Source organism: Rhodococcus sp. NPDC019647 (assembly GCF_044389235.1).
GTDB classification, from domain to species: domain Bacteria; phylum Actinomycetota; class Actinomycetes; order Mycobacteriales; family Mycobacteriaceae; genus Rhodococcus_F; species Rhodococcus_F oxybenzonivorans.
This window is the reverse complement of the sequence record NZ_JBIRXS010000004.1, coordinates 285,212-513,925: the sequence shown is the minus strand read 5'-3', so window position 1 is coordinate 513,925 and position 228,714 is coordinate 285,212. Positions and strand designations below refer to the sequence as shown.

At 65.2% G+C, this 228,714-nt stretch carries 222 protein-coding genes (1 of these 222 running past the window's edge); 124 read left to right on the top strand and 98 right to left on the bottom strand.

Annotation, left to right across the window (positions count from 1 at the left end; genetic code table 11):
* Positions 1-1,498, bottom strand: the 5' portion of a protein-coding gene (locus ACH49N_RS12490) for a helix-turn-helix domain-containing protein (RefSeq protein WP_358272639.1). 140 nt of this gene lie to the left of the window's left edge; the window shows 1,498 of its 1,638 coding nt (coding positions 1-1,498); it begins with the start codon at positions 1,496-1,498; its stop codon lies beyond the left edge, outside the window.
* A 164-nt stretch (positions 1,499-1,662) separates the two neighbouring features.
* On the bottom strand, positions 1,663-2,808 hold the full coding sequence (locus ACH49N_RS12485) for a lipase family protein (protein ID WP_358272640.1): 1,146 nt from the start codon (positions 2,806-2,808) through the stop codon (positions 1,663-1,665).
* 88 nt (positions 2,809-2,896) lie between these two features.
* Here ACH49N_RS12485 and ACH49N_RS12480 point away from each other — a divergent pair, with 88 nt between their 5' ends.
* On the top strand, positions 2,897-3,250 hold the full coding sequence (locus tag ACH49N_RS12480) for a TraR/DksA C4-type zinc finger protein (RefSeq protein WP_208960215.1): 354 nt from the start codon (positions 2,897-2,899) through the stop codon (positions 3,248-3,250).
* A 52-nt stretch (positions 3,251-3,302) separates the two neighbouring features.
* Here ACH49N_RS12480 and ACH49N_RS12475 read toward each other — a convergent pair whose 3' ends face one another.
* Positions 3,303-3,572, bottom strand: a complete 270-nt coding sequence (locus ACH49N_RS12475) for an ANTAR domain-containing protein (RefSeq protein WP_159923335.1) — start codon at positions 3,570-3,572, stop codon at positions 3,303-3,305.
* A gap of 363 nt (positions 3,573-3,935) precedes the next feature.
* Here ACH49N_RS12475 and ACH49N_RS12470 point away from each other — a divergent pair, with 363 nt between their 5' ends.
* The 3 genes from ACH49N_RS12470 to ACH49N_RS12460 are packed head-to-tail and all read left to right on the top strand — an operon-like array spanning position 3,936 to position 6,740.
* A complete protein-coding gene (locus ACH49N_RS12470; protein WP_358272081.1) occupies positions 3,936-4,154 on the top strand; it encodes a ferredoxin in 219 nt (72 codons plus the stop codon).
* Positions 4,144-5,508 (top strand): FAD-dependent oxidoreductase, encoded by a 1,365-nt coding sequence (locus ACH49N_RS12465; protein ID WP_358272083.1) that lies wholly within the window; start codon positions 4,144-4,146, stop codon positions 5,506-5,508. The genes ACH49N_RS12470 and ACH49N_RS12465 overlap by 11 nt, the downstream gene beginning before the upstream one ends.
* Before the next feature lie 23 nt (positions 5,509-5,531).
* Positions 5,532-6,740 (top strand): cytochrome P450, encoded by a 1,209-nt coding sequence (locus ACH49N_RS12460; protein ID WP_358272085.1) that lies wholly within the window; start codon positions 5,532-5,534, stop codon positions 6,738-6,740.
* Positions 6,741-6,751: 11 nt separating this feature from the next.
* Here the strand turns inward: ACH49N_RS12460 and ACH49N_RS12455 are convergent, their stop codons facing one another.
* Both ACH49N_RS12455 and ACH49N_RS12450 read right to left on the bottom strand, forming a co-directional pair.
* The gene (locus ACH49N_RS12455) at positions 6,752-8,176 is read right to left on the bottom strand and encodes a DUF222 domain-containing protein (protein WP_358272087.1); all 1,425 of its coding nucleotides are present in this window, start codon (positions 8,174-8,176) and stop codon (positions 6,752-6,754) included.
* 137 nt (positions 8,177-8,313) lie between these two features.
* On the bottom strand, positions 8,314-9,261 hold the full coding sequence (locus ACH49N_RS12450; protein ID WP_358272089.1) for an AraC family transcriptional regulator: 948 nt from the start codon (positions 9,259-9,261) through the stop codon (positions 8,314-8,316).
* A 240-nt stretch (positions 9,262-9,501) separates the two neighbouring features.
* Here ACH49N_RS12450 and ACH49N_RS12445 point away from each other — a divergent pair, with 240 nt between their 5' ends.
* The 4 genes from ACH49N_RS12445 to ACH49N_RS12430 all read left to right on the top strand — a co-directional run bounded on the left by ACH49N_RS12445 (position 9,502) and on the right by ACH49N_RS12430 (position 13,442).
* A complete protein-coding gene (locus ACH49N_RS12445) occupies positions 9,502-10,074 on the top strand; it encodes a flavin reductase family protein (RefSeq protein ID WP_109335408.1) in 573 nt (190 codons plus the stop codon).
* Between the two features lie 20 nt (positions 10,075-10,094).
* A complete protein-coding gene (locus ACH49N_RS12440; protein ID WP_159923324.1) occupies positions 10,095-11,711 on the top strand; it encodes a 4-hydroxyphenylacetate 3-hydroxylase family protein in 1,617 nt (538 codons plus the stop codon).
* A 21-nt stretch (positions 11,712-11,732) separates the two neighbouring features.
* The gene (catA, locus tag ACH49N_RS12435; protein ID WP_358272092.1) at positions 11,733-12,581 is read left to right on the top strand and encodes a catechol 1,2-dioxygenase; all 849 of its coding nucleotides are present in this window, start codon (positions 11,733-11,735) and stop codon (positions 12,579-12,581) included.
* A 75-nt stretch (positions 12,582-12,656) separates the two neighbouring features.
* Positions 12,657-13,442 (top strand): alpha/beta hydrolase, encoded by a 786-nt coding sequence (locus ACH49N_RS12430; protein ID WP_358272093.1) that lies wholly within the window; start codon positions 12,657-12,659, stop codon positions 13,440-13,442.
* 4 nt (positions 13,443-13,446) lie between these two features.
* Here ACH49N_RS12430 and ACH49N_RS12425 read toward each other — a convergent pair whose 3' ends face one another.
* The 6 genes from ACH49N_RS12425 to ACH49N_RS12400 all read right to left on the bottom strand — a co-directional run bounded on the left by ACH49N_RS12425 (position 13,447) and on the right by ACH49N_RS12400 (position 19,982).
* Positions 13,447-14,682 (bottom strand): acetyl-CoA C-acetyltransferase, encoded by a 1,236-nt coding sequence (locus ACH49N_RS12425; protein WP_358272095.1) that lies wholly within the window; start codon positions 14,680-14,682, stop codon positions 13,447-13,449.
* Positions 14,675-16,381: an AMP-binding protein gene (locus tag ACH49N_RS12420; RefSeq protein ID WP_358272097.1), complete on the bottom strand. Its 1,707-nt coding sequence runs from the start codon at positions 16,379-16,381 to the stop codon at positions 14,675-14,677. Before ACH49N_RS12420 ends, ACH49N_RS12425 begins: the two co-directional genes overlap by 8 nt.
* Positions 16,378-17,223 carry an alpha/beta hydrolase gene (locus ACH49N_RS12415; protein WP_358272099.1) on the bottom strand — a complete coding sequence of 282 codons (846 nt, stop codon included), beginning with the start codon at positions 17,221-17,223 and terminating at the stop codon, positions 16,378-16,380. Before ACH49N_RS12415 ends, ACH49N_RS12420 begins: the two co-directional genes overlap by 4 nt.
* Complete coding sequence (locus ACH49N_RS12410; protein WP_358272100.1) at positions 17,220-18,047, bottom strand: hypothetical protein; 828 nt, start codon at positions 18,045-18,047, stop codon at positions 17,220-17,222. The genes ACH49N_RS12415 and ACH49N_RS12410 overlap by 4 nt, the downstream gene beginning before the upstream one ends.
* Complete coding sequence (locus ACH49N_RS12405; protein WP_358272102.1) at positions 18,044-19,237, bottom strand: acyl-CoA dehydrogenase family protein; 1,194 nt, start codon at positions 19,235-19,237, stop codon at positions 18,044-18,046. The genes ACH49N_RS12410 and ACH49N_RS12405 overlap by 4 nt, the downstream gene beginning before the upstream one ends.
* A gap of 139 nt (positions 19,238-19,376) precedes the next feature.
* A complete protein-coding gene (locus ACH49N_RS12400; protein WP_358272103.1) occupies positions 19,377-19,982 on the bottom strand; it encodes a TetR/AcrR family transcriptional regulator in 606 nt (201 codons plus the stop codon).
* Positions 19,983-20,127: 145 nt separating this feature from the next.
* Here ACH49N_RS12400 and ACH49N_RS12395 point away from each other — a divergent pair, with 145 nt between their 5' ends.
* The 3 genes from ACH49N_RS12395 to ACH49N_RS12385 are packed head-to-tail and all read left to right on the top strand — an operon-like array spanning position 20,128 to position 22,552.
* A complete protein-coding gene (locus ACH49N_RS12395; RefSeq protein ID WP_250767653.1) occupies positions 20,128-20,607 on the top strand; it encodes a nuclear transport factor 2 family protein in 480 nt (159 codons plus the stop codon).
* Entirely contained in the window at positions 20,604-20,957 is a 354-nt protein-coding gene (locus ACH49N_RS12390; protein WP_358272105.1) for a DUF485 domain-containing protein, read from the top strand. The genes ACH49N_RS12395 and ACH49N_RS12390 overlap by 4 nt, the downstream gene beginning before the upstream one ends.
* Positions 20,954-22,552 carry a cation acetate symporter gene (locus tag ACH49N_RS12385; protein ID WP_109333993.1) on the top strand — a complete coding sequence of 533 codons (1,599 nt, stop codon included), beginning with the start codon at positions 20,954-20,956 and terminating at the stop codon, positions 22,550-22,552. The genes ACH49N_RS12390 and ACH49N_RS12385 overlap by 4 nt, the downstream gene beginning before the upstream one ends.
* A 53-nt stretch (positions 22,553-22,605) precedes the next feature.
* Here ACH49N_RS12385 and ACH49N_RS12380 read toward each other — a convergent pair whose 3' ends face one another.
* The 4 genes from ACH49N_RS12380 to ACH49N_RS12365 form a co-directional block, all read right to left on the bottom strand.
* A complete protein-coding gene (locus ACH49N_RS12380; RefSeq protein WP_358272107.1) occupies positions 22,606-23,700 on the bottom strand; it encodes a diacylglycerol kinase in 1,095 nt (364 codons plus the stop codon).
* Positions 23,697-24,503 (bottom strand): SDR family oxidoreductase, encoded by an 807-nt coding sequence (locus ACH49N_RS12375; protein ID WP_358272109.1) that lies wholly within the window; start codon positions 24,501-24,503, stop codon positions 23,697-23,699. Before ACH49N_RS12375 ends, ACH49N_RS12380 begins: the two co-directional genes overlap by 4 nt.
* A 128-nt stretch (positions 24,504-24,631) precedes the next feature.
* On the bottom strand, positions 24,632-25,813 hold the full coding sequence (locus ACH49N_RS12370; RefSeq protein ID WP_358272111.1) for a 4-hydroxybenzoate 3-monooxygenase: 1,182 nt from the start codon (positions 25,811-25,813) through the stop codon (positions 24,632-24,634).
* 90 nt (positions 25,814-25,903) lie between these two features.
* Positions 25,904-26,644: an IclR family transcriptional regulator gene (locus ACH49N_RS12365; RefSeq protein ID WP_317767378.1), complete on the bottom strand. Its 741-nt coding sequence runs from the start codon at positions 26,642-26,644 to the stop codon at positions 25,904-25,906.
* 128 nt (positions 26,645-26,772) lie between these two features.
* On the opposite strand from ACH49N_RS12365, the gene ACH49N_RS12360 reads away from it, so the two are divergent.
* The 5 genes from ACH49N_RS12360 (at position 26,773) to ACH49N_RS12340 (ending at position 31,430) form a co-directional block, all read left to right on the top strand.
* The gene (locus tag ACH49N_RS12360) at positions 26,773-28,050 is read left to right on the top strand and encodes an aromatic acid/H+ symport family MFS transporter (RefSeq protein ID WP_250767614.1); all 1,278 of its coding nucleotides are present in this window, start codon (positions 26,773-26,775) and stop codon (positions 28,048-28,050) included.
* Positions 28,051-28,138: 88 nt separating this feature from the next.
* Complete coding sequence (locus ACH49N_RS12355; RefSeq protein ID WP_109334005.1) at positions 28,139-28,615, top strand: VOC family protein; 477 nt, start codon at positions 28,139-28,141, stop codon at positions 28,613-28,615.
* A gap of 38 nt (positions 28,616-28,653) precedes the next feature.
* Positions 28,654-29,055, top strand: a complete 402-nt coding sequence (locus tag ACH49N_RS12350; RefSeq protein ID WP_358272114.1) for a VOC family protein — start codon at positions 28,654-28,656, stop codon at positions 29,053-29,055.
* 46 nt (positions 29,056-29,101) lie between these two features.
* A complete protein-coding gene (locus ACH49N_RS12345) occupies positions 29,102-29,845 on the top strand; it encodes a GAF and ANTAR domain-containing protein (RefSeq protein ID WP_358272116.1) in 744 nt (247 codons plus the stop codon).
* A gap of 190 nt (positions 29,846-30,035) precedes the next feature.
* The gene (locus ACH49N_RS12340) at positions 30,036-31,430 is read left to right on the top strand and encodes a wax ester/triacylglycerol synthase family O-acyltransferase (RefSeq protein ID WP_358272117.1); all 1,395 of its coding nucleotides are present in this window, start codon (positions 30,036-30,038) and stop codon (positions 31,428-31,430) included.
* Here the strand turns inward: ACH49N_RS12340 and aztA are convergent.
* On the bottom strand, positions 31,382-32,044 hold the full coding sequence (gene aztA, locus ACH49N_RS12335; RefSeq protein WP_358272119.1) for a zinc ABC transporter ATP-binding protein AztA: 663 nt from the start codon (positions 32,042-32,044) through the stop codon (positions 31,382-31,384). The genes ACH49N_RS12340 and aztA overlap by 49 nt on opposite strands.
* Before the next feature lie 19 nt (positions 32,045-32,063).
* On the opposite strand from aztA, the gene aztB reads away from it, so the two are divergent.
* The 4 genes from aztB to aztD all read left to right on the top strand — a co-directional run bounded on the left by aztB (position 32,064) and on the right by aztD (position 36,418).
* Positions 32,064-32,918, top strand: coding sequence for a zinc ABC transporter permease AztB (gene aztB / locus ACH49N_RS12330; protein ID WP_358272121.1), 855 nt, complete (start codon positions 32,064-32,066; stop codon positions 32,916-32,918).
* 42 nt (positions 32,919-32,960) lie between these two features.
* On the top strand, positions 32,961-34,223 hold the full coding sequence (locus ACH49N_RS12325) for an ABC transporter (RefSeq protein ID WP_358272122.1): 1,263 nt from the start codon (positions 32,961-32,963) through the stop codon (positions 34,221-34,223).
* Positions 34,220-35,146: a zinc ABC transporter substrate-binding protein AztC gene (aztC, locus tag ACH49N_RS12320; RefSeq protein WP_358272123.1), complete on the top strand. Its 927-nt coding sequence runs from the start codon at positions 34,220-34,222 to the stop codon at positions 35,144-35,146. The genes ACH49N_RS12325 and aztC overlap by 4 nt, the downstream gene beginning before the upstream one ends.
* A gap of 63 nt (positions 35,147-35,209) precedes the next feature.
* The gene (aztD, locus tag ACH49N_RS12315; RefSeq protein ID WP_397504528.1) at positions 35,210-36,418 is read left to right on the top strand and encodes a zinc metallochaperone AztD; all 1,209 of its coding nucleotides are present in this window, start codon (positions 35,210-35,212) and stop codon (positions 36,416-36,418) included.
* A gap of 56 nt (positions 36,419-36,474) precedes the next feature.
* Here aztD and ACH49N_RS12310 read toward each other — a convergent pair whose 3' ends face one another.
* The gene (locus ACH49N_RS12310) at positions 36,475-36,909 is read right to left on the bottom strand and encodes a carboxymuconolactone decarboxylase family protein (RefSeq protein WP_358272127.1); all 435 of its coding nucleotides are present in this window, start codon (positions 36,907-36,909) and stop codon (positions 36,475-36,477) included.
* A 141-nt stretch (positions 36,910-37,050) separates the two neighbouring features.
* On the opposite strand from ACH49N_RS12310, the gene ACH49N_RS12305 reads away from it, so the two are divergent.
* Positions 37,051-37,419, top strand: a complete 369-nt coding sequence (locus tag ACH49N_RS12305) for an MmcQ/YjbR family DNA-binding protein (protein WP_109334021.1) — start codon at positions 37,051-37,053, stop codon at positions 37,417-37,419.
* Here the strand turns inward: ACH49N_RS12305 and ACH49N_RS12300 are convergent.
* Positions 37,403-38,752, bottom strand: coding sequence for a TIGR01777 family oxidoreductase (locus tag ACH49N_RS12300; protein WP_358272129.1), 1,350 nt, complete (start codon positions 38,750-38,752; stop codon positions 37,403-37,405). The two genes, ACH49N_RS12305 and ACH49N_RS12300, sit on opposite strands and share 17 nt — an antisense overlap.
* Before the next feature lie 57 nt (positions 38,753-38,809).
* Here ACH49N_RS12300 and ACH49N_RS12295 point away from each other — a divergent pair, with 57 nt between their 5' ends.
* Positions 38,810-40,297 carry an SDR family oxidoreductase gene (locus ACH49N_RS12295; protein WP_358272131.1) on the top strand — a complete coding sequence of 496 codons (1,488 nt, stop codon included), beginning with the start codon at positions 38,810-38,812 and terminating at the stop codon, positions 40,295-40,297.
* Here ACH49N_RS12295 and ACH49N_RS12290 read toward each other — a convergent pair.
* Complete coding sequence (locus ACH49N_RS12290) at positions 40,276-40,899, bottom strand: lipocalin family protein (RefSeq protein WP_358272642.1); 624 nt, start codon at positions 40,897-40,899, stop codon at positions 40,276-40,278. The genes ACH49N_RS12295 and ACH49N_RS12290 overlap by 22 nt on opposite strands.
* 210 nt (positions 40,900-41,109) lie before the next feature.
* Here ACH49N_RS12290 and ACH49N_RS12285 point away from each other — a divergent pair, with 210 nt between their 5' ends.
* From ACH49N_RS12285 to ACH49N_RS12265, 5 genes are all read left to right on the top strand, one after another.
* On the top strand, positions 41,110-41,778 hold the full coding sequence (locus ACH49N_RS12285; protein ID WP_358272133.1) for a fasciclin domain-containing protein: 669 nt from the start codon (positions 41,110-41,112) through the stop codon (positions 41,776-41,778).
* Between the two features lie 371 nt (positions 41,779-42,149).
* Positions 42,150-42,728, top strand: a complete 579-nt coding sequence (locus ACH49N_RS12280) for a sigma-70 family RNA polymerase sigma factor (protein ID WP_109335412.1) — start codon at positions 42,150-42,152, stop codon at positions 42,726-42,728.
* Positions 42,721-43,446 carry an anti-sigma factor gene (locus tag ACH49N_RS12275; protein ID WP_208960188.1) on the top strand — a complete coding sequence of 242 codons (726 nt, stop codon included), beginning with the start codon at positions 42,721-42,723 and terminating at the stop codon, positions 43,444-43,446. The genes ACH49N_RS12280 and ACH49N_RS12275 overlap by 8 nt, the downstream gene beginning before the upstream one ends.
* Before the next feature lie 19 nt (positions 43,447-43,465).
* On the top strand, positions 43,466-43,957 hold the full coding sequence (locus tag ACH49N_RS12270; RefSeq protein WP_397504525.1) for a Clp protease N-terminal domain-containing protein: 492 nt from the start codon (positions 43,466-43,468) through the stop codon (positions 43,955-43,957).
* Positions 43,958-44,034: 77 nt separating this feature from the next.
* A complete protein-coding gene (locus tag ACH49N_RS12265) occupies positions 44,035-45,264 on the top strand; it encodes a LuxR C-terminal-related transcriptional regulator (RefSeq protein WP_358272644.1) in 1,230 nt (409 codons plus the stop codon).
* Here ACH49N_RS12265 and fdhD read toward each other — a convergent pair.
* The 7 genes from fdhD to ACH49N_RS12230 form a co-directional block, all read right to left on the bottom strand.
* Positions 45,257-46,078 (bottom strand): formate dehydrogenase accessory sulfurtransferase FdhD, encoded by an 822-nt coding sequence (fdhD, locus tag ACH49N_RS12260; protein ID WP_159923260.1) that lies wholly within the window; start codon positions 46,076-46,078, stop codon positions 45,257-45,259. The two genes, ACH49N_RS12265 and fdhD, sit on opposite strands and share 8 nt — an antisense overlap.
* The gene (locus tag ACH49N_RS12255) at positions 46,078-48,384 is read right to left on the bottom strand and encodes an FdhF/YdeP family oxidoreductase (protein WP_358272137.1); all 2,307 of its coding nucleotides are present in this window, start codon (positions 48,382-48,384) and stop codon (positions 46,078-46,080) included. Before ACH49N_RS12255 ends, fdhD begins: the two co-directional genes overlap by 1 nt.
* Before the next feature lie 4 nt (positions 48,385-48,388).
* Entirely contained in the window at positions 48,389-49,021 is a 633-nt protein-coding gene (locus tag ACH49N_RS12250; RefSeq protein WP_317767358.1) for an MBL fold metallo-hydrolase, read from the bottom strand.
* Complete coding sequence (locus ACH49N_RS12245) at positions 49,018-50,103, bottom strand: S-(hydroxymethyl)mycothiol dehydrogenase (RefSeq protein WP_159923254.1); 1,086 nt, start codon at positions 50,101-50,103, stop codon at positions 49,018-49,020. Before ACH49N_RS12245 ends, ACH49N_RS12250 begins: the two co-directional genes overlap by 4 nt.
* A 181-nt stretch (positions 50,104-50,284) precedes the next feature.
* Complete coding sequence (locus ACH49N_RS12240) at positions 50,285-51,424, bottom strand: serine hydrolase domain-containing protein (protein WP_358272139.1); 1,140 nt, start codon at positions 51,422-51,424, stop codon at positions 50,285-50,287.
* Positions 51,425-51,536: 112 nt separating this feature from the next.
* Positions 51,537-52,055 (bottom strand): peptide-methionine (S)-S-oxide reductase MsrA, encoded by a 519-nt coding sequence (gene msrA, locus ACH49N_RS12235; protein WP_213576081.1) that lies wholly within the window; start codon positions 52,053-52,055, stop codon positions 51,537-51,539.
* Positions 52,056-52,154: 99 nt separating this feature from the next.
* Entirely contained in the window at positions 52,155-52,628 is a 474-nt protein-coding gene (locus tag ACH49N_RS12230) for an NUDIX domain-containing protein (RefSeq protein WP_159923248.1), read from the bottom strand.
* A 146-nt stretch (positions 52,629-52,774) separates the two neighbouring features.
* Between ACH49N_RS12230 and ACH49N_RS12225 the strand changes: the two genes are divergently transcribed.
* From ACH49N_RS12225 to ACH49N_RS12205, 5 genes are all read left to right on the top strand, one after another.
* On the top strand, positions 52,775-53,017 hold the full coding sequence (locus ACH49N_RS12225; protein ID WP_358272141.1) for a hypothetical protein: 243 nt from the start codon (positions 52,775-52,777) through the stop codon (positions 53,015-53,017).
* A 211-nt stretch (positions 53,018-53,228) separates the two neighbouring features.
* Complete coding sequence (locus ACH49N_RS12220) at positions 53,229-54,554, top strand: lipase family protein (RefSeq protein WP_358272142.1); 1,326 nt, start codon at positions 53,229-53,231, stop codon at positions 54,552-54,554.
* A gap of 122 nt (positions 54,555-54,676) precedes the next feature.
* Entirely contained in the window at positions 54,677-55,363 is a 687-nt protein-coding gene (locus ACH49N_RS12215) for an ANTAR domain-containing protein (RefSeq protein ID WP_358272143.1), read from the top strand.
* A 297-nt stretch (positions 55,364-55,660) separates the two neighbouring features.
* The gene (locus ACH49N_RS12210) at positions 55,661-56,149 is read left to right on the top strand and encodes a hypothetical protein (RefSeq protein ID WP_250767543.1); all 489 of its coding nucleotides are present in this window, start codon (positions 55,661-55,663) and stop codon (positions 56,147-56,149) included.
* A 282-nt stretch (positions 56,150-56,431) separates the two neighbouring features.
* Complete coding sequence (locus ACH49N_RS12205) at positions 56,432-56,806, top strand: hypothetical protein (protein ID WP_236603189.1); 375 nt, start codon at positions 56,432-56,434, stop codon at positions 56,804-56,806.
* Between the two features lie 34 nt (positions 56,807-56,840).
* Here ACH49N_RS12205 and ACH49N_RS12200 read toward each other — a convergent pair whose 3' ends face one another.
* A complete protein-coding gene (locus ACH49N_RS12200) occupies positions 56,841-58,418 on the bottom strand; it encodes an alkaline phosphatase D family protein (protein ID WP_358272144.1) in 1,578 nt (525 codons plus the stop codon).
* 114 nt (positions 58,419-58,532) lie between these two features.
* Here ACH49N_RS12200 and ACH49N_RS12195 point away from each other — a divergent pair, with 114 nt between their 5' ends.
* Positions 58,533-58,793 (top strand): hypothetical protein, encoded by a 261-nt coding sequence (locus ACH49N_RS12195; protein WP_358272145.1) that lies wholly within the window; start codon positions 58,533-58,535, stop codon positions 58,791-58,793.
* A 57-nt stretch (positions 58,794-58,850) separates the two neighbouring features.
* On the opposite strand, the gene ACH49N_RS12190 is transcribed toward ACH49N_RS12195, so the two are convergent.
* Positions 58,851-59,321, bottom strand: a complete 471-nt coding sequence (locus tag ACH49N_RS12190) for a DUF6069 family protein (protein WP_358272146.1) — start codon at positions 59,319-59,321, stop codon at positions 58,851-58,853.
* Positions 59,322-59,496: 175 nt separating this feature from the next.
* Between ACH49N_RS12190 and ACH49N_RS12185 the strand changes: the two genes are divergently transcribed.
* From ACH49N_RS12185 to ACH49N_RS12170, 4 genes are all read left to right on the top strand, one after another.
* Positions 59,497-60,018 carry a nitroreductase family deazaflavin-dependent oxidoreductase gene (locus tag ACH49N_RS12185; protein ID WP_397504521.1) on the top strand — a complete coding sequence of 174 codons (522 nt, stop codon included), beginning with the start codon at positions 59,497-59,499 and terminating at the stop codon, positions 60,016-60,018.
* 72 nt (positions 60,019-60,090) lie between these two features.
* Positions 60,091-60,717, top strand: a complete 627-nt coding sequence (locus ACH49N_RS12180; RefSeq protein ID WP_358272148.1) for a TetR/AcrR family transcriptional regulator — start codon at positions 60,091-60,093, stop codon at positions 60,715-60,717.
* Between the two features lie 34 nt (positions 60,718-60,751).
* Positions 60,752-62,464, top strand: a complete 1,713-nt coding sequence (locus ACH49N_RS12175) for an AMP-binding protein (protein WP_358272149.1) — start codon at positions 60,752-60,754, stop codon at positions 62,462-62,464.
* The gene (locus tag ACH49N_RS12170) at positions 62,461-65,682 is read left to right on the top strand and encodes a carboxyl transferase domain-containing protein (protein ID WP_358272151.1); all 3,222 of its coding nucleotides are present in this window, start codon (positions 62,461-62,463) and stop codon (positions 65,680-65,682) included. The genes ACH49N_RS12175 and ACH49N_RS12170 overlap by 4 nt, the downstream gene beginning before the upstream one ends.
* Positions 65,683-65,703: 21 nt before the next feature.
* On the opposite strand, the gene ACH49N_RS12165 is transcribed toward ACH49N_RS12170, so the two are convergent.
* The 5 genes from ACH49N_RS12165 to ACH49N_RS12145 all read right to left on the bottom strand — a co-directional run bounded on the left by ACH49N_RS12165 (position 65,704) and on the right by ACH49N_RS12145 (position 71,232).
* Complete coding sequence (locus tag ACH49N_RS12165) at positions 65,704-66,705, bottom strand: MDR family oxidoreductase (RefSeq protein WP_358272152.1); 1,002 nt, start codon at positions 66,703-66,705, stop codon at positions 65,704-65,706.
* A 34-nt stretch (positions 66,706-66,739) separates the two neighbouring features.
* Positions 66,740-67,717, bottom strand: a complete 978-nt coding sequence (locus ACH49N_RS12160; protein ID WP_358272154.1) for an LLM class flavin-dependent oxidoreductase — start codon at positions 67,715-67,717, stop codon at positions 66,740-66,742.
* 41 nt (positions 67,718-67,758) lie between these two features.
* A complete protein-coding gene (locus ACH49N_RS12155; RefSeq protein WP_358272155.1) occupies positions 67,759-69,177 on the bottom strand; it encodes an MFS transporter in 1,419 nt (472 codons plus the stop codon).
* On the bottom strand, positions 69,174-69,683 hold the full coding sequence (locus ACH49N_RS12150) for a MarR family transcriptional regulator (RefSeq protein ID WP_358272156.1): 510 nt from the start codon (positions 69,681-69,683) through the stop codon (positions 69,174-69,176). The genes ACH49N_RS12155 and ACH49N_RS12150 overlap by 4 nt, the downstream gene beginning before the upstream one ends.
* Positions 69,684-69,804: 121 nt before the next feature.
* Positions 69,805-71,232, bottom strand: coding sequence for an FAD-dependent oxidoreductase (locus ACH49N_RS12145; RefSeq protein WP_358272157.1), 1,428 nt, complete (start codon positions 71,230-71,232; stop codon positions 69,805-69,807).
* Positions 71,233-71,328: 96 nt separating this feature from the next.
* Here ACH49N_RS12145 and ACH49N_RS12140 point away from each other — a divergent pair, with 96 nt between their 5' ends.
* A complete protein-coding gene (locus ACH49N_RS12140) occupies positions 71,329-71,895 on the top strand; it encodes a TetR family transcriptional regulator (protein WP_358272159.1) in 567 nt (188 codons plus the stop codon).
* A 63-nt stretch (positions 71,896-71,958) separates the two neighbouring features.
* Positions 71,959-73,368, top strand: a complete 1,410-nt coding sequence (locus ACH49N_RS12135; protein ID WP_358272161.1) for an FAD-binding oxidoreductase — start codon at positions 71,959-71,961, stop codon at positions 73,366-73,368.
* A gap of 41 nt (positions 73,369-73,409) precedes the next feature.
* On the opposite strand, the gene ACH49N_RS12130 is transcribed toward ACH49N_RS12135, so the two are convergent.
* On the bottom strand, positions 73,410-74,630 hold the full coding sequence (locus ACH49N_RS12130) for a lipase family protein (RefSeq protein WP_358272163.1): 1,221 nt from the start codon (positions 74,628-74,630) through the stop codon (positions 73,410-73,412).
* A 45-nt stretch (positions 74,631-74,675) separates the two neighbouring features.
* On the opposite strand from ACH49N_RS12130, the gene ACH49N_RS12125 reads away from it, so the two are divergent.
* The 7 genes from ACH49N_RS12125 (at position 74,676) to ACH49N_RS12095 (ending at position 80,720) form a co-directional block, all read left to right on the top strand.
* Positions 74,676-75,656 carry a zinc-binding dehydrogenase gene (locus ACH49N_RS12125; RefSeq protein WP_358272164.1) on the top strand — a complete coding sequence of 327 codons (981 nt, stop codon included), beginning with the start codon at positions 74,676-74,678 and terminating at the stop codon, positions 75,654-75,656.
* A gap of 53 nt (positions 75,657-75,709) precedes the next feature.
* Entirely contained in the window at positions 75,710-76,240 is a 531-nt protein-coding gene (locus ACH49N_RS12120) for a MarR family transcriptional regulator (protein ID WP_358272166.1), read from the top strand.
* Between the two features lie 211 nt (positions 76,241-76,451).
* On the top strand, positions 76,452-77,606 hold the full coding sequence (locus ACH49N_RS12115) for an acyl-CoA dehydrogenase (protein WP_358272168.1): 1,155 nt from the start codon (positions 76,452-76,454) through the stop codon (positions 77,604-77,606).
* 23 nt (positions 77,607-77,629) lie between these two features.
* On the top strand, positions 77,630-78,427 hold the full coding sequence (locus ACH49N_RS12110; RefSeq protein ID WP_358272169.1) for an SDR family oxidoreductase: 798 nt from the start codon (positions 77,630-77,632) through the stop codon (positions 78,425-78,427).
* A 153-nt stretch (positions 78,428-78,580) separates the two neighbouring features.
* Positions 78,581-79,903 carry a cytochrome P450 gene (locus ACH49N_RS12105; RefSeq protein ID WP_358272171.1) on the top strand — a complete coding sequence of 441 codons (1,323 nt, stop codon included), beginning with the start codon at positions 78,581-78,583 and terminating at the stop codon, positions 79,901-79,903.
* 69 nt (positions 79,904-79,972) lie between these two features.
* Positions 79,973-80,290 (top strand): 2Fe-2S iron-sulfur cluster-binding protein, encoded by a 318-nt coding sequence (locus ACH49N_RS12100; RefSeq protein ID WP_358272173.1) that lies wholly within the window; start codon positions 79,973-79,975, stop codon positions 80,288-80,290.
* Positions 80,291-80,294: 4 nt separating this feature from the next.
* Positions 80,295-80,720, top strand: a complete 426-nt coding sequence (locus tag ACH49N_RS12095; protein WP_358272174.1) for a DUF2834 domain-containing protein — start codon at positions 80,295-80,297, stop codon at positions 80,718-80,720.
* 70 nt (positions 80,721-80,790) lie between these two features.
* On the opposite strand, the gene ACH49N_RS12090 is transcribed toward ACH49N_RS12095, so the two are convergent.
* Entirely contained in the window at positions 80,791-82,125 is a 1,335-nt protein-coding gene (locus tag ACH49N_RS12090; protein WP_358272176.1) for a bifunctional lytic transglycosylase/C40 family peptidase, read from the bottom strand.
* 358 nt (positions 82,126-82,483) lie between these two features.
* Between ACH49N_RS12090 and ACH49N_RS12085 the strand changes: the two genes are divergently transcribed.
* The 14 genes from ACH49N_RS12085 (at position 82,484) to ACH49N_RS12020 (ending at position 97,930) form a co-directional block, all read left to right on the top strand.
* Positions 82,484-83,587 carry an NAD(P)-dependent alcohol dehydrogenase gene (locus ACH49N_RS12085; RefSeq protein WP_358272178.1) on the top strand — a complete coding sequence of 368 codons (1,104 nt, stop codon included), beginning with the start codon at positions 82,484-82,486 and terminating at the stop codon, positions 83,585-83,587.
* 55 nt (positions 83,588-83,642) lie between these two features.
* Positions 83,643-84,434, top strand: a complete 792-nt coding sequence (locus ACH49N_RS12080) for an ABC transporter permease (protein ID WP_358272180.1) — start codon at positions 83,643-83,645, stop codon at positions 84,432-84,434.
* Between the two features lie 132 nt (positions 84,435-84,566).
* Positions 84,567-85,352 carry an ABC transporter permease gene (locus ACH49N_RS12075; RefSeq protein WP_358272182.1) on the top strand — a complete coding sequence of 262 codons (786 nt, stop codon included), beginning with the start codon at positions 84,567-84,569 and terminating at the stop codon, positions 85,350-85,352.
* Position 85,353: 1 nt separating this feature from the next.
* Positions 85,354-86,517 carry an MCE family protein gene (locus ACH49N_RS12070; protein ID WP_358272184.1) on the top strand — a complete coding sequence of 388 codons (1,164 nt, stop codon included), beginning with the start codon at positions 85,354-85,356 and terminating at the stop codon, positions 86,515-86,517.
* Positions 86,517-87,518 (top strand): MCE family protein, encoded by a 1,002-nt coding sequence (locus ACH49N_RS12065; protein WP_358272186.1) that lies wholly within the window; start codon positions 86,517-86,519, stop codon positions 87,516-87,518. The genes ACH49N_RS12070 and ACH49N_RS12065 overlap by 1 nt, the downstream gene beginning before the upstream one ends.
* Positions 87,518-88,519 (top strand): MCE family protein, encoded by a 1,002-nt coding sequence (locus ACH49N_RS12060; RefSeq protein WP_358272187.1) that lies wholly within the window; start codon positions 87,518-87,520, stop codon positions 88,517-88,519. Before ACH49N_RS12065 ends, ACH49N_RS12060 begins: the two co-directional genes overlap by 1 nt.
* Positions 88,519-89,733, top strand: a complete 1,215-nt coding sequence (locus ACH49N_RS12055; protein ID WP_358272188.1) for an MCE family protein — start codon at positions 88,519-88,521, stop codon at positions 89,731-89,733. The genes ACH49N_RS12060 and ACH49N_RS12055 overlap by 1 nt, the downstream gene beginning before the upstream one ends.
* On the top strand, positions 89,730-90,869 hold the full coding sequence (locus tag ACH49N_RS12050; protein WP_358272190.1) for an MCE family protein: 1,140 nt from the start codon (positions 89,730-89,732) through the stop codon (positions 90,867-90,869). The genes ACH49N_RS12055 and ACH49N_RS12050 overlap by 4 nt, the downstream gene beginning before the upstream one ends.
* Positions 90,869-92,356, top strand: coding sequence for an MCE family protein (locus ACH49N_RS12045; protein ID WP_358272191.1), 1,488 nt, complete (start codon positions 90,869-90,871; stop codon positions 92,354-92,356). Before ACH49N_RS12050 ends, ACH49N_RS12045 begins: the two co-directional genes overlap by 1 nt.
* The gene (locus ACH49N_RS12040; protein WP_358272193.1) at positions 92,332-92,928 is read left to right on the top strand and encodes a hypothetical protein; all 597 of its coding nucleotides are present in this window, start codon (positions 92,332-92,334) and stop codon (positions 92,926-92,928) included. The genes ACH49N_RS12045 and ACH49N_RS12040 overlap by 25 nt, the downstream gene beginning before the upstream one ends.
* The gene (locus ACH49N_RS12035) at positions 92,925-93,455 is read left to right on the top strand and encodes a hypothetical protein (RefSeq protein WP_358272194.1); all 531 of its coding nucleotides are present in this window, start codon (positions 92,925-92,927) and stop codon (positions 93,453-93,455) included. Before ACH49N_RS12040 ends, ACH49N_RS12035 begins: the two co-directional genes overlap by 4 nt.
* 56 nt (positions 93,456-93,511) lie before the next feature.
* A complete protein-coding gene (locus tag ACH49N_RS12030) occupies positions 93,512-94,552 on the top strand; it encodes an ABC transporter ATP-binding protein (protein ID WP_358272195.1) in 1,041 nt (346 codons plus the stop codon).
* A gap of 66 nt (positions 94,553-94,618) precedes the next feature.
* The gene (locus ACH49N_RS12025) at positions 94,619-96,064 is read left to right on the top strand and encodes an aldehyde dehydrogenase (protein WP_358272196.1); all 1,446 of its coding nucleotides are present in this window, start codon (positions 94,619-94,621) and stop codon (positions 96,062-96,064) included.
* 198 nt (positions 96,065-96,262) lie between these two features.
* Positions 96,263-97,930: an AMP-binding protein gene (locus tag ACH49N_RS12020; RefSeq protein ID WP_358272198.1), complete on the top strand. Its 1,668-nt coding sequence runs from the start codon at positions 96,263-96,265 to the stop codon at positions 97,928-97,930.
* 55 nt (positions 97,931-97,985) lie between these two features.
* On the opposite strand, the gene ACH49N_RS12015 is transcribed toward ACH49N_RS12020, so the two are convergent.
* From ACH49N_RS12015 to ACH49N_RS12000, 4 genes are all read right to left on the bottom strand, one after another.
* Complete coding sequence (locus ACH49N_RS12015; RefSeq protein ID WP_358272199.1) at positions 97,986-99,101, bottom strand: LuxR C-terminal-related transcriptional regulator; 1,116 nt, start codon at positions 99,099-99,101, stop codon at positions 97,986-97,988.
* Between the two features lie 26 nt (positions 99,102-99,127).
* A complete protein-coding gene (locus ACH49N_RS12010; RefSeq protein WP_358272201.1) occupies positions 99,128-100,279 on the bottom strand; it encodes a helix-turn-helix transcriptional regulator in 1,152 nt (383 codons plus the stop codon).
* Between the two features lie 188 nt (positions 100,280-100,467).
* Positions 100,468-101,529: an extradiol ring-cleavage dioxygenase gene (locus ACH49N_RS12005; RefSeq protein ID WP_358272203.1), complete on the bottom strand. Its 1,062-nt coding sequence runs from the start codon at positions 101,527-101,529 to the stop codon at positions 100,468-100,470.
* A 120-nt stretch (positions 101,530-101,649) separates the two neighbouring features.
* A complete protein-coding gene (locus ACH49N_RS12000) occupies positions 101,650-102,465 on the bottom strand; it encodes an IclR family transcriptional regulator (RefSeq protein WP_358272204.1) in 816 nt (271 codons plus the stop codon).
* A 225-nt stretch (positions 102,466-102,690) separates the two neighbouring features.
* Here ACH49N_RS12000 and ACH49N_RS11995 point away from each other — a divergent pair, with 225 nt between their 5' ends.
* The 9 genes from ACH49N_RS11995 (at position 102,691) to ACH49N_RS11955 (ending at position 110,764) form a co-directional block, all read left to right on the top strand.
* The gene (locus ACH49N_RS11995) at positions 102,691-103,755 is read left to right on the top strand and encodes an amidohydrolase family protein (protein ID WP_358272205.1); all 1,065 of its coding nucleotides are present in this window, start codon (positions 102,691-102,693) and stop codon (positions 103,753-103,755) included.
* Positions 103,742-104,725, top strand: a complete 984-nt coding sequence (locus ACH49N_RS11990; protein WP_358272206.1) for an alpha/beta hydrolase — start codon at positions 103,742-103,744, stop codon at positions 104,723-104,725. The genes ACH49N_RS11995 and ACH49N_RS11990 overlap by 14 nt, the downstream gene beginning before the upstream one ends.
* A 91-nt stretch (positions 104,726-104,816) precedes the next feature.
* A complete protein-coding gene (locus ACH49N_RS11985; protein WP_358272208.1) occupies positions 104,817-106,103 on the top strand; it encodes an MFS transporter in 1,287 nt (428 codons plus the stop codon).
* Between the two features lie 18 nt (positions 106,104-106,121).
* Positions 106,122-107,318 carry an FAD-dependent oxidoreductase gene (locus ACH49N_RS11980; protein WP_358272209.1) on the top strand — a complete coding sequence of 399 codons (1,197 nt, stop codon included), beginning with the start codon at positions 106,122-106,124 and terminating at the stop codon, positions 107,316-107,318.
* 12 nt (positions 107,319-107,330) lie between these two features.
* On the top strand, positions 107,331-107,609 hold the full coding sequence (locus ACH49N_RS11975) for a hypothetical protein (RefSeq protein WP_061700692.1): 279 nt from the start codon (positions 107,331-107,333) through the stop codon (positions 107,607-107,609).
* Between the two features lie 46 nt (positions 107,610-107,655).
* On the top strand, positions 107,656-108,969 hold the full coding sequence (locus ACH49N_RS11970) for an aromatic ring-hydroxylating dioxygenase subunit alpha (protein WP_358272211.1): 1,314 nt from the start codon (positions 107,656-107,658) through the stop codon (positions 108,967-108,969).
* Positions 108,970-109,020: 51 nt separating this feature from the next.
* Entirely contained in the window at positions 109,021-109,524 is a 504-nt protein-coding gene (locus ACH49N_RS11965) for an aromatic-ring-hydroxylating dioxygenase subunit beta (protein WP_317767282.1), read from the top strand.
* A gap of 76 nt (positions 109,525-109,600) precedes the next feature.
* Positions 109,601-109,936: a non-heme iron oxygenase ferredoxin subunit gene (locus tag ACH49N_RS11960; protein ID WP_358272212.1), complete on the top strand. Its 336-nt coding sequence runs from the start codon at positions 109,601-109,603 to the stop codon at positions 109,934-109,936.
* 45 nt (positions 109,937-109,981) lie between these two features.
* Positions 109,982-110,764, top strand: coding sequence for an SDR family oxidoreductase (locus ACH49N_RS11955; RefSeq protein WP_358272214.1), 783 nt, complete (start codon positions 109,982-109,984; stop codon positions 110,762-110,764).
* 67 nt (positions 110,765-110,831) lie between these two features.
* Here ACH49N_RS11955 and ACH49N_RS11950 read toward each other — a convergent pair whose 3' ends face one another.
* Positions 110,832-111,617 carry an IclR family transcriptional regulator gene (locus ACH49N_RS11950; protein WP_358272215.1) on the bottom strand — a complete coding sequence of 262 codons (786 nt, stop codon included), beginning with the start codon at positions 111,615-111,617 and terminating at the stop codon, positions 110,832-110,834.
* A 131-nt stretch (positions 111,618-111,748) separates the two neighbouring features.
* On the opposite strand from ACH49N_RS11950, the gene ACH49N_RS11945 reads away from it, so the two are divergent.
* Genes ACH49N_RS11945 through dmpG form a run of 3 tightly spaced genes read left to right on the top strand, consistent with a single transcriptional unit; the run spans position 111,749 to position 114,536 of the window.
* A complete protein-coding gene (locus ACH49N_RS11945; protein WP_358272217.1) occupies positions 111,749-112,561 on the top strand; it encodes a fumarylacetoacetate hydrolase family protein in 813 nt (270 codons plus the stop codon).
* Entirely contained in the window at positions 112,558-113,529 is a 972-nt protein-coding gene (locus tag ACH49N_RS11940) for an acetaldehyde dehydrogenase (acetylating) (protein WP_358272218.1), read from the top strand. Before ACH49N_RS11945 ends, ACH49N_RS11940 begins: the two co-directional genes overlap by 4 nt.
* A complete protein-coding gene (gene dmpG, locus ACH49N_RS11935; protein WP_358272219.1) occupies positions 113,526-114,536 on the top strand; it encodes a 4-hydroxy-2-oxovalerate aldolase in 1,011 nt (336 codons plus the stop codon). Before ACH49N_RS11940 ends, dmpG begins: the two co-directional genes overlap by 4 nt.
* Here the strand turns inward: dmpG and ACH49N_RS11930 are convergent.
* From ACH49N_RS11930 to ACH49N_RS11910, 5 genes are all read right to left on the bottom strand, one after another.
* The gene (locus tag ACH49N_RS11930) at positions 114,533-115,336 is read right to left on the bottom strand and encodes an IclR family transcriptional regulator (protein ID WP_358272221.1); all 804 of its coding nucleotides are present in this window, start codon (positions 115,334-115,336) and stop codon (positions 114,533-114,535) included. The two genes, dmpG and ACH49N_RS11930, sit on opposite strands and share 4 nt — an antisense overlap.
* 74 nt (positions 115,337-115,410) lie before the next feature.
* Positions 115,411-116,424 carry a hypothetical protein gene (locus tag ACH49N_RS11925; RefSeq protein ID WP_358272223.1) on the bottom strand — a complete coding sequence of 338 codons (1,014 nt, stop codon included), beginning with the start codon at positions 116,422-116,424 and terminating at the stop codon, positions 115,411-115,413.
* Positions 116,425-116,461: 37 nt separating this feature from the next.
* The gene (locus tag ACH49N_RS11920; protein ID WP_358272225.1) at positions 116,462-117,766 is read right to left on the bottom strand and encodes an MFS transporter; all 1,305 of its coding nucleotides are present in this window, start codon (positions 117,764-117,766) and stop codon (positions 116,462-116,464) included.
* 35 nt (positions 117,767-117,801) lie between these two features.
* On the bottom strand, positions 117,802-118,347 hold the full coding sequence (locus tag ACH49N_RS11915) for a hypothetical protein (RefSeq protein ID WP_358272226.1): 546 nt from the start codon (positions 118,345-118,347) through the stop codon (positions 117,802-117,804).
* The gene (locus tag ACH49N_RS11910) at positions 118,347-119,588 is read right to left on the bottom strand and encodes a phosphotransferase family protein (RefSeq protein ID WP_358272227.1); all 1,242 of its coding nucleotides are present in this window, start codon (positions 119,586-119,588) and stop codon (positions 118,347-118,349) included. The genes ACH49N_RS11915 and ACH49N_RS11910 overlap by 1 nt, the downstream gene beginning before the upstream one ends.
* Before the next feature lie 477 nt (positions 119,589-120,065).
* Here ACH49N_RS11910 and ACH49N_RS11905 point away from each other — a divergent pair, with 477 nt between their 5' ends.
* From ACH49N_RS11905 to ACH49N_RS11890, 4 genes are all read left to right on the top strand, one after another.
* On the top strand, positions 120,066-120,986 hold the full coding sequence (locus ACH49N_RS11905; protein WP_358272229.1) for an LLM class flavin-dependent oxidoreductase: 921 nt from the start codon (positions 120,066-120,068) through the stop codon (positions 120,984-120,986).
* A gap of 120 nt (positions 120,987-121,106) precedes the next feature.
* Positions 121,107-121,817, top strand: a complete 711-nt coding sequence (locus tag ACH49N_RS11900; RefSeq protein WP_358272230.1) for an SDR family NAD(P)-dependent oxidoreductase — start codon at positions 121,107-121,109, stop codon at positions 121,815-121,817.
* 278 nt (positions 121,818-122,095) lie between these two features.
* Entirely contained in the window at positions 122,096-123,388 is a 1,293-nt protein-coding gene (locus tag ACH49N_RS11895) for an MFS transporter (protein WP_358272232.1), read from the top strand.
* Positions 123,385-124,401 carry a hypothetical protein gene (locus ACH49N_RS11890; protein ID WP_358272233.1) on the top strand — a complete coding sequence of 339 codons (1,017 nt, stop codon included), beginning with the start codon at positions 123,385-123,387 and terminating at the stop codon, positions 124,399-124,401. The genes ACH49N_RS11895 and ACH49N_RS11890 overlap by 4 nt, the downstream gene beginning before the upstream one ends.
* A gap of 70 nt (positions 124,402-124,471) precedes the next feature.
* On the opposite strand, the gene ACH49N_RS11885 is transcribed toward ACH49N_RS11890, so the two are convergent.
* On the bottom strand, positions 124,472-125,023 hold the full coding sequence (locus ACH49N_RS11885; RefSeq protein ID WP_358272235.1) for a TetR/AcrR family transcriptional regulator: 552 nt from the start codon (positions 125,021-125,023) through the stop codon (positions 124,472-124,474).
* Positions 125,024-125,069: 46 nt separating this feature from the next.
* Here ACH49N_RS11885 and ACH49N_RS11880 point away from each other — a divergent pair, with 46 nt between their 5' ends.
* The 5 genes from ACH49N_RS11880 to ACH49N_RS11860 all read left to right on the top strand — a co-directional run bounded on the left by ACH49N_RS11880 (position 125,070) and on the right by ACH49N_RS11860 (position 129,711).
* Entirely contained in the window at positions 125,070-125,585 is a 516-nt protein-coding gene (locus ACH49N_RS11880) for a thioesterase family protein (RefSeq protein ID WP_358272236.1), read from the top strand.
* Between the two features lie 270 nt (positions 125,586-125,855).
* Positions 125,856-126,650 carry an enoyl-CoA hydratase-related protein gene (locus ACH49N_RS11875; RefSeq protein WP_358272238.1) on the top strand — a complete coding sequence of 265 codons (795 nt, stop codon included), beginning with the start codon at positions 125,856-125,858 and terminating at the stop codon, positions 126,648-126,650.
* An 87-nt stretch (positions 126,651-126,737) separates the two neighbouring features.
* On the top strand, positions 126,738-127,874 hold the full coding sequence (locus tag ACH49N_RS11870) for an acyl-CoA dehydrogenase family protein (protein WP_358272239.1): 1,137 nt from the start codon (positions 126,738-126,740) through the stop codon (positions 127,872-127,874).
* Between the two features lie 28 nt (positions 127,875-127,902).
* Entirely contained in the window at positions 127,903-128,799 is an 897-nt protein-coding gene (locus ACH49N_RS11865; RefSeq protein WP_061700710.1) for an SDR family oxidoreductase, read from the top strand.
* A gap of 102 nt (positions 128,800-128,901) precedes the next feature.
* The gene (locus ACH49N_RS11860) at positions 128,902-129,711 is read left to right on the top strand and encodes a PaaI family thioesterase (protein ID WP_358272241.1); all 810 of its coding nucleotides are present in this window, start codon (positions 128,902-128,904) and stop codon (positions 129,709-129,711) included.
* Positions 129,712-129,765: 54 nt separating this feature from the next.
* Here ACH49N_RS11860 and ACH49N_RS11855 read toward each other — a convergent pair whose 3' ends face one another.
* The 13 genes from ACH49N_RS11855 to ACH49N_RS11795 form a co-directional block, all read right to left on the bottom strand.
* Entirely contained in the window at positions 129,766-130,800 is a 1,035-nt protein-coding gene (locus tag ACH49N_RS11855) for a phosphotransferase family protein (protein ID WP_358272243.1), read from the bottom strand.
* Positions 130,801-130,836: 36 nt separating this feature from the next.
* Positions 130,837-131,688, bottom strand: coding sequence for an enoyl-CoA hydratase/isomerase family protein (locus ACH49N_RS11850; protein WP_317767248.1), 852 nt, complete (start codon positions 131,686-131,688; stop codon positions 130,837-130,839).
* A 5-nt stretch (positions 131,689-131,693) separates the two neighbouring features.
* A complete protein-coding gene (locus tag ACH49N_RS11845) occupies positions 131,694-132,503 on the bottom strand; it encodes an enoyl-CoA hydratase-related protein (protein ID WP_358272245.1) in 810 nt (269 codons plus the stop codon).
* A 115-nt stretch (positions 132,504-132,618) separates the two neighbouring features.
* The gene (locus ACH49N_RS11840; protein WP_358272247.1) at positions 132,619-133,593 is read right to left on the bottom strand and encodes an EamA family transporter; all 975 of its coding nucleotides are present in this window, start codon (positions 133,591-133,593) and stop codon (positions 132,619-132,621) included.
* Between the two features lie 5 nt (positions 133,594-133,598).
* Positions 133,599-134,384, bottom strand: a complete 786-nt coding sequence (locus ACH49N_RS11835; RefSeq protein ID WP_358272249.1) for an enoyl-CoA hydratase-related protein — start codon at positions 134,382-134,384, stop codon at positions 133,599-133,601.
* Between the two features lie 64 nt (positions 134,385-134,448).
* Positions 134,449-135,306 (bottom strand): 1,4-dihydroxy-2-naphthoyl-CoA synthase, encoded by an 858-nt coding sequence (gene menB / locus ACH49N_RS11830; RefSeq protein ID WP_358272250.1) that lies wholly within the window; start codon positions 135,304-135,306, stop codon positions 134,449-134,451.
* A gap of 104 nt (positions 135,307-135,410) precedes the next feature.
* Positions 135,411-136,169 (bottom strand): SDR family NAD(P)-dependent oxidoreductase, encoded by a 759-nt coding sequence (locus ACH49N_RS11825; protein ID WP_213575993.1) that lies wholly within the window; start codon positions 136,167-136,169, stop codon positions 135,411-135,413.
* Positions 136,170-136,214: 45 nt separating this feature from the next.
* Positions 136,215-137,138 (bottom strand): hydroxymethylglutaryl-CoA lyase, encoded by a 924-nt coding sequence (locus ACH49N_RS11820; protein WP_358272252.1) that lies wholly within the window; start codon positions 137,136-137,138, stop codon positions 136,215-136,217.
* Positions 137,139-137,157: 19 nt separating this feature from the next.
* Positions 137,158-138,396, bottom strand: a complete 1,239-nt coding sequence (locus ACH49N_RS11815) for an acetyl-CoA hydrolase/transferase C-terminal domain-containing protein (RefSeq protein WP_358272253.1) — start codon at positions 138,394-138,396, stop codon at positions 137,158-137,160.
* Positions 138,396-139,589 carry a thiolase family protein gene (locus tag ACH49N_RS11810; protein ID WP_358272255.1) on the bottom strand — a complete coding sequence of 398 codons (1,194 nt, stop codon included), beginning with the start codon at positions 139,587-139,589 and terminating at the stop codon, positions 138,396-138,398. The genes ACH49N_RS11815 and ACH49N_RS11810 overlap by 1 nt, the downstream gene beginning before the upstream one ends.
* The gene (locus ACH49N_RS11805; protein WP_213575989.1) at positions 139,589-140,338 is read right to left on the bottom strand and encodes an SDR family NAD(P)-dependent oxidoreductase; all 750 of its coding nucleotides are present in this window, start codon (positions 140,336-140,338) and stop codon (positions 139,589-139,591) included. Before ACH49N_RS11805 ends, ACH49N_RS11810 begins: the two co-directional genes overlap by 1 nt.
* Positions 140,338-141,504 (bottom strand): acyl-CoA dehydrogenase family protein, encoded by a 1,167-nt coding sequence (locus ACH49N_RS11800; protein ID WP_109334153.1) that lies wholly within the window; start codon positions 141,502-141,504, stop codon positions 140,338-140,340. Before ACH49N_RS11800 ends, ACH49N_RS11805 begins: the two co-directional genes overlap by 1 nt.
* 72 nt (positions 141,505-141,576) lie before the next feature.
* Positions 141,577-142,653, bottom strand: coding sequence for an acyl-CoA dehydrogenase (locus ACH49N_RS11795; RefSeq protein WP_358272256.1), 1,077 nt, complete (start codon positions 142,651-142,653; stop codon positions 141,577-141,579).
* Positions 142,654-142,770: 117 nt separating this feature from the next.
* Between ACH49N_RS11795 and ACH49N_RS11790 the strand changes: the two genes are divergently transcribed.
* Positions 142,771-143,532 (top strand): FadR/GntR family transcriptional regulator, encoded by a 762-nt coding sequence (locus ACH49N_RS11790; protein ID WP_358272258.1) that lies wholly within the window; start codon positions 142,771-142,773, stop codon positions 143,530-143,532.
* Between the two features lie 73 nt (positions 143,533-143,605).
* On the opposite strand, the gene ACH49N_RS11785 is transcribed toward ACH49N_RS11790, so the two are convergent.
* Together ACH49N_RS11785 and ACH49N_RS11780 are read right to left on the bottom strand one after the other, a co-directional pair.
* A complete protein-coding gene (locus ACH49N_RS11785) occupies positions 143,606-145,561 on the bottom strand; it encodes an AMP-binding protein (protein WP_358272259.1) in 1,956 nt (651 codons plus the stop codon).
* A 2-nt stretch (positions 145,562-145,563) separates the two neighbouring features.
* A complete protein-coding gene (locus ACH49N_RS11780; RefSeq protein WP_358272260.1) occupies positions 145,564-146,739 on the bottom strand; it encodes an acyl-CoA dehydrogenase family protein in 1,176 nt (391 codons plus the stop codon).
* Between the two features lie 63 nt (positions 146,740-146,802).
* Here ACH49N_RS11780 and ACH49N_RS11775 point away from each other — a divergent pair, with 63 nt between their 5' ends.
* Entirely contained in the window at positions 146,803-147,255 is a 453-nt protein-coding gene (locus ACH49N_RS11775; RefSeq protein WP_358272261.1) for a MaoC family dehydratase N-terminal domain-containing protein, read from the top strand.
* A complete protein-coding gene (locus ACH49N_RS11770; protein WP_358272262.1) occupies positions 147,252-147,668 on the top strand; it encodes a MaoC/PaaZ C-terminal domain-containing protein in 417 nt (138 codons plus the stop codon). Before ACH49N_RS11775 ends, ACH49N_RS11770 begins: the two co-directional genes overlap by 4 nt.
* A gap of 63 nt (positions 147,669-147,731) precedes the next feature.
* Here the strand turns inward: ACH49N_RS11770 and ACH49N_RS11765 are convergent, their stop codons facing one another.
* Positions 147,732-149,411 carry an AMP-binding protein gene (locus ACH49N_RS11765; protein WP_358272263.1) on the bottom strand — a complete coding sequence of 560 codons (1,680 nt, stop codon included), beginning with the start codon at positions 149,409-149,411 and terminating at the stop codon, positions 147,732-147,734.
* A 106-nt stretch (positions 149,412-149,517) separates the two neighbouring features.
* Positions 149,518-150,297, bottom strand: coding sequence for an enoyl-CoA hydratase/isomerase family protein (locus ACH49N_RS11760; RefSeq protein WP_358272265.1), 780 nt, complete (start codon positions 150,295-150,297; stop codon positions 149,518-149,520).
* Positions 150,298-150,541: 244 nt separating this feature from the next.
* Here ACH49N_RS11760 and ACH49N_RS11755 point away from each other — a divergent pair, with 244 nt between their 5' ends.
* Positions 150,542-151,666 (top strand): LuxR C-terminal-related transcriptional regulator, encoded by a 1,125-nt coding sequence (locus ACH49N_RS11755; RefSeq protein ID WP_358272267.1) that lies wholly within the window; start codon positions 150,542-150,544, stop codon positions 151,664-151,666.
* A complete protein-coding gene (locus ACH49N_RS11750) occupies positions 151,659-152,639 on the top strand; it encodes a helix-turn-helix transcriptional regulator (protein ID WP_358272268.1) in 981 nt (326 codons plus the stop codon). The genes ACH49N_RS11755 and ACH49N_RS11750 overlap by 8 nt, the downstream gene beginning before the upstream one ends.
* A gap of 8 nt (positions 152,640-152,647) precedes the next feature.
* On the opposite strand, the gene ACH49N_RS11745 is transcribed toward ACH49N_RS11750, so the two are convergent.
* Positions 152,648-152,968 (bottom strand): 2Fe-2S iron-sulfur cluster-binding protein, encoded by a 321-nt coding sequence (locus ACH49N_RS11745; protein WP_061700734.1) that lies wholly within the window; start codon positions 152,966-152,968, stop codon positions 152,648-152,650.
* A gap of 342 nt (positions 152,969-153,310) precedes the next feature.
* Between ACH49N_RS11745 and ACH49N_RS11740 the strand changes: the two genes are divergently transcribed.
* From ACH49N_RS11740 to ACH49N_RS11725, 4 genes are read left to right on the top strand one after another with little or no spacing between them, the layout of a single operon-like run.
* The gene (locus ACH49N_RS11740; protein ID WP_358272269.1) at positions 153,311-154,633 is read left to right on the top strand and encodes a cytochrome P450; all 1,323 of its coding nucleotides are present in this window, start codon (positions 153,311-153,313) and stop codon (positions 154,631-154,633) included.
* A gap of 3 nt (positions 154,634-154,636) precedes the next feature.
* Positions 154,637-155,860, top strand: a complete 1,224-nt coding sequence (locus tag ACH49N_RS11735; RefSeq protein WP_358272271.1) for an FAD-dependent oxidoreductase — start codon at positions 154,637-154,639, stop codon at positions 155,858-155,860.
* Positions 155,861-155,916: 56 nt separating this feature from the next.
* Complete coding sequence (locus tag ACH49N_RS11730) at positions 155,917-157,023, top strand: NAD(P)-dependent alcohol dehydrogenase (protein ID WP_358272646.1); 1,107 nt, start codon at positions 155,917-155,919, stop codon at positions 157,021-157,023.
* A 36-nt stretch (positions 157,024-157,059) separates the two neighbouring features.
* Positions 157,060-158,496: an aldehyde dehydrogenase gene (locus ACH49N_RS11725; RefSeq protein WP_358272273.1), complete on the top strand. Its 1,437-nt coding sequence runs from the start codon at positions 157,060-157,062 to the stop codon at positions 158,494-158,496.
* A 510-nt stretch (positions 158,497-159,006) separates the two neighbouring features.
* Here the strand turns inward: ACH49N_RS11725 and ACH49N_RS11720 are convergent.
* Both ACH49N_RS11720 and ACH49N_RS11715 read right to left on the bottom strand, forming a co-directional pair.
* The gene (locus ACH49N_RS11720) at positions 159,007-159,198 is read right to left on the bottom strand and encodes a ferredoxin (RefSeq protein WP_358272275.1); all 192 of its coding nucleotides are present in this window, start codon (positions 159,196-159,198) and stop codon (positions 159,007-159,009) included.
* Positions 159,195-160,400: a cytochrome P450 gene (locus tag ACH49N_RS11715; RefSeq protein WP_358272277.1), complete on the bottom strand. Its 1,206-nt coding sequence runs from the start codon at positions 160,398-160,400 to the stop codon at positions 159,195-159,197. The genes ACH49N_RS11720 and ACH49N_RS11715 overlap by 4 nt, the downstream gene beginning before the upstream one ends.
* Positions 160,401-160,625: 225 nt before the next feature.
* On the opposite strand from ACH49N_RS11715, the gene ACH49N_RS11710 reads away from it, so the two are divergent.
* Complete coding sequence (locus ACH49N_RS11710) at positions 160,626-161,657, top strand: LuxR C-terminal-related transcriptional regulator (protein ID WP_358272279.1); 1,032 nt, start codon at positions 160,626-160,628, stop codon at positions 161,655-161,657.
* A gap of 25 nt (positions 161,658-161,682) precedes the next feature.
* Here the strand turns inward: ACH49N_RS11710 and ACH49N_RS11705 are convergent, their stop codons facing one another.
* Entirely contained in the window at positions 161,683-163,431 is a 1,749-nt protein-coding gene (locus ACH49N_RS11705) for a PEP-utilizing enzyme (RefSeq protein ID WP_358272281.1), read from the bottom strand.
* A gap of 295 nt (positions 163,432-163,726) precedes the next feature.
* Here ACH49N_RS11705 and ACH49N_RS11700 point away from each other — a divergent pair, with 295 nt between their 5' ends.
* Genes ACH49N_RS11700 through ACH49N_RS11665 form a run of 8 tightly spaced genes read left to right on the top strand, consistent with a single transcriptional unit; the run spans position 163,727 to position 171,748 of the window.
* Complete coding sequence (locus tag ACH49N_RS11700) at positions 163,727-165,325, top strand: pyruvate, phosphate dikinase (RefSeq protein ID WP_358272282.1); 1,599 nt, start codon at positions 163,727-163,729, stop codon at positions 165,323-165,325.
* Complete coding sequence (locus ACH49N_RS11695) at positions 165,322-166,551, top strand: FAD-dependent oxidoreductase (RefSeq protein ID WP_358272284.1); 1,230 nt, start codon at positions 165,322-165,324, stop codon at positions 166,549-166,551. Before ACH49N_RS11700 ends, ACH49N_RS11695 begins: the two co-directional genes overlap by 4 nt.
* Positions 166,552-166,576: 25 nt before the next feature.
* Positions 166,577-168,010, top strand: a complete 1,434-nt coding sequence (locus tag ACH49N_RS11690) for an aldehyde dehydrogenase (RefSeq protein WP_358272286.1) — start codon at positions 166,577-166,579, stop codon at positions 168,008-168,010.
* A gap of 20 nt (positions 168,011-168,030) precedes the next feature.
* Complete coding sequence (locus ACH49N_RS11685; protein ID WP_358272288.1) at positions 168,031-169,110, top strand: alcohol dehydrogenase catalytic domain-containing protein; 1,080 nt, start codon at positions 168,031-168,033, stop codon at positions 169,108-169,110.
* 35 nt (positions 169,111-169,145) lie between these two features.
* Positions 169,146-170,123 carry a hypothetical protein gene (locus ACH49N_RS11680; protein WP_358272290.1) on the top strand — a complete coding sequence of 326 codons (978 nt, stop codon included), beginning with the start codon at positions 169,146-169,148 and terminating at the stop codon, positions 170,121-170,123.
* A gap of 34 nt (positions 170,124-170,157) precedes the next feature.
* Complete coding sequence (locus tag ACH49N_RS11675; protein ID WP_358272292.1) at positions 170,158-170,754, top strand: MarR family transcriptional regulator; 597 nt, start codon at positions 170,158-170,160, stop codon at positions 170,752-170,754.
* On the top strand, positions 170,751-171,599 hold the full coding sequence (locus ACH49N_RS11670; protein WP_358272293.1) for a tyrosine-protein phosphatase: 849 nt from the start codon (positions 170,751-170,753) through the stop codon (positions 171,597-171,599). The genes ACH49N_RS11675 and ACH49N_RS11670 overlap by 4 nt, the downstream gene beginning before the upstream one ends.
* A complete protein-coding gene (locus ACH49N_RS11665; RefSeq protein ID WP_358272295.1) occupies positions 171,596-171,748 on the top strand; it encodes a hypothetical protein in 153 nt (50 codons plus the stop codon). Before ACH49N_RS11670 ends, ACH49N_RS11665 begins: the two co-directional genes overlap by 4 nt.
* A 200-nt stretch (positions 171,749-171,948) precedes the next feature.
* Here ACH49N_RS11665 and ACH49N_RS11660 read toward each other — a convergent pair whose 3' ends face one another.
* From ACH49N_RS11660 to ACH49N_RS11640, 5 genes are read right to left on the bottom strand one after another with little or no spacing between them, the layout of a single operon-like run.
* Entirely contained in the window at positions 171,949-173,034 is a 1,086-nt protein-coding gene (locus ACH49N_RS11660; RefSeq protein WP_358272296.1) for a sn-glycerol-3-phosphate ABC transporter ATP-binding protein UgpC, read from the bottom strand.
* Between the two features lie 51 nt (positions 173,035-173,085).
* A complete protein-coding gene (locus ACH49N_RS11655) occupies positions 173,086-173,964 on the bottom strand; it encodes a carbohydrate ABC transporter permease (protein WP_358272298.1) in 879 nt (292 codons plus the stop codon).
* A complete protein-coding gene (locus ACH49N_RS11650; RefSeq protein WP_159923203.1) occupies positions 173,964-174,929 on the bottom strand; it encodes a carbohydrate ABC transporter permease in 966 nt (321 codons plus the stop codon). The genes ACH49N_RS11655 and ACH49N_RS11650 overlap by 1 nt, the downstream gene beginning before the upstream one ends.
* Positions 174,926-176,251, bottom strand: coding sequence for a sugar ABC transporter substrate-binding protein (locus tag ACH49N_RS11645; RefSeq protein WP_358272648.1), 1,326 nt, complete (start codon positions 176,249-176,251; stop codon positions 174,926-174,928). Before ACH49N_RS11645 ends, ACH49N_RS11650 begins: the two co-directional genes overlap by 4 nt.
* A gap of 52 nt (positions 176,252-176,303) precedes the next feature.
* Entirely contained in the window at positions 176,304-177,326 is a 1,023-nt protein-coding gene (locus ACH49N_RS11640) for a sugar-binding domain-containing protein (protein WP_358272299.1), read from the bottom strand.
* 150 nt (positions 177,327-177,476) lie between these two features.
* Here ACH49N_RS11640 and ACH49N_RS11635 point away from each other — a divergent pair, with 150 nt between their 5' ends.
* From ACH49N_RS11635 to xylB, 4 genes are read left to right on the top strand one after another with little or no spacing between them, the layout of a single operon-like run.
* Positions 177,477-178,481, top strand: a complete 1,005-nt coding sequence (locus ACH49N_RS11635) for an NAD(P)-dependent alcohol dehydrogenase (RefSeq protein WP_358272649.1) — start codon at positions 177,477-177,479, stop codon at positions 178,479-178,481.
* Between the two features lie 10 nt (positions 178,482-178,491).
* The gene (locus ACH49N_RS11630) at positions 178,492-179,973 is read left to right on the top strand and encodes a mannitol dehydrogenase family protein (RefSeq protein ID WP_358272301.1); all 1,482 of its coding nucleotides are present in this window, start codon (positions 178,492-178,494) and stop codon (positions 179,971-179,973) included.
* The gene (locus ACH49N_RS11625) at positions 179,970-180,893 is read left to right on the top strand and encodes a carbohydrate kinase (protein ID WP_358272303.1); all 924 of its coding nucleotides are present in this window, start codon (positions 179,970-179,972) and stop codon (positions 180,891-180,893) included. The genes ACH49N_RS11630 and ACH49N_RS11625 overlap by 4 nt, the downstream gene beginning before the upstream one ends.
* Complete coding sequence (xylB, locus tag ACH49N_RS11620; protein ID WP_358272304.1) at positions 180,890-182,335, top strand: xylulokinase; 1,446 nt, start codon at positions 180,890-180,892, stop codon at positions 182,333-182,335. Before ACH49N_RS11625 ends, xylB begins: the two co-directional genes overlap by 4 nt.
* On the opposite strand, the gene ACH49N_RS11615 is transcribed toward xylB, so the two are convergent.
* Together ACH49N_RS11615 and ACH49N_RS11610 are read right to left on the bottom strand one after the other, a co-directional pair.
* Positions 182,325-183,329 (bottom strand): NADP-dependent oxidoreductase, encoded by a 1,005-nt coding sequence (locus ACH49N_RS11615; RefSeq protein ID WP_358272306.1) that lies wholly within the window; start codon positions 183,327-183,329, stop codon positions 182,325-182,327. The two genes, xylB and ACH49N_RS11615, sit on opposite strands and share 11 nt — an antisense overlap.
* Before the next feature lie 34 nt (positions 183,330-183,363).
* The gene (locus ACH49N_RS11610) at positions 183,364-183,750 is read right to left on the bottom strand and encodes a DUF1304 domain-containing protein (RefSeq protein WP_358272307.1); all 387 of its coding nucleotides are present in this window, start codon (positions 183,748-183,750) and stop codon (positions 183,364-183,366) included.
* A gap of 79 nt (positions 183,751-183,829) precedes the next feature.
* Between ACH49N_RS11610 and ACH49N_RS11605 the strand changes: the two genes are divergently transcribed.
* Complete coding sequence (locus tag ACH49N_RS11605) at positions 183,830-184,423, top strand: helix-turn-helix domain-containing protein (protein ID WP_358272309.1); 594 nt, start codon at positions 183,830-183,832, stop codon at positions 184,421-184,423.
* A 12-nt stretch (positions 184,424-184,435) separates the two neighbouring features.
* On the opposite strand, the gene ACH49N_RS11600 is transcribed toward ACH49N_RS11605, so the two are convergent.
* Entirely contained in the window at positions 184,436-188,911 is a 4,476-nt protein-coding gene (locus tag ACH49N_RS11600) for an AAA domain-containing protein (RefSeq protein WP_358272310.1), read from the bottom strand.
* A 223-nt stretch (positions 188,912-189,134) separates the two neighbouring features.
* Between ACH49N_RS11600 and ACH49N_RS11595 the strand changes: the two genes are divergently transcribed.
* Complete coding sequence (locus ACH49N_RS11595) at positions 189,135-190,277, top strand: beta-mannosidase (RefSeq protein WP_358272312.1); 1,143 nt, start codon at positions 189,135-189,137, stop codon at positions 190,275-190,277.
* A gap of 4 nt (positions 190,278-190,281) precedes the next feature.
* Here the strand turns inward: ACH49N_RS11595 and ACH49N_RS11590 are convergent, their stop codons facing one another.
* From ACH49N_RS11590 to ACH49N_RS11580, 3 genes are read right to left on the bottom strand one after another with little or no spacing between them, the layout of a single operon-like run.
* Complete coding sequence (locus ACH49N_RS11590) at positions 190,282-190,734, bottom strand: MaoC family dehydratase (protein ID WP_358272313.1); 453 nt, start codon at positions 190,732-190,734, stop codon at positions 190,282-190,284.
* Positions 190,735-190,779: 45 nt separating this feature from the next.
* Positions 190,780-191,526 carry a GntR family transcriptional regulator gene (locus ACH49N_RS11585; RefSeq protein WP_358272315.1) on the bottom strand — a complete coding sequence of 249 codons (747 nt, stop codon included), beginning with the start codon at positions 191,524-191,526 and terminating at the stop codon, positions 190,780-190,782.
* Between the two features lie 31 nt (positions 191,527-191,557).
* Complete coding sequence (locus ACH49N_RS11580; protein WP_358272316.1) at positions 191,558-192,709, bottom strand: acyl-CoA dehydrogenase family protein; 1,152 nt, start codon at positions 192,707-192,709, stop codon at positions 191,558-191,560.
* 193 nt (positions 192,710-192,902) lie between these two features.
* Here ACH49N_RS11580 and ACH49N_RS11575 point away from each other — a divergent pair, with 193 nt between their 5' ends.
* The 5 genes from ACH49N_RS11575 (at position 192,903) to ACH49N_RS11555 (ending at position 197,296) form a co-directional block, all read left to right on the top strand.
* A complete protein-coding gene (locus ACH49N_RS11575) occupies positions 192,903-193,742 on the top strand; it encodes a CoA ester lyase (protein ID WP_358272318.1) in 840 nt (279 codons plus the stop codon).
* Positions 193,739-194,746 carry a MaoC family dehydratase gene (locus ACH49N_RS11570; protein ID WP_358272320.1) on the top strand — a complete coding sequence of 336 codons (1,008 nt, stop codon included), beginning with the start codon at positions 193,739-193,741 and terminating at the stop codon, positions 194,744-194,746. Before ACH49N_RS11575 ends, ACH49N_RS11570 begins: the two co-directional genes overlap by 4 nt.
* A 25-nt stretch (positions 194,747-194,771) precedes the next feature.
* Positions 194,772-195,980, top strand: a complete 1,209-nt coding sequence (locus ACH49N_RS11565; protein WP_358272322.1) for a CoA transferase — start codon at positions 194,772-194,774, stop codon at positions 195,978-195,980.
* A gap of 67 nt (positions 195,981-196,047) precedes the next feature.
* Positions 196,048-196,644, top strand: a complete 597-nt coding sequence (locus ACH49N_RS11560) for a hypothetical protein (RefSeq protein WP_358272323.1) — start codon at positions 196,048-196,050, stop codon at positions 196,642-196,644.
* Between the two features lie 4 nt (positions 196,645-196,648).
* Positions 196,649-197,296, top strand: a complete 648-nt coding sequence (locus tag ACH49N_RS11555) for an RES family NAD+ phosphorylase (RefSeq protein WP_358272325.1) — start codon at positions 196,649-196,651, stop codon at positions 197,294-197,296.
* 41 nt (positions 197,297-197,337) lie between these two features.
* On the opposite strand, the gene ACH49N_RS11550 is transcribed toward ACH49N_RS11555, so the two are convergent.
* Positions 197,338-197,976 carry a TetR/AcrR family transcriptional regulator gene (locus ACH49N_RS11550; RefSeq protein WP_358272327.1) on the bottom strand — a complete coding sequence of 213 codons (639 nt, stop codon included), beginning with the start codon at positions 197,974-197,976 and terminating at the stop codon, positions 197,338-197,340.
* A 78-nt stretch (positions 197,977-198,054) separates the two neighbouring features.
* On the opposite strand from ACH49N_RS11550, the gene ACH49N_RS11545 reads away from it, so the two are divergent.
* A complete protein-coding gene (locus tag ACH49N_RS11545) occupies positions 198,055-198,948 on the top strand; it encodes an SDR family oxidoreductase (protein ID WP_358272329.1) in 894 nt (297 codons plus the stop codon).
* Entirely contained in the window at positions 198,945-200,471 is a 1,527-nt protein-coding gene (locus ACH49N_RS11540; protein WP_358272331.1) for an NAD(P)/FAD-dependent oxidoreductase, read from the top strand. Before ACH49N_RS11545 ends, ACH49N_RS11540 begins: the two co-directional genes overlap by 4 nt.
* 14 nt (positions 200,472-200,485) lie before the next feature.
* Here the strand turns inward: ACH49N_RS11540 and ACH49N_RS11535 are convergent, their stop codons facing one another.
* Positions 200,486-201,358 (bottom strand): hypothetical protein, encoded by an 873-nt coding sequence (locus ACH49N_RS11535; RefSeq protein ID WP_358272333.1) that lies wholly within the window; start codon positions 201,356-201,358, stop codon positions 200,486-200,488.
* Between the two features lie 66 nt (positions 201,359-201,424).
* On the opposite strand from ACH49N_RS11535, the gene ACH49N_RS11530 reads away from it, so the two are divergent.
* Positions 201,425-202,327 (top strand): polysaccharide pyruvyl transferase family protein, encoded by a 903-nt coding sequence (locus tag ACH49N_RS11530; RefSeq protein WP_397504507.1) that lies wholly within the window; start codon positions 201,425-201,427, stop codon positions 202,325-202,327.
* A gap of 10 nt (positions 202,328-202,337) precedes the next feature.
* Here ACH49N_RS11530 and ACH49N_RS11525 read toward each other — a convergent pair whose 3' ends face one another.
* The gene (locus ACH49N_RS11525; RefSeq protein WP_358272336.1) at positions 202,338-203,129 is read right to left on the bottom strand and encodes an SDR family NAD(P)-dependent oxidoreductase; all 792 of its coding nucleotides are present in this window, start codon (positions 203,127-203,129) and stop codon (positions 202,338-202,340) included.
* A 179-nt stretch (positions 203,130-203,308) separates the two neighbouring features.
* On the opposite strand from ACH49N_RS11525, the gene ACH49N_RS11520 reads away from it, so the two are divergent.
* Entirely contained in the window at positions 203,309-204,013 is a 705-nt protein-coding gene (locus tag ACH49N_RS11520; protein ID WP_358272338.1) for a hypothetical protein, read from the top strand.
* A gap of 3 nt (positions 204,014-204,016) precedes the next feature.
* Here ACH49N_RS11520 and ACH49N_RS11515 read toward each other — a convergent pair whose 3' ends face one another.
* Positions 204,017-204,928, bottom strand: coding sequence for a manganese catalase family protein (locus ACH49N_RS11515; RefSeq protein WP_358272340.1), 912 nt, complete (start codon positions 204,926-204,928; stop codon positions 204,017-204,019).
* A 523-nt stretch (positions 204,929-205,451) separates the two neighbouring features.
* On the opposite strand from ACH49N_RS11515, the gene ACH49N_RS11510 reads away from it, so the two are divergent.
* The gene (locus ACH49N_RS11510) at positions 205,452-206,159 is read left to right on the top strand and encodes a hemerythrin domain-containing protein (RefSeq protein ID WP_358272341.1); all 708 of its coding nucleotides are present in this window, start codon (positions 205,452-205,454) and stop codon (positions 206,157-206,159) included.
* 42 nt (positions 206,160-206,201) lie between these two features.
* A complete protein-coding gene (locus tag ACH49N_RS11505; RefSeq protein WP_159923157.1) occupies positions 206,202-206,540 on the top strand; it encodes a hypothetical protein in 339 nt (112 codons plus the stop codon).
* Between the two features lie 64 nt (positions 206,541-206,604).
* On the opposite strand, the gene ACH49N_RS11500 is transcribed toward ACH49N_RS11505, so the two are convergent.
* From ACH49N_RS11500 to ACH49N_RS11485, 4 genes are all read right to left on the bottom strand, one after another.
* The gene (locus ACH49N_RS11500; RefSeq protein ID WP_358272343.1) at positions 206,605-207,990 is read right to left on the bottom strand and encodes an acyl-CoA desaturase; all 1,386 of its coding nucleotides are present in this window, start codon (positions 207,988-207,990) and stop codon (positions 206,605-206,607) included.
* A 20-nt stretch (positions 207,991-208,010) separates the two neighbouring features.
* Positions 208,011-209,111 (bottom strand): ferredoxin reductase, encoded by a 1,101-nt coding sequence (locus tag ACH49N_RS11495; RefSeq protein WP_358272345.1) that lies wholly within the window; start codon positions 209,109-209,111, stop codon positions 208,011-208,013.
* A 92-nt stretch (positions 209,112-209,203) separates the two neighbouring features.
* Complete coding sequence (locus tag ACH49N_RS11490; RefSeq protein ID WP_358272347.1) at positions 209,204-210,277, bottom strand: YihY/virulence factor BrkB family protein; 1,074 nt, start codon at positions 210,275-210,277, stop codon at positions 209,204-209,206.
* Positions 210,278-210,335: 58 nt separating this feature from the next.
* Positions 210,336-210,773 (bottom strand): hypothetical protein, encoded by a 438-nt coding sequence (locus ACH49N_RS11485; RefSeq protein ID WP_358272349.1) that lies wholly within the window; start codon positions 210,771-210,773, stop codon positions 210,336-210,338.
* A gap of 94 nt (positions 210,774-210,867) precedes the next feature.
* Between ACH49N_RS11485 and ACH49N_RS11480 the strand changes: the two genes are divergently transcribed.
* The 5 genes from ACH49N_RS11480 to ACH49N_RS11460 all read left to right on the top strand — a co-directional run bounded on the left by ACH49N_RS11480 (position 210,868) and on the right by ACH49N_RS11460 (position 214,206).
* A complete protein-coding gene (locus tag ACH49N_RS11480) occupies positions 210,868-211,410 on the top strand; it encodes a DUF2243 domain-containing protein (protein ID WP_358272350.1) in 543 nt (180 codons plus the stop codon).
* 68 nt (positions 211,411-211,478) lie between these two features.
* Entirely contained in the window at positions 211,479-212,012 is a 534-nt protein-coding gene (locus tag ACH49N_RS11475; protein ID WP_358272351.1) for a hypothetical protein, read from the top strand.
* A 13-nt stretch (positions 212,013-212,025) separates the two neighbouring features.
* Entirely contained in the window at positions 212,026-213,195 is a 1,170-nt protein-coding gene (locus tag ACH49N_RS11470; protein ID WP_358272352.1) for a zinc-dependent alcohol dehydrogenase, read from the top strand.
* Between the two features lie 43 nt (positions 213,196-213,238).
* A complete protein-coding gene (locus ACH49N_RS11465) occupies positions 213,239-213,664 on the top strand; it encodes a hypothetical protein (protein ID WP_159923143.1) in 426 nt (141 codons plus the stop codon).
* Positions 213,665-213,699: 35 nt separating this feature from the next.
* Complete coding sequence (locus ACH49N_RS11460) at positions 213,700-214,206, top strand: DUF1360 domain-containing protein (RefSeq protein WP_159923141.1); 507 nt, start codon at positions 213,700-213,702, stop codon at positions 214,204-214,206.
* Here the strand turns inward: ACH49N_RS11460 and ACH49N_RS11455 are convergent.
* The 5 genes from ACH49N_RS11455 to ACH49N_RS11435 all read right to left on the bottom strand — a co-directional run bounded on the left by ACH49N_RS11455 (position 214,203) and on the right by ACH49N_RS11435 (position 220,260).
* Positions 214,203-216,602, bottom strand: a complete 2,400-nt coding sequence (locus ACH49N_RS11455; protein WP_358272354.1) for an ATP-binding protein — start codon at positions 216,600-216,602, stop codon at positions 214,203-214,205. The genes ACH49N_RS11460 and ACH49N_RS11455 overlap by 4 nt on opposite strands.
* A 167-nt stretch (positions 216,603-216,769) precedes the next feature.
* Positions 216,770-217,831 (bottom strand): helix-turn-helix domain-containing protein, encoded by a 1,062-nt coding sequence (locus ACH49N_RS11450; RefSeq protein ID WP_358272356.1) that lies wholly within the window; start codon positions 217,829-217,831, stop codon positions 216,770-216,772.
* A 9-nt stretch (positions 217,832-217,840) separates the two neighbouring features.
* Entirely contained in the window at positions 217,841-218,812 is a 972-nt protein-coding gene (locus ACH49N_RS11445; RefSeq protein WP_358272357.1) for an alpha/beta hydrolase, read from the bottom strand.
* A 101-nt stretch (positions 218,813-218,913) separates the two neighbouring features.
* On the bottom strand, positions 218,914-219,702 hold the full coding sequence (locus ACH49N_RS11440; RefSeq protein WP_358272359.1) for a pirin family protein: 789 nt from the start codon (positions 219,700-219,702) through the stop codon (positions 218,914-218,916).
* A gap of 48 nt (positions 219,703-219,750) precedes the next feature.
* Positions 219,751-220,260: a VOC family protein gene (locus ACH49N_RS11435; RefSeq protein ID WP_358272360.1), complete on the bottom strand. Its 510-nt coding sequence runs from the start codon at positions 220,258-220,260 to the stop codon at positions 219,751-219,753.
* A gap of 135 nt (positions 220,261-220,395) precedes the next feature.
* On the opposite strand from ACH49N_RS11435, the gene ACH49N_RS11430 reads away from it, so the two are divergent.
* From ACH49N_RS11430 to ACH49N_RS11420, 3 genes are all read left to right on the top strand, one after another.
* Positions 220,396-220,857 (top strand): MarR family winged helix-turn-helix transcriptional regulator, encoded by a 462-nt coding sequence (locus ACH49N_RS11430; protein WP_159923131.1) that lies wholly within the window; start codon positions 220,396-220,398, stop codon positions 220,855-220,857.
* Between the two features lie 65 nt (positions 220,858-220,922).
* On the top strand, positions 220,923-221,276 hold the full coding sequence (locus ACH49N_RS11425) for a GNAT family N-acetyltransferase (protein WP_358272362.1): 354 nt from the start codon (positions 220,923-220,925) through the stop codon (positions 221,274-221,276).
* A gap of 109 nt (positions 221,277-221,385) precedes the next feature.
* Positions 221,386-221,940: a YceI family protein gene (locus ACH49N_RS11420; protein ID WP_109334366.1), complete on the top strand. Its 555-nt coding sequence runs from the start codon at positions 221,386-221,388 to the stop codon at positions 221,938-221,940.
* Between the two features lie 126 nt (positions 221,941-222,066).
* Here ACH49N_RS11420 and ACH49N_RS11415 read toward each other — a convergent pair whose 3' ends face one another.
* The 7 genes from ACH49N_RS11415 to ACH49N_RS11385 all read right to left on the bottom strand — a co-directional run bounded on the left by ACH49N_RS11415 (position 222,067) and on the right by ACH49N_RS11385 (position 228,687).
* On the bottom strand, positions 222,067-222,528 hold the full coding sequence (locus ACH49N_RS11415) for an RES family NAD+ phosphorylase (RefSeq protein WP_358272651.1): 462 nt from the start codon (positions 222,526-222,528) through the stop codon (positions 222,067-222,069).
* A gap of 148 nt (positions 222,529-222,676) precedes the next feature.
* Positions 222,677-223,168, bottom strand: a complete 492-nt coding sequence (locus tag ACH49N_RS11410) for a hypothetical protein (protein ID WP_358272653.1) — start codon at positions 223,166-223,168, stop codon at positions 222,677-222,679.
* 90 nt (positions 223,169-223,258) lie between these two features.
* Positions 223,259-224,206, bottom strand: coding sequence for a prolyl aminopeptidase (pip, locus tag ACH49N_RS11405; protein WP_358272365.1), 948 nt, complete (start codon positions 224,204-224,206; stop codon positions 223,259-223,261).
* A 64-nt stretch (positions 224,207-224,270) separates the two neighbouring features.
* Positions 224,271-224,468, bottom strand: a complete 198-nt coding sequence (locus ACH49N_RS11400) for a hypothetical protein (protein ID WP_358272367.1) — start codon at positions 224,466-224,468, stop codon at positions 224,271-224,273.
* Positions 224,469-224,588: 120 nt separating this feature from the next.
* Positions 224,589-226,934, bottom strand: coding sequence for an FHA domain-containing protein (locus ACH49N_RS11395; RefSeq protein ID WP_358272654.1), 2,346 nt, complete (start codon positions 226,932-226,934; stop codon positions 224,589-224,591).
* 114 nt (positions 226,935-227,048) lie between these two features.
* A complete protein-coding gene (locus ACH49N_RS11390; RefSeq protein ID WP_250767320.1) occupies positions 227,049-227,696 on the bottom strand; it encodes a class I SAM-dependent methyltransferase in 648 nt (215 codons plus the stop codon).
* Positions 227,697-227,715: 19 nt separating this feature from the next.
* Positions 227,716-228,687, bottom strand: coding sequence for a YihY/virulence factor BrkB family protein (locus tag ACH49N_RS11385; RefSeq protein WP_159923119.1), 972 nt, complete (start codon positions 228,685-228,687; stop codon positions 227,716-227,718).
* Positions 228,688-228,714 lie beyond the last annotated feature (27 nt).

Below are 228,714 nucleotides of genomic sequence, written 5' to 3'. Positions count from 1 at the left end.
CGGCGAGACGGGTCACTCGCTGCGGCGTCCGATACGACTCCGGCAGATCGGAGACAGCGATGTTCGCGCTGGTGCGTCGCCGCGCCGCAGTCCGCAGGACGACGGACAGCTCGGCGAGATTCCCGGGCCACTCGCGGGCCACGAGCGCTTCGATCGTGCTTGCCGTGAGGCGCAATCCGGGTTCCAGCGAGTCGAGAATCGCCTGCGCGATGTCCGCGAACTCGCGGCTGCGTTGCCGCAACGGCGGGAGCACTACCTGTCCGGAACACCGACCGATCAACCCGGCAACGCTCGGTGGGACACTGTCCAGAGGTGTACTCGTCAGGACGATGCGCGGCCCTGCTTCCGAATCGAGCATCTTCGCGAGAAGCGGTTGCATCGACTCGGGAAGCAGCTGCACCTCTTCGATCCCGAGAACGTCCACCGAACCGGATGCCAGCGTCACGAGCCTGTCGAGCCATCGCTGCGTGCCGTCGAGCGCGATGCCCGCAGCGTGCATACATACGAGCGACTTGTCACCGGCGAGGTCGCGAATCGCGGTGGTTCTGCCGGTGCCCGGCTCACCGCTGATGACCACCGGTTCCCTGGTGTCCCGCAGCCGTGCGAGTTCCGACCTACTGCGCTGCAGCACCGAACTGGACGCCAACCTCCCGCGGCGAATCGGCGTGCTGGTCCGATGTTCCGGGCGGACGACGAACACCGCCCCGCCCTCCGTGCCCTCGACGTAGTCGGCCTGCACCAGTGCTGCTTCGCCGGACGACAGTCGAATACGAGCCGTCTTCGACTGATCGGGACGCAGATCTGCGACCATGCTGCGGAGCGTCGCATGGTCGGCCACCTGGAGAAGGTCCAGCGCGACCCGATTACTGAGATGGATGTCCTCGCCGATCGCGGTGACAGCGAGCTGATTCTGGGGCGAGATGCGCTGGAACGCGTCGACCAGGCGCTGTTGTGACACCCGAGACCCCTCGAGCAGGCGTCGTTCGATGTCACTCGCCGCGCGCGCGAGGAACGGGGCGAAGAGCGGGTTCGCCCGGGCGGCGGTCCCCGTCATGTCGAGGATGCCTTCCACCCGGCGAGTCGCTGGATGGACGATGGGGTGGCCGTAACAACTGAAGTCCTTGAACCGTTCGAGGTAGTGCTCGTCGCGGTGAATGACGACGCCACGGCGGATCTCGAGCGGCGTGCCCAGCGCTGTCGTGCCGACACAGTCCTCACCGAATCGTGTGCCCAGCACAGCGCCGGCGGCGTCGATCATCCGTTCGACCTTGGCCCCGTCGAAGAGCCTGGCCACTATGCGGCAGTCGCGGTCAGCGAGGAGAACGCAAAAGCCGGTGCCCTGGATCTGGGAATCCATTTCGGCGAGGATGGGCCGCGCGGCCTGCAGTAACCGGCTGGATCCGTCGAGGTCGCTGCAGGGGTCGGCGTCCGGTGTCGAACTCGGTTCGAGGCCGCTGAGCGCCGACCGCTTCCACGACAATGCGATTTCGGGCCGCATTGCCGCAGACCCGGTCGAGCCGCCGAATTCCACCCTCGCCTCCTTGGCCTGTTCGGGCCGTGCACACGACGCGCGACCCCTCCTGAACGTACTGACAGTCTGTGACCCACGCCATAGTGCCGCACGTCCGGGGGCGCAAGTGTCCGAGATCTGCACACATGCCGCTACCCGGCGAAGAGGTCTCTCACGAACGGGATGGTGTCCGCCTGCGACTCGATCAACGTGCCGCTGTGATCGGTGGGATAGGTCTTGAACGTCACCGGCTCACCGTTCGCAGTGAGTGCCGCCACCAGGGAGAACGCCGAAGGAGCAGGAACGTCGATGTCCGTGAGTCCTTGCCCGATGAACAGCGGGCGGTCGTAACCACTCGTGGGCACACCCATGTAGTCCACCAACAACGGGTAGAAGTTCGGGATCTCGTTCAGCGGCTTGCTGAAGAGGTTACCGACGATCACCCCCTCCGCGGCCTCGTGCATCTCGTGGACGCACAACTGCTCGGCGGCGTCGACATACTGCGCACCGAGTGGGGTGAGGTAAGCGTCGAGGCCGATCTCGGGATGAGCAGAGCGCAGGCCGGCCAGGATGTAGAACAGATACGACGTGAGCCCTGCCGGAATGGCGGTCGGGGGAACTCCGGGACCGAGCGGCAGCAATGCCAACTCGATGTTCGCGGGAACGCCGGTACCGACGGCGCCGCGGTAGTCGAGCGACTTCCCGCCGTACTCCGTCGCATAGCGCCCGGTGATGACAGCGGCGCCGCCGCCCTGAGACTGGCCGACCACCACCCACTTGTTCGACAGCGATTCGTCGACGGCGCGCGCAGCCTTCACGGAGTCGACGACGCTGTGCGCCTCTACCTTGCCGTCGAGATAGGGCATCACTCCCGGCGTGCCCAGCCCGACATAGTCGGTGGAGACGATGGCATATCCCTGCTCGAGCCAGCGCCCGAGATACGGATAATCCCGCTCGGGCAGGCCCGGCCCGACGAGAGAGGGAGCGCAGTGATCGGCCAGACCCGAAGTGCCGTGCGCCCACGCGACCACCGGCCAGCCACCGTCGGGCGCCTCGCCGGGGGGCACGTACATCGCCCCGGTGCTGAGTGCAGGATCGCCGTCCGGGCCGATCGACCAGTAGGTGATGCGCTGCGCGTCGGCGACACCGGGAATCCATAGAGCGGATGGGAGCGGAGCCACTTCCACGACATCACCGGGTACCCCGGCGGCATCGTCTGCGAACGCGGAAGGGGCGGCGAGGCACGCGCCGACCATCGTCAGGGAGGCTACGGTCACACTCGCGGCCGCCCGTGACATACGTATGAGGGGTCTCTTCACCGACTCACCGTAGAAGGGGTTATACCGTCGACACCAGCACTTCCATCGACCATCGGAGGACGACGCCGTGACGCTCGACTCGTCTGCTCCCGACTACCGCGCCCGGATTTTGGCCGAACAGGCCGATGCGGAGCGCCGGCTCGCGTCGCTGAGCAGGCGCTTCACCGCCATCGTCGAAGGATCGGAATTCACCACGGACGACGACGAGCACGATCCGGAAGGGTCGACCATCGCGTTCGAACGGGCCCAGGTCTCGGCCCTGCTCACCGACGCACGCCGGGACGTGGAGGAGCTGACGGCCGCGCTGGCGCGACTCGATGCCGGAACCTACGGCACGTGCATCCGGTGTGGGAGGCCCATCGCCGACGTCCGGCTCGACGCACTTCCCGCCGTCCGCACCTGCATCGAGTGCTCGGGCTGACGCGTGCCGTAGCCCCGTTCAGCGCAGGATCGGGGTAAGTGCAGGATCGGGGTCAGTGGAGGATCGAGGCCCACGCCCGGCCTGCCACCTCGCGTGCTCGGCGATGACCGTCGGGCGGATCTACGCCCTCCGCAAGATCGGCAAGTGCTTCCGCCAGGTCTCCGATATCCACCTGATGTCGCATCGAGGTGTCGAGCAGTTCGTCGAATGCTTGGTCCGGGCTGTACGAGTCCCCTCGCGCGTCGGTCAGGATGTCTATCGCTGCATCCAACGCGGAAAGGTGGCGCGTTTCGCGGGTGTCGCGGTGAGCTTCAATTGTCAATCTTTCGCCCCTGAGTTGTCGCTGCTCGGCGTTTTCCGATCATGTGTGGGCACATCACATCACGATCGGTGCCGATTCGTCGCCCATTTCCCCGCAACAGCCAAAGTTGTTTCCGGACAGTGACATCCGTCCGCTCTGAAACTACTTGTAACCGCCGTTCTTACCGCGGGGTTCTACTCGGCGGTATTCCCCGCACGCGTGCTGGAGGAAGTTCTGAACAACTCCAGAACAGCGGATCTGAACCGTACAGACCGTCCACTCCGGAATACTGACAGCCGGCGGCTTTTTCGCCGGTTTCGAACGGGCGGCCGTGCGCCGCGCTGTCCTTGTGGACGCCTCGGCAACAGAACTGTTCAGGATCGGGTGATGGACGTGAAACTCGTCGTCGACCTCAATCGGTGTCAGGGATACGCACAGGGCGTTTTTCTCGCACCGCGTGTCTTCACGCTGCACGGCGAGGAGTCCCTTCTCTACGACGCCGGACCGGACGACGGCGAACGCGAGCGGGTCGCGCAGGCCGCGGCCGCCTGCCCGGTGCAGGCCATCACCACCGACATTCGGCCGCAGTCGCATGGGCAGTGACATGCGGGTCGTTATCGTCGGTGCATCGCTCGCCGGCTTGCGCGCAGCGGACGAGTTACGACGACTGGGGTTCGACGGCCCACTGACCATGATCGGTGACGAACCCTACGAACCGTACGATCGGCCGCCACTGTCGAAAGCGGTGTTGCTCGGGATCATGCCGCCCGAACATGCGACGCTGCCCGCTCGAACCGACCTCGACGCGAAGTGGCGACTCGGTGTCCCGGCAATCGCGCTGGACCTCGAGGACAACCGGGTCGTGCTCGGCGACGGCGACAGCGTCCCCTTCGACAAGGTTCTGCTCACGACCGGAGTGCGGGCACGCCCCTGGCCGAAACCGGAGGAAAGCGACCTCGACGGTGTCTTCACGGTTCGCACCCTGGACGACTCGCGGCGCCTCGACGAACGGCTGTCTGCAGGTCCCGGTCATGTGCTGATCATCGGTGCCGGATTCACCGGTTCGGAGATTGCATCGGTGTGCCGCGAGCGCGGGTTGTCGGTCACGGTCACCGAACGTGGACCGGCACCCCTGGTGGGCGCCCTCGGCGGGGTCGTCGCGGCGGTCGCGGCTGACATGCAGCGCGACCACGGTGTCGACCTACGCTGCGGCATCACCGTTGCGCGATTGGAAGGTGACGGGCAGGGCCGACTGCGCCGGGCACACCTGTCGGACGGAACAGCCCTCGACGTCGATGTGGCCGTCGTCGCTCAGGGCAGCATCCGGAACACCGAATGGTTGGCCAGGTCCGGTCTCGCCGCGGGACCACGGGGAGTGGCCTGCGACGCTGGTTGCCGCGCGTTCGACCTCAACGGGCTCGTCACCGACAACGTTTTCGTGGCCGGTGACATTGCCCGGCAACCACATCCGCTCTACGACTACCAACTGATCGCGCTCGAGCATTGGGGCAATGCCATCGGGCAAGCGGAAGTGGCTGCTCACAACATGATCCACGAGGGGTTGCACCGCCGCCCTCATCTCGACATTCCGGCGTTCTGGTCCAGCCAGTTCGGGGTCAACATCAAATCGGTCGGTATCCCCACCTATTCCGATCAGGTGGTCGTCACCCAGGGTTCGGTCGAGGAACGTCGATTCGTCGCAGCCTACGGTTTCCGTGGACGCCTCACCGCGGCAGTCGCGTTCAACCACGGCAGGTGGCTGGACTTCTACCGCGATCTCATCGAATCGGCGGCCGCCTTTCCGCCCGACTTCGCCGTGATGGACCGGACGGATCCCTGGGAGGTGCGGTCGTCGGAGTTGCCCGACCCCGCCATTCTGAGCCATGGCCCGACCGTGTCTGTGACCGGACACCTGCCCACCGAGCGCCACGTCGAGTTCGTCTCGGCGCCGAAGTAACCGAAGCAACAGGGAGACTCGTCATGTCGCGTGCGCAGCTGCTCGAACGCATCACCGACCAGTCGAATCGAGCGAACCCGTATCCCTTGTACGAGGAACTTCGTGAGACACCGGCGGCGCTGCAGGACAACGGTTCCTACCTCGTCGGACGGTATTACGACGTCGCCGCGTTGCTGCACGATCCGCGTATCAGTTCCGACTTGCACAACCGCCGTGCAGGAATGCCGGGCGCCGATCGGGCCGACAACGGTGGGCCCGCATTCATCCGTTTGGATCCGCCCGAGCACGACCGGCTTCGGCGGTTGACGACGCGGCAGTTCGGACCGCCACACATGCCCGGCAGGGTCGACTCCATGCGCGGAGAACTCGCGGACCTCGTGTCCACCCTTGTCGACAATCTCGAGGGAAAGGACCGCATCGATCTCGTCGACGACTTCGCGTACCCCTTCCCGGTGTCCGTGATCTGCCGACTGCTGGGTGTTCCCCGCGAGGAGGAACCGCGCTTTCACGTGTGGGCGGATGCACTGGTGGCCTCCATCGAACCGACCCGCGATTCGGACAGCGACGCGAAGATGAAGGCAGCTCAACAAGCGCAGATGGAAATGGGCATGTTCATGGCCGGGCTGATCGAGGAACGCCGAAAGAATCCGGGTGACGACATGTTGTCCGGGTTGGCGGCCGATCACCATGAGGGCGGTCTCGACACCCTCGAGCTGGTCACCAATTCGATCATGTTGTTCATCGCCGGCCATGAGACGACCGTCAATCTCATCACCAATGGCATGCTCACCCTGCTCCGTAATCCAGGCGAGCTGGACCGCCTGAAGCGCCATCCGGAGCTGATGCCTCTGGCGGTCGAGGAGTTGCTGCGGTTCGAACCGCCCGTCCATTTGGTTCCCCAGCGAACCCCTATCGTCGACATCGAGGTCGGTGGCGTGACCGTGCCGAAGGGTTCACCGATCGTCCTGGCTTTGGCCTCCGCCAACCGGGATCCGGTGCGGTTCACTGACCCCGATCGGTTCGTTCCCGATCGCGCCGACAACCAGCACCTCGGCTTGGGCAGCGGCATACACAGCTGTTTCGGCGCACCACTCGCCCGGCTCGAAGGTCAGATGGCGCTCAATGAACTGATCCGCCGACTCCCGAACCCGCGCCTCGTGGAGGACCCGCCGCCGTACCGACCCAACCCGGTGCTGCGCGGCCCTCGGCATCTCATGGTGGACTGCGGGTAATTCCTGCTGCATCATCCTGCACCTCGCTCCGTTCGGTGAAGACTCCGGCCTCGCGCATGCTCGATCAACTCACCGGGGTGGTGCCGGTGATTGATTCGCGGAGCTCGTGTGGGATCGATCTGCGGTGGTGGGATCCATTCGGTCCTGCCCGGAAATTCTGAATCAGGCCGGGTTGTCGTGGTGTTCCAGCCGGCTGAGCCATCGTTGACCTGTGCGTGGCACGCATCGCATGCGAGGGTGAGGTTGTCGATGTCGGTCCCGCCGCCTTTCTGCCAGTCGGTGACGTGGTGGACCGCGCAGAGACTGGCCGGCGCGGCGCATCCCGGGCGGGTGCATCCACCGTCGGCAGCGATCAGTGCAAGCCGCTGATCGGCATTGGCGAGCCGGCGACGTCTGCCGAGGCGCAGAGGACGACCGGAATGGTCGAACAGTACGAGAACTGGATGAGCATGCTCGGCGAGCTTCAATGCGTCCTCGAGGGGTAGGAGGCCACCGCTCGCTGTCGTCGCGAGACCGCCTGCGGCCTTTTCGAGTTGATCCAGCGTCATCGTGATGATCGCGGTGACGGGCAGGCCACGATGTCTGCCGAGTACCCCCGTTTCGAGCAGTGCCCGGAATACGGCACTGAACGCGTCGTGGTTGCGCTGGGCAGCCGAGCGGGTGTCGCGCGCCGCCGCCGCTGTGAGCAATGCGCGATCGAGTGTGGGGTCTTCGCTGTCACCCGTCGGTGATCCCGGATCGTCGGGGTTGTTCATTCCGGGGCGGGCCCATTTGGCGAGGATCGGGTCGAGCAACGCCCGCGCCGTGGGGTCGAGTTCACCGGAGATTCTCGACATCAGTTCGGAATCCTGCCGCGCGAGCGAGATGCCGCGTCTGCGCTTGCGGTCACGGTCGTCACCGAGGTTTCCGTCTGGGTTGAGGTACGCGAGGATCCGGTGCCCGGCCTGCTCGACGTCCTCGGGTGTCCCGGTTCGCGCAAGCTGGGCCAGGATCGATTCAGCGTGGGAGACGCCGTCGTTGTCGACAGCGTGCGGGATCTTCCGCATCACCTTGGCCACTGCGCGCGCATGTCCGGGACCGATGTCCCCGTCACGTTGCGCTGCAGCAGTTTCCGGTAGTGATGGGGCTATCGAATCACCGGACAATGTATGCCACACGCCGAGGTTCCGCGCTGCCGTGACGCGGGCGGATGCGTCCACCGCAGACACACGGAGAACGTCTACGAGCAACTTGTTCGGCGAGTTGTATCCGAGCGCGGCCGGTATCGAGCGTTCGACACTCTCGACGACCAACCGATGCGATACCGCGTCGGCGCGGCGCAGCGACCGCTCCAATCGCCGCATGGCCTCGAGCACGTCGGCGTCGCGCAGTGTCGTCAAGTCGCTTTCGAGGAGCACGTCAATAGACGCGGACAACGACGACAGCTGCTCTGCCACCGGACTATCCAACACTGAGCTATCTAACACCGCGCTAATCACCGACCCCCCAGTCGAACTGATGAGTGCAACACTACCCCAGGGGTCCGACACATTCCGCCAATCAATCACGATGAGCAGGCTGAACCACGTAACCCTCAGGACTCCCCGCCCCGCAGGGTGTCGGACGGCGCCACCCCGTACTTGCGCCGGTAGGCGGCCGCGAATCTGCCGGTGTGCATGACGCCCCAGCGCGAAGCGACGTCGGAAACCGTTGTCGGGGAGACACTTGCGGTCAGGTCTGCGTGGACGCGCTCGAGCCGGACGTCGCTGAGATATTCCATCGGCGTCATGCCCACGTATTCGCGGAATCCCTGCTGCATGCGGCGGACGCTGACGTCGACGAGTTCGGCCATCTCGCCCGCGGTCCAGGGGCGGGCGGGGTCTTGTTGGATCGCGTCGACTACCCGTTTGACGATGCGCGGTCGGATACCCGATGCGCCGGCGTCGTCATCCGGCATCGCGGCGAGTACCAGCGCGGTCGTCAGAGCACCACAGAGCTGCCGCGACACCTGCTCGCTCTGCAGGAGGATGCTGTTGTGCAACGCCTGGTCGGCGACGGATCGGACGAATCCCAGCCATTCGGCGCCCGCACCGGACCGCAGATCGAGTTGCCGCGGCAACTGCCGGCCCGGCCTTGCGAGTACGCGATCCATCTCCCGCTGCAAATAGTCGCGCTCCACCTTGAAACCGATGATCTCGCAGGAGCTACTCCAGTCGGTGATCACGGTGCGGGTGTCCGGTGGGCAGATGGTCGCGAATCCTGGCGTCGAGGTCACTTCCCTGGCACCGGTGACGGACACGATGTGGCCGGCCAGCGGGATGTTGATGCCGTATGCGCCCGGGTGGTCGGATTCGATCGACACGGCCGCGCCGAACCCGATTCGCGCGAGCCGGGAGGGGCCGAGTTCGGTGGACTCGAGCGACGACCTTGCCGCGTCGTCCCGGGACAGCGGCCGCAGGTCGTGAGGGAAGTACGCGTCGGCCACCACTTCGTGGACTTCGTCCCAGTCCGTGAAACCCGAACCTACCAGCTGTTCTCGCATGCCTGCTTCCAGACCTCTCACCTCGCGCTACGGCCGCGCACGGGCAATTCCCGACCTTAGCATCGCCTGTGACGTCCGTCACTACAAGGGCGTGGGCGCCGACCCCCGCAACTCTCTTTCGCGATCCGGATCGAGCCTTCGCAATGCGGATCGACGGGCTGTGACGGCCGTCATATGTTGTGTGCATGCCCTGGAAATGCAGGGGCGTTCGCACGAATCGTGCAGAAAGGCGGTCTCGAAATGGATCAACGCACTCTGCGTAACATCTTCGGCCAGTTCGCCAGCGGCGTCACCGTGATCACGTGCACCAACGCAGACGGCACGCCGCACGGAGCCACTGTCACGGCCTTCACCGCCATCTCGATCGAGCCTCGGCTGTGCCAGGTGACGCTGACCCGGAAGTCGAAGGCGTGCGGCTACTTGACCGACGCACCGTTCGCGGTGAACATCCTCGCCGCCGATCAACTCGACACGGCCATGCACTTCGCTGGGAAGCCGCAACGGACGGAACCGGTGTGGGACTCTTCGGGTATCGCTCCCGCACTGTCGGGCAACGCAGCAACGCTGATCTGCTCGCCCTGGGCCTCCTATGACGGCGGTGACCACATCATCTTCATCGGTGAGATCGTCGACGCGTCCGTCGACTCGACTAAAGATCCGCTGCTGTTCTACCGCAGCACTTTTCATGATCTGGGAGCCACTTCGGGTACCACGGCGTGGAACGGCTGCCTCGACGACCCCCACAGCGGATGGTTCGACGCCGCCGCCTCGTTCACTCCGCTCCATCTGCAACTCGCCCAGGCTGCCTCGTAATTCTGATCGAAGGGAACACCATGACCACCACCGAATCCGCCCCCGAGACCGCCGTCGACCGCACCAAGGTCAACGTGGCCGCCGACAGCGAGGCCAACCGCACGAAGAACTTCGCGTCGCGGCCGATGACCGGCGACGAGTACATCGAATCGTTGCGTGATGACCGAGAGATCTGGTTGCACGGGGATCGCGTCAAGGACGTGACCACTCACCCCGCGTTCCGCAACCCGATCCGCATGACTGCGCGACTTTACGACGCGATGCATACCGGCGAGCACGTCGACACGTTGACGACACCCACCGACACCGGAAACGGCGGCGTCACCATGCCGTTCTTCCGGGCGTCGAAGACTTCGGACGACCTGCTGAAGGACCGCGACGCGATCGCCACCTGGGCACGGATGACGTACGGCTGGATGGGCCGGTCTCCCGACTACAAAGCCTCCTTCCTCGGAACCCTGCACGCCAACAAGGAGCTGTACTCGCCGTTCCAGGACAACGCCGAACGCTGGTACAAGGAGTCACAGGAAAAGGTCCTTTATTGGAACCACGCCATTATCAACCCGCCGGTCGACCGACAGCTGCCTCCGGACGAGGTCGGCGACGTGTTCATGAAGGTGGAAAAGGAAACCGACGCGGGCATCGTCGTCTCCGGCGCCAAGGTGGTCGCGACCGGTTCGGCTATCACCAATTACAACTTCATCGCCCATTACGGTCTGCCGATCAAGAAGAAGGAATTCGCGCTCATCTGCACGGTGCCGATGGACGCCCCTGGCGTGAAGCTGATCTGCCGCACGTCCTACACGCAACAGGCGGCGGTGATGGGAAGTCCGTTCGACTACCCCCTGTCGAGCCGGATGGACGAGAACGACACCATCTTCGTCTTCGACAAGGTCCTCGTGCCGTGGGAGAACGTTTTCATGTACGGCGACGTGGAGAAGATCAACGCTTTCTTCCCGCAGTCCGGTTTTCTGCCGCGCTTCACCCTGCAGGGGTGCACGCGACTCGCCGTGAAGCTCGACTTCATCGCCGGACTTCTGATGAAGGCGCTCGACGCCACCGGAGCGGGCGGTTTCCGAGGGGTACAAACCCGCGTCGGTGAAGTGATCGGCTGGCGCAACCTGTTCTGGTCCCTCACCGAATCGATGGTCCGCGACCCGGAGCCGTGGGTGGGCGACACGGTCATCCCCAAGCTCGAGTACGGCCTCACCTACCGCATGTTCATGCAGCAGGGTTACCCCCGCATCAAGGAAATCATCGAGCAGGATGTGGCCTCCGGGCTGATCTATCTGCCGTCGTCGGCCGCCGACTTCAAGAGTCCCGACGTGCGGCCGTACCTCGACAAGTACGTCCGCGGGTCGGAGGGCATGACCGCGGTCGATCGCGTCAAGATCATGAAGGCGCTGTGGGATTCGATCGGCAGCGAGTTCGGTGGCCGCCACGAACTGTACGAACGCAACTATGCCGGCAACCACGAGGGCGTCAAGGCGGAACTGCTCATGTTCGCGGAGAACCGGGGAACCGTCAGCTCCATGAAGGGTCTGGCCGAGCAGTGCCTGGCCGAGTACGACCTCGACGGCTGGACAGTGCCGGACCTGATCGGCAACGACGACGTGTCCTACTTCGGCCGCAGCTAGCCCCTCAGACCAGGAGTGAATATGACCACCACCGAAAGCCCCACCGCGGTCGGCTCCGGCAACGCCGCGACGGACAAATTCAAGGGCGCCAGATTCACGGCCGATACCTCGCCGGAGCGTCTGTCCGCCATCGCTACCGAGGCGCTCGCCGGATTGAGCGCGCTGATCAAGAAACATGCCGTCACCTATCCGGAGTACCGCGTCCTCAAGCAGTGGCTCATCGATGTGGGCGAGGGCGGTGAGTGGCCGCTACTTCTCGACGTGTTCGTCGAGCACGACATCGAAGCGGTGAACTCGCGGAACTTCAAGGGCACCAAAGGAAGCATCGAGGGTCCGTACTACGTTCCCGAAGCCCCACAGCTCCCGGCCCGGTGCACGCTTCCGATGCGTGACGAAGATCGGGCGCACCCGGCGCTGGTCCTCCGGGGTGAGGTGACCGACCTGGACGGCGCAGGACTCAGCGGGGCAACCATCGAGTTGTGGCATGCCGACGACGAAGGCTATTACTCCCAGTTCGCCCCGCACCTCCCCGAGTGGAATCTGCGCGGAACCATCGTGACCGACTCGGAGGGAAGATACGAGATCACGACGATCCAGCCTGCGCCGTACCAAATCCCGACCGACGGACCCACCGGCCAGTTCATCGAGGCTGCCGGGTGGCACCCGTGGCGTCCGGCGCACCTCCACCTACGGGTGACCTCTCCCGGCAAGCAGCCGATCATCACGCAGCTGTACTTTGCCGGTGGGGACTGGGTCGACGACGATGTCGCCACCGCGACCAAACCCGAACTGCTGCTCGATCCAGTGATCGACGATGCGGGACGTAAGGTGGTCGACTACGACTTCGCGCTCGATCCCGCCACGGACTGATACCCACCCACCATTTCCCCGGGTGAGACGATTCGCATCGCCTCACCCGGGGCATTGCTGTATAGGACAGGAAGCATGATGACAGGCAGAACGACCGAGTTCGTGCACACGAGCGACGCGGTGATCGAGGTCGTCGTCGAGGGTGACGGTCCGTCGGTAATTCTGTTGCCCTCACTGGGCCGCGAATCGTACGACTATGGCGACGTCGCAGAGGGTTTGGCGCGGAACGGGTACCGTGTCTCCCGCCCGCAGCCCCGCGGAATCGGCCGGAGCGAAGGGCCGCTCGACAACATCACCTTGCATGACCTCGCCGCCGACGTGGCGGCAGTGATCGAGGCGCAGGACAACGGCGCGGCAGTGGTGGTCGGCCATGCCTTCGGGCATTACGTCGCCCGGATGCTGGCCGCCGACCGGCCCGAGCTGGTGCGCGGCGTCGTGGTCGCGGCCGGTGGGGCGCGGCACTATCCTGCCGAGTTGACCACGCTGGCGGTGCAGTGCGCCGACGCGTACCTGCCCCAATCCGAGCGGATCCGCCATCTGCAGACCGGGTTCTTCGCACCCGGCAACGACCCCGCCGAGTGGCTCACCGGCTGGTACCCGGACGTGTCGAAGCGGCAGCTCGCAGCCTCGGCCGCTACACCCAAAGACGAGTGGTGGGCCGTGGCGCATCAGCCGATCCTCGACCTTCAGGCAGCTCTGGACCCGTTTCGACCCCGCGAGACGGCGAACGAACTGCGGGACCAGTTGGGCGAAGTGGTCACCGTGTCCGTCATCCCGAACGCCAGTCACGCACTACTGCCGGAAGCGCCCGCACAGGTTGTGCGGGCGCTCACCGACTGGATCCGGACTCTCGACAGCTGAGTGGCTACACCCGCTCGAAGATGGCCGTCAAACCCTGGCCGCCGCCGATGCACATCGTTTCGAGTCCGTAGCGGGCGCCGCGACGGTCCATCTCGCGCAACAGGGTGGCGAGGATCCGCACTCCCGTCGCACCGACGGGATGACCGAGCGAGATCCCCGACCCGTTGACGTTGGTGCGGTCGAAATCCTGGGTACCGAACTCCCATTCCCGCGTGACGGCCAGCGCCTGTGCCGCAAATGCCTCGTTCAGTTCGATCAGGTCGATGTCTGCGAGCGTCAGCCCCGCGCGCTTCAGTGCCCGCTCGGTGGACGGCACCGGTCCGATACCCATTTCGGACGGCTCGACCCCGGCCACCGCCCAGGTGACCAGTCGTGCGAGTGGCCGAAGGCCGAGACGCTCCGCATGGGCACGCGTGGTGACGAGACAGGCTGCGGCGCCGTCGTTTTGCCCACTTGCGTTGCCTGCGGTGACGGTCGCATCGGGGTCGCTGTGACCCATGATCGGGCGCAACCGGGCGAGTGACTCGACCGTCGTGTCCGCCCGGGGGTGCTCGTCCCGATCGACACGCTGCGGGTCACCCTTGCGGCGGGGAACCTCCACCGGAACGATCTCCTCGCCGAACTTCCCCGACTCGATCGCTGCGACTGCCCTCTGATGGGATTTCACCGCAAGTTCGTCCTGCTCGCTGCGGCTGATGGCGTACTTGCGACGCAGGTTCTCTGCCGTCTCGAGCATGCCGCCGGGAACCGGGTAGTTTCGGCCGCCCGCGGTCACCCGCCCGCGAGCCAGACGGTCGTGGAGTGCTGCCGGCGCACCGCCCGCTCCCCAGCGCATCGACTCGGTGTAATACTCGGCACGACTCATCGACTCCACGCCGCCGGCGATGACCAACTCGGCCACCCCCGTCTGCACCCGCATCGCTGCGTCGAGCACTGCTTGCAGGCCCGACCCGCAGCGGCGATCGAGTTGCTGTCCGGGAACGGTCACCGGCAGGCCGGCGTCCAGTGCCACCACCCTGCCGATGGCAGGTGCTTCCCCGTTGGGGTAGCACTGCCCGAAGATGACGTCGTCGACGCCGTCCGGTTCGATCTTCGTGCGGGCCAGTAGCTCGGACACCACGCGGGCACCGAGGTCCGCGGCCGGAACGTCCTTGAACTGCCCGCCATAACGTCCGACCGGGGTACGCAGGGGCTCACAGACGACGACATCGTTCGCCTGGGCATTCGAGTTTTCAGGCACTGCGGAAATCCCTTTCGTGATCGGTCCACTGCTGCGCCCATTCGCGCAGCTCGACCGCTCGGATCTTGGTTCCGTTTCCACCCACCGTGGTGGGCATTCGTTCGATGATGTGCACTGCGCTCGGAACCTTGAACGCTGCCAACGACTCTGCGCACCAGGCCTTCAGTTCGGCAGCGCCGATTTCTGCCCCCTCGGTGGGGACGACGAAGGCGATTGCCTGGGTGTATCCGCCGTCGCCGGTGATCCCGACGACCTTCGCCAGGTGCACGGACTCGTGTTCGGCCAACCGGTGCTCGATCTCCGCCGGATCCACCAGGAATCCGCGCAACCGCAGTACGTCACCCATCCGGCAGACGTACGTATAACCCCCGTCGCCCGTTGCGACGGCAAGATCGCCGCTGCGAAACCACCCGTCCGCTGTGAATGCTCGCGCCACTGCATCCGGATTACCGAGATACGCGTCGACGACGTTCGGTCCGCGGACCTGAAGTTCACCCTGCTGACCGTCCGGTAGTACGGTGTCGTCCAGAGGGTCGGCTATCCGAACCTCGATCTCCGGCGACACCGGGCGTCCACCACCGTTCCACCGCAACGACTCCGGGTCGTCATCCGTCCAGAGCAGCATCAGGGCGAACACCTCGGACGACCCGAAGACACCAGTGGTGACGGCACCGAATTTTTCGCGCACCCACGCTGCCACCTCATGAGATCGGCCGAGGAAATCGGCGATGCCGATCCTCTTCAGCGAGGACAGGTCGGCGCGTTCCCCGCCGTGCCAGGTGTCGTACAGGCGGGTGAAGAGGTCGTCGCCGCCCACGACGTGCGTGACCTTCTCCGACTGCATACGACGCAAGGTCGCGGAGGCGTCGAACACCGGTTCCATCAGCAGCGCACCACCGCCCGCGAGCGTGGCCATCGCGGTGCTGAATCCGAAGACGCCGGACACCGGTAGCACACACAGGGTCACATCACCGGGCTCGATGCCGAGAAGGCGGGCGTCCGCGCGTGCGTGGCGAACGACTGCACATTCCCGATGTGCGGCCAGTTTAGGTACCCCGGTGGATCCCGAAGTCGTAAATGCCACTGCAAGAGGGTCGGCGGCGTCCGCGTGGGCACCGGTCACGGTCGTGGTCGCCATGTCGGGCGTCTGCGGAACCCGCACAGAACCGTCGATCCCGCGACCCACGTTCCAGGCGCCACTGCCGAGGTCGAACGCGGCGCGCTCGAGCTCGGACGCGCCCTCTTCCGGCCCTCGCACGACGGCGATCACCGGAGCCGGGGTGTCGAGGGACTGCTGCGCATCCCGTAGGCGTCCGTACAGATCGAGTCCGTGGAACCGGGCGGCCACCGCGACTACCGCCGGCCTGGCCGAGGTGAGAATGTGGGCGATCTCCTGGGTGTTGTAGCGGGTGTTCACGCCGATGACGTGCGCCCCGACCGCCGACGCCGCCCATTGCCAGAGCACCGCATCCGACCAGTTCGGCAGCAGCACAGCCACACACTGGCCACGCCGAATACCGGCCTGTCGCAGTTCCGACGCCACACCGGAGGCGCGTGCAGCGAACTCCGCGCGGCTTATGGGTACCCGCCTGTCACCCACGACGTCGATCGTCATGACGGCATCCGGGTCGGCCGTCACCAGTTCGTCGAGCAGCGAAGCGAGCGTGTCATGGCGGGTGGCCGTGTCGTGTGCCGTCACGAGAGCACCTCCGCCGAACGTAGCTCGGTCAGCCACTGGTCCGCCAACGACGCGAAGTCGTCGACCTCCTCCATGGGGTAGTGGCCGATTCCGTCGAGCTTGGTGTAGCGCGCGTAGCCCGGTCGCGCCGAATTGATCAGCGCTGCCACCTTCTCGACCGCACCGGTCTGGATCCAGGGGTCCTGCTCTCCGGCGACGACGTGGAGCGGGCACGTGGTGTGGGCCAGACGGTTTCGGACGTCATGCATTCCCCAGGCGATGAGATCCGACGACGAAATCTCCGGGTCTTCACGCTTGTGCATCGTGGCGATCAGCTGGGCTGCCTCCGCGGGCACGGAGTGACCTACCGAGGCCAGGGTGCCGAGGTAGGTGCGGTCACCGCGACTCGGACCGGCGACATCCTCGAGTTCGCGCCGCAGTCCGCCGACGTTGACCCGGCCGGGGCCTGCCTCGGCTGCCATCGCGATTGCACCGGCCAATGGGCGCTCGGGGCGCGTCGCCAACTCGAGAGTCAGCTTCCCGCCGATCGAGCAGCCTATGACATAAGGCCGCTCGACTCCGAGCAGGTCGAGCACTTTCCACAGCCAGTTCCCATAGACGACGAGATCGGTGACGGGTCCGCCGACCGCAGGCTCGGAACGGCCGTGACCGGGAAGGTCGGGCACGATCACCCGATAACCCCTCCTCGCCAGTGCCGATGCCACGTGCCGCCATTGCACCCCGCTCTGTCCCGCGGTGTGCAGGCACAGCACCGTGGGTGTGCCGTCCGTGGACGTGTCGGGTGTGACGATCTCGACGAACCCGAGAGCGCCATCGATGTTCAGATAGCGGGCCTCGATCATGAGCGGGCCTCCCTTCCCCCGGTGAGTGGCGAAATGTCGTTCTGCGCGCGTCGTCGGTCATTCGCGGCGGCCCGGGCGTGGGTGACGAGGATGTCGAGTGGTTTGGTGAGACGCAGGTATTCGTAACCGTCTCCCGCTGAGGAGAATTCACCTCGGATTGCACGCCGCATGAAGTCGTGATGTTCACCGAACACCAAGTCCACCCATGTGGACGCCGGCGCGCGAAGCGTGAACGTCGCACCCCCGGGAACACGCCGACTGATGTCGATGATGCGTCCACGGTAGATTCTCAGATGCACCTCACGGCTGTGCCCCGAACCGTCGAGGCAGCACAGGCCAATCGTCCCGTCCCAGGTGGCCAACGACGAGGTGAAGTTCCGGTCGTCGGCAAGTGGTTCGCGGAGCAGCTCCGCCCACGCGACGGTGCAAAAGTCCGTGGCCGGATCGGTTCCGACGGCAGACCCCTCAGGCAGCCGCCAGGTTTCGATTCCTTGCTCCCGGACGTTTCCGTTCTCGTCGATCAACCGCAGATGCCGGTCGACCTCCACCGTGTCCTCGGACCGCTGAACACGGGTGATCACCGACTCGGCCAGAACGACGTCGTCGGCCTCTACCGCCGACACGGTGTTCCATTGCAGACCCGTTCGGGCTGCGCCGTCCAGGTTCGATTCGTCGAGCGCTCCGGCGACCACGACCCCTGTGAGTGACGCACCCGATCCGGGGAACGTAGCGCCCGACGCGGCAATGACGTCGGACACCCGACGCTCGGCGCTGACGGCCCGATCGCCGACAGCCAGGCGCTGCTGTTGCGTGAGGACACTCATACCGACACTCTTCCCAGCAACTCGTCCGAGATGATCCGCATCTGAATTTCACTCGTACCTTCGAAAATCTTCGTCAATCGTGCGTCGCGCCAATGTCTTTCCACTTGGAAGTCGGTGGTGTAGCCCGCGCCCCCATGGATTTGCACGGCCTCACTGGTGACGCGTTCGGCCATCTCGGTCGCGACGAGTTTGCACATCGACGCTTCGAGAGAGCACCGGCGTCCGGTGTCGATATCGGTGGCCACCGAGTACATGAGCTGGCGGGCAGCTTCGATGTCGGCCGCCATCGTCGCGACCTTGAAGCGCAGATGCTGAAAATCTGCCAGTTCGTGACCGAACTGCCGACGGGTGTGGAGGTAGGCGATCGAGTCCTCGAGCGCGGCCCGGGCGAGGCCGATGGCCCGCGCAGCAGTGTGCGCACGACCCACCTCCAGACCACTCACTGCCAGGTAGAAGCCCTTGCCTTCCTCACCCAGCATCGCGCTGGCCGGCACCCGGTAGTTGTCGAACGACAACTCCCACGTGTTCCAGCCGAAATAGCCGATCTTGCGAATCTTGGTACCACTGATGCCCTGCGGGAACTCGCCGCGCTCCTTCTCGATGAGGAAGGCGCTGATGCCGCGATGCGGCTTGGCCGGATCCTTCTGCGGGTCCGTCCGGGCGAAGAGAACGAGGTAGTCGGCCTCGTCGGCATAGGTGCACCACATCTTGGTGCCGCTCACCACCCAGTCGCCGCCGTCCCGGACCGCGCGGCACGAGATGTTGGCGACGTCGGAACCGGCCTCCGCCTCGGACAACGCGTAGGCACCCAGGTACTCACCCCGCGCCACCTTGGGCAGCAGATCGGCTTCCTGCTCCGGCGTGAAGCCGCCCCCCATCCCGTTGCCACGCGCCAGGAGTCCCGACACGCTCATCCACGCACGGGAGAGTTCCTCGGCCACAAGGCAGTACTCGAATACACCGAGACCGAGACCACCGTGCTCCTCGGGGATCATGATGCCGAAGAACCCGACGTCCGCCATGGCCTTCTTGAGGGTGTCAGGGATGGTCCCCTGGACCGGATCGAGTTCGTTGGCGACGGGCAGCACCTGGCTCATCGCGAAGTCGCGTGCCAGGTCACGGATCGCCAGTCGGTCCTCGGTGAGATATCGCGGCGAATCGGTTCGCGGCTGTGACGGCCGGTGAGTCATGGACACTCCTCATCCATTCGAGATTCGGGGCGCGAGACGGGGGAACTCAGGTTCCACACCCGAATCACATTAACGCTTGTTCACCCAGTACAGCACGGGTGCGCCGCCGGCGTCAACGGTGACCTCGGACAGCGCCGACTCAGGGTGCGCGGTATCCCACGAGGTTGAGCGCATAGACGCCGTACGAATCGGCAACCGCTTGCGCCGAGAGAGGGCCCTCGGTCCGGTACCAGAGAGCGATGCCGGCGCACATGGTCAAGACCGCGGTGACAGCCTGGTGAACGTGGGGAACAGCGAAGTCTCCGCTGGTCACACCCTCTTCCGCAATGGTGACGAAGAGATGTTCCTGCGCGTCCCGGGACCCCACCACCCGCTTGCGATCGACTTCTTCGAGGTACCGCAGCTCCGTGTTGGCGACCAGGCAGGCGCGCTGGTGTCGCGCGGTGTACAGCGAGTGCGCCACCACGGCAGCACGCCACCGGTCCGCCGGCGCAGGGCCCGCTTTCCGCAGGGCGTTCCGGGTAGCGGTGAACTGCTCGTCACTGGCGGAACGCAGAATGTCGACGAGCAGCTCGGCCTTGTTCTCGAAGTGGTTGTACACGTTCGCCGCACTACAACCGGCATTTTTCGCGATGTTCCGCATCGTCGCCGCGTGAAATCCCGAGAAGTAGAACTCGTCGAGCGCAGTGTCCAGAATGCGCTGCCGAACGGTCGGCTGAGCGGCGACGATTGACCGAGTGTTCATCCCTCGGAGGGTAGAGCGACCAGGACGGATGGGCAACAACCGTCGTCTTGACTACCCTCCCACCCTCGATTATGGTCCCCATCACATGAACGGCCGTTAATGACCGTGTCTTCTCACCCGCTCTGCACCGTGGAGGTACGCCGCCTTGAGCACCCTCGAAGAACGAATCCGCCGACTGGAAGACCTCGAGTCCATCCGGACACTCGACGCGCAGTACTGCCGTCTACTCGACGACGGCGACTGGGACGCTCTGATGGACTTGTTCACCGACGACGGAGAGTTCGACGGCTTGTCGAACCCCCGCGGTAAGGCCGAGATGAAGGAGTTTTTCTCCGGGCTCGCCGCCGGTGGCCTCACGGCGTTCTGGCACTTCATCACCAACCTCGAGATCGACCTCGACGGTGACCGCGCGACCGTGCGCTCGTTTCTGTGGCAACCGTGCGTGTCGGGTGGCACGTCGTCGATCGCGGCGGGCCGATACACCGACGAGGTGGTCCGTGTCGGCGACCGCTGGCTGTACCGTCGCAAGCAGGTCCGCTTCCACTACTTCGGGCCGCTGACCGACGGCTGGGACGAGAACCGGTTCGCGCTCGACTCCGCGCGCCGTGCGGCGGTGCACGCATGACCACCCACGCCTCCCTGGCCGAATCCGACAGCGCGATCTGGTCACCGATCCTCGCGTTGCCGGAGTTCGTCGAACTGCGACGACGCCGCCGCGCCGTGACGGCAAGCCTCGGCGTCGTCGCGGTCGGATTGTTCACCAGCTTCCTCGTCGGGTTCGCCTTCTTCCCCGAAGTGCTCGGCGGGACTGCACTATTGGGCATACCGCTCTCACTGTGGGTGGTGTTCTCCCAGTTCGCCGGCACCTGGCTTCTGGTGTACGCCTACTTCCGGCTATCCCGGACCTACATTCAGCCGGCCGCCGATGCGGCCGTACTGGCCATCGAACTACGCCAACAGGAGCGTGCCGCATGACGGGCGAAGCCGATTACCTTGCCATTGCCATTTGCTCTGCGGTCATCTCCCTGACCCTCTGGGTCACCTTTGCCGCGTCCCGGCGCAGTCGCAGCGCCACCGGCTTCTTTGCGGCCGGTCGCTCGATCACCGGCTGGCAGAACGGTTTCGCGATTGCCGGCGAGTTCATCTCCGCGGGTAGCTTCCTGGGTACCACCGGACTGATCTTCTACAAGGGCGTCGACGGGGCGGTGATTTTGTGTACCTCCGTCGTCTCCTTCCTGCCGGTGCTGTTCCTCCTCGCCGAGAAGATGCGCAACGTCGGAAAGTACACTCTTGCTGACGTTCTCGTGTTCCGGACAGGTGCCCGGCAGGTCCGGGTGGTGGTCGCGCTCAGCACGATCGTCACCGGCACATTCGTGCTGCTGGCCCAGCTCGTCGCGGCGGGCGTCCTGCTCGAGTCGGTGTCGGGCATTCCCTTCGGGCTGTCCGTCGTCGTCGCCGGAAGTTTGATGGGCATTTATGTGTTTGTCGGCGGCATGCTTGCCACCACCTGGGTTCAGGTGATCAAGTCGTCCATCTTGTCCGTCCTGGCCATCATCGTCTGCTTGGGAATTCTGGCGAAGTTCGGGTTCAGTCTCCCGTCCGTCTTGTCCGACGCCACCGACAACGCCGCCGCAGGAGACGCGATCCTGACGCCCGGACTCATCTTCGGACAGACCGGCGCAATCAATCTCATCTCCTACTCACTGGCCTTCGCCCTCGGCACCGCGGGCATGGCGCACATCCTCATTCGCTTCTTCACGGTCCCGGAGGCCGCGACGGCACGGAAGTCTCTCGGCTGGACTGTCGCGCTGTGCAGCGCCTTCTACCTGATCGTCATCGTGATGGGATTCGGCACCGCTGCACTCCTCGGACCCGACGGAGCAGATCGCGTCGGTGCCGGCGGCAACCTTGCGGCACCCACCCTGGTCACCGAACTCGGCGGTGGCGTCGGCACCGTAGGCGGATCGATCGCCTTGGCCATGGTGGCGGCCGTGGCATTCGCCAGCATCGTCGCCGTGGTCGCCGGTGTGGTGATCTCGGCGGCGGGCACTTTCGCGCACGATGTCTGGCCCACCGTCACCCGCACGAAAGCCGCCGACACGGAATCCACGGACATCCGCGAAGCAAAGATCGCGCGGTACGCCGCGGTTGCGTTCAGCATCATCGCCATCGGGCTGACCATGGCAATTGGCGACAGCACGAATATCACCTACTTCATGGGAATGGCGTTCATGGTGGCGGGAAGCGCTCACCTGCCCAGCCTGCTCCTCAGTCTCAACTGGCGACGGTTCAACAGCACAGGAGCCGTGTGGGGAATCTCGGTGGGGCTGGCGTCGACCGTGATCAGCCTGATGTTCACAGAGGCGCTCTGGTTGGGTAGCGGACCGGCACCACTCACCATCCAATTGCCCGTCATCATCACAATGCCTCTGGGTTTGGCTGCAGCAGTGATCGGCTCGCTCGTCGCGGAACGGCGGAACGGCATCAAGTCCGACCGAGACGAGAAGTTCGCCGAAATGCTGGTGCGCGCCGAGACCGGCATCGGAGCGGAGCTCGCCGAGGCGCACTGACGGCTCCGCCCGTGAGGGCTTCGCCCCTGTGAGGACTTCTTAACCACCCGATGTTAATAAGTACTCACGGGGCGCGGAGCGCACAACCCGCGACCGGTGATGAGCGGCAGATCCAGTGCGGTGACGAGTCCGGGTTCGGCCTCGACGACGGCATGCACCGAGTTCACCAATCGCATCGCGGTGACGATCATGCCCGACACGTTGTGGTCACCGTTTTCGCCGTTGTGGTTGAACTCGACGGACATCATCGGCTCACCCGTGATGTCGATGCGATAGCAGCCGTCACCGCGGTTCGGCTTCGGCCACTCGGGCATTTGGTCCGGATGCGTCCGGGTGATGTGCTCGAGTGCCACGCGCGGTACGCCGTCGACGGTGCCGATGACCTCGAACCGCACGGCAGCCGTCGTGCCTGCGGGGATGAGACAGGACACGACGTCGAGGTCGCGGTCTGCCGGAATCCGTGCGACCTTCTCCACCAGCGGCTCGTCGAGTGTGATGTCGAGGCCTGCCGCGATCTGGCGGACGACGCTTCCCCACGCCAGCGACAGCACTCCGGGCTGAAACAGCATAGGCGTCTCGTCGAGAGGTTTCCCGAATCCGAAGATGTCCCGCATCACCACGGGCTGGTAGTACGTGGAGTAGTCGGCGATCTCGTAACAGCGGACCTCGTCGATGCGCTGCGACAAACTTGTCATGGCCAGCGGCAGAACGTCATTGGCGAACCCTGGGTCGATGCCGTTGACGTGCAGACTGGCGCCACCCTGCTCGCCGGCACGGCGGATGCGGTCGACGAGTTCGGCCGGGACGACGCCGATCGGATATTGCAGCAGCACCGGACCCGAGGACACGACGTTGACGCCCGCTTCGAGAAAGGAGATCAGCTCCTCGACGGCCTCGAAGATGCGGTCGTCCGTCATCGCGGTATGCACGATGCAATCCGGTTTCAACGCGAGCAGGGCCGCCTTGTCGTCGGTGGCCCTCACCCCGAGTTCACGGTCGAGGCCGGCCAGTTCACCGGCGTCCTTCCCGACCTTGTCCGGATTCGACACCCAGACGCCGACCAGTTCGAGGTCGTCGCGGGCATCGATCCCTGCGATGGCATGTCGCCCGACTGTGCCGGTGGACCATTCGACGACGCGGTAGCTCATGGCTTCTCTCCGAGTTTCAGATCAGGAAGGCCGAGGTCGAGGTTCGGCTGGTCGAGGCCTCCGTCGACCTCGAGTACCTTGCCGGTGATGTACGAACCCGCCTTCGAGGACAGGTAGAGCACGGCCGCCGCGATGTCTTCGGGGTCGCCGATCCGGCCGAGCGGGGTGACACTTTCCATCGACGCTTTCACTGCCTCGTCGGAGGCGACGAATTCGAGTGCGGACGTCAACACCGACCCCACGGCGATCGCATTGACGCGGATGTTCGGGCTCAGATCGCGCGCTGCCAGCCGGGTGTAGTGCGCCAGTGCGGCTTTCGCGGTTCCGTAGGCCAGATAGCCGCGGCCGGACAGCCTGCCCATCACCGACGAAATGTTCACCACCGACCCGCCGTCGTGCGCGAGCATGTGCGGTACCGCTGCCCGCACCAGTGCATGTGCGGTGCTCACATTGAAATGGAATGCCTCCTCGAGATAGTCCGAGTCGGTGTCGAGAAGGCCGTTGGGGATGGTGCCGCCGACGTTGTTGACGACGATGTCGAGCCTTCCGAACTCTTCCTGCGCGGCGTCCGCGAGCGCGGCGACGGCGTGCAGATCCATGAGATCGGCGGGCACGACCAACGCGCGTCGCCCGGCCTCCTCGACCTGCGCCGCCACCTTCTGCAGCTGATCGGCATGGCGGGCGGAGATGACGACGTGAGCGCCCGCCTCCGCAAGCCCCACCGCGGTGGCCGCGCCGATGCCGCGGCCCGCGCCCGTGACGACGGCGACCCGGCCGTCCACTCTGAACCGATCGAGGATCATGGCGGCTCCTGTTGTCGTTCTCCCTCCGGCGAATGTAACAGGTTCTAGTTTGTGAGTGCAGTCGTTTCCCGCCAGAAGCGGCTCCGCCGCCTGTGAGTACTTATCAACCGCCCGCGGTTAATAAGTACTCACAGCTCGAGCGGGGTACCCACATAGTTCTCGGCGATGAGGGTGCGTCCGGCGACGGATCGGGTGACCATGTCGAGTTCGGCGATCTGCCGCTTGTGGCCGAATCCGGTGTCGTCGGGGAGCCGGTGCAGCATCGAGGACATCCACCAGGAGAAGTGCTGGGTGCGCCAGACGCGCGGCATTACCGTGTCGGTGTAGCTGTCGAGCCCGGCCCGACTGCGGGTGGTGAAGTATTCGGACATCGCCTTGGACAGGAAGTAGACGTCGGCGATCGCGAGGTTCATGCCCTTCGCGCCGGTGGGCGGCACGGTGTGGGCGGCGTCGCCGGCCAGGAAGAGGTTGCCGTGCTGCATGGGTTCGCACACGAAGCTGCGGAACTGCAGGATCGATTTCTGAAAGATCTTGCCGTCTTTGATTTCTGCGCCCTCGCCGTCGACGCGGGCGTGCAGTTCGGACCAGATACGGTCGTCGGACCAGTTGTCCACCGAATCGTCGGGGTCGACCTGCAGGTAGTGCCGCTGCACCTGCGGGGTGCGGGTGCTGATCAGCGCGAAGCCGCGCGGGTGGTTGGCGTAGATGAGCTCTTCCGACGACGGCGGGGCCTCGGCGAGGATGCCGAACCAGGCGAACGGGTACTGACGGAAGTGGTCCGTCCGCACGGTGGTCGCCGGGATCAGGGCGCGGGTGCTGGTCCGCGACCCGTCGCATCCGCCGACGAGGGCGCACGTGAGGGTCTGTTCGTTGCCGTCGGCATCGCGATAGGTGATTTTGGGGGATTCGGACGTGTGGTCGTGCACGTGCACGTCCGATACGCCGAAGCGGAGGTCACCGCCGTCCGCGAGCCTGCGGGCGATGAGGTCCTTCAGCACCTCGTGCTGCGGGTACACCGTGACCGCGCGGCCGCCGGTGAGTTCGTCGAACGCGATGCGGTGCCCCTTGCCGCCGAACCGCAGTTCGATGCCCTGATGGGTGTGCCCCTCACGCTTGATGCGGTCGCCGAGCCCGGTGTCGACCATCAGATCCACCGTGTTCTGCTCGAGCACACCGGCGCGGATCGTGCCCTCGACCTCCTCGCGGGTGCGGGTTTCGAGTACCACCGACTCGATGCCCTGCAGGTGCAGAAGGTGGGACAGCATCAGTCCTGCGGGGCCTCCGCCGACGATCCCGACCTGTGTGTTCATGCGCAGACTCCTCGCGTAGTTCGTGACACCAGTCACTGTTGCGCCCGAACCGCACTACCGACACCCCCACTTTCACTGAGTGAAAGACGATTAGGCGACGCCGCGGGAGATGCCCCGTGCCGCCGCCCGCACGGCGGGAATCAGCGGTGCCGGATCCTTCTCCGCAGGCACCACGACCGACACGGCGGCCACGACCTCGCCCGTCGACCGCGACACCGGCGCTGCCACGGCCAGTGTCCCGACATTGAGATGTTCACGGCAGGTGACCCATCCGGTTCGGCGAATGTCGTCGAGGGTGCTCCGAAGCCGGTGTTCGGTGATGATGGTCGCCGGGGTGAAGCGCTCGAGACCGGCTGCGAGCACGGCGTCGAGCAACTCGCCGCCGCCGAACGCCAGCAGAACCAGACCACCACTCGACGCGTGCAGCGGCAGCCGTCCCCCGGCACGCCCGACCACGGTCACGGCACCCCGCGCGGACAGTCGCTCGATGTACAGCGCTTCGAGTCCCTCCCGGACCACCAGCTGGACGTTTTCGCGGGTGGCCTCGTAGAGGTCCTCGAGATACGGCAGCGCCACCTGCCGCAGTCCGTGGGCGCGCGGCGCGAGAGCCCCCAATTCCCACAGCTGGACCCCGATTTCGTAGGTTCCGTCGTCGGCCCGCTCGAGCGCGCCGTGTTCCACCAACTGCCGGCACAGCCGATGCACGGTGGGCAGGGGTAGACCGGTACGCCTGCTCAACTCCGACTGGGACAGACGCGGCCGTTCCGACGTGAACGCACCGAGAACGAGAAATGCCCGGCCCAACATGCTGCGTTCGTCGGCTCCGGCCATGCCGCCAGTATTCCGCGTGTGGTGCGGCGCACCGACGCCGTTTGACACGGATATATGACTCACCCCACAATCGGTGCGCAATATGAACTTGTGTTCAACTAACGAACACTGCTGAAGCCGAGGATCTGATGACCACTTCCGAAAGGAGCGCGATGCGCTCCTCCACTGCCCTCTGGGTCGCACCTCTCTGCTGGGTGGCGGTGTTACTCGACGGGTTCGATCTCGTGGTGCTCGGCGCCGTGATCCCCTCGCTGCGGGACGACGCCGACTGGAGTCTGTCTACAGGCACGATCACGTTCATCTCGACGTTCGGCCTGGTAGGCATGACGATCGGGGCGCTCGTCATCGGCACACTCACCGACGTGATCGGCCGCAGGCGCGCGCTGCTGTACGCGGTCGCGGCCTTCTCGCTCTTGACGCTGCTGTGCGCGGTAGCGCCCAACCCGTTCTTCTTCGGACTGTTCCGGTTCCTCGCCGGCGTGGGCCTCGGTGGCGCACTCCCGACGGCGCTTGCTCTGGTCAACGAATTCTCGAAGAAGCAAGGCGGCGGTTCGGCATCGACCCTGCTGATGACCGGGTATCACGTGGGTGCGGTCGCGACGGCCGCGCTGGCCATCGTGCTGATCGAGCCGTTCGGCTGGCGGTCGATGTTCGTTGCAGGTGCGCTGCCCGCGATCGTGCTGATTCCCCTGATGTTGCGTTACCTCCCCGAATCGCCGTCGTACCTCCTCGCGCAGGGCAAGCGTTCCGAGGCCGAGGCCATCGCGAAGCAGTACGGACTGGAACTGGAACCCGCGCCGGCCGCTGACGCACCCGTCGCGTCCGCCACCAATCCGGTGCGCGCCCTGTTCTCACCTCCCTTCCTGCGCAACAGCATCGCTATCTGGGTCACGTCCTTCATGGGACTTCTGCTTGTCTACGGACTCAACACCTGGTTGCCGACCATCATGCGGGAAGCCGGATACAACCTCGGGGCCTCGCTCACCTTCCTGCTCATCCTCAATGCCGGCGCGGTGGTCGGACTTCTGATCGCGGGCGGCGTGGCCAACAGAATCGGCCCGCGTCCTGCGGCGATCATCTGGTTCGCCGGCGCCGCGGTGTTCCTGGCGTTGCTCAGCGTCAAGGTGTCCTTCGGGATTTACGTGCTGGTGTTTCTCGCCGGGTGCTTCGTGTTCAGTGCGCAGGTGCTGGTCTACGCATTCACGTCGGCCAACCATCCGCCGCAGATCCGTGCGACCGCGCTGGGCTGGTCTGCAGGCGTGGGCCGCGTCGGCGCGATCTGCGGCCCCATTCTCGGTGGGGTGATGCTCGGAGCCGGTTACGCCGTCCCGTGGGGCTTCTATGCGTTTGCCCTGGTGGGGCTGCTCGGTGCGATTGCTGTGGCTACCACTCGGACGGTCCGCTGAGATTCGTGGCCGCCGGGCGATGAGTTTCGGGCATGTGCGTGGTCCATATCGGTGAGGATTGATCGAGAACACCCGAGAGGACTACGCCATGAAACCCATCACCCCTTGCCTCTGGTTCGACGACCGCGGTGAAGAGGCAGCAAAGTTCTACACCTCCCTCTTCCCGGACTCACGAATCACCGACGTGACCTATTACGCGCCCGGCACACCCGGCCCCGAGGGCAAGGTGATGACGGTGTCCTTCGACATCAACGGGCAGCCGTTCACCGCACTCAACGGCGGCCCGCAATTCACGTTCAGCGAAGCCATCTCGTTCGAAGTGCGGTGTAAGGATCAGGACGAGGTAGACCGATACTGGGCGGCTTTCACGTCAGACGGTGGCGAGGAAAGCCAGTGCGGGTGGGTGAAGGACCGCTTCGGAGTCTCCTGGCAGGTGGTCCCCGAACGCCTGTACGAGCTGATGAGCGACCCCGACACCGCCGCGGCCCAGCGCGCAGTTCAGGCGATGCTCCAGATGCGCAAGTTGGACATCGCCGCACTCGAGAAGGCGTTCGCGCAGCCGTGAACTCGGGCGAGGAGGGGTGATGAGAAGGGGATGACACCGTGACCGCACAGCGCAAGACACACATCACCGGGGTGCATACGGTGGCCGTGCCTGTCACCGATCAGGACAGGGCCCTCGAATTCTACGTCAGCACACTCGGTTTCGAACGCCGCATGGATGCCGAGTTCGGCGAGGGGCAGCGCTGGGTCGAGGTGGCACCCCCGGGATCAGTCACGTCCATTGCCCTGGTTCCGGAACGTGAGGGCGCACCGGCCGGCGTCGAGACGGGCATTCGGCTGTCCACTGCGGACGCCGACGCCGATCATGCGACTCTCGCGGCGCACGGTGTCGATGTGGACGCGGAGGTCATGCGCCTCGGCGACTACGTACCGCCCATGTTCTATTTCCGAGATCCCGACGGCAACCGGCTCGTACTCGTCGAACTGCCACGCGAGCACTAACCGAACACTCGCCTCCCAGACGTTCGTCGGCGCCTACGATGAGGTAGTGACCGACGACGTCCGGGAAGAGTTACTGATCAAGGCCTTCGTGGACCTGGGCGGACATCTGGTCGCCAGCGACTTCGATCTGTTCGAATCGCTGAATTCTCTGATAGAGCACAGCGTTGCGCTGTGCAGCATGGCAGCTGCCGGTCTCGTTCTCGTCGACGGCGCCGGTGATCTGAAAGTCATGGCGTCCAGCGATGAGAACGTTCGATTCCTGGAATTACTCCAGCTACGGACGGGCCACGGGCCGTGCCTCGATACAGTGCGTTCCGGTGAGCCGTGCTCGAGCGTTGACCTGTCTGCCGAAACGGGCCGCTGGCCGGAGTTCGTCGAACATGCCGAGTCGCTGGGCTATCACGCCGTGTACGCGGTTCCCTTACGGTGGCGCGCCGAGACGATCGGTGCGTTCAACCTACTCCACATCGAGCGCCGAGAGCTCCCCGCCCGCGATGCGAGAGTGGCGCGTGCGCTGGCCGATCTCGCAGCCATCGCGATCGTCCAAGATCGGGAGATTCGGGCCACTACGGAACTGAACCACCACCTTCAGAATGCACTCGACACACGCGTGGTCATCGAACAGGCGAAAGGTGCATTGGCGGAGCGCGGTGACCTGGAATTGAGCGAGGCGTTTCACCTTTTGCGTGCCTACTCCAGAAGACGCAGGCTTCGGTTGACCGATGTCGCTGCGGGCGTGACCGACCGCAGCATCCCGTGCGAGCACATTCTGCAGACACACCGCCGGTAGCCGCCTCCACTCATCCGCTTGCCACGCCGCCCGGCTCGCCGATACACTCGGGCCCATCACCGCCCTGGACCCCGCCGGTGCCATGAAGAATGCATTCCGGCGGCGTGAGGGGTTGAAGTGATGAAAAGCCATCCGGCAAGTGCGCGAAGCAGTCGTCCTTCTGAACGTCGGTAACAGAAGGATTCATCGCATGCTGCTGCCGATGTCACCGGTGGACTCACTGTTTCTACTCGGCGAATCTCGCGGGAATCCCATGCACGTGGGCTGTCTTCAGCTCTTCGAGCCCCCCGACGGCGCCGACGCGATGGACGTGCGATCCCTGTTCGATCGCACCCTCGCCGACACCGAGGTGTCGCCGAAACTTCGCGAGCGAGCGCGTCGTTCGTGGAGCACACTCGGCCAATGGGGTTGGGAGGAGGACGAGAACTTCGATCTAGGGCATCACATCCGCCACGATGCACTTGCACGGCCCGGCGGAATGGCCGAACTCTTCGCCCTCTGTTCCCGCCTGCACGGAACACTTCTCGACCGCCATCGTCCGCTCTGGGAAGTACACCTGATCGAGGGTTTGGCCGACGGTCGCTACGGCGTCTATACGAAGCTGCATCATGCCGTCGCCGACGGCGTCTCGGGCATGAAAATGCTGCACGGTGCGCTGAGCAAAGACCCGGGTGATCGGAATATGCCCCCTCCGTGGGTGAAGGCCGGTCGGCCTACCCATCTGCGCGTGGTGAGGCGCGACGAAACCCCGTCGCCCAGTTCCGCCGCACGAGTTCTGGCCGCAGCAGGGTCGGTGGTGCGTGACACTGCGAGCATCGTTCCCGCCCTTGCGTCCGCCACCGAGAAGGCGCTGCGTGCTCAGAGTGGGCACCTCGCATTCACGGCCCCGAAGACGATGTTCAACGTTCCTATCGCCGCCGCACGCGAATTCGCTGCGCGGTCATGGGCGATCGAGCGTCTCGAGCGAATCGCGGACGTGGTCGACTACACAGTCAATGACGTGGTCCTCGCGATGTGCGCGGGCGCTTTGCGCACGTATATGCAATCGTTGGCTGCACTGCCCGATCGGGCTCTGATCGCCATGGTCCCGGTGTCGTTGCGCAACGAGGCACGGGAGAGCCGCACCGGCAACGACGTTGGACTGCTGATGTGCAATCTCGCCACCGACCTCGCGGATCCGGCGCGGCGCCTCGCGGCGATACGGTCGTCCATGCTCGAAGGCAAATCGGCTCTGCGCGCAATGAACACCGCGCAGGTTCTTGCATTGAGCGCTATCAGCGCCGCGCCTCAGGCGTTGACGATGCTGCTCGGGCGATCGATGGGTATGCCGCCGCCATTCAACGTAGTGATCTCCAACGTGGCGGGGCCCCGCACGCCGCGGTACTGGAATGGCGCACGGTTGGATGCGTTGTACCCGTTGTCGATTCCGGTCGACGGTCAGGCCCTCAACATTACCTGCACCTCCCGAGCGGGAGACATCTCCTTCGGCTTGACGGGCTGCAGACGGACCGTCCCGCGTCTACTGCCGATGCTCGACTACCTCGACGACGAACTGCGTGCGTTGGAGGAGGCCGTCGGCACCTGAAGAGACCCGGCCGTCAACGTCAGCGTGCGACCGGCGCGCTCGGCATCGAGCAGTTCGTGGGTGGCCACGACGACGATGGCACCTCGTGCGGCTTCTTCGTCGATCACGTCGTTGATCACGGCGCGGGCCTGCGCATCGAGTCCGGTGGTCGGCTCGTCGAGGAGCAGTAGGTCACCGCGTTGCACGAGCGCCTGAGCGAGCAACGCGCGTTGCCGTTGACCGCCCGACAGCGTACCTACTTGCCGCGCAGCGATATCCGTGATGCCGAGCCTCGTCAACGCGGCCTCCACAGCTTGGCGGTCGTCGGGGGTGAGGCGGCGAAACAGTCCGCGGCGCTGCCACGCGCCCATGCCGACGAGCTCGCGCACCGTGAGGGGCAGGTTGTCCCCGACCGCCGTGCGTTGTGGCACGTAGGCGACGCGCCGCCCGCGGAGGCCGTCGATGCTTCCGGCCGTAGGGCGCAGGATGCCGGCCAGTGCGTGGAGCAGCGTCGACTTGCCGGACCCGTTGTGCCCCATGAGCGCGGTAACCGTCCGCTCGGTGAACGATGCGCTGACACCGCTCAGCGCCACGGCGGTCCCGTACCGCACGGTGAGTTCGCTTACGACAATCATTATCGCTTAGGTTAGCACCATGCAGTGGCTACTCGATCCGTTCATGGTGTCTTTCGTTCGCCGGGCGTTGTTCGCCGGAATGCTGGTCTCCGTTCTGTGCGGGTTGGTGGGCACCTGGGTGGTGGTACGCGGAATGGCGTTCATGAGTGAGGCCATCTCCCACGGGATGTTGCCCGGCGTGGCGGTCGCGTACCTCGCGAGCGCCAACCTCGTCCTCGGCGCAGCCGCGAGCGCGGTGGTGATGATTCTCGGCGTGTCGTGGGTGTCGAAAAATTCCCGGCTGTCCGAGGACACGGGCATCGGTCTGCTGTTCGTCGGAATGCTCGCACTCGGTGTGGTCATCGTCTCGCGGGCACGATCGTTCGCGGTCGATCTCACGGCATTCCTGTTCGGGGATGTGCTGTCGGCAACGTGGAACGATCTGATCTGGCTCACCGCAGCCGTTGTCGTCGCAGCCCTGATCTCCGTGGCGGCCTATCGGCCGTTCGTTGCTCTGGTCTTCGACGAACGCAAAGCACACACACTGGGACTGCGCCCGCGGTTGGCGCACCTGGCGCTGCTCGCCCTGGTAGTCCTCGCCGTCGTAGCGTCGTTCCGCATCGTCGGAACATTGCTCGTCTTCGGACTCCTGGTTGCACCGTCCGCCACCGCGGCACTCTTCGGCCGCTCGCTTGTCGCAACCATGAGCCTGGCCGTGTTGCTCGGATGGTCGGCCACAGCCCTCGGACTGATCGTGTCATGGAACGCCGACACCGCCGCGGGCTCCACCATTGCCGGACTGGCCGTGCTGCAATTCTTCGTCGCCATACTCATCCGAACTGCAGTGATGCGCCTTCGTGCACCGAGTTCGCCCGCGCCTGTGCCGATTGGCTAGCCTATCGGCAATGATTATCATTAATAATAGATGGAGTGCATAGTGCAGAACACGACACTGGTGCGCGCGGCGATCGCCACGTCGATCGCCGCGCTGATATCGACCGGGTGCGGCTCGGACGCGACGGGCGAGACCGCGCCCACCGGCCAGACCAGGCCGGGCAGCGATCTCGCGGCCGAAGCAGGAGCCACCGAGGTAGAGGGACCCGAGCCTCGACTGGTCGTCGCAGACGCGCTGTCCGGCCGTGTCGACGTCCTCGATCTCACGACCGCCGATAAGGTCCATTCCTTCCAATTCGACCATCCGACGGTCCTCACCACAGTCAAGGACCGCTACGCGTTCGCAGTCGATGCATCGGGCGGCACCGTGCATGTGGTCGACGCCGGATCATGGACCATCGACCACGGCGACCACAACCACTCCTACACCAAGGCGCCCATGGAGATCGGCAAGCTGACCGGCGAACAGCCGGGAGCCGTCGTGATCGGTGACGACAAGGTCGCCACATTTTTCGATGCCGACGGCCGCGCCGACGTGATCGACTTCGCGCAGCTGCGCAAGGACAGCGCCGAGGTCGGCGAGGTCGTGCCGTCCGCATCTGCGCACACCGGAATGGTGATACCTGTCGCCGATCGCTACCTCGTATCCCGATCGGGCACCGGCGCAGGGGCTTTCGTACCGGCTTCGTTCGAGCTCCGCAACGCGGACGGCCGGGTGGAGACGGCATTCGACGTCGCGTGCCCTGCAGCGAACGGACACGCCGTCTTCGACTCCTACGCGCTCGCGGCGTGTGACGACGGAGTCTTCCTCGCACGCGTCACCGGCGGACAGTGGACGGCGGAGAAGATTCCGTACCCGGAAGGCATCGGACCGAGCAACCGCCCCACCGCGTTCCGGGGGACCGACGGAACGCCCCTCCTGGCCGCGACAGCGGGATCACCTACCGCCAATGACGGTGTGCTGCTGCTCGATCCGTTGACCCGCCACTGGACCCACGTTCGGACGCCCGCCGCGGCGCTCGACGTAAACCTGTCCGGCGACGGACGCTCGCTCTTCGCCGTCCTCGCCGACGGCACCTTTCGGGTGTTCGACGCAGCGTCCGGGGCGGAGACGGCATCCGCCCCGGCCTTGACCGGCGACGAGCTGCACGAGTCCGCAGCGATCACCGTCGGCGGCAATCGCGCCTACGTCACCGACCCGGAAGCGAAAGCCGTGATAGAGATCGACTATCGAGACAACGCACGAATAGCGCGCAGGCTCGATGTCGGAATTTCCGCCTCCTCGGTCAGCGTCGTGGGTTCATGACCGCGACGTTGCGGCGCCTGGTGCCGCTCGGTCTTCTGCTCGCGCTCACCGCCTCGGCCGTCACCGCGTGTACCTCCTCCGCCTCCGATGGCCCGTTGGTGGTGGTGACGACGAACATTCTGGGCGACGTGGTGGAGAACGTCGTCGGGGATCAGGCCGACGTCATGGTGCTGATGCCGAGGAATGCCGACCCGCACTCGTTCGAGATCTCGGCGCCGGAAGCCGCACGGGTGGAGAGCGCCGATCTCGTCGTATCAAACGGACTCGGACTCGAAGAGGGACTGGGAAGCACCGTCGAAGCTGCACGGGCCGAGTCGATCCCGATTCTCGAGGTCGGTGAGCGTGTGCGGCCCATCGAATACGGCACCGGGCAGTCCTCGGGCTTACTGGACCCACATATCTGGACCGATCCGGACCGCATGCGCGAAGCTGTCGCCCTTGTTCGCGACGCGGTCATCGAGCACGTGACCGGTGTGGACGCACAGGTGATTCGAGATCGATCCGATGACTACTCGGGTCAACTCGAGGAGCTGACCGAGCGGATGACGTCTCGGTTCGCAGGCATTCCGGAAGAGCGCCGCACACTGGTCACCAACCATCATGTATTCGGCTATCTCGCAGAGCGATTCGATTTCGAGGTGGTCGGCGCGGTCATTCCGAGTGGGACCACGCTGGCGTCACCCAGCGCTTCCGACCTGTCGCAACTCGCCGCCACCATCACTTCCGCGAAGGCGCCGGCAATCTTCGTGGATTCGTCACAACCGAATCGGCTCGCCGAAGTGCTGGCTTGGGAGGCGAGGTTGCCCGTCGCCGTCGTTTCCCTGTTCACCGAGTCACTCGGGGACGTGGGGTCGGACGCCGGGACCTACATACAGATGATGGACTCCAATTCCCTCACGATCAGCCGGAGCCTGGCGTCGTGACACATCGCCACATGCACATTCATGGCTTTGACAATCATTTGCGATAAGGAGTACTTCTCATGGGTGACCCTTTTGCGTAGATCTCCCCTGCCCGCGGCCGTTGTTGCTCTAGGACTCTCGGCTGCGCTTTTGACTTCCTGCTCTTCCGACTCGGCAGACGCTGCCACCGACAACGCAACGCGCACCGATTCGGCGACGCCCCGACTCGCGTTGAGCTACGACGGAGGTGTTCTCGTGCTCGACGCGAAGACACTCGATGTCGTCGGAACCGCCGAGATGGACGGGTTCAACCGCCTCAACCCGGCGGGTGACGGCCGGCATGTACTCATCAGCACGGGCAGCAGTTTCACCGCGCTCGACACCGGAACCTGGACAGACGGCGACAGCCATTTCGTCAGTGATCCGGCTGTCACGGACATCTCGTTCGACGCGACGACGCCTGGGCACGTGGTCCGGCACGACGGCAAAACGGTGCTGTTCGACGACGGCACCGGCCTGGTGCGCGTCTTCGACCCGGCAAAGCTCGCCGATGGTCTGCCCGAGACCACCGACTACACGACACCGGAAGCGCACCATGGTGTGGCGGTGGAACTGTCGGACGGCAGCATGCTCACCACGGTGGGCAACGAAGACGAGCGGACCGGCATCGTCGTACTCGACCGCGACCGCAAGGAGATCGCGCGCAACGAGGAGTGCCCCGGTGTACACGGCGAAGCCGTGGCGGCGGACGAAACCGTGGTTGTCGGTTGCCAGAACGGCCTGCTGATCTACCGTGACGGCGTCATCACCAAGGTGACCAGTCCCGATCCGTACGGACGCATCGGCAACCAGGCCGGGGACGAGAATTCCCCGATCATCCTCGGCGACTACAAGACCGACCCGGACGCCGAGCTCGAGCGTCCTCAGCGGATCAGCCTGACCGACACCACCATCGGACAGCTGACGCTCGTCGACCTCGGCACCAGCTACACGTTCCGTTCCCTCGGCCGCGGTGTGCACGGTGAAGCGCTCGTCCTGGGTACCGACGGCGCACTGCACGTGATCGATCCCGCGTCCAAGACGGTGACCCGTACGGTGCCGCTGATCGACCCCTGGACCGAGCCGGAGCAGTGGCAGTCGCCCCGGCCCGCCCTGTTCGTGCAGGACGGCACGGCCTACGTGACCGATCCGGCGAAGAACAGGATCCACGCGGTCGACCTCGAGTCCTGGACCGTGTCCGATTCGGCCGATCTTCCGCAGACGCCGAACGAGATCACCGGCGTCACCGGCTGATGCAGTGAAGGCGTATCGGATTCGGACCCGCAGGGGTGGGTCCGAATCCGATACCGTCACGACGCGTCGGTTGTGCCCGCGAGCGGACCGAGTTCCTCGTCGAGGGCTTCCTGCACCACAGCCATCGCCGACAATCCGGCGGGGGCACCGCAGTAGGCGCTGGCGTGAATGACCGCCTCCACGATCTCCGTGCGGCTCAGACCGTTTCGAAGCGCTCCGCGCACATGCCCTTTCAGCTCACCGTGCGCCCGCAGTGCAATCAGCATCCCGAGGTTGAGCAGGCTACGGCTGCGCCGATCCAACCCGGGCCGGTTCCATACAGCACCCCAGACGTGTTCGCTGACGAATTCCTGCAGAGCTTCACTGTCGGTACCGGCAGTGCGGGTGAGTGCCCGCTCGACGAAATCGGCGCCCATCACCTCGCGGCGCACTGCCAGCCCCGCCTCGACTGCGGGACTTCGACCACCACCGGCCGGTTCTGCTTCGGTCATCGGTTCACTCCTGTTCCGGTGCCTCGATCGTCACCACCGTCACTCTACGAACTCCCAGCTGCCGTGCTCCCAACACCCGAGCCATGTCGGTGCGGCCGGATATAACGGAACCCGACAACACGAGGAAGTGTGGGAGCTGTGATGCCGACCGAGCACGAGGTGCGCACGATGATGCTGGCTCTGCCAGAGGCACACGAGGTGGTGGTTGCCAACTGGGGTGACCAGCCGACCTTCCGGGTGCGCAACAAGATGTTCGGTCTGGTCGGGTACGGCGCGCCCACGGTGTGTCTGAAAGCCACCCTCGAAACCCAGACCGCCCTTGTCCAGGAAGATCCCGAAGTGTTTCTGGTGGCGCCGTTCTTCGGGCGCTGGGGGTGGATCGACGTGGTTCTGGAGGCGGTGACGTCGACCGAACTGGCGGAGCTGGTCGAGGAGGCGTGGCGCCTCACCGCCCCCAAACGCGTCGTCGCCGCGTACGACAAGGAACGGGGTGCTACTCCCCTGTCGTGAATCGCCCGAGCTGATGCCGCAGGGCACTTTCGAGATCGGGGCGCCGGAACCGGTGCTCGCGCGAGAGAAGCCGTCCCGGGACAACTCGCTGATTCGCGAGGGCCAGTTCTCGGGCCCCTTGCTCACCCAGGAGTAGTTTGGGTCCGAAGTCGGGCACCGGTAGGAACGCCGGCCGGTGCAGCACCGACGCAAGTACCGCCGTGTACTCCTCGTTGCGCACGGGGTTCGGCGCGACGGCATTCACGGGACCAGTCAAGCGCGTGTCGACGACGGCCCGATGGTAGATGTCCACCAGGTCGTCGAGGTCGATCCACGACAACCATTGCGTACCTGCACCGAGCCGGCCACCGAGTCCCACCTCGAAGAGTGGCCTCTGCAGCCGCAGGACACCACCTTTCGGCGATTGAACGATACCGGTCCGCACGGTCACCACCCGCACGCCCGCATCGGAGGCGGAAGCGGTCGCACCTTCCCACTCTGCCACCGTGTCGGCGAGGAAGCCGTCACCACGCTCGTCGTCTTCGTGCAGGAGCTCGTCGCCGCGGTCCGGACCGTAGTAGCCGATCGCCGACGCAGTGACGAAGACCTTGGGTCCGTCGGGAGTGGAAGCGATCAGCTCGGCCAGCCGCCGAGTCGGTTCGATGCGGCTGTCCCGAACGGCACGGCGGTGGCTGTCGGTGAAGCGGCCCGCAATGGACGCGCCGGCGAGGTGGATCACCGCGTCGACACCCGCGAGGAGATCGGCGGCCGGAGCGGCCGGGTTCCAACGCCGCTCGTCCGGGATCTGCGGCGTGCGGCGCACCAACCGGACGACCCGGTGCCCTCCCGTGGCGAGAAACGCGGTGAGAGCCGAACCCACCAAGCCCGAACTACCGGTCACCGCGATCGTGCGGGAACCCGGCGCCAGGGTCGATGCCCACTGGTGGCGGGCCATGTCGTCGGCGACCTGGCGATGCCGGTAGAGGAACGTCGAGGTCAGGAAGCGGCCCGGGACGGCGGTGTCGACGCGGTCGGTCATCCGGGTCTCGTCTTCGGATACGACCTCGAACGTATGCGTGTGCCGCCACGGCACCAGCAGCCGCATCGGGAGCGCCGCCGAATAGTCGACGAACTGCCGCGGCGGGTCGTACCCCGCTGGGTCGTGTCGGGCTGTCCACCGCAGGCCGCCCGGCAAGCGCAACACCGCCCGCCCCGCCTTCAGGGAATCCGCTTCCTCGTCGAGCGACAGCGGCTGCCACGGCGGCGACAGCCGAGTGAAGGCCCCGGGTCTCGTATGCCACGCGAACAGCTCGTCCCGCGCGGATCGGATCACGCTCGAATGCACGATGCCCATCACTCGACCCTAGCGTTGATCGAGCGAGGCGGCACCCATGACGGGTAGCGTATGGGAATGACACAGTTACGCGTACTGGTCACGGGTGCTACGGGATACATCGGTGGACGCCTCGCACCCCGACTGCTGGAAGCCGGGTATCACGTGCGGGTGTTGGCACGTTCCCCCGAGAAGCTGACCGATGTCCCTTGGGCGTCGGACGTCGACATTGCTCGCGGCGACCTGAGCGATCCCGAATCCCTTTCTGCCGCTTTCGCGGACGTGGACGTCGTCTACTACCTCGTCCATTCCATGGGCGGCCCGGACGAGTTCGAGGAGGCCGAACGTGTCAGCGCGGAGAACGTCGCTCGAGCCGCCCACACCGCCGGGGTAGGACGCATCGTCTATCTGGGCGGGCTCCACCCCGAATCCGCGGACCTGTCTCCGCACCTCCGTTCTCGGACGGAAGTCGGGAAGATCCTCACCGAGTCCGGCGTGCCCACAATGGTTCTGCAGGCCGGGGTCGTCATCGGATCCGGTTCGGCCTCTTTCGAAATGATCCGTCACCTCACCAACAGACTCCCCGTGATGACGACGCCGCGGTGGGTGAACAACAAGATCCAGCCCATCGCCGTCCGCGACGTCCTGCACTACCTCGTCGCGGCAGCGGAGGCCCCGTTACCGCGAAGCCGCGCCTACGACATCGGCGGCCCCGACGTGATCCGGTACGGCGAGATGATGCAAATCTATGCGGAGATCGCCGGACTGCGGCAACGCAGAATTCTCGTCCTGCCCGTGCTCACACCGAAACTCGCCGGTTTGTGGATAGGACTGGTCACCCCCATACCGCGTTCGCTGGGCCGGGCACTGATCGAATCCCTGCACAACGATGCCGTCGTCGGCGAGCACGACATCAACGACGTGATTCCACCACCGGCAGCAGGGCTGACGTCGTACCGTGACGCCGTTCGATTGGCGTTGCGGCGCATCGACAACGGTGAGGTCGAGACCACCTGGGCAAGTGCGTCCCCCGTGGGTGCCCCGTCCGATCCGCTCCCCTCCGACCCCGACTGGGCCGGTGAGGTGGTCTACACCGACGAGCGCAGCAAGGAGTGCGCTGCCGATGCGCACACCCTGTGGAGCGTCGTCGAAAGTATCGGCGGGGAAAACGGATGGTACTCGTTTCCGCTGGCATGGTCCGTGCGTGGCTGGCTCGATCGGATCGCCGGTGGTGTCGGGCTCACTCGCGGTCGTAGAAATCCGAAGCAGCTCAATACCGGTGATCCACTGGATTTCTGGCGTGTCGAGCATATCGAGCGCGGTTCACTGCTGCGGCTGCGCGCGGAGATGCGGGCTCCCGGCGGAGCTTGGCTCGAATGGCGTGTCCGCCCCGTCGATCAGAACTCGTCGCGGTTGGAACAACGCGCCATCTTTTTCCCGAAAGGAGTGGCGGGCCGGCTGTATTGGTACTCCATCCTTCCGTTCCACGGAATCATCTTCAGGGGGATGATGGAGAACATCACCGGCGCCGCCGCCCGCCTGGGTCACACGGTGCAGAGGGGTTGAATGTTGTCTCGACCTCCGGTGGTCGGTGAGGTCAGCAGCAGGCAAGAGTTGTAACCCCGCGATTCCACCACCTGGCGGATCTGCGTCCAGCCGGAATCGTCGACCGCAGAAGTCCGCGACAGGACGAAACCCGACGTGCGCGCCGGATCGCCGACCAGTGCCCACGAATAGTCGTCGGCGATGTAGGTCACCACATAGTTGGTGGGACCCTCGGGTCCGCTCTGAAACGGTACCGAGGGAAAACTCACGTGCAACTGTGCGTTGGTGACGGGATCGTTGACGCGCGCGTTCCCTTCGATGCCGCTCATTCCTCCCGCCCACGTCGTGCAGGAGTTGGACACACTCACATTCGCGGAATCGCGCACTCCGTAGGTGGCTCTCGTGTCGCGCGCGCAATCGAGGTTGAACGGTTGCGGTACCGCGGCCAGTTGGTACCAGGTACCGGCATACCGCTCCACGTCGAGGCCGGCGACAGGGGCCAGCGCCCCAGGGAACTCCGCCTGCCCCATCGGTTCTGCCTGCGCCGGACCCGCTGCAAGCAACACAGCGGCGGCAGCGGTCGCAAGTCCGACGGCACATCCACGCATTGTCGAAACGCCCATGTCGAGCCCTCTTCCGGTGATCGAGTTCGCGGTGACACGCACACCCCGAAGAGAGGGCTGCGCGGCACCCTTGCGGAAGGAATTCGACGCCGCCTCGCCACCGGATGGGTTGGATACCGAAATAAAAAGCGGACCCATCCGCTTGGCGAACCGCTCCGAATGGCTGTCGATGGTGCGCAACCGCACCCACATCGGAGAGAGGCAATTTCCATGAACATCACCACACGGGTACTGGCAGTCGCAGCGAGCACGTCCTTGGTGTTGCTGGGTGCAGCATGCTCCTCGGACGACAGTGACTCGTCGAGCACTGCCGGCGCCGCAGACACCATGACTTCCGAGTCGAACTCCGGCTCCGGAGCCACTACTTCTTCCGCGATGGCCGACCCGGCCGCCAACCTGGTGGGTCCCGGTTGCGCCGAGTACGCCAAGACCGTGCCCGAGGGCGCAGGGTCGGTCAACGGAATGGCGCAGGATCCGGTGGCCACCGCCGCTTCGAACAATCCCATGCTCACCACGCTCACCGCGGCGGTCTCGGGACAGCTCAATCCGCAGGTCAACCTGGTGGACACCCTCAACAGTGGACAGTTCACCGTCTTCGCGCCTGTGGATGCCGCATTCGCCAAAGTTGATCCCGCCACCATCGAAACGCTGAAGACCGATTCTGCTCTGCTCACCAAGGTGCTCACCTACCACGTGGTGCCCGGGCAGATCGCACCGGACGACATCGATGGTGAGCACGCCACCGTCGAGGGCGGCTCCGTCACCGTCACCGGTTCGGGTGACGACCTGAAGGTCAATGACGCCGGCGTGATCTGCGGTGGGGTGCAGACCGCCAACGCGACGGTGTACCTGATCGACTCCGTCCTGATGCCGCAGTAATTTCCGGCTCACCCATCACACACAGATACCGGTGGTACCGAATCTCGGTACCGCCGGGTTTGTGCGTTGAAGGAAGGGGCAGAGGACCGGCCCCAACGATGTATTCCTGTGGGCCCGAGTCGATCCGGCAATCCACCGCCACTTCAGCTTCGAATCACTGATATGGAATTCGGTTTCGCCACAACGACGAGGCACGTGCGCAAGCGCTCATCCGCGTGCCCACCGTCAGCGGCAATCCGATGAACGATTCGGCCACCGACGTCCGGGCGTTCGACGCGGCAACCCGATTGCTGGAGACGTCGATGTCCCCGACCTGGTCGCACCGGCCGCAGGCTGGGATTAGGCTGAAGTTCGATGAACGGACAAGGCCGATGACCGGCGTCGACAGGGCCACGGAGAACGTGACGCTGACTGCTTTGCTCGCGCAGATTGCCGCGGGCGAAACCGAAGCGTTCACCGTCTTCTACGAACGCACGAGCGCGCGCGTGTACGGCATGGTGTTGCGCGTTCTCCGCGACCCCGGCTACAGCGAGGAAACCACCCAAGAGGTGTACCTGCAGGTCTGGAAGTCCGCAGCAAGCTTCGACCCCCGCCAGGGCTCACCGCTGTCGTGGCTGATCACCTTGGCGCACCGGCGTGCGGTCGATCGGGTGCGCTCCGAGCAGTCGGGCACCGACCGGGAATCGACCTACGGCGCGGCGAGCTACTACGGCCCGTTCGACGCCGTGTCCGAGGAGGTCGCCCGCCGTGGCGACAAGAATGACGTCATCGACTGCCTGGGCACCCTCACCGAAATCCAGCAGGAGACCGTCGTCCTGGCCTATTACGGCGGACTCACCTACCGCGAAGTGGCAGAGCGGTTGTCCGTGGCCCTGCCCACCGTGAAATCGCGGATCCGAGACGGATTGAGAAGGCTCGGGCAGTGTTTGGGGGTGCAGGTCGATGGATGAGTCCACCAACCCTCTGCTCGATCTCGCCCCGGTATACGCCCTCGACGCAGTCGACGACGTGCAACGGCGCCAGATCGACGCCGCGGTGCGGGACGCTACGCCCCAGGTTCGCGTCGAGTTCGCCGACGCGGTACGAGGTGTCCGGGAAACGATGGCCGCACAGTCCGCGTCTACCGCAGTGGAACCACCCGCCCATCTGATCGGCCGCATCCTCGGGTCGCTGCCGGCCGCGACCACCCCGGTGTCGCTCGACGGCGCGCGCAGTCGACGCCGCAACCGGCTGATCGCCGCGCTGACAGCGGCGGCCGCGGTGGTCGTTCTCGCGGTCGGCGGCGTGACCGTGGTGCAGCAGTTCCGCGATGATTCCACCGAGCCCGTTCCCGCCCAGATTCTGGCGGCCGACGACGTCCGCACGGCGGTAGCGCCCATTGCCGGTGGTGGTTCGGCCACGGTCGTCTTCTCCAAGGACGTCGACGCGGGTGTCCTGGTGATGAATGATGTCGCTCCACCGGCTCCGGGCTCGGTGTACCAGATGTGGCTCCTCGGTCCCTCCCACGAACCGGTGTCGGCGGGGATCATGGACGCCGGCGCCGTGTCGCCGTCCACGACGGCCGTCGTCACGGGCATCGACGAGTCGACGGCCCTCGGGTTCAGTGTGGAGCCGCCCGGCGGTTCGCCTCGGCCGACCACAATCTTCGCGACGATCAACCTCGCCTGAGGTGACAGAAAGGCGCCCGATGATGCTGACCCGTGGATGGCGCGACATGCGGTCGATGAAACGGCTGTTCGCCGAGACCGAAGCCGAAACCGACCGGCTCGGTGACCGGGAGCCCGGTGCGGAACATCTCTTGCTGGCGTCGTTTTCGTTGCCGGACGGCACTGCTCGTCGAGTGTTCGAGCGTCTGGGATCCAGCCGGGACGCTCTGCGCGAGGCCATTACCCGGGTGCACCGTGACGCACTCGCTGCAGCAGGCATCGGTGACACCACCTCCGTCGACACGGCACTGCGCCGGCCCCGTTCCGGCCCCCTGCATCTGTCGGCACCGGCGCGCGAGGCCTTCCGCGAGGCGACAGCGGTGGCGAAGGCGGGGCGTCGACCGTTCACCGGGGCGGACATCGTCCGCGCGGTAGCGGGAGTCGAACACGGCACGGCGGCCCGCGCCCTGGAGATTCTGGGTCTCGAGCGGTCCGACGTCATCGATGCCGCCCGGGCCGAGGCTCGGGGCTGACCAGCACCGCGCGATACCCTCGTAAGGTGGTTCTCTCCAGCTCGACCTCGGTGTCACCTGCGGATCTCCTCGGCTCGATGCGCGACGTCATCGACGGCTCGCTCCCCGACATCGCCGTCCGGTTCTCGAAATTTCTCGCCGACATCTGGCCACACACCGCACTCGTGATCTTCACCCGTGAATGCACGGGACGCCCCCGGAAGGTCAGCGGAGATCCGTCGATCGTCGAGCGGGTCACCATCACCGAACTCGATGCACTGCGCACCCAGCTGGCCGTGGACGAGGTCTTCGACGATCACGCCGTGATCGCCGGCTCGAAGCGGAAGGTCTGGGCACTGCTGGACGCCACCGGCACCTTGCTGCTCGTCGTACCGAAAACCCGTCAGCGCATCCGCGACGTCGACCTCGTCGGGGCCGCATTCGGTGTCGTGGCCGTGTCCATTCGACTGCAGGTAGCGCAGGCCAGTCCGGCCTATCTGGCGGAGTCGCGGGCGGCGTCGAGCGAGAGGGCCAGGACCATCGTCGAATTGACGGATCTGCATGCCGCCACCCTCGAGTCGATCCTCGCCACCCTCCGGTCCAAGGATCTCGACGATCATCGGTCGCGCATCACGGCGAGTGAGACCGCGTCCACGGCCCTCGTGGCGCTGCGCTCGGCCGGTGAGTCCGACCGTCTCCTCACGGAGGAAGCCGTCACCACCGCATTCGCCCGACTACAGGGTGAACTCCGGCCCCTTCTGCAGCACCGGCCACTCGTCGTCGATTACGTCGATCCGCCCGCGGACGGACGGGCCCTTCCCGGTGAAGTCGCGCATGCCGCACGCGCAGTGGTGCGCAGCGCTGTTCTCGCCTTCGCCGCACAGGCGACGCTCGAACGGATTCGCATCGCCTGGGACTGCGACGGATCCAATCTTCTGGTCGAAGTCCGCGACGACGGCGCCGGCGGCCTGGACACCGACGCACTCGTTCGGCAACTGTCGGGCCGCGTCCACACCATGGGTGGGCGGATCGCCGTCGAGTCCGTCGACGGGTGGGGCTCCCGCGTGGCCGTCGCCATTCCGCTCGATCCTCCGGCGGTGAGGCCCGACGAACAACAGCTCGGCGACCTAAACCCCCGCGAACTCGAGGTGCTGGGCCATCTCGCCACGGGCAAGCGGAACAAGGCGATCGCCGACAGCCTCGGCATCAGCGAGAGCACCGTCAAGTTCCATGTTGCCGGGGTGTTGAAGAAGCTCGGGGTGGGGTCGCGCGGAGAAGCAGGGGCGATCGCGCTCGAGGCAGGGATCCGCGCCGACAGCCTCAGGTGATGCGGTCGGGGTGGGTGTAGATGTTCATCGTGGTGCCGCGGAGGAATCCGATGAGGGTCAGTCCGGTGTCGTGGGCGAGGTCGATCGCCAGCGAGGAGGGGGCGGACACGGCGGCAAGGACCGGGATCCCGGCCATCACCGCTTTCTGGGCGAGTTCGAACGACGCCCGCCCCGACACCAGCAGGATGCTGCCCCGCAGCGGGATGCGGCCCTGTTCGGTGGCCCAACCGATCAGCTTGTCGACCGCGTTGTGCCGGCCGACGTCCTCCTTGACCGTCAGCAGGTCCCCGGTGGCGGTGAACAACCCGGCCGCGTGCAACCCACCGGTGCTGTCGAACACCTTCTGCGCCGCCCGCAGCCGGTCCGGCAGCTCCGCGATCGTCGCGGACGGCACCCGCACCGGGTCGGTGGCCGGGGAATGCTTCGTGCGTTGCCGGATCGCGTCGAGGGACGCCTTCCCACACACCCCGCAGGAGGAGGTGGTGTAGAAGTTCCGTTCGATGCCGGTGTCGGGCAGAAAGATCCCCGGGGCGAGGTCGACATCGAGCACGTTGTAGGTATTCACCCCGTGCTCGTCGACACTGTTGCAGTACCGGATCGACGCAATATCCGCCCGGTCGGCGATGATCCCCTCGGTCAGCAGGAACCCCTGCGCCAGTTCCACATCCGAACCCGGGGTCCGCATCGTCACCGCCAGCGGGGTCCCGTTCACCCGGATCTCGAGCGGCTCCTCGACCACCACGGTGTCCGGGCGGGTCGACTGCCGGGTGTCGGTGATCCGGGTGACCGGGGTCCGGAGCGTCACCCTCCCCATCAGGGCCGCCTCTCGAGCCGGATCAGCACGGCCTTCGACACCGGAGTATTCGACACCGCCGCCACGTGATCGAGCGGAATCAGCGGATTCGTCTCCGGATAGTAGGCGGCCACATTCCCGACGGGCGTCGGATACGGCACCAGCCGGAAATCGCCGGCCCGCCGTTCCTGCACGGTGCCGTCCGGGGTGGTCCACTCCGACACCAGGTCCACCCGATCCCCATCGGTGAAGCCCAGTGCGGCAAGGTCGTCGGTGTTGATGAACAACACCCGCCGGCCGCCCTTGACGCCGCGGTAACGGTCGTCGAGCCCGTAGATGGTGGTGTTGTACTGATCATGCGACCGCATGGTCTGCAGGATCAGCTTCCCCGCCGGCACCGGCAGCCAGGACAGTGCGTTGACGGTGAAGTTCGCCTTCCCCGTGCTGGTGTCGAATCGGCGCTCATCCCGGGGTGGGTGCGGCAGGGCGAACCCGTCCGGCGCACGCACCTTGCGGTTGAAGTCCGCGAACCCGGGAACCACCCGGGCAATGGAATCGCGGATCCGGTCGTAGTCGGCGGCGAACTCCTGCCAGGGCACCGGGTGATCGGGCCCGAACAACGCCTGGGCGATCCCGCACACGATCGCGACCTCACTGCGTAGATGCTCACTGGCCGGGGGCAGACTGCCGCGGGACAGATGCACCACCGACATCGAGTCCTCCACCGACACCTGCTGCTTGCGCCCGGACTGCACATCCTTGTCGGTGCGGCCCAACGAAGGCAGGATCAGCCCGGTTCGCCCGGTCACCAGATGGGAACGGTTCAGTTTCGTCGACACCTGTACCGTCAACGCACAGTTACGCAGGGCGGCCTCGGTGGTGTCGGTGTCCGGGGTGGCGGAGACGAAGTTGCCACCCATCCCGACGAACACCGACGCCTTCCCGTCCCGCATCGCCCGAATCGAGTCGACCGCATCCCACCCATGTGTGCGCGGTGACCGGATCCCGAACTCGGTGTCCAACGCGGTCAGGAAGGACTCGGGCATCTTCTCCCAGATCCCCATCGTCCGATCGCCCTGGACGTTGGAGTGCCCGCGGACCGGGCACACCCCGGCCCCGGGTTTGCCGATCATCCCCTGCAACAGCAGCAGGTTCACCGCGTCCTGAATGGTCGCGACCCCGTGGGTGTGCTGGGTCAACCCCATCGCCCAGCAGATGATCGTCTTCTTCGAGGCGATCAGTGCCTGCGCCGTCTGCTGGATCTGTTCGAGGGTCAGGCCAGTAGCTTGGACCACGGTGTCCAGATCGACCCGCCCGATGGCGGCGGCATAGTCGTCGAATCCGGCGGTGTGCCGGTCGATAAAGTCGCGGTCGATCACCGTCCCCGGGTTGCGGTCCTCTTCCTCGAGCAGGAGCCGGCCCAATCCTTGGAACAGGGCCTGGTCGCCGCCGATCCGGATCTGTAGGAACTCATCCGCGATCTGCACCCCGTTCCCGACCACCCCGTGCACTTTCTGGGGGTCCTTGAACCGCAGCAGTCCCGCCTCCGGCAACGGGTTGATCGCGATTACTTTCGCGCCGTTGCCTTTGGCTTTTTCCAAAGTGGAGAGCATACGGGGGTGGTTGGTGCCCGGGTTCTGGCCGGCGATCAGGATCAGGTCGGCGTTCTCGATATCCGGGACGGTCACCGAGCCCTTCCCGATCCCGATCGTCTCCACCAGAGCCGACCCGGACGATTCGTGGCACATGTTCGAACAGTCCGGCAGGTTGTTCGTGCCGAACGCCCGAATCATCAACTGGTACACGAACGCCGCCTCATTACTGGTGCGCCCGGACGTGTAGAACACCGCCTCGTCCGGCGATCCCAGCGCGCGGAGTTCCCCGGCGATCATCGCGAACGCGGCGTCCCAGCCGATCGGCTCGTAATGCGTTCCCCCGGGCAGCAGCACCATCGGATGCGTCAGCCGGCCCTGCTGCCCCAACCAGAACTCGGTCTTGCCGAGCAGCTCCGCCACCGAATGCTCGGCGAAGAAGGGCGGCCCTATCTTCCGGGTGGTGGCCTCCTCCGCGACCGCCTTCGCCCCGTTCTCGCAGAACTCGGCGTGTTTGCGGTGCCCCGGTGTTTCCGGCCACGCACACCCCGGGCAGTCGAACCCGTCCCGCTGATTCAGCTTGAACAACGTGCGGGCCGTGCGCACCGGACCCATCTGCTCCAACCCGCGGCGCAACGACACCAACACCGCAGGAACACCCGCCGCATAGGACTTCTCGTGCGTGACGACGACATCATCCTCGTCGAAGGTGTACCTGTCGGTGGTGTCGGTCATGAACTCAGTTCCCTCGTGCAATCCACTCGGCGAGGTGCGGGGCCTCGGTGCCGATCGTCGTTCCGTCTCCGTGCCCGGTGTGCACCGTCGTCTCCTCGGGGAGGGCGAACAGCCGATCGCGGATCGATCCGATGATCGTCGGGAAATCGGAGTACGACCGGCCCGTCGCCCCGGGGCCACCGGAGAACAGGGTGTCACCGGAGAACAGAGCACCCACCTCGGGCAGGTACAGGCACGACGAACCCGGCGAGTGCCCCGGAGTATGGATCACCTGAATGTCGGTGCCGGCGATAGCGATACGTTGTTCGTCCTCGAGCCGCCAGTACTTCGCGTCGGGGTGCGTCATCTTCCAGAGGATGTCGTCACCCGGATGCAACAGCACCGGAGCGTGCAAGCGCTCCGCGAGCTCCGGTGCGACGGTGACGTGGTCGTTGTGACCGTGCGTGCAGATCACGGCGTTCACGTGCCTGCCGTCGACCGCGTCGATGATGGGCTGCGCCTGATGGGCAGCGTCGACGATCACCACGTCGGTGTCGTCACCGATCAGCCAGATGTTGTTGTCGACGTTCCACTCTCCGCCGTCGAGAGCGAACGTGCCCTCGGTGACGACCCGCTCGATCCGCAGCGTCCCACTCACAGGACCACCACCGAACGGAGCACCTCACCGGCATGCATGGTGTGGAAGGCCTGTTCGACCTCGTCGATCTTGATGCGCTCGCTGACGAACTTCTCGAGGGGAAGCCGGCCCTGCTGGTACAGATCGACGAGCATCGGGAAGTCACGCTCGGGCAGGCAGTCGCCGTACCACGACGACTTCAACGAACCACCGCGGGAGAAGAAGTCGATCAGCGGCATCTCGAGCTTCATATCCGGGGTCGGCACACCGACCAGGACGACGGTGCCTGCGAGGTCGCGGGCGTAGAAGGCCTGCTTCCAGGTCTCGGGTCGGCCGACCGCGTCGATCACCACGTCGGCACCGAAACCGCCGGTGAGCTCCTGCACGGCCTCCACCGCATCCACGTTCGAACCGTTGATCGTGTGGGTGGCACCGAGCTCCTTCGCCCACTCGAGCTTCTTGTCGTCCCGATCGATCGCGATGATCTTCGATGCGCCGGCAAGCCGGGCCCCCATGATCGCCGCATCACCGACGCCGCCGCAGCCGATGACGGCAACCGAATCGCCACGGCTGACGTTGCCGGTGTTCACCGCGGCACCCAGACCGGCCATCACACCGCAGCCGAGCAGGCCGACGACAGCAGGGTCAGCCGACGGGTCCACCTTGGTGCACTGACCGGCGTGCACCAGAGTCTTGTCGGCGAACGCCCCGATACCCAGCGCAGGCGTGAGTTCGGTGCCGTCCTCGAGAGTCATCTTCTGCGTCGCGTTGAACGTGTCGAAGCAGTACTGCGGACGGCCACGCTTACATGCGCGACACTGACCGCACACAGCACGCCAGTTCAGGACCACGAAGTCGCCGACCTCGACCGAATCGACACCCTCGCCGACGCTTTCCACGATGCCTGCGGCCTCGTGACCCAACAGGAACGGGAACTCGTCGTTGATCCCACCCTCACGGTAGGTGAGGTCGGTGTGGCAGACCCCGCACGCCGCGATGTCGACGACTACTTCTCCGGGTCCGGGGTCGGGAATGGTGATGGTCGCGATCTCAACGGGGGCACCCTTCGAGCGGGCGATGACACCTCGTACCTGCTGCGGCATGGGACTCGTTCCTTCGGTCGATCAGTGTGGCGGATCGATGCATCGCAATATATGCACCTCTTCCCGGAACACTACGGACTGCAGCACCGAGGGGGGACTGATCAAAGGGACAGGCCGACCTGGTCGGATTGCCAGCTCGGCCAGGTCGTAGCCTGTCGGCCGCTCGTGTTGGAATCCGCGCTCAGCCCACCGCCGCGAAAGCGGCAGATACGTATTGGGCACTCCGGTCCGAGCCGAGGAGCCCCGGACCCATCTTGTTCATCACGTAGGTCACCGTCATTCGCCGCTCGGTGTCGATGACGACCTGGGATCCACCCCAGCCACCCCAGAAGCAGATCCGCCCCTCGGGCACGAAGGGAACTGACACCGGCGTCGGCAGTCCGTAGCCGATTCCGAACCGGATGGGCTGTCCGAGAGCAAGATCCACGCCGTTCGACTGCTCTTCGAAGATAAGCGCGATGGTGTCGGGCGAGAGCAGACGGACACCCTCGATCTCGCCACCGCACGCCACCACCGATTGGATGCGGGCAAGGGATCGCGCATTACCGTGCCCGCCCGCCGCACCGTTCTCGGCCTGTCGCCACTCCGGGGTCCATGCCGCAGAGGCGTCGGGGCCCGGCCCGGTGAACGTCTTGACGATGACACTCTCGGGGTCGAGTGAAGCCAAATCGATCGGCAGCGGCGGCGGTGGAACGACATTCGACACGCGTCCGAACTCCGAAGGATTCAACCCGATGTGGAAGTCGGCACCGAGCGGTCCGGCGATCTCCTCGGCGACGAACCGCCCGAGGGTGCGTCCGTCGACCCGGCGGATCACCTCACCGATCAGATGACCGTAGTTGAGGGCGTGATACCCGGACATGGTGCCCGGCTTCCACCACGGAGCCTGGGCTGCAAGCTGTTTGGTCGACTCCGCGAGGTCGAACATATCCTCGACCGTGAACGGCTTGTCCCAGCCGGAGACGCCGGAGGTGTGCGAGAGCAGGTGCCGGACCTCGACGTCGCCCTTGCCGTTCGCAGCGAACTCCGGCCAGTACCGGGCGACAGGCGCGTACACGTCGAGCAGCCCGCGATCGACGAGCACGAGCGCGGCCAGCGCGGTCACGGTCTTGGTGCACGACCACACGTTGGTGATCGTGTCCCGACCCCAATCTGTGGTGTGCGTGGCGTCGGACCATCCGCCCCAGATGTCGACCACCGGGGCACCGTCGAGGGTGACGACGATGGATGCGCCGAGATCCTCCCCGGAGTCGAGGTTGTCTTTCAACGCTTCCTGCAACGCGGAGAAGCGGCTGTCGCACACACCACCGATTTTGGTCACGCGGGTTCCTTTCACGGACGGCTACATTCTGATCTTGACTTCGGATTCAAGTCGATGGTCAGTCTGGTACCGGTCCGCTGTGATGTCAATCACCCGACCGCCGTGGAATCCCTCAGCCGACCTCGGCGTCGCGACGCGGAAGCTTCCACCCCGGCCGCACGAAGTGGCAGGTGTATCCGTCCGGCAACCGCTGCAGGTAGTCCTGGTGTTCGGGCTCCGCCTCCCAGAAGTCGCCTGCCGCGGTCACCTCGGTGACCACCTTGCCGGGCCAGAGTCCGGAGGCATCCACGTCGGCGATCGTGTCCTCGGCGACGCGTCTCTGCTCGTCGCTCGTATAGAAGATGGCCGAGCGGTAGCTGGCTCCGATGTCGTTACCCTGCCGGTTCTTCGTCGACGGGTCGTGGATCTGGAAGAAGAACTCGAGAAGGTCGCGGTACGACGTCTTCGACGGATCGAACACGATCTCGATCGCTTCCGCGTGCGAGCCGTGGTTTCGGTACGTCGCGTTCGGTACGTCCCCACCGGTGTATCCCACGCGTGTGGAGATCACGCCCGGCTGCTTACGCACGAGTTCCTGCACACCCCAGAAGCAGCCTCCGGCCAGGACGGCGGTCTCGGTAACGTTCGACATTGTCCGTTCCCTTCATCGGGGCGCGAGTACACCCCGGGTCGTTTCTCCCCCTCCACAACACCGGCCGTCCGCATCTATTCCGCAACGAGGTGCAGCCTGCTACCGTCCGGCGCCCTCCACAGCGCTTTCCAGCTCGTCCAGGAAAGCCACCTGCGCGGCGATCAGTCTGGTCCGCGCCACTGCGACGGAACACCACTCGACCCGGTCGATCTCGGGGAACGATTTCTGCCGGCCCGACCTCGGAGGCCACTCCATCTCGAATTCGTTGCTCACGGCGTCGGTGACATCGAGGTCGCCTCGCACAGCGAACGCGCTGACCACCTTTCCCGCCCGTTGCCGGACCGGAGCAAGAGGAACTACCGCACCCTGCGGCGGATCGAGACCGACCTCCTCCCGAAATTCCCGCTGCGCCGCAGCCCACGGGTCTTCGTCGACGGCATACTCCCCCTTCACGATCGACCACGCTCCTGCGTCCCGACGCGCCCACAACGGACCACCCGGATGGCAGATCAACACCTCGAGCACACCGTCCCGGATGCGGTACGGAAGCAACCCCGCACTCTGCTTCGCCACCACACCAGCATGTCACGGACGTGTGACGGCGCTGCGAACGTTCGGCCACACCCACGAGCTTCTTCTACCGTTCCGCCGTAGCCGGCAGCCGGGGTGGGGTACGTATTGGGAGAACAGTGGGCCTGGCGATCGAGGAGGAGTTACAGATGAGCGATCAGGAAACCGGTGCGGTGACGGGAACGAAAGACAAGGACTACAACTTGATCTGGTTCGTCGAAGCGTCGCTGAGTAACGCTCTGCGCCTGGACGGCTACATCCGGGACGCCGAACGCGCCGGAGATACCGAGCTCATCGACTTCTTTCAGCGAGCGAAGGCCGTGAGCCTCAAAGGTGGCGAACTCGGAAAAGGACTCCTCGCTGCCCGGCTCGCTCCTCCCAAGGACAGCTGACTCCGGCCTCGGAGACGGACAGCGTCGCCGGTTCGGGATGAGAAGTCGGTTCGAGGAAGGTGCGACCCAAGACGTACAGGACTCCCGCACCCAGTGACCGGGGTCACCGCGTGCGAGCGCCCGTCGGCGTTGTGAGAGTCTGTCACTCGTCGTACCGGATAACCGACCGAGCTTCCGTCTCCGCGGGGTTCTGTCCTGGAAAGGTCGCACAATGAGTGTGAACGCCGAAATTACCGAGGGGCCGCTGTCGGGACCGATTCTTCCGGAACCGGTCGGGCGAAGCCGGCCGATCTTGCCGGGGGACGACCCCTTCTACGTCGCACCCGCCGGTTTCGCCGCCGCGGCGCCGGGTGCCGTGCTCCGCAGTCGCGAAGTCGAACTGGCCCTCCTCGGCGTCATCCCGCAGAAAGTGTCGGCCTGGCAGTTGCTGTACCGCAGCTGCGACCTGCACCAGGCTCCCGAGGTGGCGGTCACGACCGTGCTGCTGCCGTTCGGCGCCGACCCGGACGAGGAGCGGCCGCTACTGGCGTACCAGTGTGCGATCGACGCCATCGCCGACAAGTGCTTCCCGTCGTATGCACTGCAGCGGGGTGCGTTCTCGCCCGGCAGCCTCCCGCCCCTCGAGATGCTGATCATCGCCAATGCGCTCGAGCGGGGCTGGGCCGTGACGCTGGCCGACCACGAGGGCATGGGCGGCTACTTCGGCGCACCCCGCGAACCCGGCTACCGGGTCCTCGACGGGATCCGTGCGGCGCTCAATTTTCCGCCCCTCGGACTCGACGCCACGACCCGAGTCGGCGTGTGGGGATATTCCGGTGGCGGCATGGCCTCGTCCTGGGTAGCCGAAATGGCCCCCGAATACGCACCCGAAATCGACATCGTCGGCGCAGCGCTCGGCGCCCCGGTCGGTGACCCGGGCGAAACCTACATCCGGCTCAACGGCACCCTCCACGCCGGCCTCCCCGCGCTCGTCGTCGCCGGACTGCGCCACCTCTATCCCGGCCTCGGACGAGTGATCCGCGACCATGCCGACGACGAAGGAATTCGGCGACTCGACAAGATTGAGACGATGTCGACGGTGGAAGCTGTTGCACGTTTCGCCCGTGACGACTTCGACGACTACACCGACATCCCCCTCGCCGACATCCTGGCCACACCCGAGGTGCTGGAGGTGTTCGACGACATCCGGCTCGGCGGACGCATTCCCGAGTGCCCGTTACTGGTGGTGCACCCGGTCCACGACCAAATCATCCACATCGAGGACGTCGACGGGCAGGTCGAGCGGTATGTCGAGGGCGGCGCCCACGTCACCTACGTGCGGGACCGATTGAGTGAGCACCTGTCACTGATGGTGATCTCCGCGCCCGCCATGCTCGAGTGGCTGACGGACCGATTCGCCGGCACTCCGCTCCCACCGTCCGGGACCACAACCGTGTGGTCGATCGCGTCCTCTGTGTTGTCCCCACTCCAGGGGTTACTCACCGTCGGACGCACCGCGCTGCGGGTGCTGTTCGCACGACCGCTGGGCCCGAACTGACCACAGACACCGGCAGCAATCCCCGGTGCCCCGACGTCGGAGCGCACGGCCGCCTAGGGTGGACGAAGGGAGACGGTCACACGGCCGTCTCGTGACGGCGTCGACGGACAGAGGAGGCTGTGATGAACGGTTCGGGGAGCGGTGACATCGTCCGCACCATGGCTGACCTCGCACGCAGTTTCTCCACCCCGCGGTCGATCGAAGACAGTCTGTCCACCGTGACTGCCGCTGCTGTGGACTTGATGCCGACGGAAGCGTGTGCGGGCATCTTGATGGTCTCCGGGGGCGGGAAAAAGTTCGAGTCGGTTGCCCCGACTTCGGACCTCCTGCCCAAGCTGGACCACGTGCAAGAACAGCTCGGTGAGGGCCCCTGCGTCGCGGCGGCTGTGGCGAATCTGGTGGTCCGCTGTGACGACTTCCGCTCCGACGATCGGTGGCCGAGATTCGCCGACGCCGCCGTCGACGTGGGCATCTACAGTTCCATCTCCTTCCAGCTCTACACCTCCGAGGGCAAGATGGGCGCACTTAATCTGTTCGCCTTCGAACCCCACGCCTTCGGTCTCCAGGAAGAGTCGATGGCCGAGGTTCTCGCGGCCCACGCCGCGTTGGCCCTGATGGCCGCGCGTACCAAGGAACAACTGCAGTCCGCGCTGGTCTCCCGGGATGTCATCGGCCAGGCCAAGGGCATGATCATGGAACGATTCGACGTCGACGCCATCCGCGCCTTCGAGATGCTCACGCACCTCTCACAGGAGACGAACACCCGCCTCCACGCCGTCGCGGAGCAAATCGTCGAACGCGGAAAATAGGGCACTCCCCCGGGAATATCCGGGTTACCGCCCTCGTTGAGACTGTCGACGGTGTCCGACCCAATGCCCCGGGTACCACATTAGATATGTCGCTGCGAGCGACCACTTGCCGAGAGGCGCACTGGCGGGCACCGTCACCTTCCGCCGGGTCAGACCTGCAGTGCGTAGCGTGCCCGACGGGAATGCGAAGCCGCTGACACCCACAGGTGCCGGCGGCTTCTCACGTTCCGAAGCCCTTCACTCTGATCGAAAAAGAGACAGTGGCCTGGGTGCGGCGGCGATGGCACTATCGGTTCTATGCGCAGACACCGGTGGCCGGCGCAGCCGCCACCCGCCACCGGCGGGACCCAGGTGCATGGTCCGACAGTCCTCGCCGCCCATCAAGGCCTGACGCTGCAATTGAACGACATCACCGCCTATCCGAGTGGGATGCAATTGCGCCTCGTCCTGACGGCCACGGGGCGATGCGCCGAACTCGCCCATCACGAGACGCGCTCGCTGACCGACCCCGAGGACTACTCCGGACACTGGTCCTATCTGTCCGTGTTCGTCACTGTCGGCGACATCGAAGGGGAAGCAGATCCGTACCACCCGGTGACCAGATCGATCCGCGCGCGTCCTCCGACCGAGTATCGGACGCTGCCGCACTACTGGGTGGGGACCTGCCAGGATTCGGGTGCCCTCACCCTGACCGCCGGGTGGGAAGAGATCGGCCTTCCGCCCACCACCACGACCATCGAGCTGGGGCCCAACCCATACCTACCCTCGACCAGCCGCTCCGAGTGAGGGCCGTCATTCGACGCATCGAGAACCAAAAGAAACTGGATCAGTTCGGGAAAGGGCACACGGTCGAACGAACTGCAGGTCACGTCCCTCGACCGAGGCGACACTTGCTTCCGGGATCGTGGATATCTCCGTAAAAGCAAGCCCGACGGGTGCACGCCGGCCGCATCGATACCGTATTGTTAGGGACTTCAAGCCGAGACACCAGCTGTGTAGCAGAGCGCAGACTTGTGTGGCCGGTCGTGGGGCAGTCGCTTCACGATCTTTCACAGAGACGAGACGCCCGTGCCCCTCGCCCATGCTTTCACCAATCGCTACGCAGATGAGCTCATGATGCTCGCTGCGGCCACCCATCGTCCCGCCAGCATCGTCAATATCGGTTGCGGCTACGCCATTCGCATCGATTTCGAATACCAGCACTATCTCCTCGCCGTCAACGCCGAGGGCGTCCTCGCTGATCACCCCGATGCGGCCGCCCTCTGGCGGGTTGCTCTCTTCAAGGAGAGCGACTCGGCCGAGGCCCCCGACCAACTCATCGTCACCGCCGAGTCCAGTTGGCTCGTGGACGCCTTCGACCTGGCCTTCGCCGAGGTGACAGCCACCGGTCAATGGCCATCGGCCGACCTCGCGTTCGGCTCCTTCAACCCTGCGGTGACCTGAAGCCTGCGCACCAGTCGAGCGCCGAGATACGGCGTCACAACTCGGCGACATTGGGTATCTGGTCCTGGACCACGAAGCTCGCGCGGGTATGGACAGGCGCGCCCGGACGACGGATGTAGGGCACGACGCGGAAGTCGTTGCGCCACAACTGATGGTCCAGCTCGACGCGCACGTATCCCCGCTGAGCGTTGAAGAATTTCATGTCGGGATTGGCCGCCAGCAGGCGGCGCCCCGTGTCATTCATGTCGGCGCCGTCGCCACCCGAGGTGATCGACGTGCCCGAGAATTCCGACGCGACGACAGGTGATTCCGGGTCGGCATAGTCCCGGCGCAGGTCCGCGACGAGGTTCTGGTGACGATCGCCGGTGATCACTACGAGATTGCGTACTCCGCGATCCGCTGCGCCGCCGAGAACGGCGTTGCGATCGGCGACGTAGCCGTCCCACGAGTCGGTGGAGAGCACCGCGTCCGAGCCGGGGTCGTTGTCGGTTTCACCCATCGCCACCTGATTGCCGATGATCTGCCAACGCGCCGGTGACCCGGTGAATCCGTCGAGCAGCCAGTCCCGTTGCTGCGCACCCAGTATTGTGCGGTCGGTGTCGAGCCGGTCGGTGCAATTCGCGGTCACGTTGCCCCCGCACGCCTGCCGGTCCCGGTATTGCCGGGTATCGAGCATGGTGATTTGCGCGAGATCGCCGAAGCGGTAGCGGCGGTGTAGGCGCATCCCCGGCCCGGAGGGTCGCTGAGCGAGCCGCAGCGGCTGGTGCTCGTAGAACGCCTGGAAGGCGGCGGCCCGACGCCGACGGAACAGTGCGGAGATTCGATAGATGTCTATACCCAGTCCCGGCGACTCCGCGGCCCAGTTGTTGTCGACCTCGTGATCGTCCATGGTCACGATCCACGGGAACGCAGCATGTGCGTCGCGCAATGGCTGCTCGGCTTTGTACTGTGCGTAGCGCAGCCGGTAGCCGGGCAGATCGACGGCTTCATCGCGGTCGACTCCCATCGACATGCCCTCGCGGCCGCGCCTCCACCCCCGTTCGTAGATGTAGTCGCCCAGGTGGACCACCACATCGAGGTCTTCGTCGCTCATGTGCTCGTATGCGGTGTAGAAGCCGGAACTCCACGACTGACACGAGGCGAACGCGAACCGCATCCGCGCGGTGGGCTGTCCCGAAGCCGGGGCCGTGCGGGTCCGGCCGACCGGGGAGATCGCCGAGCCGGCACGGAATCGGTAGAAGTACCAGCGGGAGGGCTCCAAGCCGTGGATCTCCGCATGCACGCTATGGGCGAGTTCACGCGTCGCAACAGCCGTCCCGCGCGTCACCGGGTGCCGAAAGTTCCCGTCGTGCGCGACCTCGTATTCGACGGTCACCGGATCCCAACCCATGCCGCCGCGACCACCCGGGGCAAGGGGATCCGGTGCCAAGCGTGTCCACAGGACGACACCGTCCTCTGTCGGATCTCCGGAGGCCACACCGAGTCCGAAGGGGTCATCACCTCGCCACCGCGGCGCAGGCAACCGCTCGCTGCTCACCGCTGACGTTCCCACCAGCACCGCAGCCGAGCCGGCCATACCTACTCGCAGCAACTGCCGACGGGAGAGGCGCATACACCACGGTATATCCGGTGGGGGTGCGGTCGGGCCCCCGATCCGTCATCCGACCTGCGCCCGCCGATATCGCTACGCTGACACGGTCGGTGCAGTAGACCTTGGGAGGAAGCGGTGGTAGCCGTACAGATACAGGTGGGTGATCTGGTGCAGGCATCCGGTCACGCAGGACCGTGGCTGGTGGTAGAAATTAGTAAGGGTCTCGCGTCACTGCAGCATCCCGACGGACACCGACTGTCGGTCAGGACGACGGCGCTGTCGGTGGTGCACAAGGCAACCAGCCCGGCAGGCGAGGTGAAGGCCGGTGACGGTGAACGGACCGGGGCGGCCGCCGACGGCGATTCGGCGGGAGACGCACCCACACTCTTCGACTAGGCGCCGCCGGAACCCGGCGGCGCCTGATCGACCGAGGTCGGGCCAAGTATCACCGGCCTAGACGTTGGCGGTGCGCACGATCCGCCGACGCATCGCTTCCAACCCCACGACGATCGCGGCCGCGACCACGACGTGCATCAGTGAGAGTGAGATGGTGCTGGCGGCGTCGAAATCGGCCTGGATGGTCAGGATGATCGTCGCGAGCGCGAGGACGACCCCGATCACCTCTACGGGACGGATGATGGCCGGCAATTTCACGGAGATGAGCGCGGCGAGTGTCATCCCGATGAGAAGGGGAACGACCGTCATGACGACGACGCCGCCGGGTGCTGCACTGGTGGTCTTCCCCGCATCCGTCATCTCGAACGACGCACCTGCGGGAAGTGCGAGCAACCACAGCACCAGGTTGGGGACGAGTGCGATCACGACGGTCCAGAGCACGGCGGCTGGACGGCTCAGTTCGAGGGTGAGCGGATTGAACTTCGTGGCGGCGCTCGTTGCGGTGGCCGTGGTTTCGGTGCTCGACATGTTCGTTCTCCTTCGGTGAGATGCTGACTGACCTTGCTGACATGATCTTGCAACCTCAACCTTTGTCGAGGTCAAGGCCTGGGCGCCATGGTTCTTCCGTCGAATCTGAAAGGTAGACCCGAGCGCAGCAGAAAACTCATCGGCGGCGGCGCGCGCACCCTGACGCTGGGGGATGATGGCGGACATGAATGCCGGTTCCTCGTCCTCCGTGCAGCCCCGTCGGCGCCGCAATCCTCTGGTCGCGCTCGCCCGTTGGCTCGGGACACAGGAGTGGGTCATGCGGCTGGCGCCGGTCATCATCTGGCTCGAATCGCATCTGCGCTCGTGGACGGGTAACCGGGTGAGCCTCATGGGCATCGCCGGATTGCAGTCGGTGCAGGTCACGGTTCCGGGACGCAAGAGCGGCACCCCTCGGACCACCGCGCTTCTGTGCATCCCGCACGGCGACGGGTACATCGTCACCGGTTCGAACTGGGGACGGCCCGACCATCCGATGTGGTCGGCGAATCTACGGGACGCCCAGGAAGCCCGAGTGAAGGCGGGGTCGTACGAGCGCCGGATGAGCGTCCGGATGGTGACGGGCGAGGAACGCGAGCAGCTGTGGACGTTCGTCACCGAGTACTGGCCCGGCTACCTCATGGAACACGCGCGGTCGGGCGGACGCGAGTTCAGGATTTTCCTCCTCCAACCACTCTGACCCCAAGCCTCCCGGTAGTTTCGCTGACTACGGCGCGCGATATTGACATTGACGTCAACATCAATCGATACTGTGATCGTGACCACAAGCCAGGCGCAGGAGCGGGCTCGCACTGCGCGGAAGAACAACGACGGACCGCGGCGGCGGGAGCTCATCCGCGCGGCGGGCGCGTGCTTCGCTGAACTCGGCTACGACCGCACCACCGTCGAGGTGATCACCAGTCGCGCCGATGTCTCCCGGGCGACGTTCTACGCGTACTTCTCGTCGAGGGACGAAATGTTCCATGCGGTGGCCGACGAGGTGTGTGAGGAGTTCCTCGAGTCTCAGCACGTGGAAGGCCCCGCCAGCGAGGATCTGCGTGAAGTCCTGCGCACCACAACCAAGGCCTTCGTCGAGGCGGTGTACGCCAACGGGCGTGTCCTCGAGTTGATCGAGCACCGCGCGCGTCTCGATCCGGAGGTCGGCCGAACATGGTCTGCCGTGCAGACGCGGCTGATTCGTCGGTACACCCGCTTCATCGAGCGGATCAACGAGAGCTTCGACGTAGTCCCGTGCGCGTCGCCGGCCCGGATCGCGCAGACACTGGCCGACGCCCAACTTGCCGGTGCCGCCCGGCTCGTCGACGCCACGCCCCGGGAGCGGCGTCGCTACACCTCCGACGTGACCGCCATCTCCGAAAGACTCATCGGCTTCATCTGAGCCGGAAACATCCGCACAGAATCGGGAGTTCGGTATGCCACCTCCACCTTCGAGTGACCATGCGGTGCTGGAAGCCGCCCTCGCCGACCTTCGCGCAACCCAGGATGCCGCCTGGCCACCGCAGGTACCGAAAACCGTCGATTATCCGATCGAGGATCGAACGGTCGTCGGCTACCTACGCCATTGGGCGACACGGCGTCCGGACACCGTCGCAATCGATTTCTACGGACGCCGAATCACGTACGCGGAGTTCGACGACCTGTCCGATCGGTTCGCGGGATGGCTGATCGAACAAGGTGCCACGGCCGGCGACCGCGTCGGTGTGCATCTCGCGAACTGCCCGCAGTTTCACATCGCAATGCTCGGCATACTCAAAATCGGTGGAGTTCATGTGCCGATCAACCCACTCTTCCGCGAACACGAACTGATCTACGAACTCAACGACGCCGGGGTCGAGATCCTGCTGACCCAAGACACTTTCGCGCCCATGGTCGAGTCGGTCCGGCGCGACACTCCCTTGCGCCACGTTGCGGTGACATCGCTGTCCGACCTGCTGCCGCCCGTCCCGAGCGTTCCTCCCCCCTTTCCTGTCGCCGACCCCGCGACCACCGATTGGGCCGAGATCATGGAGTCGCCCCGCGCGGAACCGGTTGCGACCGACCCCGACGCCCTCGCGGTGTTGAACTACACCGGGGGCACCACCGGAATGCCCAAGGGCTGTGAGCACACTCAGTGGCACATGGTCTACACCGCGGCTACCGCGACCGTGGCAGGCGGACGACGAGTCGGTGAGACACCACCGGTCGTTCTAGGTTTCCTTCCCATCTTCTGGATTGCGGGAGAAGATTTCGGAATTCTGTACCCGCTGCTCAACGGCGGCACCGTCGTCCTCCTCACCCGTTGGGATCCCGAGGCCGCGGTGACGCTGATCGAACGATGCCGAGTGACCTCGATGGTCGGGACGGTCGACAATTATGTGGAACTGATGGGCCTTCCCGGATTCGCCGACCGCGATCTATCGACACTCGACAACGCCATGGCGGTGTCGTTCGTGTTGAAACTCGATCCGGCGATTCGTGCCCGGTGGCGCGACGCCACCGGACAGGTGTTGCGAGAAGCCAGTTACGGGATGACCGAAACCCACACCGCCGACACCATCACTCTCGGCTTCCACACCGGCGACTTCGACCTTCTCAGTGAACCGGTGTTCTGCGGGCTCCCCGTACCCGGCACGGACATACTCGTCGTCGATGAGGCAGGCGTACCAGTTCCGATGGGCGAATCTGGTGAGATCATCGTGCGCAGCCCATCGCTGCTGACCGGTTACTACGGGAAGCCCGAGGCCACGGCTGAGGCACTGCGCGGCGGATGGTTGTGGACCGGTGACATCGGCAAACTCGACGACAGGGGTGCTCTGCACTATCTGGCCCGCGACAAGGAAATGATCAAGACCAACGGTATGAGCGTGTTTCCCGCGGAGGTAGAGGCACTGCTCCTGCTGCACCCCGCCATTCAGTGTGCTGCCGTGGTGCCCAAACCCGACTCGGCGAGAGGCCAGGTTCCTTTCGCTTTCGTCCAACTACTGCCTGATCACAACGTGTCGAGTGACGAACTGCGAGAGTGGGCAGCCCAGAACATGGCCGGCTACAAGGTGCCCACCGTCGAAGTCCTCGACACTCTGCCCATGACGGCGACAGGAAAGGTCCGTAAGGCCGACCTGTTCACCCTTGCCGAGGAGTACAAGTGACACTGCTGGTCGCCAACCGTGGCGAGATCGCGCTGCGCATCATCCGCTCCGCCGCCGAGATGTCGATGGAGACGGTGGCCGTCTACGCAGAGGACGATGCGGAGAGTCCTCACGTGCGGGCCGCGACCGAGGCGGCGGCGCTGAGCGGATCGGGCCCGGCCGCCTACCTCGACCACGCGGCACTTCTCGCAGTTGCGGAGAAATTCGGTGCCACCGTGATTCATCCGGGGTACGGGTTTCTGAGCGAGAACGCAGAATTCGCCCGCAAGTGCGCACAGGTCGGCGTTAACTTCGTGGGCCCGAGCCCAGACCTGCTCGACGTCTTCGGGAACAAGTCGGCAGCCCGGGATGCAGCCGTCGCAGCGAAGGTGCCGGTGTTGCCGGCAACCAACGGCGCCACCGATCTCGACGGCGTCCGCGCCTTCTTCGCGAGCCGGCCACAGGGCATCATGATCAAGGCACTTGCCGGTGGCGGTGGCCGCGGAATACGCGCCGTGCACAGCGCCGACCACGTCGACGACGCCTACCGGCTCTGCGCGTCCGAAGCCCAGCTCGGCTTCGGCAACCCCGCCGTATTCGCGGAAGCACTGCTGACGGGCGCGCGGCACATCGAGGTTCAGGTGGTGGCGGCGCCGTCGTCCGAGGGCGTGCGCGCGCTGGCACTCGGCGATCGTGACTGCAGCGTCCAGCGTCGACATCAGAAGTTGATAGAGATCGCGCCGGCACAGGGCCTCGACCCGACGTTGCGCACCGAGCTACACGAGGCGGCCGCCCGCTTGTGCGCCAGTGTGGGGTACCGCGGACTTGCCACCGTCGAGTTCCTCGTCTCTGCCGACGGGTTCTACTTCCTGGAAGTGAACCCGCGAATCCAGGTGGAACACACCGTTACCGAAGAAGTGACCGGTGTCGACCTGGTGGCGACACAACTCGCGATCGGCGCCGGCACCGGCTTCGAGTCGTTGCTCCTCCCCCACGGAATTACCGCCATCGGGCTCGACACCTCCGGTGAGCCTGCCGCGTCCCGGGGTATCGCCGTGCAGGCGAGGGTCAACATGGAGACGATGCGTTCCGACGGGCAGGCCGTTCCCGCCGCCGGCACCCTCACCGTGTTCTCCCCGCCGACCGGACCCGGTATTCGGGTCGACACCTATGGGCGGCCGGGACTCTCCCCGAGTCCGCGTTACGACTCCCTCCTCGCCAAGGTGATCGTCCTCTCCCGCGGACCCGCGTTCTCTGCTGCCGTTCGGAAAGCGGAGGCGGCGCTCGCCGAGTTCGAGATCGAAGGCGTCCCCACCAACATCGCGTTCCTGCGTGCCGTCCTCACCGATCCGGATTTCGGCAGCGGGGTCGTAGGCACCGATTATCTCGGCGAGCGAATGAGCAGACTGGTCGAGGACGCGCAGGCCCAGCAGGGGCCACATGTTCCGTCCACCGCCGTCGAATTGCGGGCAGGCGAAGAAGTGTTGCGGGCGGAGATGGCCGGAACCATCGTCGAAGTGGTCGACGAAGGCCGCAACGTCGACTCGGGCGCCGCGTTGGTGGTACTCGAAGCGATGAAGATGCAACACGCGACCGCCAGTCCCGCGGCCGCGGTGGTGGAACGACTGCTGGTCTGTTCGGGACAAACGGTGGCTACCGGGGATCCACTGGTCGTCATCCGCCGCACCGGTGCCGATTCAGCCGAGATGGCAGACATTGTCGTCGACCTGGACCGTGCACGGGAGGATTTGGCCGAGATCGGGCACCGGCACGCGTTAACCCTCGACGCCGCCCGTCCCGCCGCCATGGCCAAGCGGACGAAGCTCGGTCGCCGCAGCGCCCGGGCGAACATCGAGGACCTCGTCGACCCCGGCAGTTTCGTCGAATACGGTCCCCTCGTCCTCGCGGCGCAGCGCAGCCGTCGCTCCGAACAGGACCTGATCGACAACACTCCGGCAGACGGCATGGTCGCGGGACTCGCGACCATCAACGGTGACGTGTTCAGCGCGGCAGCGTCGGAGGCGGTGGTGCTGTCGTACGACTACACCGTCCTCGCCGGAACGCAGGGGATGCGCAACCATGCGAAGACCGACCGGGTGATCGGATTAGCTGCCCGCAAACAGATTCCGTTGATTCTGTTCGCCGAGGGCGGCGGTGGCCGGCCAGGCGATACCGACGCCGGTACCGCGGCCGGGCTCGACCTCGACACGTTCCGGTCGCTCGCGGCCCTGAACGGGAAGGTGCCGCTGATCTCGATAGTGTCGGGCCGGTGCTTCGCGGGTAATGCCGCGCTGGCCGGGGTCTGCGACGTCCTCATCGCCACCCCCGACGCAAATATCGGCATGGGTGGGCCAGCCATGGTGGAGGGCGGCGGGCTTGGGGTGTACCGGCCGGAGGACATCGGACCCGTCGAGGTGCAACGACGCAACGGGGTGATCGATCTCCTTGCCCGGGACGAGGCTCACGCGGTGGAGCTGGCCAAACGGTATCTGTCGTATTTCCAGGGACCCCTTGCACAGTGGTCCGCCCCCGACGAGCGGATTGCCCGGCACGTCGTTCCCGAGAACCGGTTGCGCGCCTATGACGTTCGCACTGCCGTCGACGCGATCGCGGACGTCGACTCGGTACTCGAACTGCGACCCGACTACGGGGTTGGCATCGTGACGGCACTGATGCGGGTCGAAGGGCACCCGTACGGAGTGGTCGCCAACAGTAGTCATCACCTGGGCGGCGCCATCGACGCCGTCGCGGCAGACAAGATGGCCGACTTCCTGCGACTGTGCGAGTCGTTCGGTCTTCCGGTGGTTTCTCTCTGCGACACACCCGGATTCATGGTCGGACCGGATTCGGAGAAGGACGCAACCGTACGCCGGTTCGGCGCTCTGTTCATCGCGGGCGCGCGGATGACCGTGCCTTACGGCACGATCATCCTGCGCAAGGGTTACGGCCTCGGAGCGATGGCCATGGCGGGCGGATCGTTCCACGCCTCACAGTTCACGGTCGCCTGGCCGACCGGCGAAATCGGGGCTATGGGATTGGAAGGTGCCGTCCGACTCGGATTCCGGAAGGAACTCGACGCGATCGACGATCCGGCCCAGCGCGACGCGGCGTTCGCTCAGCTGGTCGAGGCGGCGTACCAGCAGGGCAAGGCACTGAACGCGGCCACGATCTTCGAACTCGACGACGTGATCGACCCCGCCCAGTCCCGCGCCTGGATCGTGCGCCTCCGCCGCCCGTGAGTACTTGTTAACCGCCCAATGTTAATAAGTACTCACGGGGGCGACGCCCACGACGGCACGGCCCGAGTAGGACCCGGCGCGCACCTGGTCGATCACCGACACCACCTCGGCGATCGGGACGTCGTGGGTGATCGAGTCGAGGTGCGTCGGCGCCAGATCGGTGGCGAGACGTTTCCACAGGCGACGGCGCTGCGCGATCGGATACTGCACCGAATCGATACCGAGCAGGCTGACCCCGCGAAGGATGAACGGCAGCACCGTGGTGTCGAGGCCGGACCCACCGGTGAGTCCGCTGGCCGCCACCGAGCCGCCGTACTCGAGGGTGCTGAGCACGTGCGCGAGGGTGGCACCGCCGACGCAATCGACCGCAGCCGCCCACTGCGACTTGCCCAGCGGACGAGGCTTGGTGTCGGGTTCGGGTAGCCGTCCGACCACCTTGCTCGCACCCAGGCCGGTCAGTAGTTCGGCCTTCTCGGGTTTCCCGCTCGACGCCACCACCTCGAAGCCGGCAGCGGCCAGAAGATCGACGGCAACCGTGCCAACACCGCCGCTCGCGCCGGTAACCAGCACCGGACCGTCGCCCGGTTCGAGTCCGCGGGACAGCAACGCCTCGACGCTCATCGCGGCCGTGAAACCGGCTGTCCCGATCGCTGCCGCGATCCGGGTCGACATGCCGTCCAGACGCACCACCCAGTCGGCCGGGACCCGAGCGAACTGCGCGTACCCACCGTGGCGGGCGGTACCGATGTCGTACCCGTGCGCGACTACCTTGTCGCCGACCGCGAACTCCGACGACTCCGTCTCGACGACGGTGCCGGCGAGGTCGATGCCGGGCACGATCGGGTATGCGCGTACCACTCCGCCTTTCGGGGTGAGCGCAAGAGCATCCTTGAAATTCACGCTGGAGTACTCGACCTGAATGGTGACCTCACCCGGCGGGAGAAATGACTCGTCGACCGTGTCGGGGGCGAGTTCGATCGTGCCCTCGTTCTCGCGAGCGATCCAGGCGGTGAAGTCCTTCATCAGTTGATCTCCTGACCTCGAGAATGGTGACGGTTCACTCACGGTACAGAAGCGACAGCGATCGGTCGGCGTCGAACAGCGCCTCGCGGTCGAACGTCGATGTGGACGCGAGAAGCTCGTCCGCGCCGGTGCGGGCGAACAGGGAGTCGAGCTGCTCCCGCACCTCGTCCGCCGTTCCGTGGATCGACGACTCGATCGACGCATCGATCTGCTCACGCATCCGCTGTGTCCACGACCGATCGCGCAGGACCGAGACCGATTCGAGGGCCGGAAACTCTCCTGTCCGGCTGGACGACGCCAGCGCCCACGCCTCCGACAGCAGGAGTTCGCGCGCCGCATCGGTGCTGTCCGCGATCATCACCTCGAGCGAGATCACCACGTAGGGCTCTCGGTTCCCCGGTGAGGGCACGAAGTCGTCGCGGTAGCGATCGAGCTCCGGAATCCTGCCCTCGGTAGCGCCCAGTATCGGTCCGCCTACCGCTACGGGCAGTCCGGCGCGCGCGGCGAAGTCGAGCCCCCGCCGGGTGGCGAGCACGAACATCGGGGGTGCCGCCTCCACCCGGGGTCGTGCGGTGACCGGCGCCGCCCCCTCCAGGTACCGCCGCAGCTCGTCGAGGTCGTCCGCGAACGTATCGGGTGCAGTGCGGTCGCGGCGCAGAGCGTCACGGACCGGTCTGGTGAATCCCAGTGACCGCCCCACTCCCAGATCGATCCGCCGCGGGTACAGGGCTTCGAGCATCAGGAATTGTTCCGCCACCACGAGCGGCTGATGATTGGGCAGCATCACGCCACCCGATCCCAGCCGAATGCGGTCGGTGCGGGCTCCGATTGCGGCGAGGAGTACCGGCGGGGACCCACTCGCGATCCCCGGGACCCCGTGATGCTCCGCCACCCAGAACCGGTGGAATCCGAGCTGCTCGGCGTGGACCGCCCTGTCGATCGTCCCCGTCAGCGCAGCGGGATCGGGCACGCCGGCACGCGTGCGGGATCGGTCCAGGATCGACAGCTTCACCCTCGACGCAACCGTCGCTCCGACCCAACTATTTCCCGCAGCTACACCTCGGACACTTGCGAAGACCGGCTGTCGCGCATGTTTCGGGACGTGAGGACGCCGACGAGCAGCACGACTCCCGCAGCCGCGATGAACCAGCCGGTGCGGTGCAGTCCGTCATCACCGATGATGTGTCCGGCGGTGGCCTGGAGCACCACCGCCGACAGATTCGCACCGATGTATTGGACGGTGCGGTACATCCCGATTGCCGTGCCCACCTCCTCGACCGACGTCACCGAGCTGATCAGATTCTGGTTGCCGATGTTGTTGAAGCCATTCGGTATTCCGAGTACGGCGGCGACGAGCAGCAGCACCACGATCGGTGCGGTACTTCTCTCGACCGAGGCGAGGAGCAGGCCACCCAGCAGCAGCGCACAGGTACCGACGGCGAGTGTCCGCCGGGCGCCGTGCCGCCGGTAGATTCTCGACGCGAGCATCGTCGAGCCGATGCCGACCACGGCGACGGGCAGCATTGTCAGGCCCGCCTCGGTGGCACTCATGCCGCGTGAATACTGCAGCCACTGCGGCACTCCGAAGAAAACACAGTAGAACGCCGTATAGGTCAGCAGAGTCCGCGCAAGGGTCGCGCCGAGTGCACGGTTACGGGTGAGCGCCCGGACGTCGATGAACGGTTCAGCCGCCCGCCTTTCCCACTGGACGAATGCGGCGACAGCGAGCGCCCACACCGGCAGCAGCCACCAGAGCGGTTCCGACGTCGACGACAGCAGGAACAGCATCGTCGAGGACACCAGTACCAGGAACAACAGCACCCCGGCGAGGTCGAGTGAGTGCAGCAACTGCCGGTGACCGACCGACGAACCGCCGACGAATCCGACGTCGGCAAACCGCACAACGGCCAGGGCACTGAAGGCGATGATCGGGAGATTGATCCACATGATCGCCTGCCACCCGAAGGCCCCGACGAGCAGACCACCCAGCGTCGGTCCCAGGGCGACGACCGCCTGACTACAGATGGCGAGTGTCGTGATCGCGGTACGCGGTTGCGCGTCGTACTTCTCCGCGTAACTCCGGATCATCGCCATGGCATTGGGATACTCTGTGGCAGTTCCAATTCCGACCAGGATTCGCGAGAAGATCAGCCAGCCGACCGACGGTGCCAGCAACCCCGCGATCGACCCCAACGCCACCAGCGCGAGACCACCCAGATACACCCGCCGAGCGCCGAGCAGCGAACCGAGCTTGCCCGCCATCGGGGCGGTCACGGCGGTCGCGATGTACAGGGCCGAGATCACCCAGGCAATTCCGGATGAGGGGCCGAACTGTGCGGCGATACCGACGATCGCGATGGCGATCATCGACGAGTTCAGGGGCTGAAGAATACTGCCGGTTGCGACCGAACCGCTGACCCGGAACGGTACCCGGCGGGCGTCCTGTGTCGGAGTGGTGTCGGTGACCGTCACGGAATCATCAGTGACTCCTCACGCGAACCCGACCCGGCAGAGCCGGCGAGCCGCCCTCGATCCGGAACGTCGGCGAGCCGCCCCCGATCCGGAACGTCGGCGAGCCGCCTCAGCAGGCGGCCGGCGATGAAGAGTAAGTCACGCTCGGCGTCCGTGCAGGTGTCAACCAACGCCGCCGACAACCATTCACTGCGTTGGGCCCGGTCGGCGGCCAGCATCCGATGCCCGGACTCGGTGATGGCGATGAGACTGGCGCGCGCGTCCTGTGGGTCCACCGTCCGCGAAACCATGCCCGAATCTTCGAGCATGGTGACCGTGCGGGCGATGGACTGGGGAGTCACCTGCTCGAGGTCGGCGAGCGTCTTGGCGCTCATCGGTCCTTCTCGATCGAGGTGGGCGAGTGCCTGGAGTTGCGTGGGCGTAAGCAGGTGGCCTGCCCTTTTGGTGCGAATGCGCCTCGTGAACAGCACTATGTCTTCGCGGAGCTGATCTACTCGCTCGTCCATTGCAGCCTCCCTACCCTCGTTGTCATTAGCCAGTCTAGCTGTCTAATGAACTTCCGACCAGGTCTGCTTTGTCTCGATCAATCGATGGGATGCGGACAGTTAGACAGCAAACCTGGATAATTCAGGCTGAGACCGGCATGCGGCCGGTCCACCGCTTCAAGGCCACTCGCCACCCGTCGGACGCACTGTCGCCCGCCCACGCGATGTACCCGTCGGGCCGCACGAGCAACGCGGGTCCGTCGCCGAGCCGGGTCACGGCGTGAACCCCGGAAGGCATGGGCACGTCCCGCTCGGCTATCAGGACGAAACCGCCGGAGCGCAGTACCTCGTACAACCTGCCGGCGGCAGTCGGAATGTCCTCGGCCCGCCTGCCCACCAGTTCGCTGTCGCCGGTTCGGTGCCCGTACCGGATCCCGATACCCGAAAACGTCTGAGCGACAGCACCACCGGTCAGCGGAAACCGCAGGAGAGTCGCGACCACCACATTCCGGAGCTTCCGCAGCACCCACGGCCGTACCGTCATCATTCGCATCGTGGTGCCGCTGGTCCGGAGAACCATCCTTCCCACCGGATGCCGTTCGGCGTGATAGGTGTCGAGCACGGAGTCGTCCGCCCCACCGAGCACCGCGGCGAGCTTCCATCCGAGGTTGGCGGCGTCCTGGATGCCGGTGTTCATCCCCTGCCCACCGGCAGGCGAGTGCACGTGCGCGGCGTCGCCGGCAAGGAACACCCGCCCCGTCCGGTACTGCGGGACCTGCCGTTCGTCGCTGTGGAACCGTGACTGCCATCGCACCGCACCGAGGCCGTAGTCCGTACCCATGGCGCTTTCGATGACGTCGCGCAATTCTGCCCGATCCACCGGAGCGCTGTCGTCCACCTGATGCCGCCGGTTCCAGGCGATCACGCGAAAGAGGTTGTCGCCGTACGGTGCGAGGAAGGCGAATCCGTCGCGTACCGCGTTGACTGTGACGATGCTGTCGGGCGGATTCCGGAGTTCGACGTCGGCGAGCATGATCGAACGGAGCACCGCTTTTCCGGGAAACGGCTGACCGATCATCTGCCGCACCGCACTGTGTGCGCCGTCGGCCCCCACCGCGTACGCCGCGCGAAACGCGTGTTCCTCTCCCGACGTGTCCCGCCCGCGCACTGTGACACCGTCGCCGTCCTGCTGCACCCCGGTCACGGTGATGCCGCGGATGATCTCGGCGCCCTGTTCACGAGCGTGCCGCTCGAGGAGGGAATCGACATTTCGCTGCGGGGTGATCAGCACGAACGGGAATCGTGACGAAAGGCCGGCGAGATTCAAGTCCGCTCCTCGCCACAGCTTCAAACCCGGAGACGGCGCGCCCGAGGCGACCAGCTCATCGGCGAGTCCACGTGCGTCCAGCAACTCCAGGGTGCGGGCATGAACACCGAACGCCCGACTGAGCGGTGAGGGTGCGTCCCGCTTGTCCAGAACGATGACCGATCTACCTGCGGCTGCCAATTCCCCGGCAAGCATGCAGCCGGTGGGCCCTGCGCCGATCACCACGACGTCGGTGTTCTTCATGACGGTCCTCCGCTCGAGCTCCAAGTCAACGCCTGTTGACTTCTACGGTAGGCGCCTTCGATCGCCAAGTCAACAACTGTTGACTACACTTGTGGAATGCCCGAACGACGTACCCGCTCCGCTGTCGCCACCCGCGCCGCGATCCTCGATGCCGCCCGCGCCCGGTTCGGCGCCGAAGGCTACGACCGCACGACGATGCGGGCTGTCGCATCGGATGTCGGCGTCGATCCCGCCCTCGTGATTCGCTATTTCACCAACAAGGAATCGCTGTTCGCGGAGGCGGCCGAGTTCGAACTCCACCTTCCCGACCTCCACGACGTTCCGGTCGACTCGCTCGCCACCGTGCTGATGCCGCGATTCTTCGCCGTGTGGGAGAACGACGGCGCATTCCTCCCACTGCTACGAGCGGCGTCCACCAGCGCTCGGGCCGCCGAGGCGATGCTCCAAGTGTTCGCCCGGCAGGTGGCCCCGGCACTCGCGGCGGTCGCGGTGGATCGGGCGGCGGAGCGCGCTGCCCTGGTGGGATCGCAGATCCTCGGACTTGCGTTCGCGCGCTACATTCTTCGCGTTCCACCGCTGGCGGAGATGACACATGAGCAGCTGGTGCGGTGGGTCGGGCCAGTCCTCGAGCACTACCTGACCGCCCCACATCTGCGAGACTGAGGACGAATGAGGGTCCCGCGGACGCACCGACAGGCGGGCAACGCAACCGACGAGGAGGCGCTCGTGAGGTCACCGTCCGCGGAATGTGTCCAGCAGCTGAAAGCGACTGTGCCCGATCGGTTGCATCTCCCGGATTCGCCCTCCTACCGAAATGCGCTCGGGAGAGTCTTCCTTCCCGACGCCGCGAGACGGCGTCCAGCCTGTGTGGTGCAGCCGGTTTCCGCTGCGGAGGTCGCGACGGTCATGGCCATCGCGCACCGAACGGGTGGTGCGATCACCGTGCGGGGCGGCGGTCTCAGTTCCAACTGCGTGGCCGACGGTGCCGTCATGCTCGACCTCTCCGCACACCTTCATACCGTCCGCCCCGAGGGTGATCGCGTCGTGGTCGCGGGAGGCGCGACCATGGGAACGATGCTCGATGCCCTCGCGCCCGCCGACCGTGTGGTACCGGTCGGCATCGTCCGGCACGCCGGCTTCGGGCTCGCCACTCGCGGTGGCTTCGGCTACCTCACCCGCAGCCTGGGCCTGACGCTCGATCATCTCGTCGAGATCGAACTCGTCCTCCCCTCCGGTGAAATTCTGCAACTGTCCGAGGCCAGTACCGGCGACGAGGCCGACCTGTGGTGGGCGGTGCGAGGATGTGCGCCCTGCTTCGGCGTCGTCACCTCAGCGGTGTTGCGCACCCACCGGGCCGGCCCGGTATGGGTCGACCGAATGATGCTCGGACTCGACGCCCTCGCCACCTACTTCCGTGTGGCACCGGAGCTTCCGCGCGACACGACGATGGGCGCCGTCCTCGGCTACAGCGACGAATCACCCGACGAGCCGGTCTTGTTCGTCTACACCGCCTGCGCGAGCCAGGACGAGACCACCATCGCCCGCGCCCGCACCTCGGCGTCCGCCGTGGCCGCGGCGTCGAAGAACGTGCTCTACCGCTCCGAGATGTCCGGTCGATACCTCGACGGTTTACCCGAGTTCACCCCGCCCGGCCGCGGCGGAGAAGAACCCGAACCGATCCGTCTGCCGGTACCGGGCGAGCCGCGCGGATCCTTCTTCGGCAAAGCGGTTTTCACCGGTCCGACCCTCGATTCCGACGTCGCCGAGGCGCTGGCCGCTCAGATCCGCGGTGCACCGACCCGTCAGTGCCGTATCGACTTCCAACACAGCGGCGGTGCCCTCGCCGACGTGGACGACGCCGACACCGCGTTCTGGGGCCGCACCGGCGAATGGAACGTCCCCCTCAACGCGATCTGGTCCGACCCCTACGACGGCGCCGCCTGCCTGGCGTGGGCGGGCGGTGCCCTCGACGCCCTCGCACCGCACACGATCGGCGTCTACAGCGTGGAAGTGCGGCCGGGGTTCCCCGAGACCGGCGTCGAGATCAGCGCGGCCTACGGAGGAAACCTCCGGCGACTCCGGACGTTACGACAAACCCACGACCCGCGTGGAGTGCTGGCGCACTATCCGCTCTGAACACTGGAAGTGCTACGAGCGGGTGGCACCTGCCGGATGCATCAACCGCAGTCATCGACGGCAGCTACCCCGGCGAAACGTGCTGCGAGGAAGTCGACCGCACCTCCGGCGCCGGTGATCAACATAGTGTTGTGGCTTCCACCTGGCGGACGCATCACCTGCACAGTAGCGCCCGCGGCACAGGATTGACGGACGAACTCGTCGTGGACGGCGACGGGCACCAGCTCGTCCGCTTCCGCGTGATAGCTGTAGATCGGTGCGCTCGTCCAGACCGCGGTCGGACTGTTCACGGCCAGGGCGTCGTGCAGCGCGGGAAGGTCGAAGGGCCGAGGGTCGATCGTGTAGTCGCGAAGTGACCGGAAAGCATGCGTCGCAATCAGTTCGACAGTGCACGCTGTGCTACTTGTCCGCATCGCCGCCCGGCCCTCGGGGCTGAACAATTCGCTTAGTCGCTTCTCGGGGTACGCGCGATCGATACCGGTCACTCCGCCGAAGGTGAGTCCGAAACCGTACCCACCGTCGACGTTCCGCATTGTCGCCTCGAGATCAGCCGGCAATCCACCCAAAGCTAGTCCGTCGAGGCCCAACTCGGGAGCATGGGCCTGCTGTAGCTGCGAAGCCCAGGCCGTGGCGAAGGCACCCCCGGAGTACCCCCACAGTCCCGTCGGCGCGTTCACGTCCAGTCCTGCCGGCGCGAAATCTCGAGCAGCGCGGACCCCGTCGAGAACTGCGTAGCCGGCTTGCGGACCCGCGAGGAACTCGGACTCCGGGCCCTCATAGTCGGCGGTGACGACGGCCCACCCGCGCAACAACAGGTAGGCGATCATGACCGTCTCGGAAGCTGCGTTCGATGTCGCCGCCCCGAGCCCCGCAGTTAGCGCATAGGACGGTGCACATCGAGATCCCAGACTGTCCTCGGCAGTCTGATACGAGACGAGGGGGCGGGGCCCGTCGCCTGTCCATGGCGTTCTCGGTACCAGCACCGTGGCGACGTCGGCCACGGGTTCTCGGTGCGAGTCGAGCGACTTGTAGAGCAGCTGCCAGGAATCGACTGGAAGTGGCACACTCAGGGCCGTCGGGGTCACCGGCCGCGATCGCAGGATGGTCCCGTCCGGCTGTGCCTCGTAGCCGGCCGGCGCTTGGTAGAACGGGTCCTCGGACGGCGCCGGCATGTCGGCGGCCGCAGGAGCGGCGACTCCGACCACGCCGCTACTCAACGCCGTCACCACGGCAAGACAGACGAGCCACCCCGCTTTACGCATAGAAAACATGCTACCGTGCGAATGGTACGACCGAAAGGACTTTCAGTGGATGCCGTGGTACTACGCGAATTCGGGGAGCCCGACGTCCTGCGGCTGGAGTCGGTACCCGATCCGGCCCCGAGCCCGGGCTGGGTCACCGTCCGCCTGAAGGCGGCCGCACTCAACTGGCACGACGTGCTCGTCCGCCAGGGTAAGTATTCGTCACCCCTGCCGCACGTACTCGGCGCCGACGGCGCAGGCGTGCGCACCGACACGGGCGAAGAGGTTCTCGTCCTCCCGTCGCTGTGGTGGGGCGATCGCGAGGCCGCACCGAGCGCACAGTGGGAGATTCTCGGCGATCACCAGCGAGGCACATATGCCGAGTCGGTACGAGTTCCCGAAGATTGCGTCGCTCCCAAACCCCGTGGCCTCAGCTGGGAGCAGGCCGCTGCGCTACCTCTGGTCGGACTCACCACCTATCGCGCCCTGTTCACGCGCGGGCGTCTGCGGGCCGGTGAGAACCTCTTGGTTCTGGGTGCCGGCGGCGGCGTCGCGACCATGGCCGTCATGCTGGCGTCGGCCGTCGGCGCGAACGTGACCGTGACATCGTCGTCAGCCGACAAGATCGCGCAGGCGCAGGCACTCGGTGCGGCCAACGGGGTGCTCTACACCGACTCGGAATGGCCGGCGGAGGCTCGCAGCCTCACTCCGGACGGGCAGGGTTTCGACCTCGTCCTGGACTCGGTGGGGTCTTGGGAACCGTCCATCGCAGCACTGCGACCAGGTGGCCGGTTGGTCGTGCTGGGCGCGTCGCGGAGCGAGCACGCCACCCTCGACGTCCGCCCCTTCTACTTCGGCCAGTACGAACTGATCGGGACCACGATGGGCAGCCCCCGGGACTTCGCAGGGCTGTTGACCCTGCTGGACACCGAAACCGTCCCGCCCGTACCCATCAGCGCGGCGTTTCCGCTCGCCGAAGCAGCCGCGGCACACAAGTACCTCGAACAGGGAGGCGGGTTCGGAAAGGTCGTCCTTACGCACTGCTGACCGCCGTTTACTATCTACCTCGACGCGGTTCGGTGACGACGAGAGGACGCCCAGTGGCGAGTGAACTCCCGATGTCGGCCGACGATCATCGCCACGACGTCGTCGACTGGATGCGAGCCGAATGGTCCGAGCGGCGGGATTCGGCCGACCTGGAGTTCGGAACCACAATGGCGCTGCTCCGTGCCCATCAGTGGGTCGTGCGTGCCATGGACCAGGAACTGCGCTCACTTCGCCTGTCCCGCAACGCCTATCTCATTCTGATGTCGTTGCAGCTGTCGGAGCAGCGAACCCGTACGCTCGGCAAGTTGAGCAAGTACCTCATGGTCCACCCCACCACCGTGTCGATGGCGGTCGACCAACTCGTGAAAGCGGGCTTCGTCGAACGTCAGGCCCACGCGACAGATCGCCGCACCGTTCTCGCAACCCTCACCCCCGCCGGCCTCGAGGTCGTCGAGGACGCGAACGATCGCCTTGCTGCGGTGCGCTTCGGCCTTGCGTCGGTCGACACTGAGACACTGGAAGCGCTGATCGAACAATTGCAACAGGTACGTCGCGCCGTCGGCGACGTCGAGACCGGGCTCTGAGCTACCGGACACCCTCTCGCGCAGTACATCTACCCGGCACACCCCTTGCATCATCCTCTCTGCACCCCCCTTGCGCCGTTAGCATTGACGCCCTACTATTCAAACCTAGAATAGTTTCCCGGGGCGAGGAGCGGCCGTCCGGCCTCCTACTGCACGACAGCGCTCCCTCGCCGTGATCATCAACTCGAGCCACGCACAGGAGCACACTCCGATGGTGTCATTTGCATTCACCGACGAACACGAAGAATTCCGAAAGACATTGACCTCGTTCAGCGACCGAGTCCTACTTCCCGGCTATCGGGACCGCGCCGCGTCGACGGACTTCCCCTTCGACATTCTGAAGAGACTCGGCGACCTGGGTTTGCTGGGCATCGGTCTGCCCGAACAGTACGGCGGCACAGGCACCGAAGACCCTGTACTTCTCGGTATCGCCACCGAGACCCTCGCCTACGGTGACGTGAACATGGCATCCGCACCCGTCCAGATCGGTTTGGTGGCCTCTCAACTGGCGCTGTGCCGGGACGAAATCCAGGAGCGATACCTCCCTCCCCTCATCAACGGTGAACAGACCATTGCCATCGCCTTGACCGAACCCGGGTCTGGCTCCGATGCAAGTGCGCTGACCACCACCGCGACGGCAGTCGAGGGCGGATGGCGCCTGAACGGCGAGAAGACGGCCATCTCCTGGGCGATGAACGCCACTGCCGCGCTTGTCTATGCACGCGAGCCGGGGTCCAGTCGTGCAAGGGGCGTCAGTTGCTTCGTCGTACCGCTCGATGCGGACGGCGTCAGCGTCAGCCACATGCCCGGCATGGGATGCCTTCCCCTGGGGTGGGGAAGCATTCATCTGTCGGACGTGTTCATTCCGGAGTCCCACCTCGTCGGCGAGCTCGGCAAGGGCTTTCACTCGGTCATGGATCACTTCGACTTCAGTCGAGCCGCCCTCGGACTGATGTGCCTCGGCGCAGCGAAACAGAGCCTGGAGGAAGCCGCCGCATACGCACAGCAGCGGGAGACGTTCGGGCAACCACTCTCCGAACACCAAGGACTTGCGTTTCAATTCGCCGAACACGCCACGTACCTCGAAGGTGCACGATGGATCTGCTACCGGGCACTGTGGCTCCGCGAGACCGCTCAACCGCACACGGCGCTGGCGTCGATGAGTAAGTGGTGGCCGCCCGTTGTAGCAAAGAACGCAATCGAGTTCGCCATGCGCGTACACGGAAACCTCGGGTACTCCACCGAATCGCCTCTGCAGCAGCGGTACCGCGATGTCACCGCCTACCTCGTGGCGGACGGCACGGCCGAGATCCAGAAGCGCATCATCGCGAAGGACATCTTCGCCCGCGGCACAGTTTCCCTCTGACATCCCCTGAACGGAGTACACGAATGGGTACGCATGAAATCGCGCCACCGAAAGAACTGAAAGACAGTAGTGGTCTGATCGTGGGCGGCACCGCCGGGATCGGTCTCGCAACCGCCGTGGGCCTCGCCCAGGCCGGCGCACCCCGCATCATGATCGTCGGACGCAATCCGGAACGCGGACAGATCGCCGCCGAAGGTATCTCGTCCGCCAACTCGTCGTGTGAAGTCACCTTCCTGTCAGCCGACGCAACCACCGTCGACGGCGCCGCCCATATCGCCTCCGAAGCGGAGCGGATCCTCGGCGGCGTCGATGTCCTCGTGTCCACGACGGCCGCCGACACCCGGCCGGAACTGTTCGCGAACATCCCTACCGACGACATCGCGCGTATCTTCAATCAACTCGCGCTGCCGTGCATGTATCTCGCGAGTGAAATCGTTCCCCACATGACGGTCCGGAAGGGTGGCGTCATCATCAACGTCGCATCGGACGCAGCCAAGACCGCCACACCGGGCGAGTCCGTCATCGGAGCGGCGAAGGCGGCGATCGTCATGTTCACTCGCACCCTCGCCATCGAGGCAAAGCGCAATGGGATCCGGGTGAACGTCCTGACGCCGTCGCTGGTCGCGGGCACCGGGTCGACCGAACGCATCACCTCCGACGGATTCAGCGCGAAGCTGTTCGCCAAGGCAGCACAGCAGGCGCATCTGGGCGTCCCCGAATCCGAAGATCTGGCTGCGCTGGCCGTCTTCCTCGCTTCCCCCGCCGCACGCCGGCTGACCGGCCAGGCGATCAGCGTCAACGGGGGAATCTCCGCGGCCTGAGATCTGCCTCCGAATCGGGGGCGAAACCCCTCGTCTGGGTGACGCATGGGTGCCATTCATGCATGAGACTCGAGTCACAGCATGAACGGACACCGGGGAACAGCGCCGGTACGTCCCGGCGCTGTTCAGCCCACACCAGAGAGAAGGTTGATCATGACGACGGTCGAATCCGCGGACACTACAACAATTCCCGACGAGATAGCACGACAGATCGTTCTCCCGGAGGGACACTCCGACGACGCGAAACTGTACGAGGCCTACCGGTGGCTGCGCGAGAACCAGCCGCTCGGGCAGGCGAGCGTGGAGGGGTACGACACGCTCTGGCTGGTCAGCAAGCACGCCGATCTGATGGAAATAGAGCGACAGCCACACATTTTCAGCGCGGGCGGCGGCGAGAACAAGGGCTCGCACAACCCCATCCTCGCCAACCAGGCCGGAGACGAGTTCACAAAGAAGCTCACCGGCGGAAGTCTTCGCATCCTGGACGCATTGCCGTACCTCGATCCCCCGGAACACACCACTATCAAGGACGTTGCTTTCGACTGGTTCCGGCCGGCCAACCTCAAGAAGTGGGAAGACCGCATTCGAGAGACCGCGAAGGAGTCTGTCGACCGACTCGTGTCCGGGAAGCCGGACCTCGACGCCGTACACGAATTCGCGGTGTTCTTCCCGCTGCACGTCATCATGTCGCTGTTCGGCGTCCCCGTCGAAGACGAACCGCGAATGATGGCGCTGACGCAGGACCTCTTCGGGGTCGCTGACCCGGATGCGACACGTGAGGACATCGAGACCTTGTCTCCCGACGCCGCCGCACAGCAGTGGGCAGCGGCGATCTCAGACTTCTACGCCTACTTCGATGTTCTCGTCGAAAGCAGGCGCGCCGAACCGCGCGACGATCTGGCGACTCTCATCGCAGTCGCAAAGGACGCCAACGGCGAGTACTTCCCCAAGACGTTCGCCTATGGCTGGTTCGTCGCCATCGCCACCGCCGGCCATGACACGACGGCGAGCACGATCGCAGGATGCCTGCAGCAGTTGGCCGCACGACCCGACATCCTCGAGCGAGTGCAGGGCGATCTCAGCCTGGTTCCCCACCTGGTGAACGAGGCTCTGCGGATTGTGTCTCCGGTGAAACAGTTCACCCGCGTCGCCCTCACCGACTACGAACTACGGGGAAGCACCATCAAGGCCGGCGACCGTCTGATGCTGCTGTTCCAGTCCGGCAACCGCGACGCCGACGTGTTCGACGATCCGGACACCTTCGACATCGACCGACGCCCGAACAAGCAGATCGCCTTCGGCTACGGCCCCCACATGTGCATCGGGCAGCATCTCGCCAAGCTCGAAATGAAGGTCATGCTCGAGGAACTGCTACCCAAACTTCGTCGCGTCGAGGTGACCGGCGAACCCAAGATGATCCAGACGAACTTCGTCGGCGGACTCCGACGTCTTCCTGTCCACCTGACGTTCGCCTGACCTGGTGGGTGCGCCGAGGCGGAACGCGACTCGGCGCACCACCTTCGAGTGAGAAAGTGTCCTCAGCGCATGACAAAAGTTACCTATCACCTGCCGGACGGGTCGACCGCGCAGGTCGACGTCGAACCCGGTGAAACGCTCATGAATGCAGCCCTCCGCACTAATCTTCCCGGTATCGTCGCCGAATGCGGCGGCAGTTGTGCTTGCGCGACGTGCCACGTCCATCTGCCGAAGGAGTACGCCCGGTACTTCGCCGAACCGACCGACGAAGAGACCGATTTGATCGACTATCTTGATGCCGCGGACAATGATTCCCGACTGTCCTGCCAACTCGTCGTCGATGACAGCGATGCCGAGATTCATGTCCGCGTCGCAGACAGCAGGTGACGTGATGGTGACGCAGATTCGCGGGAGCACCGCGATGAATATCCGGCACACCTTCTACCTCGTCGCCGGGATCGCGGCGCTACTCCTGACCTGGCCATTCGCGTTCGACTGGATGGGCGACGGCGGAAACATCCTCAACCCGGTCGAATTTTTCGGTGACGGTATCGAACCGGGCGGCACCGCTGCATTCCTGAGCATCGACATGCTTATTGCGTGGACGGTCTTCATCGTGTGGGTGCTCACGGATACCGCACGGATCGGCATGGGCCGCAAGTGGGGCGTGGTCTTCATGCTCTTGTCCTACATCGGCGTCTCGATGGCCTTTCCGTTCTATCTCGTTGCCCGCGAACGCTTCCTGGCGCGCTTCACCGACACCCGACAGGATGCGCACACACAGAACGACCCAGCGTCCCGCGTCGGTCGCGGCTAGCAACAAACGAACCGAGGCCCCTACGGCGAGCAGTGCTTGCCGTAGGGGCCCCACCCCGTGTCGACCCCTCTTACGACACGACCCGCCGGGCCTTCATGTTGTCGAAGATCGGTGCGATACGAACGACATCACCCGTCGTCGGCGCGTGCACCATCTGACCGTCTCCCAGATAGATCGCCACGTGGCCGGGACCTCCCAAATTCCAGTTGCCGAAGAGTAGATCGCCCGGACGCGCGCCGGACAGCGGGACCTCGACACCGACATTCCATTGAGTCTCCGAGGTGCGCGGGAGGATGAATCCTGCGGTCGCGTCGTAGACGGCGTACGACGTCAGACCGGAACAGTCGAAACCTCCCGAAGACGGACCCTTCACACTGCCGCCACCCCACACGTACGGCAGGCCGAGATACCGCACCGCTGCCTGGACGATGCGGGCACCCACATCTCCCGAATCGTTCTGTGAGAGTCGCAGAATCGATGCGAACCGCTCCTCCGACGCGCGGATCTTCGCGACGTATGGTTTGGTCTGGTTCTCGTAGTCGTCCGACCCCCTCGGCATTCCGCCGAACTCACGTACCGCTCCGAGTCCTGCGTTGTAGGCGGCGAGAGTCAGATCGAGGGTGTCGCCGGAGACGACACCGTCAGCCTTCCACTGATCGATCTGGCTGTACATGTCACACAACATGTTCCCGGACGCCATCACCGAATCCGCGACGCCGAGAACGTCCACCTTTCCGTCGCCGTCGGCGTCCTTGCCATATCGTGCCCAGGTGGCCGGCATGAATTGTCCGGGTCCACGTGCACCTGCCGGCGACACGGGCGAGGTGGCACCATGCCGAAACCCGTTCTCGACGGAATACAGTGCTGCGAGAACGGGAGCGGTGATTCCCTCGCAGATTCCGCCTGCCTTCGTGAACCAGGGGACGAACACGGCGATCGAGCCGATCGGCACCGACCCGGCCACGACTTCGTTGGTCACACCAACTTTCGCGCACAGGACCGACTCGAGCACAGCACTTGCGGACGATTCTCCTGCAGACCACACTGCATCGGACTCGGAGGGGGTAGCCGGGAGCGGCTCGTAGGCCCCTGGCAGCGGCTCGGCGGCTTCGCTTTCAGGAGGAACGTCCGCAACCACGGGCGGCGTCGGCAGGATCGGCGCCAGAGCGTCCTGGCCCGCCTCGGTAGCTGAGTCGACTGCCTGCCGCACGGGCTCGCGGGAATTCTCTGGCAGCAATTCGATGTAGTCGTCGACTGACGCGTCGACGGTCGCCGCCTGATCCGACATCACCTGCACCTGCTGCATGGCGAACTCTTCTGCGGCATCGGGCATGTCGGCGTTCTGGACAAATCCGCCAAGTGCGGCGGCGACTCCCATGATGAGCGCCGAGGGATCAACAGACACTAGTTCCTCCTGGAATGGGACATCGATCGAGATGATCACAGAATGTGACCTAAGTCTCTCCTCGGATGAGCACTCGACGCGTCACACCGAGGAGTGTTTTCGGTACTTCGTAGGAGGTATCGAGTCCTCGCGCCACGCGCTGCCTGCCATGCCCAGTCCTCCGCTCCGCGTGCCTTCGTCGCTCATGGGGTGCTTCGCGCGAGGCCCCCGCACGCCCGTAGTCCCATCGGGGGTGAAAGGGGGGAGATTGGAGCGAACTTGCCGCTCACACCTATCTCAGAGCCTTGTGACCTACCTAACATCGCCACTACGTAAGTGATGCCCGACCTCGGGCGAACACCTGGAATGAGGAGCAATCATGCAGATCAGCGCCGCCGTGGTCCATGAAATCGCAGGCGACTTCGCCATCGAGACCGTGTCCCTGAGTGAGCCCGCAGAGCACGAGGTTCTTGTCGAGATCGCCGGGGTCGGCCTGTGCCACACCGATCTGGCGGTCAAGGAAGGACACCTTCCTTTCCCCCTCCCGGGCGTTTTCGGGCACGAGGGTAGTGGCACGGTCGTCAGAACCGGTCCGGGTGTCACCAAAATTGCTGCGGGTGACAAGGTAGCGATCAGCTTCAACAGTTGCGGCCAGTGCAAGCATTGCGAGAAGGGTGAGCCTGCGTACTGCCACAACTTCATGGCGTACAACTTCGGTGGTGTGCGCCCCGACGGCAGTTCGGCACTCACCGCGGGTGACACCTCGCTCGGTAGCAACTTCTTCGGGCAATCCTCCCTCGCAACACACGCGATTGCTCATGAGCGCAACGTCGTCAAGGTCGCAGATGACGCTCCCCTCGAACTCGTCGGTCCGCTCGGCTGCGGAATCCAGACCGGCGCAGGTGCGGTGCTGAACTCGCTCGACGTCGCGCCTGGCTCATCGCTGGTGGTGGTCGGCGCCGGCTCGGTCGGCCTGGCATCCGTACTCGCTGCGGTGGTGCGCGAGGCCGGTGTGATCATCGTTGTCGAACCCCATCAGTCGCGGCGTGAACTCGCGCTGTCCCTGGGTGCTACCCATGTCGTGGATCCCGCCGACGGCCCACTCTCCGAGCAGATCCGGGCCAACGTTCCGGATGGTGTGGACTATGCCATCGATACGACCGCAATCGCTCCTGTGCTCGACCAAATCCTGCTGTCCCTGGGCGTGCGGGGTTCTCTCGGCCTCATCGGCGTGCCGGCGGATCAGGCGGCCACACTCGCTATCGGGCTCATCTCCACCCAGCTGTTCGGTCTGACGATCCGCGGGATCGTCGAGGGCGATTCCGACCCCGACACGTTCATTCCGTACCTTCTCGATCTGCATCGTCAGGGCAAGTTCCCCTTCGACAAGCTGATCACGACGATGCCGTTCTCGCAGATCAATGAAGCTGTGGCCGTGCAGCATCGAGGTGAAGCGGTGAAGGTCGTCCTCGTCCACGAATGATGGTCGACCCCGCTTGCGACTCGGATGCTCCGGAAAAAGTGAGAAAGGCCGCTCGATGTCAGCAGATCTGAAAGACCGCCCGAGGGCGAGCGCCGTCAGGAAGGCCGCCTCGGTGGCGCCGACGGCCGTCGGCGCGTTCTACGCGACGTCGATGGAGACGTTCCGGTGCATAGGCAAGCGGCCTTTCCACACGCGCGAGTTCGTTCAGCAGGCGTGGTTCATCGCCGGAGTCTCGATCATGCCGGCATTGCTGATGGCGATCCCGTTCTGCATGATGTTCGTCTACCAGATCAACATCCTGCTCGCGGAGATCGGCGCGGTCGACCTCAGCGGCACTGGCGCCGGAGTTGCCATCATCCGTGAAATCGGTCCGGTGGTGACAGTTCTGGTGGTCGCGGGCGCCGGGTCGACCGCGATTTGTGCCGATCTGGGTTCGCGGACGATTCGAGAAGAGATCGACGCGATGAAGGTGCTGGGTATCGATCCGATCCAACGCCTATGTGTGCCGAGGGTGCTGGCGTCGACTCTCATCGCCATGTTCCTCAACGGCCTCGTCTCGGCAGTCGGCTTGGTGGGTGGCTACTTTGCGACGGTCTACATGCAGGGTGCGTCACCAGGGCAGTACGTCACGTCCATCTCGATCCTCGTAGGACTGCCCGACTTCCTGCTGAGTGAAGTGAAGGCAGCGGTCTTCGGCATGCTTGCCGGACTCGTCGCGTGCCATCTCGGCCTGAACGCGAAAGGTGGCCCGAAGGGCGTGGGAGACGCGGTCAATCAGACCGTCGTGTTCAGCTTCTTGCTTCTGTTCCTCGCCAACTCGGTCATCACGACTCTTGCACTGCACTGACAGTGCTCAACACGTAGCCGTGAAGACGGCTATCAACGGGAGATTTCTGTGTCGAATGCTACTCGGGCCACTGGTGCGAGACCGAAAGTTGCCGGGCTCGCGCTCCGCACGGTTGGTGCGCCGATTGGCCACATGGAGGAGTTGGGGCGACAGCTCCACTTCTACACTCACGCCGTTACCGCTATCCCGCGCACGTTCCGGCGTTACCGGAAGGAAACGATCAGGCTGCTCGCTGAGGTCAGCATGGGCACCGGCGCCCTCGCGGTCATCGGGGGAACGCTCGTCGTCATCTCCCTTCTGACCACGGCGGTCGGCTATGAGGTGGGCCAGCAGGGCGTTACCTCGATGGGCCGCATCGGGATCGGTGCGCTGTCCGGGTTCATCTCGGCATTCTTCAATACCCGCGAGGCGATTCCCGTCATCGCCGGCATCGCGCTGACGGCGACGGTCGGCGCAGGTTTCACCGCGCAACTCGGTGCGATGCGCGTGAGCGAAGAGATCGACGCCATGGAGACCATGTCGATTCCTTCGCTCCCCTACCTGGTGACCACCCGGGTCACCGCCGGGGTCATCGCGGTGATTCCGCTGTACACCGTGTCGTTGTTCGTCGGATACGTCGCCACCCAGCTGGTCACCGAATACCTCGGTGAGGCGAGCGGGACGTACCAGCATTATTTCAACGTCTTCCTCGTCCCCAGCGACGTCGCCTGGTCGATGGTGAAGGTACTCGCGATGTCCGTGGTGGTGATGTGCGTGCACTGCTACCACGGCTACAACGCGAAGGGCGGGCCGGCCGGAGTCGGTGTCGCAGTGGGACGTGCCGTGCGCACCTCCTTGATCTCGATCATGGTCATCGACCTCCTCATCGGAATTGCCGTCTACGGTGGATCCGCCGGCGCCGTGAAAGTGTCGGGCTGACATGGGTGGCCACATCGAAGAGCGGAGCCGCCTCGTCTACGTGCTCCTGGGTGTATGCCTGGTGGCACTGATCGCGGCTGCGACGGCAGTGTCCGTCGGCATCTACCGCGGATCGTTCGCGTCGACCGTTCCGGTGACGCTGTACTCGGAACGGTCGGGCCTGATGCTGGAACCCGGATCCGATATCAAGATGAGAGACGTCGTCGTCGGCCGAGTGTCGAAGGTGCAGTGGGTGGACGACCAGGCAGAAATCACCATGGACATCGATGGGAGCCGGACGTCGGCGATACCGGAGAACATCACGGCTGTGATTGATCCAACTACGTTGTTCGGGCGTAAGTTCGTCACCCTCGTGCAGCCGGAACATCCCTCCAGAAACGTCATTTCGGCGGGCTCTGTGGTTCGAAGTACCGGTGTGGCCACCGAGGTGAACGACCTCCTCGACTCGCTGGTGACGGTACTGCGCACCGTGGAACCGCAGAAGATCAATGGGACGTTGAATGCGCTGTCCACCTCGTTGCAGGGCCGCGGCGACCAACTCGGCGATCTGATGGTCGAGCTCGACACCTACCTGTCCGAGTTCAACGGCAGCATCCCCACGTTGCAGCGCGACCTGGTCAAGGGCGCAGAAGTCGCCGACATCCTCGCCGACGCTGCTCCGGAACTCCTGCGGACCGTCGACCACGCGAGCACCACAGGTGACACGGTGACCGAACGGGAACAGCAGTTGAGCGCCTTCCTGCTCAGTTTCAGCGGTTTCGGCAACAGTGGACGAAGCTTCTTCGATGCGTCGGGTGAACCGCTCGAGAAATCGCTCGATGCGCTGGAGCCGACGACGGCACTGCTCGCCCAGCACGCGCCGATGTACCCGTGCTTCCTGGCCAGCATGGATCAGACCAACAGGTATCTCGAACGCACCGTCGGTGGTAGTGATCAGGCCGGACTGAATATTCTCGGCACGCTGCTGATGGGTGATCCCCCGTACACCTATCCCGAGGACGCACCGAAAAACGGGGCGGACGGCGCACCGCGGTGTTACGACCCTGCGCAGGCACCCGGGCATACCGACTTCGATGACGGAAGCCATGCCTACGCGCCTGCACGCGGTATCGAGGATCTGATCGGTAACCCATTTGCACAGTTCATGTTCGGAGGTGCACGCTGATGACGAAGGCACCAGGAATCAAGTTGCTGATCTTCGTCCTCGTCACCTCGTTGACGGGATTCGCTGTGGCAACGGTGGTGGGAAACATGCGCTTCGGCAGCACCCACACCTATCAGGCCGTCTTCTCGAATGCGTCCGGACTGGGCAACGGCGAAGACGTCAAAGTCGGCGGTGTGCCGATGGGCAAGGTCGAGGGGGTGGAGTTGGCCGCAGACGGCACCGCGGTGGTGTCCTTCTCACTCTCCACCGAACGCCCGCTGACGGCGGGGACCACTGCGCGAATCAAGTACAAGAACCTGATCGGTGACCGCTACGTAGAGCTCTCGAACGGGCCCGGCGCAATAGGAACACTCGACGGCCCGATCCCACTCGAGCAGACCACGCCGGCGCTCGACCTCGATCAGGTGGTCAACGGCTTCCGTCCTCTCCTGCAGGGCCTCGACCCGGACCAGACCAATCAACTGTCAGCCTCACTGATCGAGGTACTCAACGGCCAGGAGGCAAGCATCGGGCGTCTGGTAAGTCAGATCGGAAGCCTGAGCAACACATTGGCGGACCGGGATCAGGCAATCGGTCAAGTGGTGAGCAACTTCAACACGGTCGTCGGGACCGTGAACAACCGCGGTGACCAGTTCTCCGCACTGATCGACCAACTTCAACGGCTGGTCGCAGGCCTCGACGGCGATCGTGACATGATCACCAACTCCCTGGTGAACATCGACCGTGTCACAGACAGTCTCGCCGGAGTTCTCGACGAGAATCGGCCGGCGATCGCGCAGGACGTCGTTGCACTGGGCGATCTCGCGAGCAACCTCAATGCGAATACCGACACTCTCGACATGGTGCTGTCGACTCTGCCCGAGAACTACCGTCTGATCGGCCGCGTCGCAAGTTACGGAAGCTTCGTGAACTTCTTCTTGTGTGGCCTCGCTATCAAGTACGCGCCCGGGCCCGGTGGATTCACACCGATGTTCAAGGCCCCCGCAGAAAGGTGTAAGTGATGGCTCAGAAGTCATTTCTCGAGCGCGATTCATTCCGCATGGGCATCATGGGAACGGCGATCCTGATCGGAGTCCTGTTTCTTGCGCTCAACTTCAACTCCATTCCCGGGATCAACAGCGCCACGACCTACCATGCCGAGTTCGCCGATGCCAGCGGCCTCGCAGTCGGTGACACCACCCAGATTGCCGGTGTGAAAGTCGGGGAAGTCAAGGAACTTTCGATTACCGATGGAAAAGTTGCCGTGGAGTTCGACGTCGACAGCGGTGCAGTCAGGCTCGGTGAGGACACGCGGGCGGCGATCAAGGTCGAAACTGCTCTCGGCCGGCGCTACGTGGAAATCACGCCGGGACGTCACGGTGAGCTCGCCGACGACGCGACCATTCCGCTGACGCACACCAGCTCCGGATACGACGTCACCCGGGCACTCGAGGAAGTCACCGACAAGGTCTCGGAGACCGACACCGTCAACCTGTCCGGTGCACTCGAACAGGTCGCCTCGGTCGAGGACGAGCTACCGCCGGACCTGCGTTCCTCCCTCGACGGCCTGTCCCGTCTGTCCGCCACGGTGGCGAGCCGCGACGAGGAACTGCGTCAGTTGCTCTCGGGTGCGGCCGACGTGTCCCGAATCCTCGCCGACCGAGACGTCCAGGTCGCCGCACTCATGGGGCAGGGGCAGTCGCTCTTCGCGGCGCTGAACAGCCGGGCGGACACCATCCATCGCGTGCTCGTGCAGTCACGGCAGGTAGCCGATGCACTCACCGGACTTTCCCGTGACAACGCAGCAACACTCGGACCCACTCTCGATCAGTTGAAGACTTTGGTGGCGACATTGAACAACAATTACGACAACATCAACGCATCGTTGACCGGCCTCGAACGGTTCGCGAAGCAGGTGGGAGAAGCGGTGGGCAGTGGTCCGTTCTTCGGGGTGCTGCTCCACAACATCGTTCCCGCCAACCTTTCCGGGCAGCTTCCGGGAAGTTTCGGAGGGCCGCGTTGATGACATCGATACGGGAAATGGCACGGGCGCTGCCTGCGAGGCTGCTCGCCGTACTGGTAGCAGTCGCCCTGGTCGGATTCCTCACCGCCGCCTGGATCGAAGATCATTCCGTCAACCACGTCACGGCCTACTTTCGGAACACCACCGGCATGTATGTCGGAGACCGCGTGATGATTCTCGGTGTCGAGGTCGGCCGCATCACGAAAATCGAGCCGGACGGCGATCGGGTGCGGGTGGAATTCGACTACGCCAACGAGTACGACGTCCCCGCCGACGCCAAGGCCGCGATCATCGCCCCGACTCTGGTGACCGGCCGCTACATCCAGCTCGCGCCGGCGTACTCGGGTGGACCGACCCTGTCCGACGGTGACGAGATTCCCCTCGACCGGACCGCCGTCCCTGTCGAGTTCGACGAGATCAAGAAGCAGGTGGTCAAGCTCGCCGAAGACGCCGGCCGCACGCCGGAGAACCCGGACGGTTCACTCAATCGTTTTGTGAGCAGCACCGCCCGCACATTGGACGGGACAGGTACTGCCCTTCACGAGTCGCTGACTCAGCTTTCGGACGCCGCCACCACCTTGAACGCGAGCGGCGAGGACCTGTTCGGCACGGTCGACAACCTGCAGAAGTTCACCACCGCGCTGGCCGCGAGCGACCAGCAGATCCGAGCGTTCAGTGGCGAACTCGCGAACGTGTCTGGCCTGCTCAACGCCAACCGAACCGAGCTCGACGCGGTGCTGAGCAGCATGCTGACCACATTCCAGGAGGTCACGAAGTTCATCGAGGAAAACCGCGGCGCGCTGGTCGACAACGTCGGGCAGCTGAACGAGATCACGCGGCTGCTCGTGGACCGTCAGGACACCCTCATGTCGATCCTCCACTCCGGCCCGACGGCACTGTCAGACTTCTACAACATCTACGATCCCGATGCCAATTCGTTGACGGGCGCACTCGCTGTGCCCGAGATGCCGGACCCACGCTCGCTCATCTGCGCACTGTTGACCACGGTCGATGCCCCGGGTGACGAATGCAACTCGGCTGCAGGTGCTTTCGCAGCACCGTTGGCTAACGCCGCAGCGCGACAGGCAGTGCCGGCACCGGCCATCCTCCCGCCGCCGGCGGGAGCCGCCTCGGGTGCTACGGCGCCGAATGACCCTGTCGCCTCTATCACCCGAAGTCTGCAGAATCTCATCCTTCCGGAGGGACCACGATGACCAACTCGCTACGGAGATCGGCGCTCACGGCGACCATGCTCGTTGGTGTCGTGGCCGCTGCAGCCGGGTGCCGATTCGACGGGATCAATTCGATCGGTCTGCCCGGCAATGCGGTCGGTGGTAGCGGGCACGAAGTGACGGTCGAGCTGGCCGACATCCAGAACCTCGTCGGCAACTCGCCGGTAAAGGCCGGAAATGTCATCGTGGGGAATATCAGTCACATCACGGGTGACAACTGGGGCGCCAAGCTGACCCTCGAGCTCGACCCGGACGCCGAGATCCCCGCGAACGTCAGCGCCAAGCTCGCACAAACCAGTGTGCTCGGATCCCAGTACCTCGAGCTCGTCGTCCCGCCCGGTACCGACGCGGTCGGCAGACTCGCCGACGGTGCCGTGATTCCCCTCGCGCGGACAAGCCAGTATCCGTCGACAGAGGAGGTGCTCTCGGCACTCGCGCTGGTGCTCAACGGAAGCGGATTGCAACAGATTCGCACCGTGACCTCAGAGCTCAACCGTGTCTTGGGTGGTCGCGAGGAATCGCTGCGCAGCCTGTTCGGCAACCTCGAAGAGTTCGTCGGCGGTGTCGACCAACAGCGCGACGACATCGTCCGGGCGATCGACGGCCTGGATCGCCTCGGTGCGGAACTCGCCAGTCAAAATCAGACGATCGATCGGGGAATCACCTCGATTCAGCCGGCATTGCAGGTACTCGACGAACAGCAGAAGCAACTCACGACGATGCTGAACGATGTGGGACGGTTCGGTGAGGTTGCCACCGACGTGCTCGAGAGTAGCCGCGAGGACCTCGACGCGAATCTGCGGTCGCTCCAGCCGGTGTTGTCGCAGCTTGCTGCGGCCGGCGACCACCTCCCGGAAGCGCTCAAGATCGCCGGAACCATCCCCTTCCCGGTGACCACCACTCAGCGCGCTGTCAGGGGCGACTACATGAATCTCTTCCTCACCCTCGACGTGAGCGCCGAGACGGTCGGCGGCAAGGTTCTCGGCAGCATTCCCCTCGACGAGTTGGCGGGACTGAGCCCGGCCCGTCAAGCGGTGAATCCTCTGTTGGCACCCGCCGGTGCAACAACATCCGACGGACTCGCAGCGTCCGCACCGCAGAACGGAGCACCGCGCTGATGAGAACAAACCTCGTTCGCTTCCAACTCATCGTATTCACGGTCGTGGCGGTTCTCGCCGTCGGCAACGCCGCAATCAATTACCTCGGATTCAAGAGGGTCACCGGAATCGGCATGTACACGGTAACGGCCGAATTCGACCGCGCTGGAGGGCTGTACGTCAACTCGCTGGTGACGTATCGCGGCGTCGACGTCGGCGTCGTGAAGTCGATCGACGTGACACCCGATCGGGCGTCAGCAGAATTGCAACTGGATTCGGTCTTCGCGATTCCCCGAAACAGCCAGGCTTTCGTCCGCAGTGTCTCCGCCATCGGCGAGCAGTACCTGGACATGATCCCAGCGTCGTCCGAAGGCCCCTTCCTCGCCGAGGGTGATGTGATTTCGAAAGAGAACACCGAAATCCCGGTGCCCGCCTCCGAGGTCGTCGACAAAGTGAACGTGCTCCTCTCCGAGCTGCCCAAGGACGATCTCCGAGTCACCGTCGACGAGGCCTACACCGCCTTGAACGGGACGGGGCCAGCTCTGTCGCGGCTCATCGACTCCTCGCGTCCCCTGATCGAACTCGCGCAGGCGAAGATCGGTACTACGACCACCCTCCTCGATGACGCCGAACCCGTCCTCGACGCAGGTGTCGACTCACGCGCCGACATCGCGAGCTTCTCCCGCGATCTGTCCTCGTTCTCCGAGCAGTTGGTGATGAGCGACGCCCAGGTCCGCGGCGTCCTCGACCACGGATCACAGTTCTTCGACACCGTCAGCGGCACACTCGACGACGTACGCCCGACCGTTCCGCTGCTGCTGGCGAACCTGCAGACGGTCGGCGAGGTCGCCCGAGTGAACATCCCCGGGATTGAGCAGATCCTGGTGATCTACCCGGCGGTGTCCGCCTCGATCAACTACATGCACCGCGGAGTTCAGGGCGAAGATCGGGTATACGGTCAGGGCGCCCTCGACGTCAAACTCGGCAACTCCGCGAACCCGCTCCCCTGCACCGAGGGCTACCAGGAAACGCAACGCCGCGACCCCAGCGATGTCAGCACCGCCCCGGCACCGGAAAATTCCTACTGCAAACTGCCGCCGGCCGACCCCCGCGTCGCCCGAGGGGCGCGCAACATCCCCTGCGCGACCAATCCCGCGGTACGAACCGCGGAAATCGCGAATTGCCCCGGGGGTCTGCCGTCTACCTGGCCGCAAATGTTGGCCCGACCTGGTCAACCGTATTCGCCGCCGCCCACGGGTTCGCTCCCACCGAGCCCCGCACCGATCTCCACCCCACCTATGCCCGACGCCACCGAACCCGGAACCGTCACACCGGCCTCCTGGCCGAACGGACACGACTTCAGCAGCGGAGTCGGCACCCTCAGCGTCCCCTACGACCCGGTGACCGGGAACTTCCGGGCACCGAACGGCGAGCTCTACTCGCTCGCCAACGCTTCTGCACCACACTCGAAGGAGGAATCGACATGGCAGGCACTTCTGCTCCGGTAGAGGTCGAGCCGCAACTCGACCTACCCGGTGTCGAACAAGCCGAGGACGACGTCCTGGCGACGACACACGACCTCGGGGAGCCGGTACCGACGCGCGGATTCCTCATCGGCGTGGCCGCAACCCTGGTAATCGCGATCGCCGCCCTGGTCGTCGGCGGCGTCTCGTGGACGAACCTGCGCTCCGAACAGGCCGCACAGTCACGAGACCGGCAGGTACTCGACACGGCTCGGCAGGTGGTCGTCAATCTCGTGACACTGCGGCACCAGAGCGTCGACGAAGACATTCAACGGGTCGCGGACGGCACTACGGGGCCGTTCCGAGACCAGTTCACCAGCGCATCGGGAAGTTTCGGTGACGTGTTGAACCAAGGCCAGGTGGAATCGACGGGCGAAGTGAAGGAAGCCGGACTCGTCGAGGCCGACGACAACCACGCGGTGGTCCTCGCCGCCGTCACCTCCACGGTGAAGAACACCGAGGCACCCGACGGTGAGATGCGCGTCTACCGCATGAAGGTCTCTCTCGATTCCGTGGACGGACGCTGGCTCGTCTCAGATGTGGAGTTCGTAGCATGAGAAACACACTCGCCCGGATACCCAAGGCAGTCGCAACGTGGTCCTTCGGGCGTCGCCGGGCCACCGGCTACGTCGCCATGCTCCTCGCCGGCGCACTCGTCGCAGTCGCGGTCGCCCTCACTCTCCAAGTACGCGATCACCGCCAGGTGAACACCGCAGAAACCCAGGCGCACGAGCGCGCCACCCACCTGGTCACCGACGTGTTGTCTTACGACTTCAACACCATCGAGGCGCACTTCGCCGACATACTTCCCCAACTCGGTGGAGATCTACGCGGCCAGTTCGACAGCGTTGGAAAAGAAGTCATCATTCCCTCGGCGAAAGAGCGCCACGTCGTCACGTCCGCAACTGTCGTCGAATCCTCCGTTGTCTCCGCCTCCGAAGACGCGGTCACGCTGCTGTTCTTCGTCAACCAGTCGACCACCAGCACCGACAGCGCCGCACCGAAGCTGGACGGAAGTCGAGTCCGGGTAGGCATGACCGGGCAGGAGGGTCACTGGGTCATGACGGAAATGACCCCGGTCTGACAGCTTTCCCGAAACAGCATGACAAGTCGAAGTTTACGTAAACCTAGGAGGCAGTCGTGGGTGTCGAGGTATCCGTCGAGGGGCTGACCAAGTCGTTCGGCTCGCAGAGGATCTGGCAGGACGTCACGTTGACCCTTCCCGCCGGTGAGGTCAGTGCGCTGCTGGGCCCGTCGGGTACGGGTAAGTCGGTGTTCTTGAAGTCGTTGATCGGTCTGCTCCGCCCGGAGCAGGGCTCGATCGTGATCGACGGCACCAACATTCTCGAGTGCTCGTCCAAGGAGCTCTACGAGATCCGGAAGCTGTTCGGTGTGCTCTTTCAGGACGGCGCCCTGTTCGGCTCGATGAACCTGTTCGACAACGTGGCGTTCCCGCTGCGGGAGCACACCAAGAAGTCCGAATCCGACGTCCGCAAGATCGTGATGGAGAAGATGGAACTCGTCGGCCTGCTCGGGGCCGAGGAGAAGCTGCCCGGTGAGATTTCCGGTGGTATGCGCAAGCGTGCGGGCCTGGCCCGCGCCCTGGTGCTCGACCCGCAGATCATTCTGGTGGACGAGCCGGACTCGGGTCTGGATCCGGTGCGTACCACCTATATTTCGCAGACGTTGATCGACATCAACGCCGAGATCGACGCGACGATTCTGATCGTCTCGCACAACATCAACCTCGCGCGGACGGTGCCGGACAACATCGGCATGCTGTTCCGCCGGCATTTGGTGATGTTCGGGCCGCGGGAGGTGCTGCTCACCAGTGAGGAGCCGGTGGTCAAGCAGTTCCTGAACGGCACGATGATCGGTCCGATCGGGATGTCGGAGGAGAAGGACGAGGCGCAGATGGCGCAGGAGCAGGCGATGGTCGACGCCGGACACCATGCCGGTGGCGTCGACGACGTCGAGGGCATCGTCCCGCAGATGAAGGCCACCCCCGGGATGCCCTTCCGGCAGGCCGTGGCCCGCCGGCAGGAACGCGTCCGCGCCATCATGCACACCCTCCCGGAAAGCGCACAGATCGCCATTCAGGAAAGCCTCGACGAAGGCTTCGGTTCCTACGACGACACCGAGGAGTTCCCGTTCTACGACGAACCGCTCGAATCCGTTTGAGCCATTAGCCGAACTTTGAATGCAGAAGACAAGCACCACAACAGAAATCGAAGAGAGGAACCCGACATGACTACAAATAACAACGCCTTCTTCATTGGAGGCGAATGGCATGCGCCCACCTCGAGTGGCGTGATCACGCTGATATCACCCAACGACGAACAAGTGGTGGGTCACGCCCCTGACGGGGCCGAAGCCGACATGGATGCGGCCGTCGACGCGGCCCGCCGGGCATTCGACGATCCGACCGGGTGGTCACAGTGGGAGCCTTCACGGCGAGCGCAGGCACTGGGACGCCTTGCAGATGCGCTCGACAAGCGCGCACCCGAGATGGTCCAGGCGGTGAGCTCCCAGAATGGCATGCCCGTCGCCGTCGCGGAAAAGCTCGAGGCAGTCTTTCCACAGATCCTTCTCCGCTACTATGCCGGCCTGATCCAGAACGACGGCTTCGAGGAGACTCGGCCGGGTCTACTCGGCGGATCGACTCTCGTGACCAAGACCCCGATCGGCGTCGTCGGCGCGATCGTCCCGTGGAACTTCCCCCAGGCACTCGCCGCGTTCAAGTACGCGCCGGCTCTGGCTGCCGGGTGCACGATCGTCCTCAAACCGTCTCCCGAGACGGTCCTCGACAGCTACGTTCTCGCGGAGGCGATCGAGGAGGCGGACCTGCCCGCGGGTGTCATCAATATCGTGCCTGGTGGCCGCGAGCTTGGCGCGTATCTGGTATCGCATCCCGGCATCGACAAGGTGGCGTTCACCGGGTCGTCGGCTGCCGGCCGCAACATCGCCGAGACCTGCGGCCGACTGCTGCGACCCGTCACGCTGGAACTTGGCGGAAAGTCGGCGGCTATCATCCTCGACGACGCGAATCTCGACCTTGGCACCGTCGGTGAACAACTCTTCGGCGCAACCATGTTGAACAACGGACAGGTCTGCTACCTCGGCACCCGGATCCTGGCGCCGCAGTCGCGTTACCAGGAAGTGGTCGACACCTTCAGCGCTCTGGCAGGGTCGCTGACCGTCGGAAGTTCTCTCGACCCGTCCACGATGATCGGACCGATGGCGAGCGCCCGGCAGCGCGAGCGGGTGGAGTCCTACATCGCGAAGGGCAAGGGCGACGGCGCCCGCATCACGGTCGGTGGTGGACGCCCCGCGGACCTCGACAAGGGATGGTTCGTCGAACCGACCATCTTCGCGGATGTCGACAACAACTACACCATCGCCCAGGAGGAGATTTTCGGCCCTGTGCTGTCGATCATTTCGTACCGCGACGACGAGGACGCGGTCCGCATTGCGAACGACAGCGACTTCGGACTCGGGGGCACCGTTTTCACCGCTGATCACGACCACGGTGTCGCAGTCGCCCGTCGCATTCAGACGGGAACCGTCGGTATCAACGGTTACCTTCCCGACCCGACGGCACCTTTCGGTGGTGTCAAGGCCAGTGGTCTCGGACGCGAACTCGGTCCGGAAGCGCTCTCCGCCTACCTCGTGCCGAAGTCGATCTACCTGTAACAGCGAGGGCGTGGGTGCGCCCCGCCGCATCCACGCCTCCGAACATCACTCATCCCCCCGGGGCAATTTCCTCACTCGGAAGGATGAGAAGGCGTTCGAATTCCTCACCTTACCGCCTTCCCTGACGGTAATATGGTTTGACCAAACCCTCTGTCCTCCTCCTGTCGAGGAAAGGCACCTGAAAGCAAGGATCCGCACATGGATGTCATGGAACACGCGGGAGCCATCCTCCCCGAGGACCGCTACAGTGCGAGCACCCTCGAGGCGTTCCGTTCGAACGGATACTGGCGCGACGAGAGCCTGGCCCAGCATGTGGATCGCTGGGCGACGATCGACCCGGACTTCGTTGCCGTCACCGACGGCTACGGATCACTCACCCGGGGCGAGTTGCGGGCCCAGGCGTACCGCCTCGCTTCCTCACTGAAGAAGCTGGGCGTCACGCGCGGGGACCGAGTGCAAGTCCAACTGCCGAACTGGAACGAATTCGTCGTCATCTATGTGGCGCTCGCCAGGATCGGCGCCGTACTCGTACCCACGATGCCGGTCTACCGGCACGACGAGGTCCGCTACGTACTGGAACACTCCGGTGCGAAAATCTCTTTCGTCACAGAGGAATTCCGAAACTTCCGGTACACAGACATGCTGGCCGAGGTCCGTCCCGAGGTGCCTGGACTCGAGCACGTGGTCGTCGTGCGCGGGACGGCGGGGGCCAACGAAATCGCGTTCGATTCCTTGACCGCCGGCGACCACGTCCCCGGTGACGACGAACTCGGGCCGCCGCCGTCTGCCGATGCGGCCCAGGCCATCATCTACACCTCAGGAACCGAGTCGCGACCGAAGGGGTGCCAGCACACTTTCAACACGCTCTCCTTCACCGTCTACGGGTTGGGTGGGCAGGTGATGGGACTGAGCCCTGACGACATCATCTTCATGCCCTCCCCCGTGACACATGCGACCGGGCTCGCCGTGGGTGTGACCACACCATTGATTCTCGGAAGTGGGATCCACCTTCTCGACGTGTGGGAGCCGGGCGAGGGCCTCCGGCGTATCGCAAAATTCAAGACGACCGTGAGTATGGCTGCGACACCGTTCCTCCAAATGGCTCTCGGGGCCATCGAGGCCGGTGCCGACCACGATGTCAGCTCGATGCGACTCTGGGTCAGTGCCGGCGCACCGATACCGGAAACTCTTCTGCGGGAATGGAAGAAGGCGCTTCCCGACTGCACGCTCCTCCCGGTGTACGGCAGCAGCGAAGGCCTCCTGGTGACGGCTGTACGTGTCGACGATCCCGTCGAAAAGGTGCTTTCCTCCGACGGGCGGGCCTTCGATGGTGTCGCTCTCGAAATCCGCGACGAAGAGGGTGCTGTGGTTCCCGCGGGCGATGAAGGCCAGATCTTCTACGGGGGACCGGGCATCTTCCTCGGATACTGGCGTGACCCCGAACGCACGGCCGCATCGGTCGACGACCGCGGGTTCCTCGCATCGGGTGACCTCGGCCGCGTCGACGAGGCCGGCTACCTCCGGGTCACGGGACGGATCAAGGACTTGATCATCCGCGGGGGCATGAACATTTCGGCACGGGAGGTGGAGGAACACCTCTTGGCGCATCCACAGATCATCGCGGCAGCAGCTGTGTCGATGCCCGACGCCCGTCTCGGCGAGAAGGTGTGCGCCTTCATCGTCGTCAACGGACCCGCGCCGACTCTGCAGGAAGTGGCCGATTTCCTCCGAATCGAGCGGAAAGCCATGATGCAGAAGATTCCCGAGAAGCTGGTGGTCGTCGATCAACTCCCCACCACCGCGACCGGGAAAATCCAGAAGTTCATTCTCCGGAAGCAAGCGGCAGAACAGGTCGCCGACGCATAGGTCCAGCCGAAGCCACAGCACCGCCCCCATTGCCGAGGCAAAGGGGGCGGTGTGTTTACCGTTGACCCGTCATCGCGAGATAGCGGTAGATCGCCTCGGACCGGTTCATGGCACCCAGCTTGCGCAGAATCTTCTTGACGTGCGTCTTCACCGTGAAGATGCTGATGACCAGCTCGTTCGCTATCTCGGCGTTCGATGCGCCCCGGGCAAGCAACGCGAACACTTCACGCTCACGCGTTGTCAGCGACTCCAGCGCAGCGGGATTCAGATCGTTGTGGGACGTACCCGGCAACGCCGAAGCCTGATGAACCGAGGTTTCGTCGAGGAAACTGACATCCGCGTGTTCGAGAAGCTCAGCTTCGCGAGCTTCCTGTTGCAGGCGTTGGACAATCACATTCTTCTGTTCACCGAGGCGGTCGGCGAGCATCGCCCGTTCGAACAGCGTTCCGAAACCGCGGGCATATGCCCCGAGCAAGTCCCGGACCACAACGTTCACCGGGTCCCCGGACGATCGACTGCCGTGCACGAGACCAATGACCCCGGTCGACACCGTGATCGGGGCAACTACATAGGAGTCGGCAGCGAGCATCCGCACGATCTCGTCACTCGGCCGAACATCGCCGTTCGGCCCGGCGAGTACCGCCGATCGGGTCTCGCACGCCCTGCTCTCGGCCGATTCGAAGCCGAGGGGTAACGCCGAGGAACTCAGGACCTCGTCCGACCTCATCGAGCTGTTGAGCTCGAGGGCCGTCCACGTACCGTTGTGTACCTCGGACAAAAGTATTCGGTCGAGTTGCGCTGCAGTCGCGGCCTCCGAGCAAATGCGCTTGCGAAGGCCGGCGACGGACTCCGAGCCGCGTAACCGCCGGATCGCGCTGGCAAACTCTGCGGGTTGCACAACGTGACCCGGACCTCCGCGCACCGTGCGAATCCGCATGCGCGTGTTCTGCAGGTCGACGATGAGTCGACCGAGCGCTCGTTGCTGCTGGGAGCCTAGTTCGGGGAACTTCGCAAGTGCAGATTCTGTGGCCTCGTCGAGGAGCGCCATCTGGGTGCCGAGCGAGACAACACGAATCTCGTGGGATCCGGGACCGACGCCGTAGTCCTCGCGCAGCCGGTCGAGGAGAACGACGACTGCATGGGACAACTCACGGTCGGTCGTCGACCGCACGGTAGCTTGCTCCTCCGCCTTCCCTGTCATCGCGCTCGTCGGGTCTGACTCGAGTAGAGGGCGGTCGCCGCGGCGCGCGTCGGCGCGTGCAGCTTCTTCAGCACGGTTTTCACATGCGATTTCACGGTGCCCTCGGAGATGACCAGTGCCTGCGCGATCTGACTGTTGGTGGCCCCGGTGGCAAGGTGGGACAGAATCTCACGCTCCCGGACGGTCAGCACGCTGTTGATTTCGAGCACCCGGTTCTCTCCCGGGTCATCGGTGGAACTGTCGGCCGTTGCCGCGGCCTGGTGCGAGAGAATCGCATCCGCCTTCGAGATCCGGTCCAGCATTGTCTGGGTTGCGTCGAACGACTCTTCCACTCGGGCGCGCTGCAGTTGGATCCGGTGCTTGAGCACCGCTTGCTCGTACACGATGGCCAAAATCGTTGTGAAGGCGTCCAACCGATCTCGGTCGTCCGGATCGAGACCACCTTCCGACCCCGGCCGATCGGCGTGGAGCAGTCCGATGACCTTCCCCGCGGACATGACGGGCGCCGCGACGTACGAGGACGTCCGAGATCGGCTGATGATCTCCTTGTGCGTGCGGCCGTCAGCAGCCGCGGCGGCGACCAGCGCGGGAACTCGGCGTCGGACCAGCTCGGTTTCCAGAGGCGCATCAGCCAGGGACCACACTGAGGCGTCAACGTAGTCGGAGAAGTCGAGAGGTGAGCCGTCGAGGTCGGGCTGGAGATAGAGGCGGCGGGGCTGCCACAGAGAACCGGACACCGCTGAAATCATCGAGCGGGCGAAAGGCAGTTGTGTGCACACCACCTCCGGTGCCGCCTCGATGACCTGTTGCGGGGGGAGTCCCCGAAGCGTCACTGCAGCGTCGTGCACCTCGCCCAACTCCGCGATCCGGCGAATCGCTGTGGTCCTGGCGAGCTGCTCCTGAACACATTCGATGTCGACGAGGACCCGGCATGCGTCTCCGATATCGGTCTCGGCGAGCTGCCCCTCGGTGAGCGCTTCGGCAAGGCGACCTCGTGCCGCTGCAAGCGACTCCGAGAGTGTGGAAGCGCCGAAGTCGGAGTGGCCGTCATGGTCGGCCAGCAGCTTGCCGGCAATGCCGATACAGTCAACCGCTTGCCGCGTGAGATCTGCCTGATCGGGGTCCATTGACGTCGTCGTCCAGCTCACCTTCTGCTACACCTCCGGCCGTTTGTGCACACTGTGATCGCCATCACTGTTCCAGTGTAACCCGAAGCGTTATAGCAGTCCAATGGTATGACCGATAGACTCCAGCTGAGGTCCTCACCTTCGGGAGCGAAGAATACCTGCGCGTCCCAAGGGTATTCCGTCGCCTCCTCACCGACTGCGCCGAGATGCTACGAGTACACGGCGAATGCCTTGTTGGAGTTGAACACGTCGGTCACGACGAGGTCGGACCACTCCCGGCGCAACCCGAGTTCCTCGACCGCACCGAGCATGCAGAACCAGTTGAGGATCTCGTGCTGTCCGGCATCGACGACTTCTGTGCTCGTGTACTCGCGCATCAGCGCGAAGTCGTCTTCTAGTAGCGCTTTGTATATGCGTAGGTCGGCTTCGGTATCGGGGCGCAGATGCCACAACTTGTCGGCCAGGAACGCATGCGACCAGCTAGAGGAGGCGACGAACGCCACCCTGAGGTCGTGGTCGCGGAAATGTTGCGCTACCGCCCGACCGACCTGGAAACACCGAGCAGGCGTCGGTCCAGAGGGGTCGAGGACCTCCGATTCGATCTCGGCGAATCTAGCCAACCCACCTTTACGCGCGATGGCGTGCTGCCCATAGCAATTGACGGTCATCGGAATGAACGGATAGGACATCTCGGCGCCTGCATTGGCATAGTCGAGGAACAATTGTGTGTTGAGGATTGCGTGCGGAAAGTGTGCGCCGGCGCGCTTTTTGTACGAGTAGGCCATGTCGAACCCACGCTCGATCAGACCGTCGGTGAGTTGCCTGGCTCCCGAGGCGTCACCGTGCATGACGATCTGGAAATCGTCCGGCTTCCCCCAGAAGTTCGGACTCCCTCTTTCGTTCATGACCTCGAAGGCGGGTACCTCGAGGTCACCGTAGGCGAGCACGCAGAACGGTGGCACTACCTCCTCGCGGAAATTCTCGTACTGGTCGTCGCCCCACACCACGACGACATCGGGGGCGAACTCGTCGACGGCTTCACGCACCCGGGCCAGATTTGCCACCAACTCCGCGCGATGTGCCGCTGCGGCAGCGGTTCCACCGTCGTCGGACCATTCGCGACGCATGCGGTCCGGCCAGTGGGCGGGATCTTTCTCCTCGCCCGGGATGTCCGGGTCGGTGAGGGTCCATCGCAGCAGACCTGCCATGTGCTCGTCAGTTCCCGCCAACAGCGGGTAGTGGGTCATGCCGAGAGCGAGGAAGTCTCCCATTGGCCGTCCTTTCTGAGGTGGCGCCTCGGGCGCCGTCACACGCGCCGGGCGGATCGCCCCTCCATCGTGGGGCGTGCCGGTGACGCGCGCACAGCAAGTTCCAGTGCCCGGAACGCGGCCTCAGTCGTCGTACGGAAACAGGTCTGCTCTGCCCTGGGACAGCATCTGGGTGGTATCGCGGCTGACGCGGTGGGCGGTCAGTTTGACCGCGTTGATCACCGACTCGGAGACCTGCTCCGACGAGTCGAACTGAACGGCAACCGCCCCCATCGGCCGGCCCTTTATCAGGACGGGCGCGGCAATGTTGCCCAGGCCGAGGATCACACCATCTTTCTGAACAGCTGCTCCCGACACCCGTATGCGCTTCAATTCGTCGTGAATCTGCTTCGGATCCGTCACGGACTTGGGCGTCAGACGGACGAGAGGGCCCGCGAGCAGCTCGGTGAGCTCGTCCTCGGGGAGATAGGCCATCATCGCCCGGCCCATCGAGGACAGGTGCGCCGGGATCCGCGTACCCACCTCACCTATTGGCCGGGCGTGATCCACGGCGAAGAGCGCCTGCAAAATGACGACTTCATTCCCCCTGAGGACGCCGAAATGCACCGATTCCTTCGACCACGCCTGCAACCGGGCCAGATGCGGCAGCGCGACCTCGCGCATCCCGTCCACCGGCATGGAGGAAACCAGCTGCAACAGACGGATACCGAGTCGGTAGCCCGCACCGTGTTCCTCGATGACATCCAGCTCACCCAACCGCTGCAGCAATCTGTGGACCGTCGACTTGGGTAAGCCGGTCTTACAGCTGATCTGCGTCAGGGTCAGCACCCGATCTTGCTCGTTGAACGCCCCGATCACCAAGAACGCCTTCGCGAGGATGGAAGGAGGCGCACTCTCCGCACCCCCGACGTCATGTTTGCCATCTGCCATGTGCTTCATCCGGGCCTCCGCACTCTCCGCTCCGCCGACCCAGCGGGAAACCAACTGTAACGGCGGTCACAATGCGCACGTATTCAGGGTACGGGTTTCACCGACCGGTTCCAGCCTCTGGAACAGCCGCGGCCGCCCCCGTGCGAGGCCACCTAACGTTCCCCTGATCCGGCTCACCCACGACGTGGGCGAACCGACGAAATAAGAAACGGATGCGTGCGAAAGGAGACCCTCGTGGTTCCACCCGGCACCATCGATGTGCATGCGCACTACTTTCCCCGTGACGCCCCTCCCGTCGACGTCATCGCAGGTTTTCCGCGAGCACCCCGGTTGGTGGTCGACACTCCTGCGGAGGGACGGTTGGTCCGCGGATCCGAAGACTTCCGCACCGTCCGTCGTGCCCTCTGGGATGTGGAGGCGCGCCTGGCGGACATGGATCGGGCGGGCGTCGGGGTTCAGGCGATTTCTCCCGTTCCGGTCGCATTGGAATACGGTGCTCCGGTAGCACCGTTTGCCGCCTACTGCCGATGGATGAACGAGTCCATCGCCCGTGCGGTCGACGCCGCTGACGGCAGGCTCGTCGGAATTGGAACCGCCCCCGTTGCATCACCCCGTGACTGCCTGCCCGAACTACGTCATCTGTCCGAAGTTCTGGGGCTTCGCGGCGTCGAGATCGGCACGCGGATCAACGGAATGGAATTGGACGACCCGGCGCTGGGGTATTTCTTCGACGCCGTCGACAGCCTCGGTCTCGCGGTACTTGTGCACCCGGTCGACGGTGGTGGCGGCGCCGTGCGGCGCTCCGGGTTCACCTATGACTTCGGGCTCGGAATGCCCTCCGACACTGCGTTGGCGGCCACTGCCCTCGTCTTCGGCGGGGTTCTGGACAACCATCCAAGACTACGGGTGGCAACGGTCCACGGCTGCGGAACCTTCCCGTGGGCGTATCCAAGACTTCGCCTCGGAGCCCAGCTTGCCGCCACACACGACCCGGATGATCTGAATCGGACCGTATCGCGCCTCTACGCAGACACCCTCGTGTTCGATCCGGCGCACCTGCCGACTCTGGTGCATCGCTTCGGCCCGAACAGGGTTCTTCTCGGCAGCGACCACCCGTTCATCCCGGGCCAACCCGAAGAGGGAATTGCGGACTTGTCCTCTGTGGCAGCACATTTACCGCCCGGTACCGTGCCGCGAATCCTCCGCGGCAATGCACTCGAATTCCTCGGACTGTCATCCGGTGCGCTCGTCACCGCTCACTTCTCACCGACAAAGGAAGACCACCATGGCACTCACTGATGAAAATCTCGTCGACGTTCCCGGACTTGCCAGCCGCTGGGTACGCCTGGCGAACGGCGCCCGCGCGCACTACATGACTGCCGGCACCTCCGGTCCCGCGGTGATCCTGCTCCACGGCGGTTTGCCCGGCTCGTCAGGTCTCGCGGGGTGGCGTTTCATGGCCCCCTATCTCGGCGACAACGGTTTTCGCGTCTACTGTCCCGACATGCCCGGCTTCGGACTGTCCGACACCCGGGAAGAATACTGGCCGGACGGCATGGAGTCGTTCGTCGACTTCATCGACCAGTTCGCCACCGCACTGTGCCTCGACGAGTTCCACCTCGCAGGAAACTCCATGGGCTGCATGAACACGGTCAACTACACGGTTGCACACCCGGACAAGGTCAAGAGCTTCATCTTGATCGCGGGAGATATCGGTGACGTGGTCCCGGAACACTTGACACCACCGGCGGGCGAGTTCCGTCTCACGGCGTACGACGGCACACGTGAGGGCATGCGCACCATGATGGAGGCGATCATTCACCGCGGCGAGGCCATCAGTGAAGATTTGATCGACATGCGTTACCTCTCTGCGAGGGACCGGATGGATGCGCACGCGAAGTTCTGGCCCACGCTCCTGCAGTACCGTCGAATCACGGACTGGACGAGCGAAAACCGCGCCGCCCGCCTGGTCACCAAGGGGCGCCTAGACCGGTTGAGCACCCCAGGGCTCTACCTCTACGGCCGCCAGGACATCCTGACACCGGTCGAGTGGGGGTACGTCCAGGAGGACTACCTCCCCAATGTGCAGTTCTTCTATCCCGACGAGTGCGGCCACCAGGGACAGACCGACCGGCCCGACCTGTTCAACCCCGTTTTTCTGGAGTTCTTCCGGGACGGCACGGTGTCCGGTGAGCTCGCCGACGCCGCTGGTGTCTCCGATCGCCGCCCCGAACTCCCCTTGATCAACCGTTCGCTGGTTTCTGCCTGAATCTCCGGCGACAACCGATGGCCGACTCCGGGTCCACGATCCGGCGTCGGCCATCGGTCGTCGTCACCTGCGCGCACCGAGGAAGTGTCCGATGGCTCGACCGCAGACTGTGCCGACCGCACTATCACCCACTGTTCCGGCAAGGTCGGTGCGAACCGGTCGTCCTGACCGGACCTGGTTCTCGATCTGCGCGGCAATGTTCGGGGTCGCATGGGGTGGCAATCAATTCACACCATTGCTGACCATGTACCGGACGGAACGCGGGTTCAGCGAACTCGCAGTGAACACCCTGCTGTTCGCGTATGTTGTCGGCCTGATCCCCTCGCTTCCGCTCGCGCATCGGCTGGCGGCCCGCTGGGGCACCCGGGATCCTCTGGTTCTCGCCGTACCCCTCAGTGCACTGGGCTCGATCCTGGTCGCGGCCGGGTCACACAACCCTGCCCTGATGTTCGCGGGGCGTATGTCGACCGGTGTGGCGCTGGGGATCGGGATGGTTGTCGGTGGGTTGGCGCTCAACTCGCTGTCGACCACGTCTGGCCGCGCTCCACGCGCATCGGCAATGAGCCTGACCAGCGGATTCGCGGTGGGCGCAGGTGCTGCGGGAACACTCGCCCAGTGGGCTCCTGCACCGACCACCACGCCTTTCGTGCTGCACGGAGTGCTCTGCGCGGTTGGCGCCCTACTGATCGCGCGATCCACGACCGGTCCTGCGCGCACACGCTCAAACCCGTCGGAGCGAAACCGAACACCACTTCCGCGAGAATTCCATCTCCTGGTGATACCCGCCGCGCCGTGGATCTTCGGAGCTTTGGGCATCGCCTACGCGGTCCTTCCGCCCATCGTGGTGGCCGAGTTGGCCGGCTTCGATTCGGCATTCTCCGGACTGCTGTGTCTGCTGAGTTTAGGTCTGGGCTTCTTCGCGCAACGACTCGTAGGGCGCACGCCGAAACGAGCGGGTCGGGCACGGGCGATCGGACTTTCGCTGTTCGTCGTCGGGACGCTCGCCGCCGCCGTCGCTGCCGCAACCGCGTCGGTGTGGCTGGTCGTGGTCGCGGCATCCGTGCTGGGGATCGGATACGGATTGACGTTGGTCGGGTGCTTGCGTGACTGCGAGCGATCAGCTCCGCCCGGCCGGCTCGGGACCATGACCGGCCGGGTCTACTGTCTGGGCTACCTCGGGTTCGGACTCCCGACCGCGATCGCATGGCTGCACAGTTCATTCGCGGTCGGCACCACGACCTCGTTGCTGTGGATCGCCGCCGCGGCCGGCGTGACCAACATTGCGGGTGCTGTCATTTTCGGCATCACACGAAGGAAGCAGGCGGCCGACGTGTGCGCAGTTCCAGCCGCCGGAACTACGCACCACCCGGGCGTGTGACGTGGCTAAGTTTCGAGTATGTCCTTCCTGATCGTGGGCGCCTCGGTTGCAGGCACTCGAACAGCAATCGCTCTGCGGCAGCGCGGCTTTGCCGGGCACATAGTGCTCCTGGAGAGTGAAGAGCACTGGCCGTACGACAAACCGCCCCTGTCCAAGGACCTCTTGGCCGAGGGACCTGTTCCGGACGTTCCGCGACTTCTCACACCGGAACTCGCAGCAGAGTTCGACCTCGACGTCCGGTTGGGTATGTGCGCGACCGGTCTCGACCCGGCCCGGCGGGTGCTGGTCACCCACACCGGTGAGGAGTTCTCGTACGAACGGCTGGTGATCGCTACCGGAGCGCGTGCACGCGCCCTGCCGGTTCCCTCCGGTCTGGCGGGGGTTCACACGCTGCGTACGCTCGACGACGCGACGGCTCTGCGAGAGGCTCTCGTCGGCAGGCCGCGGGTGGCCGTGGTGGGCGCCGGATTCATCGGTGCCGAATTCGCTTCCGCGGCGCGGGGGCGCGGCCTCGACGTCACTATGATCGAGGCACTCGAGATCCCGATGAGTCACGTTTTCGGCGACGAGGTCGGGCGCGAGATCTCCTCGATCCACACACTTCACGGCGCCGGGCTCGTCACCGGAGCACGCGTCGAGGGCTTCCTCGGCCGCGAGCAGGTCGAGGGGGTCGTCCTCGCCGACGGAACCGAGGTACCTGCCGACCTCGTCGTCGTCGGCGTGGGCGCAGTACCGAACACGCACTGGCTCGCGGACAGTGGGCTTCCCATCGACGGCGGGGTGCACTGCAGCGACCGCTTCGAGGTCGACGGTTTCCCCTCCATCTTCGCGATCGGCGACCTCGCCCTGCGTCGACACCCACTGCTCGGGGTCAGCGCGCGGATCGAGCACTGGACCAGCGCCGCTGAACAAGCCGATGCCGTCGCCGCGATCGTGACCGGCGCGGAACCCGCTGCGGCCCAACTGCCGTACGTGTGGTCGGACCAGTACGGCGCCCGGATCCAGATGGTCGGGATGCCCTCGCTCGGCGAACTCGCCCATCGCGAGGGGTCGATCGCGGAGGGCCGCTTCCGCGCCGTCTACACCGACGTCGACGACAAACCGATCGCCCAGGTCAGCGTCAACGATGCCCGAGCAGTCGCCGCGTTCCGCAAGAACCACCGTCGCGACGGGAGTCTCGAAGACCTCGTCGGCCAGCAGAGACCCGCCCGATAGAGGAAGGCACCCATGCGTCATATCCAGCATTTCAAGGACGGTCCGGACAAGATCCTTCATATCGAGACCGAGGGCTGCAAGGTCAACGTGATCATCGGGACCCACGACCTGAGCAACGAGGTCTTCACGACCGTCGAGATCCTGCCCGCCGAACCCGATGACGACGGACGAAATTGGATGGCAATCGGTCCCACGGCCGTGCTGGTCGTTCCTGCCACCGGTTCCGATCCCGACAGTTGGCTCTTCCGGGACCTCGCTACAACCAATCCCAGCGTCGCCGACCACCACTAACGCACGCCGCCGGCGCGGCCCGCACTCATCAGAACGGACCATCTCCATGACCGCAGAGCAATTCATCATCGACGACCGCGACAACAACCTCTTCCGGGTCAACCGTGAAGCCTTCACTTCCGAGGAGGTGCTGCAGCGCGAGCGCAAAGAGATCTTCGGAAAGACATGGCTCTACGTCGGACACGAATCCGAAATTCCCGGCAAGAACGACTTCCAGACCCGGGACGTCGGCGGCCGGCCGGTGATCTTCAACCGCGACCGCCATGGTGATGTTCGGGTGCTGCTCAACACCTGCCTGCACAGGGGATCATCCGTCTGTCGGCACAGTTCGGGTAACGCCAAGATTTTCACCTGCTTCTACCACGGCTGGGCGTACCGAAACTCGGGCGAGTTGGTCAATGTGCCCGGTAACGAGGATTACAAGAGCGAGCCGGCAGCGGTGTACAAGGGTCTGCAGTCCCCCGCTCAGGTGGACAGCTACCGCGGGCTCTACTTCGTGAACTTCGATCCCGACGCGCCGGATCTGCTTACGTTCCTCGGAGAAGCCCGATACTTCATCGATCTGGCAGCCGATCAGTCCCCCGAGGGCGTCGCAATCCTCGAAGGAACCCACAAGTACTCGCTGAAAGCCAACTGGAAGCTCCTCGTCGAGAACAGCATCGACGGATATCACGCCAAATCCGTCCACCACACCTACTTCGAAATGATGATGGAACTGGGTGCCACCCCCCCGATGCTGGGTAAGGAAACCGTCAACGGTGTGGCGCCGGCCGGCATGGGTACCGAATTCCCGAACGGGCATGCCACGTTGATGTATCCGGCCAACGGACTCCCGCTCGCGACCGACAGTGTCAAGCAGACACTCGCGAACCTTCGGGCACAGGCCGAACAGGCCTTCGGTGAGAACTACGCCACCGCAATGTTCGGGCTCGCACGAAACTCGGTGTTTTTCCCCAGCCTCATCCTGATCGATCTCAGCTTCGGATTGACGCTGCGCACGTTCTACCCGATGAGCCCATCGGAAACCCTTGTCACCGGCCGGCAGATCATCCCCAAGGGTGTCGACGAGGAGTTCGTCAAATACCGCATCAACAATGCACTCACCTTCTGGGGACCGGCGGGGCTCGCGACCCCGGACGATGTCGAAGCTCTCGAACAGGCCCAAAAGGGGTTCGGTGCACGCGGCGAAGTCGGCTGGTCCGACGTGTCGAAAGGTATGGGCAAGCCCGTCCCAGCGGCAAACGACGAGTTGCAGATGCGCTCGTGGTGGCGAGAATGGAACAGGCGAATCACCGGACAGCAACTCCCTACCGAGGGCACCTCGTTCGTTCCCTTCGACAAGCAGGACGTCGATGCCTGACCTCGTTCGACAATGCCGCCTATCCGCCAGTCACCTCAGAAGGACATCCCTATGACTTCCGTGTCGGAGACACCATCCATCACCACTCGAAGCGCGATCGAGGAATTCCTGTTCCACGAAGCCGGCCTGATCGATCAATGGCGCCTCGAGGAGTGGCTCGACCTGTTCACCCTCGACTGCACATACGAAGTTCCCGCCACGGATCGGCCGGACGCAGATCCCGGTCTCACGTGGTCGCTCATCCACGATGGTCGCACCATGCTCGAGCAAAGGGTGATTCGGCTCAAGAAGCCGGAGGCGCACGCCGAGTTTCCCCATTCTCAGACCAGTCGGATCGTCGGCAATGTGCGAATTCTTGCAGAGACGGACGAAATGCTCTCCGTCACCGCTAATTTCATCATCAACCGTGCAAAAGCCGGCAAGTTCGACACCTACGTCGGCCGGTACGACTACGAACTCATACCCCGGAATTCGTCGTTCCTGATCCGTCGAAAGCGAGCCGTCCTGGCTCACGACATGCTCGATCCCCAGGGCAAGATCAGCTTCATCATCTGAACGCTTCCACGATCCACAATTCGCACCGCCGACAACGAGGCGATTCCCGCATCCGCGCTTTACGAGAGGGCCGACCATGGCACCAGAAACGTCAACCGAAGCACTGATCTTCGCGTGCAATGAGCAGGATCTGGCTGACGGCGAAACTCTACGCTTGGACGCCGAAGGTGGGATCGCCGTGTATCGCGTCGACGGCGAATTCTACGCCACATCCGACTCCTGTAGTCACGAAAAGTGGTCGCTCGGCGAGGAAGGCGAACTCGAGGGGCACGAGGTGCTGTGCACGCTCCACATGGCCCGGTTCGACGTCCGCACCGGTGCACCCCTGTGCTTTCCCGCGGTTCTCGCACTGAAGAAGTACCGAACCGTTGTAACCGACGGTCGAGTGTACATATCGTCGAACGACGACTGAACGCTCTCGCGCCCAGCACATTCCAGCGGAAGGTAGTACCACCACATGAACAGGTTCAAAGGCCGGACCGCGGTTGTCACCGGCGCAGGCAGCGGCATCGGCCGCGCCATCGCCGTGCGATTGGCGGACGAGGGTGCCGATCTCGTCCTCGGAGACCTCAGTGCAGACGCAGTAGAGGCGGTCGCCGAACACCTTCGGCCCGGCAATGCGGCGTCGGTGACCACCGTCGTCGGAGACCTCTCGCAACGAGAGGATGCCGCCGACCTCATCCGGCGGACAGTCACCGAACGCCGCGCGATAGATGTGCTGGTGAACTGCGCGGGCGGCGGTGTCATCCTGCCCACGTTCGACCACACCGAGGAAACCTTACGGGCCACCATCGACCGCAACCTCTGGACGACCCTGTACACCACGCTCGAGGCACTACCCCACATGGTGGACGCCGGTTACGGCCGAATCGTTCACATAGGAGCCGAATCCGTGCGCAATGGTCTGTACCGGCACGCGATCTACAACGCCGCCAAGGGTGGAGTTCATGCATTCGGAACGGGACTCGCGCGTGAGTTCGCGGATTACGGAATCACCGTCAACACGGTCGCTCCGGCGTGGATCGAGACGCCGGAGGCCGCAGCCAAGTTGGCCTCCGCACCGCCCGAGGTAAAAGACGACATGGCGATATTCGGCGCCCAGATGCGCAACCTCATCCCGATGGATCGTCCAGGAACGGTCGAAGAAGTAGCGGCCACAGTCGCCTTCGTCGCGTCCGAGGAAGCGTCCTACGTGACAGGTCAGGTGATCAGCGTGAACGGTGGCAGTTCCATGCTGTGACGCGTCCCAGCAGTGGACGTGCTCTCGGACCGCAGCGGGGAGGAACACGATCAGTGCATCAGCCGCCCTATTCCCGATCCCGGGCGTCGGTGAGCGCACGGGTAATGCTCAGGGCGGTGGTATGGACGGCGGGACCGACACGCCGGATATCGACCTTGCCGATCCATCCGGACGCGGAGACGGCGGCCACCGGCGGACCGTCGTCGATGCGGATGACGCTCGCGACGCAGGCCACGCCCGGTGCCGACTCCTCGTGCTCATAGGCGATGCCGCTCGAGGCTATGCGGCGCAACTGCCGCACCAGCGGTCCGGGCGCGGTGATGGTGCGTGGACCCACCCGGACCAGGCCGGCTGCGAGTACCTCGGCGATCACCTGCGGCGGTGATCCCGAAAGCAATGCCTTGCCCACCCCCGTGGCGTGCGCGGGTAGACGGCTACCCACGCCGGACGGCAGCCACGGTGCGTCCCGTCCCGGCAGTATCTCGACGTAGACCACCTCGGTGCCGTCGAGGATCGCCAGATGCACGGTCTGCCGCGTCGCCTCGCGCAGGTCGGCGAGGAACGGCAGCGCCACCTCACGGACCGACCGTCGACGTGAGGCCCGTTCGCCCAGTTCGAACAGTCGCAGACCCAGCCCCACCTTGGCACCCCGACGTTCGAGAAACCCAACGCCTTCCATCTCCTTCACCAGCCGCGACACCGTCGCCTTCGGTATCCCGGTCCGCCGGGTCAGTTCGTTCACACCCAGCGCGGTGTCGGTGGGGCCGAATGCGGCGAACAGATCCGACATCCGCCGGACCACCGACGTCGGCTCGCCACCGGGCGGCGAAGTGTTCCGTTCTACGGGACTCATTCGTTGAGTATCACCATCCGGCCCGGCACAGTACAAGCCACACGCACCGTCCGTTTCCACACGAGCGAAAGCAATCGAACGACTCGACCGGCACGACCCTGACGGCGAATTCCCACAATCGGAGGACACTGATGTCAGCTATCACGCCCACCACTCAACGAAGTTCGTCGATCCTGGACGCAGCCGCCCGCCTTGCGGCCGCAACCGCCCGACCGTGCGCACCCGTGCGGGACCTACTCGGGGTCACCGATATCGACGCCGCCTACGCGGTCCAGCAGCGGTTGACCGACGACCGGGTAGCCGCCGGCGGCACCGTCACCGGCCGGAAGATCGGCCTCACCTCCCCGGCCGTGCAACAACAACTCGGGGTGAATCAACCCGATTTCGGTGTGCTGTTCGCCGACATGGACGTCACCGGCCTACCCGAGGTACCGAGTAGCCGGTTGCTGCAACCGAAAGCCGAGGCCGAGATCGCGTTCGAACTCGGCAGCGACCTCGTCGACGGTGACCTCGACATCACACAGGTTCGGGCCGCCGTCGCCCGCGCCGCAGCAGCGTTGGAGATTGTCGACTCCCGCATCGCCGACTGGGACATCACCATCACCGACACCGTCGCCGACAACGGCTCCTCCGGACTCTACGTCCTCGGCGAGAGATGGCTCACGTTGGACGAATTCGAGCCCCTCGAGGTGTCCATGCGCCTGTTTGTCGGTGAGGAATCGGTGTCCGAGGGCACCGGCGCCGCCTGCCTCGGTGACCCCCTCGAAGCCCTCGCATGGCTCGCCCGCACCGCCCGGGACTACGGCCAGCCCCTGCGCGCCGGACAGGTCATCCTCTCCGGGGCCCTCGGCCCCATGGTCCCCACCCCGCCGGGTACCACCATCCGCGCCGAACTGACCAGCCTCGGCACCGTGACCGCCACATTCTCGAAGGACCACTCATGACCGACACCCAAAAGATCAAGGTCGCGATCATCGGATCCGGCAATATCGGCACCGACCTGATGATCAAGGTGATCCGCAACTCCGACACCCTCGAGATGGGCGCCATGGTCGGCATCGACCCGGCTTCCGACGGACTCGCCCGCGCCGCCCGACTAAAGGTGCCCACCACCGCCGACGGCGTCGACGGCCTGATCGCCCTCGACAACTTCGCCGATATTTCCATCGTTTTCGACGCCACCTCCGCCAAGGCCCATCAGGCCAACGCCGCCGCCCTCGCCCCTTACGGGAAGAAACTCGTCGACCTCACCCCCGCCGCGATCGGCCCGTTCGTCGTTCCCCCGGTCAACCTGGAAGAGCATCTCGACTCCGGCGTCGACAACGTCAACATGGTCACCTGCGGCGGCCAGGCCACCATCCCCATGGTCGCCGCCGTCTCCGCGGTCACCCCCGTCGCCTACGCCGAGATCGTCGCGTCCATCGCCTCCAAATCCGCCGGCCCCGGCACCCGCGCGAACATCGACGAATTCACCGAAACTACCTCCCACGCCATCGAACAGGTCGGCGGCGCTGCCCGCGGCAAGGCCGTGATCATCCTCAACCCCGCCGAACCACCCCTGCTGATGCGCGACACCGTCTTCGCCCTGATCGGCGACGCCGATCACGACGCGATCCGCGCATCTGTCGCGGAGATGGCCGCCCGGGTCGCCGAGTACGTCCCCGGCTACCGGCTCAAGCAGGACGTCCAGTTCACCCCGATTCCCGACGGCGAACCCGTGCACACCCTGCTGCGCGACGGCGGCGGTCCGGTCACCACCAAGGTATCGATCTTCCTCGAGGTCGAGGGCGCTGCCCACTACCTGCCCGCCTACGCCGGCAACCTCGACATCATGACCTCCGCGGCCCTGCGCACCGCCGAGTCCATCGCCCGACGCATTCAGAACACCATTCCCGCGGAGGCCCACTCGTGACCACCCCCCAGCTCTACATCCAGGACGTCACACTCCGCGACGGCATGCACGCAGTCCGGCACCGCATCACCCCCGACGACGTCGGACGCATCGTCGCCGCCCTCGACGCCGCCGGTGTCGACGCGATCGAGGTAGCCCACGGCGACGGTCTTGCCGGCGGCTCCCTCAACTACGGGCCCGGCTCGAACACCGACTGGGAATGGATCGAGGCCGCCGCCGACAACCTGACCCACGCCACCCTGACCACGCTGCTGCTGCCCGGCATCGGCACCATCGCCGAACTCGAACACGCCTACCAGCTCGGGGTTCGCTCCATCCGCATCGCCACGCACTGCACCGAGGCGGATGTGTCCGCCCAGCACATCGCCAAGGCCCGCGAGCTCGGCATGGATGTCTCCGGATTCTTGATGATGAGCCACATGAACTCCGCCGACGACCTCGCCAAGCAGGCGAAACTGATGGAATCGTATGGGGCGCAGTGCATCTACGTCACCGACTCCGGAGGTCGGCTCACCATGGACGGTGTCCGTGAACGCGTCCGCGCCTACCGGAACATCCTCGACCCCGGCACCCAGATCGGTATCCACGCCCACGAGAACCTCTCGCTGTCCGTGGCCAACAGCGTCGTCGCCGTCGAAGAAGGCGTCGCCCGCGTCGACGCATCCCTCGCCGGGCACGGCGCCGGCGCCGGCAACTGCCCACTCGAGGCATTCATCGCCGTCGCCAACCTCCAGAAGTGGAGTCACAACTGCGACCTGTTCGCACTCCAAGACGCCGCCGACGACCTGGTTCGCCCCCTCCAGGACCGGCCCGTGCGCGTGGACCGAGAAACCCTCACCCTCGGCTACGCCGGCGTCTACTCGTCCTTCCTCCGCCACGCCGAAACCGCCGCGAAGCAATACGGCGTCGACGTGCGCACCATCCTCCTCGAAGTCGGCAAACGCGGACTCGTCGGCGGACAGGAAGACATGATCACCGACATCGCCCTCGACATGACGGCCCTCTAGGCCGGGTTCGTCATGACCGACGGGCGGATCTCCCCGATCGCGGGGGAGATCCGCCGAGCCGTCGCTCCCATCTGTGCGACGAGACCGGACCCGAGAGCGGCGTGGAATCGGATCGTCGGCATCGCGACGACCAGTGCCCCGAGAACCGATCCATCACCGTTACGCAGACAGATTGCCACAGACGAAAGTCCGACCTCTACGGAGTCGACCGCTGTCGCATAACCGTTCTCGACTATCGCCCGCAGCTCCTTCCGAAGTAATTCGAACTCTCCGGCCGACAAATGATCGGGCGCGAGAGCGTAATCCGAACGGTACAGCTGGGCGAGCGCATCCTCGTCGAGTTGGGCAAGCAAGATTTTGCCTCCGGCAGACATCCGCGCTAGCGGCACATGCCCTTGACGGTTTCCGACCCTGAGCAGTTTCTCGGATTCGACGGTACCGATCACGCGGGACTCGACTCCGGTACGAACCACTAGATTTACTGTCTCGCCGGTGCAAGAGGACAATTCGTTCATCGGCTCGAGGCAGGCATCGCGGAACGTCCGAGTCCAAGACGAGCCTGTGGGGCCGACCCCTATCGACGGACCGGGAAGGTACCGTCGAGACTCGTCTTGGACGACGAAACCGTGATAGATCAGCATGGCCAGCAGACGGTGCGCCGTCGACTCGGCCACACCGATCTCCTCGGCAGCGTCCTTGAGTCGGAGACTGCCATGGTCGCGGACGGCACTCAGCAACAGTAGTGCGTTGTGCACGGATTCGATCATGTAAGTCGGCTTACTGATCGGCCTCGTCTTCATATCGGGATGGTAGTCCGACTTCGCGCCGTCCGGAATGTCTGCATACCGATCGACACCACCGGTCGACCGCTACCTCAGACTTGGACGAGCCCTCGAGTCTCCGACTGCAACCGCCCGAGACTTCGGTTCAACTCGGACAGGTGCCGGGTACTCATGACGACTCCATATCCGTCGCGGTCCGCACACGTCCAGCGCATGAGTGCGTTGTGCACCATCGCGGTGGGAGCCGCGATCCAGGGTGCTCCAACGTGTGGTGTGGCTCGAAGCCGAAATTTCTTCCCGCGAATATCAGTCACAGTCATATCGATGCCGGTACACACCATTCCGAGGTGATTACTGGTCATCTCCAACTCGTCGGTGAGCCCATATACCTCCCCGTCCTCCATCACGTAGCCGTGGGAGAGCTGGAACGCGTCCGGATTCGCCACACCCGGATTCCACGGGCAGATCATGTGGAAGGCCAGATCCTCACCGAAAGTCGCGGAGACGATGTGATTCGGCTTGCCGGCCTTCATCGGATCGCGAGGGCCCCAACTGCGATCCATGCGCTCGATGGAATCGACAACGTACTCCCGACCTCTGACGATCATCGTGCCGGTCGCCCGTCCAGTCGCGTCCGCATGACCCACGGCCTGACTCTTCCCTGACTCCAAGTCTGCGTGGATGTCGAGGACCGAACCCGCCTGGGGGCTGTGCGTCGGATCGTGAATGTCGAATGGGTCCATTAGGTTCGTCCAGTCGACGTGAATCTCCGTGCCGTCGTCCGCAACGTAGTCGATCCGGAACTTACGCGGGGCGTCGACCGCATCAATCGACAGGCCGATCGGAGAGTCGATCCGGCTGAATCGCGCCGGCGCGGGAAGATGTGGATTTTCATTGTAGTGCAGGAGTTCCGCACGAGTATCGGTAAGCGATCCGCAGACCATTACCTGGTTCCACATCACTCCTAGACCCGGGCGCACGTTCGTGTAGATCAATGCGTAGAGATCAGCCTCCGGAATCACGATCGGGAATAAAATCGTCTCGACCCACAAGTGGTCTGCCTCGGGCGGGTTCTGATATTCGAAGTGCTGAGCATCGAATGCCATGTTCGTTTCACTCCTCAGTTGTCGGTCGTTCGGTCAGTCAGTTGGGTCGGGATTTCGCCAAGGTTCGGGCAGCGATAGCGCCGGCAACGACGCTGATCGCAACGACACCGATCGCGTAGAAGGCCGGTGCGGTCGCCCCGCCGAGTCCGGCGATGGCCGCAAGAATGATCGGCGTCGGGCCTGCGAATAGCGTTGTGGCCATCTGCCATCCGAGCGAGAGCCCGGTGTAGCGGGTGTCGGTGGCGAACATTTCCGACAGCAGCGGGGTCACCGCGGCGATGTTCGCGGCAACCACGGGGGTGACAACCACGATCGCGGCAACCGCAAGTGCAAGCACCCCACTCGACAGGAGCACGAGGGACGGGTAGATGAGCACGATCAACGTTGCCGAGGAGGCGAGGAGGAGCGGGATCCGGCCCACCCGGTCCGACAGTCGCGCAAACGGTAAGACGGCGGTGCAGTAGGCGACAAGGCCGACGAAGGTGATCAGTTGGGCATCCGCAGCCGAGAACTCCGTGAATTCCTTCAACGCAGAGGGTAAGTAGATGAAGTACAACGCCATCATGCACGAGTTCGTCGCCGCGATCCCGATCCCGATCAGAACAGAACGGTAGTCTCGGCGCAGCGTGGTCAACAGCGGCGACTTCTGCACGCCACCTTCCCGGGACAGCGCGGTGAAAGCCGGTGTCTCCTCCAGCTTGAATCGGATGTACAAACCGATCAGCCCCAGCGGCAACGACAGCAGCAACGGCAATCGCCACCCCCACTGCGACATCGACTCGGCCGACAGTGTCCGGGTCAGCACCATCGCCGTCCCCGATCCGAACAACATCGCCCCACCGACAGTCAGCGAGATGAAACCGACGAAGAACCCCCGCCGGGACGGCGGTGCGAACTCCGCAACCAGCGAGGCCGCTCCCCCGAACTCGCCACCGGCAGAAATACCCTGCACGAGGCGCAATACCATCAGCAGGACCGGTGCCGCGACGCCGATCTGGTAGTACGTCGGCAGTAATCCGATTCCAGCCGTCGCGAGCGTCATCAAAAGAATGACGACGGATAGGACGGTGCGCCGGCCGTACCGGTCCCCCAACGGCGCGAAGATCACCGCACCGAGTGGACGGGCCAAGAAGCTCACCGCGAACGCGCCGAACGTCAGCAACAGGCTCACGAATGAGTTGCCGGTCGGGAAGAATGCCTGGGCGATGAACGTCGCTACATAGCCGTAGATGACGAAATCATAATACTCGACGAAGGTTCCGAAGCTGGCAGCCACGATCGCTCGACGGCGAACAGCGGTCGCGACCGTACTGTCAGGTGTGGTGATCACCGCTGATGACATGTTTTCTCCTGATGGTGCGTATGAACGACGGATGGCTAGTGCGCACTGTTCGTGGTTATCGGGGCGCCGAGCAGGGAGCTGAGGGGCAAAACTGCATCCGGGTCCGGATCGACCCCCTGGGGAAGGAACCACGACCGCTGCATCTCGACGAGCGGTCGCGAATGGTCGAGAACAAGTCGAGAGACCTCAGCGAAGACGCCCGAATCGGACGTGTGTGCAGATCTCACGAAGTCGGAGATCGCTCGCGTCAGCTCGTCAGTCACCCGATCAAGAAGTCCATACTCCGGAATCGCGACTTGCTCAGTGGCATAGGCTTCCTCGAGTACCTCGATGAGCCGCGCTCGCGCGCCACGCTCGTCGTCATAGCAACTAAGCTGCTCTGCCAGAACGCGATACGTACGAAATTCGTACAGCTTCCGTGGATATTCGTAATGCGCTCTGTCGCGGTAGAAGTCGAGAACGCCGGTGATCACCCGTACCTGCTCGGCGGCCAGCGATTCCGAACCGACCAACGCCGGCGTGACCGTCATGCGCAGCGAGCGGGCGGCGGCATCGAACGTGTTCGCAGATTTGTTCACCATCACAAAACCTCCTCGAGATCCTTACCGAGTTGAAGAGCCATCAAGTATCCGGTCGCCTCGAGCCCAGTCAGCAGTACATCCTGATGGGTCTTCCCAAGCTTTGAGACCCGGTAAGCCGATCCCAGCGCGGTGACGACGGACTGGTACTCGTTCAAGATCCGGTAGAAAGTCAGCTTCTCGGGATCGACGGTCAGGCCCGATGCCTTCTCGTACCGTTCGAAGAAGGCGCTGGTCGGCAGCAGCCCTGTCGCCAGGAATTCGGAGCCGTCCTCGGTCGGGTGGCCGAACGGGTATAGCGTTGCCCACGCAAGGTCCCGGTGGCGATCACCGAGGAAGCTGCGCTCCCAGTCGAGGATTGCGGTTATCCGGCCGGTGTCTTCGTCGAACAAGAAGTTCCCGCCGCGGTAGTCACCGTGGACGAGACTTACATGGTCGAGGGTCGGAAGGTTGTCCATGAGCCACCCTGCTGCCACATCGAGAAGCGGAAGGTCTTCACCACGGTCCTCCTCCCACACCCGTCGAGCACGGTTCACCTGCCATTGGGCACTCTCGGTGCTGTCGACGCTCGGCCATTCGTAGTGATCGAGCGACACCGACTCGAGGTCGAACGTGTGAATACGGGCCAAGAGGTCGACGAACTGTGGCGCCAGCGCGGCCCGCAGATCGGCACCGTAGTTGATGCCGATGCCGGCGATCCGGCTCTGCGCTCGACTAGGCTTCGCGGATCCAGGCACCCAGGTGTAGACGAGGGCGGGTTCCGGGAACCATCGACCGTCTTCGTCGACCCAACGAACTGTAGGAACGGGCACTGTTCCTGCGAGGGCGTTGATGACCTCGAACTCGCGCATCCGACTCGTGGCGTTCAGAGACTCCGGCGGTTCCATGCGGAGCACCAGGTGTTCAGTGACCGGTCCGTCGTCGGGACCGTCATAGGTCAGAGCGAAACCCACCTGGATCTTCGAGGCACCACCGGTCAGCCACCGTAGGTCCCGAATCTCGAATTTCGACGGTAGAACGTCCCCCAGCATGGCTTCGAGCGCGTTCGTGAGGAGCCCGAGATCGTAGTTGCGGTATCCAGCCCCGGTCCGGCGCTCCATCTTGCGCGTCAGCATTCGGTCGTATTCGGTTTCGGTAGGAAACCGCGCGCGAATCCGCTGGATGAGATCCGGCATGGGTTCGTCTCGATCGGCGTCCGAGATCACTACGGGAGCGTGCCGATCCCAATTGATGGTTGCACTCATGAATTCCTCATCACGCTCATGGCGGGAAACGCCGTGACCGGAGTCCTGCGTTTCGGCTCCGGGAAGTTGGCCTTGCGAGTCGGACGGTGATCGCCTCGACACACGAAACGCTAGTGTGACCGACCCCACAGGTACAGAAGGTTCTGCTGTGCAGAGGATGGGCGACCGGGCACTCCCCAACCCGAAGGGCAGCAGCTCAATTGGAACTCGCCGCTTCGAGTCAATTACGAACGGTGGACTCCGCCGCGAGCATCCACCAGCGGCAGTTCTTAACTGGACATGACGCGGAGCATGCGTGCGAGGTAAAGAATTACTCCGGTGTCGTTCCGAAGTGAGTCGGATCGACGGCCGATACACCCGGCACGCCTATCGGCGACCCCTCGTGGAGCGTTGTCCCGATCTGCAAATCATCGCCGTCCTTGCCACGGCCCGGCCGAGGAGTTTATGGTCAGTCCATTCGCATGAGAGGAGATCAGTGTGTCGATCAGAGTGGGGTTGTCGGTCACGGATGCACTCCTCGTCCCTAAACCCGCAGATCGGCGGCTTCTTCTCGATTCCGCGGCCGAAGCCGGGCTCGATCACATCACCGTCGGTGACCACATCAGCTTCCACGGCGGTACCGGGTTCGACGGCATGGTGTCAGCCACGACCGTCCTGTCCAGCCACGACACTCTGTCGGTGATCATCGGTGTCTACCTGCTCGGCCTGCGGCACCCGATGCTCGCCGCCCGCCAGATCGCGACGCTTTCGCAGATCGCACCCGGACGGTTGGTGGTCGGTGCCGGCGTCGGCGGTGAGGACCGATCCGAGATTTCGAACAGCGGGGTCGACCCCAGTACCCGCGGCCGTCGGCTCGACGAAACCCTCGAGGTTCTGCGTGCCGTTCTCACCGGTGAGGAGGTCACCCATCACGGCGAGTTCTTTACCCTCGACCAGGCACGAATCTTGCCGGCGCCGCGGCCCGCGGTCCCGATCCTCATCGGCGGCCGAGGTGAATCCGCCATTCGCCGCACCGCCCGCTACGGCGACGGCTGGCTTGGAATCTTCTGCACACCAAGGCGATTTTCGGAGACACGTACCGCGATCCTCGACGCCGCCGCACGGGAAAACCGCGCTCCCGACTCGTTCGGCGTGAACGTCTGGTGTGGCCTCGACACCGACGCCGATGTTGCGGATCGTCTGGTCGGCGAGAAGATGCAGGCCTTGTACCAGTTGCCGCGCGACAAGTTCCGTCACCTGGCACCCTCCGGAACACCCGAGCAAGTGGCCGAGTGGCTGAACTCGTTCGTCGAGGCAGGTGCCGACAACATCACCCTGGTCCCGGCAGCCACCTCGATGGAAGCGGCGATCGAGCACACGGCCTCGGTCCGTGCACTACTGCTCGGCTATCACAGCTGACCGGGCGACACAGCACTACGCGTCCTACGACTACGCGACCATCCGTCGCTTCATAGGGAAAGTCGTTGCGTCGAAATGAAAGGAACACACGGTGCCACTTCCCGACGAACGGAGATCCGCATGACCGACCCGAAACGCCGCAAAGCACTGGTGACCGGTGCCGCACGTGAGGGCGGAATCGGCAAGGCCATCGTCGCCCGGCTCGAGTCCGAAGGGATGGAGGTGGTTACCCTCGACCGTGCACCCGGGTGTACGTACCAGGCCGACATGTCCACCGACGAACTGCCCCCGCTCGACGACATCGACATCTACGTTGCGAATGCCGGCTTGACGACGATGTTCGGTGCCGCACACAGCATGTCGATCGACAAGTGGCGGAAGGATCTCGACGTCAATCTCACCGGGACATTCCGGGTGCTTCAGCAGTGCCTGCCTGGGATGCGCGAACGACGGTATGGCCGCGTCGTCGTCATCTCCAGTACCGCAGGCACGCAGGGCATGCCGGCTCAGGTGTCGTACAGCACCACGAAGGCCGGGTTGCTCGGTCTGGTCAAGACAGTCGCGGCAGAGAACGTCGCCCTGGGCATCACCGCCAACGCCGTCCTGCCCGGAATGACCGCCAGTTCCGGGATCCTGTCCATGCCGCAAGACATCCAGGACGCCTGGCTCGCGTCGATGCCCAACGGATTCGTCGACCCCGCCGACATCGCCGACGCCGTCGCGTTCTTCGCCTCCCCCACCGCCCGCAGCGTCACCGGCCAGTTCCTCACCGTCGATGCAGGTGACGGTCTCAACACCCGCACGGTTACGTCCGCGGTGGCACAGCACTGACGGAGTGCGCGCACGCTGACCGGTCATAGAACGAGCTCTACCGCGAACTCAGGGTTCCCCGATTAACCCACTGCAGGCGTTCCCTACCGTCCCACGCGTCGGTTCCCGACTCGGAGGACGCTTCGACTTCCCGCGCCGACGCATCTCACCCCCTTTGGACAGTCCTTTACAATGGACTATCCATATGGTGTTATCTGTGACGGGCGCCACCCCGGAGGGGGTCTTCCTCCGCGGCAGCCCGCCCCATTACCGATTTCGATCGATCGACAGGAGTTTCCATGAGCGCAGTCGGCACGGCTGGGTCGCAGGCGCCCACGCGGCATCTGAATCGCTGGTGGTACGTCGTTACAGGCTTTTTGACTCTCCTGTTCGGCACGACCGCGGTGAATGTCTTGTTCAACATCCTCGGCAAGCCGATGACCGAGGAATTCGGCTGGGAACGGAGCGTCATCAGCAACGGTCTGTCCATCGAAACGGTGCTGGTGGGTATCAGCATCGTCATCCTGGGCTTCCTCGTCGACCGGTACGGTCCCAAGATCCCGTCGGTTCCGATGTCGCTGGCATTCGGAATCGGATTGATGCTGATGTCCGTCCTGCCGAACAACCAGCTCGCGTTCTATCTGCTCTGCGTGGTGATCGGCGCCGGAGCTGGCGCCGTCAATCCGGTCGCGCACTCGACCGTGGTGAGCGCGTGGTTCCAGGACCGTCGCGGTATGGCGCTGGGTATTCTCATGGCCGGCCTCGGCTCGTGCGGGGTGCTCATGCCGTATCTGGCCAACTGGGTGCTCGGTATCGGCGGCTGGCGCATGGCGTTCCTGGTCATCGGTGCCCTGTGCACGGTGATCCCGGCCGCGGTGTACGCCTTCGTCACCCGGATGCCCGCCGAACACGAAGCCGAGCGTAAAGCGGCGCGTTCAGAGGGTCGGATGGCCGGAGAATCGCTACTCACCGTGGCAAGGAAGTACCGGCAATTCTGGTTGCTGTCCGTCGCAATCTTCCTCGTGTCCTCCGCAACGTTCGGCCTGATGTCCCAGGTCGTGCCCATGACCACCGACAAGGGCATCAGCCAGGGCACTGCAGTCTCGATCCTGTCCGTCCTGAGCCTCGCGTCGATCGCGGCACGACTGCTGGTGGGCTACCTGCTCGACCGGTTCTACGCCCCTGCCATCGGCTCGATCATCTTCGCGCTGTGCGGGGTCGGGGTCTTCGTCATGATCACGTCGTCGCAGACCGGCCTGCTGTTCGTCGGCGCAGCTCTGATCGGCCTGGGCCTAGGGTCCGAGGGTGATCTCGCCGCCTACATGGTGAGCCGATACTTCCCCAAGCACTCCTACGGCCGGGTGCTGGGATTCATCTACTTCCTCTACGCGCAGGGGTCGGCGTTCGGCATCTTCCTGCTCGGACAGGTGTACAGCGCCACCGGCTCCTACACTGCCGGTGCGCTGCCGATCATCGTGCTGGTCGGAATCGCCATCGCCTGCCTGCTGATGATGGGTTCCTACCGCTTCACCCTGGACCATCGCGAGATCGGCGCCGACAATGTCACCGTCGAAGAAAAGGAGCACGTATGACCGACGGATTTCACGACGCCTTGGTGACTCGCGCCACCGAGGACATGCCGGAGAAGTTCTTCGACCGGTTCATGTTCAACCTTCACCCGGACGGAGATACCGCGCCGTCCGTGATCCTCGGCGCCGGGGTCTACCCACCCCGCAACGTCGTGGACGGTTTCGTCGTCCTCACCACGCGGACCGAGCAGCGCAATCTCCGCTACTCCACCGAACACTCCGAGACCGACGGCGCCTCCGTCGGACCACTGAGATGGGAGACGGTCGACGACAATCGCACCTGGCGGATCCAACTCGGCGAGAACAAGACCGGACTCGAACTCGATGTGGTGTGGCAGGCTCGCGCACCGTATTGGCTCGGGTCGGTGGACGTGGAGAACACCTACGGGAACGTCACCTCCTTCGATCACCTGTTCCAGCCCGGTCGCTACGAGGGCACGCTCACGCTGGACGGAACCACCACCGACGTCGGGGGGTGGTACGGACTGCGGGACCGGTCTCGCGGAGTACGCACGATGTCCGGGGGCCAGGGTTTGCACATCTGGTACCAGGCCCAGTTCCCGGACCGCACGTTCGGATTCTTGCTGGTCGAGGACCGCGAAGGCGGACGAATCCTGTTGGAGGGCGCCGTCATGCACGACGACGGACGACTCGACGACATCACCGACGTCCGGCACGACCTGGTGTTCACCGCGGGCAACGACCTCGCCAGTGGCACGGTGGAGGTCGTGACTGCCGGCGGCGCGACCTACCGCATCGATTCGGACGCCTCGGCCGGCGGCGGCTACATGGCGGGCGGCGGCTACGGCGGCCATCACGGCAAGGTTCGTGGCCGCGACCACGAAGAGTTCGACGTCTACCCCCTCGATGGAACCGTGGGCCCGAAGACTCTCGACTCCGCCCTCACCGACCGTTGCTGCACGTTCGGGTGGAACGGGGAGACCGGCTACGGGATCTTCGAGTTCGCCCTGTCGCGATCGTCGTCGTACACCTACCGCCCCACGCTGACGCGCTGACCCCACGCCGGCCACTGCCCCTGCATCGACCGAAAGGTGCAGGGGCAGTGCTATTGGGTGCAGGGCAGCGCTATTGACGGAAGGCGTCCAGGCCCTCGGTCGCCATTCGCACCATGTGGTCGGCGAGTCCGGCCGTGCGGGTCACCTTGGCGGGCCAGTACGCGATCGAGAAGATCATGCCCAAGCACGACTGGGTGGCCACGGAGATCTCGGCCGGTGACGCAGCGGGGATCGCCCGCGCGACCGCAGTCTCCCAGCCCTGGACGTACTGCTTGCGCCGTCGGTTGATCGCCTTTCGCCACGGATCGACCAGCGAACGGTCCTCGCGCTGGCTGACGTTGACGAGGTGGCGGTGCCTCGCCGCGAAGAGCGCATGATGACGGATCATCCGTTGAAGATCGAGGTCCGCGTCGTCGAGTACCGGCTCGGTGGCGCTGATCAGCTCGTCCATCGCCTCGCCGAACAGGGTGGACAAGATCTCGTCCTTGCCGGAGAAATGGCGGTAGATTGCTGGGCCACTCAGGCCGGCCCGCGACCCCAACTCGTCGACACTTGTGCCGTGAAATCCCTTCTCGTAGAACAGCTCTGCAGCAGTGTCGAGAATCTTACGGTTGCGGTCCACCAAGCCATTCTAGCACCAGACTGTGAACGATCGTTATGATGTGTCGATGACGTCACCAGCAGAAATCCCCTCGTACGTTCAGGTACTAGCACTGCCCCGCGAGTGTGGGCCGGTGCCCATCCCGTCCGCCTACGAGGACGAGAACGGCCACATGAACATTCGCCACTATTTCGATCTCGAGGCGCAGGCAATCGCCGTCGTGTTCGACAGAATGGGCATCACCGACGACTATCGCGCTACTCGGGAACAGGGTTTCTTCACCGCCGAGCACCACATCCGGTACTACGCGGAGGTGCACGTCGGCGACCAGGTGTCAGTCCACGCGCGCATCGTCGAACGTTCCGACAAGATTATTCACGCCATGGCGTTCCTCGTCGACGACACCACCGAACGCCTCGCGAGCACCCTCGAGGTCACCGCGACCCACGTCGACCTCACCACCCGCCGGGTCGTGCCCTTCGCCGACGACGTCGCGGCCGCAGTCGACCGGGAACTCAGCCGCACCGACGTCAGCTGGCCCGCCCCCGTGTGCGGTGCAATGGGCATCCGAACCCGCGCCTGACCCACAATCCTTACGCAGCTCCCCTTTCACAGCGCCGCGGGCAGACGCGCACCTTCTCGGTTCTGCACCGATCCGACCGCGGTCAATCCACATCCGGCCGCATCGCCCCTCTCGCAAGAGAGATCCGAAGTCATCGCCGCAGGTAAACGCCATTTTCGCCATCACTCTTGAAAACGCTCGTTATCACCGCTACATTCGTCATAAGGTAAGACCAAAGCGACTTCGCGGACGGACTCCGCTCCGCGTGCAACAAGAGAGGACCACAGGTCGATGAGTGACTTCACGGATGTGACGTACGAGGTCGAGAACGGACTCGCCTGGATCACGATCAACCGGCCCGATCGGTACAACGCGTTCCGCGCGCGCACCGTCGACGAGTTGGTGAAGTCGTTCAAGAAGGCGTGGGGCAGCGCTGAGGTCGGGGCGATCGCGCTGACCGGAGCCGGCGAGAAGGCGTTCTGCTCGGGTGGCGACCAGAAGCAGCGTATGGAGACCGGCGACTACGGCCCGTCCGACAGCGGACTGTTCGAGGTCGAGGCGCTGCACCGCGTCCTCCGGGACGTTCCCAAGCCTGTGATCGCCGCGGTCAACGGTGTCGCGGTCGGCGGCGGCCATGTGCTGCACCTGCTGTGCGACCTGTCCATCGCCGCGGACCACGCCATTTTCGGGCAGAACGGCCCGCGCGTCGGATCGTTCGACGCCGGACTCGGCACCGGCTACCTGGCCCGCGCGATCGGCGAGAAGCGTGCGCGGGAGATCTGGTTCCTCTGCCGCCGCTACAGCGCCGAGCAGGCCCTCGACTGGGGTCTGGTCAACAAGGTGGTGCCCGGTGACCAGCTGCGGGCGGAGGTCCGCGCCTGGGCCGACGAGATCCTGCAGCTCTCGCCGACGGCGCTGAAGGTGCTCAAGCAGTCTCTCAACGCGGACACCGAGCATTTCATCGCGCAGGGCAACATGGCCTACTCGACGCTCAAGCTGTTCGGTGAGTCCGCCGAGGCCATCGAGGGCATCAGCGCGTTCAACGAAAAACGCAAGCCCGACTTCTCCAAGTTCCGCGGCGCCTGATCCTGACTTCCGGACGGCGGGGCTGTCTTCCGCCCCGCCGTCCGGCAACTCACTCCCCAGGACCCGTCACAGAGAGCAGTCGCCCACATGCGTTTCACCCGAGAGCAACAGGATTTCGCGGTGGCCGTCCGCGAACTCTGCGACTCCGAATGTAAGACACTCCAGCAGCGTGACGCCCTGACCGAGGGCGGCACTGTGGCCAACAGTTCCGCCTTGCTCGAGAAATTCGCCGGCCTCGGCTGGCTCGCCGTGTCGCTGCCGGAAGAGTATGGCGGGGGCGGCGCCGGAATGGTCGAGGAATGCATCTTCCTCGAGGAAACCGCGCGGGGGTTCGCCCCGATTATCGCCTATTCCACGGGACTTACGGCCGCACAAACCTATCTGCGCTACGGCACCGAGGAACAGAAGCGCACGATCGTGGGCAACATGGCATCCGGAAAGCTCGAGGCGATCGCCCTCAGCGAGCCCGGTGCCGGTTCCGACCTCGGTGGTGTCCGGATCAAAGCCGAACTGGTCGACGACCACTACGTCATCAACGGTCAGAAAACGTGGATCTCCGCGGCACACGTCGCCGAGCACATCCTCCTCCTCGCCCGGACCGACGCGTCGGGGAGCAAGCACCGGGGTTTGACCCTTTTCATGGTGCCTGCCGATTCGCCCGGCCTCGAGATCCACGGCATCCAGACCATGGAGGCCCGCACCTGCAACGACCTGTACTTCACCGATGTCGCCGTGCCCGCGAGCGCGGTGGTGGGTACACCGAACCTGGCGTGGCGCCACCTCATGCGGGGGCTCAGCGTCGAGCGCCTCATCATCGCGACGATGGCGCTAGGCGGGGCCCAGCGATCACTCGACGATGTGATCGCTTTCGTCACCGAGCGTGAACAATTCGGTCAGAAGATCAGCAGTTTCCAGGCCATCCGTCACCGCATCGCGGATCTCGCCACGGAGATCGCCTTCGCGAAGTCGTTCGTGTACGACGTGGCCGAACGGATCGATGCCGGGGAGGAAGACAACCTCAACCGCGAAGGGTCGATGGCTAAGCTGAAATGTACCGAAATCGCGAAGAAGACCGCACTCGAGGCGATGCAGATGATGGGTGGCTACGGCTATACCCGCGAATACGGCATGGAAGAACAGGTTCGCCGGTCTCTGGCTCCGCCTATCTACGGCGGTACCAACGAGATTCAGCGCGAAATCATCAGCAAGAGCCTGGGCCTGTAGCCCTCGTTCCCGACCATAGGACCATTCCATGACCACTTCTCCCTTCACTCCCGACGCCCTCGCCGGCAAGCGCGTGCTGATCACCGGCGGCGGCACCGGGCTCGGCCGCGGCGTCGCCCGGCACCTCGTCGATCACGGAGCCGAAGTTCATCTGTGGGGCCGTCGGCCCGCTGTCCTCGAGGAAGCCGCGGCGGAGGCGTCCGTCTCCCGTCCGGGCTCGGTCCACTGGCAGACCGTCGATGTCCGCAAGGCTGACCTCGTATCGGCGGCCATGGACGAGATCTGGACGCTTCACGGACCACTGACCGGCGTCATCAACAACGCCGCCGCGAACTTCATCGCCCCCACCGAATCGCTCAGCGCACGCGCCTTCGAGGCCGTCACCTCCACCGTGATGAACGGGTCCTTCAATACCACCCACGCCGCGGGCCGCCGCTGGATCGAAGGCGGCAACAAGGGTGTCGTCTTGTCCACCCTTACCACCTGGGTGTGGAGCGGATCCGCGTTCGTCGTTCCGTCCGCGATGGCGAAAGCTGCCGTGCACTCGATGACGATGTCGCTCGCGGTCGAATGGGCCCGATACGGCATCCGCCTCAACGCACTCGCCCCCGGACCGATTCCGACCGACTACGCGTGGGAAATGCTCAACCCCACCGACAAGAGTGCAGTCGGCGCAACGCAGGCCGACCAGGTGCCGATGGGCCGAATGGGCACGATGGAAGAACTTGCCAACCTCACCACCTTCCTCCTGTCGGACGCCTGCGACTACCTCACCGGCCAGACCATCGCGATGGACGGCGGTCAGATGCTCGCCGGCCCCGGGACTTTCGCCGGTCTGACATCGATGACCAACGAGGACTGGGCCACCGCCCGGGAGAAGAGCAAGGCCGCGAGCGAAGCAGCAAAGGCGCAGCGCGGAGTCTGACCCCACCTACGAGGCCTGCCTGCCGGTGACGACGAGGTCCCGGCGGGCAGGCCTCTTCTGTGTGACCCTCGTTCCACTTCGCACCTACCGCCCAGGAGAGACATGATGATCGAGAACATCACCGCCCCTCCGTTCATCGCGACCGGCGTGGAAGCGCTGTTCCAGGTAGCACCCGTGACCGGCGACGGCACCCACGGCAGGTCGGAAATGTCGAGCGGACCGTGGCTGGCCGACCAGCGCGGGCTGCCCTGCCGCGGCGCCCTCGGCGTTCTGATGGACGACGTGACCGGCTACCCGCTCACCGCGCGATGTCCGGCCGGACACTGGTCCGTCACCACGGAATTACACATCGACTTCACCCGCAACCCACCGCTCGACGGATCGATCCTGCAGGCCGACAGCCAAGTCGTCACGACCGATCCGACCGGCGGTCTGGCGAGCGGCCGAATCGTCGACGAGAGCGGGCGGGTCGTTGCCCTGGGGAGCGCCCGATTGCGATTCGTCGCGGCCGCCTCACCGTCGGGATCCGTCTCCGATGACGTCATCCGCTCGCGAGCGAACGCATCCTCGATCATCGAACTCCTCGGCGCGCACCACCGACGAGACAACGCTTGCGCCGGCCTGGAACTGGATCCGTCGGATTCGCTCTGCAATCCGCTGGGCAACGTTCACGGTGGCGTCCTTCTGTGTGCATCCGAGATCGCCGGTCACTCCGCGGTGGCGCCACACGCCGATTTCCAGACGACGTCGATTGCGATGACCTTCGTACGGCCCAGCCCTGGAACCGAGCCGATCACCTTCGCACCCCGGGTGGTCTATCGCGGCCGCAGCTTTGCCGTCATCCACGTCGTCGGACGCAATCGAACCGGAAAGACCTGCACCACAGCAACGGTCACCTGCCATCGCAGCTGAGCCGACACGACTGAGGCGGTCGGTACTCAGGTACCGACCGCCTCAGTCTCGTCGTCACACTACCGACGGCGCCAATCCCGCGGCGCGGTAGGCCGCGTCGAGGAACGCCCGCACGAGGGACCCGTCGCGGTAGTACTGGTCGCCGACTCCGGCGACAGCTCGACGACGTCCGTACTCGTACAGCACCGCCAGCTTCCACAAGGCCAGCGCGGTGTACCAGGACAGGTTCGACAGGTCGGCTCCCGTCGCGTCCGCGTACCGCTGAGCCAGCTCGTCGCGGGTGGGATACCCCTCCTCGAGCACCGCCACAGCGAGATCCTCGGTCGGTGTGCGTTCCTCCCCGTCGACTGGATACGACGCGAGAAAGTACCCGAGGTCGAACAGGGGGTCACCGATCGTCGCCAACTCCCAGTCCAGCACTGCAGCAATGCGTCCCGGCGAATCCGGAGCGAGGATGACGTTGCCGATACGGTAGTCGTTGTGGATGATCGCCGCACCGGACTCTGCGGGCACGTGAGCGGCGAGCCACGCGTCGATTCCCGCAAACTCCGGCGGCGGTGTTCCGTCCTCCGCTGCCACCAGTTTGCCCATGCGGCGCAGGTGACGCGCGTTGAACCCGTCCGGCCGGCCGATGTCCTCCAGCCCGGCCGCCTGCCAGTCCACTGCGTGCAGTGCGGCGAGAGTGTCGATCAATGCTTCACCGATCCGGCGACGATCCGCGGGGGCGCTCAACGCCGGCGGTGTCTCGGTAGTGACCACCGGACCGGGAACGTAATCCATCACGTAGAACGGGACGTCGAGCACGTCACCGGTCTGGCCGACGGCGAGGACGTCCGCCACCGGCACGCCACTGCCGGCGAGGGCGCCGACAAGGCGCGCCTCCCGCAGCATGTCGTGGGCGCCCGCCGGGACGGGCGGCGGAGGCGGTCGTCGGACGATCACCTGACGCACCCCGTCGGAGACGAGGAACGTCAGGTTGGAATGCCCGTCGCCGATACGCGCAGTCGTGAGCGGCCCCTCGGTGATCCCGCGCTCGCGCAGAAACGTCTCCAGCGCACCGAGCGTGTCGGGCGTCCATTCCCAGGTCATGCGCTCGCCTCCATCCGTGTGGTCATTCGTCGGTTCCTACTGTCCGGTGAAGCGCGGCGCCCGCTTCTCCTTGAAGGCGGCGAGCGCCTCCGGCATGTCGGCGCAGCGGGTGAGCAACGCCTGACCCCGGTTCTCCAGTTCCAGCGCCGCCGCATACGACGTCACTTCCTCGTTCCGTTGCAGCGCACGCTTCGACATCCGAACGCCGCCAGGGGAATTCGAGGCGATCGCCTCGGCCACCGCGACGGCCTCGTCGAACAAGTCCTCACTGGGCACTACCCGGTTTGCCAGCCCGATCCGGGCGGCTTCCTCGGCGCCGACGAAACGCGCGGTGTACGCGATTTCCGCCGCCCGGCCCGGTCCGACGAGCCGGGTGAGCTTCCACGACGTGCCCAGTTCCCCGACGGACAACCCGACCTTGACGAACGCCGCGTTGAACTTCGCGGTCGGCGCCACGAGGCGGATGTCTGCGGCGAGCGCGAGAGCCAGGCCGCCGCCCGCCGCGGCACCGTGAATCGCAGCGATAACAGGGAACGGCAGGTGGTACAACGCCGCCAGCCCACCGGTCGCGGTCTCCTGGAACTTCAGGAATTCACGCACACCCATTTCGGTGATGACGTGGATCTCGTCCAGATCGAACCCGGCGCAGAACGACCGCTCGCCCGCCCCCCGAATGATCAGCGCCCGCGCATCGGTGTCGCGCAACGCGTACGCGGCGGTCTTGAACTCCGTGAACATCTTGACCGTCATCGAGTTCATTCGGTCGGGTCGATTGATCGTGAGGACAGCGATCTTGCCCTCGAGCACCTCGAGGGTGAGGGTCTCCAGCTGCGGCGGCTCGTAGTTACTCAGCACCGCCGTATTCTCCCGCACTTCGGTCTGCGTCATCTGGCTCACCTTCCCGTGAACTTCGGGTTGCGCTTCTCTTTGAACGCAGCCAGCGCCTCGGGCATGTCCTCGCCACGAGTGAGCAGCGCCTGACCCCGGTTCTCCAACTCCAGTGCTGCCGCGTACGACGACACCTCCATATTCGCGTGGAGCGCCCGCTTCGACAGCTGCACCCCGGCAGGCGAATTCGCACGGATCAGGCGCGCCATCGCGAGCGCCTCGTCGAGAAGCGACTCGGCGGGAACGACCGCATTGAGCAGTCCGAGCGACTCCGCCTCGACGGCCTCGATGAAGCGGCCCGTGTAGGCGAACTCCGCTGCCCGCGCCGGTCCGATGAGCCGGGGCAGGTGCCAGGAGGCGCCTAGATCACCGGCGGACAGGCCGATCCGTACGAATGCCGCGTTGAACCGTGCGGCCGGCGAACCAATCCGGATGTCGGCGGCAAGCGAAAGGGACAGCCCGCCACCGGCGGCCGCACCGTTGACGGCCGCGATCACCGGGACGCGAATGCTGCGGATCGCCGAGAGCGCCCGTGCGGCCAGTTCCTGCTGGTCGAGCATGCCCATCGGTGTCAACGACGACAGTCCGTCGGCATCGTCGAGGTCGAAGCCACCGCAGAACGCCTTGCCGGCACCAGTGAGGATCACGACGCGGAGGTCGTCCTCCTGATCCAGTTGCAGCGCCACCTTCTCCAGTTCGACGAACATGGTGGTCGTCATCGAGTTCATGCGTTCGGGGCGATTCAACGTCACGACGGCGATGCCGGGTTCCGGCCGCTCGAGCGTGAACGTTTCCCATGTCGTGGGCTCGGTCACGAGTTCACTCCTTCTCCAGTGCGGCGATTCCATGCGATCGCCCTCAGTTCGTGGCCGGACGCGGCGCGTCCGGATGGTCGGGTATCTGTGGAGGGCTCTCAGCGACCCGCATCATCTACGCGCCTCCGCTCGCTTTTTGGTCTGATAATAATACCTTGAATTCGGTCGCGGAGGAATCCTCCCGACCTCGCGTCCGGGCATGCGCACTGACGACCAACACGACAGACACCAGTACGATCGCTCCCCCGGTCACCAACGCGGGGGTCACGGGTTCGGAGAGAACAACGGACCCGAGTGCCACAGCCACCACCGGATTCACATAGGTATGCGTGGCCACCAGCGACAGAGGAGCGTGATGCAAAAGCCACGCGTACGCCGTGAAACCGATGATCGAGCCGAAGACGACCAGGTAGCCGAACGCTCCCCATGCCCTCGGTCCGATCATTCCGTCCAGCCGTTCGCCAGTCGCCACCGACGCGAGCGACATGGCCGCTCCTGCCGCCAGAAGCTGGTACGCCGCAGTCACGTACACGTCTTGCGGCAACCAGACCCTCGGCTTGATCCACGACCCGAACGACCACGACAGGCTGGACAGCACGATGACCGCCACCCCGATGACGGGAAGCCCGGACTGCCCACCACCACCGTGCGGCAACACCAGCACGGCGAGACCGATCAGCCCCACGCCGACACCTACCAACTCGAGCACCCGCGGGCGGTCACCGCCCAGCGTGCGATAGAGACAAATCCACAGCGGCACCATGGCGATGAGGAGCGCCGTCACGCCGGAGGGCACGCCGTGCAACTGGCCGACCGAGGTCAGGCCGTTCCCACACGCGAGTAGGAGCACTCCCAGGAACGCGGCTCCCGCTGCCTCGCGCCACGTGAGGCGCAACCGCCCCCAGCCGCCGCGACAGGCCAGGAAGGCAGCCATCAACGCACCGGCAAGGAGAAACCGCACACCCATCGAGCCCAGGGGCGGCACTTCCTCGATGACCAGACGGATCGCGAGGTAGACCGATCCCCAGATCACATAGACGAGGAACAGTGCGAACGCGATCGGACCCCTTCCGACACTTCCGGGCGACATGGCGCTCAGGAGAAGCGCGGAGCGCGCTTCTCCAGGAAGGCCGTGATGCCTTCCTTCGCCTCTCCGTTCTCGAACAGATCCTGCTCCTGGGCCACCTCGAACCGGAAGCCCTCCTCGAGTGGCGTGTCGAACGATGCGTCGACCGTGCGGATGACGGCGCGCTGCGCGGGCAGCGACATCGTGCACAACTCGGTGGCGAGAGCCAGCGCGGCCTCCGTGGCGGCGCCTGCCTCGACGAGGCGATCGATCAAGCCGATCGCGTGCGCCTCGGGAGCGAGCACCTGGCGGGCGCTCAGCATGATGTCGAGGGCACGGCCGCGACCGACCAGACGCGGAAGGCGCTGCGTCCCACCCGCTCCGGGAATCAGCCCCAGCTTCACCTCGGGCAATCCGAACTTGGCGTCCGCACCACCGACCCGCAGCGTGCATGCCATCGCGAGTTCGAGGCCGCCGCCCAGCGCGAGGCCGTCCACCGCGGCGATCGAAATTCGGTCGGCCGATGCGAGCCGGTCGAGCGCACTCCGAAGCCGATCGCCATACGCCGTGAAGGATTCCGCGTCGACGGCCGACATGTGCTTGATGTCGGCGCCGGCCGCGAAGAAGCCGGGAATATCCGAGCGGACGACGACCACCTTCACGGAGCCGTCGGCGTCCGCTGCGTCGAGTGCCTCGTTCAGACCGTCGATGATCGGCAAACCGAGAGCGTTCGCCGGCCTGCGTTGCAACGTGATCGTCATGACGCCGGCCTCGACGTCGCTCCACACGACTGCGGGCGTTGCGGTTTCCGACATGCACACCATCCTTCTCGGTCCTGTATTGACCCAATCATACTAATTATCAGACCGAAATGGAAGATCAGGGACGACGCGGGAACTTGTCGAACTCCGGGCGCCGCTTGGCCTTATACGCCTCGCGCCCCTCTTTAGCCTCCTCCGTCGAGTAGAAGAGCAAATTCGCGTCGTGAGCGAGTTGCTGAATGCCCGCCAGACCGTCCTCGGCCGCATTGAAACTCGCCTTCATGAGCCGGAGCGCAAACGGCGAAAGCTCGAGCATCTCGCGACACCACTGCACCGTTTCCCGCTCCAGGTCGGCGAGGGGAACAACGGTATTGACCAAACCCATCTCGCGTGCCTGCTGCGCGTCGTACTGCCGGCACAGGAACCAGATCTCCTTGGCCTTCTTCACCCCGACCAGTTCCGCGAGCAACCCCGCGCCGTAGCCGCCGTCGAACGACCCCACCTTCGGGCCCACCTGACCGAACCGGGCGTTGTCCGCCGCGATCGTGAGGTCACAGACCAGGTGCAGGATGTGCCCGCCGCCGATCGCGTAACCAGCGACCATGGCCACCACCGGCTTCGGCAGGCGCCGGATCTGAATCTGCAGATCCGTGACGTGGAAACGTCCGACGCTGCCCGCCTTGCCTGGCTCGGTGAGGTAGCCGGTGTCGCCGCGCACCCGCTGATCGCCGCCCGAGCAGAAGGCGTCGGGCCCCTCCCCCGTCAGCACGATCACGCCGACCGAGGAGTCTTCGCGGGCGTCGACCAGCGCCTCGGAGATTTCCATCAGCGTCTGTGGCCGGAACGCGTTGCGTACCTCCGGACGGCAGATCGTGATCTTCGCGATCCCGTCACCACTGTGCTCGTATCGGATCTCCTCGAACTCACCGACTGCTGTCCAGGACACGAAATTCGTTGCATCACCGTTGTTCGTCATACAGCGATCATAGGCACACGCGCTAACGATCGTTATCGACTGAGCCTGCGACTGCCGAAGGTGCGACCCGGAAACCGAGCCGCACCTTCGTGTCCGTACAACCGTCAGGACATTGTCAGGCCACCGCTGACGGACAGGGTCTGGCCGGTGACGAATTCCGCTGCGTCGGAGGCAAAGTACGCCACCGCCGCGCCGATGTCTTCCGCCTTGCCGAGACGCTTCATCGGCACGGCGCGGGTCATGCCTCCGATCACCTTGTCGGCATCCTGGCCGGAGCTGTCGGCGAACTTGCGCAGCGCCGGAGTATCGGTGGGGCCGGGGCACACGGTGTTCGCGGTGACACCCTTGGTCGCGACCTCACGGGCGAGGGTCTTGGTGAAGGCGATGATGCCACCCTTGGCGCCCGAGTACACGGCCTCGAGCGAAGAGCCGACACGGCCCGCGTCGGAACCGATGTTGATGACACGGCCCCAGCCGCGCTCGACCATGCCCGGGACAGTCGCCTGAATAACACGGAGCTGACCCTTGAAGTTGATGTCGAGGATCCGGTCCCAGAAAGCCTCGTCCGTCTTCAGGAACGGCATGAAGTCGTCCCAGCCGGCGTTGTTCACGACGATCTCGACCGGGCCGAACTGCTCGGCGACCTGCTTCACCGCCGCCTGCACCGATGCGGTGTCGGTGACGTCGACGGGGACGGCGATCGCCTGGCCACCGGCGTCGCGGATGCCGGCCGCGGTCTTCTCGGCGACCTCCAGATTGAGGTCGGCGACCGCGACGCGGAAGCCGGCAGCACCCAGTGCGTCGGAAATGCCCTTGCCGATGCCCTGCGCACCGCCGGTCACGAATGCAACTCGATTACTCATGTTCTTCTCCGATTGTGTGTGTCGTTGTTCGAGGTTCGGTCGACGTCAGCGCAGGCTCGATGCCCACTCGATGGGGCCTGCGACGATCGAATGACTGGTGAGCTTGCGGCCGAGCACACTCTGCGCTTCACGGGCCGCGTCGATGACGCGAGGAAGGTCGAGGCCCGTCTCGACGCCCATTTCGTGGAACATGCTCACCAGGTCCTCGGTGGCGATGTTGCCGGTCGAGCCCGCCGGAACGGGGCAGCCACCCAGCTCCCCGAAGCTCGATTCGAAGCTCGCGCAACCTGCTTCGAGGGCCGCGTATGCATTGGCAAGGCCCTGACCGCGGGTGTTGTGGAAGTGGGCGGTCACCTCGACGCCGGGCAGCCGATCGAGCGCTGCCGAGAAGAATTCTGAGGCGTACGCCGGGTTGCACATGCCCGTGGTATCGCCGAAGCCGATCTCGGTGGCGCCGGCGTCCGCGAACCGTTCGGCGAGGTCGAGCACCCGGGTCAGGTCGACCTTGCCCTCGAACGGGCAGCCGAACGACGTCGCGATCACGGCGGCGCAGTCGAGGCCCTCGGCGACGATCCGTTTGGCCATGACGTCGTTGTCCGCCATCGTTTCGTCGACAGTCCGATTGACGTTCTTCTTGTTGTGGGTCTCCGACGCGCTGACGAAGATCGCGACCTCGTGGAACTTGTCGCGCACCTTCAGGGCGTTCTCGAGGCCCTTGGTGTTGGGGACGAGCACCATCAGCTTCGTCTCTTCGGGGACCTCGATGCGCTCGAGAACCTCGACGCCGTCCGCGAGCTGCGGGATTACGTCCGGACGCACGAAACTGGCCACCTCGATCCGTGTGAACCCCGCCCTCCCGAGAGCATTGATCAACCGCACCTTGTCGTCGGTCGGGATGTGTTCCGGTTCGTTCTGGAAACCGTCACGCGGTCCGACCTCCCGGATCTGGACCCGCTGGGGACGCGTCATGGCGTCGACTCCTTTCCCCTCACTCCGCTGTGGATGCAAGGTCGTATTCCTCGAGATCGAATTCCAGACTCGCGCGGTGTTCCGGTGCCGCCACGGCAATCATGCGGCGCGCGCGCTCACCGAGGGAACATCCGCGCAGCGCCGCGGCACCGTATTCGGTGACCACGAAGTCGACGTCCGCGCGGGCGGTGGTCACCGCGCCGTACTCGAGGGCTGTTTTGATCGTCGACTCCCCGCGGGAATCGGCGCGCATCGCGATGATGGAGCGGCCGCCGGTCATCGCCGCGGCCCGCGAGAAGTCCACCTGGCCCCCGACCGCACCGGCGTAGGTCGTGTTGCGGAGCTCCGCGCCGACCTGACCGGTGAGGTCGACCTCGATCGCCGAGTTGATGGACACGAACGACTTCAGTTGCGAAAGAATTTGCGGTGCATGGGTATAGCTCGCCGGCCGGAACGCCACCGGAAGCCCGGGAAGCCGGTCGTAGAGTGTGGCCGTTCCGAGCGCGGCGCCCGTCACGTGTAGTCCCGGGTCGATTTCTTTCCGCGCCCCGGTCAGCACACCTCGGTCGATCAGTCGCAGCGCAGCATCGGAGATCATGCCGGAATGCAGTCCGAGGTCCTTGTGTCCCGCGAGAGCGGTGAGGACGGCGGACGGCAACGTCCCGACGCCGATCTGGATCGTGTCGCCGTCCGCCACCAGATCGGCGACGTTCCGTGCTATCGCCAGTTCCACGTCCGCGGGCTCGCGGTCCGGCGCCTCGAGCAACGGCCGGTCGGTCTCGACCACCGCGGCGAACCGCGACAGCGGAATCTTCGGTGCCCCGAGAGTGACGGGCATGCGACGGTTGATCTCGGCGATGAGGACCGGTGTGTGATCGAGGGCATCGGCAATGTAGTCGACACCGACCCCGAGCGAGCAGTTTCCGGCAGAGTCCGGCGGTGACACCTGCACGAAGCCCACGTCACAGGGCAACCGCCGTTCGGCGAACAGCCGCGGCAAGGCCCCGTAGTGGCAGGGCACGACCTCGAGGTGGGCGAGGCGACGCAGTTCACCAAGGCCACCGTAGGAGACGATGGACAACTCGTCCGGCGGTTCGCTCGTCAGCCGCCGATTCCAGGTCAGCCCGACGAAGGCCCGGACGGGGCCGATCGACGACACCTGGTCGAGCAGGGCGTGGACGAGCGGGGTGGGTTCCGCGCTCGTCTGGCTCCACCAGATCCCGTCGCCGGGCCGGATGTGCTGCGTCAGGTCGATCATCAGCCGATCCGCTGAATCAGGGTCGCCGTTCCCAGACCGCCACCGCAGCACATTGTTACCAAGCCGATTTCGGCGTCACGCCGCTCGAGTTCCGCGACGATCGTGGCGATGAGACGCGCACCCGTCGCACCGACGGGGTGCCCGAGCGCGATCGCGCCGCCGTTGACGTTGACCCGGTCCATGTCCGGCTTCAGCTCCCGCTCCCAGGCGAGGACGACCGAACTGAACGCCTCGTTGACCTCGAAGAGATCGATGTCGTCGATGCTCATCCCGTTGCGGTCGAGCAACTTCTGGGTCGCCGGGATCGGGCCGGTCAGCATGATGATCGGATCGACCCCGACGGTGGTCTGATCGAGGATACGGGCCCGCGCACGGAGTCCGTGGGCATCGACCGCCTCCCGGGAGGCGAGCAGCACACCGGAAGCCCCGTCCGAGATCGGCGACGAACTGCCCGCCGTGATGCGGCCGTCCTTGCGGAACGCGGTCTTCAGGCCCGCGAGGCTGTCCAGAGTCGTTCCGGGACGGACCGTCTGGTCGGTGGCACGCGTCTCACCGGCGAGGTCGAGAGGAATCATCTCGGTGTCGAAGCGACCGGCCTCGATGGCCTCGGTCGCGAGACGATGAGACCGGACGGCGAACTCGTCCATCTCCTGCCGGGAAATTCCCCACCGATCCGCGATGAGTTCGGCGCTCTCACCCTGGTGCACGAAGTCGTAGCGCTCACGCAGCGCTTCCGGCCACGGGTCGCCGTACAGTTCGGAGATCTTCGCGGGTGAGGTGATCGGCACGTGTCCCATGTGCTCGACACCACCGGCGAGGACGACGTCGTGGGTGCCGGAGCCGACCAGCGCAGCGCCCATCTCGACCGCGGTTTGCGCAGACCCGCAACGGCGGTCCAGCACCACGGCCGGCACCTCCGGCGGGTAGCCCACCTGCAGCCAGGCGTTGCGGCCGATGTTTCGGGACTGCTCGCCGAACGGTGCGGTGCAGCCGATCACGAGGTCCTCGACGACGGCCGGGTCGAGGCCGCTGCGGCGGATCAGGTCGGTGTACACCGCGCCGAGCATGTCGTTGGGGTGGGTGTCGCGGAACCAGCCACGCTCGGGGTGCGACTTGCCCATCGGAGTGCGGGCCGCTTCCGCGATGACGACCTCGCGGGCGGAACGTTGGAAGGGGTTGCGCTTCTCGGCCATCAGATCACCGTTCCGCCGTCGACGGGCAGTACCTGGCCCGTGATGTACGACGCGCCGGCTGACGCGAAGAACACGAAGCTCGACGAGATCTCGTCCGGCTCTGCCCAGCGGCCCAACGGAATTCGCGCAAGCGTTTTCGCGGCAAGCTTCTCGTTGCTGCGGATGTTCGCCGTCATCTTGGTGGCGGCGAGCGGCGCGATCGCGTTGACCGTGATCTGCTTCTTGGCGAGTTCACGCGCCAGCGACTTCGTGAGTCCGATGATGCCCGCCTTCGCGGCACCGTAGTTGGCCTGCCCGATGGTGCCCTGGAGTCCGGCGGCGGAGGTCACGTTGATGATGCGGCCGCTGCCATCGGACGGCAGGTACGGCAGGGCGGCCTTACTGCAGACGAAGCTGCCGACGAGGTGGATGTCGACGATGCGGCGGAAGTCCTCTTCTTCGAGATTCGGGAACATCGCCGGCGCGATGGCACCCGCGTTGTTGACCAGAATGTTCAGGGTGCCGTCGTTCAGAGCGGCGGCCTGCTCCGCCGCAGCCGCCGCCTGATCGCCGTTGCGGACGTCGAGGGCCGCGGACTTCGCAGCACCGCCTGCCGAGGTGATCTCCGCTGCCACGGCCGCCGCGGCATCGGCGTCTACGTCGGTGACGAGCACCGCCGCACCTGCTCGCGCGTAGGCATGCGCCACCGAGGCGCCGATTCCACTACCCGCACCGGTGACGAGTGCGGACTTTCCGGTGAGTTCGAACATCAGTAGCTCCTGGGGAGGCCGAGGACGTGCTCGCCGAGGTAGTTGAGAACCATCTCCTGGCTGAGCGGGGCGATCTTGGTGAGGCGGGCTTCGCGGAAGTACCGGGCCACGTGGTATTCCTCCGAGTAGCCCATGCCGCCATGGGTCTGGAGGGCGCGGTCGGCGGCTTGGAATCCGGCGTCGGCGCACAGGTACTTGGCCATGTTGGCTTCGCGGGCGCACGGCTTTCCGTTGTCGTAGAGCCACGTCGCCTTACGCAGGACGAGTTCGGCGGCGTCGAGGCGAGCGAGGGAATCCGCGAGCGGGAACTGCAAACCCTGATTCATGCCGATGGGGCGACCGAATACCTCACGCTCGTTGGCGTACTGGACGCCCCGGCGAAGAGCGGCCCGGCCGATACCGAGCGCCTCGGACGCCACCAGCATGCGCTCCGGGTTGAGGCCGTCGAGAATGTACTTGAAGCCCTTGCCCTCCTCGCCCACCCGGTCCTCGACGGGAATTTCGAGGTTGTCGATGAACAATTCGTTCGACGTGACCGCGTTGCGCCCCATTTTCTTGATCGGGCGAATGTCGACCTTCGAGCGGTCCAGGTCGGTGAGGAACAGCGTCAGGCCGTCCGTCTTCTTCTTCGCATCCTCGAACTTCGTAGTGCGGGTGAGGAGAAGAATCTTCTCCGACTCCATCGCCTTGGAGATCCAGACCTTGCGGCCGTTGACGATGTACTTGTCGCCCTCGCGTCGCGCGAAGGTGGTGATCTTGGTGGTGTCCAATCCGGCGCCGGGCTCGGTGACGCCGAAGCATACGTGCAGATCGCCGTCGACGATCCGCGGAAGGGTGCGCTGCTTGAGTTCCTCGGAGCCGTGCACGATCACGGGGTGCATACCGAAGATCGACAGGTGCATCGAACTCGCGCCGTTCATGCCGGCGCCGGAAGCGGCAACTTCCTCCAGCAGGATCGAGGCCTCGGTGATACCCATACCGTGCCCGCCGTACGCCTCGGGCGTGGTGATGCCGAGCCAGCCGCCCTTGGCGAACGCGTCGTAGAACTCGGTGGGGAACTCGTGCTCGCTGTCCTTTTCCACCCAGTACTGCTCGTCGAACTTGCCGGCCAGCTCTCGCACCGCTCCTCGGATCGTTGCCTGATCCTCGGTCAGATCAAAGTCCACAGCACGTCCCATCGTCGTCGAATCCGTTTGGACTTAAGTTACTAAAGGACAGACCAAAAAGTCAACGGTGGATCAGACCGCGGGCAACAGCGGCAGATCCCGGGCGAGCCGCTCGTTCCACACGTCCGGGCCACCGAACAGCTTTTCGTCGAGCTTGGCGCGCTTGTAGTACAGGTGCAGGTCGTGTTCCCACGTGTAACCGATCGCGCCGTGCATCACGAGGGCACTGTCGGCCGCCTGCACCGCATTCCGCGGCACCTGGGCCTTCGCGACCGCGGCATGCATCGCGCGATCGCCGAGACCGAGATCCACCGACGCCGCGGCGTAGTAGGCAATGGAGCGGCCGGCCTCGACGGAGACGAGAATGCCTGCAGCAGCGTGCTTCACGGCCTGGAACGAGCCGATCGGCACTCCGAACTGCTGGCGTTGTTTGCTGTAGTCGACCGCGAGATGCAGCATGCGATCCATCGCACCGAGCGCGTCCGCGGCCACGAGCACGGCCGCGCGGAGTCCGACGTCTTCGAGGGCCGTCGCCGCCTCGCCGTCAAGGCGCTGTCCGGCGCCGCCCTCGAACAGGACATCCGCGGCAGCGCGAGACGGATCGAGGAAGCGCCGCGACTTCACCGTGACGCCAGGGTCGTCGACGCGGACAAGGTAGAGGGCGACCTGTCCGTCGACATCCACCGCCGGGACGACCAGCAGTTTTGCTCGTTCTGCGCCGAGTACCACCGGGACACGACCGGTCAGCGTGCCACTCGAGTCGGCGCGCACCGAGTCGGTGACAGAGAACGGCCGGGTCGAATCGACGGCGACTGCCGCGAACCCCTCCCCCGACAGCACGTCGGTGGCGACGTCGGCGGGCAGGAGGGGGGCAGCGAGGACTGACGCGGTCCAGGCGCTCGACGGCGCGGCGTACCGGGCCAGCGCCTCGGCGGTCAACGCCAGTTCGAGTAATCCACCGCCCTGACCGCCGATGTCTTCGGCGAGGCCGGCGGAGAACCAGCCTTCCTCGACGAATCTTTGCTCGAACTCGGCAGGATCTCCCGATTCACCCCACTTGCGGACTTTTGCCGGAGCGGCGAACCGCTCGAGCCAGCCGCCGAGGGCTTCGGTGAACATTTCCTGCTCTTCTGACAGCTCCCAGCGCATAGAACTGGTCCTCCCGATGAGACGAAGAATAGGCTGCAATACGACCGCAGCGAGAACACAATGGTATATTAGGTCTGACCGTTAGACCAGAGAGGGCGGGGAACCATGCCACCAGCCGTGCCGAACACCATCCGGAACGGACGTTCCTCCATTCAGTTGACCCCGATGGAGGTTCCGAAGGCGTCGGATGTCCTCGCGAACGAGCTGCGCGAGCGCATTCTCAGCGGGGACTACGTCGAAGGCACACCGTTGCCGCCGGAGCGCGAACTCGTCGTCCAGACCAAGATGAGCCGCACCACCGTGCGCGAAGCCCTCCGCATCCTCGAGGTGCAGGGACTCGTGCGCATCAAGGCGGGACGAGCCGGAGGCGCCTTCGTTCAGCGTCCGGGCGAACAGTCCATGGCGGACACGGTGGCCCTGCTCATCCGCGGCCGCCAGATCCGTCTCGCTGCATTGCTCGAGACCCGCGAGGCGATCGAGCCCTTCTGCGCTCAACTCGCCGCCCGGCATCGCACCGACGAGGATCTCGCTCGACTCGATGCCGCCAACGACGATATCGCCGTCGCAGGCGACAGCCTCGATGCCTTCCTCCAGGCGAACATCGATTGGCACGTCGCCGTCGCGAGCGCCAGTCACAACGAACTGTTGTCGGGTCTCATGATCTCGCTGTCGCGCGCCATCTATGCCGCAACGGAAAACGAAGGTTTCATCGACGACAAGGTTCGCGAGATCACCGTCCGGGCCCACCGCTCGGTCACCAAGGCCATCCGGGACAAGGACGCCGATGCTGCCGTGCGGCGCATGAGCCGGCACGTCCACTCCTACGCCGAGTCGATCAAGGACTTCGAGCAGCGCACCGACATTCTGCTCGACGAATGAACATCGCTGCATAACATCATCGAGTAGCTGCGAGGGCCCCGCACCGTGTGCCGGTGTGGGGCCCTCGTCGCTGTCACGTCGCCGAACTGGCGGTCACCACGGCGCGGATTTCGTCCACGGCCTCCGGGTTCTCCGCACCTGACAAGTCACCGGGATCGGTACCCAGCGCGGCGGCGCGCACCGCGCGGCGCAGGATCTTCGCCGACCGGGTCTTCGGCAACCGCGATACGCGGTGTACCACACTGGGCGCGAACGGTTTTCCGAGTTCGGCAGCCACACTGGCAATCAACTCGGCCGAGATGTCCGCCGTGTCACCGACCGCGTCCGCGCGAGGCACCCAGAACGCCCACACCGCCTCACCCTTCTTCGGGTCCGGGACACCGACCGCCGCCGCCTCGGACACCGCCGGATGTGCGGTGAGCACCGCCTCGACCTCCGCGGGCGCAAGCCGCTTCCCGGCCACGTTCATCACGTCGTCCGAACGGCCCCGGATGTACCACTGGCCGTCGTCGTCGACGAGCGCGTAGTCGCCGTGCCGCCACATACCGGGGAACGTCGACCAATACGCCTCCAGATAGCGTTCCTCGTCCTTCCACACCCCGCGCGTCATCGACGGCCACGGTTGCCGGCAAACGAGTTCGCCCTGTTCGCCGCGCAGCGAGCGTCCTGCGTCGTCGACGACGTCGACGTCCATACCCAGCGAGGGCCCGCCCAGTGAACAGCTGTGGATCGGTTCCACCGGGTACGGCGCGAGAAACGACCCGCCGACCTCCGTGCCCCCGGAAAAGTTGATGACCGGTACGCGCCCACCGAAGACGTCCTTCGCCAGCCAGTCGTACGAGTCCGGGTCCCACGGCTCACCGGTCGACCCGATCGTGTGCACCGAGGACAAGTCGTATCGTGCCGCGACATCCGTCTCCCGTCCACGAAGGGTGCGGATCAGCGTCGGGGAGACGCCCAGCATCGTCACCCCATGTCGCTGCACGAGCTGCCACAGTCGGTCCGTGTCCGGTACGTCCGGGGAGCCTTCGTAGAGAACGAGAGTTCCACCGTTGGCGTGGGTGCCGACGATCGACAGCGGCCCCATGATCCAGCCCATGTCGGTGATCCAGCAGAAGGCGCCACCGGGTTTCAGATCGAACGAGTACGCGACCTCGCTGGCAGTCTTCACGAGGAACCCGGCGTGGGTGTGGACGGCTCCCTTCGGCTTGCCGGTCGTACCGGACGTGTAGGCCAGCGCGAACGGCGCGTTCGCGTCCATCGCCTCGATCGGACCCGGGTCACCGCCGTTCCCGAGAAGCTTCGCCCAGGCGATGTCGCGTGCGGTGGAATCTACAGGGGCACCGACATTCTCGACCACGACGACCGATTGCACCGTCGGGCAGACGGCCAGCGCTTCGTCGAGCGCCGGCTTCATCGTGACGGTCTTGCGACGCCGCACGGTTCCGTCCGCGACGATCACCACCTTCGCGTCCGCGTCCTGGATGCGGGACGCGATCGCATTCGGCGCGAAGCCTGAGAAGAGCGGAACGAGGACCGCACCGAGCCGCGCGACCGCATACACCGACACCACCGCCTCGGGAATCATCGGCAGGAAGAGGGCGACGGCGTCGCCCTTGCCGACGCCGAGCTCGCGCAGGCCCGCCGCTGCCCGTTCGACGTCCGCTGCGAGCTCGCGGTACGACAGGCTGCGGACGACCCCGTCCTCTGCTTCGTGGGCCACGGCCACCCGATCGGCGGCGGCCGGGTCGGCGAGCCAACGCTCAAGACATGCGTCGACGACGTTCGTCCTGCCGCCGACGAACCAGTCCGGATGCTCGATTCCGCGGGAGGTGTCGAGAACCTCGTGGTACGGCGACTGGAACGGCAGACCCAGATCGCGGACCACCGCGTCCCAGTACCACCGCACATCGGCGACGGAGCGGGCGCGGAGCTCGGCGAGGCCCGGGAGGCCGTGGGCGCGGGCGAGCCGCGTGACGTTCGCGTTCTCGACGTACTCGTCGGTGGGGTGCCAGGTGTAGTCGGACACGGTCAGCTCCTCGGCATGTCGAGCATGCGCTCGGCGACGATGTTGCGCTGGATGAAGGTGGAACCGCCGGCAATCGCGGTGCCGCGGGCCTGATAGGCGAGCCGTAGCCACCGCGCCGCCTGCTGCGACTCCTCGTCCAGGCCGAATTGCCCGCCGGCCGGCTCGAGAGACAACCGGAAATCGGCGAGTTCCTCGACGAGGGGGCAGAAGAACAGCTTGCCGATGGACGTGACGGGCCCGGGTGGGCCGTCGTTCGCCGCGAGTGTGATGACGCGCTGACCGATGAGGTAATGCATGAGGGCTCGGCCGTACAGGTCGGCGACTTTCTGCCGGATCACCGGATCCTCGCCGAGTGGGCGGCACGCGTCGTCGGTCATTCCCGCGATATCGCTGACGATGTCGTCGACGGCCCGTTTGGTGTTGACGCGGCCAGTCGCGATCGCCACCCGCTCGTAAGCGAGGGTGCCCATCGCGACCTTCCAGCCGCCGTCCACCTCCCCGACCACGAGGTCGTCGGGAATGAACACGTCGTCGAGGAACACCTCGTTGAATTCCGCCTCGCCGAGCATGTGTGCAAGCGGCCGCACCGTGATGCCCTCACTGTCCATCGGCACCAGGAAGAACGTGATGCCCTTGTGCCGCGGACCGCCGCCGGTGCGGGCCAACAGGATCGCGTGGGCCGCGATGTGCGCGCGACTGGTCCAGATCTTCTGTCCGTTGACCTTCCAGCCCCCGTCCACCCTCGTGGCCTTCGTGCGGAGCGAGGCGAGGTCCGATCCGGCGTCGGGCTCGGAGAACAGCTGGCACCAGATTTCCTCGCCGGTCAGGATGGGCCGGAGGAACCGTTCCTTCTGGGCGGGCGTCCCGAAATCGATGATGGTCGGGCCGGCGAAGTCCTCGCCGATGGTGTTGAGTCGCTCCGGCGCTCCCACCCGGTCCATTTCTTCGGTGAAGATGGCCTTGCGGATCGGGTCGGCGGCTTGACCGCCGTATTCCTGCGGCCACGACATCCCGCCGTAGCCGGCGTCGAAGAGCAGTCGCTGCCATTGCTGCCAGAACGGCACCTTGTCGACCAAATCAACAGGTTCCGGCCATGGCAGCGTCGGCACAGCCTTCTCGGCCCACTCCCGGACTTCTGCGCGGAATGTGGCCTCGTCTGGGGAATCAGCGAGCTCCATTACACCCTCCTCGAAAATTTCTGGCTCAATGATAGTATAGGTCAGTCCAAAAAGGAGGACTCGATGACAGATCCACACCCCGCCGGCGTCGTCGACCGCGTCGAGTACGACGTCGAACGCGGCAAGATTCGCGAGTTCACCCGCGCGACATTCATCACCGATCCCGTCCACACGGATCCGACCGCGGCGCGCGACGCCGGATTCGGCGATGTGCCCGCCACCCTCACACACACGGTCGTCGCCGGACACCAGCGCGACCAGCGCGCCTTCGTCGACGCACTGGGTTTGGCGCTCGAGCGCGTGGTGGTCGGCTCGGTCACGTGGACGTATCTGCGACCACTCACCGCGGGCGAACACGTGGTCGGCACCCGTCGCGTGGTCGACGATGTGCAGCGAGAAGGCAAGCGCGGCGGCACCATGCGCCTCGTGACCTTGGAGACCGAGTACGTCGACGCCCATGGCGAGCCCGTGGTACGGCTCGAAGAGGTCCTGATCGAACGAGGAGAACAGCGATGAGAACACCGGCCAAGGTTCGCGTCGGCGACGCCCCCGACACCCGAGTGGTCGGCCCGGTGAGTCAGACGGACATCGTCCGGTTTGCCGGCGCTGGAGGCGATTTCAACCCACTGCATCACGATCCCGAGTTCGTGGCCACGTCGGGGTTTCCGGGTGTCATCGCGATGGGTCAGATGCAGGCGGGCATCCTGGCAGGCTGGGTGTCCGACACGTTCGGCGTCGAACACGTGCGCTCCTTCGGTGTGCGGTTCGTCGCCCCGGTCTTCCTCGGCGACACTCTGACCGTGGGCGGCACGGTGGCGGCGATCGTCGAGACGGACGGGGAGTTCCTCGCGACCCTCGACCTCGTTGCGTCTGGGGACAAGGGCCCCGTCGTCACCGGGTCTGCGACCGTGGTAGTGGCGGCGACCTGACCCACCCTGTTCACACCGCCGAAAGGGGCGAAGCCGATCGGCTTCGCCCCCTTTCCCATTCGGTCAGACGACAGCCCGGGCCTCCCGGTCGGCCGCGATCTTCTCCGCGATCTGCGCGCGCAGCAGGTGCTTCTGGATCTTGCCCGTCGCCGTCGTCGGCAACGCCTCGACGACCTCCAGCCGCTCCGGAACCTTCTGGATGGCCACTCCCTGCTCGAGCAGATAGGTCTTGATCTTCTCCAGAGTGATGTCGCCGTGCCCCTGCGCGGGAACGAGGTAGAGGCATACGGCCTCGCCGAGCCGTTCGTCGGGCATCGCGACCGCCGCGACACCGCGCACCGCGGGATGTGCCGCCAGGAGATCTTCGACCTGACGGACGCTGATGTTCATTCCACCGCGGATCACGATGTCCTTGGTGCGGCCGGTGACGCGCACATAGCCGTCCTCGTCCATCCGGCCGAGGTCGCCGGAGCGGGAGTGGCCGTCCGGCGTGAAGAGCTTGGCTGTCTCCTCGTCGTTGTGCAGGTAGGCGAGCATGTGCATGGCGCCCTTGTAGGCAATGTCGCCCTCCTCCCCGCGCGGAACCTCGTCGCCGAGTTCGTCGACGATCTTCACCGATTGCATCGGCAGCGGACGGCCGTCCGAGTTGATCGACCGCTGGGGATCGTCGTCGACGGTGCACATGGTGGTCGTGACGTTCTCGGAACGGCCGTACAGGCTGAGCACCTGCAGATTCGGGAACTGGTCGGCGGCCTTGGTGACGAAGCTCCCCGGAATCGGGGAGCCGGCGGCGACCCACAGCCGCATGCTGCCGATGTCGTGGACTGCCGGGTCGTAGGCGTCCATGAGCATCTGCAGGAACGTCGTGGCGCTCACCGCGACGGTGCACCCACGTTCCTTGATCTGCTCCATCCCGCGAACCGGTTCCCACACCTCGATGAGATGCGACGCCGCGCCATGCATGAGAGGGAGGAAGATGCTCGTGACCAGTCCGGTGGTATGGGTGATCGGCGAGGGGCCGAACTGCACGTCGTCGGGCGTGTAGGCGAACCCCTTGGCCAGCAGGCGAGATCCACAGGCCATCGTGTTGAACGTGTGGATGCAACCCTTGGGCCGGGACGTCGTGCCACTGCTGTAGACGATGACGAACGGCTCGTCGGGTCCGACACCCGGACCGAGTTCGGCAGTCGCTTCCTCCGGGCTCACCTCCACCGACAGCGACTCGAACGACACTGATCCGTTCGGCAACTCGCCGTTACCGCGGACGACGGCGACGTTTTCGAGCGAGTCGACGGTATCCAGGAGTTCGGTGTACATGCCGGCGTAGTCGAACTTCTTGAAATGCTGCGGCGTGATCGCGAGCCGGACCCCGGCATTATTCAAGATGTACTCGACGTCGGCGCGGCGGTAGATCGGCATGATCGGCACGAGGATGGCGCCCAGTCGAGACAACGCGACTGAGATGACAGCGAACTCGATCCAGTTCGGAACCTGCACCGACACACGGTCGCCGGCGGTGATGCCGTGACGCCGGAGGCCCACCGCCAGGCACAGAGCCTTGTCGCGCAACTGCCGGAAGGTGATGCCTCCGCTGGTGTCGTCGGTGAGGAAGATGCGGTCGCCCCGCTCGGCGACCTGAGTCTCGAGCAGGTCGAAGAACGTGTCACGGTGCCACTGCCCGGTGGCATAGAACTCTCGGATCTGTTCGTTCGAGTAGCGATCGGTGACCGATGCGAACGCCATGGGAAGCCTTCCTCTGAGCGCAGATGTGTAGAGGGCGTAACCGCCTGTGTTGGTCCTCACAATATAATGGTCGGACCGAAAATGCAACGGGTTGCCGCTTTCGCTGTTATCGCATCGTCCATACAGGAGAACGCTTTTCGCGAAAGGCGGTGACCCCCTCGACGATGTCCTCGGTTGTGAACGCGAGCGCGAGCTGGGATTGCAGTGCCGTGAGGGCGTCGGGCAAAGACATGTCGCGGGTGTTGTTGATCGCGTCCTTGCCGAGACGCATGAGGAGCGGCGACTTGCTCGCAAGCCGGCGCGCCCATTGCTGAACTGCGGTGTCGAATTCACCGTCCGGAATGACCCGGTTGACGAGCCCCAATTCGAGCGCTTCCGCGGCGGTGATCGACTCGCCACACATCATCAGCTCGTTCGCCTTGAGCCGCCCGACGTTCCGGTAGATCAAGGCGGAGATCATGAACGGAAAGACGCCGACATTGATTTCCGGGCACCCGAACCTGACCGACTCCTTGGCGAGCACGAAGTCGCAGGCCAGAGCGAGCCCGAACGCACCCGCCAGTACGTCGCCACCGGCCGCGCAGATCACGGGTTTCCCGAGGCCACCGATGAGTTGGTAGAGCCTCGGGAATCGGTCCAGTCCGGCATATTTGATGATCGTGGGGGTGTCGCTCGCGAACGCCTTCAGGTCACCACCAGCCGAGAAGATCTTTTCGTGCGACGAGGCCAGGACGACCACCCGCACGTCGTCGTCCCCGCGGGCGCGCTCGAGCGCGGCCAGCAGCTCGTCGAGCAGATCGTCGGACAGCGCATTGCGCGTCTCGGGCCGGTCGAGAGTGAGGACGGCGACATGCTCGTCGACGTCGTATCGGACAGGCTGCCCCATGGTACGGATCCTTCCAATTTGGTCGTACCATTCGACCCTAGTACCCGCTCGTCGCTGGAAACAAGAACCGATGCGATTTTCCTGAAGTGGGTGACGAATTTGGACTGACCATATACATTGGCGATGAGGCTTGCGGCGGTGACGAAACGCCCAGGTGACACCGCTCTATACTGTGCTGTGTGTCACTGGGCGTGCGGCAGCGTCGTCTCCGTCCGTGTGGCAGCCGCGGCGCAAGGAGTAGTGAGTGGTCATTTCGACGAGTCCGTTCGAGCTTGCCCAGCAGGCAGTTGCAGAGTTGCAGGAGTTGCTGGGGAGCGAACCGAACCTCGCCCGCTTGGCGGACGGCGAGCCGGACCTGACAGTGATCCGCGCGTTCGCGGCCCGAAAACTGCGGGAAGGCCCCAAGTCAGCCGAGCACGCCGTGCGCCTCGCGGAACTCGTGACACGACTCGACACCGCGAGCCGGGACGACATCGTTCGCCGGCTCCACGTCCATACCGAGCAGTTCGAGGCGTTGCAGCAGGTGGTCCGCGCCATCGATGCCCGCGCCGACCACATCGCCCGGACAGTGACGCAGGAATTGTGCACGAACCTGGGATATGGCAAGGCAATGTTCTCCGTGGTTCGCGGTTCCACCTGGTCTCCCGTCGCGCTGGCTGTCAATCCCGAGCTGACCGGAGACTTCCAGGAACTCATCTCTGCCGTCGACGGCCGGGAGATCTTATTGCGCGAGGCCCCTCGCGAGGCGGAATTGGTGCGCCGTCGTCGGCCGTATGCGGTGGAGGCCGTCGACACCTATCGGCACACGTACCGCCCTCTCATCGACCTGTCACGTCCCGCGGGATACATTGCGGTCCCCATCGTCGTCGACTCACGCACGGTGGCAATGATTCACGTGGACCGCCAGAGCGACAGCCTGACTGACACCGATGTCCATATCGTCGGAGCGCTGGCAGGTGTCTGCGCGTCAGTGAAGGAACGCGCCTACCTGCGGCAACAGATCTCTGCGCGCAACGAGCACGTCGACGCCGAGATCCAACGCCTGACTCGCGCACTCCGACATCTCGAGCAGGCACCCGTCACGATGCCGGAACTGGCTACCTGCGAACCCCCCGCAGGCGCGCCGAGTACGGATGTCAATGCGCAAGCACCCGCCATCCCTCGCGCGCACACGCTGACGGCCCGCGAGCGTGAGGTGTTGACGCTGATGGCGACGGGCGCGACAAACGGGACCATCTCTCGGCGGCTGTGCATCTCCGACGGCACCGTCAAGTCCCATGTCCAGCGGATCTTCAAGAAACTCGGCGTCTCGACGCGAGCCGAGGTGGCAGCGCTGTGCGCCCATGCCAAGACGGTGAACGGTGGCTGACGTCCCCCGCTCCGCATCGCAACCCGGCGAGGACACTGCGGACGACGAACTCGATCGCGCCATCGCGGACATCCTCTCCGAAATACGTACGGCGAGTTCGGAACACGCCGTCGATCTCGGTCGGCGTCTCGTCGACCTTCTCGACCGCAGGAACACGCTCGCTTCGACGCGGGCCGCCGAGATCGATGCCGTCGCGAGGAGGATCGATCGGGCCGTGCACGCACTCGACGATGCCGCCTCGAGTGCGGAACTCATGCGGCGAGCGTGTGAACGCGTCGCCGAACTCTGCACCGTGGACAAGGTGGTCCTCTCCCGCCTCGATGGCGACCGGATCGTCCCCGTCACCTCGTTCAGCGCCGCCCCCGAGACAGCACCGTCGTTCCCCGCCGAGTTCGGCCTCCTGGCAGGCTCACCCGAAGAGCACGCCCTCGAGACGAACGCGATCGCGGTCGGATCCCACGTTCCCGCCGAGCTTCGAGAGGCGCTGGGCGTCAAGGGGTTCACCGTCGTCCCCGTCGTCGTCGATGGGATCGCTGCTGCGCTGCTCCACGTCGGTACATCACTCGACGGCGCGAGGCGCCACGCCCTGGGAGTGTTCGCCGAGGTGCTCGGTGGGTGTTTCGAGCGGGTCGGGCTCGAATCCCGCCGCGACCGCCAGGACGTCCTCCTCCGGGAAGGCGCCCAGCGGTGGAGTGGCGACACAGACTTCGACGCGGTGACCGCAGGTTCTCCCGACCTTGCGTCGGCCGGGACCGAGCAGGACGACGCCGATCAACGACTGCTCGACCCGCTGACCGAACGCGAGGCGGACGTCGTGCGGCTGATTCTCACCGGCGCGTCGAACTCCACCATCGCCGCCGAACTGGTTATCACGGTCGATACGGTCAAGTCGCATGTGAAACACATCCTCCGCAAACTCGGCGCCACCAACCGCGCCGAGCTGATCGCGAAGTATCAGTCCACCACCCGGTGACTCCGACGTCAGGCGTCCGAGGACGGGACGGTCACCGTGACGGTATCCACGTCCGGCGTCAGCACGAGCTGGCACGCGAGGCGAGAACAAGGCTGGACGCCGTCGAGGAACTCGAGCAGGTCTTGTTCCTCCAAAGTCGGCTCGTCGAACGACCCGCAAGAGTTTTCATCGAGGTACACGTGACAGGTGGCGCACGAGCAGCTACCGCCGCATTCGGCGACGATGCCGGGAAGGTTGTTACGCACCGACCCGTCCATCACGCTCTGGCCTGCTGGAACGTCGACGGACGAGGTCGAGCCGTCGGGCAGCTGGTATACGACGGTGGGCATGGCAATCTCCTTCGGGGGTGATCTGTGAACGTCTGCGCGGTCTCTCGCCGAGTGGGTTGCCGTCCCGGGATTCGGCCGCGTTCTGTACCAAAATTGTGTCGCGGGTCACTGAACCGGCACATCACCACTTCGACGTATTACCCCCCTCCAGTGGGGTGAAGTTCCGCCGCACGAGTCCGCCACCAACTGCGTGACCCAGCACACATACCCCATTAGGTGGACAACTTTCGATCAATGGTGTGATGCCCCTCACTCTCGTGACTGACAGGCTGATGTCACTCCAGTCGGCGAGGGCGCCGCGACACACGGCGCCGGAACTCACTGCACCACGAAGGGGAATTGATGAGCACCACAGAACAGGTCACGGAACTGATCCCGGACGCCGTCGCCCGTCAGATCGTATTGCCCGAGGGACACCGGGACAACGACGCGCTATTCGAGGCCTACCGCTGGCTACGCGAGAACAATCCTCTCGGCCGCGCCGAGGTGGAGGGTTACGACCCCATCTGGCTGGTGAGCAAGCACGCCGACATCATGGAGATCGAGCGCCAGCCCGACATCTTCACCAGCGCGGGAGGCGAGGACAAGGGGTCCGTCAATCCGATCCTGGCGAACAAGGCCGGCGACGCGTTCACCAAAAGCATCAACAACGGCAGCCTCCGCATCCTGGAGACCCTCACCTACCTCGACCCTCCGGAGCACACCGCGATCAAGGACATCGCGCTGGACTGGTTCCGGCCGACCAACCTCGCGAAGTGGGAAACGGTTATCCGCGACCTCGCCAAGGCTGCCGTCGGCAGGCTCCTGGAGACGGACGGGAAGATCGACTTCGTCAAGGACTTCGCACTCCACTACCCCCTCCACGTCATCATGAGCCTGTTCGGGGTACCCGAATCGGACGAGCCTCGGATGATGGCGCTGACCCAGGAATTCTTCGGCACCGCCGACCCCGACGCCGCCCGTGAGGATGTCGAACCGCTCACCCCGGACGCTGCCGCGAAGCAGTGGGTTGCCACCATTCAGGACTTCTACGCCTACTTCGAGAAGTTGCTGGAGGACCGTCGCGCCAACCCGCGTGACGACCTCGCGACGATCATTTCGGTGGCACGCAACGAGAGTGGCGAGTACTTCCCCAACGAAGTGGCTTACGGCTACTTCATCGCGATCGCCACCGCGGGACACGACACCACGTCGAGCACGCTCGCCGGCGGCATGCTCGAACTCGGCCGCAACCCCGAACTGCTGGCAAAGGCGAAAGCGGATCTGGCGCTCGCTCCACACATCGTCAACGAGTCGCTGCGCTGGGCATCGCCGGTCAAGCACTTCATGCGACAGGCAACCCAGGATTACACGCTCCGCGGTCGCGACATCAAGAAGGGCGACCGATTCATGCTGCTCTACCAGTCGGGCAACCGCGACGCGGACGTCATCCCCGATCCCGACCGCTTCGACCCGACCCGCAGGCCCAACAAGCACATCGCGTTCGGCTACGGTCCGCACATGTGCATCGGCCAGCATCTGGCGAAGCTGGAGCTCAAGATCATGTTCGAGGAGTTGCTCCCCCACATCGAGTCGCTGGAGCTGGTGGACGACACCAAGATGATCCAGACCAACTTCGTCGGCGGACTCAAGAACATGCCCGTCCAGATCCAGTTCAGCAGGTAGTCCATGTCGCACTCAACACCGACCGTAGTGATCGTCGGGGCCGGGCATGCCGGCGGCACCCTCGCCGGCATGCTGCGGCAACAGAAGTTCGACGGCCGCATCGTCCTGTGCGGCGACGAAATTCACCCGCCCTATCACCGTCCGCCACTGTCGAAGAAGTACGCCGGTGACGAGTTCGTCCAGTGGCTGAAACCGGAAGCGTTCTACGCCGACAACGCGATCGAGACGCTGCTGGGAGATCCGGTGGTCGGGATCGATCGCGATGCCCGAACCGCGACGACCGCGTCCGGCACAGTCCTCGAGTACACGACACTCGTCCTCGCGACGGGCGCCGCGCCGCGAACCTTGACACTGCCGGGGAGTGAACTCGGAGGAGTGCTCAGTCTGCGCACGCTCGCCGACGCCACGCTGCTGCGCGACGCCGTGCACACCGGATCGGCACTCGCCATCATCGGCGGTGGATACGTAGGGCTCGAGGTCGCAGCGTCGGCCCGGGCTCGTGGATGCGAGGTCACGGTGATCGAACGGGAGGACCGGGTGCTGGCACGGGTCGCCAGTCCCGAATTATCCAGCGTGCTCACCGAATTCCATCGAGACCGCGGAACTCGCATCATCACGGGCGCCGAGGTCCGCGAGATCTCGGGCGCGGATGGACGGGTCGACGGGGTCGCGCTGGGGGACGGAACCGAAATTTCCTGCGACATGGTCCTGGTGGGTGTCGGTGCGATCCCGAACGACGCGCTGGCCCGGGAATCGGGTATCGAATGCCTCGCGGGTATCGTCGTGGACGGTTCGGCACGCACCAGCGACCCGCACGTCCTTGCGATCGGGGACGTGACCTACCGATTGCACGACACTCTCGGCAAGATGGTGCGGCTCGAAAGCATCCCCAGCGCAGTCGAACAGGCGAAGCAGGCTGCGGCGGTCATCATGGAAGCGCCGCTTCCTCCGCACGAGGTTCCGTGGTTCTGGTCCGACCAGTTCGACCTGAAGATGAAGATGGCCGGGATGGTCGGCCCCGACACGAGGGCTGTCCTGCGCGGCAACCCCTCCGAGTCTTCCTTCGCCCTCTTCCATCTGAACACCGACGGCATTCCGGTCGCCGTCGAGACTGTCAATGCCGCAGCCGAATTCATGGCGGGCAAAAAATTCATCGGCAACCGCACCAAGATCGATCCCGCCGTACTCGCAGATCCCGTTATTTCGTTGCGGGAAGCCGTTCTCTGAGCATTTCGATTCCGGCCGGTTTCACCTGCCGGCCTTCAAGACATGGAGCAATGACGATGGAAGCACACGCAGCAGTCGCGAGAGAACCGCGCACCGAGTTCACCCTGGAACCGATCACCCTCGACGGCCCCCGCGCCGGTGAGGTACTCGTGGAGATCGAGGCGGTCGGCATCTGCCACACCGACCTCGCCGCCCGCGACGGGGCCCTGCCGACCGCACTGCCCGCCGTCCTCGGCCACGAAGGATGCGGCATCGTTAGGGAAGTCGGCGACGGCGTCACCAAAGTCGCCCCCGGTGATCGGGTCGCCATCACCTTCAACAGTTGCGGTACCTGTCCGTCGTGCACCACCGGGGCGCCCTCGTACTGCCACCAGTTCATGCACCTCGCCTACGACGGCGTCCGCGAAGACGGCACCGGACCGATCACCACCACCGACGGCGAATCCCTGACCGGCCTGTTCTTCGGCCAGTCCTCCTTCGCCACCCACAGCATCGCGTTCGAACGCAACGTCGTGAAGGTCCCGAGCGACGTCCCCGCCGAACTCCTCGCACCCCTGGGCTGCGGGATCCAAACCGGCGCAGGTGCGGTGATGCGCTCACTGAACTGCCGACCCGGATCGGCCCTTCTCGTCGCCGGCGCCGGATCCGTCGGGCTGGCCGCCGTGATGGGCGCCGTCGTCCGCGGCTGCGACACCATCATCGCCGTCGAACCGCACCAATCGAGACGTGATCTCGCCCTCGAACTCGGCGCCACCCACGTCATCGACCCCACCGCCGGGCCGGTCGCCGAGCAGGTCCGGGCCATCATCCCCGCCGGCGTGGACTACGCCATCGACACCTCCGGCATTCCCGCGGTGATCGAATCGCTCGTCGGCGCCATGACCTTCCACGGCAAGATCGGTCTCATCGGTGTGCCCGCCGACCCGGAGTCGTCGGTGCCGCTCAACATCATCAACTCCCTCGCCATGGGGCTGACCGTCACCGGAATCATCGAGGGTGACAGCGTCCCCGACGACTTCATCCCCGAATTGGTCGACCTGTACAAGGCGGGCAGATTCCCCCTCGACAAGCTCGTCACCACCTTCCCCTTCGCGAAGATCAACGACGCGATCGACGCCCAGCACCGCGGCGAGGTCCTCAAACCCGTCCTCGTACACCACTGACAACCGACTCCGAACCTCACTGACGAAGGACACCCGATGACGATCGACTACCCCGATCTCTACATCCGCGGCGAATGGGCACGGCCGTCCGGCGATGCCACCATTTCGGTCATCTCCCCGACCACCGAGCAGCAGATCGGCTCCGTGCCCGACGGCACCGACACCGACATCGACGACGCCGTCGAGGCCGCCCGCACCGCTCTCACCGACTGGGGGTCCCGGACCGCGGCCCAGCGCGCCGAGATCCTCGGCCGCTTCGCCGACGAACTCGAATCCCGCGCCGAAGACACCGCGACCCGGGTGAGCAGCCAGAACGGCATGCCCATCACCCTCGCCCGTCAGTTCGAGGGCGGCTTCCCACCGCTCCTGCTGCGCTACTACGGCGAGATGGCCGCGAAACAGGAAGACGAGATCCGGCCCGGCATGCTCGGCGGATCCACCCTCGTCACCCGCTCCCCGATCGGCGTCGTCGGCGCCATCGTCCCCTGGAACGTGCCCCAGGCCATCACCTTCCTCAAACTCGCCCCCGCCCTCGCCGCCGGATGCACCGTCGTCCTCAAACCCTCCCCCGAGACCGTCCTCGACGCGTTCCTGATGGCCGAGGCCGCCATCGCCGCCGGACTTCCCGCCGGAGTACTCAACATCGTGCCCGGCGGCCGAGAACTCGGCGCCTACCTCGTCGCCCACCCCGGCATCGACAAGGTGTCGTTCACCGGCTCCACCGCCGCCGGCCGTGCCATCGGCCGCACCTGCGGCGAACTACTCCGCCCCGTCACCCTCGAACTCGGCGGCAAATCCGCCGCCGTCATCCTCGACGACGCCGACCTCGCCGCCAACCTCGAATCCTTCTACGCGGCAACACTGCTCAACAACGGACAGATCTGCTGGCTCGGCACCCGCGTCCTCGCACCGCGCTCGCGCTACACCGAGATCGTCGACACCATCACCGACCTCGCCAGAGTCATCTCGGTCGGCGACCCCCTCTCCGACACCACCCAAATGGGACCACTCGTCTCCGCCCGACAACGCCACCGCGTCGAAAGCTACATCGACAAGGGCCGCGCCGACGGCGGACGCGTCACCACCGGCGGCCGCCGACCCGACAAACTCGACCACGGCTGGTTCGTCGAACCCACCGTCTTCGCCGACGTCGACACCGGGCACACCATCGCCCAGGAAGAAATCTTCGGCCCCGTCCTGTCCGTCATCCCGTACACCGACGAAACCGAAGCCATCTCCATCGCCAACCACTCCGACTACGGACTCGGCGGCTCCGTCTGGACCGCCGACCCCGAACGCGGCGCCCAATTCGCCCGCCACATCGCCACCGGAACCGTCGGCATCAACGGCTACACCAACGACCCCACCGCACCCTTCGGCGGCATCAAGAACAGCGGTCTCGGCCGCGAACTTGGACCCGAAGGCCTCGCCAGCTACCAACAACTCAAGAGCATCTACCTCGACGTCCGCTAATACGGGTCGGTGCGGCCGTGCGACAGCACGCACGGCCGCATCGGCTTGTCCAGACAGTGAGCACCGGAGATGCCGTGACCGAAGAAGACCTCGCCATGCTCGACTTCGCGGTCACCTGGGCACCCTTCGACGATTAGATCATCTCCGAGCCACGAGACTGGACCGTCCTGCGCCACTACGCAATTCGTACTGGCGGGTTCGCAGGACGCGGTGATGGTTCCGCTGTTCAGAACAGCAAACGGAGCTCCGAACGTGCGCCACGGGTACTTCGGTGGCACGATCGCCGAAGTGCGCCGTCAACCCCGCCCAAGAGATGTGTCTGAGCGGGCTCGTCTTATCGAAGCCGTCGTCACCGCAGCGATGGACCGACTCTGATGCGGTACGCCCCCTTTCGACGTCTCTCGGCACAGGTGCACGTCGGATTCGACCAGCGTGCCAAGCACGGCGACGGGGATGGACCGCGCACTGGGGACTCGGCCGCTCGTATTCGGCGGTCGAGTCTACGGTCGCTCAGTCGAGCTTCAATGCTCGAGTTGGGCACCGCCGCACTGCTTGTTCGACCTTGGGACGCTCAGTTTCGGCCGGGATTTCGTCGACTACGTCGAGCTCTCCGTCATCATTGATGCTAAAGATCTCGGGGGCCGCGAACTCACATTGACCGTGGCCCTCGCAGAGATCCCAGTCGACCACGATCTTCATCATGAGCCCTCCTTTTCGACGCGGACATGCAGACGCTTGAACGCGTTGAACTGATTGGTATGCAGTCGGTCCGGCGGCCCGAGCGGGCTGATCCGAAGTCCGCGGTCAAGCAGCGCCCGGAAGAATGAGGTGACCTCGGCCCTGGCGAGGTGCGAACCCATGCATGCGTGAATTCCCCAGCCGAAGCCCACGTGGTCGTTCTCAGCGCGGTCGATCTTGACGACGTCCGGGTCGGGAAAGACTCCCGGGTCCCGGTTGGCGGCCTGGAACCAGCAGACAACCTTGTCTCCCGCCCGGATCACTTGGCCGTCCCAGTCCACATCTGTCGTCGCCGTACGACGCATGGCCCGGATTGGAGTGACATAACGCAGCATCTCCTCGATCGCGGACCTCAGGAGTTCCGGTCGGGCTACCAGCTTGTCCCACTCCTCCGGGAACTCGTCGAAGGCCAGCACCGTGCCGGTGATGAGGTTCCGTGTGGTTTCGTTTCCCGCCCCGACCAGAACGAAGTAGTAGGCGGCGAGGTCTTCCCAGGACAGTGGGCCACCCTCAAACTCGGCATTCACCAGCCGCGACACCAGGTCGTTACGTGGTTCAGCCCGTCTCGCCGCGGTCAGGTTCTCGAAGTAGGCAAACATCTCCGCGCGAGCCCGTTCCTTCTCGTCTGGAGTTCGCATGAATTCCGGGTCGTCCGAGATCACCCGGTTGGTCCAGTCGAGGAGGAGCCCGCAGTCCTCGAGTGGTACGCCGAGGACTTGTCCGAGAACCTGGATTGGTAAGAGGGCGGCCGCCGAGTGTACGAACTCGACCTCGCCTGGCACCGAGATGTCGTCCAGGATGGCGGCGACCGCTCGGTCGATGATGTCCTGCCATTCCCGCACCTTCACAGCCCGTAGGTGCGGGGCAACGAGCTTGCGCAGTCCGGTATGGCGGGGCGGGTCGGTGTTGTGGACGGTGCTGGTCCCGCCTTCGACCTTTCGGCTGAGGATCTGGGTTCCTTCACCGTTGATGAACGTGCGCGGGTCGTTGACCACCCTGATGACGTCGTCGTAGCGGGTAACCGACCAGAATCCGGGCCCGTCCGGCTCGTCGTTCCAGTGCAGGGCTTCCGTGGTGCGCAGCTGGGCGAGAAGAGCATTCTCGGTGCCGTCGATAAAGGGCTCGAGATCCATCAGATCAACGGCCGACTCTTGTTGCAGTGTCATGACCAGCTCTCAAAGTATGGCGGCGATCTCTCACGAGACTCGCCTTTGAAGATTGGACCAATTGTTGAAATTGTGTAGTGGATGTCACAATGGAGTCAATCGTCTAAGGGGCGAATCGGCGGGTTTCCCTCTTTCGAGGGAGGTCTCGGCACCGAGTTCCGAGGTCTGCGGTCGCTGTTGCCTAGTGACGTGAATCCATCTGAAGTCATGATCGGAAGCGGTTTCGTGAAGAAGCATGATTTAGACCCCGCGGTGCACAACGCTGTGCGTGTCGTCGTTAATGCAGCCCGGCGGTTGGAAACCGACCCACGAAGCGCGGCGCACCGGGTCGGTGACGCCATCACCGCGCTCGAGGCGCTCGACGCCACCGAACGCGCCCTGTCTGCACGCCTGCTTCCCGAAAATTACGAGCTCCTCCTCGACGTACGGGCGGCGCGTGCCGATGTGATTGCCTATGAGTTGAGCCGACAGCGTGCGATGCTGCCGACGCTGACTGCCGCCCTTGGTCGGTTGCGCGCAATATCGACCATCGACGATCTCGTTGAGTCGATTGCCATAGAGAGCGCTGCACTCGGTTACGAGCGTTCAATGTTCTCCTGGGTCCGCAACGAACGATGGGTCCCGCGCTCGACACACACAACGAGCGGCCCAGAGGAAGGGCGATCGATCCTCGAGGCGGGTGCTCCTCCCTATCACCACACTCGGGATCTGGTGGAAGTTGACGTCGTGCGCAAGAGGCGTCCGATCCTTATCACTGATGCCGACACCAATCCGCGGGTTCATCCGACGATTTCCCCGGTCTCTCGCTCCAACACCTACGTCGCGGCTCCAGTGGCGGCGCGCGGCCACGTCGCTGCCTTCGTCCATGTGGACCGCAACGCTGTCACCGGTACGACCGATGAGTTCGACCGCGACCTCCTCGCGTCCTTCTGCGAGAGCATCGGGGTGATGATCGACCGTTTCGTGGCCACAGGGAACCCGTCCGAGCAGACACCTGACGATTCACCGGTCGCTGACTGGCCCGATGCTCTGACTGACCGAGAACGTGAGGTACTTCGGCTACTGGCGACCGGACTGACCAACGCCCAGATCGGTGCTCGACTGTTCATCAGCGAGGAGACGACGAAGACACACGTCAAGAAGCTGCTCCGCAAGCTTGGGGTGAGTAATCGCTCTCAGGCCGGAGCGATGTATCACCGTCTCCATGGCTCGGCGGACTCGGGCGGCGACGCGCTGCCGCGCGAGACGCCGGCTTGAACCGGGCGTCCCGCGCGGCAATGCATCAGAGGTGGATCATGCCCTCCCCGCTTGCCCAGAAGCGGCCGAGCATCTCGAGTGCCCGCCCTTCCTCGACGATGGGACCGTAGCCCTTCTCGACGCTGGCCTCGAAGTCGTAGAAGCCTGCTGCCAGCATGTCGTCCCAGATCCCGGCTGCCTTGCCGACCGTGCCGATGAAGTCGGTGTAGTAGACGTAGCTGCCCGCCAGGATCTTCTCGCGGTTCGACATCGACGCAATCCGTGGATACAGGAGGGCGGCGCCCTTCTCGGCCCTCGCGGCGATCGGCGCCAACTCGTCCTCGGCGAGCAATCTGATCTCGCCGATGGGAGAGTCCTCACGCTCGCGCACGTACACGGCGTACCCGGTGAGGTATTTGAGATAGTTCGCCGGGTTCGTGAACATCGTGCCGATGTCGACCACTCGGCTGTCGATCTGCTGCTCTCCCTCGAAGAACATGACCAGCGTCACCGACCACGGTAGGTCGCCGACCGCGTCGGCCCAGGGGTAACCGGGATCGTTCAGTACGTGGTCTCGCACGAGGGCCCAACCTCCGCCCGGCAGCGGGTACGGACCGCTATCGGCAACACCGTTTCGGCAGTCGAAGTGCAGCAGGAACGACGCCAGCTGGGTACTGCCGTTGAAGCGCTGGAAGTCTTTTCGCGCCTGCGGGTCCGCCGACAATGGTGTCTTTTCGTCCTGGAACCGGGTCACCCAATCGTTGTTGAGGAGCGGGGCGTGATAGCCCCGGGCCGATGTGAACATCGGCCCTTGGTCGTCCCACATTCCCCGGTACAAGCGGCGCGTGAACTGCATGGCGCCCTTGAGATCGTCGGCGCGATCTCCCGGCTGTTCGTGACCCAGTTCGACGGCGATGGCGCGTCCGAGCGCCGACGGCACACCTGCAGCCCAGATGTGTAGTGGGTTGAGTTTGGTGCCGATCTCGCGGCGGATTCGGCCGCCGATCTCACGAAGTCCGTCGACTCCGACCCCCTCGGTGATCATGCGATGGAAACGGGGATGGTGCTGCCACTGGAGGTAGGTTCCCATCACTTCGTATTCCTGCCGGGGGATGAGTCCGGATTCGCCCTCGCTGATCCGGGCGGCGAGGATGTCCCAGAGGTTCCACCCGTAGTAGTCGAGCAGGTCGTTGGCCTCTGCCGTGGTCAGGTCGCGGATGAGGGACTCGTCGGTGAGATCGAGTACGCCGGTCGACAGCTTCGACGACATGATCAGATGTCCTGCGGTGCCTCCGGGAACGCCGTTCGCGTCGGTCGGGACCGTGTCATCCGTCGCCTCGGATGCCTCCTGCCCGCTTTGCTCGGGCGTTCCGGATCCGCTCGCGCCTTCACCGAGAACCACCCCTCGGGGCGCGTCGCTGAGATCGAGTCGCACGACCGTGCCGTCTTCGGGCACAACTTCGCCGCGCGCATTTACCTCGCCCGCCGTGAACGTCACCGACATGATGCACGGGATTCCGTACTCGCGGGACACGATGCCGAGGTGGCTTGTCGGAGCTCCTTGCAGGGTCAGCACACCGCGAGGACCGGCGACCAGTGCCGGGGTGAGGAAGGTGGTGGTTCCACCTCTGGCGATGACGACGCAGTCCTCGATGTCGTCGCGCTCGACGAAATCCATTACAGCTTCAGGGGTATCGAGCCAGACCGTTCTGCCTTCGACCGGCTCGGCGTCTTCGAAGACTGCGGTGCCGGTACCGATCGAACCGAACACCGTCTTGTCATCAATTGCGGTCATCGGACGCTCCTGTTCTCGCCTGCCGGCGACGGTGTTTCCCAGATGACATCTCGATCCGACTGCTTGTTCACCATGTGTCTCGAATCTTTCGCTGGTTTCGGTGCGGACGACGTCGCGGACGTGTCGCACCGCGGTCCCCCGTCACATTGCCCTCCTGGCGGCGCCTGGCCCATCCCCCGAAAGAGTGAACTGTGGCCTGTGTCACGATTCGGGCTTCCCTGCCGCCGGTCGGCGCTGTTACGTTACGGCCATTCCAATAAGGGTCAGACCAAAAAAAACTTTCCAGGAGGCAAGTGTGACGTCGGGTGTCTATTCCTTCGATCACGACCATGGCGTACCGGCGCGAGAGCTCGGCGACCTCCTCGGCGGCAAGGGCGCAGGATTGGCGGAAATGACTGCGGCACTGGGATTGAGTGTGCCGCCAGGATTCACGATTTCGCTTCCCGTGTGCCGCCAGTACCTGTCCGACGGCTGGCCGGCCTCCCTAGACGATGCGCTTCGAGAACACGTCGATGCGCTGGGCGAGAAGATGGGCCGGCGGCTCGGCGATCCGCACGATCCGCTCCTTGTCGCGGTCCGCAGCGGTTCGCCGGTGTCCATGCCCGGCATGCTTGACACCGTCCTCAACCTCGGCCTGAACGACGATACGGTCCATGGGCTGGCCCGCTCGTCCGGTGACGACTGGTTCGCGTGGGACAGCTACCGCCGGTTCGTCACCATGTTTGCGACCACCGTCATGGGAGTGGACGGGGCGGCATTACGGATCGGGGACCCTGGGCAAACGGCCGACGAGATCCGTACCCACGTCGAGCGTCTACGCGCTGTCGCGCAGAAGTTCGCGGGTAGACCGGTCCCGCAGGATCCCATACAGCAATTACGTGAGGCCGTGGAAGCGGTGTTCAGCTCGTGGGGGTCGGACCGAGCCCGCGCGTACCGTGCCCACGAGGCCATCGACGGTGATCTCGGCACCGCCTGCAATGTCCAGGCGATGGTGTTCGGTAACCGCGGACCGTCGTCCGGAACCGGCGTGGTGTTCACGCGGAATCCCGCGACCGGGGAGCCCTGTGCGTATGGTGACTACCTGCCCCGAGCACAGGGGGAAGACGTCGTCGCGGGCACAGCGAAAACCGTTCCGATCCAACGCATGGCCGAACATCAGCCTCTGGCCTACACCGACCTCACGGCGGCGTTGCGCCGACTCGAAGTCCACTATCGCGATGTCTGCGACGTCGAATTCACTGTCGAGGACGGCCACTTGTGGTTGCTGCAGACGCGCATCGGTAAACGCGGCGCGGTCGCCGCAGTCCGGATCGCGGTCGACCTCGTCGACGATCCGGAGGTGAGACTTACCGAGGAAGAAGCGCTCGACCGAGTGCCGCCCGCCCTGCGCGCGAAGGCTCGCGCCGAAATCATGGCCCGCTGCGGCACCCGCGGGCCCGAGGAAGACTTGCTGACGACCGGACTTGGCGCCTCTCCCGGACGAGTCACGGGACGGGTGGTGTTCAGCGCCGACGAGGCGATGGACGCGGACGACGATGTGATCCTGGTCCGTGCCGAGACGAGTCCGGAGGACGTCGCCGGCATGGCGGCATCGGTGGGCATCCTGACCACACGCGGGGGACTTGTCAGCCACGCTGCTGTCGTCGCCCGCGGATGGGGTGTCCCCGCAGTCGTCGGCGCCGACCAACTCACCCTCGACGGTGACACGATCGTCGGCATCAACGGAGTGAAAGTGGCTGTTGGCGAGAGGGTCACGATCGACGGCGCAACCGGATGCGTGTGGCGTGGGACCGTGGCCGGCACGTCGGCAGATGACGACGTCGCCGCCGCGCAGCTGCCGCAGCTCGCCCGGCTCGAGCAGTGGGCGCTCGCGCGAGAGGTGTCTCCGGCATGAGCGGCTCGGTTCCCGGTCATGTCGTGGTGGTGGGCGCCTCCCTGGCAGGGTTACGGGCGGTAACCACCGCCCGCGAGAAGGGGTATGCAGGACGCATCACCCTCGTCGGTGAGGAGTCCCATCTCCCCTACGACCGGCCACCGTTGTCCAAGGAGTACCTCGCGGACGGCCCCCTCACCACCGCCCACCACCTCCCCGACACCGATACCCTCGGCGACAATCTCGACGTCGATGTACGCACCGGCACCCGAGCGACAGGTATCGTCCTCGACGAGCACCTTCTGACGCTCGCCGACGGCGAAATCCACTACGACGCAGCGCTGATCGTCACCGGTGTCCAGGCACGCACGCTGCCTGGGTCCGACCACCTCGCCGGTGTCCACACCCTGCGTACCCTCGACGACGCGGCCTCGATCCGCGCCGGACTGGACGCCGGTGCCCGCACCGTCGTGATTGGAGCCGGGTTCATTGGTGCCGAAGTGGCGTCGGCGGCCCGGCGCCGCGGTCTCCCAGCGACGATTCTCGAGATGCAGATGGCACCTCTCGTCCGGGCGGTGGGGAGCACCGCGGGCACCGCACTCGCGGCCCTGCATTCACGGAATGGCACGGACCTACGGTGCGGTGTCGCGGTCGAGGCACTTCTCGGTGACCGCCGAGTTGAGGCCGTCCGGCTCGGTGACGGAACGGAGATCGCGGCCGACCTCGTCGTCGTCGGGATCGGAGCCGACCCGGCGACCGAATGGTTGAGATCCTCCGGCCTGACTCTCGACAACGGTGTGGTCTGCGACAGCACACTCCATGCCGGCCACGACGTGTGGGCGGCCGGCGACGTCGCGAACTGGACCAACCACCTGTTCGACCGCCGAATGCGTCTCGAGCACTGGACCAACGCCGGGGAACAGGCGGCCCACGCCATGGGGAACCTGCTCGATCCCGCACAGGCCACGCAGTACTGCCATGTCCCCTACTTCTGGTCCGACTGGTACGGGCAACGCATCCAGTTCGCGGGCCTCCCGATCGGCGAACCCGTCGTCGTGAGCGGCCATTGGGGCGGCGAGGCGTTCGTTGCGCTCTATCGCGAGGGCGAGCGGCTGATCGGTGCCCTTGCGCTCAATCGGCGCGGCGACATCATGAAATATCGTGCCCTGCTCGCGCGCGGCGCCGACTGGAACGCGGCTCTCGACTTGGCGAGCCGCCGTAACGCATCCGCTCCCATCCCGGCCTGACCGTATCGATCCAGGAGTCCATTCCATGCAGCAGCACACCGACGTCTTCATCGCAGGACGCTGGGTCCCATCACACTCGGGCGCCAGCATCGACGTGGTGAATCCGACCACCGAGGAGATATGGGCCTCCGTCCCCGGGGGCGACGAGCAGGACATCGACAAGGCCGTCACTGCAGCCCGCGACACGTTGCCGAGTTGGGCCGCGCGCAGTCCGTCCGAGCGGGCGGAGTTTCTGCGTCGCCTCGCCGACGAGATCGACCGGCGCGCGGCCGAACTCACCCGGGTCATCACCACCGAGAACGGAACCCCGATCGCCGAGAGCAGCGCCGCACCGGCACACAGCGCCGCACATCTGCGCCTCACCGCGGGACTCGCCGACCTGCTGACCGAACCCGATGTGCGGCCGAACCCGATGGCACCTGGAAGCTCGGTGGTCCACCGGCGGCCGGTCGGTGTCGCCGGACTGATCACACCCTGGAATTTTCCCCTGGGGCTGGTCGTCATCAAGCTCGGTCCGGCCCTGCTCGCCGGATGCACCGTCGTGATCAAACCCGCCCCGGAGACCCCGATGGCGACGCGATTGCTGATGGACGCCGTCGACGCCGCCGGCATTCCCGCCGGTGTGGTGAACCTGGTCACCGGCGGCACCCGGGCAGGCACTGCACTCGTCGAGCATCCCGGTGTCGACAAGATCTCCTTCACCGGTTCCACTGAGGTGGGGCGCGCCATCGGCGCGTCGTGCGGACGTCGGCTCCGGCCGATGACACTCGAACTCGGCGGCAAGTCGCCCGCGATCGTGCTGGACGACGTCGACCCGGAGTTGCTGGCGCACACCATCTTGAAAGTATCGATGCGCAACACCGGCCAGACCTGCAAAGCGTGCACGCGGCTCCTCGTGCCGGCTACCCGCCACGACGAGCTGGTCGATCTCGTCGGAGACGTCGTTTCCGCCGCCCCGATCGGCGATCCCTTCGACCCTGGCACGTTCTTCGGGCCCGTCGTCTCCGCCCGGCAGCGCGAGCGCGTGCTCGACTACCTCGACCTGGCTCAACGTCAGGGCGCGAAGGCCGTCACCGGAGGCGGACCCGCGACCCGATTCGATCGGGGCTACTACGTGGAACCGACCGTGTTCCGCGACGTGACACCGGACATGCGCATCGCGCGCGAGGAGGTCTTCGGTCCGGTGCTGGCCATCGTCCCGTACCGGGATCTCGATGAAGCCGTCGCCATCGCCAACGACTCCCCCTACGGACTTGCCGCCACCGTGCTCGGTGAGGACCTCGACCGCGCGATGGCTGTCGCCGAGCGTCTCGAGACCGGGAACGTCGGGATCAACCACTACGGGTCGAACGCGGCGGCACCTTTCGGTGGGCACAAGGACAGCGGACTGGGTACCGAATTCGGACCCGAGGGTCTCGCGGCCTACCTGCAGTACACCTCGATCCACCGCCAATTCTGAGCAGAACGAGAGAAGACGCCATGAGAGCAGCAGTGATGTGGAAACCGGGCACACCGTTCGACGTCCATGACGTGGACATCGCGGCACCCGGCCCCGGACAGGTCTCCGTCGCGATCCACGCCTGCGGAGTGTGCGCCTCCGACCTGTCTTTGACCACGTCGTTCGGCCAGCCCACCCCGGTCGTCCTCGGGCACGAGGGCGCGGGCATCGTCACCGAGATAGGTGAGGGCGTCGACTCTGTCGTTGTCGGTGACCATGTGGTGCTGGTGTGGGTTCCCCCGTGTGGTCGTTGCGCCCCGTGCCGGCGAGGTGACGACTACCTGTGCGCGAATCGCCGCTCCTCCGCCGATTCCCGCGCGGGCAAGGCAGCGGCCCTGCCCTCACCCCTCAGCGTCGACGGCAACGCGGTGCATCAGGGCATGGCCACCTCGACGTTCGCCGAACAAACCGTGGTCCCCGCCAACGCCGTCGTCCGCATCGACGACGACGTCCCCTTCCCCGTAGCCGCGATGATGGGCTGCGCCGTCCCCACCGGCGTGGGCTCCGCGCTGCGAAGCGCACGGATCACACCAGGGGAAAATGTGGCCGTAATCGGCTGCGGAGCAGTCGGGCTCAATGCCGTCATGGGTGCGGTCGTGGCCGGCGCAGCCCGCGTGATCGCGGTCGACCCCATGCCGGGCCGCCGCGCACTGGCCGAGAAGATCGGCGCCACCGAATCTGCCTCGCCGGAGGAGTTCGGCGACGTCCGCGGCCTCGACGTCGTCATCGACGCAGTCGGCCACCCGCCGACCGTGACCGCAGCATGGAAGGCTGTGCGACGCGGCGGCACCGTGGCGGTTGTCGGCGCGGGACGCCCCGACCAGGTCGTCGAAATCAACGCGTACGAACTCTTCCACGACGACAAGCGACTGACCGGAAGCTTCCACGGCGGAATCAGTATGCACCGCGACCTGCCAATTCTCGTCGGTCTGTGGCGCAGCGGCCGACTCCCGATCGAGGCGTTGATCGACGACACGGCCGACCTCGACCGCATCAACGACGTCGTCACCGCACAGCAGGCCGGCGACGCACTCCGCATCGTGCTCACACCAAGCCTTTGAAGTTCAAATTGAGTACTTACGAAAGGATTTGATCGATGGGTATCAATCTCCTCAACAACGGCGCCGAGCGGCGACACATCTTCTTCGACGCCGATGCGCACCCCGACGTACGCGAATCACTCGCCTACCTCCTACCGCTGCCGCATCTCGGCCTCGGCGTCATCTTCTACACCTGGGTGCACGCACTCGGTGACAACGGGCAGGGCCGGGCCGGGGTCGCCGGCATCGTCTTCGGTCCGGGCGTGGACGAGACGGTGTTCGAGGTCCACGACCACATCAGCGTTCCCGATTCGCTGTCCTTCGATGACTGGCAGGTCGGACCGGGTCGGCTCACGCTCTCCGACGACATGATGAAGTCCTCCATCGAATTCCGCGGCACACGGCTCACCATCGACTACGAGTGGACCGGGCTCAATCCCTCGTTCGGCTTCGCGGCCAACCGCAACGGCTGCCCGGACTGGCTGGCATGGGATCGCACCGAACAAGGCGGCCACGTCACGGGCACGCTCACCCTCGACGGCACCACGCACGAGATCGACGGGTACGCCCATCGTGACCATTCCTGGGGCATGCGCGACTGGGGCGGGCCCACCCACTGGAAATGGTGGAACATCCTCACCGACGGTGGAACCGCCATCCACGCAATGGAACTGCAGTACCGCGGGAAGACCAGTTTGCACGGATACGTGCAAAAGGACGACGTGATCGCGACGATCGAAGAGATGGACTCCGACATCACCTTCGACGAACGATTCATGCACACTCTGGTCGAGGCCCGGATCGTCGACGATGAGGGTCGGGTCACCGAAGTGACCGCTCGACAGGGCGCCGACCTGCAATGGCCCGTCAGCCCTCGCCTGTGGATCCACGAAGCGGCGATGCACACCACCGTCGACGGCGTCGAGGGTGTCGGATACATCGAGTGTGCCTGGCCACCCGAGTACGTCGCACATCACCGCACGGACGGTGTCGGCGTCGGCGAACGCAACGAACTCACGCTCGATCGAGATTGATCACCTCACCACGACGACACGGAAGGACGACAGAATGAGCTACACGACCAGGGAGGAGTACGACGTCCTCCACCGCCTGCGGGTGCGCGGCCTCGCCACGTCGGAACCTTTGGCGCAGAGCAGCGGTCTCGCTCACCAGACCGTCCAGCGCATCCTGGACGACGCGGTCGCGCGCGGGCTCGCGAAATCCCGGACCGGTGGACGCGTGGAGGGGTACATGCTCACGTCGGCTGGACGCGAACGCCACACCGAACTCCACGCCCAGCAAGTGTCCTCGGCCGAGATGGAGGCCTTGGCAGTCGCTTACGAGGCCTTCCTCGCGCCGAACCGTGAGTTCAAAGAGCTCACCACCCAATGGCAGACCGAGGCCGCGGGCGACACGGCACGCATTCTCCCGGACCTGGTCCAAGTGCATGAGCAACTCGGCAAGGTGCTGTCACTGGCCGTGTCGGCGACCCCTCGGATGAGGCACTACCAACCTCAGTTCGACTCAGCACTCGCCGCCTTCCGCAGCGGCGACACCGGCGCCCTCGCTCGTCCGATGTCTGGCTCCTACCATGACGTCTGGATGGAATTGCACGAGGATTTGCTCCTCACGCTGGGCCGCGAACGAACGGACGCCGACGAGTGACCGAGATCCCGGTGCCTCGCCTCAGTGGGGCCCTCGCCGAGAGTCGGGTGCCACTTCCCGGCACCACCAACGTGCGCGACCTCGCCGGATACCCGGCGCGGCCGGGGTGGATGATCGGTCCACGCCGGCTGTTCCGGGGCGAAGTGCTCGCCACCGACGCCGCCGAGTTCCAGGGGCTGTGGGACGAGGAGCACCAAAGCGACTTCCAGGATCTCGGACTGCGGACTGTCATCGACCTACGCGCCGAACACGAGGTGCGCCGGACACAATCGGTATGGCACCGTGCGACCGGAGCCGAGGTCGTCGCGCTCCCCATCGCGGAAGGCGGGGAAGGCACCGACACAAACTACATCCGCAAACTCCTCTCCGGCGAGATGCCACGGTTCGAGGAGGCCCATATGACGCAGTTCTACTGCGACACACTGGACCGGCGGGCGACGACTTTCGGGGCGGCGGTGACCGTGCTCGCCGACGCACGACGCCTCCCCGCGCTGGTGCACTGCTCCGCAGGAAAGGACCGCACCGGTCTTCTTATTGCCCTCGTACTGGAACTGATCGGTACCCCGCGTGCCCTCGTGGTGGAAGACTACGCGCTCACCGGCGTCCTCCGGCCAAACCGGATCGCCGCCTACGAAGCCCTCTTCACCGACGCCGGGGTGCACCCCGACGCCGCGCGGGTGCTCTTCGAGACGCCGGCAGCGAGTATGGAACGTGCACTCGCTTACCTCGACGACACCTACGGCAGTGTCGCCGACTACCTCGTCACCACGGGTTCCCTGCTGCCCCGGACCCTCGACGACCTGCGCCGTTCCCTGCTCATCCCTACGCAAACGGCAACACCGTGAGCAAGGAAGAACTCGCCATGCTCGACTTCGCTGTCAAGTGGCCCCATTCGGGTGATCAGCAGGCGCTGGTCGACGCTGCCAGTGCATTCTCGCAAGAGGAACTGGCGCCGTTCTACCGGCGACGGGAACCAGAGCGCACTCGACCGTGACGTTCTGAGCCGGATGGGAGAACTCGGTTTCTCTCGGTCTAGTTTCCGATTCGGTGGTCCACCAGATGCAATGAACTCAAGGACGGTGCCGCGACCGAATCGCAGCGCACAAACGCCCTCGCTGTTGTCCAAACGCTGATCCGACCTTCGACACAACCGGGTGGGCGCGGACCCGATCTCGGATCGGCCGCGCCCACGCTCTAGTCGCCGATCCGCTCCCCAGTTTCCGGGTGGAACAGATGCACCGCTCCTTCGCGCTTGCGCAGGGACACCGTGTCGGCCAGCCGCGCGGGGGTGCGGGTCAGTGACCGCGCGGTCAGTTGCGTACCGTCACCGGCGATGTGGGTGTGGACGTAGGATTCACTCCCCAGTTCCTCGACCAGGTCGACGATCACCTCGATGCCGCCCTCTCCGGTCGAGAGTTCCAACTGCTCGGGACGGATCCCGACCGTGACGGTGTCCAGCCCGGCGGAGTGCAGCGCCGACAGCTGGTCGCGTTCGAGAGCGAGCGTCGAGTTTCCCAGGCGCACCCCGTCGCTGACGATGGGCATGGTCATGAGGTTCATGGCCGGTGACCCGATGAAGCCGGCGACGAAGGCGTTGTTCGGCCGGTCGTACAGCTCGGTCGGCGCCGAGAACTGCTGCAGTTTACCGTTCTTCAGGACGGCAACCCGGTCACCCATCGTCATGGCCTCGACCTGGTCGTGGGTGACGTAGACGGTGGTGGTGCCGAGCCTGCGCTGCAATGCCGCGATCTGGGTACGCGTCTGGACGCGCAGTTTTGCGTCGAGGTTGGACAGTGGTTCGTCCATGCAGAACACCTGTGGTTCACGCACGATCGCGCGTCCCATCGCGACGCGCTGCCGCTGGCCGCCGGACAGCTTGCCCGGTTTGCGATCGAGGTATTCGGTGAGATCGAGAACCTTGGCCGCCTCGGCCACCTTCCGCTTGCGTTCCTCGAGTCCGACCCCGCGCATCTTCAGCGCGAATCCCATGTTCTCGCCCACCGTCTTGTTCGGGTACAGGGCGTAGTTCTGGAAGACCATCGCAATGTCGCGGTCCTTCGACGGCACGCCCACCATGTCCTTGCCGTTGATGGTGATGGTGCCCTCGTCGATGTCCTCGAGGCCGGCGAGCATGCGTAGTGCCGTGCTCTTGCCGGAACCGGACGGTCCGACGAGGACGATGAATTCGCCGTCTTCGATCTCGAGGTCGAGCGAATCGACCGCCAGCGTGTCGGCGTTCTCGTAGATGCAGGATGCGCCCTTGTACGCGATGTCAGCCATGATTGCTCCTCTTGTGAGTACCGAAGTCGGGGGAAGTGATTGTCGGGGTGATCATTTGATCGCGCCGAAGGACAGGCCGCGGACCAGCTTGTTCTGCGCCACCCAGCCGGCCAGGATGACCGGGAGCGCCGCCAGCGTCGCCGCTGCCGACAGCCGGGCCCAGTACAGTCCCTCACCGGTGATGAATCCGACGAGGAACACCGGAATGGTCTGCGCCTGAACGGCGGTGAGGTTGACCGCAAAGAAGAACTCGTTCCACGAGAAGATCACACAGATCAACGCAGTGGCCGCAATGCCGGGAGACACGAGCGGAAGAATTACCTCACGCACCGACGTCCACAGGCTCGCACCGTCCATGCTCGCCGCCTCGAGCAGTTCGCCCGGCACCTCGAGGAAGAACGAGCGCATCATCCACACCGCGATGGGCAGGTTCATCGCCGTGTACAGGATGACCAGTGCCCAGATGTTGTCGAGCAGACCGATGTCGTTGACGATCACGTACAGCGGGATGATCGCGGCCACGATCGGCAACATTTTCGTGCTGATGAAGAAGAACAGGGCGTCCTTCGTCTTACGTACCGGCCGCAGCGACAGCGCGAACGCCGCCGGCACACCGAGCACCAGCACGAGGATCGTCGACATGGCGGTCGCGAAAGCCGAATTGAGCAGTGCGATACCGATTCCGCTCTCGAGCACTGCCGTGAACTGGTCCAGGGTGGGCGTGAAGAACAGCTTCGGCGGGGTCGTGTAGGCGTCACCCTCCTGCTTGAACGCGGTGAGCACCATCCAGGCCACCGGGAAGAAGAAGCCGAGCGCCACGATCCACGCCACCACGCTCCACGGGCTGAACTTGCGGTGCTTGCGCGCCCGCTTCCTCTCCGGAACGGCGGGCGTGGATTCCACCGGCGCCGCCGCAGTGTCGGTACTCATTACGCTGCCTCCTCGTTACCGGTAAAGCTCTTGAAGATCAGGCGCAACGCCAGGGTCGCGACAACGATGGTCGCGATCACGACGATGACGCCCATCGCGGCGGCCTGCCCGATGTCGAATCCGAGGAACGCGCGCTGATAGATGTAGAAGGGGAGGTTGGCACTGGCCGTGCCGGGCCCGCCCTGGGTCATCATGTAGATGGCGTCGAACGTGTTGATCAGGTAGATCGCACCCAGCACCGCACCCAGTTCGATGAACCGGCGCAGATGCGGCAGGGTCAGTTCGCGGAACATCGCGAACGGCTTGGCGCCGTCCACCCGCGCCGCCTCGAGGATGTCGCGCGGCATGGATTGCAGACCGGCGAGGATCAGCAGCATCATGAAGGGCGTCCACTGCCAGATCAGGTTCACCATGACAGCGGGGAGCGGGAACCTGCTGACCCAGTCGACCTGTCCCACCCCGAACGGGGAGAGGACGAAGTTGACGATGCCGAACACGGGGTCGAACATTGTGGTTTTCCACAGCAGCGCACCGGCAACAGGCGTCACCAGGAACGGGGTGATCAGGAGGGTACGGACGATGCCCCGGCCGAGGAAGGCGCGGTCGAGCAGCAGGGCGAGCAGCAGTCCGAGCACCACCGAGATCAGCACGGTTCCGACGATCAGGATGACGGTGTTGACCGCAACTTCACGGAACTGGCTGTCCTTGAACACGTCCACGTAATTCTGCAGCCCGACGAAGGCCTGGGACCCCGGACGCACCAAGTTCCAGGACTGCGTCGAGTAGTACAGCGTGAACAGGAACGGAATCTGAGTCACCACGATCATGAAGATCAGGGCGGGCAGCAACGGTCCTCGGCGACGCCATCCTTCGGCACGGGAGACGCTGTCGTCCTTGGCCTCCCGCAGTTCTCGCACCCGGTCGGCGGTGGTGTCCGCGGCCGGTTTCTCCGCGATGGTGGTCACTGTTCCTCCCGATATGTCGCGCCGACGACCTCGGCGTACTGCTGTGCCTGGGCGAGCGCCTCGGGCACGGTCTGCTGGCCTGCGATGGCCGCGCTGATCTGCTGGCTGACGCGGGTTCCGAGATCCTGGAATTCCGGGATCGCCAGGAACTGCACCCCGGTGTAGGGAACCGGTTGCACGGTGGGCGCCTCCGGTGTCGCGTTCTCGATCGCCTCGAGCGTCAGCGAACCGTAGGCCGCCGAGGCCTGCTTGTACTCGGGAATCTCATAGGTCGACAGCCGGCTGCCCGGGGGCACCCGCTCCCAGCCCAGATCTTCACCGACCGTACGTATGTATTCTTTGTCGGTCATCCACGAGATGAACTTCCACGCCGCATCGGGGTTGTCGCTGCTCTCGGGTATTCCGAGTGACCAGCTGTACAGCCAGCCGGAGTTGTCCTTCACCTCGATCGGTGCGGGTGCGTACCCGATCTTGCCGACGACGGCGCTCGACGACGGGTCCTCCAGGGTGGACACCGCGGACGTGGAGTCGTACCACATCGCCACCTGCCCCTGAGCCAGCTGTGTGGCGCATTCACCGAAACCGCTTGTCGCGGCGCCGGGCTCGCCGTACTCGCGCACCAGGTCGACGTAGAACTGCACGGCGCGTTCCACCTCCGGACTGGTGAGCTGCGCATTCCAGTCCTCGTCGAACCAGCGGCCACCGAACGTGTTGATGACGGTGTCGAGTGGTGCGAGCAACTCACCCCAGCCCGGCTTGCCACGCAGGCAGATGCCGGCCATGTCCTCGGAGTCGAGTTGCTGTGCTGCTGCGGCGACCTCGCTCCACGTCGGCTTCTCCGACAGGGTGATCCCGGCCTGCTCGAACAAGTCCTTGCGGTACATCAGGAACGAGGACTCGCCGTAGAACGGCACCGAGTACATGTTCCCCTCGTAGGACAGCGACTCGCGCAGGGTGGGGATGAAGTCGGCCTCGTCGTACCCCTCGGTCGCCTGGGCGTACTCCGACAGATTCTTCAACCAGCCGTACTTGGCCCATTGCGAAGTCTCGTAATTGCTGATCATCACGACGTCGAACTCGCCGCCACCGGTTGCGGTGGATGCGGTGATCTTTGCGCGAGCCTGATTCTCCGACAGCGTGACGAACTTCAGGTCGATGTCGGGGTTCTCTTCCTCGAACTGCGACGCGAGCTTTTGGGCATCTTGCATTTGCGAGTTGGAGACCATCGCAATGGTGATGGTCTGTTCCGACGCGCCCAGCGATCCGGCGCCCGCGCAACCACTGAGCGTGAGGCAGAGCGCTCCCGCGCCCGCCACCAGCATCGTGGCCGGTTTCCTGTGTTTCTTCACCGATCTTCACCTCTCTTGCGTGGTGCTACTGATCGAGCAGCCAACGCGCGCATTCGATGTCGCAGACCAGCATCTTGGCCAATCCGCCATTGAGGGCACCCAGTGCCGCATGGTGTTTCGCGGCTCCACCCGTGACGAGGATCGATCCCTCGCAGGCCCGGATGTCGTCGAGTGGAACAGACATGGCCCGCTCGTTCAGCGGCCCATCCACGTCGGTGCCGTCGAGCCGGAAGAAACGGCCACCCACCTCGCCGACCGCGCCGAGGTCGGTAAGTACGGAGAGCATGTCGGTGTCGAGAAAGCTTCCCTCGAACAACGTGGTCGACGTGGAGACCGCGCCGGTGCCGAACATCATCATCTGAGCCGTGCGACCGACCTCGAGCGCCTTGGAGATCACCGAGTCTCCCCGCATGGATACCACCGTGGACGCATCCGCGTACAGCGGGACGGGAAGCCGAATGGTGTTCGCCTGCAATTGTTCCGCACACCTACCGAGGACGTACTCGGTGCCGGTCTGGTAGTTGATGGCACTCACCGAGCCGTCGAGCTGCACAACGGTGGCGCACACCGCCGCACCGGAAGGCAGACCCTGCGCCACGGCCACCGTTTCCGGGCCCCAGGTGAAACCGAGCGTGTCGGTGTCACGGATCCGCCGCACGAGCAACGACGCAGCAGCGCGTCCCACCCCGGCGAAGCTGCCGTGTTGGTCGATCGGGCCGGCGGCGTCCACCGAGTCGGCGACCACCACCGCTTCGACCAGGTTGAACCGTTCTTCGAGAGCGCGTTCCTCGTCGGAGCGCAGGGCGTCACTGAGATGCGCCGGAACCTGCACCTCGATGCGGACCAAGCCCTGCGCCTTGGCGCGGGCAACCAAGCGGCCCGCGGTGGGCCGGGAGACGCCGAGCCGTGTCGCGACCTCGGCCTGTGTCAGCCCGTCGAGGTAGTAGAGCGTTGCCGCTCGTAACGCGAGTCGCAGATCTTCCGTGGTCGACGGGGACGGGACTGCGGTGAGAGACGGCGTCGGTGCCGTCGTGTCGGGGGATGTCACTGGTTCTCCTCGCCATGATCTCGGGGCCGTGGAGCGGTACTTCGGATGCCCGAGAAACCGTGAGCAAATGATCACTATGCGTTCTTCTGCTCAGTACGTTAGCATCGAGGTGTGACCCACACAACACTTCCCTCGAGTATCCCCAGCACGATGCGTGCCAGCGTTCTCGTCGAACCCGGTCGCATCGAGATCCGGGAACGCTCGGTACCCACCCCCGGTCCCGGCGACGTGCTGGTGCAGGTCTCCTCGGTCGGCGTCTGCGGATCCGATGCGCACTACTACCGGGAGGGACGCATCGGGGAATTCGTCGTCGAGCAGCCCATCGTTCTCGGCCACGAGGCGTCGGGCACCATCGTCGGTGTCGGCGAGGGCGTCGCGACAGACCGGATCGGGCAGCGGGTGTCGATCGAACCCCAGCGCCCCGATCCCGGTAGCGACGAGACCCGGCGCGGCCTCTACAACCTCTGCCCGCACATGCAGTTCTATGCGACCCCGCCGATCGACGGGGCACTGGCCGAGTACGTGACGATCGGTGCCGCCTTCGCGCACGCCGTCCCCGACGAGATGTCCGACGACGCAGCGGCACTGTGCGAGCCGCTGTCGGTGGCCATCGCCACGGCCCGGAAAGCCGGGCTGACCGCGGGGTCGCGGGTGCTCATCGCGGGCGCCGGCCCGATCGGAATCGCCACGGCGCAAACGGCACTGGCCTTCGGCGCCACGGAGGTGATCGTCTCCGATCTCGACGCACAAAGGCGGGCCGTGGCCGCCAAATTCGGCGCCACCACCGTGCTCGACCCGCGCGAGCAGGACGTGTCGGCCCTCCAGGTGGATGCCTTCGTCGACGCGTCCGGAGCGCCGAGCGCCGTCCTGGCCGGAATCGGCGCGGTCCGGCCGGCGGGCACCGTCGTCCTGGTCGGCATGGGCTCGAGCGAGATGACACTTCCGGTGCAGACGATCCAGAACCGGGAACTGGTACTCACCGGCGTCTTCCGGTACGCCAACACCTGGCCCGCTGCGATCGCACTCGCCCGGTCCGGCCGGGTCGACCTCGATTCGATGGTCACCGGAAAGTACCCGTTGGCCGAGGCCGAACAAGCGTTGAATGCAGACCGGATGCCGGGCAGCCTCAAGGCCGTCGTACGCGTCCAGGAATGAGGAGAGAGCGATGCAACTGAACGCGCAGACGCTGGAGCGGCTCAGCGATGCAGTCGAAGTACCCACCTACGACCGAAACGACATCTCCGTCGGGATAGTGCATTTCGGGGTCGGCGGCTTTCACCGTGCACACCAGGCGATGTACGTCGACAAGCTACTGAGCCTCGGACAGGCCCGCGAGTGGGGCATCTGCGGAGTCGGGGTTCTGCCCGGCGATCGGCGCATGAAGGACGTACTCGAGGCACAGGACGGCCTCTATACCCTGGCCCTGAAACATGCCGACGGGACCTGGGACGTGAGCGTCATCGGCTCCATCGTCGACTACCTCTTCGCGCCGGACGACCCCGAAGCGGTGATCGAGAAGATCGCCGCCGAATCCACCCGGATCGTCTCGCTCACGATCACGGAGGGCGGCTACAACTTCACCCACGACACCGGCGAGTTCGACCGCGAGAACCCCGACATCGTCCACGATCTCCGCGACGGTGCCGCGCCGACCAGCACATTCGGGCTCATCGTGGAAGCACTGGCCCGTCGACGGGCCCGCGGACTCGCGTCGCCGACCATCATGTCCTGCGACAACATCGAGGGAAACGGCACCGTGGCGCGCAAGATGTTCCTCGCCTACGCCGAGATGAAAGATCCGGAACTCGCGGCGTGGATGCGCACCGAGACCTCCTTCCCCAACTCCATGGTCGACCGAATCACCCCGGTGACCACTGCGGAGGTGACGCAGGCACTCTCGACTCGATTCGGCATCGACGACCAGTGGCCCGTCGCCGCCGAACCGTTCACCTCCTGGGTTCTCGAAGACGCGTTCGTTCTGGGCCGGCCGCCGTTCGAGCAGGTCGGCGTGCAGTTGGTGGACGATGTGGCACCCTACGAACTGATGAAACTCCGCCTGCTCAATGCGAGTCATCAGGCCCTCTGCTATTTCGGGTACCTCTCCGGGTATCGCCTCGTGCACGAGGTCGCGCAGGATCCGCTGTTCGCCGAATTCTTGTTGTCCTACATGGACGACGAGGCCACGCCTACCCTGGCGCCGGTTCCCGGGGTCGACCTCGACGAGTACAAGCGCACGCTCATCGAGCGCTTCTCGAACCCGGAGATCCGCGACACCGTCGCCCGCCTGTGCGCCGAGTCCACGGACCGCATCCCGAAGTGGCTGCTGCCGGTGATCCGCGAGAATCTGACCGCCGACCGGCACATTCGACTGTCGGCCGCGGTCGTCGCGAGCTGGGCCCGGTACGCCGAGGGAGTGGACGAGGACGGCGAACCCATCGACGTCGTCGACCAGTTGAAGGACTCCCTCGTGCCGATCGCGCGGAGCCAGCACGAGAACCCCACGGCCTTCATCGAGAACCAATCGGTCTTCGGCGATCTGGCCGACTATCCACGGTTCGTCACCGCCTATCTGTGGGCACTCGATTCGCTACACCGGGTCGGCGCGCGACAAACACTCGAATCCCTGCTCGAGAAGGTGCAGTCATGAGTATGGTCGTCGGCGAAGCCCTCATCGACATCGTCACCGCTGCCGACGGCACCACCACCGAGTACGCCGGAGGCAGCCCCCTCAACGTGGCGGTCGGACTCGCCCGCCTCGGCAGACCGGTCGAATTCGTCACCCGCATCGGGGAGGACGCACGGGGACGAATGATCCTCGACCACCTCGCGGCGTCGGGCGTCCGCCTGGCGTCGGGAAGCATGTCCGCAGAGTCCACGGCCACCGCCCGGGCGACACTCGACCCGACAGGTGCGGCCACCTACGAGTTCGACCTCGAATGGTCGCTGCCCGCTCCCGCCTGGGCCTCGACCCCGGAGCTGGTTCACACCGGGTCCATTGCCGCCGTGATGGAACCCGGATGTGCCGTGGTGGCCGATATCCTCTACCGCCTCCGCTCCGCGGCGACCATCAGTTTCGACCCGAACGTCCGGACCGCACTGATTACCGACGAGGTACGGGCCCGGGAGCGAATCGAGCACCTCGTGTCGATGTCCGACATCGTCAAGGCCAGCGACGAGGACCTCGCCTGGTTCGACCCCACCCGGGACCCCGTCGACATCGCCCGCGACTGGCTGGCGCTCGGACCCGCAGTGGTCGCCGTGACCAAAGGCTCCGAGGGCGCTTTCGCGGTGTGCGCGGCGGGTGTCGTCGAGATGGCCGCGCGCCAGGTTCAGGTGATCGACACCGTCGGCGCCGGCGACGCCTTCATGGCCGGACTGCTCGACGGAGTCTGGTCCCAGGGCCTGCTCGGCGCGAAACACCGTGGCGCCCTGCGCGCACTCGATCCCGCCCGGCTGCGCACCGTACTGGCCAACGCCGTCCTCATGTCCGCCCTCACCGTCGCCAAGGCCGGCGCAGACCTTCCCGACCGCGAGACGCTCGACCGAGAGGCCAGGATTCTGCAATGACCCTCGTCGCAGGAATCGACTCGTCGACCCAGTCGTGCAAAGTGCTCGTCTGCGACGCCGACACCGGAGAACTCGTCCGCAAAGGCACAGCGTCACATCCCGACGGGACCGAAGTGCACCCGCAGGAATGGGCGCGGGCCCTGGACACCGCGATCACCGCGGCCGGTGGTCTCGACGACGTCGCGGCGGTGTCGGTGGGAGCCCAGCAACACGGCATGGTGTGCCTCGACGACAGCGGGTCGGTGGTACGCCCGGCGCTGCTGTGGAACGACACCCGGTCGGCGGAGGCTGCCGCACAGTTGGTGGAGGACCTCGGCGGTCCCGACGCCTGGGCGGACGCCGTGGGTGTCGTCCCGCTCGCGGCCATCACCGTCAGCAAGCTGCGATGGCTCGCGGATTCCGAACCCGCACAGGCTGACCGGACGGCCGCGGTGTGCCTGCCGCACGACTGGATCGGCTGGCAGCTCACCGGTGCCCGCGATCTCGATGCCCTGGCCACCGACCGCGGGGACGCGAGCGGCACCGGTTACTTCTCGGCCGCGGCCAACGCGTATCGACCCGACCTGTTGTCGCTGGCCCTCCGTGGCCGCTCCGTGCAGGTGCCCCGAGTGGCAGCGCCGTCCGAGCGGATCGGCGAGACGCGGTCGGGCGCGGTACTCGGCCCCGGAACAGGTGACAATGCCGCTGCCGCACTCGCTCTGGACGCACAGGAGGGTGACGTCATCGTCTCGGTGGGCACATCAGGGGTGGTGTCCGCGGTGTCGGACATACCGGCCAACGACCCCGGCGGTTTCGTCGCAGGGTTCGCCGACGCGACCGGACGCCATCTGCCGCTCGTCTGCACACTCAACGCGGCGCGGGTACTCGACGCCACCGCAGCGCTACTCGGCGTCGATCACGAAGAGCTGTCGCGGCTTGCGCTGTCGGCACCGTCCGGCAGCGGCGGCCTGGTGATGGTGCCGTACTTCGAAGGCGAACGCACACCGAACCGACCGGACGCCACCGGGTCGATAGAGGGCCTGCGGCTGAACAATTCGACGCCAGCCCACCTCGCGCGGGCGGCCGTCGAAGGGTTGCTGTGCGGGTTGGCTGACGGAATCGACCACCTGGTCGCGCAGGGTGTCGCCGTGCGCCGGATCCTGCTCGTCGGTGGCGGCGCACGCTCGCGTGCACTCCGTGAGATCGCCCCGGCCATCTTCGGTGCGCCCGTCCTGGTGCCGCAACCCGGCGAGTACGTCGCCGTCGGCGCGTGCCGTCAGGCTGCGTGGACACTCGCCGGCACCACGCAACCACCCAAGTGGAATCAGACCTCCACCCAGCGTTACGAGGCCGACCCTGCCCCCGCCGTCCGCGAACGCTATAGGCGCTCCGCGCCTGTGCGCCTTTCTGGTTGTCCCAGCTACCAAAAAGGCGCACGGGCGGCGGAGCCGCCTACACCTTGACCAGCATCTTCCCGACGTTCCCACCACGCATGAGCTGGAGGAATGCGTCCACCGAATTCTCGATGCCCTCGACCACCGTCTCGTCGTGCACCACGTCACCGGACGCGAGCCACGGTCCCATCTTGGCGGCGAACTCGGGGAACACGTGGGTGTAGTTGCCCAGCGTGAATCCCTGCAACGTGAGACCGCGGCTGATGATGTTCATCATGTTGTCCGGTCCCGGCACGCGCTCGGTGGCGTTGTAGCCGGCGATCGCGCCGCACAGCGCGGCTCGTCCCCCGTTGCGCATGGCGGCGAGTGCCGCCTCGAGGTGATCGCCGCCGACGTTGTCGAAGTAGACGTCGATTCCGTCATCGGCGGCTTCGAGCAGCTGCTTGCGGATGGGTGCGGCCTTGTAGTCGAGCGCGATGTCGTAGCCGTAGCGGTCGGTGAGTAGCGCGACCTTCTCGGCGGAACCCGCGGATCCGAGGACCCGGGAGGCGCCTTCGAGGCGGGCGATCTGCCCCGCCGCAGTTCCGACGGCACCGGCGGCACCGGAAATGAACACGGAATCACCGGGCTTCAGGTGCGCGATGTGCAGGAGGCCCACGTAGGCGGTGAGGCCCGTCAATCCCAGAATGCCGAGGTATGCGGACACCGGGACCCCGGGAATCTCCTCCACCACACGGAATGCGGTGGCATCGCCCTGCGCCACGTCGCGCCATCCCAGGTCGTGCACCACGACGGCGCCGACGGGGTGGCTGTCGGCGGTCGACTCGACTACGCGCCCGACTGCGCCACCGGTCATGGTCTCCCCCAGCACGAACGGCGGAATGTAGGACTTGACGTCGTTCATGCGGCCGCGCATGTATGGGTCGACGGAGGTGAACTCGTTGACCACACGAACCTGATCACCGGCGAGGTCGGGCAACTCCACGGTGACAGTCCGGAAGTCGTCCTGGGTGGGCCAGCCCGCCGGCCGGTTGATCAGTTGAATCTGCGTGCTCGATACCACGAGTGGTTCCTTTCACTGCTTTGCCGAAAGATGTCTAGAGCGCCAGTCCGAGCGCGAGGAGAAGGACCGCGAGCAACGGAAGCGTGCCCTGGGTGAGAGCGGCGCGTGCCTTGTCCGGCGAGGAAATCAGTAGGACAGCCGCGGCGAGGACCATCGATCCGGCACCGGCGAAGACAAGGGCCGCACCCACCGCAGTCGCGTCGACAGCGACCGCAACGACGCCGACCGCGGTCACGATGGCGAGGAAGAGATTGTAGAAGCCCTGGTTGAAGGCCAGCTCCTTGGTGGCGGCGGCCTCGTCGGCGGTGGTGCCGAAGGTCGCGCGGGTACGCGGCGCGGTCCACAGCACCGACTCGAGCACGAAGATGTACACGTGTAATGCACTGGCGAGAGCGGCGAGAACCAGACCGGCGGTAACCATGCAAGCTCCTCCTGATTGTGAACTGACCATTTCAATATATACTGAAATGAGCGTTTCACAACAGTGAGTGAGGATCGTCATGCCACGGACACAGGACTTCGACACCGCCGAGGTAATCGGCCTCGCACGTGACGTGTTCTGGGACAAGGGTTATGAAGCCACGTCGGTGCCCGACCTCGAACGCGCCACCGGACTCAACCGCTCGAGCCTGTACAACGCCTTCACCAGCAAGCGGGGCCTGTTCGACGCCGCCGTGCAGGACTACCTCGACCGTGTCGTCCGCCCCCGTCTGAAAATCCTCACCGGTGAGCCCACCCGGCCCGACGCGGGCGTGCGCTACTACCGCGCTCTCGCCGAGACCTTGGCCACGCTCCCCGAGGACTGCCCGGGTCGTGGGTGCCTGCTCCTCAACAGCGCTGCCGGGTTCGCCGCCCACGACGAGACTCAGCGGATGGTCGTAGATGCCTACCGCAGCGAACTGTCCGCAGCGCTGATCCACGCGCTGCGTGCCCTCGATCCGAACGCGCCTGCCGTCGTCGTCGAGCACCGCACGCGGCTGCTGACGTCGTTGTCGGTCAGCGCGTTCCTGCTCTCGCGCATCAACCGGGACGAGGCGATCGCCGTGGCGCACACGGCGATCGAACAGCTCGAGGAGTGGCGCGGGACTGCCTGACCGCGCCGCCCGTCAGTCGGCCAGAGCCGGCGCCGCGTGCTTGCCGCGCTCGGGAAGAGCGCCGTCTCCGGACGCCCGCTCGGCGGCCGCCATCTCGATCGCGGTGGCGTGGTCGACGGCGTGCGGGGCGATACCCAGGTTGTCCAGGGTGTCCCAGAGGCCGGCCATCGCCGCCTTCGGGTCGAGGTAGTACTCGGATTCGCGCACACGCCAGAAGGTCCAGCCGCACCGCTTGAGTTCCTGCTCGCGTTCGAGGTCGGCGATGCGCTGCGCCGGCGTAGTGGAGAAGGCGTCCGCATCACATTCGACGGCCAACCTCATCGTCCCGCCGGTCACCACGAGGTCGATGCGCCGATTGTTCACCTCGACTTGAGGATTGACGTGATAACCGCGCTCGGCGATGTCGTGGAACACCCGCTGCTCGAGGAGGTTGTCGAACGGTGGCGTCCGGACGTCTCGGCTCACCCCTCGGGGCATCGGCTCGGCCGGCGCCGGCGACGTCGACATGACGTAGCTCAGCAGGGAGTTACGGAGGTCGGCCCGCTTCAATTCGTCGACGGTCACCGAGTGGAACAGCCACAACTGGTCCTGCGCCCGCGACGCCGCGACGTTGAATCGACGCTTGTACTGATTGGCCGTCAGCGGCACGAAGTGCTGCTCCGGCGTCACCACCATGGACAGGAATACGACGCTGCGTTCATCGCCCTGGAAGTCGGGCGGTGTTCCCACCCGCAGTCGCCGTTGCTCCCACTGCTCGATTCCGATGCGCCGCACCAATTCGCCGCGGATCGCGTCGACCTGCGACTGTCCTTGCAGTACCACGATTCCGAACGTCTTTCCGTCGTAGCGGGGATCGACGAGGCATTCGATGAGCTGATCGACGAGCGCCTTCGCCTCGACGTGGTTGGCGAGCGTGGCATCCTTCCCCGACACCGTGGCGTCGGGAACGTAGGTGTGCCGCAGGGGCGGTAGCCGGTCTGCACCGAACTGCCGCACCGGCACCAGCGGCAACTCACCGTAGAACTGGGTACTCGACCAGTTGATGATTTCGGGCATCGACCGGAAATGCTCGCGCAGCCTGACCACCTGGCCGAAACTGGTACGCAGGATGGAGAACAGGCTCGACCGGGGTGTCAGCGTCGCTTGCACGTATTCCGGGAGATCCGGAAGGTAGGCGTCCAATCTGGTGAAGACGTCGTCGAGCGTCCCGTTGGTGGGGATATCAGCGGGCGCGCACTGCTTGTCGTCGCCTACCACGATCACCCGCGGTGCCAGCCACAGCAGGAAGAGGTTGGTGATATCGGCCTGACTCGCTTCGTCGACGATGACGACGTCGAAGCTGCCCGGGACCGGCGGTATGGACGCGAGGACCTGCTGCAGCGGCATCACCCAGGCGGGCACGGCTCCCTGCGCCTCTCCCATCGCGGATCTGGCTGCACTGCGGTACTTTTCGGCGTACTTTCCGCCTCCGGCACCGATGTTGGAGATGTGTTCGCGGTACGTTTGCAGCGCCCGGACCTGGTCGGCGGTGAGATTCTCGAGGCAGTCCCGCCACGCGGCGGCGGCCGCCAGCCGAGCGGTCAGATGTGCCAGATCGGCGTCGAGGCCGTTCAGTTGGGCTTCGAGTTCCTGCTCGCGCCCGGCGCGGTGCTGTTCGGTGACCCACTGACGCGCACGACGCCACGCCCACGCCTCCGACAGCTGCCAGCTCATCTCGTCCCATTCGGGAAGCGTCGCTGTCCGGCGCACCAGCTCGTAGAAGGCCGGGGCCACGGGGGCGAGGCGGTCGGACAACTCGTCGAAGAGCAATTGATCGTGCTGCTCGGCGCGCGCCCTGGCGTATTCCGCAAGGGCAGCGGACAGTGCCGCGTTGTCGGCACGGTCGAGTGCGGAAACCAGAGCGGTGCCCTCGGGGGAGGGACCCGAGTCGATCTCGGCAGACACCGCCGAGACGATGGCGTCGAGTTCTGCACGCGCACTGTTGACGTCGGTGCGGGTGGTGATGGCCTCGGCCGCACCGGCGACCGCGGTGGCGTCGCGAAGTGTGCGCATGCGGGGGGCAGTGGGCGACAGGGCGAACAGCTCACGGGCAAGGGCATCCCGCACCACGAGCAAGGCACGCACCCGCGCGATCCTGCCGACCATCAGGTTGAGGCTGTCGACCTGAACGGCGCGGGAACCGTTCATCTCCACCGGAATGCCGAGATCGCCCAGCAGTGTCGCCGCGGTCTGCGCGGCGTCGTGCGCGCGTAGGTGTTCCGTCACGAGCCGGACGGCAGCGGCCGTGGTGGCGGGTAGTCCGTCGACGGTCGCCTCGATGCCGAGTTCCTCGACGGCCTTCTGCTCGTCGCTGCGACGAAAGCGCGACTTCCATTCGACGGCACCGGATTCCATGGCGACGGCCAGCGCCCCGACCGCGTGGAGTGCAGGCCTGCTCATGACGGAACACTGGACGTCGTGCGCGCCGATGTAGCGGTCGGCGGCGGCGGCCGCTTCCACGATGGCAGGCAGCGCATCCAATCGGCCCCACAAATGCGTGGCCCGACCGGCCAGAATCGTGTCGGCCAGTTCGTGGAATCTGCCGTCGAGTTCGAGGACGTCGTGAGCCCGGGCCTGCAGTTCCTTGCAGTGCCGGCGGACCGTGTGCGCAGTATCGGTGTCGACACCGCCGAGGACGTCCAGTAGATGCGCCGACTGGGGGGTGTCGATGGGAACGGTGGTCGACGCCCGTGCGCAGAGCCGTTCGAGTTCTGCGCGGGTGGGCAGAAGTGCGTCGAGTGGCGGCAGACTTTGCCGCGAGCGCAGTGCACGTTCCGGTGTGGCCGACACACACAGTGCGCGCAACGTGTCGAGCTCGGCGCCCGTCAGCGGCGGTTCGTCACTCAGCAGGGGTCCGGGGAGCCATTGGAAGTCGGCCTGAAGTGCCATGACCTTGCGGACGATCGTGGCGGCCGTGCCCTCGTAACCCTCGGCCACGGGATCGTGGAGGTACGTCTCGGACTCGCGCAGTGCCGTCACGCGGTCGAGTACCACCGCGCGTTTCTGCATTCCCTCCGCCCGCTGGGCCCGCAGGTCGGCGATCCGCTTACCCTCACTGTCCGGGTTGAACGACGACTTCCGCTCGGCAATCGTCGCGACACTGCGGTTGAGCTCGTCGGATCCACCGCGCGAGAGGTCGGTGATCGAGACGCACAGTTCCTGCATCTCGGGCGGCAGCTTGTCGCGGAGCACCCGCAGAGCCTGAGCCTTCTCGCTGGTGACCAGCACCCGCTGTCCCCGGGCGAGGAGGGCCGAGACAAGGTTCGCGATGGTGTGGGTTTTTCCGGTCCCGGGCGGCCCCTCGACCACTACCCCACTGTCTCCACCGAGGCGCTCGATGATCTGCGACTGCTCTGCGTTGGCGGGGAGGGGGAACAGAGGGTCCTCGGCGAGCGTGGCGGGCGCGGCAGCACCGGTGCGCTGCAGCCACGTCACTCGGTCCGCCGGCTCGATCGCGTCGACCAGCTGGGCAAGCCCGAGCGGGACCGTGGCACCGTCGCGTTCGAGATGGGCGATCATCTTCTCGTAGTACTCGACGAGCGCGAATGCGCTGCGCTTGCGGAGCACCAGCGCGGGTGCTGGGGCGAGTGTGGCCGTCCCCGTCTCGTCCGGGGGCTCGACAGCATCACGGACGTCGAGAGCGGTGGTGACCGTCAGCGGGGCCCACTCCCGGAGGAACTGCCCGATCTCGGTGCCGAGCGGAGAGGTCGCGACCTCCTGCAACTGCTGTTGCAGTCGCATCGACTGCGAGCTGTCGTAGAGGCCGAGCCCGGTCAGCAGCTGGGAATCTTCGAGTCGAGGCGCTGTGCTCGGCGTCAACCGCACGAGGAGGTCACCTGTCCGAATGTCGCGGGAGATCCCCGCGGGCTGCGTGACGAGGTGGGTGCGGATACCGGCATCCGGACCCACACTGGGAACGGTGAGCAGACCGGAGGCGAGGACGAGTTCGATCGACTCGGGCCGGGCATTCAGTTCCTGCAGCATCGACTGCAGCGACTGGTACAGCTCGGCGTGCGGGCGCTGTTCGCGATCCGTCGCCGCCCAGGCCTTCCACCGCGGCAGGTACGCGTCGAATGCTTGCCTGACCTCGTACGCCCGGCGGACGTCGTATTCCTCGTCGGAGTCTTCCGCGTAGGCGTCCGATGCGTTCAAGGCGAGTTCGGGACGCGAGCTGTCGGATCGGGCAGCCGCATCCACCCAGCCCTGCAGAACGGGCGGCAGTGCCGGTGGATCCTCCACGGCAGCGACGGGCACTCGAAGGACGATGTCACCCTGCGCTGCATCTGCCGAGAATCGGAGCACCCGGCCTTCGCGGTACAGCCATTCCACTTGTTCGTGCTGGTCGACACGCAGTACAGGCTTGGTGCGAGCCCTGACGATTTCGCGCAGGAACTGCAGCAGCCGCTGGACGCGGCCTGCGAGCTCGGCGTCGGTTTCGGGACTCGACAATGTAAACCTCTGAGAGTTCTCGGTGATGGTCGGCGCTGGCCCCCGCCCTGCACACTATCGGGTCGACGGGGACGAGATCGAGGCGTAGTCCCCGTTCGGAGTCAGGAAGAGCGCCCGGCAGTTGCGCAGGTCACAGGGACTGGACGGTCGCCTGGCACCACCGCGCATCGATGCCCCTCCCCGCCACCCTCCATTCGGACCATTCGGTCTCTAGTATCTGTCCATGGCCGATTCGCGCATCACCAGAGCCGGTGCCGTGCTGGCCGCCGCCGCTCTCCTGGCCTTCGGAACCGGTGCCGTCGGGGCTGCCGACCCCGCGCCGGGGTCGCGGGTCACGGCGTCTTCCGAGGGATTCGCCCTCGACGGTCAACCCTGGTGGCCGACGGGTTTCAACGCCTATCAGTTGGCCACCAACTGGTCGGTGAACTGGGGTTGTGGGGCCATGGTCGATCTCGGGTCCTACTTCTCGTCACTTCCGGCGCACTCGCTGACCCGGTTCAACCTCTTCCAGGCACTGGCGATCAACCGGTTCACCGGGCAGCTCGACTTCGGACCGATCGACGCCGTCTTCGCTGCCGCCGAGGCACACGACCAGATGGTGATTCCCGTCCTCGCACCGCAGGACGGCGCGTGTGAAGACGACGTGTTCAAGGGCCGGCAGTGGTATGTCGACGGGTGGCAGACCATGACACCGGGGGCTCCCCGCACGTTGATGAGCTTCCAGGACTGGATGCACACCGCCGTCGCCCGGTACAAGAGCTCGTCCTCACTGGCCGCCTGGGAATTGGTGGGCGAACCGGAGACGAGCACATGCACGGATGCCGCATGTTCGTGGTGGACTCGGTCATGTGGCCCAGACGCCGCGCAGGTATTGCGGGACTTCTTCGACGACGCCGGGGCCGAGCTCCGCGCCCGCGACCCGCGGACCCTGATCACGGCCGGATTCACCGGCGGCGGGCAATGCGGCACCCAGGGCGATGAATACCAGTTCGTCGGGGCGTCGCCGTATGTGGACGTCGTCCAGTATCACGACTACGGCGCCGACGCCGTCCCGCTGCCGGGCGATCAGTGGAACGGTCTGGGTCGACGACTCGAACAGGCGGAGGCGCTGGGGAAGCCGCTCCTCATGGGCGAGATCGGTGAACTCGCCGGTTCGTGCGGCGACCTTGACGACCGGGCCGCACACATCACCACGAAACTCACCGGTCAACGCGATGCGGGCGCAGCTGGGGCACTGCTCTGGGCGTTCGTTCCGGATCCGAGGCCCACCGAGTGCACTTACGACGTGGGGCCCGACGACCCGCTGTGGGATGTGGTCGAGCAGTTCGGGTCCCTCGGCACGGGTACCGCCCCGGGCGCCTACTGAGAATTCAGGACACGAGCACGCGCACCGTCTCCGCTACGCACGCCGGCTTGTCGGATCCTTTGATCTCGATGGTGTTCTTCACGACCACCTGGGCACCCTTGGCCGTGCGTTCGCAGGAGACGATTTCGCCGCCGGCGCGGATCGACGCCCCCACCCGGACCGGTTCCGGGAAGCGAACCTTGTTGAGCCCGTAGTTGATCACCATCTTCATTCCGTCGACGCGCATGATTTCTGCGCCGAGCTTCGGCAGCAGTGAGAGCGTGAGATAGCCGTGCGCGATCGCCGCGCCGAACGGGCCGTTTGCGGCACGCTCCGGGTCGACGTGGATCCACTGGTGATCTTCGGTGGCGTCGGCGAAAAGGTTCACCCGGTCCTGCGTGACCTCCAGCCATTCGCTGAAGCCGAGGGACTCCCCTACAGCAGCTTCGACCTCGTCGATTCCGTTGAACACGCGCATGTCGGCATTTCTCCTCGTTGGTTCACAGTTCAGAGTGGTTGTGGTTCAGCGTCCGCCGCGGCGGAGCGTGACTCGGTAGGTGTAGTGCTCGGGTAGGAAGTAGCTGACCGCGAGTTCGACGATCCGGCCTTCTGCGTCGGTGTACAGGCGGTCTACTCGCAACATCGGGTGCTCGACATCGCAGCCCAGCTCCCGGGCAACGAACTCGGTGGCCGGCGCCACGGTGATCGACTGCGCCGCCTCGACGATGGGACTTCGCAGGTGCGGTTCCAGCAGCCCGATGATGGTGTACGAACTGACGGCGCCCTCGGCCATTTCGGGCGCGTCGACGACGAGCCGTGCGATCTCGTCGGGAAGGTAGACGGTGGTCAGCACGAAGGGTGTGTCGTCGTGACGTCGCCGGAACACGACCGTGTGAACGAGGTCGGTATCGAGCCGGAGCCTGCTCGCCGCCTCGATGTCGACCCGGCGGCGCAGCGGCGAGACCACCTCCATGGTGGTGTCCGTGGACAGATTCATCAGGTCTTCGATGGATCCGAGCTGACGCAGGTAGCGGCCATCGGACTCGGCCGCGAAGGTGCCACGCCCGGGCACCCGGTAGACGATGCCCTCGGCCACCAGATCCTGGAACGCCCGCCGGACCGTTTGACGACTCACCCCGTGTTGCTCCGCTAGCTCGAATTCGGTGGGAAGTTTCACGCCGTCGCGGTATTTGCCCGCAGCAATGTGCTCGCGCAGCTGTCTGGACACCAGCTGGTACGCCGGCTCGCTCTCTCGTTCCCTACCGTTCATCGCGCACCGATCCTACGTGCAGGTTGTGGGACTACAGACCGCCTCGGGCCACGAGTTGCGAGACGATGACGTTGCGCTGAATCTCATTGGTGCCCTCGCCGACGATCATCAGAGGTGCATCCCGGAAGTACCGCTCGACGTCGTACTCGGTGGAGTAGCCGTACCCACCGTGAATACGGACCGCCGACAGCGCGATTTCCATCGCCACCTCCGACGCGTACAGCTTCGCCATACCCGCCTCCATGTCGCACCGCTCGCCGTTGTCGTACTGCTCGGCCGCATGCCAGGTCAGCTGACGCGCCGCCGTCAACTTGGTCGCCATGTCGGCCAGATAGTTGCCGATCGACTGGTGCTTCCAGATCGGCTGGCCGAAGCTCTCCCGCTGCTGGGCGTAGGCGAGGGAATCCTCGAGCGCCGCCGTCGCCACTCCGAGCGCCCGGCAGGCCACCTGGATGCGACCGGTCTCGAGACCCTTCATCATCTGCCCGAACCCCTTGCCCGGGGTGCCGCCGAGGATCGCCGTGGCCGGAATGCGATAACCGTCGAACGACAGCTCACACGTCTCGACCCCCTTGTAGCCCAGTTTCGGCAGATCCCGCGACACCGTGAGTCCCGGACCGTGCTCGACCAACACGATCGAAATACCCCGGTGCTTCGGATTCGCACTCGGATCGGTCTTGCACAGCAGAGCGATCAATCCCGAGCGGCGGGCGTTGGAAATCCACGTCTTCGCACCGCTGATCACCAGATCGTCGCCGTCGGTCTTCGCATTGGTCGACATTGCCTGCAGATCCGATCCCCCACCGGGCTCGGTCAACGCCATCGTGGCCCGGATCTCGCCCGTCGCCATCTTCGGGAGATACTGCTGCTTCTGCTCCTCGGTGCCGTACAACGACAGCAACTTCGCGACCACGGTATGCCCACCCATCGCCCCGGCCAGGCTCATCCACCCGCGGGCCAACTCCTGCGTCACCTGCGCATAACACGGCATCGACACCGGCGATCCGCCGTACTCGTCCGGCACCGCCAACCCGTAGATCCCGATCTGCTTCATCTGCTCGATCCACTTCTCGGGGTACTCGTTGGCGTGCTCCACCTCCTGCACCGTCGGCTTGACGTCGCGGTCGATGAAAGCCCGCACCGTCTCGACCAGGTACGTCTCTTCCTCGTTCAACTTGCCCATGAACCCTCACCTCACGCGCTCGACATTTGTACGGCCATAGTTGCGCTTTGTTCGTCGCAAGTCAAGAATCCGTCTTGACATAGCCGGTTAGGCCCTGCCAGCATCGTGTGCGGTCCTGAAGTTCTGGCCGTACATATCGGCCGTGCCCGGCTATCTCGAAACCCGGCAATCCCGAAACGAGGAATGAAGCATCGTGCAGAACCTCACCCGCAGGCGCGCCGTCCTGGTGGCCCCCGGATCCGACGAACGCAAAGCACTGAAGGCTTTGCAGTCGAACGCCGACGAGGTGGTCCTCGATCTCGAGGACGCCGTCGCACCGGCCAAGAAGGCTGCGGCCCGCGATCTCGTCTCTCGCCTCGTGCGCGAATCGGACGGCTCCCGGGCAGTCTCCGTCCGCATCAACGCGCTCACCACACCGTGGGCAGCGGACGACCTCGCCGCATGTGCCGAGCTCGGCCCCTCGTTGGCGAGCATCGTCGTTCCCAAGACCGAGACACACAAGGATCTGCAGGACGCCGCGGACGCCGTCGGGACCGTCCGACTCCAGGCGCTGGTGGAAACACCGCACGGGGTACAGAACATCGATGCGATCTCACGGGCCGATCACCTCGATGCGGTCATCATCGGCTACGCCGATCTGGGTGCCGCACTGGGACGTTCCCGCGGAGCCCTCCCCGAGCACTGGCTCGCCATTCAGGAGGCGGTCCTCGTGGCCGCTCGCGCCGCAGGTATCCAGGCGATCGACGGCCCCTTCCTCGGCATCGCCGACGACGACGCATTCCGGCACTCGGCGTCGTGGACGAGCGCCCTCGGATTCGACGGCAAGTGGGTGATCCACCCGAACCAGATCTCCTCTGCCGCCGCGGCATTCACTCCCTCGAACGCCGACGTCGACAATGCGCGACGAGTGATCGACGCACTCGCTTACGCGGAGGCGGCCGGGAACGGCGCCGCGCAACTCGACGGTCAGATGCTCGACGAAGCCGTCGCAGTTGCGGCACGACGGGTTCTCGCACAGGTGGGTGGACAATGATGATCACGCAGACGTACGTCGGTGGACCGTACTTCGACGAACTCGAGATCGGTCAGGTTTTCGATTCGGCTCCTGCCGTCACTCTGACCAGTGGCCTCTCGGCCACCCACCAGGCGATCCTCGGTGACCGGATGCGGCTGCCACTCGATACTCACCTGTCGCGGGCGGTCACCGGAGCGTCCGAGGGGGTGGCCAACCCGGGACTCGTGTGTGACCTCGCGATCGGACAGTCGACGGTGGCCACCCATCACGTGAAGGCCAACCTCTTCTACCGCGGCCTGCGGTTCCACCGCTTCCCGCACCTCGGCGACACCCTCCATACCCGCACGGAGGTAGTGGGATTGCGCGAGAACTCCGCGAAACCCGGGCGGAAGCCCACGGGTCTCGCCGCCCTGCGGATGACGTCGACCGATCAGGACGGCCGGACGGTCCTCGACTTCTACCGCTGCGCAATGCTTCCCCTCTCCGAGAGCCCCGACGAGAACCGCGTCCGGCAGGCGGACGACCTGTCGGCCGTCGGACCGCAATCGGAGCAGCCCTTCAGCGCACCGGAGGGATGGGATCTCGGCGTGTACCGCGAGAAGGTGCCCGGCGAACACTTCACCCCCGGCCTCGCCGGTGCGGTGTTCCGCAGCAGCGGTGATGTGGTGTCCAGCGCACCGGAACTCGCACGCCTGACCCTCAACATCGCGGCCACACACCACGACGAGCGCGTCGGCGCCGACGGCCGGCTCGTCTACGGCGGCCACACGATCGGGATCGCCCTCGGGCAGGCCACGCGCGCGCTGCCCAACCTCGTCACGGTCCTGGGCTGGAAGTCGTGCGATCACACCGGGCCCGTCCATGAGGGCGACACCCTCACCAGTGAACTCCGCGTCGAGAGTGCCGAAGCCCTCGCCACTGGGGGTGGGCTACTCCACCTTCGGTCGCTGGTGTTCGCGCACAACGTCGCAGCCTCCGACGTTCCCGTTCTGGACTGGCGCTTCACCGCCCTCATGGCCTGATCTCCACCATCAAGGAGCTTCTCTCGTGACTGCCCACACTCCCCTTGCCGGACTTCGGATCGTCGAGGTCTCCAGCTTCATCGCGTCCCCCCTGTGCGGGTTGACGTTGTCTCAGCTGGGGGCCGAGGTGATCCGGGTCGACCCCGTCGGCGGCTCCGCCTGCTACAAGCGCTGGCCGGTCACGAGTGACGGCGAGAGCATCTACTGGACCGGTCTCAACCGCGGTAAGCGGTCCGTGGCCGTCGACATGCGCAGCCCCGAGGGGCAGGAACTGGTGCAGCAACTGGTCACGGCCCCCGGTGCGGGTGGCGGAATCCTCGTCACCAACGCCGGTGGCCGTGACTGGCTCGCCCACGACGCGCTCAGCGCCCTGCGCTCCGACGTCATCACCCTCGAAGTTCTCGGTGGCACCGACGGTTCCCCCGCCGTCGACTACACCGTCAATGCGGGACTCGGTTTCCCGTCCATCACCGGTCCCACCGATCATGCCGGTGTCGTCAACCACGTCCTGCCCGCGTGGGACGTGGTGTGTGGGCTGTACGCCGCGCTGGCCGTTGCCGCCGCCGTCCGGCACCGCGACGCCACCGGTGAGGGCACCCACATCCGCCTGCCGCTCGAGGACGTCGCGCTCGCCACCGCAGGCACGCTCGGCTACCTCACCGAAGTCCAGATCAACGGCACCGGCAGGCCGGCGACCGGAAACTCCGTCTACGGCACCTACGGAACGGATTTCACCACCAGCGACGGCGAACAGTTCATGATCGTCGCCCTCACCCCACGTCACTTCCGTGACCTTGTCGCCGTCACCGGAACCACGGCCGCGGTGGAGGCACTCGCCACCGCACTCGACGTGGACTTCGCACGCGAAACCGATCGCTTCACCCACCGCGACGTCCTCACAGCCCTGTTCGCCCGCTGGTTCCGCGAACACACCGCAACCGAAGTTGCCGAGGCACTCTCGAAGACGTCCGTGCTCGCCGAGCGCTACCGTACCTTCGAGGAAGTGGTGAAGTCCGGGGAACTCGAGAAGAACCCGATGTTCACTCCCCTCGATCAGCCGCGCATCGGCACCTACCTCGCATCCGGGCATCCCGCGTCGTTCGACGGCCACCACGCCACCGTCGCACCGGCATCCGCGGTGGGAGAAGACACCGCAGAGGTGTTGAAGGACTGGCTCGGCACGCCGGAATCCGACATCGCCGCGCTGTACGAGCGCGGCGTCGTCGCAGGCTGACGGAGAGCATGCGACAGAATCGACAGAGGGGTAGGCTGTCACTAGCGTCGCATCAAAGGAGCCTGTCATGAGCATCGACCACGATCTCGGCGCAGAGCTACGCGCACTGCCCGACGGCGAGTTCTTCACCCTCCTCGCCCGAGAAGTCAGCAACCGGGAATCGATGAGCGCGGTGCGCGAAGCCCTCCTCTCGCTGGTCGCCTCGGGACCCACCCTTACCGCGTCCATCGCCGCGGCAGTGCCCGCGCACGCGGTGGCGGCATCGATCGCACGGGCAAGGATCGAGACCGCGGCGAGGCAGGCACTCTTCGACCATCCCCACCTCGAAGCGGCCGACGTGGCTGACGTGCTGCGTTCGCGTGACAACAACCGGCGCAACCCCGCCAGCCGATTACGCGAACGAGGTGACATCGTCGGATACGAGATCGGCGGCCGCTACCTCTATCCCAGTTTCCAATTCGACGCAGGCACCGCGAAGGTCCGTCCCGTCGTCGCAGAGATCAACCACCTCCTCGATGCCAAGCACGACCCGTGGGGTGTCAGCTCCTGGTGGCTCAGCCCATCCGGATGGCTGCCAGACGGGCAGTCACCCGCCGACCTCGCTGCCGCCGGGGGGCACGACGAGGTGGTCCGGGCAATCGCCCGCGACCTGTTGGCGGACTGAGGCAGTGCCCGCGGCACCACCACCGCCCGATCTAGCCGAGAAGCCTGTCGTCGTCTTCCTGCCCCGGGGCACCGAACTGTGGCGGATCCACACCGGCACCTATGCGGCCAATGCGGTGAATCCGACGGCGCAGCCCACCGTTCCCGGCGGCGCCCGCTTCGACAGCCTCACTGGTGACTACGCCTACACATACCTCGGCGATTCACCCGAGGCCGCGGTCGCCGAAACACTGTGCCGGGACCTCGCGGTCACCGGGAGCCCTCGGTTGGTGCCACGCGCCCGGATCGCCGGCCGGGTACTGAGCCGGCTCACCGTCACTACAGACGTCACCGTGATCGCCCTGCACGGGCCGCACCTGTCCGCAGTCGGCCAGGACACCTGGCTCACCAAGTCCGATCCCTCCGACTACCTCTACACCCGTACCTGGGCCCGAGCGCTCTTCGACGCTGCCCCCTCCGCCGATGGACTGGTGTACCGATGCCGCCATAACGAGGACCAGTTCGCCTGGATGCTCACCACCGATCCGGCCAACCCGACCCATCCCGCTCTCGACGTTTCCGGTACCTCCGTGAATTTGGACAGCCCCGCCGGACTAGCTCTCGTCGAAGGGATCCTGGCCTGTTACAACGCGACTCTGGCCTCCACGATCTGATCGACAGCCCCGGACAGAGCGGCGGTAATGTCCCGCGTCGGTCAGTCGTGCAGGCGGCCCAGGACGGACGAGAGGATCGTGTGCGCGTCGGCGATGACCGCCTCGATGGGCTGAGGTTTCTCCGACAACACCCACTGCTGCGCGATCATCAGGACGGCACCGACCAGTCCGGTGGCGAGGGTGTGCAGATGCGGATCCGGCGCCCGATCGATCACCGGATTGATGACGAAGAGAACGGCGTCGACGAACTCGAGGGTGACCCGGCGATAGGCGCGGTCCACTTCCGGCCCGACACCCAGAACCTCCTGGAACGCGATCCGCGAAATTCGGGGATCCTCGGCGACGGACTCGAAGAATGCGGTGAGGGCGCCTCGCACTCGGGTGTCGAGGTCGGCGGGGTCACGGCCGGCTCCGGCGAGCACATCCTCCCGCAACCGATCGGTCACCGTGCCATACGCCGCGAGCAACAGCGCCTCGCTGTCGGTGAAGGATTCGTAGAAGTAGCGCTTGGTGAGCCCGGCGACCGCGCAGATCTTCCCGACCGTCGCCGAGCGGTATCCGGTAGTGCCGAACACCTCGACCGCAGCGTCGATCAAGCGCAGTCGGCGCTCTTCCTGACGTTGCTGCGGTCCCGCACCGCGGTAGGTGCGACCGGGTTCCTCGAGCCTGGGCGAACTCACGACCCAATATTGACACCGACCGGTTCCAGATACAAACTGACACCAAGCGGTGCCAGATAACTACGCCAGGAGATCACCATGCCCACGCTCAGGAACAAGGTCGCGCTCATCACGGGCGCCGCACGGGGCATCGGGGCAGACACCGCCCGCGCGCTCGCCGCGAAGGGCACCAAGCTCGTCTTGATCGACCTGGATGCTGCGCCCTTGCAGGCTCTGGTCACCGAACTCGGCGACGACGTTGCCCTCGCCGCCGTCGCCGACGTGTGTGACCTGCCCGCGATGCAGAGAGCCGTCGACGCCGGGGTCGCGAAGTTCGGTGGCATCGACCTGGTGCTCGCGAACGCCGGAATCGCCAGCTACGGCTCGGTGTCGCAGGTAGACCCGGCCACCTTCAAGCGCGTTCTCGACATCAACATTCTCGGCGCCTTCCACACGGTTCGGGCCGCGCTCCCGTCCGTCATCGAACGCAAGGGCTACATACTCGTCGTCTCCTCGCTCGCCGCATTCACCGCCGCACCCGGCCTCGCCGCGTACTGCGCCAGCAAGGCCGGGGTCGAGCATTTCGCCAGCGCCCTCCACCTCGAGCTCGCTCACCTCGGTGTCGCGGTCGGATCGGCGCACATGTCGTGGATCGACACGCCACTCGTCCAGGACGCGAAGGCGGATCTGTCGGCTTTCAATCAGCTCCTCGCCGTTCTGCCCGGCCCCCTAGGGAAGACGACGTCGGTGCAGGCGTGCGTCGGCGCCTTCGTTCATGCCCTGTCTCGCCGCAAGCGCCGCGTGTACGTACCCCGCTGGGTCGGGCCGGTGGGCTGGTTCAAAGCGGTGGTCACCTCCAAAATCGGCGATCGCGCGGTCCTGCCCCACATCCCGCGGATTCTTCCGTTGATGGACGAAGAGGTGGCCGCACTCGGCCGGTCCACCTCCGCGCGCAACGTTGCGCTCGACGACGTGGCGGTCGACCCGTCATGACATCCACTGACACCGCCGCCGACCTATCCGAGACTGAGCCCGCAGTCGAGCATCTCGATGTGATCGTGATCGGCGCCGGCCTCTCCGGGATCGGTGCCGCGTACCACCTGCAGGACAACTTCCCTGGCCGCACGTATGCGATCCTCGAGGGCCGCGACGCGATCGGTGGCACCTGGGACCTGTTCCGGTACCCCGGAATCCGTTCCGACTCCGACATGTACACCCTCGGCTACCGGTTCCGGCCCTGGGAGAACGACAAGTCGATCGCCGACGGCCCCTCCATCCTCGAGTACGTGCGCACAACGGCCGCCGAGGCCGGCATCGATCGTCACATCCGGTTCGGACATCGAGTTGTCCGGGCCGAATGGTCGAGCGCCTCCTCGACGTGGACGGTCGAGGCCGAACGCACCGACTCGGGCGAGAAGATAACGCTGACAGCGGATTTCCTCTTTTCCTGCAGCGGCTACTACCGGTACGACGAGGGCTACACCCCGGACTTCCCGGGGCTGGAACGATTCGACGGCCAGGTGGTGCATCCCCAGCAGTGGCCCGAGGATCTCGACTACGCCGGCAAGCGTGTCGTCGTCATCGGTAGCGGCGCGACCGCGGTGACCCTCGCGCCGTCGATGGCGGCCGAGGCCGAGCACGTCACCATGCTCCAGCGATCGCCCACGTACATCCTCTCCATGCCGGCCGAGGATGCGCTGGCCAACCGCTTCCGCAAGCACCTTCCCGCGCGCGTCGCCTACGCCCTGACGCGGCTGAAGAACGCGTCGGTCGCGGTCGCGATCTACCAACTGTGCCAGCGTTATCCGGAGTTCATGAAGGGCCGCATCCGGCAACTGCAGACGAAGTGGCTTCCTCACGGTTACGACATCGACACCCACTTCACGCCGCGATACAACCCGTGGGATCAGCGTCTGTGCCTCGTCCCCAACGGAGACTTGTTCCGTGCCATCCGTCACGGTGAGGTGTCGATCGTCACCGATCACATCGACAGCTTCACGAAGAACGGCATCGCCCTGAAGTCGGGCGAGGAACTGAAGGCCGACATCGTGGTGACCGCCACCGGGTTGAATTTGCTTGCCTTCGGCGGAATGACGCTCGCCGTCGACGGCCGCGACGTCGATCTCGCGGACACGATGGCCTACAAGGGCATGATGCTCAGCGGCGTACCCAATTTCGCGTTCGTCATCGGGTACACCAACGCATCATGGACCCTGAAGGCCGACCTCGTGTGCGAGTACGTGTGCCGTCTCCTCGAGCACATGGACGAGAAGGGGTACACGAACTGCGTGCCCGAACGTGATGCATCGGTCGACGAAGAACCATTCCTCGACTTCGCTGCGGGGTACGTACTCCGCTCGGTGGAGTCGTTCCCGAAGCAGGGCTCGAAAGCCCCGTGGCGGCTGCGCATGAACTACTTCCGCGACCTCGTCACCTTTCGCCACGGCAAGATCGTCGACGACGCGATGATCTTCCGGGGATCACGACCGCCCCGATCGCTCACGACAGGACGCTGAGGTCGCATAAGCAGTTAGGGGGCGGGAAGGATGTCGGCCGGTAGCGTCCATTCGGGTGGGATTGCCGTGGCCAGCTGGCTGACGACGGGATTGTCGGTGGTGTCGAGACGCTCGATCAGCTCGCGCACCGGCACCTGGTCCGGCGCAGGCGTCGGCTCGGGACCGAAGGCTCCCAGCACGTCGGCTGTGTGCTGCTCCTTGCTCCCATAGGTGTTGGCTGCCACCGAGAAGTCGGGACCGAACGAGGCCGATGCGACGATGTCCGGTCCGTAGTCGGACCAGCCCCATTTGGTGCCGACGACGGAGGGAAGCGTGCTCGTTCCCCAGTCCTGGGTCGTTCCGTCCGCCGCGACGGGGGCGGCGGTGGCCATCCAGCCGAGAATGGGACTCGACGGGTCGGTGGCCTTCTTCGCCTCCAGGAAGGTGACGGTGTCGGCCGTGCTGGTGCTCGAGTTCCCCCAGAACGCGGCGCCGCGCGTTTCGATGAGACCGTACTCGCGGGCAACGGCGTCGATGGAGTGCGGATACTTGGCGTACGCCTGGGAGGCGGCGCCGTCGTCGCTGTCCCGAATCATGCGCTGACCGAGCTCACGGTCCTCGGCAGAACCGTCGCCGTGCCGGAGCATGTAGTCGGCCACATACAGTTTGACGGTCGACAGGCCGGGTCGGGCCTCCGCGGAGTTGGGGGTACCCACCCGCGTTCCGCTGGGCGAGTGCGCGAAGGACAGCGAGGTACGGTCGGGAACAGTGTCGAACCCATCTGGTGACGGAGCGGCGTTCACCGAACCGGCTTGGGCGGCCACTCCACCGCCGAGGAGGAATGCCACGGCTGCACAACGCGCGCAGAGCTTCTTCGCGCCTGCGGGGGTGAAATGGGGAAGATTCATAGTTGCGGGTACCCGCAGCGGGGACCGTGACACATCTCCGCACAGAAATCGACGAGAAAGTGAGGAATGACCGCCATGCACGTTCTGATCGTCGGCTGGTCGAGCGTCCTCCACGGCGAGGCCACGGCGGGTGATGTGCTCGCGATGGACGCTGTGCGGGCCGAACTCGAATTGCGCCGCATTCCACACACTGTCGCGTGGAGTGCCGTGATGTGCCCCGAGGGTGGGACGCCGCTCGACGAGGTCGATCCCCGCGACTGCACCCACCTGGTGTTCGTGTGCGGCCCGCTGACGGGACAGCCGATCGCCGAACTGCACGACCGGTTCGCCCACTGCACACGGATCGCACTGGGTGTCAGCATCATCGATCGCGGCGATCCCGTTGTGACGCGGTTCCACACCGTCATACCGCGGGACGGGCACGGGCCGGCGGTGCGGGACCTCTCGGCTGGTGTACCCACTCCCACTGTGCCGGTGATCGGCGTCTACCTCACCTCCGGCCAGCGCGAGTACGGTGCCCGCCGTCGTCACGACACTGTGAGGCAGCAACTTTCGGAGTGGTTGTGCACGATGAGCGACTGCGCGTTCGTCGAACTCGACACTCGCCTCGATCCTCGGGACTGGCGGCAAAATGCCACCCCGGCGCACACCGAATCCATCATTCGCAAGCTCGACGCGGTGATCACCATGCGACTGCACGGGTTCGTACTCGCGGTGAAGAACAGCGTCCCCGCACTTGCCGTCGACCCGGTGTCGGGGGGCGGGAAGGTGAGCGCACAGGCCGCTGCGTGGTCGTGGCCCGGGCTCGTCACCGCGGAAGAGGTGTCGCCCGCCAGACTGTCGGAGACACTGAGCTGGGTGCTGTCGGACGCGGGACGCGGCCGAGCCGCCGATCTTGCCGAAGTCTCCGACCGTGCGGGCCGCGAACAACTCGACGCGCTCATGAGTGTGCTGCCTACCGTGGACTGAACGTGTCAGGTCACCGGCCGGATCCTGGTTTGGCGAGGAGACGATGCGCTGCCGCCTTGACCGCGTCCGGAGTCACCGTGTTCACCGCCGCCATCGCCTTGGACATGATTGACCCGGCCACTACTTTGCGCTCACCCTTCATCATGGCCTCGTAGCCCTGCTTGGCGACCTCGGCGGGATCATCCTTGGGACCTTGACCGAGCTTGGTGTCGTCGAGCTCGGCGCGGCTGAAGAAGTGGGTGTCCGTGGGCCCGGGCATCAGTGATGTGATGGTGACCGGGCTGTCTTTCAGTTCCCCTTGCAGCCCCTCCGCGAACGACTGCACAAACGACTTGGAGGCGTTGTAGACGGCTTGATACGGACCGGGCATCGTGGAGGCCACGGACGAGGTGATCAGTATCCGCCCCTCACCGCGGGAGACCATGTCGTCGAGCACGAGTTTGGTCAGGTGCACGGTCGACCTCACATTGAGGTCGATGATGGCGAACGTGTCGGCAAGGTCGGTGTCGACGAACGCACCGCCCTGTCCCACACCGGCATTGAGTGCAGCGGCAGCGAGCGGGCGGCCGTCTGTGGTGATCGCCTCCCACACCGACGCCACACCCTGTTCGGTGCGTAGATCGGTGCGCACGGGAATCACACCGGCACCCGTCGACCTCAGTTCGGTGACGGCGGAGTCCAGGGCATCGGAGTCCGCCACGACGACGAGATCGTAACCGTCCTTGACGAACAATCTGGTCAGTTCGAGCCCGATCCCCCGCGACGCTCCGGTGACGAGAGCCAGTGGGCGTGCCATGGTCATAGTTCTCACCCCTCACTGGGAGAAACAGTCGGCGATCACGGTGCCGATTACCCGGGTGCCGGCATCTCACACCGGCAGATCAGGGTGCAGTCGGAGTTGTGCGGGGAACACGGGTCACCGACGATGGAACAAGACTCATCTGACGCAGGTTTCCGCACACCCACCGAGGAGAAGGCACCATGGTCGATTCCGGACGAGCACTCGACACCGTTCGCAGCGCATTCGTGGGCCCGTTCCGCATTGCCGCGTCCGTCCGCCATGCTCGGGTGTTCCACCCCAAGGGGCTGGTTATCGGCGGCTCAGTCGAGTTCAACTCGTCGTGGTGGCCGGGGCGTACCCGCATCTCGTTGCCGGTGACCGCGCGGATGTCCGGTGGAATCGGTACTCCGTCCATGATCCCCGACGTGCTGGGTCTCGCGCTGCGGATCGATCTGGACGAGGGCCCCACGCCGTGGGATCTACTGTTGGCGAGTTCGGGCACCTCGTCGCTGACCCGCATGCTGCCGCTTCCTGCCACGGGATGGAACACCGCCCGGTACAGCAGTCTCATGCCGCTCTCCTCGACGGGCGGACCGCCCACCTGGGTGGTGGCCGAACCGGTCGGTGAGCACCCACCGACGACGTCTATCAACGCACTCGCCGATGCTCTCGCGATCGCGCCGCTCGTGTTCTCCTTACAGCTGGCTACTTTCACCAATTCACCGACGCCGTCAGGACGTGTCGTATTGAGCGACGTGCGTGACCTCGCGGATGACGAACAGCCGTCTTTCGATCCGGTAGTGAACTGCCCACCCTCGATCGCGCTGCGGCCCGAGTGGCTTGCCGCAGCACGGATCGGGGCGTATCGGGGCAGTCGCCGAGGGCGGGGCGCTACCGACGAATAGCGGTCACGGTTTGTCCGGGTCGAGCGCTTCCTTGACCTTGCCGACGAGACCCTTTTCCGTGCCCAGTGCGCTCGAGGCCGGGTCACCCAGGCTCCCGTCGTACGTCGCGTAGAGCTTCGGATCCGGCGCGGGCGCACCGCCCTTGCCACCCAGCGGCTGCGGGTCCGCGAGGAACCGGTTCTCGTGAACTCCGTCGGGTGCCGGACCCGACGCCCATCGCCCTTGATCGGACATCGTGCCGTCGGACAAGTGCCACAACGTTTCTGCGTGCTCGCTGTATTCTTCGTCGAACAACGCGTTCGGGGCGATACGGCCCTCGAGTCCGTCCGCCTTCAACTCCTCGATGGCCGACAACCACATGTTCTGGTGGTAGGTATCCCGGGCAAGGTTGAACTTCAGCATGTTCTTCACGCCCGGATCGTCGGTCATGTTGTACAACCGGGCCGTCTGCAGGCGTCCTTGCGCCTCTGCCGTGACGTTGGCGTAGAAGTCCGCGAGCAGGTTACCGCTCGCGACGATGTACCGGCCGTTCCACGGGACCCCGTTGCTGTCGGCCAGTACCGCGCCTCCCCCGGAGATGATCGCCTGCTGGGGGTCCATCCCGCCGAGGACCGCCGCCACGACGGGATCCGCTCCCGCCGCCTTGGACGATTCGGTGGCCGGTGCGCCCTCGAGAAGTCTCGCGACCATGGTGGCGATCATTTCGACGTGACCGATTTCCTCGGTCGCGATATCCATGATCAGATCCTTGTACTTGCCGGGCATTCGACAGTTCCAGCCCTGCATCAAATACTGCATGGTGACGGTCATTTCACCGTAGGCACCACCGAGAAGCTCCTGCAGTTTACGGGCATACACCGGGTCCGGCTTCTCCGGAGCGACGTCGAACTGCAGATAGTCGGTATGACGAAACATATGGCAACTCCCGATCGTCGATGTGTGTGCCCTCGCCGCTTACCTCGGTTCACCATTTCCAAACCGGGCGGACTGATAAATTCCGAAAATGCGCGGAGCGCTCGTTGCCCGCGGTCAGGGACGTGGGTTCGTTCTGGTCCAACGTTGTCTTTCGTTCCGTGTCGCCGCGGTACACCGTCTGCACGCGGCGACGCCGTGCTCACCGGTGTCTGCCAGCCACAGCGCTTCACTCCACGGCACATGCGGGAAGCGGGCGAGACGGGCGCGCGACAGTTGCACACCGCACAGGGTCTGATTGGTGCCGGGCGTCCACGCATGTGTGTCGCCACTCGGGTAGCGGATGCCGTCGTCGTCGGTCCATCGACTCGACGCGGCGACCGCAGGTTCCGGACGTCTGGCCATTTCTCTCGCGTTCCCCGACGTCTGCGGGTGAAAACAGGAGGGGAAGCGGGAGCAGTTTTGTGTTCCCGGCGTGGGGGTAGGCGTTCGGCACACTGCCGAACACTCGAGAAGGAGAACAACGATGCCCCGGTCACTTGCCGACCAGAGTGAAGCCGAACTCGGTGGTCCCCACAGCGTCCTGACCCTCCAACGACGAGACCATCAGGAACTCGATGTGCTGCTCCAGCGCATCGACAAGTGCAGTGGCAGCCGTCGTCAAGACGAGCTGACGTCTTTGTGCCGTCTCGTCTTTCCGCACGCGTTCGCGGAGGAAGCCGTGTTGTGGCCGCTGGTGCGCCGCACACTTCCGGACGGAGAGGAGCTGACACTGCAGATCGAGCAGGAACATCAGGAGATCAACGAGCTGTTCACCAAGCTCGAGTCCCTGGACCCGGACACTCCGGAACATCAGCAACTGTTCACCGAGATCACCGCACTCCTTCATCAGGACGTGCGGGATGAGGAGGACGTACTCCTGCCGAAGCTCCAGGAGGCACTCGACCCTCGGGCGCTGCGCCGGGCCGGATGGATGTGGCAGGTGGTTCGGTACACCGCTCCCACGCGGCCGCATCCGACGGTTGCCCGACGACTGCCGGGCAATGCCCTCGCCGCTCTCCCCCTGACCGGTTTGGATCGTTCACGGGATCGTCTCGATCACGTGTCCCGCCGGGCACCGTCCCCGCTGGCAGCGGGGTGTCGTCGAACGAGTCATGCGCTCGCGACGGTCGCCGGTGCCATCGAGCACCTGCCACCGTTGCGTAGCGGCGAAGATCCCTCCACCCGCACCTGAGAGTGTGGTTTGCGACTCGTAACACTGGGTAGGCGTTCGACCATGAGTACAAGCGACGATGCACTTCCGCTGCCCGACTACGACCAACTCACGCTGGGGTCGATAGAACACCGGATTCGTTCCCTCGACCTCGACCAGGTGAAACAGATCCTCGAGCACGAACGGTCCACCGCCCACCGACCGCGGGCCGTCGAAATTTTGACTGCGCGCATCAGCCAGTTGGAATCGGGGGCCGAGCCCTCCGGCGGTGATCCGACCAATGCGCCGCCGGTTGCCGGAGCGGCAGGCGGTTCTCCCGTGGATCCGTCCCACTCACCGTCCGACAACACCCCGCTGCGCCACGGTGTCGCGGAACAGACCCCGGCGCGCGGGAAGCCCTGAAAAGCAACACGCTCCGACCGTTCCTCTACCCCGGGTGCTGATTCGGCACCCGGGGCTCGAGCGGTCAATCTCGCGGTGGCGGCGTCACTTCCACTCCGCCGGAGTCGTGTTCGGGCCCGGCGGCAGGGTTGTCGGCGGGTACGCGGCTACGGAATGCCGCCGCCTCGCTTCGTTTGCCGGCGTCGGTGCCCTTCTCCCCGCGGTACGGTCCTGGCTTCGGACGCGGCTTCCCGCCCGGGAATGCCAACCGCAGGATCGTCCGGTGCACCATTCCCCACTGCTGCATCAACGGTCCCGAGTTGTACGGCAATTGGTACCGTTCGCAGATGTTCTTCACCTTCGGTGCCACCTCGGAATAGCGGGTGCTCGGCATATCCGGGTAGAGGTGGTGTTCGACCTGATACCCGAGGTTGCCGCTGATGATGTGGAACAGCGGGCTGCCGTCGATGTTGGCGGCGCCCACCAGTTGACGCACATACCAGCCGCCCCGGGTTTCGTCCTCCACTTCCTTCTCACTGAAGGTGTACGTCTGATCCGGGAAGTGACCGCAGAAGATGATTCCGTGCGCCCACACGTTACGGATGATGTTGGCGGTGAAGTCGGCCAGCGCGGTGGCGAGAAACGTCCGCTCCATCCCGGGCAACATGCGGTCGAATACGTCCGCGATCGACGACCACCGGCCGCGAGCCCGTCTGCCACGCAACAATCTGCCCGCTTTCGACGCTGCCGGCTGACCGAGTCGTCCGCGGGCGGCGAGTTGTGCGAGCCCGAAAGCGCCTGCGCTGATCAAGGGCCAACCGACATAATCCTTCACGACCTGAGCGCGAGCCTTTCCGCCGATCCCTTTGAGGTCCTGCCACACCTCCTTCAACGGCTTGTCACCGGAGCGGACCGCCTCGAGGTCCATGTCGTGGAGCGCGACACCCCATTCGAAAAATGCCATCAGCACGACGTTGTAGAACGGCTGGGCGAGATAGACGGGGTGCCACCGCTGGTTCGGGTCGATCCGCATGATCTCGTATCCGAGGTCTTTGTCCTTCCCCCGGATATTGGTGTACGTGTGGTGAATGTAGTTGTGCGAATGCTTCCACGCCTTCGCGGTCGACGCCGTGTCCCAGTCCCACGTGGACGAATGGATGTAGGGGTCGTTCATCCAGTCCCACTGGCCGTGCATCACGTTGTGGCCGATTTCCATGTTCTCGAGAATCTTCGCCATTCCCAGGCACGCGGTTCCGGCCAGCCAGGCAGGTTTGCTGACCGAACCGAGCAACAGAACGCGGCCGGCGACCGCCAGTTGACGTTGCGCGGCGATGACGGACTTGATGTATCTGCGGTCGCGTTCACCGAGATCGGCGTAGATCTCGTCGTGGATGGCGTCGAACTCGCGTCCAAGCGCCTCGATGGTGTCGTCACTCAGATGTGCGAGCGGGCTCTCGATGTCGATACTCACCAGCAGGTCCTTCCCCTATTTCACAGCTCGATTTCGATGTCACCTTCTGCGGTGTGAACGCAGGTGCGGACCGCCTGTCCGACGGCGTCGTCGACGACGTCCCCGGTTCGCAGGTCACGGAGCCTGCCCGATTTCAGTGTCCCGACGCACGTGTGGCAGATCCCGATGCGGCATCCGAACGGGAGCGTCAAGCCGGCGTTCTCCCCGGCAACGAGGATCGGTGTACCCCCGTCGACCTCGGTTTTCACGTCGCTGTCCGAGAAGTGGACTTCGCCTCCCTCACCGCCGGCGTCATCGCCACCGATCACGGGCTGAAAGCGTTCCATGTGCAGGCGCTGCGGATCGCCGTGGTCGTTCCAATGCTCCACCAACTGATCGAGCATCTCGCCCGGACCCGACGCGAACACCTCGCGTTCACGCCAGTCGGGACAGAGTTCGGCGAGCGCGTCCGGTGTCAGCCGGCCGTCCTTCCCGGTGAGGCGGAGCACCAGCCGAAACCCGTCGTGGCGACGGTCGAGATCGCGGAGCGTCGAATCGAACATGACCTGCTCCTCGCTGCGGGCCGAGTGCGCGACGACCACGTCGTCGACCGCATTCTTGTGGTCGAGGCTGCGGAGCATGCTGATGATCGGTGTAATACCGCTGCCGGCGCTGATGAACAACATCTTGTCGGGCAGTGGGTCCGGGAGGGTGAATGTGCCCTCGACCTCACCGAGACGCACGATGTCTCCGGGGCGGATGTCGCGGACGAGGTACGGCGACACCGTGCCGCTTTCCACCAGCTTCGGCGTGACGCTGATCAGCCCGTCATCCGGGTCGGGGTCCGAGGTCAGCGAGTAGGCGCGCCAGTAGTAGACCCCGTCGAGGACGACGCCGAGGCGCACATACTGTCCGGCCTCGTGCCCGAACCACTCGTATTGGGGACGGATCACGACGGTGGCGGAGTCGGCGCTGGCGGGCTCGACCCGCTCCACCCGTCCCCGCAATTCACGGGTGGTCCACAGCGGATTGATGAGCTCCAGATAGTCGTCCGGGCGGAGAGGGCTGAACAGGTGCCGCACCGCGCGCAGCATGAATCTGCGCACTACGGGAACTTTGGGACGAGCACCACGTTCCGCCATGACGACCACCGTAACTATTCGGCACTGCTCGGGTCAGCGTTCCGGGCGCGATCGGGTGAGAAAATCCGTCGGCGCGAATACTCCTGATGTAATTAACGCTGTTGATTTTCGGGCACCGCGTCGGGTTCGGCAGTGCTCCCGTCGCTCTCGCGAAGTGCTCGTCCCTGCTCGATGTACTTCTGATATTTCTCGGCATTCTTGTCGGACACGCGGGTGTCGCGCGGCGGAAGCTGCAGCTCGTCTTCCGCCGGCAGTCCGGCTTGCAGTTCCCTGCCTCGCTCGAGTTCGGAATCGAGCTCGGCTCCGAACAGCAACGCCAAGTTGGTGATCCACAACCACAGCAGAAACACAATGACCCCGGCGAGAGAGCCGTACGTCTTGTTGTAACTGCCGAAATTCGAAACGTAGAGGCCGAACAGGACCGAGGCCACGATCCACGTCACGATCGCGAGAAATGCGCCCGCACTGATCCAGCGGAACTTCGGCTGCTTCACGTTGGGTGTCACGTAGTACAGGATCGCGACCGCGACGACGACCACTCCGAGCACGAACGGCCACCGGGCAATGTTCCACACGGTCAGGGCGGTGTCGCCGAATCCGATAGCGTCACCGACCGAACGGGCAACCGGCCCACTCACCGCCAGCATGACGGCCGCCACCGCCACGAGCAGGAGTCCGATCAAAGTGACCAGCAGCATCAATGGACGCAACTTCCACACCGGACGTCCCTCGTCGACCTCGTACATGCGGTTCATGGCGCGGCCGAACGCACCGATGTAACCCGACGCCGACCACACCGCACCCAGGAGACCGAAGATCAATGCCACACCCGCAGTGGGTGTTTGAACGAGCTGGGCGATGGGATCCCGCAAGGTGTCCACGGCGGACGAGGGTCCGAGGTCGTCGACGATCTGCAACACCGAATCGGTGGTGCGCTGTCCCTGTCCGAAAACGCCGAGAAGCGACACCAGCGCGAGCAGGGCAGGGAACAGCGACAGGACGGCGTAGTACGTCAACGCGGCCGCAAGATCGGTGCACTGATCGCGACCGAACTCGTGCGCTGTCTTCCGCAGAACGTACCCCCACGACGGTTTCGTCAGATCCGCGGGCGAGTCCGGTTTGCGGGGATCGTCGGGATCCGATTCGGCTTGCTTTTCATCGACCATCGTCTTCTCCTACCCGGGAACCTCCTCCCGGAAACGGCGTCGGACCGGCGTTTCGCGGCTACGGCCGCGCTTCGTGCCGGGGCTGCCCGTGCGTTCGACGGGACTCTTTCATCTCGGACTCGAACACGTGCCGACGGCCGCCGCACAGCTGGCCGCGCACGCTGGCCTCACAGTCCCGGAAGGTGAACCAGTAGTGGTCGTCGAAGTCTTCGACTATCTGGAACGTCCATCGCCCGTGCAGGACGTTGCGGCCCACCAGTTCCTTTTCCACCTGCTCGGCGATGTCGTCGCGGCCTGCCTCACGCAGCTTCTGGACCGCCTCGTCCAGCATCAGGTCGGCGTGACCGATCAGCTGGTGGAAGTCGTACAAACGTCCGCGGGCACGTTCCACCGTCTCGAGGGCCTCGGATAATTTGCCGGCCGCGGCGACCTCTTCGTCCGTCGCCTGCTCCGGCCTCGCGTGGTCGGGGGGATTCGGGGTCTGCTGGTCTGTCATGGACTGACGTGTACCCCGTCGGCGCCGCCACCAACTGCTCCGGCGCTGATTCTGCAGATTCAGCCGCGGATCCTTCGGGTACCACGCCACTACCATGACGACGAGCACGGAGAGCAACCCCGGCGCGAACAACGGCGTGAGCATTACTGCACCCGGGCTCCTCCTCGGGATCGGATTGGGCGGATTCGTCGACGGCATCGTGCTGCACCAGGTACTGCAGTGGCATCACTTACTGAGCAGCACCGCAACCGATCACGTCGGCGTCCCGGAGTATCCCGCAGACACGCTTCGTGGCCTCGAGGTGAACACCCTGTGGGATGGACTTTTCCACGTGCTGACCTGGATCGCCGTCGCGGTGGGGCTCTGGTTGCTCTACTCGAGGGTGTCCCGTGCACGGGGACGGATCTGGGGCTCACGAGTGTTGTGGGGGTGGATCCTCGTCGGCTGGGGGCTGTTCAATCTGGTCGAGGGCATCGTCGACCACCACATCCTCGGTATCCACCACGTGCGCAGCGGACCGCATCAAGCCTGGTACGACATCGGCTTCCTGGCCTTAGGTGTCCTGCTCGTCATCGCGGGACTTCTGCTGCAACGCAGCGGCCGAGTAGTGAGCCCGGCTCGTACGACCAGGGCGTGAATCGGCCCGTTGCGGGTGTTTCCGCCCGCAAGATCCGGGTAACGCGGAACCAGACGAAGGGAGGACCCGTGCACTACATCGACAAGGCGAGAGAGCAGCTGACCGACCTGGTCGGGAAGATGGTCGACTCCGCCGCCGGCAGCGGGAACAGTCAGACGTTGACGATCAACAGGCCCCGACCGGAGGTGGAACAGTTCTGGCGTGACCCCGGAAAATTGTCCGAGGTGCTCGGTGATGTGGCCGAAGTCCGGTCGACCGAACCCGGTAGCTACGAGTGGACGCTGAATCCCGGCGCCGACGAGCCCACCACATGGAATACCACGCTGGTCGAAGCAGACGGCAGTCTGCGGTTCGTCGGCACGACGGGTGAGGACTCCACGGCCCAGAACTCCCCCGACGATCCACCAGAGGTCGAACTCTCGTTTCGCGACGCACCGCACGATCTCGGTACCGAGGTGACGATCCGGGCGAAGACCCCGGTGCCCGACATCCTCACGGGAGCAGCGACATTCAAGGCTCTCTACCGCGCCCGCGCACTCTTGCAGACCGGCGAACTGCCCACTCTCAGAGACAATCCGAGCGCGCGCCAGGCCGCTCGCTGAGCTAGGAGAACCCATGCGTGCACTCTGCTGGAACGGCGTCAACGACCTCAGAGTCGAAACCGTCGACGACCCCCAACTCGTCAATCCCCATGACGTCATCGTGCAGGTACGGCTGACCACTACCTGCGGTTCCGACCTCCATTTCATCGACGGATACCTGCCGGGCATGCGGGAAGGTGACGTGTTCGGTCACGAGTTCATGGGTGAAGTGGTGGACGTGGGCCCCGAAGTCACCGACACCAGAGTGGGCGACCGTGTAGTCGTTCCGTCGTTCATCGGATGCAACTCCTGCTGGTACTGCGACCACGACTTGTATTCGGTCTGCGACACGACGAACCCGAATGCCGAACTGCAGCAGCCGGTCTTCGGCTATCCCACGGGCGGAATCTACGGGTATACCCACCCGTTCGGGGGATACTCGGGCTCCCACGCACAATACATCCGCGTGCCGTTCGGCGACGTCAACTGCTTCACCATCCCCGATGGCATCACCGACGAGCAAGCTCTATTTCTCTCCGACGCCGTCCCCACCGGCCTCATGGGCGCGGATTTCTGCGACATCTCGCCCGGCGACACGATCGCGGTGTGGGGCAGCGGGGGCGTCGGGCTGATGGCGGCACACACTGCCCGTCTCCTCGGCGCGGAACGGGTACTCGTCATCGATCGCTATCCTGAGCGACTTGCGTTGGCGCGGAGAGAATTCGGTGCTGAAACCATCGACTACACGTCCGTCGACAGCGTGCTGGAGCAACTACGCGAGACCACCGGCGGGCGGGGCCCGGACGCGTGCATCGATGCTGTCGGCATGGAAGGGCACGGCACCGGACTGCAGCAACTCTACGACCGCGCCAAACAACTGCTCAGGCTCGAATCCGACCGGGCAACCCCGTTGCGCGAAGCGATCCTCGCCTGCCGTAAGGGCGGGATCGTGTCTGTCCTGGGAATCTACGGACTGACGGACAAGTTCCCGATGGGTGTGGTGACCAACAAGAGTCTGACGATTCGGACGGCACAGCAACACGGCCAGCGGTACATGCCGCGGATGTTCGACTACGTCCAGCAGGGCGACCTCGATCCCTCATATCTGATCACCCATGACATGTCCCTCGAGGAGGCAGTGCGCGGATACCAGGTGTTCAAGAGCAAGCAGGAAGGGTGTGTTCGGGCCGTCTTCCGGCCGTGACAGCCAATGTTTCGGTGACTACTCGATCGGGCACGCAACAACTATGAGTATCGAAGATGGTCCTGGTGACACCCTCAACCCAGCCGAAAGCCTCGACCCCGACGACGTGCGGAACAACGACGGCGACGACGTCGTGGACCCGCCGGAGCACTGGAGCGAGGCCGACAAGTTCGGCATGACACCACGCGAAGAGCGTGAAGGCGAGACTCTCGACGAGAAATTGTCCGAGGAAGAGCCCGACGTCGAGGTCGAGGTGCCGCCGGACATTCCCGTGGCCGCCGCACCGGACGACTCCTTGACCGAGGAGGACGTCGACCGAGTCCTCGACGACGACGTCGAGATTTCGGGCGAGGGCAGAAAGTCCGCGGAGGTCGTCGACGGCGTGATCGTCGAAGATTCACGGGTCGACAAAGGTCAGGTCGACGGCACTCCCGAGGACGGCGACTCGCTCTTTCCGATCGTGGATTGACAACGCACTCGGCACAGCGAACAAGGGGAAAGTGGATGAATGTGGCACAGGCGCCGGAGCGCGAACGGAGTTCGACCACAAGCGAGCGCTCACTGAACGGCTACGCGGCGACGATGGCCGCATACACCTTCGTCGTCGCCGTAGTCACGGTGCTCGGCGCTCTCACCAACCGGCAACTCCCGCGTGCCATGACCGTGCGAGAACTCGTCATCACCGCGTTTGCGGCGCACAAACTTTCCCGCACGGTGACCAAGGACGCCGTCACCACTCCGCTCCGCGCACCGTTCACCCAGCACGCCGGGGATGGGGGGCCCGGCGAGGTGATGGAGAAGCCGCAGGCCTCCGACGGCGTCAAGCACAGCATCGGCGAACTGCTGACCTGCCCGTTCTGCTTCGATGTCTGGGTGATCACCGGTTTCACCATCGGGCACGTCTTCGCCCCCCGGGCGACACGCATGGTGGCGGACGCGATGGCGGCTCTGGCCGGCGCAGACTTCCTGCAACTCGCGTATGCCACCGCCCAACAGGTGGCGGAAGGCTAGTTCGCGGCCCGGCCGGCGGACTCGGCCGTGAAGTTGTCGACGATGTCCGACGCGATTTCCCGCAGTTTCACGTTGCGGTGCTGCGAATACGTGACCAGCTTGTCGAAGGCCGTGTCCGCGTCGCACTGGAACGCCGCCATCGTCAGGCCTACCGCTTGACTCAGTGTGGTGCGAGTGTCCAGTGCGGTGCGCAGCTGATCGGTCTCGCGTTCACCGTCCGCGATGAGAGTCTCCCGGAACCAGGACAATTCCAGGTGGACCCGGATTCGCGCCACCAGTTCGGCGGGTTGAAAGGGTTTGACGATGTAGTCGTCGGCGCCCTGACTCAAACCGTCGACTGCCGACTCGGTGCCCGCGCGAGCAGTGAGGAGAACGACGGGGAGCCGCGCCGTCGACTCGTCCGCACGGAGTTCCTTCAAGAAGGTGATTCCGTCGCGTCCGGGCATCATCACATCGCTGAGAACCAGATGCGGGCGCCGATCCGCCAGGCGACGCCAAGCGGTATCCGCGTCCGGCACGGCGTCGACGTCCCAGCCTTGCCCCTCGAGCAGTCGGGTCAGGTAGGCCCGGAGATCGCTGTGGTCTTCGAGCAGCAGAATGCGGTACCGCGGCGCATCGTCGTCCGCTGCCGCAGGCACCGGGGAGGGCGAGACCGGCTCCCGCTGCACTATCTCGCTGAAGTACGCAGTGGCGTCCACTCGTGCCGGGTTGGTGGAAACAGTCGCCTCTGCCCGCGCCGCGACGCGTGGCACACGGACCGTGAAGGTGCTTCCCCGTCCCAGCGTGCTGTCGAGGGCGACGGATCCGCCGAGCGCCTCGGCGAGGTCCGCGACGAGGGAAAGACCGATGCCCACACCGCCCCCGCTGTTGGGCGCTGCCCCCTCGACCCGATGGAACCGTTCGAACACCCGGTCCTGCTCGTCGGCCGGAATTCCGACGCCGGTATCGGCCACGCGCAAGATCAGATGCTTGTCTTCCTGCCGAAGTGACACGTCGACAGAGCCGCCGTCGGTGTTGTACTTGAGGGCGTTCGACACCAGGTTGAGGACGACCTTCACCCACATTTCCTGGTCGACGTCGACCAGGCCCACGCCTTTGTCGATGTCGGTTCGGAGGAGAAGCCCCGCGTCCTCGGCTGCGGAGGCGAACATGCTCACACAGTCGGCGGTCAACCTGCCGATGTCGGTCGGTTCCGGTTTCTGCTCGAGTGTGCCGCCGGCGGCGGTGGAGAGGTCCAGCAAGCCGTCGACAAGTCGCTGAAGCCGCTGCGCCGCCCGATAGGCGACAGCGATCGCATCGCGCCGTTCTTCGATCGACACCTCGCCGTTCTCTTCGCCCAATGTTTGCAGCGGCCCGAGGAGCAGCGTCAGCGGTGTGCGGAACTCGTGGCTGATGTTCTGGAAGAATCGCGTCTTCGCGGTGTCGAGTTCAGCGAGGGCTGCGGCGCGGTCTCGTTCGAACTCGAAGGCTAGAGCGTCCGACGTCAACGTCGACACCTTCGCGGCCACCAATTCGAAGAAGCTGCGATAGGCGTCGTCGAATGCGCGGCACGCGCTGATGCCGAGAACCAGCAACCCCACCGGCTCGGAGTCGCCCGTCACCACCAGCGGATACACCCGCGCGTCGGCCGGGTGGATGCCCTCGCCCGCAGCGATGCGCAGCGGTGCGAGCTCCGTGCCCCGGTCCGTTCCCACGGCACCGACCAGGACTAGATCGTGCGACTCCCCATTTCCTGCTGCTCCAGCGATGTCCTCCCGCAGATACATCACTGCCACCGGCACATCGTCGCTGCTGTCGGCCAGTACCTCCATAACCGCCTGGCACGAATCCGCGATCGGGTCGTCTCCCTCGGCGGTCGAGACCATGCCCAGCCGACGGAGCGTCTCCAATCGGCGTTCTCCGAGCACACGCGTCGTCACATCCGTCGTCGCGACGAAGACGCCCGCCACGTTCCCGCCTTCGTCGTGCACCGGGCTGTAGGAGAACGTCCAATACGTCTCCTCCAGGTAACCGTGACGTCGCAGGAACAACTGCTGGTTCTCCATGTACGTCGCTTCACCGCCCGCGAGTGCCTGCTCGGCGAGCGGCCCCAACTCGTCCCACACCTCCGCCCAGCACTGCGCACCCGGCTCGCCGACCGCGGCCGGATACTTCTCACCCAGTACCGGCGTGTAGGCGTCGTTGAAGATCTGCACCAGGTCGGGGCCCCACCACAGCAGCATCGGCACGGCCGACGGCAACACCGTGCGCACCGCAGCCCTCAGCTCCACAGACCAGGTCTCGACCGGTCCCAGCGATGTGGCTGCCCAGTCGTGGCGGCGAAGCCGTTCCCGCGTTTCACCGGGCCCTGCGAACAACCGTTCCGCAGACCAGGAAGCTTCACCCGAGGCAGTCACAATCCATGGACCTTTCGTCCACCGCCGGTTTCCCGGACCCATCCATTCCGTCCCAGAATCATGGCCCAGGTTCGACCCATCCCGCCACGCAGGTGGTCGCTACGGATTAACGGGAACGTGCTACCTGGGCGAATGCGGCAATCAACTGCGGGTCGGGGTGAACCCCGTCACCGGGTGTCGATCACCATCATCAGTGCCGTCGCGCGAGCCCGATTCTCGATCGCGTCGACAGCGAAACCCAGGTGGCGGGACAGCTTGGTCAGCCGGTGCGCAACGCTGCTGTGGTGCAGGTGCATGCTCTCCGCCGCGGCGCGCAGCGTTCCCGACCGTAGATACACCCGCAGTGTCGCCAGCAACTCCGACCCCTGTTCGGAGTCGCGCAGTTCGGCAGCGTGAACAAGATCGGGAATCGCGGCGTGGGCGAGGCTCTGCCCCCCTATCAATAGGTTGAGGGCGCCGAGGTCGTCCGCGTTTCCGATCGGTTCGGGTTCCGATGCCTGACTACGGGCGAATTTCGCTGTACCGACAAGCGTGTTCGCATCCGACGCCGCGGACGCCAGTGAGAGACCCACCTGCACGGATCGGGAACGGGCCACGTCGGCGAATTCCGGTGTCGGCACGAACGACTCCGCAACCAGCATCAGCGAGTCGCCGTCCACCTCGATCTCCGTGGAGCGGCCGGGTGCGAGCTCGCCGGGCAGCGGTAGGCGCGCGCCGCCACCGGCCGTGTACACGAGCACACGGACCGGAGTCGACGGTTCGATGCGCAGCGCAGCGCACGAGGTAAGCACCGCCAGCTCGTCCATCGGAAAGAGAAGATTGCGTGTGTGCTCGGCGTCGGTGAGCACACGGCGCGGTTGCAGGATGATCGCCGCGGTCAGAGCCATCCGGTCGACGAGCATGTCGTCGAGCGGCAGACTCGCACCCGACCTCTCTATCCAGACCGACCCGACCACCACATCGTCGACCACGACGTCCTTCGATGCACTGGGCGCGAGCCGGGGCTGCGGAGACCACCGCCCGCGAGGGTCGCAGCGGCGCGGCTCGGAACTGCCGGACCACCCCGAGATGTCGATGCCGACGACGCAGTCGGCCAGCGCAGCACTCGCCCGGAGCATCGAGGCGGTGTCCGCGCCGTGGCGGACCAGCGCGTCGAAATAGTCGATCACTCGTACCAGGCCCGCCGAGTCCGCGTCGAGCTCGGCGAGCCGGTACATCAGTCCCTGCATCCAGCAACGCTACGAGGCTGGTGACACCACACGCAAGCGTCTACGCAGCGCGTCGAGCATCTCCGCCATCGCGCGTTTGCTGACCTCCGCCGTCGCCAGCAATCCGGACCCGTGGAAGGTGCCGGGGAACGAATGCAGCTCCACGCTGATACCGGACCTGAGCAGGCCGAGGGCGTAGTCGATCCCCTCGTCACGCAGCGGGTCCAATTCCATGGTGCAGAGATAGGTCGGGGGCAGGCCACGAAGATCGGTTGCGCGGGCCGGTGCAGCGTAGATCGAGACGTTCGGGTCTTCCGGTCCGGTGTAGGACGTTCCGAGGTAGTACTGCCACGACAGGATCGCGTTGGGGCGGTGCCACAGCGGAGTGTCCACGAACGTCGTCATCGAGGCGGTGGTCAGCCGGTCGTCCAGCTCCGGAATGTCGAGGAGCTGGAATGCGACCGGGACGACGCCCTCGTCGCGCGCCCTCAGGACGGTTCCGGCGGCGAGCCCACCGCCCGCGCTCTGACCACCGACCGCGATGCGGGAGGGATCGATTCCCCACTCGTCCGCGTGGGCGTGGAGGTGAGTCAATGCCGCGTAGCAGTCGTCGAGCGGACCCGGAAAGGGCGTTTCCGGAGCTAACCGGTATTCGACGCTTGCGACGGCGCACCCGAGTTCCCGCACCACCTCGACGCAGAAGGGGTCACTCGAGGCCGCCTTTCCGATGGCGAACCCACCGCCGTGGATCCACAGAAGAACCGGCAGCGGTCCCTCCGAGTTTTCCGGCGTGAAGAACCGGATACCGACGTCCGGATCGTCGCCGAGGCCTGGGACCGACAACTCCTGAACACGGACTCCGTCGAACGACAGATCAGCCAACAGGGAGCCGACCAGGGAGTCGAAGGTTGCCCGTGCGGAAGGCAGGTCGGAGAAATCCACATTCGGGAGCATGGTGACCGCGGCCGCGAGTTCGGGGTCGAGCGTGGGAAATGATGTCATGCACCCAGCATGAGCCCGAATGTGGCGCAGGTCACCCAACAGCTGGAGGAAGTTGGCGAGGGAACGCCCGACGGGTGTCGGACGCCCCGGAACCCGACCGACTACCCGGCGATCTCGGCGTGCATCTCCCACACGATGACCTCGGCACCGGTTTCGGTAGTCAGTTGCTGACCTCCGCCGCCGCTGACCCGAACGGCGTCGCCCTCGCCGAGCACCCCGACGCCCTCCAGCGAAGCTTCCCCGTGCGCCACGAACACGTGGAGGAACGGCGCGTCGGGCAGGGCGATCGGCGCCTGACCGGGTTGCATGCGCGCAACGTGCATTGCGGCGTACTTGTTCTTGATCCGTATCGCCGAGTGGTCGGCGTACGCGGGCATGCCCGACGCGACCGGCACCAGTCCCCCGGCCAGCAATTCGTGGTCGATCTCGAGTTGTTCGTAACCGGGCGTGATACCGGCTTCGTCGGGAACGACCCACATCTGGATGAAGTGCACCGGGTCACTGTGCTGGTCGGCATGGGCACCGGTGACACCGTCCAGACGCCAGGAGTCGTTCTTCTCGGAGTGCAAGATGCCGGTGCCCGCGCTCATCCGCTGAGCCAGGCCTGGGTAGATGGCCCCGGAATGCCCCATCGAATCCTGATGTACCAGCGAGCCCTGCAGCACCCAGGTGACGATTTCCATGTCCTGGTGTGGGTGGGTGTCGAAGCCCATCCCGGGAACGACGATGTCGTCGTTGTTGACCATCAGCACCCCGTGGTGGGTATTGGCGGGGTCGTAGTGGCGGCTGAACGAGAAGGAATGCTTGGAATCGAGCCAGCCGGCATGGGTCTTGAAGCGGTCGTCGGCCCGGCGGACATCCAATGGGGGACGAGTTACGGCAGTGGTCATGATCGGAGCACCCTTCGAGACGTGGAGTGGAGGTTGTGGCGCTCTCGATCAGAGAACGTGTGACCCGTACATTTCCCCGAGCGGGTCGGCGATGAGTTCGAGGCGGGCGCCGTCGGGGTCGCGGAAGTACAGCGATACCTCGCTGTGCTCGATCAGCTCGACGCCGGCGTCGGTCAGCTTGCGGCGCAGGTGTTCCCACCGTTCGGGTTCGACGCTGATCGCGACATGATGCAGGCCGCCGAGAACCTCCTGATAGGGGCCGATGTCGAGTCCGGGGAAGTCGAAGAACGCCAGCAGGTTGCCGTTTCCGATATCGAAGAAGAAGTGCGACGACCCGGGGTAGTCCCGATTCTCGATCAGTTCGGTGAGGGGAAACTCCAGCACGTCCTGGTAGAACCGCACCGTGCGCTCGACGTCCCCGCTGATCAACGCGGTGTGATGGAGACCGCGGGCCGAGGAGGCGGGCCGCGACGATGCCGGCTTCAGGTGCTCGGCACGGATTCGGTCGCGCTGCACCGTGAACCCCTCGGAGCTCTTCTGCTCAGGCGTAGTGTTCATAGCCGTGTTTCCTTTCGCTGAGGTGGCGACGAGGACGCCGGTCAGCTTTCGGCCGAGCGGGGTAATTGCGTCTTCAACTACTTTGAGAATACCTCAAGTAGTTGCGCTGTCAACTACTAGGCGTATTGTTGATATGTGAAGACAACTCGGTGGCTCAGCGCGCAGGAACAACAGACGTGGCGTGCCTATCTCGACGCCACTCGCCTGCTCCTGCAAGCGCTCGATCGGCAACTCACCCGTGATGCGGGCATCTCGTTCACAGATTTCGAACTGCTCGTCGTCCTCTCGGAGGCCCCCGAGCGGCGACTGCGGATGAGCGAACTGGCAGAGGCCGTCACCACGACTCGCAGCGGGGTGACGCGGGCAATCAGCAGGCTCGTCGACGCCGGCTGGGTACGCCGCGTGGAGTGCAAGCACGACAAACGCGGAATGATGGCCGAGTTGACGGATGCCGGCGCCGACAAGCTCGCCGCCGCAAGCCCCGGACACGTGGCCGAGGTTCGCCGGAACATGTTCGACCTGCTCAGCCCGCGGGACGTCGCGATCCTCGGCCACGACTACAGCGAGATGCGCACCCACATGCTCGAGAACACCTGAACGGCAGATTCCACCCACCCGAACTCCCACCCACCCGCAGCGCCACCGAGCAAGAAGGACAATCAATGACGCACTCCGACAACACCTCTCCCGCACTCGACACCACGGTTACGCACGTGCCCGATCGGCACCGCTACGAGCTCGGCGTCTCGGGACAACGAGTGGGGTTCACCGCATACCGCGACCAGGACGGTCGCCGCATCTTCTTCCACACGGAAATCGACGACGCATTCTCCGGCCACGGCCTCAGCTCCATCCTGGTCCGCCATGCACTCGACGATGTGCGCCGCTCGGGATTGCGTATCGTCGCGGTCTGCCCATTGGTGGCCGCCTATCTGAAGAAGCACGACGACTTCGAGGACATCACCGACCCGGTGACGTCCGAGATCCTCGAGTTCATTCGCTCGTCGACCCGGTAGTTTTACGTTTTAGTTGACATCGCAACGACATCCCCCTATTGTTGTAGTTGCAAGTTCAACTACTTCAGATTCTTCACCGCCCCGGTAGACCACTCTCGAGGAGTTCACCATGACCACCGCCATCACCACGCTGCCCGGCCTCACCGCAGGAACCTGGGCCATCGACCCCGTCCACTCCACCGTCGGCTTCTCCGTCCGCCACCTGATGGTCAGCAAGGTCCGCGGCACGTTCAACGACTTCACCGGCGCCATCACCGTCGCCGAGGACGGCACCGCCTCCGTCACCGCCGAGATCCAGGTCGCCTCGATCGACACCAAGAACGCCGACCGCGACGCCCACATCAAGTCGGCCGACTTCTTCGACGCCGAGCAGTTCCCCACCGCCACCTTCACCTCCACCGGCATCCGCACCAAGGGCGACGACTACGTGGTCGACGGCAACTTCACCCTCCGCGGCGTCACCCGCCCCGTCGAGCTCGCGCTCGAATTCAACGGCGTCAACCCCGGCATGGGCAACGGCCCGGTCGCAGGCTTCGAAGCCACCACCGTTCTCAACCGCAAAGACTTCGGCATCAGCATCGACATGCCCCTCGAAGGCGGCGGAGCCGTCGTCGGCGACAAGATCACCATCAGCCTCGAGATCGAAGCCGGCCTCCAGGCCTGACACCACCCGCCTCGCTCATAGCGGAAGCGCGTTGAATGTCGCAGTAGCCCAGTGTTTCTGGGATACTGCGACATTCGTGCGTCGAGCTGAAGAGGCGGGAACCCGGAACGCCGGTTCCCCGAATCGTCAGGTCGGCGGATAGAGGACCCGAACCGACCGCGGAAGCGGCTGTACCGCAATACCGCAACGTGTCGCCGCCGCCATGAAAGAGTCTGGCCGGGGGTTTACGGGCCAGGGCGCTTCCCCGGCCGGACCGAATACTGCGGCCGCATTCGCCGCGGGGCCGGTCGTGAATCGCGTCTGATATCGGATGCCGTCGAACTCGACATCAAACGCCGCCGCCCACGCCCGGGGGATGCCATACGGTGTCATCGAACACAACTCCCGCGTGAGCCCGAACGCGGCAGCCGCGCCGTCGCAGGTGTCCGCGAGGTCATGGGCACCCGGTACCCGCAAAGTCGACAGCACCCGCTCGGCCGCGAAGTTGTGGGCGATCACCCCGAGCGAGGCCAACGCCTCCCCCACCGTCTCGCGGATCGCCGTCATCTCATCGAAGGCGACATAACACGTACCCCGCGGTGCGGACAGATCGAAACGTCCGCCACCCGAAGAAGAAAACCACCACGGTCCATTCGAGACCCGGTGACCACGCTTGACTTGCCGCCTCCCGGTCAACCGCCACCCGGGAAACCCCGTCAGCGTGCGCTTCCGGGCACCCGCAGAGCAACGTCCTCCCTCACACCGCCCACCGCTGCACATCCGCGCGAGCCGCCGCCAGCACCGGGTCGACCCGGCCACCCTCGGTCAACCAATCCACCGCGGTCTTACCACCGAACGCGTCCTGCGGTGCCCGCAGCCATAGCGCACATGTCCACGGGTCCGCCCCAGCACGCAGAGCACGCCACACCTGCACTAGCGCCGGGTCGACAGTGCCGCTGCTGGTGAACTGCCACACCGGGTACACCCATTGGCCCTCCTCTAGTTGGCAGGCGATCACCGCCCCGGTCGCGACCTTCTTGCTCACCGCCTGACGACTGACACTCCACCACCGAGTCAGGCCGGCGGTATCGTAGAACGGGCCCAAGACCTGGTCATAGACATGGTGAATAGGGAGCGCAGCCGACATCGCATCTGCGATCGCCTGCACATCCGCGAACACATCAGTAGACACCCCAGCCGCAGCGGCCGCAGCGAACGTACGGTGCACCCGCTGCGACAGCTCCTCCATCAGCCGCTTCTCCTGCTCCACCAGCGACGTCACCGCCCACCCTCCCGTCAACCTTGTCAACCACGATGGTTCCCCAAGGGTTCAACCACGTCAACCAAAAGAGTCGATGGCAGCGATGAGTTGGTCGGTGAAGCTGCCACCACCGTGGCCGGCATCGTCGACGACGACGAGTCGACTGGTCTTCCAGAGGCGAGAGAGCTCCCACGCCGTGTCCAGCGGACCGGATACGTCGTGTCGGCCGTGGACGAGTACCGCGGGGATGCCCGTCAACCGGTCCATTCCCTCGCGTAGCTGGTTGTCTGCGAGGAAATGATCTCGACCCCAGTAGTGAGTGACCAAGCGTGCGAACACCATACGGAACGCAGGGTCGTGGTATCGGGGGTTCGGTGTCCACCCCGGTGCGAGAGAAACGTGGGTGTCCTCCCACTCGCACCACCGCAGTGCGGCGTTCTCGCGAACGGCTGGGTCGGGATGAGCGAGCAGGCGTGCGTATGCGGCGGCAAGGTTGCCCCCGCGTTCGCCGTCCGGCACGGGTTCGACGAACCGTTCCCACTCGCGCGGAAACACCCTCCGCATGTCGCGGGTGATCCACTCGACCTCTTCGCGGGTGCCCGTGGTGATTGCACCCAACGCCATGCCGATCACACGATCGGGATGACGCTGCGCGTAGACCAACGCGAGCGTGACGCCCCACGAGGCACCCGACACGACCCATCTGTCGATTCGGAGGTATTCCCGCAGTCGTTCGATGTCTTCGATCAGGTGCGCCGTCGTGTTCGTCGAGAGGTCGACGCCCGGATCATCCGCCAGTGGCCGGCTACGGCCGCATCCCCGTTGGTCGAACAGCACCGCCCGAAACGCATTGGGGTCGAAGAACCGGCGCATTCCCAGTGTGCAACCAGAGCCGGGGCCGCCGTGCAGATAGACCACCGGAGTGCCCGCAGGATTACCGACCGTCTCCCAATACAGGACCTGACCGTCGGAGACCTCCAGGAACCCGGACTCGTAGGGTTCGACAGCTGGATACAGCGCAACCATGGATTCCGAAAATACGCGCTTCCCGAATGGGCCGGGCGTTCATTGCCATGGGCAGTTCGATCGCTCATTCGGCGGCAGGTGGTACCTGATCCGGATCGTAGTCATCGATTCCAGCGGCAATCCTTTCTTGCTCGGTGCGGTGCTCCAGATAGTCATCATTGAGGCGGTCGGGGGACTTGCCGTGTTCACGTCGATCCCGTGGAGCTTGCTCGGTAGGATCGATCACGTCGTCGAGGGTGGGTTCGTCGGGTCGCTCTGTCACAGTTCCTCCTCACGTTCTTCCGTGCCATTCGCGTACCCCCCGCCCGCGCTGTGAAACGACCGACCGAACTTGCTCGGCTCCGCGGGATTAGATACGGAACAGTGCCAGCCACGCCGTTCGTCAAGATGAAGCGGTCGTCGATCGGCGACGCGGGCGGCGGAGGCGGAGCCTGCTGTAGGCGACGACTGCGAGGACGACACCGATGAGCACCAGCATGCCGATGCTGAACAGCCACCACGACGGAACGTGTTGCCAGAGCGGGTCGTCCTCCGTGCCGGGCGAGTTCGTGCGCAGATCCGCCGTCGAGGCGGCAGCGGCAAAGCCCCAGCGGGACGGGAACAGCCACGACAACTGGTCGAGCACGGCGCGGCCGGTGATGGTGATCATGCCGCCGCACATCACCAGCTGCACCATGATCGCGATCACGAGCATGGGCATAACCTGCTCGTTCGAGCGCGCCACCGACGACAACGCCATACCGAGCACCACGCAGGCGCAGGTTGTGACGGCGATGTCCACGATCAGTTCGAGTGCGCCCGAGGGGATGACCGTCCCCGGACCCGGCAGCCCCTTGCCGACGAAGACCACCGTGACCATCACCACCGACTGCACGACCCCCGCGGCGCAGAACACCACGATCTTCGCCGTCAGGTATGCGGATGGGAGCAGTCCGGCGGCGCGTTCCCGGTGGTAGATCAAGCGCTCACCGACGAGGTCGCGGATGGTCAGCGAGCAACCCATGAAAGTCGCGCCGAGAATCAGAACGACCAGGATTTGGTTCAACTCGCTCGACTCGGGTGGTGCCGGACCGAATCCGGTGTCGCCGGGCACGAGCACGGACAACCCGCCGAGGACGAAGGGCAGGAAGGACAGGAAGATCAGGTATCCCCTGTCGGCGCGGATCAGCCGAATCTGCCTTCGCGACACGGTGCTCCACTGCCTCCACCTCGAGGTGTGCGCGGGGCTCCCCAACGGTCCGGGCGGCGGCGGCGGACCCACGTCGACCGAGGTGCGGCGGGCTCGGTACTCGGCGAACACCTTGTCGGGCTCGGCCGCGACCCGGGCAAAGACATCGGCCCAGTCGGAGCTGCCCAGCATCGACCCGACCTCGTCCGGCGGACCCACGTAGGCGGTCTTCCCGCCCGGTGCGAGGAGGAGAACCTGATCGCACATCTCGAGGTACGAGAGCGAATGCGTGACGATGACGACGACGCGGCCCGAGTCGGCGAGGCGGCGCAACGTGCCCATGATCTGCCGGTCGAGCGCCGGGTCGAGGCCCGAGGTCGGTTCGTCGAGGATGAGGAGGGACGGCCCGGTGAGCAACTCCAGCGCCACAGATGCGCGTTTACGTTGACCGCCCGACAGGTGATCGACCCGAGTGTCCGCGTGCTCGGTGAGTTGCAGCTCGGCGAGTACCGACGCGATCACGTCCTCGCGGTCCGCCCGCGTCGTGTCCGGTGGCAGCCGCAGCTCGGCGGCGTAACCCAGCGCCTGCCGAATCGTCAATTGCCGGTGCACGACGTCGTCCTGCGGGACCAACCCGATGCGGGACCGCAGGACTTGATAGTTGGCGTGGACGCTTCGGCCCTCGAAGTCGACCACACCTTCGGTCGGGGTCAGTGAGCCGGAGAGAATGGTGGCCATCGTGGTCTTGCCCGCACCCGACGGGCCGATCACCGCGGTGAGCGTGCCCCGCCCTGCAATGAGATCCACTTCTTCGAGCAGTCGACGCCCGCCCTCGATGGTGAGTCCCACGCCGTGCACGTGCAGTCCGCTCACGGCCGGTGCCGTCGTTCGCCGCGGAACGAGCCGATCGCCCTCCACGCTGAAATCGGTGTTGCCGATCGTGACGACATCGCCGTCGTTCAGCCGGGCGCGGGTTACCCGGGCACCGCCGACGAACGTTCCGTTGACGCTCCCGAGGTCCTCGATCTCCAGTCCGGATTTCCGGGTATGGAGGACAGCGTGCCTGCGTGAGGCGAGTACGTCGCGGACGACCAGGTCACTGTCCGGCGCTCGACCCACCGTGACGGATCCGGCGGGTACCAGTTGATCCTGAGGACGGGTCGGGACCGCGTCGTCACGCGGGGCCCCGACTTCGACCGTCGACTCGTTCCATCGCGGGCCGACCGCCTGCTGCGTCGCCTCCGGATCCTCGACGAAGATGCGCACGACGGGTCCGTCGGACGCGTTGCCGAGGCGGACGGTGACGGGATCGGAGACGCGGAGCCTATCCCTGCGCTTGCCGTCGACGAAGAACCCGTTCTTGCTGCCCGCGTCGACGAGTTGCCAGCCGTCGTCCCAGCTCAGGCGCGCATGTTCCCGCGACACCGCCGGATCGATCACCGTAACTTCCATCTGTGGGTCACGGCCGATGCGAACGGTTTTCCCCGCGTCGTAGCTCACGCGGGCGTGCTCGGTCTCCACCACCACCCGCGGGCTCCCGGTGTCCGCCGCGTCGTCCATAGCCAAGGCCTCCGTCAGCGTCGTCCGGCGTCCGGATGTCGACTCGTCCATCGTCTCACGCAGCCGCGGTCGCTCGCGGACGAAGCGATCACCAGAACCGGCCGGTCCGGCCGTTCAGATCCGCGTGATTGTCGCCAGCCACGCCGGTGCGCCGTCGTCGTCGTGGAATCTAGTCAGTATCCGGTCCGGCTCGATGGTGTCGATATTCCATCCGGTCCCGGAGTCGAAGGCCGCTCTCAGCTCGTCGCGACTGACGGGGTGCGGGCCGGTTTCCGGACCATCATCGCTGAAGCACAACACATACAGTGTTCCCTGATGCTCGGTCACCGACGCCAGACTCGCCACGTATCCGCGCCGCTCGTCGTCGTCGAAGGTGTGAAACAGTCCGCAGTCGAGCACCGTCTCGAACATGCGCCCCACACGTTCCAGCTCGAACGCGTCCGCCACAGCGAAGTCGACCGCGAGTCCGCGATCGTCGGCTTTTTCTCGGGCGAGCACCAGGGCCGTCTCGGCCACGTCCACCCCCAGAACCGACAACCCGAGCGATGCGAGGTGCAGTGCGTTCTCGCCGCTCCCACAGCCCACATCGAGCACCGCTCCGGTGAATCCGCCAATGGATGCGAGGCGCACTATTGCCGGCTGCGCCCGGCCGATATCCCACGGCGCAGGGCCGTCGTGGTACGACGCATCCCAGGGCATCCCCGTCAGCCGTTCGTGGCTGGTGGGGCGGCGGTCTATGAAGGGATTTCCGTCACCTGTCATTGTTCTACTTCTCACCTCGTCAGCTGCGGTCGGCGCGCCTGTCGTCGAACGTGACCTGGATGTCTTCGTGGGCGACGGCACGTTGCGCCTGCGCCTGGTCGCTGAAGGTGCGCTTGTCCCCTTCGATGAGATCGACCTTGTCGGTGAACGGTGCGAGCAGGGCGCGCGGATGCAGATTGTCCACCCTCACCACATTGATCTCGACGCACAGCACGACCGTGACCCCGGCGAGGAACAGAAACGCCAACAGTCCCAGAACGATGGCGAATACACCGTTCGTGACCGAGGCGGTGCGTACCACGCTGCTGACATAGAAGGCACCGAACGTTTGCAGCATCTGCCACAGCACGGCCGCGGCCACCGCCCCGGGAACGACTTCTGCGTTGGACAACGGCCGTGCGGTGGTGAGCCGGAAGGCGAGAATGAAGATCCCGGAATTCAGGATCAGCGTGGCGACGATCAGAAGCACGCTGAGGGGTCCGTCGAGATGTGCGGCGGCACCGATGCCGGAGATCGCGGCGGTGCCGAGGACAGCCAGACCGATCGTGCCGAGGAGCAGCAAACCCTGACCGCGGGCGCGGATCGGGTCGGGCCGTTGATGGCGCGGCACCGACCACGCGGTGTTCATCGCGTTCTGGCACGCCAACGCCACGCCGAGACCTCCGTACAGGGCACCGACCACACCGATCACCAGACCGGCCCACCCACCACCTATCCGGTCCTGGGTCGCGAGATCGGTCCCGATTGCCGGGAACTGGCGCAGCGCCGAGTCGATGATGTCCTGCTGCAGGCCCGGATTGCCGGCGAGAACGAAACCGAGAACCGTGGACAGCAGGAGCAACAACGGGAAAAGCGAGATGAAGCCGTAGTACGCGATCAATGCGGCGAGATAGACGCCCTGATCGTCGAGAAACTTGTACAGCACGGCGATCGGGAATCCCAGCGCCGGGTGACGACGCTGAAGGGCGTCCAACCGCCTCGCAATGCTCATGTCCTCATCTTGCCCTGGCAGGCGGCG

Excerpts from the sequence above, each read along its gene's own strand:
- ACH49N_RS11775 (WP_358272261.1), top strand. The coding sequence starts at position 146,803 with ATGACAGATCCACACCCCGCCGGCGTCGTCGACCGCGTCGAGTACGAC.
- ACH49N_RS12440 (WP_159923324.1), top strand. The coding sequence starts at position 10,095 with ATGACCACCACCGAATCCGCCCCCGAGACCGCCGTCGACCGCACCAAG.
- ACH49N_RS11545 (WP_358272329.1), top strand. The coding sequence starts at position 198,055 with ATGCCCACGCTCAGGAACAAGGTCGCGCTCATCACGGGCGCCGCACGG.
- ACH49N_RS11875 (WP_358272238.1), top strand. The coding sequence starts at position 125,856 with ATGAGTGACTTCACGGATGTGACGTACGAGGTCGAGAACGGACTCGCC.
- ACH49N_RS11985 (WP_358272208.1), top strand. The coding sequence starts at position 104,817 with ATGGCTCGACCGCAGACTGTGCCGACCGCACTATCACCCACTGTTCCG.
- ACH49N_RS11685 (WP_358272288.1), top strand. The coding sequence starts at position 168,031 with ATGAGAGCAGCAGTGATGTGGAAACCGGGCACACCGTTCGACGTCCAT.
- ACH49N_RS11740 (WP_358272269.1), top strand. The coding sequence starts at position 153,311 with ATGAGCACCACAGAACAGGTCACGGAACTGATCCCGGACGCCGTCGCC.
- ACH49N_RS11895 (WP_358272232.1), top strand. The coding sequence starts at position 122,096 with ATGAGCGCAGTCGGCACGGCTGGGTCGCAGGCGCCCACGCGGCATCTG.
- ACH49N_RS11390 (WP_250767320.1), bottom strand. The coding sequence starts at position 227,696 with ATGACAGGTGACGGAAATCCCTTCATAGACCGCCGCCCCACCAGCCAC.
- ACH49N_RS12430 (WP_358272093.1), top strand. The coding sequence starts at position 12,657 with ATGATGACAGGCAGAACGACCGAGTTCGTGCACACGAGCGACGCGGTG.
- ACH49N_RS11980 (WP_358272209.1), top strand. The coding sequence starts at position 106,122 with ATGTCCTTCCTGATCGTGGGCGCCTCGGTTGCAGGCACTCGAACAGCA.
- ACH49N_RS11810 (WP_358272255.1), bottom strand. The coding sequence starts at position 139,589 with ATGGCCGAGAAGCGCAACCCCTTCCAACGTTCCGCCCGCGAGGTCGTC.
- ACH49N_RS11735 (WP_358272271.1), top strand. The coding sequence starts at position 154,637 with ATGTCGCACTCAACACCGACCGTAGTGATCGTCGGGGCCGGGCATGCC.
- ACH49N_RS11680 (WP_358272290.1), top strand. The coding sequence starts at position 169,146 with ATGGGTATCAATCTCCTCAACAACGGCGCCGAGCGGCGACACATCTTC.
- ACH49N_RS12245 (WP_159923254.1), bottom strand. The coding sequence starts at position 50,103 with ATGCCGCAGCAGGTACGAGGTGTCATCGCCCGCTCGAAGGGTGCCCCC.
- ACH49N_RS11505 (WP_159923157.1), top strand. The coding sequence starts at position 206,202 with ATGAGTACAAGCGACGATGCACTTCCGCTGCCCGACTACGACCAACTC.
- ACH49N_RS12085 (WP_358272178.1), top strand. The coding sequence starts at position 82,484 with ATGCAGATCAGCGCCGCCGTGGTCCATGAAATCGCAGGCGACTTCGCC.
- ACH49N_RS12005 (WP_358272203.1), bottom strand. The coding sequence starts at position 101,529 with ATGGGAGACTTCCTCGCTCTCGGCATGACCCACTACCCGCTGTTGGCG.
- ACH49N_RS11585 (WP_358272315.1), bottom strand. The coding sequence starts at position 191,526 with ATGAACGGTAGGGAACGAGAGAGCGAGCCGGCGTACCAGCTGGTGTCC.
- ACH49N_RS11840 (WP_358272247.1), bottom strand. The coding sequence starts at position 133,593 with ATGTCGCCCGGAAGTGTCGGAAGGGGTCCGATCGCGTTCGCACTGTTC.
- ACH49N_RS12460 (WP_358272085.1), top strand. The coding sequence starts at position 5,532 with ATGTCGCGTGCGCAGCTGCTCGAACGCATCACCGACCAGTCGAATCGA.
- ACH49N_RS11795 (WP_358272256.1), bottom strand. The coding sequence starts at position 142,653 with ATGCGCTGGGAGCTGTCAGAAGAGCAGGAAATGTTCACCGAAGCCCTC.
- ACH49N_RS12365 (WP_317767378.1), bottom strand. The coding sequence starts at position 26,644 with ATGGCCGGAGCCGACGAACGCAGCATGTTGGGCCGGGCATTTCTCGTT.
- ACH49N_RS12310 (WP_358272127.1), bottom strand. The coding sequence starts at position 36,909 with ATGACCGAAGCAGAACCGGCCGGTGGTGGTCGAAGTCCCGCAGTCGAG.
- ACH49N_RS11695 (WP_358272284.1), top strand. The coding sequence starts at position 165,322 with ATGAGCGGCTCGGTTCCCGGTCATGTCGTGGTGGTGGGCGCCTCCCTG.
- ACH49N_RS11605 (WP_358272309.1), top strand. The coding sequence starts at position 183,830 with ATGCCACGGACACAGGACTTCGACACCGCCGAGGTAATCGGCCTCGCA.
- ACH49N_RS12175 (WP_358272149.1), top strand. The coding sequence starts at position 60,752 with ATGCCACCTCCACCTTCGAGTGACCATGCGGTGCTGGAAGCCGCCCTC.
- ACH49N_RS12070 (WP_358272184.1), top strand. The coding sequence starts at position 85,354 with ATGGGTGGCCACATCGAAGAGCGGAGCCGCCTCGTCTACGTGCTCCTG.
- ACH49N_RS11945 (WP_358272217.1), top strand. The coding sequence starts at position 111,749 with ATGTCAGCTATCACGCCCACCACTCAACGAAGTTCGTCGATCCTGGAC.
- ACH49N_RS11480 (WP_358272350.1), top strand. The coding sequence starts at position 210,868 with ATGACGACGAGCACGGAGAGCAACCCCGGCGCGAACAACGGCGTGAGC.
- ACH49N_RS12305 (WP_109334021.1), top strand. The coding sequence starts at position 37,051 with ATGCCGACCGAGCACGAGGTGCGCACGATGATGCTGGCTCTGCCAGAG.
- ACH49N_RS11815 (WP_358272253.1), bottom strand. The coding sequence starts at position 138,396 with ATGATCGACCTGACGCAGCACATCCGGCCCGGCGACGGGATCTGGTGG.
- ACH49N_RS11770 (WP_358272262.1), top strand. The coding sequence starts at position 147,252 with ATGAGAACACCGGCCAAGGTTCGCGTCGGCGACGCCCCCGACACCCGA.
- aztB (WP_358272121.1), top strand. The coding sequence starts at position 32,064 with ATGCAGTGGCTACTCGATCCGTTCATGGTGTCTTTCGTTCGCCGGGCG.
- ACH49N_RS12400 (WP_358272103.1), bottom strand. The coding sequence starts at position 19,982 with ATGAACACTCGGTCAATCGTCGCCGCTCAGCCGACCGTTCGGCAGCGC.
- ACH49N_RS12355 (WP_109334005.1), top strand. The coding sequence starts at position 28,139 with ATGAAACCCATCACCCCTTGCCTCTGGTTCGACGACCGCGGTGAAGAG.
- ACH49N_RS12445 (WP_109335408.1), top strand. The coding sequence starts at position 9,502 with ATGGATCAACGCACTCTGCGTAACATCTTCGGCCAGTTCGCCAGCGGC.
- ACH49N_RS11660 (WP_358272296.1), bottom strand. The coding sequence starts at position 173,034 with ATGGCTGACATCGCGTACAAGGGCGCATCCTGCATCTACGAGAACGCC.
- msrA (WP_213576081.1), bottom strand. The coding sequence starts at position 52,055 with ATGTCGAACGTTACCGAGACCGCCGTCCTGGCCGGAGGCTGCTTCTGG.
- ACH49N_RS11630 (WP_358272301.1), top strand. The coding sequence starts at position 178,492 with ATGCAACTGAACGCGCAGACGCTGGAGCGGCTCAGCGATGCAGTCGAA.
- ACH49N_RS11435 (WP_358272360.1), bottom strand. The coding sequence starts at position 220,260 with ATGAACACTACGCCTGAGCAGAAGAGCTCCGAGGGGTTCACGGTGCAG.
- ACH49N_RS11835 (WP_358272249.1), bottom strand. The coding sequence starts at position 134,384 with ATGTCGGAAACCGCAACGCCCGCAGTCGTGTGGAGCGACGTCGAGGCC.
- ACH49N_RS12045 (WP_358272191.1), top strand. The coding sequence starts at position 90,869 with ATGAGAACAAACCTCGTTCGCTTCCAACTCATCGTATTCACGGTCGTG.
- ACH49N_RS12130 (WP_358272163.1), bottom strand. The coding sequence starts at position 74,630 with ATGCGTAAAGCGGGGTGGCTCGTCTGTCTTGCCGTGGTGACGGCGTTG.
- aztA (WP_358272119.1), bottom strand. The coding sequence starts at position 32,044 with ATGATTGTCGTAAGCGAACTCACCGTGCGGTACGGGACCGCCGTGGCG.
- ACH49N_RS12140 (WP_358272159.1), top strand. The coding sequence starts at position 71,329 with ATGCCCGAACGACGTACCCGCTCCGCTGTCGCCACCCGCGCCGCGATC.
- ACH49N_RS12145 (WP_358272157.1), bottom strand. The coding sequence starts at position 71,232 with ATGAAGAACACCGACGTCGTGGTGATCGGCGCAGGGCCCACCGGCTGC.
- ACH49N_RS11975 (WP_061700692.1), top strand. The coding sequence starts at position 107,331 with ATGCGTCATATCCAGCATTTCAAGGACGGTCCGGACAAGATCCTTCAT.
- ACH49N_RS12080 (WP_358272180.1), top strand. The coding sequence starts at position 83,643 with ATGTCAGCAGATCTGAAAGACCGCCCGAGGGCGAGCGCCGTCAGGAAG.
- ACH49N_RS11675 (WP_358272292.1), top strand. The coding sequence starts at position 170,158 with ATGAGCTACACGACCAGGGAGGAGTACGACGTCCTCCACCGCCTGCGG.
- ACH49N_RS11745 (WP_061700734.1), bottom strand. The coding sequence starts at position 152,968 with ATGCCCACCGTCGTATACCAGCTGCCCGACGGCTCGACCTCGTCCGTC.
- ACH49N_RS11580 (WP_358272316.1), bottom strand. The coding sequence starts at position 192,709 with ATGGGCAAGTTGAACGAGGAAGAGACGTACCTGGTCGAGACGGTGCGG.
- ACH49N_RS11915 (WP_358272226.1), bottom strand. The coding sequence starts at position 118,347 with ATGGTGAACAAATCTGCGAACACGTTCGATGCCGCCGCCCGCTCGCTG.
- ACH49N_RS12185 (WP_397504521.1), top strand. The coding sequence starts at position 59,497 with ATGGCGGACATGAATGCCGGTTCCTCGTCCTCCGTGCAGCCCCGTCGG.
- ACH49N_RS12255 (WP_358272137.1), bottom strand. The coding sequence starts at position 48,384 with ATGACCGACACCACCGACAGGTACACCTTCGACGAGGATGATGTCGTC.
- ACH49N_RS12465 (WP_358272083.1), top strand. The coding sequence starts at position 4,144 with ATGGGCAGTGACATGCGGGTCGTTATCGTCGGTGCATCGCTCGCCGGC.
- ACH49N_RS11805 (WP_213575989.1), bottom strand. The coding sequence starts at position 140,338 with ATGTTCGAACTCACCGGAAAGTCCGCACTCGTCACCGGTGCGGGTAGT.
- ACH49N_RS11485 (WP_358272349.1), bottom strand. The coding sequence starts at position 210,773 with ATGACAGACCAGCAGACCCCGAATCCCCCCGACCACGCGAGGCCGGAG.
- ACH49N_RS12390 (WP_358272105.1), top strand. The coding sequence starts at position 20,604 with ATGACCACCCACGCCTCCCTGGCCGAATCCGACAGCGCGATCTGGTCA.
- ACH49N_RS12075 (WP_358272182.1), top strand. The coding sequence starts at position 84,567 with ATGGAGGAGTTGGGGCGACAGCTCCACTTCTACACTCACGCCGTTACC.
- ACH49N_RS12035 (WP_358272194.1), top strand. The coding sequence starts at position 92,925 with ATGAGAAACACACTCGCCCGGATACCCAAGGCAGTCGCAACGTGGTCC.
- ACH49N_RS11910 (WP_358272227.1), bottom strand. The coding sequence starts at position 119,588 with ATGAGTGCAACCATCAATTGGGATCGGCACGCTCCCGTAGTGATCTCG.
- ACH49N_RS12210 (WP_250767543.1), top strand. The coding sequence starts at position 55,661 with ATGCGCAGACACCGGTGGCCGGCGCAGCCGCCACCCGCCACCGGCGGG.
- ACH49N_RS11535 (WP_358272333.1), bottom strand. The coding sequence starts at position 201,358 with ATGAATCTTCCCCATTTCACCCCCGCAGGCGCGAAGAAGCTCTGCGCG.
- ACH49N_RS11420 (WP_109334366.1), top strand. The coding sequence starts at position 221,386 with ATGACCACCGCCATCACCACGCTGCCCGGCCTCACCGCAGGAACCTGG.
- ACH49N_RS11635 (WP_358272649.1), top strand. The coding sequence starts at position 177,477 with ATGCGTGCCAGCGTTCTCGTCGAACCCGGTCGCATCGAGATCCGGGAA.
- ACH49N_RS11890 (WP_358272233.1), top strand. The coding sequence starts at position 123,385 with ATGACCGACGGATTTCACGACGCCTTGGTGACTCGCGCCACCGAGGAC.
- ACH49N_RS12055 (WP_358272188.1), top strand. The coding sequence starts at position 88,519 with ATGACATCGATACGGGAAATGGCACGGGCGCTGCCTGCGAGGCTGCTC.
- ACH49N_RS12215 (WP_358272143.1), top strand. The coding sequence starts at position 54,677 with ATGAACGGTTCGGGGAGCGGTGACATCGTCCGCACCATGGCTGACCTC.
- ACH49N_RS11525 (WP_358272336.1), bottom strand. The coding sequence starts at position 203,129 with ATGACCATGGCACGCCCACTGGCTCTCGTCACCGGAGCGTCGCGGGGG.
- ACH49N_RS12370 (WP_358272111.1), bottom strand. The coding sequence starts at position 25,813 with ATGAACACACAGGTCGGGATCGTCGGCGGAGGCCCCGCAGGACTGATG.
- catA (WP_358272092.1), top strand. The coding sequence starts at position 11,733 with ATGACCACCACCGAAAGCCCCACCGCGGTCGGCTCCGGCAACGCCGCG.
- ACH49N_RS12065 (WP_358272186.1), top strand. The coding sequence starts at position 86,517 with ATGACGAAGGCACCAGGAATCAAGTTGCTGATCTTCGTCCTCGTCACC.
- ACH49N_RS11425 (WP_358272362.1), top strand. The coding sequence starts at position 220,923 with ATGACGCACTCCGACAACACCTCTCCCGCACTCGACACCACGGTTACG.
- ACH49N_RS12060 (WP_358272187.1), top strand. The coding sequence starts at position 87,518 with ATGGCTCAGAAGTCATTTCTCGAGCGCGATTCATTCCGCATGGGCATC.
- ACH49N_RS11590 (WP_358272313.1), bottom strand. The coding sequence starts at position 190,734 with ATGCGCGTGTTCAACGGAATCGACGAGGTCGAAGCTGCTGTAGGGGAG.
- pip (WP_358272365.1), bottom strand. The coding sequence starts at position 224,206 with ATGGTTGCGCTGTATCCAGCTGTCGAACCCTACGAGTCCGGGTTCCTG.
- ACH49N_RS11655 (WP_358272298.1), bottom strand. The coding sequence starts at position 173,964 with ATGAGTACCGACACTGCGGCGGCGCCGGTGGAATCCACGCCCGCCGTT.
- ACH49N_RS12050 (WP_358272190.1), top strand. The coding sequence starts at position 89,730 with ATGACCAACTCGCTACGGAGATCGGCGCTCACGGCGACCATGCTCGTT.
- ACH49N_RS11970 (WP_358272211.1), top strand. The coding sequence starts at position 107,656 with ATGACCGCAGAGCAATTCATCATCGACGACCGCGACAACAACCTCTTC.
- ACH49N_RS11715 (WP_358272277.1), bottom strand. The coding sequence starts at position 160,400 with ATGACACTGCAACAAGAGTCGGCCGTTGATCTGATGGATCTCGAGCCC.
- ACH49N_RS11730 (WP_358272646.1), top strand. The coding sequence starts at position 155,917 with ATGGAAGCACACGCAGCAGTCGCGAGAGAACCGCGCACCGAGTTCACC.
- ACH49N_RS11385 (WP_159923119.1), bottom strand. The coding sequence starts at position 228,687 with ATGAGCATTGCGAGGCGGTTGGACGCCCTTCAGCGTCGTCACCCGGCG.
- ACH49N_RS12360 (WP_250767614.1), top strand. The coding sequence starts at position 26,773 with ATGACCACTTCCGAAAGGAGCGCGATGCGCTCCTCCACTGCCCTCTGG.
- ACH49N_RS12200 (WP_358272144.1), bottom strand. The coding sequence starts at position 58,418 with ATGCGCCTCTCCCGTCGGCAGTTGCTGCGAGTAGGTATGGCCGGCTCG.
- ACH49N_RS12410 (WP_358272100.1), bottom strand. The coding sequence starts at position 18,047 with ATGAGTGTCCTCACGCAACAGCAGCGCCTGGCTGTCGGCGATCGGGCC.
- ACH49N_RS12375 (WP_358272109.1), bottom strand. The coding sequence starts at position 24,503 with ATGATCCTCGATCGGTTCAGAGTGGACGGCCGGGTCGCCGTCGTCACG.
- ACH49N_RS11930 (WP_358272221.1), bottom strand. The coding sequence starts at position 115,336 with ATGAAGACGAGGCCGATCAGTAAGCCGACTTACATGATCGAATCCGTG.
- ACH49N_RS12100 (WP_358272173.1), top strand. The coding sequence starts at position 79,973 with ATGACAAAAGTTACCTATCACCTGCCGGACGGGTCGACCGCGCAGGTC.
- ACH49N_RS11920 (WP_358272225.1), bottom strand. The coding sequence starts at position 117,766 with ATGTCATCAGCGGTGATCACCACACCTGACAGTACGGTCGCGACCGCT.
- ACH49N_RS11950 (WP_358272215.1), bottom strand. The coding sequence starts at position 111,617 with ATGAGTCCCGTAGAACGGAACACTTCGCCGCCCGGTGGCGAGCCGACG.
- ACH49N_RS12340 (WP_358272117.1), top strand. The coding sequence starts at position 30,036 with ATGCTGCTGCCGATGTCACCGGTGGACTCACTGTTTCTACTCGGCGAA.
- ACH49N_RS11510 (WP_358272341.1), top strand. The coding sequence starts at position 205,452 with ATGCCCCGGTCACTTGCCGACCAGAGTGAAGCCGAACTCGGTGGTCCC.
- ACH49N_RS11460 (WP_159923141.1), top strand. The coding sequence starts at position 213,700 with ATGAATGTGGCACAGGCGCCGGAGCGCGAACGGAGTTCGACCACAAGC.
- ACH49N_RS11850 (WP_317767248.1), bottom strand. The coding sequence starts at position 131,688 with ATGACGCAGACCGAAGTGCGGGAGAATACGGCGGTGCTGAGTAACTAC.
- ACH49N_RS11690 (WP_358272286.1), top strand. The coding sequence starts at position 166,577 with ATGCAGCAGCACACCGACGTCTTCATCGCAGGACGCTGGGTCCCATCA.
- ACH49N_RS11465 (WP_159923143.1), top strand. The coding sequence starts at position 213,239 with ATGAGTATCGAAGATGGTCCTGGTGACACCCTCAACCCAGCCGAAAGC.
- ACH49N_RS12025 (WP_358272196.1), top strand. The coding sequence starts at position 94,619 with ATGACTACAAATAACAACGCCTTCTTCATTGGAGGCGAATGGCATGCG.
- ACH49N_RS11925 (WP_358272223.1), bottom strand. The coding sequence starts at position 116,424 with ATGGCATTCGATGCTCAGCACTTCGAATATCAGAACCCGCCCGAGGCA.
- ACH49N_RS12220 (WP_358272142.1), top strand. The coding sequence starts at position 53,229 with ATGAGTGTGAACGCCGAAATTACCGAGGGGCCGCTGTCGGGACCGATT.
- ACH49N_RS11760 (WP_358272265.1), bottom strand. The coding sequence starts at position 150,297 with ATGGGGCAGCCTGTCCGATACGACGTCGACGAGCATGTCGCCGTCCTC.
- ACH49N_RS12105 (WP_358272171.1), top strand. The coding sequence starts at position 78,581 with ATGACGACGGTCGAATCCGCGGACACTACAACAATTCCCGACGAGATA.
- ACH49N_RS11570 (WP_358272320.1), top strand. The coding sequence starts at position 193,739 with ATGATGATCACGCAGACGTACGTCGGTGGACCGTACTTCGACGAACTC.
- ACH49N_RS11625 (WP_358272303.1), top strand. The coding sequence starts at position 179,970 with ATGAGTATGGTCGTCGGCGAAGCCCTCATCGACATCGTCACCGCTGCC.
- ACH49N_RS11720 (WP_358272275.1), bottom strand. The coding sequence starts at position 159,198 with ATGATGAAGATCGTGGTCGACTGGGATCTCTGCGAGGGCCACGGTCAA.
- ACH49N_RS12270 (WP_397504525.1), top strand. The coding sequence starts at position 43,466 with ATGATGCTGACCCGTGGATGGCGCGACATGCGGTCGATGAAACGGCTG.
- ACH49N_RS12190 (WP_358272146.1), bottom strand. The coding sequence starts at position 59,321 with ATGTCGAGCACCGAAACCACGGCCACCGCAACGAGCGCCGCCACGAAG.
- ACH49N_RS11725 (WP_358272273.1), top strand. The coding sequence starts at position 157,060 with ATGACGATCGACTACCCCGATCTCTACATCCGCGGCGAATGGGCACGG.
- ACH49N_RS11490 (WP_358272347.1), bottom strand. The coding sequence starts at position 210,277 with ATGGTCGATGAAAAGCAAGCCGAATCGGATCCCGACGATCCCCGCAAA.
- ACH49N_RS12380 (WP_358272107.1), bottom strand. The coding sequence starts at position 23,700 with ATGAGCTACCGCGTCGTCGAATGGTCCACCGGCACAGTCGGGCGACAT.
- ACH49N_RS12450 (WP_358272089.1), bottom strand. The coding sequence starts at position 9,261 with ATGCGAGAACAGCTGGTAGGTTCGGGTTTCACGGACTGGGACGAAGTC.
- ACH49N_RS11955 (WP_358272214.1), top strand. The coding sequence starts at position 109,982 with ATGAACAGGTTCAAAGGCCGGACCGCGGTTGTCACCGGCGCAGGCAGC.
- ACH49N_RS12300 (WP_358272129.1), bottom strand. The coding sequence starts at position 38,752 with ATGGGCATCGTGCATTCGAGCGTGATCCGATCCGCGCGGGACGAGCTG.
- ACH49N_RS11965 (WP_317767282.1), top strand. The coding sequence starts at position 109,021 with ATGACTTCCGTGTCGGAGACACCATCCATCACCACTCGAAGCGCGATC.
- ACH49N_RS11445 (WP_358272357.1), bottom strand. The coding sequence starts at position 218,812 with ATGACATCATTTCCCACGCTCGACCCCGAACTCGCGGCCGCGGTCACC.
- ACH49N_RS11440 (WP_358272359.1), bottom strand. The coding sequence starts at position 219,702 with ATGACCACTGCCGTAACTCGTCCCCCATTGGATGTCCGCCGGGCCGAC.
- ACH49N_RS11780 (WP_358272260.1), bottom strand. The coding sequence starts at position 146,739 with ATGGAGCTCGCTGATTCCCCAGACGAGGCCACATTCCGCGCAGAAGTC.
- ACH49N_RS12000 (WP_358272204.1), bottom strand. The coding sequence starts at position 102,465 with ATGAAGCACATGGCAGATGGCAAACATGACGTCGGGGGTGCGGAGAGT.
- ACH49N_RS11595 (WP_358272312.1), top strand. The coding sequence starts at position 189,135 with ATGGCCGATTCGCGCATCACCAGAGCCGGTGCCGTGCTGGCCGCCGCC.
- ACH49N_RS11395 (WP_358272654.1), bottom strand. The coding sequence starts at position 226,934 with ATGGACGACGCGGCGGACACCGGGAGCCCGCGGGTGGTGGTGGAGACC.
- ACH49N_RS11860 (WP_358272241.1), top strand. The coding sequence starts at position 128,902 with ATGATGATCGAGAACATCACCGCCCCTCCGTTCATCGCGACCGGCGTG.
- ACH49N_RS11880 (WP_358272236.1), top strand. The coding sequence starts at position 125,070 with ATGACGTCACCAGCAGAAATCCCCTCGTACGTTCAGGTACTAGCACTG.
- ACH49N_RS11515 (WP_358272340.1), bottom strand. The coding sequence starts at position 204,928 with ATGTTTCGTCATACCGACTATCTGCAGTTCGACGTCGCTCCGGAGAAG.
- ACH49N_RS11470 (WP_358272352.1), top strand. The coding sequence starts at position 212,026 with ATGCGTGCACTCTGCTGGAACGGCGTCAACGACCTCAGAGTCGAAACC.
- ACH49N_RS11765 (WP_358272263.1), bottom strand. The coding sequence starts at position 149,411 with ATGGCGTTCGCATCGGTCACCGATCGCTACTCGAACGAACAGATCCGA.
- ACH49N_RS12265 (WP_358272644.1), top strand. The coding sequence starts at position 44,035 with ATGCGCGACGTCATCGACGGCTCGCTCCCCGACATCGCCGTCCGGTTC.
- ACH49N_RS12115 (WP_358272168.1), top strand. The coding sequence starts at position 76,452 with ATGGTGTCATTTGCATTCACCGACGAACACGAAGAATTCCGAAAGACA.
- ACH49N_RS12020 (WP_358272198.1), top strand. The coding sequence starts at position 96,263 with ATGGATGTCATGGAACACGCGGGAGCCATCCTCCCCGAGGACCGCTAC.
- ACH49N_RS12165 (WP_358272152.1), bottom strand. The coding sequence starts at position 66,705 with ATGAAGGACTTCACCGCCTGGATCGCTCGCGAGAACGAGGGCACGATC.
- ACH49N_RS12295 (WP_358272131.1), top strand. The coding sequence starts at position 38,810 with ATGACACAGTTACGCGTACTGGTCACGGGTGCTACGGGATACATCGGT.
- ACH49N_RS11940 (WP_358272218.1), top strand. The coding sequence starts at position 112,558 with ATGACCGACACCCAAAAGATCAAGGTCGCGATCATCGGATCCGGCAAT.
- ACH49N_RS11900 (WP_358272230.1), top strand. The coding sequence starts at position 121,107 with ATGACCGACCCGAAACGCCGCAAAGCACTGGTGACCGGTGCCGCACGT.
- ACH49N_RS12285 (WP_358272133.1), top strand. The coding sequence starts at position 41,110 with ATGAACATCACCACACGGGTACTGGCAGTCGCAGCGAGCACGTCCTTG.
- ACH49N_RS11645 (WP_358272648.1), bottom strand. The coding sequence starts at position 176,251 with ATGCTGGTGGCGGGCGCGGGAGCGCTCTGCCTCACGCTCAGTGGTTGC.
- menB (WP_358272250.1), bottom strand. The coding sequence starts at position 135,306 with ATGACGAACAACGGTGATGCAACGAATTTCGTGTCCTGGACAGCAGTC.
- fdhD (WP_159923260.1), bottom strand. The coding sequence starts at position 46,078 with ATGGGGAGGGTGACGCTCCGGACCCCGGTCACCCGGATCACCGACACC.
- ACH49N_RS11495 (WP_358272345.1), bottom strand. The coding sequence starts at position 209,111 with ATGGCGGAACGTGGTGCTCGTCCCAAAGTTCCCGTAGTGCGCAGATTC.
- ACH49N_RS12280 (WP_109335412.1), top strand. The coding sequence starts at position 42,150 with ATGACCGGCGTCGACAGGGCCACGGAGAACGTGACGCTGACTGCTTTG.
- ACH49N_RS12290 (WP_358272642.1), bottom strand. The coding sequence starts at position 40,899 with ATGGGCGTTTCGACAATGCGTGGATGTGCCGTCGGACTTGCGACCGCT.
- ACH49N_RS12040 (WP_358272193.1), top strand. The coding sequence starts at position 92,332 with ATGGCAGGCACTTCTGCTCCGGTAGAGGTCGAGCCGCAACTCGACCTA.
- ACH49N_RS11530 (WP_397504507.1), top strand. The coding sequence starts at position 201,425 with ATGACCGCCATGCACGTTCTGATCGTCGGCTGGTCGAGCGTCCTCCAC.
- xylB (WP_358272304.1), top strand. The coding sequence starts at position 180,890 with ATGACCCTCGTCGCAGGAATCGACTCGTCGACCCAGTCGTGCAAAGTG.
- ACH49N_RS12110 (WP_358272169.1), top strand. The coding sequence starts at position 77,630 with ATGGGTACGCATGAAATCGCGCCACCGAAAGAACTGAAAGACAGTAGT.
- ACH49N_RS11990 (WP_358272206.1), top strand. The coding sequence starts at position 103,742 with ATGGCACTCACTGATGAAAATCTCGTCGACGTTCCCGGACTTGCCAGC.
- ACH49N_RS12405 (WP_358272102.1), bottom strand. The coding sequence starts at position 19,237 with ATGACTCACCGGCCGTCACAGCCGCGAACCGATTCGCCGCGATATCTC.
- ACH49N_RS11410 (WP_358272653.1), bottom strand. The coding sequence starts at position 223,168 with ATGGAGGAGCTGTCGCAGCGGGTGCACCGTACGTTCGCTGCGGCCGCT.
- ACH49N_RS11610 (WP_358272307.1), bottom strand. The coding sequence starts at position 183,750 with ATGGTTACCGCCGGTCTGGTTCTCGCCGCTCTCGCCAGTGCATTACAC.
- ACH49N_RS12485 (WP_358272640.1), bottom strand. The coding sequence starts at position 2,808 with ATGTCACGGGCGGCCGCGAGTGTGACCGTAGCCTCCCTGACGATGGTC.
- ACH49N_RS11560 (WP_358272323.1), top strand. The coding sequence starts at position 196,048 with ATGAGCATCGACCACGATCTCGGCGCAGAGCTACGCGCACTGCCCGAC.
- ACH49N_RS12095 (WP_358272174.1), top strand. The coding sequence starts at position 80,295 with ATGGTGACGCAGATTCGCGGGAGCACCGCGATGAATATCCGGCACACC.
- ACH49N_RS12415 (WP_358272099.1), bottom strand. The coding sequence starts at position 17,223 with ATGATCGAGGCCCGCTATCTGAACATCGATGGCGCTCTCGGGTTCGTC.
- ACH49N_RS11450 (WP_358272356.1), bottom strand. The coding sequence starts at position 217,831 with ATGCAGGGACTGATGTACCGGCTCGCCGAGCTCGACGCGGACTCGGCG.
- ACH49N_RS11870 (WP_358272239.1), top strand. The coding sequence starts at position 126,738 with ATGCGTTTCACCCGAGAGCAACAGGATTTCGCGGTGGCCGTCCGCGAA.
- ACH49N_RS12150 (WP_358272156.1), bottom strand. The coding sequence starts at position 69,683 with ATGGACGAGCGAGTAGATCAGCTCCGCGAAGACATAGTGCTGTTCACG.
- ACH49N_RS11820 (WP_358272252.1), bottom strand. The coding sequence starts at position 137,138 with ATGACGCGTCCCCAGCGGGTCCAGATCCGGGAGGTCGGACCGCGTGAC.
- ACH49N_RS11960 (WP_358272212.1), top strand. The coding sequence starts at position 109,601 with ATGGCACCAGAAACGTCAACCGAAGCACTGATCTTCGCGTGCAATGAG.
- ACH49N_RS11705 (WP_358272281.1), bottom strand. The coding sequence starts at position 163,431 with ATGACCGCAATTGATGACAAGACGGTGTTCGGTTCGATCGGTACCGGC.
- ACH49N_RS12275 (WP_208960188.1), top strand. The coding sequence starts at position 42,721 with ATGGATGAGTCCACCAACCCTCTGCTCGATCTCGCCCCGGTATACGCC.
- ACH49N_RS11865 (WP_061700710.1), top strand. The coding sequence starts at position 127,903 with ATGACCACTTCTCCCTTCACTCCCGACGCCCTCGCCGGCAAGCGCGTG.
- ACH49N_RS11825 (WP_213575993.1), bottom strand. The coding sequence starts at position 136,169 with ATGAGTAATCGAGTTGCATTCGTGACCGGCGGTGCGCAGGGCATCGGC.
- ACH49N_RS12225 (WP_358272141.1), top strand. The coding sequence starts at position 52,775 with ATGAGCGATCAGGAAACCGGTGCGGTGACGGGAACGAAAGACAAGGAC.
- ACH49N_RS11855 (WP_358272243.1), bottom strand. The coding sequence starts at position 130,800 with ATGACCTGGGAATGGACGCCCGACACGCTCGGTGCGCTGGAGACGTTT.
- ACH49N_RS11520 (WP_358272338.1), top strand. The coding sequence starts at position 203,309 with ATGGTCGATTCCGGACGAGCACTCGACACCGTTCGCAGCGCATTCGTG.
- aztC (WP_358272123.1), top strand. The coding sequence starts at position 34,220 with ATGACCGCGACGTTGCGGCGCCTGGTGCCGCTCGGTCTTCTGCTCGCG.
- ACH49N_RS11540 (WP_358272331.1), top strand. The coding sequence starts at position 198,945 with ATGACATCCACTGACACCGCCGCCGACCTATCCGAGACTGAGCCCGCA.
- ACH49N_RS12385 (WP_109333993.1), top strand. The coding sequence starts at position 20,954 with ATGACGGGCGAAGCCGATTACCTTGCCATTGCCATTTGCTCTGCGGTC.